Source organism: Prevotella disiens (assembly GCF_900454955.1).
In the GTDB taxonomy this organism is placed as follows: domain Bacteria; phylum Bacteroidota; class Bacteroidia; order Bacteroidales; family Bacteroidaceae; genus Prevotella; species Prevotella disiens.
The window spans coordinates 865,072-1,095,757 of the sequence record NZ_UGTL01000001.1 but is presented as its reverse complement, the minus strand read 5'-3'; the positions used below and the strand labels follow the sequence as shown (position 1 = coordinate 1,095,757).

Annotated in this window: 193 protein-coding genes, 3 tRNA genes, 3 other RNA genes and 11 pseudogenes (2 of these 210 running past the window's edge); 112 read left to right on the top strand and 98 right to left on the bottom strand. The window is 39.0% G+C overall.

From position 1 onward, the window contains the following. From DYI03_RS04860 to DYI03_RS04815, 10 genes are all read right to left on the bottom strand, one after another. Nucleotides 1–274: the 5' portion of a F0F1 ATP synthase subunit delta gene (locus DYI03_RS04860; protein ID WP_004357450.1), read on the bottom strand. It extends 263 nt beyond the left edge of the window; only the first 274 of its 537 coding nucleotides appear in the window; the start codon lies at nt 272–274; its stop codon lies off the left edge, out of view. A 7-nt stretch (nt 275–281) separates the two neighbouring features. Next, entirely contained in the window at nt 282–794 is a 513-nt protein-coding gene (atpF, locus tag DYI03_RS04855) for a F0F1 ATP synthase subunit B (RefSeq protein ID WP_004357303.1), read from the bottom strand. Between the two features lie 61 nt (nt 795–855). After that, the gene (atpE, locus tag DYI03_RS04850; protein WP_004357202.1) at nt 856–1,098 is read right to left on the bottom strand and encodes an ATP synthase F0 subunit C; all 243 of its coding nucleotides are present in this window, start codon (nt 1,096–1,098) and stop codon (nt 856–858) included. 51 nt (nt 1,099–1,149) lie between these two features. Then, entirely contained in the window at nt 1,150–2,262 is a 1,113-nt protein-coding gene (gene atpB / locus DYI03_RS04845; RefSeq protein WP_021668490.1) for a F0F1 ATP synthase subunit A, read from the bottom strand. A 9-nt stretch (nt 2,263–2,271) separates the two neighbouring features. Then, complete coding sequence (locus tag DYI03_RS04840) at nt 2,272–2,697, bottom strand: hypothetical protein (protein WP_021668489.1); 426 nt, start codon at nt 2,695–2,697, stop codon at nt 2,272–2,274. A 7-nt stretch (nt 2,698–2,704) separates the two neighbouring features. Further along, a complete protein-coding gene (gene atpC / locus DYI03_RS04835; RefSeq protein ID WP_021668488.1) occupies nt 2,705–2,944 on the bottom strand; it encodes an ATP synthase F1 subunit epsilon in 240 nt (79 codons plus the stop codon). Nucleotides 2,945–2,970: 26 nt separating this feature from the next. Then, complete coding sequence (gene atpD, locus DYI03_RS04830) at nt 2,971–4,497, bottom strand: F0F1 ATP synthase subunit beta (protein WP_004357504.1); 1,527 nt, start codon at nt 4,495–4,497, stop codon at nt 2,971–2,973. A 64-nt stretch (nt 4,498–4,561) separates the two neighbouring features. Next, nucleotides 4,562–5,539 carry a 6-phosphofructokinase gene (pfkA, locus tag DYI03_RS04825; RefSeq protein ID WP_004357393.1) on the bottom strand — a complete coding sequence of 326 codons (978 nt, stop codon included), beginning with the start codon at nt 5,537–5,539 and terminating at the stop codon, nt 4,562–4,564. A gap of 161 nt (nt 5,540–5,700) precedes the next feature. Further along, nucleotides 5,701–6,696 (bottom strand): glycosyltransferase family 2 protein, encoded by a 996-nt coding sequence (locus tag DYI03_RS04820; RefSeq protein ID WP_021668487.1) that lies wholly within the window; start codon nt 6,694–6,696, stop codon nt 5,701–5,703. Continuing rightward, nucleotides 6,683–8,179: an oligosaccharide flippase family protein gene (locus DYI03_RS04815; protein ID WP_004357484.1), complete on the bottom strand. Its 1,497-nt coding sequence runs from the start codon at nt 8,177–8,179 to the stop codon at nt 6,683–6,685. The genes DYI03_RS04820 and DYI03_RS04815 overlap by 14 nt, the downstream gene beginning before the upstream one ends. Before the next feature lie 53 nt (nt 8,180–8,232). On the opposite strand from DYI03_RS04815, the gene DYI03_RS04810 reads away from it, so the two are divergent. From DYI03_RS04810 to DYI03_RS04800, 3 genes are read left to right on the top strand one after another with little or no spacing between them, the layout of a single operon-like run. Beyond that, the gene (locus tag DYI03_RS04810; protein ID WP_021668486.1) at nt 8,233–9,126 is read left to right on the top strand and encodes a glycosyltransferase family 2 protein; all 894 of its coding nucleotides are present in this window, start codon (nt 8,233–8,235) and stop codon (nt 9,124–9,126) included. Next, nucleotides 9,078–10,070 (top strand): glycosyltransferase family 2 protein, encoded by a 993-nt coding sequence (locus DYI03_RS04805; RefSeq protein ID WP_004357516.1) that lies wholly within the window; start codon nt 9,078–9,080, stop codon nt 10,068–10,070. Before DYI03_RS04810 ends, DYI03_RS04805 begins: the two co-directional genes overlap by 49 nt. Before the next feature lie 24 nt (nt 10,071–10,094). Beyond that, nucleotides 10,095–11,198 (top strand): glycosyltransferase family protein, encoded by a 1,104-nt coding sequence (locus DYI03_RS04800; protein ID WP_021668485.1) that lies wholly within the window; start codon nt 10,095–10,097, stop codon nt 11,196–11,198. A 78-nt stretch (nt 11,199–11,276) separates the two neighbouring features. Here the strand turns inward: DYI03_RS04800 and DYI03_RS04795 are convergent, their stop codons facing one another. Together DYI03_RS04795 and DYI03_RS13410 are read right to left on the bottom strand one after the other, a co-directional pair. Next, complete coding sequence (locus tag DYI03_RS04795) at nt 11,277–11,459, bottom strand: hypothetical protein (RefSeq protein WP_021668484.1); 183 nt, start codon at nt 11,457–11,459, stop codon at nt 11,277–11,279. A gap of 427 nt (nt 11,460–11,886) precedes the next feature. Continuing rightward, nucleotides 11,887–12,060, bottom strand: a complete 174-nt coding sequence (locus DYI03_RS13410) for a hypothetical protein (protein WP_021668482.1) — start codon at nt 12,058–12,060, stop codon at nt 11,887–11,889. A gap of 120 nt (nt 12,061–12,180) precedes the next feature. Here DYI03_RS13410 and DYI03_RS04790 point away from each other — a divergent pair, with 120 nt between their 5' ends. The 4 genes from DYI03_RS04790 to DYI03_RS04775 all read left to right on the top strand — a co-directional run bounded on the left by DYI03_RS04790 (nt 12,181) and on the right by DYI03_RS04775 (nt 16,324). Continuing rightward, nucleotides 12,181–12,816: an HAD family hydrolase gene (locus DYI03_RS04790; protein WP_021668481.1), complete on the top strand. Its 636-nt coding sequence runs from the start codon at nt 12,181–12,183 to the stop codon at nt 12,814–12,816. Nucleotides 12,817–13,053: 237 nt separating this feature from the next. After that, nucleotides 13,054–14,412: a tRNA (N(6)-L-threonylcarbamoyladenosine(37)-C(2))-methylthiotransferase MtaB gene (mtaB, locus tag DYI03_RS04785; RefSeq protein WP_021668480.1), complete on the top strand. Its 1,359-nt coding sequence runs from the start codon at nt 13,054–13,056 to the stop codon at nt 14,410–14,412. Further along, on the top strand, nt 14,409–15,404 hold the full coding sequence (locus DYI03_RS04780) for a glycosyltransferase family 2 protein (RefSeq protein ID WP_021668479.1): 996 nt from the start codon (nt 14,409–14,411) through the stop codon (nt 15,402–15,404). Before mtaB ends, DYI03_RS04780 begins: the two co-directional genes overlap by 4 nt. Before the next feature lie 116 nt (nt 15,405–15,520). Beyond that, nucleotides 15,521–16,324 carry a gliding motility protein GldB-related protein gene (locus tag DYI03_RS04775; RefSeq protein ID WP_021668478.1) on the top strand — a complete coding sequence of 268 codons (804 nt, stop codon included), beginning with the start codon at nt 15,521–15,523 and terminating at the stop codon, nt 16,322–16,324. A 233-nt stretch (nt 16,325–16,557) separates the two neighbouring features. Here DYI03_RS04775 and DYI03_RS04770 read toward each other — a convergent pair. Together DYI03_RS04770 and ffs are read right to left on the bottom strand one after the other, a co-directional pair. Then, a tRNA-Thr gene (locus DYI03_RS04770) sits at nt 16,558–16,631 on the bottom strand. 1 nt (nt 16,632) lies between these two features. Beyond that, an RNA gene (gene ffs / locus DYI03_RS04765) (signal recognition particle sRNA small type) lies at nt 16,633–16,731 on the bottom strand. 156 nt (nt 16,732–16,887) lie between these two features. Here ffs and DYI03_RS04760 point away from each other — a divergent pair. The 8 genes from DYI03_RS04760 (at nt 16,888) to DYI03_RS04725 (ending at nt 25,150) form a co-directional block, all read left to right on the top strand. Continuing rightward, complete coding sequence (locus DYI03_RS04760) at nt 16,888–17,418, top strand: DUF4199 domain-containing protein (RefSeq protein ID WP_004357151.1); 531 nt, start codon at nt 16,888–16,890, stop codon at nt 17,416–17,418. Nucleotides 17,419–17,441: 23 nt separating this feature from the next. Further along, a complete protein-coding gene (locus tag DYI03_RS04755; protein WP_004357367.1) occupies nt 17,442–18,398 on the top strand; it encodes a glycosyltransferase family 2 protein in 957 nt (318 codons plus the stop codon). 114 nt (nt 18,399–18,512) lie between these two features. After that, the gene (locus DYI03_RS04750) at nt 18,513–19,538 is read left to right on the top strand and encodes an FAD:protein FMN transferase (protein ID WP_021668475.1); all 1,026 of its coding nucleotides are present in this window, start codon (nt 18,513–18,515) and stop codon (nt 19,536–19,538) included. Nucleotides 19,539–19,564: 26 nt separating this feature from the next. Beyond that, complete coding sequence (locus DYI03_RS04745; protein WP_021668474.1) at nt 19,565–20,227, top strand: Crp/Fnr family transcriptional regulator; 663 nt, start codon at nt 19,565–19,567, stop codon at nt 20,225–20,227. Nucleotides 20,228–20,298: 71 nt separating this feature from the next. Then, nucleotides 20,299–22,386, top strand: coding sequence for a M3 family metallopeptidase (locus tag DYI03_RS04740; protein ID WP_021668473.1), 2,088 nt, complete (start codon nt 20,299–20,301; stop codon nt 22,384–22,386). A gap of 27 nt (nt 22,387–22,413) precedes the next feature. Continuing rightward, nucleotides 22,414–22,860, top strand: a complete 447-nt coding sequence (locus DYI03_RS04735; protein ID WP_021668472.1) for a deoxycytidylate deaminase — start codon at nt 22,414–22,416, stop codon at nt 22,858–22,860. Then, nucleotides 22,841–24,508: a S41 family peptidase gene (locus DYI03_RS04730; RefSeq protein WP_021668471.1), complete on the top strand. Its 1,668-nt coding sequence runs from the start codon at nt 22,841–22,843 to the stop codon at nt 24,506–24,508. The genes DYI03_RS04735 and DYI03_RS04730 overlap by 20 nt, the downstream gene beginning before the upstream one ends. Nucleotides 24,509–24,619: 111 nt before the next feature. Continuing rightward, entirely contained in the window at nt 24,620–25,150 is a 531-nt protein-coding gene (locus tag DYI03_RS04725) for a 5-formyltetrahydrofolate cyclo-ligase (protein ID WP_021668470.1), read from the top strand. 26 nt (nt 25,151–25,176) lie between these two features. On the opposite strand, the gene DYI03_RS04720 is transcribed toward DYI03_RS04725, so the two are convergent. Next, nucleotides 25,177–25,932, bottom strand: coding sequence for a response regulator transcription factor (locus DYI03_RS04720; RefSeq protein WP_021668469.1), 756 nt, complete (start codon nt 25,930–25,932; stop codon nt 25,177–25,179). A gap of 344 nt (nt 25,933–26,276) precedes the next feature. On the opposite strand from DYI03_RS04720, the gene DYI03_RS04715 reads away from it, so the two are divergent. Beyond that, nucleotides 26,277–28,532, top strand: coding sequence for an outer membrane beta-barrel family protein (locus DYI03_RS04715; protein ID WP_025064426.1), 2,256 nt, complete (start codon nt 26,277–26,279; stop codon nt 28,530–28,532). Between the two features lie 133 nt (nt 28,533–28,665). Further along, nucleotides 28,666–30,945 (top strand): outer membrane beta-barrel protein, encoded by a 2,280-nt coding sequence (locus DYI03_RS04710; protein ID WP_021668467.1) that lies wholly within the window; start codon nt 28,666–28,668, stop codon nt 30,943–30,945. Nucleotides 30,946–31,114: 169 nt separating this feature from the next. Here DYI03_RS04710 and DYI03_RS04705 read toward each other — a convergent pair whose 3' ends face one another. The 4 genes from DYI03_RS04705 to DYI03_RS04690 all read right to left on the bottom strand — a co-directional run bounded on the left by DYI03_RS04705 (nt 31,115) and on the right by DYI03_RS04690 (nt 33,229). After that, nucleotides 31,115–31,405 carry a DciA family protein gene (locus DYI03_RS04705; protein ID WP_021668466.1) on the bottom strand — a complete coding sequence of 97 codons (291 nt, stop codon included), beginning with the start codon at nt 31,403–31,405 and terminating at the stop codon, nt 31,115–31,117. Further along, nucleotides 31,398–32,513, bottom strand: a complete 1,116-nt coding sequence (recF, locus tag DYI03_RS04700; protein ID WP_004357321.1) for a DNA replication/repair protein RecF — start codon at nt 32,511–32,513, stop codon at nt 31,398–31,400. Before recF ends, DYI03_RS04705 begins: the two co-directional genes overlap by 8 nt. Nucleotides 32,514–32,684: 171 nt before the next feature. Then, on the bottom strand, nt 32,685–32,981 hold the full coding sequence (locus DYI03_RS04695; protein ID WP_021668464.1) for a hypothetical protein: 297 nt from the start codon (nt 32,979–32,981) through the stop codon (nt 32,685–32,687). A 14-nt stretch (nt 32,982–32,995) separates the two neighbouring features. Further along, nucleotides 32,996–33,229, bottom strand: a complete 234-nt coding sequence (locus DYI03_RS04690) for a YecH family metal-binding protein (RefSeq protein WP_004357296.1) — start codon at nt 33,227–33,229, stop codon at nt 32,996–32,998. A gap of 469 nt (nt 33,230–33,698) precedes the next feature. Between DYI03_RS04690 and DYI03_RS04685 the strand changes: the two genes are divergently transcribed. From DYI03_RS04685 to DYI03_RS04670, 4 genes are read left to right on the top strand one after another with little or no spacing between them, the layout of a single operon-like run. Then, nucleotides 33,699–34,484 carry a Cof-type HAD-IIB family hydrolase gene (locus DYI03_RS04685; RefSeq protein WP_021668462.1) on the top strand — a complete coding sequence of 262 codons (786 nt, stop codon included), beginning with the start codon at nt 33,699–33,701 and terminating at the stop codon, nt 34,482–34,484. A gap of 35 nt (nt 34,485–34,519) precedes the next feature. Next, nucleotides 34,520–35,158, top strand: coding sequence for a cation diffusion facilitator family transporter (locus DYI03_RS04680; RefSeq protein WP_004357313.1), 639 nt, complete (start codon nt 34,520–34,522; stop codon nt 35,156–35,158). Between the two features lie 33 nt (nt 35,159–35,191). After that, a complete protein-coding gene (locus tag DYI03_RS04675; protein ID WP_004357124.1) occupies nt 35,192–35,938 on the top strand; it encodes a peptidylprolyl isomerase in 747 nt (248 codons plus the stop codon). 23 nt (nt 35,939–35,961) lie between these two features. Then, a complete protein-coding gene (locus DYI03_RS04670; RefSeq protein ID WP_021668461.1) occupies nt 35,962–36,741 on the top strand; it encodes a ZIP family metal transporter in 780 nt (259 codons plus the stop codon). A gap of 458 nt (nt 36,742–37,199) precedes the next feature. Here the strand turns inward: DYI03_RS04670 and DYI03_RS04665 are convergent, their stop codons facing one another. Further along, a complete protein-coding gene (locus DYI03_RS04665) occupies nt 37,200–37,547 on the bottom strand; it encodes a DUF2023 family protein (RefSeq protein WP_025064427.1) in 348 nt (115 codons plus the stop codon). Nucleotides 37,548–37,587: 40 nt separating this feature from the next. Then, on the bottom strand, nt 37,588–38,076 hold the full coding sequence (gene fldA, locus DYI03_RS04660; protein WP_021668459.1) for a flavodoxin FldA: 489 nt from the start codon (nt 38,074–38,076) through the stop codon (nt 37,588–37,590). A 678-nt stretch (nt 38,077–38,754) separates the two neighbouring features. On the opposite strand from fldA, the gene nadB reads away from it, so the two are divergent. From nadB to nadC, 3 genes are read left to right on the top strand one after another with little or no spacing between them, the layout of a single operon-like run. Continuing rightward, nucleotides 38,755–40,338, top strand: coding sequence for an L-aspartate oxidase (nadB, locus tag DYI03_RS04655; RefSeq protein WP_021668458.1), 1,584 nt, complete (start codon nt 38,755–38,757; stop codon nt 40,336–40,338). 43 nt (nt 40,339–40,381) lie between these two features. After that, the gene (nadA, locus tag DYI03_RS04650) at nt 40,382–41,374 is read left to right on the top strand and encodes a quinolinate synthase NadA (RefSeq protein ID WP_004357441.1); all 993 of its coding nucleotides are present in this window, start codon (nt 40,382–40,384) and stop codon (nt 41,372–41,374) included. Nucleotides 41,375–41,413: 39 nt separating this feature from the next. Beyond that, the gene (gene nadC / locus DYI03_RS04645; RefSeq protein ID WP_021668457.1) at nt 41,414–42,289 is read left to right on the top strand and encodes a carboxylating nicotinate-nucleotide diphosphorylase; all 876 of its coding nucleotides are present in this window, start codon (nt 41,414–41,416) and stop codon (nt 42,287–42,289) included. Between the two features lie 175 nt (nt 42,290–42,464). Here the strand turns inward: nadC and DYI03_RS04640 are convergent, their stop codons facing one another. Continuing rightward, nucleotides 42,465–44,561, bottom strand: a complete 2,097-nt coding sequence (locus DYI03_RS04640) for a S8 family serine peptidase (protein WP_036869828.1) — start codon at nt 44,559–44,561, stop codon at nt 42,465–42,467. Between the two features lie 173 nt (nt 44,562–44,734). Between DYI03_RS04640 and DYI03_RS04630 the strand changes: the two genes are divergently transcribed. The 8 genes from DYI03_RS04630 (at nt 44,735) to DYI03_RS04600 (ending at nt 52,107) form a co-directional block, all read left to right on the top strand. Beyond that, the gene (locus DYI03_RS04630; protein WP_021668454.1) at nt 44,735–46,210 is read left to right on the top strand and encodes a PepSY-associated TM helix domain-containing protein; all 1,476 of its coding nucleotides are present in this window, start codon (nt 44,735–44,737) and stop codon (nt 46,208–46,210) included. A gap of 290 nt (nt 46,211–46,500) precedes the next feature. Beyond that, complete coding sequence (gene fabD, locus DYI03_RS04625) at nt 46,501–47,388, top strand: ACP S-malonyltransferase (RefSeq protein ID WP_004357343.1); 888 nt, start codon at nt 46,501–46,503, stop codon at nt 47,386–47,388. Between the two features lie 247 nt (nt 47,389–47,635). Beyond that, a complete protein-coding gene (locus tag DYI03_RS04620; protein WP_021668453.1) occupies nt 47,636–49,312 on the top strand; it encodes an alpha-amylase family glycosyl hydrolase in 1,677 nt (558 codons plus the stop codon). Further along, on the top strand, nt 49,312–49,782 hold the full coding sequence (locus DYI03_RS04615; protein ID WP_021668452.1) for an alanyl-tRNA editing protein: 471 nt from the start codon (nt 49,312–49,314) through the stop codon (nt 49,780–49,782). The genes DYI03_RS04620 and DYI03_RS04615 overlap by 1 nt, the downstream gene beginning before the upstream one ends. A 14-nt stretch (nt 49,783–49,796) precedes the next feature. Beyond that, nucleotides 49,797–50,372: an NUDIX hydrolase gene (locus tag DYI03_RS04610; RefSeq protein WP_004357236.1), complete on the top strand. Its 576-nt coding sequence runs from the start codon at nt 49,797–49,799 to the stop codon at nt 50,370–50,372. Beyond that, a complete protein-coding gene (locus DYI03_RS04605; RefSeq protein ID WP_021668451.1) occupies nt 50,369–50,614 on the top strand; it encodes a hypothetical protein in 246 nt (81 codons plus the stop codon). The genes DYI03_RS04610 and DYI03_RS04605 overlap by 4 nt, the downstream gene beginning before the upstream one ends. Before the next feature lie 4 nt (nt 50,615–50,618). After that, on the top strand, nt 50,619–50,756 hold the full coding sequence (locus DYI03_RS13405) for a hypothetical protein (RefSeq protein WP_004357295.1): 138 nt from the start codon (nt 50,619–50,621) through the stop codon (nt 50,754–50,756). A 16-nt stretch (nt 50,757–50,772) separates the two neighbouring features. Beyond that, on the top strand, nt 50,773–52,107 hold the full coding sequence (locus DYI03_RS04600) for an MATE family efflux transporter (protein ID WP_021668450.1): 1,335 nt from the start codon (nt 50,773–50,775) through the stop codon (nt 52,105–52,107). Nucleotides 52,108–52,522: 415 nt separating this feature from the next. On the opposite strand, the gene DYI03_RS04595 is transcribed toward DYI03_RS04600, so the two are convergent. Continuing rightward, a complete protein-coding gene (locus tag DYI03_RS04595; RefSeq protein WP_021668447.1) occupies nt 52,523–53,380 on the bottom strand; it encodes a M48 family metallopeptidase in 858 nt (285 codons plus the stop codon). A gap of 248 nt (nt 53,381–53,628) precedes the next feature. On the opposite strand from DYI03_RS04595, the gene DYI03_RS04590 reads away from it, so the two are divergent. The 5 genes from DYI03_RS04590 (at nt 53,629) to DYI03_RS04570 (ending at nt 58,525) form a co-directional block, all read left to right on the top strand. Beyond that, nucleotides 53,629–54,621 (top strand): hypothetical protein, encoded by a 993-nt coding sequence (locus DYI03_RS04590; protein ID WP_021668445.1) that lies wholly within the window; start codon nt 53,629–53,631, stop codon nt 54,619–54,621. A 12-nt stretch (nt 54,622–54,633) separates the two neighbouring features. Then, nucleotides 54,634–55,824, top strand: coding sequence for a hypothetical protein (locus tag DYI03_RS04585; RefSeq protein ID WP_021668444.1), 1,191 nt, complete (start codon nt 54,634–54,636; stop codon nt 55,822–55,824). A 112-nt stretch (nt 55,825–55,936) separates the two neighbouring features. Beyond that, nucleotides 55,937–56,389, top strand: a complete 453-nt coding sequence (locus DYI03_RS04580) for an NfeD family protein (RefSeq protein WP_021668443.1) — start codon at nt 55,937–55,939, stop codon at nt 56,387–56,389. A 35-nt stretch (nt 56,390–56,424) separates the two neighbouring features. Beyond that, nucleotides 56,425–57,378, top strand: a complete 954-nt coding sequence (locus DYI03_RS04575) for an SPFH domain-containing protein (RefSeq protein ID WP_004357605.1) — start codon at nt 56,425–56,427, stop codon at nt 57,376–57,378. A gap of 7 nt (nt 57,379–57,385) precedes the next feature. Further along, entirely contained in the window at nt 57,386–58,525 is a 1,140-nt protein-coding gene (locus DYI03_RS04570) for a UDP-N-acetyl glucosamine 2-epimerase (protein ID WP_021668442.1), read from the top strand. A 55-nt stretch (nt 58,526–58,580) separates the two neighbouring features. Here DYI03_RS04570 and DYI03_RS04565 read toward each other — a convergent pair whose 3' ends face one another. Continuing rightward, on the bottom strand, nt 58,581–59,699 hold the full coding sequence (locus tag DYI03_RS04565) for a hypothetical protein (protein ID WP_021668441.1): 1,119 nt from the start codon (nt 59,697–59,699) through the stop codon (nt 58,581–58,583). Nucleotides 59,700–59,978: 279 nt separating this feature from the next. Here DYI03_RS04565 and DYI03_RS04560 point away from each other — a divergent pair, with 279 nt between their 5' ends. The 8 genes from DYI03_RS04560 to DYI03_RS04525 all read left to right on the top strand — a co-directional run bounded on the left by DYI03_RS04560 (nt 59,979) and on the right by DYI03_RS04525 (nt 72,712). Further along, nucleotides 59,979–61,508: an IS5 family transposase gene (locus DYI03_RS04560; protein WP_115367858.1), complete on the top strand. Its 1,530-nt coding sequence runs from the start codon at nt 59,979–59,981 to the stop codon at nt 61,506–61,508. Between the two features lie 70 nt (nt 61,509–61,578). Next, entirely contained in the window at nt 61,579–62,916 is a 1,338-nt protein-coding gene (locus DYI03_RS04555) for an MATE family efflux transporter (RefSeq protein WP_021668743.1), read from the top strand. A gap of 223 nt (nt 62,917–63,139) precedes the next feature. Next, nucleotides 63,140–64,564, top strand: a complete 1,425-nt coding sequence (locus DYI03_RS04550) for a CCA tRNA nucleotidyltransferase (RefSeq protein ID WP_021668744.1) — start codon at nt 63,140–63,142, stop codon at nt 64,562–64,564. 189 nt (nt 64,565–64,753) lie between these two features. After that, entirely contained in the window at nt 64,754–66,091 is a 1,338-nt protein-coding gene (locus DYI03_RS04545; protein ID WP_021668745.1) for an efflux RND transporter periplasmic adaptor subunit, read from the top strand. A gap of 21 nt (nt 66,092–66,112) precedes the next feature. Continuing rightward, on the top strand, nt 66,113–69,373 hold the full coding sequence (locus DYI03_RS04540) for an efflux RND transporter permease subunit (protein ID WP_021668746.1): 3,261 nt from the start codon (nt 66,113–66,115) through the stop codon (nt 69,371–69,373). A gap of 23 nt (nt 69,374–69,396) precedes the next feature. Then, on the top strand, nt 69,397–70,776 hold the full coding sequence (locus tag DYI03_RS04535; RefSeq protein ID WP_021668747.1) for a TolC family protein: 1,380 nt from the start codon (nt 69,397–69,399) through the stop codon (nt 70,774–70,776). A 24-nt stretch (nt 70,777–70,800) separates the two neighbouring features. Beyond that, a complete protein-coding gene (gene lpxA, locus DYI03_RS04530) occupies nt 70,801–71,583 on the top strand; it encodes an acyl-ACP--UDP-N-acetylglucosamine O-acyltransferase (protein ID WP_021668748.1) in 783 nt (260 codons plus the stop codon). Nucleotides 71,584–71,794: 211 nt separating this feature from the next. Beyond that, nucleotides 71,795–72,712: a tetratricopeptide repeat protein gene (locus DYI03_RS04525; protein WP_021668749.1), complete on the top strand. Its 918-nt coding sequence runs from the start codon at nt 71,795–71,797 to the stop codon at nt 72,710–72,712. Between the two features lie 212 nt (nt 72,713–72,924). On the opposite strand, the gene DYI03_RS04520 is transcribed toward DYI03_RS04525, so the two are convergent. The 14 genes from DYI03_RS04520 to dnaE all read right to left on the bottom strand — a co-directional run bounded on the left by DYI03_RS04520 (nt 72,925) and on the right by dnaE (nt 91,691). Next, nucleotides 72,925–73,653 carry a YebC/PmpR family DNA-binding transcriptional regulator gene (locus tag DYI03_RS04520; RefSeq protein WP_004357446.1) on the bottom strand — a complete coding sequence of 243 codons (729 nt, stop codon included), beginning with the start codon at nt 73,651–73,653 and terminating at the stop codon, nt 72,925–72,927. 13 nt (nt 73,654–73,666) lie between these two features. Beyond that, on the bottom strand, nt 73,667–76,135 hold the full coding sequence (gene pheT / locus DYI03_RS04515; RefSeq protein WP_021668750.1) for a phenylalanine--tRNA ligase subunit beta: 2,469 nt from the start codon (nt 76,133–76,135) through the stop codon (nt 73,667–73,669). 385 nt (nt 76,136–76,520) lie between these two features. Then, nucleotides 76,521–76,919, bottom strand: a transfer-messenger RNA (tmRNA) gene (gene ssrA / locus DYI03_RS04510). Nucleotides 76,920–77,105: 186 nt separating this feature from the next. Next, entirely contained in the window at nt 77,106–78,467 is a 1,362-nt protein-coding gene (locus DYI03_RS04505; RefSeq protein WP_021668751.1) for a dipeptidase, read from the bottom strand. Between the two features lie 418 nt (nt 78,468–78,885). Continuing rightward, nucleotides 78,886–79,341: a DUF6078 family protein gene (locus DYI03_RS04500; RefSeq protein WP_021668752.1), complete on the bottom strand. Its 456-nt coding sequence runs from the start codon at nt 79,339–79,341 to the stop codon at nt 78,886–78,888. Between the two features lie 567 nt (nt 79,342–79,908). Beyond that, nucleotides 79,909–81,387 (bottom strand): MBOAT family O-acyltransferase, encoded by a 1,479-nt coding sequence (locus tag DYI03_RS04495; protein WP_021668753.1) that lies wholly within the window; start codon nt 81,385–81,387, stop codon nt 79,909–79,911. Nucleotides 81,388–81,438: 51 nt separating this feature from the next. Continuing rightward, on the bottom strand, nt 81,439–82,197 hold the full coding sequence (locus tag DYI03_RS04490; RefSeq protein ID WP_021668754.1) for an SGNH/GDSL hydrolase family protein: 759 nt from the start codon (nt 82,195–82,197) through the stop codon (nt 81,439–81,441). 2 nt (nt 82,198–82,199) lie between these two features. Beyond that, nucleotides 82,200–82,952 (bottom strand): exodeoxyribonuclease III, encoded by a 753-nt coding sequence (locus tag DYI03_RS04485; RefSeq protein ID WP_004357601.1) that lies wholly within the window; start codon nt 82,950–82,952, stop codon nt 82,200–82,202. A 121-nt stretch (nt 82,953–83,073) separates the two neighbouring features. Next, entirely contained in the window at nt 83,074–83,667 is a 594-nt protein-coding gene (gene folE / locus DYI03_RS04480; protein WP_004357240.1) for a GTP cyclohydrolase I FolE, read from the bottom strand. Nucleotides 83,668–83,786: 119 nt separating this feature from the next. Next, complete coding sequence (locus DYI03_RS04475) at nt 83,787–84,455, bottom strand: SPOR domain-containing protein (RefSeq protein WP_021668755.1); 669 nt, start codon at nt 84,453–84,455, stop codon at nt 83,787–83,789. 75 nt (nt 84,456–84,530) lie between these two features. Then, a complete protein-coding gene (locus tag DYI03_RS04470; RefSeq protein WP_021668756.1) occupies nt 84,531–86,651 on the bottom strand; it encodes a BT_3928 family protein in 2,121 nt (706 codons plus the stop codon). Next, on the bottom strand, nt 86,644–87,192 hold the full coding sequence (locus DYI03_RS04465) for a DUF1599 domain-containing protein (RefSeq protein WP_021668757.1): 549 nt from the start codon (nt 87,190–87,192) through the stop codon (nt 86,644–86,646). Before DYI03_RS04465 ends, DYI03_RS04470 begins: the two co-directional genes overlap by 8 nt. Nucleotides 87,193–87,581: 389 nt before the next feature. Then, the gene (trxA, locus tag DYI03_RS04460; protein ID WP_004357496.1) at nt 87,582–87,896 is read right to left on the bottom strand and encodes a thioredoxin; all 315 of its coding nucleotides are present in this window, start codon (nt 87,894–87,896) and stop codon (nt 87,582–87,584) included. 78 nt (nt 87,897–87,974) lie between these two features. Beyond that, a complete protein-coding gene (gene dnaE, locus DYI03_RS04455; protein ID WP_036869912.1) occupies nt 87,975–91,691 on the bottom strand; it encodes a DNA polymerase III subunit alpha in 3,717 nt (1,238 codons plus the stop codon). A 126-nt stretch (nt 91,692–91,817) separates the two neighbouring features. Here dnaE and DYI03_RS04450 point away from each other — a divergent pair, with 126 nt between their 5' ends. The 3 genes from DYI03_RS04450 to DYI03_RS04440 all read left to right on the top strand — a co-directional run bounded on the left by DYI03_RS04450 (nt 91,818) and on the right by DYI03_RS04440 (nt 93,473). Then, entirely contained in the window at nt 91,818–92,510 is a 693-nt protein-coding gene (locus DYI03_RS04450) for a phosphatidylserine decarboxylase family protein (protein WP_021668760.1), read from the top strand. A 17-nt stretch (nt 92,511–92,527) separates the two neighbouring features. Beyond that, entirely contained in the window at nt 92,528–93,223 is a 696-nt protein-coding gene (gene pssA / locus DYI03_RS04445) for a CDP-diacylglycerol--serine O-phosphatidyltransferase (protein WP_004357256.1), read from the top strand. A 61-nt stretch (nt 93,224–93,284) separates the two neighbouring features. Continuing rightward, a complete protein-coding gene (locus DYI03_RS04440) occupies nt 93,285–93,473 on the top strand; it encodes a DUF4834 domain-containing protein (RefSeq protein ID WP_306302174.1) in 189 nt (62 codons plus the stop codon). Between the two features lie 607 nt (nt 93,474–94,080). Here DYI03_RS04440 and DYI03_RS04430 read toward each other — a convergent pair. The 6 genes from DYI03_RS04430 to DYI03_RS04410 all read right to left on the bottom strand — a co-directional run bounded on the left by DYI03_RS04430 (nt 94,081) and on the right by DYI03_RS04410 (nt 98,926). Beyond that, a complete protein-coding gene (locus DYI03_RS04430) occupies nt 94,081–95,145 on the bottom strand; it encodes a relaxase/mobilization nuclease domain-containing protein (RefSeq protein WP_115367907.1) in 1,065 nt (354 codons plus the stop codon). After that, the gene (locus tag DYI03_RS04425; protein ID WP_115367906.1) at nt 95,129–95,560 is read right to left on the bottom strand and encodes a plasmid mobilization protein; all 432 of its coding nucleotides are present in this window, start codon (nt 95,558–95,560) and stop codon (nt 95,129–95,131) included. Before DYI03_RS04425 ends, DYI03_RS04430 begins: the two co-directional genes overlap by 17 nt. Continuing rightward, nucleotides 95,514–95,813, bottom strand: a complete 300-nt coding sequence (locus DYI03_RS13295) for a hypothetical protein (RefSeq protein WP_147287665.1) — start codon at nt 95,811–95,813, stop codon at nt 95,514–95,516. Before DYI03_RS13295 ends, DYI03_RS04425 begins: the two co-directional genes overlap by 47 nt. A gap of 110 nt (nt 95,814–95,923) precedes the next feature. Continuing rightward, on the bottom strand, nt 95,924–96,394 hold the full coding sequence (locus tag DYI03_RS04420; RefSeq protein WP_025064902.1) for a DUF3408 domain-containing protein: 471 nt from the start codon (nt 96,392–96,394) through the stop codon (nt 95,924–95,926). A 4-nt stretch (nt 96,395–96,398) separates the two neighbouring features. Further along, nucleotides 96,399–97,391 carry a toprim domain-containing protein gene (locus DYI03_RS04415; protein WP_115367905.1) on the bottom strand — a complete coding sequence of 331 codons (993 nt, stop codon included), beginning with the start codon at nt 97,389–97,391 and terminating at the stop codon, nt 96,399–96,401. 182 nt (nt 97,392–97,573) lie between these two features. Further along, a complete protein-coding gene (locus tag DYI03_RS04410; RefSeq protein WP_115367904.1) occupies nt 97,574–98,926 on the bottom strand; it encodes a virulence-associated E family protein in 1,353 nt (450 codons plus the stop codon). 593 nt (nt 98,927–99,519) lie between these two features. Here DYI03_RS04410 and DYI03_RS04405 point away from each other — a divergent pair. The 3 genes from DYI03_RS04405 to DYI03_RS04395 all read left to right on the top strand — a co-directional run bounded on the left by DYI03_RS04405 (nt 99,520) and on the right by DYI03_RS04395 (nt 100,999). Next, a complete protein-coding gene (locus tag DYI03_RS04405; protein ID WP_025064785.1) occupies nt 99,520–99,822 on the top strand; it encodes a helix-turn-helix domain-containing protein in 303 nt (100 codons plus the stop codon). A 12-nt stretch (nt 99,823–99,834) separates the two neighbouring features. After that, on the top strand, nt 99,835–100,125 hold the full coding sequence (locus tag DYI03_RS04400; RefSeq protein WP_021668312.1) for a helix-turn-helix domain-containing protein: 291 nt from the start codon (nt 99,835–99,837) through the stop codon (nt 100,123–100,125). Between the two features lie 124 nt (nt 100,126–100,249). Then, nucleotides 100,250–100,999 carry a ThiF family adenylyltransferase gene (locus tag DYI03_RS04395; protein ID WP_025064786.1) on the top strand — a complete coding sequence of 250 codons (750 nt, stop codon included), beginning with the start codon at nt 100,250–100,252 and terminating at the stop codon, nt 100,997–100,999. 14 nt (nt 101,000–101,013) lie between these two features. Here the strand turns inward: DYI03_RS04395 and DYI03_RS04390 are convergent. Beyond that, nucleotides 101,014–101,768, bottom strand: a pseudogene (locus tag DYI03_RS04390) (helix-turn-helix domain-containing protein). A 190-nt stretch (nt 101,769–101,958) separates the two neighbouring features. On the opposite strand from DYI03_RS04390, the gene DYI03_RS04385 reads away from it, so the two are divergent. From DYI03_RS04385 to DYI03_RS04355, 7 genes are all read left to right on the top strand, one after another. Then, on the top strand, nt 101,959–102,588 hold the full coding sequence (locus tag DYI03_RS04385) for a hypothetical protein (RefSeq protein WP_021668315.1): 630 nt from the start codon (nt 101,959–101,961) through the stop codon (nt 102,586–102,588). A 196-nt stretch (nt 102,589–102,784) separates the two neighbouring features. After that, nucleotides 102,785–102,982, top strand: coding sequence for a hypothetical protein (locus DYI03_RS04380; protein WP_021668316.1), 198 nt, complete (start codon nt 102,785–102,787; stop codon nt 102,980–102,982). A gap of 76 nt (nt 102,983–103,058) precedes the next feature. Beyond that, entirely contained in the window at nt 103,059–103,601 is a 543-nt protein-coding gene (locus tag DYI03_RS13400; protein WP_115367903.1) for a hypothetical protein, read from the top strand. Further along, on the top strand, nt 103,526–104,428 hold the full coding sequence (locus DYI03_RS04370) for an SPASM domain-containing protein (protein WP_115367902.1): 903 nt from the start codon (nt 103,526–103,528) through the stop codon (nt 104,426–104,428). The genes DYI03_RS13400 and DYI03_RS04370 overlap by 76 nt, the downstream gene beginning before the upstream one ends. Next, nucleotides 104,418–106,721, top strand: coding sequence for a TonB-dependent receptor domain-containing protein (locus tag DYI03_RS04365; RefSeq protein WP_025064789.1), 2,304 nt, complete (start codon nt 104,418–104,420; stop codon nt 106,719–106,721). The genes DYI03_RS04370 and DYI03_RS04365 overlap by 11 nt, the downstream gene beginning before the upstream one ends. After that, nucleotides 106,721–108,913, top strand: a complete 2,193-nt coding sequence (locus DYI03_RS04360; protein ID WP_036859360.1) for a peptidase domain-containing ABC transporter — start codon at nt 106,721–106,723, stop codon at nt 108,911–108,913. The genes DYI03_RS04365 and DYI03_RS04360 overlap by 1 nt, the downstream gene beginning before the upstream one ends. Before the next feature lie 17 nt (nt 108,914–108,930). Beyond that, complete coding sequence (locus tag DYI03_RS04355; protein WP_021670368.1) at nt 108,931–109,410, top strand: HlyD family efflux transporter periplasmic adaptor subunit; 480 nt, start codon at nt 108,931–108,933, stop codon at nt 109,408–109,410. A gap of 173 nt (nt 109,411–109,583) precedes the next feature. Here the strand turns inward: DYI03_RS04355 and DYI03_RS04350 are convergent, their stop codons facing one another. The 3 genes from DYI03_RS04350 to DYI03_RS04340 form a co-directional block, all read right to left on the bottom strand. Then, complete coding sequence (locus tag DYI03_RS04350) at nt 109,584–109,997, bottom strand: hypothetical protein (protein WP_021670367.1); 414 nt, start codon at nt 109,995–109,997, stop codon at nt 109,584–109,586. Continuing rightward, the gene (locus DYI03_RS04345; RefSeq protein WP_115367955.1) at nt 109,994–111,289 is read right to left on the bottom strand and encodes a site-specific integrase; all 1,296 of its coding nucleotides are present in this window, start codon (nt 111,287–111,289) and stop codon (nt 109,994–109,996) included. Before DYI03_RS04345 ends, DYI03_RS04350 begins: the two co-directional genes overlap by 4 nt. Before the next feature lie 65 nt (nt 111,290–111,354). Next, nucleotides 111,355–112,584: a site-specific integrase gene (locus DYI03_RS04340; protein ID WP_025064876.1), complete on the bottom strand. Its 1,230-nt coding sequence runs from the start codon at nt 112,582–112,584 to the stop codon at nt 111,355–111,357. A 15-nt stretch (nt 112,585–112,599) separates the two neighbouring features. On the opposite strand from DYI03_RS04340, the gene DYI03_RS13850 reads away from it, so the two are divergent. The 7 genes from DYI03_RS13850 to DYI03_RS13580 all read left to right on the top strand — a co-directional run bounded on the left by DYI03_RS13850 (nt 112,600) and on the right by DYI03_RS13580 (nt 122,479). Further along, nucleotides 112,600–112,731, top strand: coding sequence for a hypothetical protein (locus DYI03_RS13850; RefSeq protein WP_262510456.1), 132 nt, complete (start codon nt 112,600–112,602; stop codon nt 112,729–112,731). Between the two features lie 524 nt (nt 112,732–113,255). Beyond that, nucleotides 113,256–116,048, top strand: coding sequence for a SusC/RagA family TonB-linked outer membrane protein (locus DYI03_RS04335; protein ID WP_036870170.1), 2,793 nt, complete (start codon nt 113,256–113,258; stop codon nt 116,046–116,048). Nucleotides 116,049–116,051: 3 nt separating this feature from the next. Further along, the gene (locus DYI03_RS04330) at nt 116,052–117,455 is read left to right on the top strand and encodes a RagB/SusD family nutrient uptake outer membrane protein (protein WP_021669105.1); all 1,404 of its coding nucleotides are present in this window, start codon (nt 116,052–116,054) and stop codon (nt 117,453–117,455) included. Between the two features lie 17 nt (nt 117,456–117,472). Continuing rightward, the gene (locus DYI03_RS04325; RefSeq protein WP_025064760.1) at nt 117,473–118,147 is read left to right on the top strand and encodes a DUF4843 domain-containing protein; all 675 of its coding nucleotides are present in this window, start codon (nt 117,473–117,475) and stop codon (nt 118,145–118,147) included. Nucleotides 118,148–118,212: 65 nt separating this feature from the next. Beyond that, nucleotides 118,213–119,739, top strand: coding sequence for a PKD-like domain-containing protein (locus tag DYI03_RS04320; RefSeq protein WP_036870172.1), 1,527 nt, complete (start codon nt 118,213–118,215; stop codon nt 119,737–119,739). Nucleotides 119,740–119,794: 55 nt separating this feature from the next. After that, a complete protein-coding gene (locus DYI03_RS04315; protein WP_021669108.1) occupies nt 119,795–121,303 on the top strand; it encodes a leucine-rich repeat domain-containing protein in 1,509 nt (502 codons plus the stop codon). A 123-nt stretch (nt 121,304–121,426) separates the two neighbouring features. Continuing rightward, nucleotides 121,427–122,479 carry a hypothetical protein gene (locus tag DYI03_RS13580; protein WP_174905012.1) on the top strand — a complete coding sequence of 351 codons (1,053 nt, stop codon included), beginning with the start codon at nt 121,427–121,429 and terminating at the stop codon, nt 122,477–122,479. An 84-nt stretch (nt 122,480–122,563) separates the two neighbouring features. On the opposite strand, the gene pyrH is transcribed toward DYI03_RS13580, so the two are convergent. From pyrH to DYI03_RS04295, 3 genes are read right to left on the bottom strand one after another with little or no spacing between them, the layout of a single operon-like run. Next, complete coding sequence (gene pyrH / locus DYI03_RS04305) at nt 122,564–123,274, bottom strand: UMP kinase (protein ID WP_021669110.1); 711 nt, start codon at nt 123,272–123,274, stop codon at nt 122,564–122,566. Further along, nucleotides 123,261–124,046: a biotin--[acetyl-CoA-carboxylase] ligase gene (locus DYI03_RS04300; protein WP_021669111.1), complete on the bottom strand. Its 786-nt coding sequence runs from the start codon at nt 124,044–124,046 to the stop codon at nt 123,261–123,263. The genes pyrH and DYI03_RS04300 overlap by 14 nt, the downstream gene beginning before the upstream one ends. Before the next feature lie 34 nt (nt 124,047–124,080). Further along, nucleotides 124,081–124,443: a YraN family protein gene (locus DYI03_RS04295; protein WP_021669112.1), complete on the bottom strand. Its 363-nt coding sequence runs from the start codon at nt 124,441–124,443 to the stop codon at nt 124,081–124,083. Nucleotides 124,444–124,556: 113 nt separating this feature from the next. Here DYI03_RS04295 and DYI03_RS04290 point away from each other — a divergent pair, with 113 nt between their 5' ends. Continuing rightward, entirely contained in the window at nt 124,557–125,009 is a 453-nt protein-coding gene (locus DYI03_RS04290; protein WP_021669113.1) for a nucleoside deaminase, read from the top strand. Nucleotides 125,010–125,243: 234 nt separating this feature from the next. On the opposite strand, the gene DYI03_RS04285 is transcribed toward DYI03_RS04290, so the two are convergent. From DYI03_RS04285 to DYI03_RS04270, 3 genes are all read right to left on the bottom strand, one after another. Further along, entirely contained in the window at nt 125,244–126,314 is a 1,071-nt protein-coding gene (locus DYI03_RS04285) for a VESA1 domain-containing protein (RefSeq protein ID WP_147287664.1), read from the bottom strand. Between the two features lie 303 nt (nt 126,315–126,617). Further along, on the bottom strand, nt 126,618–127,553 hold the full coding sequence (locus DYI03_RS13575; RefSeq protein WP_021668730.1) for a DUF4465 domain-containing protein: 936 nt from the start codon (nt 127,551–127,553) through the stop codon (nt 126,618–126,620). A 253-nt stretch (nt 127,554–127,806) separates the two neighbouring features. Further along, the gene (locus tag DYI03_RS04270) at nt 127,807–129,708 is read right to left on the bottom strand and encodes a DEAD/DEAH box helicase (RefSeq protein ID WP_021668731.1); all 1,902 of its coding nucleotides are present in this window, start codon (nt 129,706–129,708) and stop codon (nt 127,807–127,809) included. A 449-nt stretch (nt 129,709–130,157) separates the two neighbouring features. On the opposite strand from DYI03_RS04270, the gene DYI03_RS04265 reads away from it, so the two are divergent. The 4 genes from DYI03_RS04265 (at nt 130,158) to mfd (ending at nt 136,696) form a co-directional block, all read left to right on the top strand. After that, nucleotides 130,158–131,120 carry a type I phosphomannose isomerase catalytic subunit gene (locus DYI03_RS04265; RefSeq protein WP_021668734.1) on the top strand — a complete coding sequence of 321 codons (963 nt, stop codon included), beginning with the start codon at nt 130,158–130,160 and terminating at the stop codon, nt 131,118–131,120. Between the two features lie 59 nt (nt 131,121–131,179). Next, nucleotides 131,180–131,791, top strand: a complete 612-nt coding sequence (locus DYI03_RS04260) for a thymidine kinase (protein ID WP_021668735.1) — start codon at nt 131,180–131,182, stop codon at nt 131,789–131,791. 36 nt (nt 131,792–131,827) lie between these two features. After that, complete coding sequence (locus DYI03_RS04255) at nt 131,828–132,958, top strand: AI-2E family transporter (RefSeq protein WP_004357100.1); 1,131 nt, start codon at nt 131,828–131,830, stop codon at nt 132,956–132,958. A 267-nt stretch (nt 132,959–133,225) separates the two neighbouring features. Beyond that, nucleotides 133,226–136,696, top strand: coding sequence for a transcription-repair coupling factor (gene mfd, locus DYI03_RS04250; RefSeq protein WP_036869906.1), 3,471 nt, complete (start codon nt 133,226–133,228; stop codon nt 136,694–136,696). A 766-nt stretch (nt 136,697–137,462) separates the two neighbouring features. Here the strand turns inward: mfd and DYI03_RS04245 are convergent. Then, nucleotides 137,463–139,541, bottom strand: a complete 2,079-nt coding sequence (locus DYI03_RS04245; protein WP_021669477.1) for a TonB-dependent receptor plug domain-containing protein — start codon at nt 139,539–139,541, stop codon at nt 137,463–137,465. 266 nt (nt 139,542–139,807) lie between these two features. Between DYI03_RS04245 and xpt the strand changes: the two genes are divergently transcribed. The 8 genes from xpt (at nt 139,808) to DYI03_RS04200 (ending at nt 148,852) form a co-directional block, all read left to right on the top strand. Next, nucleotides 139,808–140,377 (top strand): xanthine phosphoribosyltransferase, encoded by a 570-nt coding sequence (xpt, locus tag DYI03_RS04240; protein WP_004357097.1) that lies wholly within the window; start codon nt 139,808–139,810, stop codon nt 140,375–140,377. Nucleotides 140,378–140,384: 7 nt separating this feature from the next. Next, on the top strand, nt 140,385–141,728 hold the full coding sequence (locus tag DYI03_RS04235) for a nucleobase:cation symporter-2 family protein (RefSeq protein WP_021669478.1): 1,344 nt from the start codon (nt 140,385–140,387) through the stop codon (nt 141,726–141,728). A gap of 113 nt (nt 141,729–141,841) precedes the next feature. Continuing rightward, the gene (locus tag DYI03_RS04230; protein ID WP_021669479.1) at nt 141,842–142,315 is read left to right on the top strand and encodes a hypothetical protein; all 474 of its coding nucleotides are present in this window, start codon (nt 141,842–141,844) and stop codon (nt 142,313–142,315) included. Nucleotides 142,316–142,342: 27 nt separating this feature from the next. Next, the gene (locus DYI03_RS04225) at nt 142,343–142,867 is read left to right on the top strand and encodes a DUF4251 domain-containing protein (RefSeq protein WP_004357088.1); all 525 of its coding nucleotides are present in this window, start codon (nt 142,343–142,345) and stop codon (nt 142,865–142,867) included. A gap of 186 nt (nt 142,868–143,053) precedes the next feature. Continuing rightward, a complete protein-coding gene (locus DYI03_RS04220; protein WP_115367856.1) occupies nt 143,054–144,340 on the top strand; it encodes an IS1380 family transposase in 1,287 nt (428 codons plus the stop codon). Between the two features lie 511 nt (nt 144,341–144,851). Continuing rightward, complete coding sequence (locus DYI03_RS04210) at nt 144,852–145,736, top strand: tetratricopeptide repeat protein (RefSeq protein WP_021668084.1); 885 nt, start codon at nt 144,852–144,854, stop codon at nt 145,734–145,736. 354 nt (nt 145,737–146,090) lie between these two features. Beyond that, nucleotides 146,091–146,642 carry a transposase gene (locus DYI03_RS04205; protein WP_115367900.1) on the top strand — a complete coding sequence of 184 codons (552 nt, stop codon included), beginning with the start codon at nt 146,091–146,093 and terminating at the stop codon, nt 146,640–146,642. Nucleotides 146,643–147,322: 680 nt separating this feature from the next. Further along, a complete protein-coding gene (locus DYI03_RS04200) occupies nt 147,323–148,852 on the top strand; it encodes an IS5 family transposase (RefSeq protein ID WP_115367858.1) in 1,530 nt (509 codons plus the stop codon). Nucleotides 148,853–148,966: 114 nt separating this feature from the next. Here the strand turns inward: DYI03_RS04200 and DYI03_RS04195 are convergent. Next, nucleotides 148,967–150,254: pseudogene (locus DYI03_RS04195) on the bottom strand (IS1380 family transposase). 164 nt (nt 150,255–150,418) lie between these two features. On the opposite strand from DYI03_RS04195, the gene DYI03_RS04190 reads away from it, so the two are divergent. Further along, entirely contained in the window at nt 150,419–151,459 is a 1,041-nt protein-coding gene (locus tag DYI03_RS04190; RefSeq protein WP_021669464.1) for a PQQ-binding-like beta-propeller repeat protein, read from the top strand. A 2-nt stretch (nt 151,460–151,461) separates the two neighbouring features. Here the strand turns inward: DYI03_RS04190 and DYI03_RS13660 are convergent. The 3 pseudogenes from DYI03_RS13660 to DYI03_RS04175 all read right to left on the bottom strand — a co-directional run. Beyond that, a pseudogene (locus tag DYI03_RS13660) lies at nt 151,462–151,641 on the bottom strand (hypothetical protein). A 12-nt stretch (nt 151,642–151,653) separates the two neighbouring features. Beyond that, a pseudogene (locus DYI03_RS04180) lies at nt 151,654–152,022 on the bottom strand (hypothetical protein); the annotation flags it as partial. Nucleotides 152,023–152,216: 194 nt separating this feature from the next. Further along, nucleotides 152,217–152,592, bottom strand: a pseudogene (locus tag DYI03_RS04175) (IS1380 family transposase); the annotation flags it as partial. A gap of 150 nt (nt 152,593–152,742) precedes the next feature. On the opposite strand from DYI03_RS04175, the gene DYI03_RS04170 reads away from it, so the two are divergent. The 5 genes from DYI03_RS04170 to DYI03_RS04145 all read left to right on the top strand — a co-directional run bounded on the left by DYI03_RS04170 (nt 152,743) and on the right by DYI03_RS04145 (nt 155,290). Next, a complete protein-coding gene (locus DYI03_RS04170; protein WP_021669080.1) occupies nt 152,743–153,189 on the top strand; it encodes a hypothetical protein in 447 nt (148 codons plus the stop codon). Between the two features lie 12 nt (nt 153,190–153,201). Continuing rightward, nucleotides 153,202–153,720, top strand: a complete 519-nt coding sequence (locus tag DYI03_RS04165) for a hypothetical protein (protein ID WP_147287663.1) — start codon at nt 153,202–153,204, stop codon at nt 153,718–153,720. Nucleotides 153,721–153,754: 34 nt separating this feature from the next. Next, nucleotides 153,755–154,186: a hypothetical protein gene (locus tag DYI03_RS04160; RefSeq protein WP_231556702.1), complete on the top strand. Its 432-nt coding sequence runs from the start codon at nt 153,755–153,757 to the stop codon at nt 154,184–154,186. A gap of 237 nt (nt 154,187–154,423) precedes the next feature. Further along, nucleotides 154,424–154,837 (top strand): hypothetical protein, encoded by a 414-nt coding sequence (locus DYI03_RS04155; RefSeq protein WP_021669078.1) that lies wholly within the window; start codon nt 154,424–154,426, stop codon nt 154,835–154,837. Between the two features lie 174 nt (nt 154,838–155,011). Beyond that, complete coding sequence (locus DYI03_RS04145; RefSeq protein WP_021669076.1) at nt 155,012–155,290, top strand: hypothetical protein; 279 nt, start codon at nt 155,012–155,014, stop codon at nt 155,288–155,290. A gap of 339 nt (nt 155,291–155,629) precedes the next feature. Here the strand turns inward: DYI03_RS04145 and DYI03_RS04140 are convergent. Both DYI03_RS04140 and DYI03_RS04135 read right to left on the bottom strand, forming a co-directional pair. Further along, nucleotides 155,630–155,998: pseudogene (locus DYI03_RS04140) on the bottom strand (hypothetical protein); the annotation flags it as partial. A gap of 253 nt (nt 155,999–156,251) precedes the next feature. Next, a pseudogene (locus DYI03_RS04135) lies at nt 156,252–156,631 on the bottom strand (IS1380 family transposase); the annotation flags it as partial. A gap of 523 nt (nt 156,632–157,154) precedes the next feature. On the opposite strand from DYI03_RS04135, the gene DYI03_RS04130 reads away from it, so the two are divergent. The 3 genes from DYI03_RS04130 to DYI03_RS04120 all read left to right on the top strand — a co-directional run bounded on the left by DYI03_RS04130 (nt 157,155) and on the right by DYI03_RS04120 (nt 160,152). Next, on the top strand, nt 157,155–158,225 hold the full coding sequence (locus DYI03_RS04130; protein ID WP_025064741.1) for a bifunctional 3-deoxy-7-phosphoheptulonate synthase/chorismate mutase type II: 1,071 nt from the start codon (nt 157,155–157,157) through the stop codon (nt 158,223–158,225). A gap of 8 nt (nt 158,226–158,233) precedes the next feature. After that, nucleotides 158,234–159,208, top strand: a complete 975-nt coding sequence (locus tag DYI03_RS04125; protein WP_021669016.1) for an endonuclease/exonuclease/phosphatase family protein — start codon at nt 158,234–158,236, stop codon at nt 159,206–159,208. A gap of 98 nt (nt 159,209–159,306) precedes the next feature. Continuing rightward, nucleotides 159,307–160,152 (top strand): DUF5320 domain-containing protein, encoded by an 846-nt coding sequence (locus tag DYI03_RS04120; RefSeq protein WP_021669015.1) that lies wholly within the window; start codon nt 159,307–159,309, stop codon nt 160,150–160,152. 94 nt (nt 160,153–160,246) lie between these two features. On the opposite strand, the gene DYI03_RS04115 is transcribed toward DYI03_RS04120, so the two are convergent. The 3 genes from DYI03_RS04115 to DYI03_RS04105 form a co-directional block, all read right to left on the bottom strand. After that, nucleotides 160,247–160,459 carry a heavy-metal-associated domain-containing protein gene (locus tag DYI03_RS04115; RefSeq protein WP_021669014.1) on the bottom strand — a complete coding sequence of 71 codons (213 nt, stop codon included), beginning with the start codon at nt 160,457–160,459 and terminating at the stop codon, nt 160,247–160,249. 58 nt (nt 160,460–160,517) lie between these two features. Next, on the bottom strand, nt 160,518–161,468 hold the full coding sequence (locus DYI03_RS04110) for a 4-hydroxy-3-methylbut-2-enyl diphosphate reductase (RefSeq protein WP_021669013.1): 951 nt from the start codon (nt 161,466–161,468) through the stop codon (nt 160,518–160,520). 174 nt (nt 161,469–161,642) lie between these two features. Further along, entirely contained in the window at nt 161,643–167,252 is a 5,610-nt protein-coding gene (locus DYI03_RS04105) for an alpha-2-macroglobulin family protein (RefSeq protein WP_021669011.1), read from the bottom strand. Nucleotides 167,253–167,419: 167 nt separating this feature from the next. On the opposite strand from DYI03_RS04105, the gene DYI03_RS13290 reads away from it, so the two are divergent. After that, complete coding sequence (locus DYI03_RS13290) at nt 167,420–167,869, top strand: hypothetical protein (protein WP_021669010.1); 450 nt, start codon at nt 167,420–167,422, stop codon at nt 167,867–167,869. Here DYI03_RS13290 and DYI03_RS04100 read toward each other — a convergent pair. From DYI03_RS04100 to DYI03_RS04090, 3 genes are all read right to left on the bottom strand, one after another. Then, nucleotides 167,755–168,672: a phage integrase SAM-like domain-containing protein gene (locus tag DYI03_RS04100; protein WP_021669009.1), complete on the bottom strand. Its 918-nt coding sequence runs from the start codon at nt 168,670–168,672 to the stop codon at nt 167,755–167,757. The genes DYI03_RS13290 and DYI03_RS04100 overlap by 115 nt on opposite strands. A 267-nt stretch (nt 168,673–168,939) precedes the next feature. Next, nucleotides 168,940–170,025 (bottom strand): PBECR3 domain-containing polyvalent protein, encoded by a 1,086-nt coding sequence (locus DYI03_RS04095; RefSeq protein WP_115367899.1) that lies wholly within the window; start codon nt 170,023–170,025, stop codon nt 168,940–168,942. Between the two features lie 203 nt (nt 170,026–170,228). Then, the gene (locus DYI03_RS04090; RefSeq protein WP_021669332.1) at nt 170,229–170,630 is read right to left on the bottom strand and encodes a hypothetical protein; all 402 of its coding nucleotides are present in this window, start codon (nt 170,628–170,630) and stop codon (nt 170,229–170,231) included. Between the two features lie 390 nt (nt 170,631–171,020). Between DYI03_RS04090 and DYI03_RS04085 the strand changes: the two genes are divergently transcribed. Next, complete coding sequence (locus DYI03_RS04085; RefSeq protein WP_115367856.1) at nt 171,021–172,307, top strand: IS1380 family transposase; 1,287 nt, start codon at nt 171,021–171,023, stop codon at nt 172,305–172,307. 298 nt (nt 172,308–172,605) lie between these two features. Here the strand turns inward: DYI03_RS04085 and DYI03_RS13995 are convergent. Then, nucleotides 172,606–172,763: pseudogene (locus DYI03_RS13995) on the bottom strand (IS1380 family transposase); the annotation flags it as partial. Continuing rightward, nucleotides 172,749–173,273 (bottom strand): annotated as a pseudogene (locus DYI03_RS14025) (transposase family protein); the annotation flags it as partial. The pseudogenes DYI03_RS13995 and DYI03_RS14025, both read right to left, overlap by 15 nt. Nucleotides 173,274–173,412: 139 nt before the next feature. On the opposite strand from DYI03_RS14025, the gene DYI03_RS04070 reads away from it, so the two are divergent. From DYI03_RS04070 to DYI03_RS04055, 4 genes are all read left to right on the top strand, one after another. Further along, nucleotides 173,413–174,030: a hypothetical protein gene (locus tag DYI03_RS04070; protein ID WP_021669116.1), complete on the top strand. Its 618-nt coding sequence runs from the start codon at nt 173,413–173,415 to the stop codon at nt 174,028–174,030. Between the two features lie 121 nt (nt 174,031–174,151). Beyond that, nucleotides 174,152–174,466, top strand: a complete 315-nt coding sequence (locus DYI03_RS04065) for an insertion element protein (protein WP_021669117.1) — start codon at nt 174,152–174,154, stop codon at nt 174,464–174,466. Between the two features lie 5 nt (nt 174,467–174,471). Then, nucleotides 174,472–174,633 carry an IS1 family transposase gene (locus DYI03_RS04060; protein WP_021669118.1) on the top strand — a complete coding sequence of 54 codons (162 nt, stop codon included), beginning with the start codon at nt 174,472–174,474 and terminating at the stop codon, nt 174,631–174,633. A 107-nt stretch (nt 174,634–174,740) separates the two neighbouring features. Beyond that, a complete protein-coding gene (locus DYI03_RS04055; RefSeq protein ID WP_115367898.1) occupies nt 174,741–176,270 on the top strand; it encodes an IS5 family transposase in 1,530 nt (509 codons plus the stop codon). A 301-nt stretch (nt 176,271–176,571) separates the two neighbouring features. On the opposite strand, the pseudogene DYI03_RS04045 reads toward DYI03_RS04055, so the two are convergent. The 3 genes and pseudogenes from DYI03_RS04045 to DYI03_RS04030 all read right to left on the bottom strand — a co-directional run bounded on the left by DYI03_RS04045 (nt 176,572) and on the right by DYI03_RS04030 (nt 178,146). Next, nucleotides 176,572–177,556: pseudogene (locus tag DYI03_RS04045) on the bottom strand (ISAon1 family transposase). A 1-nt stretch (nt 177,557) separates the two neighbouring features. Further along, nucleotides 177,558–177,677 (bottom strand): annotated as a pseudogene (locus tag DYI03_RS14020) (ISAon1 family transposase N-terminal region protein); the annotation flags it as partial. Between the two features lie 396 nt (nt 177,678–178,073). After that, nucleotides 178,074–178,146 (bottom strand) — tRNA-Lys (locus DYI03_RS04030). Between the two features lie 855 nt (nt 178,147–179,001). Here DYI03_RS04030 and DYI03_RS04020 point away from each other — a divergent pair. Beyond that, nucleotides 179,002–180,288 carry an IS1380 family transposase gene (locus tag DYI03_RS04020; RefSeq protein WP_115367856.1) on the top strand — a complete coding sequence of 429 codons (1,287 nt, stop codon included), beginning with the start codon at nt 179,002–179,004 and terminating at the stop codon, nt 180,286–180,288. Between the two features lie 366 nt (nt 180,289–180,654). On the opposite strand, the gene DYI03_RS04010 is transcribed toward DYI03_RS04020, so the two are convergent. Beyond that, nucleotides 180,655–181,653, bottom strand: coding sequence for an IS3 family transposase (locus tag DYI03_RS04010; RefSeq protein WP_115367897.1), 999 nt, complete (start codon nt 181,651–181,653; stop codon nt 180,655–180,657). Further along, complete coding sequence (locus DYI03_RS04005) at nt 181,638–182,015, bottom strand: transposase (protein ID WP_004357394.1); 378 nt, start codon at nt 182,013–182,015, stop codon at nt 181,638–181,640. Before DYI03_RS04005 ends, DYI03_RS04010 begins: the two co-directional genes overlap by 16 nt. A gap of 316 nt (nt 182,016–182,331) precedes the next feature. Between DYI03_RS04005 and DYI03_RS04000 the strand changes: the two genes are divergently transcribed. Both DYI03_RS04000 and DYI03_RS03995 read left to right on the top strand, forming a co-directional pair. Then, a complete protein-coding gene (locus tag DYI03_RS04000) occupies nt 182,332–183,669 on the top strand; it encodes a putative barnase/colicin E5 family endoribonuclease (protein WP_025064596.1) in 1,338 nt (445 codons plus the stop codon). Continuing rightward, complete coding sequence (locus DYI03_RS03995; RefSeq protein ID WP_148299731.1) at nt 183,614–185,329, top strand: MuF-C-terminal domain-containing protein; 1,716 nt, start codon at nt 183,614–183,616, stop codon at nt 185,327–185,329. Before DYI03_RS04000 ends, DYI03_RS03995 begins: the two co-directional genes overlap by 56 nt. On the opposite strand, the gene DYI03_RS03990 is transcribed toward DYI03_RS03995, so the two are convergent. Next, on the bottom strand, nt 185,307–186,968 hold the full coding sequence (locus tag DYI03_RS03990; protein WP_025064594.1) for an AMP-binding protein: 1,662 nt from the start codon (nt 186,966–186,968) through the stop codon (nt 185,307–185,309). The two genes, DYI03_RS03995 and DYI03_RS03990, sit on opposite strands and share 23 nt — an antisense overlap. Before the next feature lie 125 nt (nt 186,969–187,093). After that, nucleotides 187,094–188,341 carry an ABC transporter permease gene (locus tag DYI03_RS03985; protein WP_021670362.1) on the bottom strand — a complete coding sequence of 416 codons (1,248 nt, stop codon included), beginning with the start codon at nt 188,339–188,341 and terminating at the stop codon, nt 187,094–187,096. Between the two features lie 390 nt (nt 188,342–188,731). Here DYI03_RS03985 and DYI03_RS03975 point away from each other — a divergent pair, with 390 nt between their 5' ends. From DYI03_RS03975 to DYI03_RS03920, 11 genes are all read left to right on the top strand, one after another. Beyond that, complete coding sequence (locus DYI03_RS03975; RefSeq protein ID WP_021670360.1) at nt 188,732–189,211, top strand: DUF4494 domain-containing protein; 480 nt, start codon at nt 188,732–188,734, stop codon at nt 189,209–189,211. Nucleotides 189,212–189,244: 33 nt separating this feature from the next. Beyond that, the gene (locus DYI03_RS03970) at nt 189,245–189,916 is read left to right on the top strand and encodes a YggS family pyridoxal phosphate-dependent enzyme (RefSeq protein ID WP_021670359.1); all 672 of its coding nucleotides are present in this window, start codon (nt 189,245–189,247) and stop codon (nt 189,914–189,916) included. 49 nt (nt 189,917–189,965) lie between these two features. Next, nucleotides 189,966–191,543, top strand: coding sequence for an NAD(P)/FAD-dependent oxidoreductase (locus DYI03_RS03965; protein WP_021670358.1), 1,578 nt, complete (start codon nt 189,966–189,968; stop codon nt 191,541–191,543). A gap of 450 nt (nt 191,544–191,993) precedes the next feature. Continuing rightward, the gene (locus DYI03_RS03955; protein ID WP_147287662.1) at nt 191,994–193,397 is read left to right on the top strand and encodes a hypothetical protein; all 1,404 of its coding nucleotides are present in this window, start codon (nt 191,994–191,996) and stop codon (nt 193,395–193,397) included. A 297-nt stretch (nt 193,398–193,694) separates the two neighbouring features. Beyond that, nucleotides 193,695–195,179 (top strand): phosphohexomutase domain-containing protein, encoded by a 1,485-nt coding sequence (locus DYI03_RS03950; protein WP_021670356.1) that lies wholly within the window; start codon nt 193,695–193,697, stop codon nt 195,177–195,179. Between the two features lie 27 nt (nt 195,180–195,206). Then, nucleotides 195,207–195,782: a GNAT family N-acetyltransferase gene (locus tag DYI03_RS03945; RefSeq protein ID WP_021670355.1), complete on the top strand. Its 576-nt coding sequence runs from the start codon at nt 195,207–195,209 to the stop codon at nt 195,780–195,782. Nucleotides 195,783–195,913: 131 nt separating this feature from the next. Continuing rightward, complete coding sequence (locus DYI03_RS03940) at nt 195,914–197,947, top strand: TonB-dependent receptor plug domain-containing protein (protein ID WP_021670354.1); 2,034 nt, start codon at nt 195,914–195,916, stop codon at nt 197,945–197,947. A gap of 13 nt (nt 197,948–197,960) precedes the next feature. Continuing rightward, entirely contained in the window at nt 197,961–199,082 is a 1,122-nt protein-coding gene (locus DYI03_RS03935; RefSeq protein ID WP_021670353.1) for a YncE family protein, read from the top strand. A 34-nt stretch (nt 199,083–199,116) separates the two neighbouring features. Further along, nucleotides 199,117–200,124: a hypothetical protein gene (locus DYI03_RS03930; RefSeq protein ID WP_021670352.1), complete on the top strand. Its 1,008-nt coding sequence runs from the start codon at nt 199,117–199,119 to the stop codon at nt 200,122–200,124. A gap of 496 nt (nt 200,125–200,620) precedes the next feature. Beyond that, the gene (locus DYI03_RS03925; RefSeq protein WP_021670351.1) at nt 200,621–202,312 is read left to right on the top strand and encodes a hypothetical protein; all 1,692 of its coding nucleotides are present in this window, start codon (nt 200,621–200,623) and stop codon (nt 202,310–202,312) included. 166 nt (nt 202,313–202,478) lie between these two features. After that, nucleotides 202,479–202,877, top strand: coding sequence for a hypothetical protein (locus DYI03_RS03920; RefSeq protein WP_025064592.1), 399 nt, complete (start codon nt 202,479–202,481; stop codon nt 202,875–202,877). Nucleotides 202,878–203,075: 198 nt separating this feature from the next. Here the strand turns inward: DYI03_RS03920 and DYI03_RS03915 are convergent, their stop codons facing one another. From DYI03_RS03915 to holA, 16 genes are all read right to left on the bottom strand, one after another. After that, nucleotides 203,076–204,179 carry a GmrSD restriction endonuclease domain-containing protein gene (locus tag DYI03_RS03915; protein ID WP_021670349.1) on the bottom strand — a complete coding sequence of 368 codons (1,104 nt, stop codon included), beginning with the start codon at nt 204,177–204,179 and terminating at the stop codon, nt 203,076–203,078. A gap of 210 nt (nt 204,180–204,389) precedes the next feature. After that, nucleotides 204,390–205,382, bottom strand: a complete 993-nt coding sequence (locus tag DYI03_RS03910; protein WP_021670348.1) for an adenine-specific methyltransferase EcoRI family protein — start codon at nt 205,380–205,382, stop codon at nt 204,390–204,392. Nucleotides 205,383–205,894: 512 nt separating this feature from the next. Beyond that, a tRNA-Cys gene (locus DYI03_RS13395) sits at nt 205,895–205,965 on the bottom strand. An 82-nt stretch (nt 205,966–206,047) separates the two neighbouring features. Beyond that, the gene (locus DYI03_RS03905; protein WP_081686647.1) at nt 206,048–206,239 is read right to left on the bottom strand and encodes a FeoB-associated Cys-rich membrane protein; all 192 of its coding nucleotides are present in this window, start codon (nt 206,237–206,239) and stop codon (nt 206,048–206,050) included. A gap of 39 nt (nt 206,240–206,278) precedes the next feature. Continuing rightward, the gene (locus DYI03_RS03900; protein WP_004356373.1) at nt 206,279–206,686 is read right to left on the bottom strand and encodes a YkvA family protein; all 408 of its coding nucleotides are present in this window, start codon (nt 206,684–206,686) and stop codon (nt 206,279–206,281) included. 24 nt (nt 206,687–206,710) lie between these two features. Beyond that, nucleotides 206,711–207,139, bottom strand: coding sequence for a hypothetical protein (locus tag DYI03_RS03895; RefSeq protein ID WP_025064591.1), 429 nt, complete (start codon nt 207,137–207,139; stop codon nt 206,711–206,713). A 57-nt stretch (nt 207,140–207,196) separates the two neighbouring features. Next, an RNA gene (gene rnpB / locus DYI03_RS03890) (RNase P RNA component class A) lies at nt 207,197–207,574 on the bottom strand. A gap of 317 nt (nt 207,575–207,891) precedes the next feature. Beyond that, nucleotides 207,892–208,113, bottom strand: a complete 222-nt coding sequence (locus tag DYI03_RS13940) for a hypothetical protein (RefSeq protein WP_244916333.1) — start codon at nt 208,111–208,113, stop codon at nt 207,892–207,894. 431 nt (nt 208,114–208,544) lie between these two features. Next, nucleotides 208,545–208,841 carry a hypothetical protein gene (locus DYI03_RS03880; protein ID WP_021670344.1) on the bottom strand — a complete coding sequence of 99 codons (297 nt, stop codon included), beginning with the start codon at nt 208,839–208,841 and terminating at the stop codon, nt 208,545–208,547. 171 nt (nt 208,842–209,012) lie between these two features. Further along, nucleotides 209,013–209,363 (bottom strand): immunity 51 family protein, encoded by a 351-nt coding sequence (locus DYI03_RS03875; protein WP_021670343.1) that lies wholly within the window; start codon nt 209,361–209,363, stop codon nt 209,013–209,015. After that, on the bottom strand, nt 209,353–209,700 hold the full coding sequence (locus DYI03_RS03870) for a hypothetical protein (RefSeq protein ID WP_011608529.1): 348 nt from the start codon (nt 209,698–209,700) through the stop codon (nt 209,353–209,355). Before DYI03_RS03870 ends, DYI03_RS03875 begins: the two co-directional genes overlap by 11 nt. Before the next feature lie 295 nt (nt 209,701–209,995). Next, on the bottom strand, nt 209,996–210,670 hold the full coding sequence (locus tag DYI03_RS03865; RefSeq protein ID WP_021670341.1) for a hypothetical protein: 675 nt from the start codon (nt 210,668–210,670) through the stop codon (nt 209,996–209,998). Between the two features lie 259 nt (nt 210,671–210,929). Next, nucleotides 210,930–211,838, bottom strand: coding sequence for a dihydroorotate dehydrogenase (locus DYI03_RS03860; RefSeq protein ID WP_004356327.1), 909 nt, complete (start codon nt 211,836–211,838; stop codon nt 210,930–210,932). A gap of 69 nt (nt 211,839–211,907) precedes the next feature. Continuing rightward, nucleotides 211,908–212,681, bottom strand: coding sequence for a dihydroorotate dehydrogenase electron transfer subunit (locus tag DYI03_RS03855; RefSeq protein ID WP_021670339.1), 774 nt, complete (start codon nt 212,679–212,681; stop codon nt 211,908–211,910). A gap of 455 nt (nt 212,682–213,136) precedes the next feature. Further along, nucleotides 213,137–213,598 carry a helix-turn-helix domain-containing protein gene (locus DYI03_RS03850; RefSeq protein WP_021670337.1) on the bottom strand — a complete coding sequence of 154 codons (462 nt, stop codon included), beginning with the start codon at nt 213,596–213,598 and terminating at the stop codon, nt 213,137–213,139. An 866-nt stretch (nt 213,599–214,464) separates the two neighbouring features. Beyond that, entirely contained in the window at nt 214,465–215,490 is a 1,026-nt protein-coding gene (gene holA, locus DYI03_RS03845) for a DNA polymerase III subunit delta (RefSeq protein ID WP_021670336.1), read from the bottom strand. A 333-nt stretch (nt 215,491–215,823) separates the two neighbouring features. On the opposite strand from holA, the gene DYI03_RS03840 reads away from it, so the two are divergent. Then, the gene (locus DYI03_RS03840) at nt 215,824–216,279 is read left to right on the top strand and encodes a type I restriction enzyme HsdR N-terminal domain-containing protein (RefSeq protein WP_021670334.1); all 456 of its coding nucleotides are present in this window, start codon (nt 215,824–215,826) and stop codon (nt 216,277–216,279) included. Between the two features lie 280 nt (nt 216,280–216,559). Here DYI03_RS03840 and DYI03_RS03835 read toward each other — a convergent pair whose 3' ends face one another. Next, nucleotides 216,560–217,597 (bottom strand): porin, encoded by a 1,038-nt coding sequence (locus DYI03_RS03835; protein ID WP_021670333.1) that lies wholly within the window; start codon nt 217,595–217,597, stop codon nt 216,560–216,562. Between the two features lie 314 nt (nt 217,598–217,911). On the opposite strand from DYI03_RS03835, the gene DYI03_RS03830 reads away from it, so the two are divergent. Further along, complete coding sequence (locus tag DYI03_RS03830; RefSeq protein WP_021670332.1) at nt 217,912–219,891, top strand: hypothetical protein; 1,980 nt, start codon at nt 217,912–217,914, stop codon at nt 219,889–219,891. Nucleotides 219,892–219,995: 104 nt separating this feature from the next. On the opposite strand, the gene DYI03_RS03825 is transcribed toward DYI03_RS03830, so the two are convergent. Continuing rightward, the gene (locus DYI03_RS03825; protein ID WP_004356312.1) at nt 219,996–220,814 is read right to left on the bottom strand and encodes a zinc ribbon domain-containing protein; all 819 of its coding nucleotides are present in this window, start codon (nt 220,812–220,814) and stop codon (nt 219,996–219,998) included. Nucleotides 220,815–220,865: 51 nt separating this feature from the next. Next, entirely contained in the window at nt 220,866–221,675 is an 810-nt protein-coding gene (locus DYI03_RS03820; RefSeq protein ID WP_021670331.1) for a Nif3-like dinuclear metal center hexameric protein, read from the bottom strand. Nucleotides 221,676–221,935: 260 nt separating this feature from the next. On the opposite strand from DYI03_RS03820, the gene DYI03_RS03815 reads away from it, so the two are divergent. Further along, entirely contained in the window at nt 221,936–224,785 is a 2,850-nt protein-coding gene (locus DYI03_RS03815; protein WP_021670330.1) for a T9SS type A sorting domain-containing protein, read from the top strand. 313 nt (nt 224,786–225,098) lie between these two features. On the opposite strand, the gene DYI03_RS03810 is transcribed toward DYI03_RS03815, so the two are convergent. The 3 genes from DYI03_RS03810 to DYI03_RS03800 all read right to left on the bottom strand — a co-directional run bounded on the left by DYI03_RS03810 (nt 225,099) and on the right by DYI03_RS03800 (nt 228,205). Further along, on the bottom strand, nt 225,099–226,628 hold the full coding sequence (locus DYI03_RS03810) for an IS5 family transposase (protein WP_115367858.1): 1,530 nt from the start codon (nt 226,626–226,628) through the stop codon (nt 225,099–225,101). 112 nt (nt 226,629–226,740) lie between these two features. Beyond that, complete coding sequence (locus DYI03_RS03805) at nt 226,741–227,559, bottom strand: DnaJ domain-containing protein (protein ID WP_021668251.1); 819 nt, start codon at nt 227,557–227,559, stop codon at nt 226,741–226,743. Nucleotides 227,560–227,659: 100 nt separating this feature from the next. After that, nucleotides 227,660–228,205, bottom strand: coding sequence for an Rpo12/RPC10 RNA polymerase subunit family protein (locus DYI03_RS03800; protein WP_021668250.1), 546 nt, complete (start codon nt 228,203–228,205; stop codon nt 227,660–227,662). 380 nt (nt 228,206–228,585) lie between these two features. Between DYI03_RS03800 and DYI03_RS03795 the strand changes: the two genes are divergently transcribed. Continuing rightward, nucleotides 228,586–230,277: a putative transporter gene (locus tag DYI03_RS03795; protein WP_021668249.1), complete on the top strand. Its 1,692-nt coding sequence runs from the start codon at nt 228,586–228,588 to the stop codon at nt 230,275–230,277. 192 nt (nt 230,278–230,469) lie between these two features. Then, on the top strand, nt 230,470–230,686 hold the beginning of the coding sequence (locus DYI03_RS03790) for a calcium/sodium antiporter (RefSeq protein WP_021668248.1). It continues 743 nt past the right edge of the window; 217 of the gene's 960 nt are visible here — the first part of the coding sequence; it begins with the start codon at nt 230,470–230,472; its stop codon lies off the right edge, out of view.

The following is a 230,686-nucleotide window of genomic DNA, read 5'->3' as shown; positions in this document are numbered from 1 at the left end:
AAAGGAGGATTCCTTCACGCCCTTCTCTCAAAACAAGAGCAAAGAATGTTTTTAAAAGCTCGCTAACGTTACCGCCAGTTGCTACCTCCAACAACTCTTGTTTTTTATCTTTAGGGAGCATAGGATTATCTATTGTGAAACGCAATTCAGCTACTTCCGAATAACTTCCGAGCAGTGTTTGTATTTCGTGATAGATTTCATCTTCTTGCTGATGCACCATTGCACCTTTGAGGAGCGCCCGTGCATAGCGAACAGATATTACACCTATATCCATAATCTATTTATTTACTTACGTTGCTTACAGGTGAAGAAACATTATCCAGCAATTTTCCTATTAATTCCATCTGCTTATCATTGTCAGCAAGCTGCCCACGTAGAATTTGCTCTGCTACCTTTACACTGATTTCAGCTACCTGACCACGAATATCATTGAATGCATTTTGCTTCTCTGCTTCGATTTCGGTTTTTGCTTCAGCTATGATACGAGCACTTTCTTCATGTGCCTTATCTTGCGCTTTTCCAACAATTGCATCACGTGTAGCAGTTGCCTCTTTCAAAAGAAGAGCTTGCTGCTCACGTGCTTGCTGCATGACGGATTCACCTTCTTTCTGAATATTGGACAACTTTTGATTGGCTTCCTTTGCCTTTCTAAGACTATCGTCTATATATTCCTTTCTTTCGTTGACCATGTTAATAATCACTGGGAAACCAAATTTTATAACAATGACTGCAACGATAAGGAAGACGAGTGTCATCCAAAATAGAAGTCCACTATTGGGAATTAATAAATCCATACGCTGGTTTTGTTCTTTCTAAATTTATTGGGTACAGCACTAAGTGCTTGTAGCCCCACTATTACATTACGATTGCGAGAATTGATACAATCACAGCCAAGAAGGCAACACCTTCAATCAACGCAGCTGCGATAATCATTGATGAACGGAGATCACCAATTTTCTCTGGTTGGCGAGCCATAGCGTCCATAGCTTGACCACCAATACGACCAATACCCAAACCGGCACCAATAGCAACTAAACCTGCACCAATGGCAGCACCTAATTTTGCAATAGCAACGTCTGCTAATAATAATGATAACATAATCTTTAAGCTTTTAATTTATTATTAATTTTAATTTTCTATCTCTTTATTTTATGCTTCGTGTCCTTTTACATGTGCTTGCGAAATAAATACGGCGCTCAACATTGTGAACACTAATGCTTGGATATAACTTACCAACAATTCAAGCAACATCATGAAAACACTCAAACCTACTCCTAAGATTGACATACCCGTACCTGCTCCCCAATTGGCAATTGCATTGTCGGCAATACCAAACATGATGAAGATGATAGCACAGAAACACAATGCGATGGCGTGTCCAGCAAACATATTTGCAAAAAGACGGATAATCAACGCCAATGGTTTTGTGAAAATACCAAAGAGTTCGATAATAGGCATCAATGGCACTGGAAACTTCATCCATACAGGCACTTCTGGCCAAAATATTTCTTTCCAATATTCTTTTGTTCCTGTAAAATTGGTAATGAGGAACGTACAAGTACCTAAGAAGAAGGTACAAGTGATGTTACCTGTCAAGTTACCACCTCCTGGGGGGAAAGGAACCAACCCCATAAGGTTAGCAAAAAAGATGAAGAAGAAACAGGTGAGTAACCATGGAGCATACTTTGGAGTTTCTTCGCCCATACATGGTTTGATGACATCGTCATGAACACTCATGATAAACATGTGCATCAAGCCTGTAAAGCCCTTTGGGGCTGGGTCGGTAGCTTTATGCTTGCGACACCAACGAGCTGGAATAAGAATGACTAACAGCAGCAAAATACCATCGATAAATACGGTACATGCAGCTTTTGTTAATGATATATCAAGTGGTCTTACCTCTTGTCCATCTATTTTTTCAACGATTAAGTTTGGATTTGTTTTATCGTCGCCATTCTTAATAAGAAGATTATAAGGACCTGGTCGGTCGCCATTTGCATCACGTTCTTCTGAAAATTCTTCGCTACTAAATACATGCCAGCCTGTTGAAGACTTTACTATAATAGGAAGATGGATAATAACAGGGTGGGAATTTCCTTCCGAACCCAATTCTGTTATGTGCCATTCATAAGAATCTTTGATATGTCCCCATAAAATCTCTTTCACGTCTACTTCGCCTTTCTTCGACATATCGCGAGCGAAAGTCGGAGCAAAAGCTGTAAACAAGAACAACAAGAGTAATACTTGTTTGATACGTTTCATATCGTCTTATTATTTATTTTTATTATTTTTTTCTATGCGGAAGAAATAAACACTATCGAAAATCATGGTTGCAATATAGTATATTACGAACACAGATACGAAAGTTAAAATCTTTTCGCTTTCCCCACGATTGACAAGCGCACCAATAAGGATTGCTATTATCGCAAGAAACATTCTCAACATAGACCCTGCTAAATAGAATTTACCTAATACATTAGGCGAATTAGTAGCAAAATATTTCCATGCCTTGCCATAGAATTTACCTGTAACAAGGAAGAAAATAGCACTAACCATAAGTGGAATTTCAAAATTAAACTGCAAAAACACCTGCGTTAGGAGCAATCCCAACAGGGTAAGTCCTACGACAAGCCACAGATTAATCTTTTGATACCTTTTTTCTACTTTAGCTATATCCACGTTTTCAAAGATTTGCATTAAGTTTTTACAACTCAACGCAGAGGTTTACCTCATTTCGTTTCACTTCCACAAAGCCACCTTTGACCATGATTGGTTTTTTCTCATCGTTGATAGTATAAACTACTCGTCCTTCTACCAATGTAGAAATGATAGGTGCGTGATTGTTGAGAATTTCAAATTCTCCCATTTCACCTGGAACGAGTACGTTTTCTACTTCGCCTTGAAAAAGTATCTTCTCTGGTGATATAATTTTTAGAACTAACATTAGTAAACTTTTTTATTTGTTTCTAATTAGCCCTGAGCTGCTGCAAGAAGTTTCTTAGCTTTTTCCTTAGCATCTTCAATAGTACCTACATTAAGGAATGCTTGTTCAGGGAGGTCATCAACTTCACCGTCCAAAATAGCATTGAAGCCCTTAATTGTATCTTCGATAGGCACCATTACACCAGGAATACCTGTAAATTGTTCAGCAACAGTAAATGGCTGCGACAAGAATCTCTGTACACGGCGTGCGCGGTTTACGACCAACTTGTCCTCATCAGACAATTCGTCCATACCCAAAATTGCGATAATATCTTGCAATTCGTTGTAGTGTTGCAACAATTGTTTTACACGTTGAGCGCAATCATAGTGTTCTTTACCTACAACCAATGGGTCAAGGATACGCGATGTACTACCTAATGGGTCTACGGCTGGATAAATACCGAGTTCTGTAATTTTACGACTCAATTCGGTTGTTGCGTCCAAGTGGGTAAATGTTGTTGCAGGAGCAGGGTCAGTCAAGTCATCGGCAGGCACATAAACCGCTTGTACAGAGGTAATAGACCCTTTCTTTGTAGAGGTAATACGCTCTTGCATCGCACCCATTTCACTTGCCAATGTTGGTTGGTAACCTACGGCAGAAGGCATACGACCAAGAAGTGCAGACACCTCAGAACCAGCTTGTGTGAAACGGAAGATATTATCAATAAAGAACATAATATCAGCAGCTTCTCCGTCCTTTCCACCATGGTCGCGGAATTCTTCAGCAACGGTCAAACCAGAGAGTGCGACAGAAGCACGCGCCCCTGGAGGTTCATTCATCTGACCATAAACAAGTGTTGCTTGTGATTTCTTAATTTCTTCTTTATCAATGAGCGAAAGATCCCATTTACCTTCGTCCATTGCCTTACGGAACTTTTCGCCATAACGAATAACGCCTGACTCCAACATATCTCGAATCAAGTCGTTACCTTCACGAGTACGTTCACCAACACCTGCAAAGACAGAATAACCATTGTGTCCTTTTGCGATGTTGTTAATCAATTCCATGATAAGGACGGTTTTACCAACACCAGCACCACCGAACAATCCGATTTTACCACCTTTCATATAAGGTTCGAGCAAATCGATTACTTTGATACCTGTTGCCAACATTTCTTTTTGAGTTGACAACTCATCGAATTTAGGAGCTTCACGGTGGATAGGATATGCGCCTTCCATGTGGAGTTCTTCCATACCATCGATAGGTTTGCCTATCACATTCATCATGCGACCTTTGATTTGTTCACCAGCAGGCATAACAATTGGGCTACCTGTTGGTATAACTTCCAAATTACGTTGCAAGCCTTCGGTATTGTCCATAGCAACACATCTTACAGTGTCTTCACCGATGTGCTGTTGCACTTCGATAATCAGGTCTTCTCCGTTAGGGCGCTTTACGCTAAGAGCCTCGTAAATCTTTGGGAGGACTTTCTCTGGGTCTTCTCCTTTAACATCAAAGTAGACGTCAATTACTGGTCCAATAATTTGGGAAATACGTCCATTTATCTGTGACATACGCTTTAATTTATTATTTTTTTATGCTTTAATTTTCTTGGTTAACAATTTATCCTTTCAAGGATTATATGCTTAGCACTTCCAATATTTTAATTAGTTTTTTATCAAAAGGCTTATCTGAACGAATAGCCTCAGATAGTGGTACATAAACTACTTCATTATTTCGGACTCCTACCATAATGTTTCGTTGTCCTTGCATAATTGCCTCTATTGCGCCATATCCCGTTCTACTTGCAAGAATTCTATCGCGCGCCGATGGGCGTCCTCCTCGTTGCAAATGTCCAAGTATTGAGACTCGAACATCGTAGTTTGGGAATTCTTTTTTAACACGGTCAGCATAATACATCGCTCCGCATTTGGGGCTTTCTGAAACGATTACAATACAACTTCTTTTCGACTTTCTAATCCCTCGTTCCATGAACATTGCCAATTGGTCTACGTCGGTAGAATCTTCTGGAATGATAGCCGCTTCTGCTCCAGAAGCTATTGCTGAGTTCTGTGCAAGGAATCCTGCGTCACGTCCCATTACCTCAACGAAAAATATTCGCTCGTGACTTTGTGCTGTATCGCGGATTCTATCCACACATTCCATGATTGTATTGAGGGTTGTGTCGTAGCCTATCGTGCTATCGGTTCCATACAAGTCGTTATCAATTGTACCTGGCAGCCCTACACAACATAAGTCGTACTCTTGAGCAAAGTTCATTGCTCCTGTCAAAGAGCCATTACCTCCGATTACAACAAGTGCCGAAATACCTTCTTTTTTAATATTTTCGTAAGCTTTTTTGCGTCCTTCTTTTGTTTTAAATTCTTCCGAACGTGCAGACTTTAGGATTGTCCCTCCTTCATCAATGATACCACTTACGTTTTCTGTTGTGAATGTTTTTATTTCTCCAGAAATTAATCCGTCAAAGCCCCGATAGATTCCTTTTACAGAAAAACCATTATAAATACCAGCACGTGTTACGGCTCTAACAGCAGCATTCATACCTGGAGCATCGCCGCCCGAGGTTAAAATGCCTATTGTTTTAACTTTAGCCATATTTTTGTTTTTGTCTAAATCGTAGTATTTTAATTTGGCACAAAGTTAGTGAAAAATTATTTAATACAAAAATTGTTATGGAATTATTTTTTTTAGTGCCTATTTTAGCATTTAAAACAGGCTGTTTTGAACATTAAAACAGGCTCTTTTCACAAATCGATTTATAGTTGCTCTTTATTTTTTCTCAACAATGCACGCAAAGAAAAGAACAATTCTTCTTGCAATCTGAAAGTTATCCACGAATTTTTCAGGGGTATATAACCAAACCTTCTTGACAAATGCTTAGGCAATCGATTGACTTCAATTGTCTTCCATGTTTCTTTCAATAGGTGTAAACCTTCTTTTCGTTCGTTTGGTTTCAATTCGTTACGATGCAAGAAATAAAACATGTAAAGCCCGATAAGATTTCTCCATCGCACTTCTTCGTATAAATCAAGGATTTGTTCAGATTCTTTTAGCAATTCTAATTGTCGCTTCATACTCTTATTGGCTAACAAATAATCGAATCGACGAAGGTTTATTCTATGGGTTACTGACGATTCGTGTTGGCGATAATAGTAGATAGCATCGCATACTCTCACTTCTCTTGAATTTAAATAATGTAAGCGTGTTGTGTTGTCGTCGCTATATGACAAGGCACTTTCATCGTATGGAAATTGCAAATGTATGGTTTTTCGAACGACATAAACGCCATGTATTTTCCAAGTTAAGCTATCGATAAAAGCGGTATACCCATCTTTCTTTTCAAATTCGTCCATGGAATAATCTTCTTCTCGTCCATCGGGGAATACGTTTTTAACATGAAAAAGAACTGCATCGGTAATGGGGAAAGCTACGAAAGTATGGTAAATATGCTCAAAAGCATCAGCTGAAACCCAATCATCGCTATCTACAAAAGCTACAAAATCGCCAGTAGCAACTTTCAAACCTGCGTTTCTCGCTTTTGCGCTACCGCTATTTTGGGGCATTTCTACTATCTTTATGCGTTTATCCTGTTGGGCATAAGTGTGCAAAATGGCAAGCGAATCATCGGTTGAAGCATCATCAATACAGATAATTTCAATATCTTCAAGTGTCTGTTTCATCAACGAATTTAAACATTGCGCCAAATATTTTTCAGCATTATAAACTGCTACCAATATGCTAACTTTCGCCATGCTTCCCAAAAAACTTTAAAAATTTATTTACTAAACTGTTCCAAAGATTGGTTTTCTTCCTTAATATAGAGAGCGAAATAGCGGCACTAATAAGAGCCAATAAGAACCCTCCACCCCAATAAATCAAAGGATTAGCACTTTGAGTAACTGCAAACGTCAAGAAGCCTATCGGTATTTGAAGTGAGGAATAGCGCAAAACTTCTTTTGATAGCTTATAATTGTAACGCCAACGAGTATAAACAACAGTAAAAAAGGTATCAATAACTCCCGCAAAAGTTACTCCCAAACCTGCTCCAAAGAGTCCATAACGATTGAAACTATAGAGTACTGCCACAACCAAAATAATGTCGTAAATGGCTTCAAGCAACAAATATGAAACGGAATCGCCTTTGGCTAACGGAATATATTGCACAGGAAGGCACATTGCACGAAAGTACATTGCTAACATTATAACTTGCATCATGCCCAAAGCTGGCAAGAATTTGCCCGTATATAATAATGGTAGAAGAATAGGAAGAAGCAAAGCAAACAAAACTAACAAGGGGGATACCAACAATAACATTACTTCTATTTGCCTATTTACAATCTGATTGAAGCTGAAACGCAACTGATTGACACCTGAAAGGCGTGGAAAATAATCGGTTTCCATGGCTGCAAAAACCATTCCAACATAGGTCATCGTCAGCATATAACCTGCATTGAACAATCCCACAGTGTCTATTCCGTCTACATTATTCATGTAACTTCGTATCACAAAGTCGGCTCCCGAACCTAAAACGCCAGCTAAAACAAAGGCAATACCCAAACGTATCATATCCAAACCATCGCGTAAAGACCGAAATTTATTCATTAATTTCAACGAATAAGTACGATATGAATAAACAATGGTCAATATCATTTGGATAAAAGCCATAATGATAAGCGAGGGAACAATGGCTTTTTCTCTAAAAAAATAGTAAAGCGGAACGGACGTTATCAATGCTCCTAATACATTATAAATAGAGATGAAAGCCAAGTTTTTTAGTTTTCTGATGCCTTTTAATATAGCAAGTTCACCACTTGATATGGCCATCATGAACACAATAGGCGATAAAAGTATAAAATGAAGTGTGTGTCCATTCCATGAAAAAGTAAACTTACTGAGCAGTGGACTTAACAAAATGCAAAGCAACATACCCAACAATCCTGCCAATAAACTCCACGAACGCACTAATTTAACAGTATCTGCTAATTTTATTTCATCGCTTTTATCGAAATATTCTGAAATGTTTTTTACGGCACTAATAGAGATTCCAAAGTTTGTAGAGTCGCTCATTAGCTTCAAAGTGGAATTGAACAATGATATTAAACCCATTCCGTCAGGTCCTAATATCATTGCCACCAACTTATTCCTAACCATTCCCACCAATATATTAAGCGTCTGAACTCCGCCAAAAAGTCCAGTATATTGAAGAATATGCTTGTAGCCGTTTGTTTTTTTCATTATTATTTAAACGTAAGTTAAAAGTTTTTATTATTTTTGCAACAAGGAAAAATATGGAACTAAGTATCATCATACCCGTTTATAATGTTGAAAACACACTCCGTCGATGTGTGGAAAGTGTTCTCAATCAATCGTTTCAAGACTTTGAAATGATTCTTGTGAATGATGGTTCTAAGGATAAATCGGCTAAAATTGCTGACGACTATGCTGCAAAAAATAATAAAATTCGTGTTATTCATCAGCAAAATCAAGGACTTTCAGCTGCTCGTAACGCAGGAATAAGACTTGCAAAAGGTAATTATATCACCTTTATTGACTCCGATGATTTTGTGGATTTGCACACTTACCAACAGCTTATGGAGCGTTTAGCCCAGCATTCTGAATATGATATACTTGAATTTTCGGTCATTGAGAAATATGGTTCAAAGCAAGAAAGGCAACTCATTTTGCCCGAAAAGCTCTACACCGACCCATCTAAATATTGGTTAGAAGGTCAAACTTACTTGCATACATACGCTTGTAACAAAATATATCGACGAGAACTTTTCGACAAAATAGAGTTTCCACGAGGCAAAAACTTTGAAGATGCGCACACACTTCCAAAGCTAATAAATGCAGCAAAAGTCATAGCAACAACGAGTATCGGAACATATTATTATTGTTGGAACGATGCAGGTATCACTGCTAATGCTAACGGACAAGACTTAACCAGCTTATTAGAAGCTCACTTGAACTACATCAACAATGGTGGAAGAATTGATAGCAGATATTACGCTCATATATTAAACATTCAATTAGATGTTTACGAGGCTACAAAGGCAAAACCATTGCTCCCTACTCTCCCCTATTATGGAACTCTGAAACTTCTATTACTTCACTTTTTAGGATTAAAAGGCTTATGCAAACTCAACCAAATCATACACAAATTAGTAAAAAAACACCATTAATAAGTTTCATTATTACCTACTATAATGAGCCAGTCAATATGCTAAAAGCGTGTATTGAGAGTGTTCTTGCGCTCTCTCTGACTGATGAAGAACGAGAAATCATAGTCATTGATGATGGTTCTAACCTTTCTCCGCTTGATTTGCTGACCGATATTACTAACGAAATTTTCTATATTCGACAGCCCAATCAAGGATTAAGTCAAGCCCGCAATACTGGTATTACGATGTCATCAGGTCAATATCTCCAATTCATTGATGCTGATGATTATCTTATTCCGCACAACTATGAGAAATGCTTGGACTTTATACGATTTAAAAATCCTGATATGGTCTTGTTCGATGAAACAAGTAAGGAGACAACAAGCCTACAATTACCAAAAGATGAGGTGATTTCAGGAACAGAATATATACGCAATAACAATTTAAAAGCAAGTGCTTCTGGCTATATTTTTAAGAAGAATTTATTACTAAACCTTCGCTTTACGAAAGGAATTTTGCACGAAGACGAAGAGTTTACACCACAACTTATTATTCGTGCCGATAAAGTTTACGATACGCAAATAGCTGCTTATTTTTATAGACAGCGAAACGATTCTATTACACACAAGAAGGATAAACGTTGGAAAATAAAGCGTTTGCAAGACACAGAGCAAATTATTAAAACGTTACAAGATAAGGCTGACCTCATGCCACCTAAGGAACGTAGCGCAATGAACCGTCGTGTAGCTCAACTTACAATGGATTACATTTACAATACAATTATTCTCACACACGATGAGCAATATCTTAATCATGTAATTCAGCGACTTGAGAAACGTGGATTGTACCCTTTGCCAGCAAAAAACTATACGAAAAAGTATAAAACATTTAGCATCTTAATCAAAACAAAGATTGGTCGCAAAATTTTAATCAACACGCTCCCATTGATTAAAAGTGGACATTAAACCCACTTGAATAAATAAAAACAAATGCGTATACTATTATTTGGCGAATACAGCAACGTTCATCATACGCTAAAACAGGGGTTAGAACAACTTGGACACACGGTTGTTATAGCCTCTAATGGGGATTATTGGAAAAATTATCCACGCGATATTGACTTAGCTCGCCCCAAAGGAAGGTTCTCAGGCATACGTCTGTTGCTTCAACTCTTCGCCAATTTAAGAAAAATGCGTGGATTTGACATTGTACAAATTATCAATCCTATCTTCATAGACTTAAAAGCACCTCATAATCTTCGCCTTTACAAGTACTTACGCAAGCACAATAAAAAAATAATTATGGCCGCTTTCGGCATGGATTACTATTGGGTGCACGTCAATAGCACCACTATGCCACTGCGTTATAGCGACTTTAATATCGGAAAAGAACTGCGTACCAACAAAGATGCTATCATTGAAAGAAAAGATTGGGTGGGTACTGCAAAAGAAACATTGAACAAACTCATTGCCAACGACTGCGATGGCATTGTAACAGGACTCTACGAATACGATGTTTGCTATCGTCCTATCTTTCCAAACAAAACAAAATTTATTCCATTCCCTATCGTTACAGAGGGGAAAAGTCAGACTATTAAGCGACAAGAAAGACCACTCCGATTGTTTATTGGCATCAGTAAGAATCGTTCAGAATACAAAGGAACTGATATTATGCTGCGAGCTGCACAAGCTGTAAAGGCTGATTACCCTGACAAAATAGAATTACGCATTGCTGAAGGCATTCCTTTTGATGAATATGTAAAATTAATGGAAGGGTCAGATGCTATTCTCGACCAACTTTATAGCTACACTCCGTCTATGAATCCATTAGAAGCAATGAGCCGTGGTCTTATTTGTATTGGTGGCGGAGAACCTGAAAACTACGAAATTATTAACGAAACCGAATTGCACCCTATCATCAATGTTGAACCAAACTACGATAGTTGTTACCAACAAATAAAAGATTTGGCACTTCACCCTGAGCGCATTCCACAACTCCAACAACAAAGCATTGATTATATTCGTAAACATCACGACCACATGAAGGTGGCAAAAAGCTACGAAGAATTTTACAAATCTTTCCTTGAAAAATAGAAAGAAACAAGAACCCTATAAAAACAAGAACGCCAAACTCTGAGAGTCTGGCGTTGTTTTTACTTGTGTAAGCAGTAATTACTTAACAGAGTCTGTAGCAACTGCTGAATCTGCAACTGCTGAATCTGCTGTCATAGAGTCAGCATTAACTGTTGTATCAACCTTAGCTGAGTCAGCGTTAGCTGCTGGTTTGCTGTTACCACCGCAAGATGCGAAAGAGATAGCTACGAAAGCTACTGCTACAAAAAATAACTTCTTCATTTTCTTTTGCTTTTTAAATCTGTAAAACGATCATTTGTTTCTTAAAACGTTGCAAAGGTAGGTATTTTTTTTAATTACAGCATACTTTTTAGACTTTTTTTTTACCTCTTTTTGTAACAAAAACGTAAAGCTCTGATTTACAATACAATACAAAATTATTTTCATTGTTAAATATTGCTAACGATAAAAGGATACGTATCATTTTACGCTTTTTATGAGTTTTTGCGACAATATTGAGATGAAAAAAGTAAGAAATAGGCGACTAATAAGAATAGTATTATATATAATAAGGTAAAAGAGCAAGAAAAATATTGCAGACATAAGTATTTAGAGTTTCATTTACTCAAAAATAGGCTGAAAGAAGATAGGGTTCTAACGTTTTTACAATCTGGATAAATATTTATTCTAATCTTATTTATACTGCTATTTATGCAAATAAAGCTACAAAAGAGGCACTTCCGTAAACCACTGAATATAAAGCAATTACAAAACTCATATTTCCTGTAATAAAAAACCTATTGTTTTGCGCTTCAAAACAATAGGTTTTGGGCTTCAAAAGAGCCTGTTTTGAAAATTGAAACAATGGGTATGATGTTTTCATTGTGTATTTATATTCATTAATATAATAAAAAATAGAGAGAGTAAAAGATACTTTTTAAGCAATGTTTTATTGGAAAAATTATCGTACTTTTGTAGCAATAAAACTACAATAAAACAAGAAATGAGTTATAAACACATCGTTTTTGATGTTGATGGAACATTGGTTGATAACAAAAAAGCTGTGATTTCAACGTGGCAAGAAACCATTTTACAACTAACTGGACGTACCTATGAAGCCAAAAAGTTAGCGTTTGTAATGGGTGTGAATAGCGAAACGGCATTGAAAGAATTAGGATTGAGCCGTGCTGACGAAGTGTTTAAAACATGGGAAAATATCTATCTGAAACATCAAGATGAGGTACAGTTGTTCGAAGATATTGAGTTCACCTTACGAAAACTACAAGATGAAGGTTATCAATTAGGTATCGTTACGTCAAGAACACGCTATGAACTATGCAATGACATCACTCTTACCAACTTACTTCCATGCTTCCAACAAATAATTTGTGCCTCAGACATCACAGAACCCAAACCCTCACCTGCTCCACTTTTGGCTTATTTGAAAAAAAGCAATGCCACAACCAACGAAACACTTTACATTGGCGACATTCTCAACGATGCTTTATGTGCAAATGCTGCAAATGTAGCTTTCGCATGGGCGGCTTGGAGCGACAACGACCCAACAATAGCCAACAAAGCCAAATACATTTTGCACACTCCCAAAGACTTATTCTTGCAAAATATTCTGAACAAATAATACGAAATTTGGTGTTATAGCAGAATAGCATTACCTTTGCAAAGAAAAGAAGCTCAATGCCAACGCTTTTCACAAGAAGAAAGAAAGGAAAAGTTTCTTTATTGCGGATAGCACTGCATGCTTGTTCAGCGTAAAAGTCGAATCAAACGGAGGAAATATTCGGACTTGTGAACAACATGAGAGGCATCATGAACGCCCCACCCCACATATATTAATAGAAAATCCTCCACAAAAAATATGATAGATACATCTTCCTTTCAAGGTAAAACAGCAAAATATTACACATTAGGTTGCAAGCTAAACTTCTCAGAAACAAGTACCTTTGCACGCAGCTTGCGCGAAATGGGTGTCAGAGAAGCCAAAAAAGACGAAATTGCTGATATTTGCCTTATCAATACTTGCTCGGTAACCGAAGTTGCCGACCACAAATGCCGCCAAATCATCAACCGTATGGCAAGACAAAACCCTGGTGCATTTATCGTGGTTACAGGGTGTTACGCCCAGTTGGGAAGCGAACGAGTGGCAGAAATACCAGGTGTAAACTTGGTTTTGGGTAGCAATGAAAAAGCAAACTTAATACAATTTTTGAGCGATGCATGGAACAACCCTACAATAGGCACAAATAGTGATGAAGAAAAGAAGAAAGCAATCTTCCATTCCGTTAAAACAAAGGATATTGTAACCTTCCAGCCCAGTTGTTCACGAGGCAACAGAACTCGCTATTTCTTGAAAGTACAAGACGGATGTAACTACTTTTGCACCTATTGCACCATACCTTATGCACGAGGTTTTTCACGCAATCCAACAATACAATCCTTAGTTGAGCAAGCCGAACAAGCAGCAAAAGAAGGCGGAAAAGAAATAGTTTTGACAGGTGTAAACATTGGCGATTTTGGCAGAACAACAAGCGAAAGTTTCTTAGATTTAGTCAAAGCATTAGACCAAGTAGAAGGCATTGAACGTTTCCGTATAAGTTCTTTAGAACCAGACCTTATCGACGATGAACTGATAAGATATTGCGCTACATCGAGAGCCTTTATGCCTCACTTCCACATTCCACTACAAAGTGGCTCAGACGAAGTTTTAAAACTTATGCATAGACGCTACGACACAGCACTTTTTGCCCACAAAATAAACTTAATAAAAGAAATTACGCCCGATGCTTTCATTGGTGTCGACGTTATGGTGGGCTGCCGTGGCGAAGAGCCGCAATACTTCGATGATTGCTATAACTTTCTTTCTTCTCTGCCAATCACCCAACTTCACGTTTTCCCCTACTCGGAACGCCCAGGCACATCGGCGCTCTCAATTCCTTACGTTGTAGACGAAAAAGAGAAAAAATGCCGTGCTCGTCAATTGTTGCAACTCTCTGACGAGATGACCCACAAGTTTTACGCAGAACATATCGGAAAAGAAGCCGAAGTTTTGCTCGAAAAAGCAGTACGTGGAAAATCAATGCACGGATTTACAAAGAATTACATTCGAGTGGAATTAAATCCAACACAAGTGCGTGAAGAATATGATAATCAAATCATAAAAGTGCGCTTGGGCGATTTCAATTTCGATAAAACAGCCTTAAAAGTAGAAATCCTATGAGAGTAGCCATCGTTATTTTAAACTGGAATGGGCGCACCATGTTGGAAAAATATCTACCCTCTGTGGTAAGATTTTCCCAAGAAGAAGCAGAAGTTATCATAGCCGACAACGCCAGTACGGACGATTCTTTGGAGTGGCTGGAGCAAAATTTTCCACACATCAGAACGATAGTTCTTGACAAAAACTACGGCTTTGCAGGTGGCTATAATATGGCTTTAAAACAAGTGGAAAGCGAATATTACATCTTATTGAATAGCGATGTAGAAGTAACCCACCATTGGTTGTCGCCCTTAATCGAACAGATGGACGCCCACAAAGAAATAGCAGCTTGCCAACCGAAATTACTTGCCATGCACGACAAAGGAACTTTCGAATATGCAGGGGCAGCTGGAGGCTTCCTCGACAAATATGGCTACCCTTATTGTAGAGGGCGCATTTTTGACACTATTGAGCAAGATTTAGGACAATACGACTCCAATCTTGAAATATTTTGGGCTACTGGCGCCTGCCTCATGATACGTTCAAAAGACTATTGGGCAGTAGGCGGACTTGACGAACGCTTCTTTGCACACAACGAAGAAATAGACCTTTGCTGGCGATTGCAACTTGCTGGACGCAAAATTTATTGTATTCCAAGTAGCGAAGTCTATCACGTTGGTGGCGGAACGCTCCCAAAATCGAACCCAAGAAAGACCTTTTTGAATTTCAGAAACAACCTCACTATGTTGTGGAAAAACCTACCTGACAATGAGTTAAGACTTATTATGCGCCGTCGTTGGTTCTTAGATTATTTAGCAGCCCTACAAATGTTGGTACTAAAATTCAATTGGGGAGACTTCATGGCGGTAATAAAAGCACGAAGAGCATTCAAAAAATGGCGCAACAGCTTTGAACGCACACCACAAAAAGGATTTGCAGACAAACGAGATAAATTCTCTATACTATGGTTGTATTATGCAAAAAAGTGTAATATATTCAGTAAATTACCATAAGAGAAAAGGAAGAAACATGAATTTTATTTTAACCTTTTTTGCCAAAAACTTGTATGATTAAATGTTTTTTAGTATTTTTGCAAACAGAAATAGTTTCTAAAACGAGTATCTTTTAGGTGAAAAAGGTTTATTACATATTATTTATATTGTGCATTGCTTTAACAAGCTGCCAATTAAAGGTAACATCGGGAGACGATGTTGCCGATGATAATGTATCCATAGAACGATACGACCGATTAGAATATCGCTATCTCACCACTGGCGACTTCTCTGCATTGCAACAGATGAATACCGATTACCCCATGGAAACTCGCACATTGATAGAAGATATCATTCAATTGGGCGATGCACGCGACCCAGATATCAATACAAAATTCTTGAAATTTTATCAAGACACTACTTTACAAGCAATGATAGCTTCAGTTGAATCGGAATATGCGAATATTGACGACCTCAATTCGCAACTTAATTCTGCATTCAAATTCTTGAAACAAAAGCTACCAAACCTTGAAACCCCACGCTTTTATGCACAAATTTCAGCCTTAGACCAAAGCATTATCGTGGGAAATGGCAGCGTAGGTATTTCGTTGGACAAATACATGGGCGAAAACTTCCCACTCTATCAGAAATACTATTCGCCACTTCAACGGCAACAAATGACCCGTGAACATATTGTTTCCGACTGCCTATCATTCTATTTAATGAGTGTCTATCAAATAAAAGACTACGATAAACGCCCACAAATAGAGCGAGATTTGCACATGGGAAAAATACAATGGGTAGTAAATCAAGCGCTATCACGCAGATTTTATAGAACAAGATACGTCGCAATGGTAGAAAATTATGTACAGGAACACCAAAAAATATCATACGACGAATTACTAAAAATGACCGATTACACCAAGTTTATTAAGAAATAAATGGTTAAAATAAGCGTTATTAGAAACGTTCCTGCAACTTTCTGCAAAGCTATAACGCACTGATAATCAATTTTTCACGACAAGAAATACGATTACCATATCTATCAAAAGTCATTCTTTTCTCTTTTTGGAGAACAAAACAAAATATTTTTCCAAACTTTTGTGGCTGAATACCACACTTTCAAAAAACAAAAAAAGGAGCATCAATAATTGATACTCCTTCGTTTTCTTTGAGCCTCTTGTCGGATTCGAACCAACGACCCCGAGATTACAAATCACGTGCTCTGGCCAACTGAGCTAAAGAGGCGGGTGGGCAAGCTATTCTTATCGCGTCGCTACAACCTTTTTCCCTTGCTACGTTCCCGTCCTGGGGTATTCAAAGGGAGCTGACCGTAAGAGACTTGCCCATAATAGGCTCGCCATTTCTGAAAAGCGAGTGCAAAGATAGTAAAATAATTTTAAATACACCAAGGAATAGCCTCGCTTTTTTCGATTTTAACAAAAAAATATAATTTTGCACCTACCTTACCTTATTTATAATATAATTTCTGTAATTTTGTAGCATGAATTACGAAGAAATTAAACAATTGCGTGCATACGCACGTTACGACGGAATATATTTGGCAATTGTGTGGACAGCAAGCTTTGTTTGCTTCTTAGCAACTCCATTGCATGCTATTTTTTCAACCTTTAGTTCTTTGCTTACACTCTGTACGCCTTTCTTTGTGGCTTACAGATTTAAAGTTTTCAGAAACGAAGGATTGAATGGTGTTATTTCTTTCAAACGAGGCTATGTTTATAGCATACGAGTTTTCATGAATGCAGCCTTGCTTTTCAGTTTCTTACAGTGGGCATACATGCAGTTTCTCGACAATGGAAAAGTCGTGGGAATCATTAGTTCTATCGTTTCATTACCTGATTATGATGCTTTCTTTGCCTCATTTGCAATGAGCAGAGAAGAATTTATAAAAGCCCTACCAGAAGCATTTTCACCCATAACATTGGTCTCAACAAGTCTTTTTTATGAGTTGTTCATAGGTGCTTTCCTTAGTCTTTTCATTGCAGCAGCAATGATGCGCAATTATAAAAAATAAAATAATACTTGAAAATAAAGAATATGGACATTTCTGTAATAGTACCTCTCTACAACGAAGACGAGAGTTTACCAGAATTACACTCGTGGATTTGCAGAGTAATGAATGAAAACCACTTCACATACGAAATAATTTTTGTAAATGATGGTTCGACCGACAACAGTTGGAACGTTATCGAAGAACTCACAAAAAAGGACGAAAACGTACGCGGAATAAAGTTTCGCCGCAACTACGGAAAGAGTCCTGCGCTCTATTGTGGCTTTAAGGCTGCAAAAGGCGATGTAGTCATTACCATGGACGCCGATTTACAAGATTCACCAGACGAGATTCCTGAACTCTACCGCATGATTACCAAAGATGGTTTTGATTTGGTAAGTGGTTACAAACAGAAGCGTTACGACCCACTTTCAAAGACGATTCCAACAAAATTGTTCAATGCTACGGCACGCAAAATTAGTGGTGTGAAGAATTTGCACGACTTTAATTGCGGACTAAAAGCCTACAAAAATGAGGTTGTTAAGAACATTGAGGTTTACGGAGAAATGCACCGCTACATTCCATACTTAGCAAAAGAGGCTGGATTTAAGAAGATTGGCGAAAAAATTGTGCAACACCAAGCACGCAAATATGGTTCAACAAAGTTTGGTATCAATCGTTTTTTCAACGGCTATCTCGACCTTATAACACTTTGGTTCTTAACCAATTTTGGCAAGAAACCAATGCATGTATTTGGTCTTTTAGGCAGTTTCGTATTTTTCATAGGCTTCATGTCGTTTCTTTGGTTCATCATCGAGAAAATTATCGACCTTTCTAATGGAGTTTATGGCGATTTACTCTCCAACCATGCATCGTTCTTTATAGCCCTTACAGCCATGATTATTGGCACTCAACTTTTCCTTGCGGGCTTCTTAGGCGACCTTATTAGCCGCAATAGCGACAGACGAAACGACTACCTCATTGAGGAACAAATCAACTTATAAGAAAGAAAAAGGGAGACCACAAATACCAAAATAATGTAGTCTCCCTTTATTTATCATATTTCAACCTACAAAAACAGGATACAAAAGTAGGAATAACAATAAAAAAGTAACATTATGAATCACAAAAAAAATAAAAAATTATTTTGGCAATTACCATTTTTAGCGTTATTGATTATTGGAACTATTCTCATTATCAAGCATCAAAACGAGATTCCCTATCAGCATAACAAAGGATTTGTATTTGGAACAGTTTACAACATAACGTATCAAAGCGATAAAGATTTACAGAAAGAAATTGAAGCCGAACTGAAGAAAGTAGACAATTCTTTATCTACTTTCAACAAGCAGTCGATTATTTCAAAAATAAACAATAACGAACCTACCCAATTAGACGAAATGTTTGTGGAAGTATTCGACAAAGCAAAATTCATTTCAAAAGAAACCGATGGAGCTTTTGATATTACCGTTGCACCGCTTGTAAACCTTTGGGGCTTTGGTTTCAAAGAAGGCAAGAATCCGTCAAAACATAAAATTGACAATATCATGCAATTCATTGGCTACGAAAAGGTTTCATTAATCGGAAAAGGAATCAAGAAAACTAATCCAAAAATCATGTTAGACTGCTCGGCAATTGCAAAGGGATATGGAACAGACGTAGTGGCTCGCTTCTTGAAAAAGAACGATATTCAAAACTTTATGGTAGAAATTGGAGGTGAAATTGTAGTAAGCGGAATCAGCGAAAGTCGCTCGCCTTGGAAAATTGGAGTAAACAAACCAGTTGAAGACAAAGGTAACGAAAATTCTGAAATACAAGCCATCTTGCACATTACCAACAAGGCAATGGCGACAAGTGGCAATTACAGAAACTTCTATTATAAAGGTGGAAAAAAATATGCCCACACTATTGACCCCAAAACAGGCTATCCTGTGCAACATTCCCTACTCTCTTCAACTGTTTTAGCGAACGATTGCGCTACGGCAGACGCTTATGCAACTGCATTCATGGTGATGGGAATGGAAAAAGCAAAGAAAATTTTAGAAAACCACAAAGAACTCTTAGCTTATTTCATTTACTCCGACCATCAAGGAAAACTGAAGGTATGGTGCAGTCCAAAGTTGGAAAAGAAACTTTCACATTAAAACATTGGAGAAATCAGTAAAAAAGCATGTTACAAATCTATAAAAAACTTCTTGAACTACCCCTATTTCTTGGCATTGGCTCTGCCGATTTAAAGGAAATAGTGGGTGCTACAAAGTTTGGATTTCACACTTTGAAACCCAAAGAAACACTGGCTAAAGAAAATGACAAAAGCAACATACTCTTTTTCCTTATGAATGGTACGATGCTGGTAAAAAGTTTTGCCGACAACCATAGCTACAGCATCATTGAAGAAATAGCTGCACCAGCCGCAGTACAGCCAGAAAGACTATTTGGATTGGTACAAAATTATTCCAAAAATTTTATTGCCAAAACCGAATGTAGCTTCATTTCACTCAACAAAAACGAAGTATTAAGGTTAGCCGACCAATACTTAATCTTTCGCCTTAACTTCTTTAATCTCCTTTCCAATAAGGCGCAACGCTATAGCCGATATGTGTGGCAGCAAGAACCCAATAATATAAAGGAGAAATTTATCCACTTTTTACGTTTACATTGCGAATATCCAGCAGGCAAAAAGATTTTAAAAACAACCATGCAAACACTGGCTGACGAGTTGCATGAAAGCAGATTAAATGTATCAAAAATGCTCAATCAGAGCAAGGAAAATGGCGAAATACAACTAACAAGAAGCGAAATAAACATTCCAGCATTAGAAAAAATGCGTTAAAACTATCATTCTATTTTGCTGGTACATAGTTTTTTCTGTAACTTTGTAACTTATATAGAGAAAATAAAAAAATGACAAAAAATATAGACGAAAAGGGAAAGCACATAAATCCTTTCTTTCAACCTTACAACACTCCACACGAAACTGTTCCATTCGACAAAATTACGCTTGCCGACTACGAGGAAGCTATGCTCGAAGGAATACGCCGTGAGGACGAACAAATAGAAAAAACAATTAACGACCCAGCAGAACCAACGTTCGAAAATACACTCATTCGGGAAGACGAAGTAGAGGGAAGAAAACATTATTACGACCTGCTCTCACGAGTAGAAAGCGTATTTTTCAATATTTTAAGTGCCGAAACAAACGACGAAATGGACGCTTTGGCACAAAAAATGAGTCCTATTCTGACGAAACACTCTAACGACGTAAGTTTAAATCCGCAACTTTTCGAACGCATCAAAGCTGTTCACGATAAACACGAAGAACTTACGCCTGAAGAAAGCAAACTATTAGAAGAAAGCTACGATGGCTTTGTTCGCAGTGGTGCGTTGCTAAACGAAGACGATAAAAATAAACTTCGCCAACTCACAGAAGAGGCAAGTATCCTCGCTTTGAACTTTTCGCAAAATGTACTCAAAGAAAAGAAAGCATTCAAGCTCCACATTACGGACGAAAAACAATTAGAAGGATTGCCTGCAACCGTGCGCGAAGCAGCGGCAACAACAGCCAAAGAATACGAATTGGAAGGTTGGGTAATCACCTTAGACGCACCAAGTTATGGTCCTTTTATGATGTACAGCACGCAAAGAGAATTGCGTAAACAGTTGTACATGGAAGCCAATACGCTTTGCATCAAGGACAACGCTGAAAACAATTTGGAGGTTTGCAAGCGATTAATCAACTTGCGCCGTGAGATGGTGCAACTTTTGGGCTACGAAACCTACGCTGATTTCGTCATGAAATATCGCATGGCAAGCAACGTTAAGAATGTTTACGAATTGCTCGACAACCTCATTGAGGCTTACAAACCAACGGCAATAAAGGAAAGAGACGAAATCATAGCATTGGCAAAACGATTGGAAGGCGACGCATTTGAAATGAAGCCTTGGGACACAAGCTATTATGCCCACAAGCTAAAGTTAGAAAAATACGACCTCGACCCTGAAATGTTGCGCCCTTATTTCGAACTTAACAACGTTATTAAAGGGGTATTTGGCTTGGCAACACGCCTATACGGCATCACATTTAAAGAGAATAAAGACATTCCAGTCTACCACACTGATGTTAAACCTTTTGAGGTTTACGACAAAGACGGTTCTTATTTAGCCGTACTTTACGTTGATTTCTTCCCACGAAAGGGCAAGCGTTCAGGCGCATGGATGACTGAATATCAAGGACAACGCATCACAAAAGAAGGCGAAAACATACGTCCACACGCATCGTTGGTCATGAATTTCTCGAAGCCAACCGACGACAAACCAGCTCTTTTGCGCTTAGGCGAAGTTGAAACATTCCTACACGAGTTTGGTCATTCTTTGCATAGCATCTTTGCCAATAGCCGCTTTGAAAGTCAATCAGGCACAAATGTATGGTGGGATTTCGTGGAATTGCCTTCACAATTCATGGAGAATTTTGCAGTAGAAAAAGACTTCCTCCGCACTTTTGCCTTCCATTACGAAACGGGCGAACCTATACCTGACGAACTCATTGACCGCATTGTGGCAAGTCAAAACTTCAACACAGCCATGGCATGTTTGCGCCAAGTGAGCTTTGGATTGCTCGATTTGGCTTACTACACTCAAAAAGAAGAGTTTACAGACAACATCATAGCCTTTGAAAAGAAGGCATGGGAGAAAGCCATTATCGACAAGCAAATGGATGAAACCTGTATGACAACCCAATTCTCGCATATCATGGCGGGTGGTTATGCCGCAGGTTATTACAGTTATAAATGGGCAGAAGTGCTTGATGCCGATGCTTTTAGCTTGTTCAAAAAGAATGGTATCTTCGACCAAAAGACTGCTCAAAGTTTCCGCGACAACATACTTTCAAAAGGTAGCACCGAACACCCGATGACTCTTTACAAGCGTTTCCGTGGACAAGAGCCTACCATTGACGCCCTATTAGAGCGCAACGGCATCAAGAAAAAGCAATAAAAAAGAATAAATCACTATCCAAGAAACATGGAAATAAGTAAGCAAACACTTCTCGATTATCGCTACCTACGAATGGCACGTGTTTGGTCGGAAAATTCCTATTGTAAACGCCGCCAAGTGGGTGCATTGGTCGTCAAAGACAAGATGATTATAAGCGATGGATATAATGGAACGCCAAGCGGATTTGAGAACATTTGCGAAGACAACGATGGTTTGACAAAGCCGTATGTGCTACACGCTGAAGCCAATGCTATCACAAAACTTGCACGCAGCGGCAATAACAGCGAAGGTTCAACCCTTTACGTTACCGCATCGCCCTGCATTGAATGCGCCAAACTTATTATCCAATCAGGCATTAAACGGGTCGTTTATGCCGAAAAATATAGACTTACCGAAGGCATCGAATTGTTGAAACGTGCCAATATAAAGGTTGAATATTTAAATCTTGAAGACAATGAGTCAGAACAAGAATAACCGTTTTCTCCCACTTTGGCTTGCCCTATGTGTGGTTATCGGAGTTATCATCGGAACATTTTACGCCAATCACTTTTCAGGCAATCGGCTGAATATCATCAATAGTGGTAGTAGCCGATTGAGCAACTTGCTGCATATCATTGACGACCAGTATGTTGATTCAGTCAATATCGATGAGTTGGTAGAAAAAGCATTACCTGAAATTCTTGCCGAACTCGACCCTCATTCGGTTTATATCAGTGCCAAAGATGTGCAAATGGCTACCGAAGACCTTAAAGGTTCGTTCTCTGGAGTGGGCATAGAATTTACCATTCGCAAAGATACCATACACGTTCAAAACATCATTAAGGACGGGCCAGCCGACAAAGCAGGAATCCTTGCAGGTGATAAGATTGTAAGTATTGACAATAAACCATTTGTTGGCGACATTGTTACCGATGAAGAGGCCAAACATAGGCTAAAAGGACCGAAAGGTTCAAAGGTGAAAATAGGCGTAAAACGATTTGGCGAAAAGAACATTAAATACTTTGTGCTCACCCGAAACGACATCGCCATGAAGAGCATTTCGGCAACCTATATGCTCAATGACTCAACGGGTTACATCAAAATTAAAAACTTTGGTGAACGCACATACGCTGAAATGCTTTCTTCATTGCAGCAACTTACACTTCAAGGGGCTGACAATTTGGTGATTGACCTTCGGGATAATACGGGGGGATATTTAGAAAGTGCAGTGCAAATGGCTGAGGAATTTCTAAAGAAAGACCAACTCATTGTTTACACCCAAGGCAGAAAAAGTCCACGAAAAGAATACCGTAGCCGTGGAAAAGGCAGCTATCAGCAAATACCATTAGTAGTTCTCATCAACGAAAGTTCGGCTTCGGCTTCCGAAATTTTTGCAGGTGCGATGCAAGACAACGACCGTGGCACCATCATCGGACGCCGTTCTTTCGGTAAAGGCTTGGTACAACAGCAAATACAATTCCCTGACGGTAGCATGATTCGCCTTACCATAGCACGCTATTACTCGCCTTCGGGACGTTGCATACAAAAGCCTTTCAAGCCTGGAAGCATTGCCGATTACGAACAAGACATACTAACACGCTATCAGCATGGTGAGTTCTTCTCGCAAGACAGCATTAAGCACACAGGGCCAGCCTACCATACCAACAACGGTCGCTTGGTTTATGGTGGCGGTGGCATTACGCCAGACATCTTTGTACCCGAGGATACATCAGCCGTAACTTCTTATTATAAAGAAGCTGCCATTAGCGGACTCATCTTGCAATACGCTTTCAAGTACACCGACGACAACCGCCAAACGTTGAACAAATACACTGAAATGCAAACATTATCAGAGTATCTTAGAGGCAGAAATCTTGTAAACGATTTCGTCAACTATGCTGAAAAGAATGGTTTGCGCCGCCGTAATAACCTCATCGACAAGTCGCACATGCTGTTGGAAAATTATATCAATAGCCGCATTATTTACAATATGCTCGATGAACAAGCGTGGACACAATATTTAAACCGAAACGACAAGATGATAAAATCGGCTGAAGAAGTGTTCTCTAAAAGGGAAGCGTTTCCCAAAGCACCCGTAAAAAGAGCGACTACCAATAATAGAAAGCCAAGTAATAAAGCGTAGAAAATATGCCTTTTTTTACTAAACCCCTCATCAGACAAATCGGACGAGTCTGACTTGTCTGACCAATCTGACCAGTCCGACTCGTCCGACTTGTCCCAACCCACCAAAACTATGAACAAAAACGAATTAAGAAAAGAAATAAGAAGCCGCAAACACCAATACACCAAAGAGCAGTTATGCGAGCTTTCTGCCCCTATCATCGACCGATTGCGCAACCATCCTAAACTCGTTGCTGCTGAAACCGTTATGCTTTACCATTCCCTACCCGATGAAGTCTTCACTCACAACTTTGTAGACGAAATGGTCAAAGCAGGCAAAAAAGTTGTTTTACCAGTTGTTATCAGCGAAACCGAAATGGAAATACGCTGTTACACGGGAGAAAAAGACATGGCAGAAAGTTCTTTCCACATCTTAGAACCCATTGGCGAACTCTTTACCGACTATGCCTCTATCGATTTCATTGCCGTACCAGGCATGAGTTTCGATGCACAATGCAACCGTTTAGGACGTGGAAAAGGCTACTATGACCGCTTTCTTAACCAAGTCCCAAACGCTTATAAATTAGGCATTTGCTTCGATTTCCAAAAGTTAAAAACCATTCCCGCTGACGAATACGACAAGAAAGTAGACGAAGTATTGTAAAACAGACTTTCTAAACAAAAAAGGACTTAGAACAATCTGTGTGTCATTGATTTAGCTATGGCTTCAGTAATATTGTCCACACCCAATTTCTTAAATGCCGAACGTTTGTAAAACTTAATCGTATCAACTGATTTACACATTCGTTCGGCTATTTCGCCCATTGTAAATCCAGTAACAGAAAGTTGCAAAACTTCTATTTCCTCTGCTTTCAACTCAATCCCTTTTTTCTCGTTCCATTTGTGCCCTTTCATGGAATATTCCCAATAATTGGCTCGTTCAGTTAAATTAAATTGAATCTGACCAGCAGCTTTTTGCGATGATAGCGACACCACGCACATTGCTATCCAAATGCGTCCTTCGTTGGTCAGCAATACAGGTGTAAGTTTATGATTGACAAGCGTTTGCCTCTTTTCATACTGTAAATGAAAATCGTAAGATATGGAAGCTTTATATTTCTCATCATCTGCCAAAGAATTAAAGAATTTAAAACCACTATGATTCACCTCAACCAGCATTTTTTGTTCCTCTTCAGGAACATGCCGAAGGTAAAAACTATATCCCATTTCTTTCACTTCTTCAGCAGTATGCCCACAAAGAAACAAGGGATTTTCAGCAACATACAAGAAATCTTGCTTGTAATAATCTATCAAATAAACGCTCTGATAAGTTACTCGTGCAAAGGCTTCAACGCTACGAATCAACATAGTCAATATGCCCGAACTATAATCGGGAGCATTTTCCACAGCATTAAGGTTTATAAAAAAGTCTTCTACTTTTGCCATAATCCATTAAGATTTGCTACAAAATTACATTTTTCTATCGAAAAAAGAGAATGGAATACGGACTTTTTGGACTTTCGCCCTTTATATTAAGGTGGAATCTAAGTTGATAGTGCCATAGAAAGAGGCTTTATCAAGAGTTTTATTTCATCGATAGTTCGAATGGCTTTCATTGTGTAGGTACACATTAAGACAGAAACAGACAAAAACAAAGCCTAAATCACTACACAAAAGTGTAAAAATCGGGCTGCAAACCGAAGAATTACCCTTTTGTGTAGTGTTTTTATTTGGTGGTTTTAATATTTTTGCCACAGAAACAAAAATAAAACATTAATATCATAATGAGTATGAAATACATTTTAAGTATTCTTCTTGCCTCTGCAACATTAGGAGCAAAGGCGCAAAAACTTAAAGGAGTCGTGGCTGATGCAACTGACAAGCAGCCTATTGAGTGTGCAAACGTAATGTTGCTAAATGAAAAAGACAGTATTGTCGGAGGGAGTTTAACCGACAATATGGGACGATTTACCATTAAAAACACAGGGCAAAAACTCCGCATTAGTTTTGTTGGCTACGAAACACTTGATATTTTATTGAGAGATTTTACGATTTCTGATACATTGTTTCTAACCAAAGAAGCCATAACCATGCAGGGCGTTACGGTGAAAGCCAATCGTCCGACGGTTAAAGTGGGACTGAATAAGGTTTCAGTAAATATTTCTAATTCCTACTTAAAGCATTTGGGAAAAATTACCGATATATTAAAGAAAGTCCCTGGACTAAGCTCTGACCTTCAATTATTGGGTGGTGGTAGTCCTACTTTCGTACTGAATGGTAAACCTATAAGTCTAAAAGAACTTTCTGCCATACCTTCTTCCGAAGTTAAAAAAATCGTTGTTGATGCCAATCCAACGGCAGAATACAGTGCCAGCTCTAAAGGGGTGGTCTACATTACCACTGTTACCGAATTAGGCAATACGCTTTCCACCGAATTATCAAATACCTCTTTATTTGCTCGCAACTACATGAATATTGCCAATATTACGATAAACGAAAAATATAAAAAGGTAAGCAATTTATTTACGGCGGGTTTTTCTTATATTAACACCACCCAGATAGACAATACCACAGAAAGCGTTTTCCTACCGAACCGCATCATTGAAAGCACAAAAGAACGACACACAAGAGGGAAAGCACGTGCTTTCGATTGGTTTTATGCCATGAATTGGAATATTAACAACCGCCAAACATTGGGTATTCAATACTCGGGAAATGTTGGAAACACGCACACAAAAGAGCCTACTTGGCAAGTCATGAATGGCGAAAATATGCAATATGTGCAACGAAAGCGAGGTACTGAATATATGCACAACATCGGATTAAACTATCATTATACACTTGACAAAAACAGCACCCTACGTTTTGTAGCAGATTATGCTCACAGAAAATCGGACGATGAAGGCTTAGCAAATACTAATCCTATTGTAAAAACCAACAGCATGGGGCGTTACAACATTGGTGGAGCAAAACTTTCCTACAATAGAAATGCAAAATGGGGCAACCTTTCTACGGGTATTTTTGCTTCTGCTATGAGTAATAATGGTGGCTATGTGTACAATGCGAGTGGTGAAAACTATAAAACCCACGAAACGCTTTATGGTGCATACGCTTCTTACTCAAAACAAATAAAGAAATACAGCGTTCAGTTGGGCTTGAGAATGGAAGCCGACAAGCGCAAACTGGAGTCTGAAACATCGGGTGTTTTCATGGATTCTACTGAATGGAAAATATTTCCAAACATAGTTGTAACAAGAACTTTGAGCAACAATTCTTCACTTGGTTTGTCTATCGGACAAACTATTAAACGACCTTCGTTTAGCGATTTAAGCCCAACGCTCAACTATTATGATGCTATTTCTTATCGAGTGGGCAATCCGCAACTAAACGCTTGTATTACCACCAATTTTAAACTCAGCTACAACCTCGGCAATTTTATGGCTTCGGTGGCTTACAACCATAATAAAAACAAGATAATAGAATTGCCTTTTTGGAAGGAAACTGCCGTAGACAATAAAAACATAGAGTGGCGACCTATTAATTTTAATAAATCGTCCGAGTTCGTGGCAACAGCCATTTACGCTTATTCCTTAGGTCCGATACAGGGCGATATAAGTTGTTCATATTCAAAACCATTCCTTAAAGCTAATTTTTTAGGCAAAGAACGTTCATGGAACAAAGCCTACTATAACTTTAATTTATCGGCTCAATGCCCAGTAAGTCAGCATTCTCTCATAGCTCTTGATGGTTCTTTCGACAGTGCCTATTCAGGAATGCTTACCGAACATCGCAGCTCGTGGACGTTAAATCTTACCTATATGCACCAATTATGGCAAGATAGGCTAACACTCCTTGTTGTGGCAAATGATATTTTCCATACCGACCGTAGCAATACATGGAAAATGGAATACAACAACATTCGTACAACCATGAACACCAATGGAGACACGCAATATATAATGGTAAAACTGAACTATAATCTTGGGAAATTGAAATTGGATAAAAACAAGAAAACAGCTTCGCAAGATTTCCTTAATCGTTTGTAATAAAAGCCTAAATCACTACACAAAAGGGTAAAAATCGGGCTGCAAACCGAAGAATTACCCTTTTGTGTAGTGTTTTTATTTGGTGGTTTCAATATCTTTGCCACAGAAACAAAAATAAAACGCATCATTGAATATGAAAAAACTACTATTCACAGCCTTGCTATTGTTAGGCTTTCAAGCAGCGATAGCACAACACATTACAGGAAAAGTAACCGACCCAAAAGGCGAAACATTGGCTTTTGCCACAGTGGCATTGCTTTCTTCAGCCGATTCTTCCTTTGTTGCAGCAACAACGACTCAAGACAATGGTACGTTCTTGTTGGAAACCAATAAAAAAGAGGGCATTCTTATGGTTTCTTACATAGGTTATAAGAATTTTTATACTCCCTATAAAGGACAACAATTAGGTGTGATTACGCTTGAAGAAGATAGCAAAATGCTCGAAGGAGTAGTGATAAAAGCCAATCGATTGGTAAATACAGCAAATGGTTACAGCTTTCGTCCTATCGGGTCGGGATTGGAAAAGACAAACAAAATACAAGATATGCTCGCCTTTCTGCCAGGCTTAACAATAACGGATAATAAAATTTCATTGTTCGATAAATATCCTGTGATTTATGTAAATGGACTAAAAATAACTTCGCAAGAGGAGCTTTCTGCTCTGTCGCCAAAGTTAATTGACAAAGTGGAGGTAGACTATATGTCGATTGGCGAAGGTGCAAACGAAAAAGCAGGCACACTGCGCATTACCACAAAGAAAGAACAGAATGGAGGTTACTCGGGTTCGTTGAGTGCCACCATAGACGAAATGCCAAAATACGGACACCTTATGGACTCGCCTACCTTTGTGTTTAATGCCAGCATAGGACGATGGACATTTAACTATTATGCCAATTATACTCACCAAAAACTATTGGCCGACGAAACCAATAAGTATGTTTTCAATTCGGGAAAAGTAACTTTCAACGACAGTAAAACACGTTCGTGGCTCAATGCCATTAACACACGTCTCAACATTAGTTACGAATTGAGCAAGCGTGCTACACTCGCCTTATCGGAATATGTTGGCAATAAGGATATTAAAAACAAACTCAACACGCGTGTAACCATGATGGAAGGTTACGGCATTGAGCCTAAAACTTTCAATAATTTCTTGTATAGTCCTGAAAGCAAGTTTGTTCAACAAACCGTAGGAAAATACATTTTGCAAACCGATGAACGTGGTTCTAACCTTGAAATAACAGCCGATTATTATCATAGAAACTATCATTTGAAGCAAAACCAATATGTAAACGATGGGCTAAAGGCAGAAACCAAAACGCACGAACGCATCAATATGTACAGCATTGCACCAAAACTAACACAACGCTTCCAAAACGGAAAAGAACTGAAAACGGGTGCAAGCTATCAATACATTCATTACAACGATGCCACAGAAAGCCTTCAAAACAAGGTGGGCGCACAAAAAACATACGCTTACGCCAATCTTTCGGGACGCATAAAGAAGATGATGTATGGCGTAGGACTTACCTTACAATACAACCGAATGGACGTTCGCACAAACGGAACACAGACCATTGTAGACAACACTTACCTTTGTCCGCAAGCCAATCTTGCATGGGCTATCAATCCGAAGCGAGGAACAATGCTGAATTTCATGTATCAACACAACGTAGCCGAAATGCCTTACAGCATTGTAAACAGCTATAAAAACTTTGAGAACCCACAACATTACACCACAGGAAATCCCTCTTTGCGCACACCTACCGACCACCAATTCATGGCACGCTTTGCCTTTAATCGCCATTTATCGTTTATGTTTATGTATGACAGAGTAGCCGATGTCATTTATTATCAACATGGCATAGATGCCAACGACCCTTCCATAACATGGGCAAAGCCAGCCAATGCAAAATATGAACGCATGATGGGCGCACAAGTGGAATACACTTGCAAACCTACAAAGTGGTGGCAAACAAAAGTGCAAGCCGCTGCGCTACAAGATAAGTTTGCCACAGCAGAGAAAACCATTACGGGAAAATGGGGAGGAAAGTTTTGGTGGAACAACAATTTCAATTTCTCTGAAACCTTTGGAGGCTCGCTCAACGGCTATTGGGAAACAGCGATGACCTTCGAAAACCATGCATTCCGCCCAGTAGGCAACCTCAATGCTTCGCTTTGGAAAACGCTTTTCAACGACAAGTTGCGCCTTTCTATGGAATCGACGCTTTGCGGACGTGGACGCAAAAATACCATTTACGGCGATGGTTTCACTTCATACTACCACAATGCAACCCACCCTACCTCATTTACCTTTACTGCAAAATGGTATTTCTCAGGAGGAAAGAAAGTAAAACAACGCCACGAAGCTGAAAGTATACAGGAGTATAAGAAAATCGAAGAAAGAAAATAAAGTGAAGTATTGAAAAGTTTTTCGCTCCAACACCTTCACTTAAATGCCAAGCATTTACACTTCATTGCTTTAAAAGCTATTGCTGCTTATTTTAAAAGATCCTATTTGGGAGTTCCAAATAGGCTCTTTTGTCTCGCAAAACAGCATGTTTTACAACACACGGTTGTTTTTAATAAATGCGTACTTCGGATATAACGAACGACCCAACATGGTCGTTTAAACGCTTGATCAATTGGGTGCGCATCATGGATAGTTCTTGGCGGAGGGCAGGACTACTTATTTTCACAAACAATGTTTGGTTACGAATTGCTTTTTCTTGCGTATACCGTGTAATGGTTGGTCCCATTATTTCGTCCCACCCGTCTATGATGCGTTTCTGAAGTAAAGGCGATTCAAAGCCCCCTTCACGCAAAACTTTTCCTAAAACTTCGGTTAATGGTTTTACTTTTCGTCTAAACATAGTTCATGCCCCTTTCTATTATTTCTCCATTCTCTACTGCAAAGAGTTTGTAGTCAAAATTGCTGCTGCTCAATATTTTATCTAAATGGTCGCGGTTGGTGTCGGTAATGAATATTTGTCCGAAGCTATCGCCAGCCACTAATTTAACAATCTGTTCCACACGGTCGGCATCTAATTTGTCGAAAATATCATCGAGCAGCAAGAGCGGTGTCCTATTGCCAGCTGTTTGTTTTAGGAAATTAAACTGCGCCAACTTCAAAGCCAAAACGAAAGTCTTGTTTTGTCCTTGGCTGCCTTCACGTTTCATCGGGAAACCGCCCAGCGTCATGAGCAAATCGTCTTTATGAATGCCATGCAAAGAATAGCCCATGATGCGGTCTTTTGCCCTATCACGCTGTATGACATCTAACAAATCGCCTCGTTGTCCGTGCGAAATGTACTCCAAAGAAACTTGCTCTCGGTTTTGCGAAATGGCTTGATAAATCTCTTGAAAGACAGGTACGAGCTGCTCAACGAAGGCTGCACGCTTCTTGTAAATCTCTGTACCATATTCTGCCATCTGCATTTCTAAGAGTTCCAACAAGGTTGTGTCGGGTTCTTCCTCCTGCTTCAACAAACTATTACGTTGTTGCAAGGCTTTATTGTAGCGCAATAATGTTTCAATATAAGGGCGGTCGTATTGTGAAATCACTACGTCCATTAGCTTTCTTCGCTCCTCGCTTCCGCCTTCAATGAGCGAAATATCGGACGGAGAAACAAAGATAAGTGGTAGCAAACCGATGTGTTCCGATAGTTTTTTATATGCTTTTCGATTGCGTTTAAAATGCTTTTTCGTGCCACGCTTCATGCCACATGTCACTTGTTCAATCTCTTCGGAATCCATTGTATAGTCGCCTTCCAATACAAAAAAGTCGCTCTCGTGGCACATCACTTCCGAATCTTTTGGATTAAAGGCACTCTTACAAAAAGAAAGGTAATAAACGGCATCGAGCAGATTGGTCTTCCCTACTCCATTATGACCTATAAAACAATTCAATTTAGCCGACAAATTGAGTGTTGCCGCCTGAATATTTTTATAATTGATGATTGAAAGTTTGTCTAATCGCATATCAGCATTTCAAAATTTCCCTACAAATGGGCATACAAAGATAGAGAATAAAATCCATATCCACAAGGTTACAGCTGGTTGTTCGCTTAAAAACAAGGAACTAAACGCAATGAAAGGAGTTATCTAAGCCTTTGATAACTCCTTTCATTCTTTAATGTAATGGGGAAAATCTTAACATCCTGTGCCGTCAATGTTGCACGAAGGAGTATCGTCACCTGGTGCTTGCAAGCCTGCTTCAACAGGATTGAGCGTTACAGTGCCGTCCTCCAATACAAAACAAGGTATGCCTGCATAGCCTTTTTCGCGTGCATCAGCAAAAACATCGTTGTTATCGCGCAAGCGTAGAAACTCTTTCAAATAGCGTACATGGTCGCCAATATCGATTACTTCGTAGCGATTGTTTCCCTTCACTTGCTCGTCTACTGCCACACAATCGGGGCAAGTCTTCATTCCATAAATCTTAATCATAGCGAAACGAATATTTAATGATTACATATTTTTGTGCTATCTACCGTGAAAGCGTCTTCATTTGAAGGCTTAAACTTGTTGCGTGCGGCTAAGAAATCTACTAATTCTTCGGCTGTCATGCCTTCTGCCGAACAAGTATGGAAGCGTTCTTCTGCTCCAAACTTTTCGATAATTGCTTTCACTAAACTTTCTTTTGTTGTATAGCTGTTGCCCTCCATCATGTGGAGAACCTCGTGTCCGTGTGCCATTCTTCTTTATCCTTTCTGTTTTTTAATTGTTATTAATCGTGGGCAAAGGTAAGTTTTCTTCCCCACAATCATGGTAACAAATGTTACACTTCCTCTTCTTTTAACTTACTTTTCAATTCTTCAACGCTCCATAATACCCCAACGAAGTCTTTTAAGTGCAACAGTTTGCGCTTAAAAGGTACTTCTAAATCACCTATTTTATGTAACTTTGTAAAAGAAACAAGTACAATCAAAACGAAAGGATTATCATTATGCTAAAAAACTTACGTAGCTATAAAAAAATATTCTTACCTTTGCATAAGATATAACGGCACTCGGCAATATGTAAGGGCATTCAGCAAGTCGGTTTAGGGGCGGAATTTTATTCCGTTCCACATACAAAGAATCACTTTTATGCTTGTTAGGAACGTGAAACGAATTGTTGAGCTTGTAAAACACTCCCTATAACATTAGAAAACAATAGAAAAGAATGGCAATAAAAGCAATATTTTTCGATATTGACGGAACATTAGTATCGTTTGAGACACACGAAATTCCGCAATCAACTATCGAAGCAATTCAGGAAGCAAAACACAAAGGCGTTAAAATATTCATAGCAACGGGGCGACCTGTAGCACTCATCAATAATATTAAGGCAGTTGAACATTTGGTGGACGGATACATCACGTTCAATGGAGCGTATTGTTTCGTGGGCGAAAGAGATTTAATGCTCAACACAATCCCACAAACTGATGTTGAAATCATGCTCAAAGACGCTAAAAAACGCGACTACTGCGTGCTGGTTTGTGGAAAAAGAGAAGTGATTATCTACAACTATAAAAAGATTTTCACCGACATTTTTGTGAAGGCATTGGGAGTAAACAACATCAACGAAACACGAACCATAGATGATTTGCAAGGACAACCCATTCTACAGCTTACCCCTTTCTTTAGCGAAGCCAACGAAAACAAAATTATGCCCGATATGCCAAACACCATTTCTGCACGTTGGCACCCTGAATTTACTGATATTACAGTGAAAGGTGCCAACAAAGGAAACGCTTTAAAGACGGTTGCCAAGCAGTTAGGACTCTGTCTTGAGGAATGTATGGCCATTGGCGACGGCGGCAACGACCTTACTATCTTAAAAGCAGCAGGCATTGGCGTAGCAATGGGCAACGCTACTGACGAAGTGAAAGCCGCAGCCGACTATGTTACAACATCGGTCGATGAAGACGGAATAAAGCTCGCTATGAAACACTTCGGCATTATTTAAATCATAGAAAACAACATATTAAAAGAAAACAAACATTGGAAACAACAAACATAGAAAGCAAACAAGAAAAGAAAGTACGCTTTGTTGTGCTTTTTACACTATGTATTATAATGGTGGAAGTATGCGCTGGACTCCTTTCTAAATCTATGGCATTGCTCGCAGACGCCATTCACTTGGGTTCACACATTCTCATTTTAGGCGTAAACTGGTCGGCTTACATCTTGGTACGCCACTTGAAAAATAAACATTCCGACAAATATGACTCCAATAAAATATTGAGTCTATCGGCTTTTACAAGTGGTATCTTCCTTTTAGCAACCGCCGTATTCATTGCCGTTGAAGCCTTTGAACGCATCAATGAGAACAGTGGGCATATCACCAACCATAAATTTGCTATCATAACCGCTATTGCTGGACTTTTAGCCAACTTCATTTGTGTCTACGTTATGCGCAATCATGAGGGCGAAGGCGACTTAAATAGCCGTGCTGTCTACTTGCATTTGCTATCTGATATATTAGCAAAATCAGGCATTATCGTTGGTATTGTCTGTGCCTTGTTATGGAATATTTTATGGATAGACGCTGCCGTTGCTATCGTTTCGGCAATCATCGCAGCCCATTGGGCGAAGAATTTGTTGTTAGACACGGGACGTTCATTAACCCAAAAGAATTAAATTAAAAATCAATAAAGAATCAATTAAACACTTATGGCTACAAAAATAAACATTAAAACAACCGAAGGCGACATCATCGTTGCCCTATACGATGAAACCCCAAAGCACCGCGATAACTTCATTAAGTTGGCTAAGGAGGGATATTTCGATGGAACACTCTTCCACAGAGTAATTAAAGACTTCATGATACAAGGCGGCGACCCAGATAGTAAGGACGCTCCAAAGGGGAAAATGCTCGGAACAGGTGGTCCCGACTATACCATTCCAGCCGAATTTGTTTATCCCAAACGCTATCATAAGCGAGGAGCATTGAGCGCAGCACGCACAGGCGACGAGGTTAATCCTGAGCGTGAAAGCAGCGGAAGTCAATTCTATATTGTTTGGGGAAAAACTTTCAACAAGGGAGAACTCAAACAAATGGAAAAACAAATGACCATGCAACAAGAGCAAACCACCTTTGACGCATTAGTAAAGCAGCATCATGACGAAATAATGACCCTTCGCCGCAACCGAGATCGTGCTGGATTACAAGCCTTGCAAGACCAAATCATTGAAAAAACAAAACGTATCTGCAAAGAAAAGGGTAAACCACAATTCACAGAAGAGCAAGTGGAAACCTACACTACCATTGGTGGCACCCCATTTTTAGACAACCAATACACCGTATTTGGGGAAGTTTTAGAAGGACTTGACGTAGTAGAAAAGATTCAAAACACAGCAACCGAACGTGGAGACCGCCCGAAAAACGACATCAGTATGACCATTGAAGTAATGGAATAAAAACAAACAGAAAGGGAAAAGATATGACAGGAACAGCATTTGGACTCTTAATCCCGCTCTTAGGAACGGTCTTAGGGTCGGCATTTGTATTCTTTATGAAGAATGAAATGCCTGCTCGCCTACAAAAAGCCTTATTAGGTTTTGCATCAGGTGTCATGGTAGCAGCCTCCATTTGGTCGCTCATCATTCCCTCAATGGAAATGTGGGCAGACCAAGGCAGGCTGCGCATCATACCAGCCTTAGTAGGATTCTTAGCAGGAATTGCTTTTTTGCTTCTAATCGACTATATTACGCCTCACTTACACATGGGCAGTAGCAAGCCAGAAGGACCACGAACAAAGCTCAGTCGTACCGCTATGCTCACCTTTGCCGTAACCATTCACAACCTCCCCGAGGGCATGGCAGTCGGCGTAGTCTTGGCTGGTGCAATGCAAGCAAGCACTTCCATTTCGACAGCAGGTGCTATGGCAATGGCGTTGGGTATTGCTATTCAGAACATTCCAGAGGGTGCTATCATCTCAATGCCAATGAAAGAAGCAGGCAATTCACGTTTAAAATCGTTCATCATAGGCGCATTAAGTGGTGTGGTAGAACCCATTGGGGCTATCTTGGTTATACTTTTAGCAAGCACCATTACCCCAACTCTCCCCTATTTGCTCAGTTTTGCTGCTGGTGCAATGTTTTATGTAGTAGTAGAAGAACTTATTCCAGAAGCTTCAGAGGGCGAGCATTCCAATCTTTCTACCATTGGATTTGCCATTGGATTTGCCGTTATGATGACCTTGGATGTTGTCTTAGGATAAAAAATAAAAACATTTTAGAGCGAAGAAATATCTACTAACATTCTCATTATTAGCGCATAACATAACAAAAGACATCTTTTTTTATGTTATGCGCTAATCTTTTTTAAGAAAATTTTTAGTAGAAATATTTGGAGAATATTAGAAAACTTATTAACTTTGCATCAGTTTTTTTAGTGGTTAATTTAGTTTTAGTATTGGAACCTTGGTTGATGTGATATCAGTCAAGGCTTTTTTTTGTCCAAAAATTAGGTATCCGAAGCCACAAAATAAGCAAAATCCAAATTTTCAGACACAGATTGAAATAAGAGAGAAGTTGATTGGGTACAGAAAAAGAAAAGGCTGACTTCACAGCCAGCCTTAATCCTATACAAAAACATTATGAAATAATTTTATTTCGCGAACAAGATTTATATCTTTAATATATATGTGGTTTTATCAATTCCTTACTTTTACACTTTTTATTGTAGCTGCTTGCACGAGCGACACTTACGTTCGCAATAACGTTCACACTGAACACGAATGTCGTAACCGAGCATAGCACCCAATATAAAATCTTCCTCTGGTGTTAATTTGTTGAGAGGTTTTGTAACAAAAAGTTGGATAGCGTCCAAACATTCCTTGCGTCCGAAAAACAAATTCAAACTGCTATTGCCTACGGGCTGTATAATATAAGGTATGTTTTGATTTTGAAGGCGTGTTCTTACAAAGTCTTCATACTTCTTATTGAAGGTATAAAGCACCATTTGGCGAACCCCTTTTTTGAACTCATAGATATGGTTCATCAAAACTTTCATATCATTTGCCATATCAAGCATATCGTGTTCTGTACGCTATCTTTCTATTTTATTACAAAGAAGGTTTTATACCTTCCAACCAAGCATCAATTCGTCCCTCAGTAAGGTCGTCTTCATTAACATTATCCAAGGCAAGACCTACAAAGTTACCGTCTACAACAGCTTCGCTATCATCGTAAGTGTAACCCTCGGTTGATACACCTGGTAAGATATTTGCACCTTCGCAAGCATCATAAATTTCTTTCATTGCGCTGCAAAAAGTATCAGAATACGATTCGCTATCACCACAACCAAACAAAGCTACTGTCTTTCCTGATAAATCAGCACTCTTCAAAACGTTTACTGCATCGTACCAATCGTCTTGCAATTCGCCTGCTCCCCATGTTGAAGTTCCAAGGATAAGATTATCGAAATTAGCGATAGTATCTTCATTAAAATCAGATGCGTTCATTGAATCTACACCTAATTTGTTAGCAATTGTTGCTGCGATGTCTTCGCAGATACCAGTTGATGAACCATAAACTACAATTGTACTCTTCATATTTGTATTGATGTTTTGTTACTGTTTAATTATTTTCAGTTGCAAAGATAGATAGTTTCTAACTTTTGTGCAATACCTAAAAATGGTGGTTTTAGCAAAATACCTATTTGTAGGTAGATACTTTTTAATCGGAAGCAACTCTGTTTTTCATTTTGTAGCCTTTATATAATAAGGTGAAAATGTTATTTAAAAATATGATAAATATGAAAATAGTAGTTTAATATTTCTATTTATCTCCTATAAGTAGATAATTTTTCTTCCCTATACAATGAAAACATAACTTTATAATACCCATAAATAAGCAAATTTGCACTCCCCTCCTAACAGAGGGGTTGGGAGAGGCTTTCGATTTTACCCGATTTTTGACCAATTTGTATCTGTCTGAAAATCAATACATTACAAAACCATTTTCAATACCTATTATTTCTCATTTCAAAACAATAGGTTTTGAAGCTCAAAAGAGCCTATTTTGAACACTAAAACAAGCTCTTTTAAAAATGAGAAAAATAGCCATTGTTCCATTTTTCCTCTAATTTTGAGCGTAAAAGAAAGACCACGAAATCAAAAAGCATTTGAATAGAAGATTTACAAATGATGTTTTGCAAATAAATCCAATATTTTTCCGCTATTAAAGAAAATATTCGTACTTTTGCAAAGATTCAGAAAAACTGAAAAATCATGATACACAAGTCAGATTTTCTTGTCATAGGAGGCGGTGTTGCTGGTATGAGTTATGCGCTTCGTGTGGCAAATAGTGGAAAAGGCAATGTTGTTTTGGTTTGCAAAACAACGCTTGACGAGGCTAACACAACGAAAGCACAAGGTGGAATTGCTTCGGTTACGAACTTAAAAGTCGATAATTTTGACAAGCACATAGCCGATACAATGATAGCAGGCGACTATATTTCTGACCCTAAAGCCGTAGAAAATGTAGTTCGCAATGCGCCAGAAGCCATTCAAGACCTTGTTAATTGGGGGGTAAACTTCGATAAAAAAACCGATGGCAGCTATGACTTACACCGTGAGGGAGGTCATAGCGAATTTAGAATTTTACACCATGCCGACGATACAGGCAACGAAATTCAACGTGGATTAATGGAGGCAGTGCGCCAAAACGAGCATATCACCATACTTGAAAACCACTATGCCGTTGAAATCATTACGCAACACCATTTAGGTGTAGAGGTTACACGCCGCACACCCAATATAGAATGTTACGGAGCTTACATTTTAAATCCCGCAACACAAAAGATTGACACTTATTTAAGTAAGGTTACACTCATGGCAACAGGCGGTTGTGGGGCAGTTTATGCCACCACTTCCAACCCTAGCATTGCCACAGGCGACGGCATTGCAATGGTTTATAGAGCCAAAGGCGAAGTGGAACACATGGAGTTTGTGCAGTTCCACCCTACTGTTTTATATAATCCGAAAGAAACACGCCCCGCATTTTTAATCACCGAAGCCATGCGTGGCTATGGTGGAATATTGCGTTTGCCCAACGGAGAAGAGTTCATGCAAAGATACGATGAACGCCTTTCGCTTGCACCACGCGACATCGTTGCAAGGGCAATTGACCATGAAATGAAGATACATGGACTGGCTCACGTTTGCTTAGATGTAACCTATAAAGATGCAGAAGAAACCAAAAAACATTTCCCTCACATCTATGAGAAATGTTTAAGTTTGGGCATTGACATCACAAAAGAATATATCCCCGTTTGCCCAAGTGCGCATTATATGTGTGGAGGCATTAAAGTTGGACTCAATGGAGAGAGTTCTATCAAGCGACTTTATGCCGTTGGCGAATGTGCTTGCACAGGTCTTCATGGTGGCAATCGATTGGCAAGTAACTCCCTTGTAGAGGCTGTCGTCTATGCAAAGGCTGCTGCTGAGCATTCCATTGAAGTGTGCCAAGACTACGAGTTAAACCTTAATGTTCCCGAATGGGACGACGCTGGCACATTATCGAACGAGGAACGTGTGTTGATTACGCAAAGTATGAAAGAAGTTGGCGAAATAATGAGTAACTATGTGGGCATTGTTCGCAGCAATTTGCGCTTGAAACGTGCATGGAATCGATTGGATTTATTGTACGAAGAAACCGAAAAACTCTTTAAACAAGTAAAGGCTACGAAGGATATTTGTGAACTAAGAAACATGATAAACGTTGCTTATCTCATTACAAGACAGGCAATAGAACGAAAGGAAAGCCGTGGTTTGCATTACACAATTTCTTATCCATTACACGCAAACGACTAAGAAAGAAGTAATTATCTAAGATATTTAAAAACATTATAACAACATGAATGACAAGAAATGGAGCGAACAGGGATTTATAGACGAGCCTACCCCTGCCAATACCGACATTAAAGCTGAAATAAAGCGTATGTGTAAAGAGAAGAATGCAGTCATTATGGCGCATTATTACGCCGATGCAGAAGTGCAAGATTTAGCCGATTTTGTTGGCGATAGTTTGGCTTTGGCACAAAAAGCAGCCACAACCGATGCTGATATTATTATTATGTGCGGCGTTCATTTCATGGGTGAAACCAACAAAATACTTTGTCCTGAAAAGAAAATCATTGTGCCTGACCTCAATGCTTCATGCTCTTTGGCAGAAAGTTGTCCTACCGATGCGTTCGAAAAATTTGTCAAAGCTCACCCCAATCATACTGTTATCAGTTATGTGAATACGACAGCAGCTATAAAATCGCTTACCGATGTGGTGGTAACGAGTAGCAATGCTTGTCAAATCGTAGAATCATTCCCTAAAGATACAAAGATTATTTTCGGTCCAGACAAGAACCTTGGTGGTTACATCAACCGCATAACAGGGCGCAATATGTTGCTTTGGGACGGCGGTTGCCATGTTCATGAACGTTTTTCTGTGGAAGGTATCAAGCAATTAAAGCAACAACACCCTAATGCAAAGGTATTGGTTCACCCTGAATGTAGAGAGGAAGTGGCTGAAATAGCCGACAAAGTGGGTAGCACAGCGGCCTTGTTGAAGTTCAGTATCAATGACGATGCTAACGAATTTATTGTGGTTACGGAAGTGGGAATCTTACACGAAATGCAAAAATCTGCCCCACAAAAGACTTTTATTCCTGCACCTGCAGAGGATATTGAAAGTGGCTGTAACGAATGTAACTACATGAAACTCATTACAATGCGCAAACTTTACAACTGCATTAAACACGAATGGCCTACTATTGAGGTAGACTCTGAGATTGCAGAGAAGGCTGTGCGACCAATTAACAGAATGCTTGAAATTTCAAAACAATTAGGTTTATAAATTAAAGCGTACATTTCCCACCACTTATTCATAAAGAAAATGTTACAAGTAGACGAATTAAACGCAAAATTAATCGACCTTGCCTTTAGCGAAGATATTGGCGACGGCGACCATACCACACTTTGTTGCATTCCAAAAGATGCAATGGGCGAAAGCAAACTATTGATAAAGCAAGACGGAATCTTTGCTGGTGTAGAAATAGCCAAACAAGTTTTCAAGAAGTTCGACCCTGAATTGCAGGTTGAAGTATATATAAAAGATGGCGAAAAGGTAAAGGTTGGCGACATCGTGATGAGTGTAAAAGGACGTGAACAAAGCCTTTTGCAAACTGAACGCCTTATGCTGAACATTTTGCAACGCATGAGTGGAATTGCAACAATGACCCATAAATACCAACAAGCACTGATAGATGCTGGCACGAAAACACGAGTTTTAGACACACGAAAGACCACTCCTGGTATGCGAATGTTGGAAAAAGAAGCGGTAAAGATTGGTGGTGGCATGAATCATCGTATTGGTTTGTTCGATATGATACTCCTTAAAGACAATCATATTGACTTCTGTGGCGGTGTGCATAACGCTATTTCACGAGCAAAAGCCTATTGCAAAGAACACGGAAAGGACTTAAAAATAGAATGTGAAGTGCGTGATTTTAAGGAATTAGATGAGGCTTTAGCAGAAGGTTGCGACCGTATTATGTTCGATAACTTTACGCCTGAAGACACACGCAAGGCGGTTGAAATCGTTAATGGACGCTGCGAAACTGAATCAAGTGGCGGAATTACCTTCGAAACAATGATTCCTTATGCCAAAGCAGGAGTCGATTTTATTTCTTTTGGCGCACTTACTCACAGCGTTAAAGGCTTGGACATGAGCTTTAAAGCAGCTGGAAGCGATAAACTTATCATTAAATAAAGCCCCATAACGGCGAAATCTTTTAACGACACACGGCGAACTGTTCTAACGATTCGCCACGAATTTCCACAAAGGTTCGCCATAAAGTTCCATAAAGGTTCACCATGAGGCATAATAAGCCCCATTAAGGATAGAGAAAATTGCTACCTTAATGGGGCTTTTTCGTTGCTCTGCCCTATCGTTTTATGAACTTTTTATGGTTGCGAATGTAGATACCACAAGGCAAAAGATTTTCGTTTGTACCTGCAAAACGACCATCTAAATAATAAATCTTATTATCGTTGTGCAACGTTAGCGTGTCTTCCACCTGTTCAATTCCTGCTGCTGCTTTCTTCAAAACTTCCTTTAAACCCTCGTAAACATCAATTTGTCCGTAGCCATAAAGATTGTTCGGATAAGAAAGCGAAGCGTCATAATGCGTGCAAGTCTTACTAAACACATCGAAACAATCCTCTGGTGTTAGCCGTGGATAGGCTTGAAGCCAAAGAGCAATGGCTCCTGCAATGATAGGCGACGACATTGAAGTGCCCCCATTGCTGTTCCAAGCATAGGTTTTACCATTGAAAGGGAAGTGTTTTACATCAGAACCCAGCTCGCCAACGTTGTCGGGATTGTTGATAAAGAAACTACTATAAGCCGAAATTATGTTTTGTCCAGGAGCCATAACATCAGGTTTCGTACGCCCATCAAGGGTTGGTCCTACACTCGAAAACGATGTTCTACGTCCGTCAGTACCTTTATTATAGTCTTTCCATACACCTAAATAATTGTAAAAGCCACGCCTATAAGCCGTTGCACCCACCGAAATAACACGTCTTGCACTCGAAGGCGAGTGAACACTGTGGCTATTATCGCCTGCTTTAAGTTGCGGATTCAACTCATTAGGCAACAAATATCCACTCAATCGGTAAAGGTTTACGGCTGCATCTACACCCACTATCTCCAATGAAAGCGGCACATTGTGCCCTAAATCGGGCTTGCTTATAAGCATAATATCGTATGCCATTTCATTCGAATTGTAGCTTGAACGATAAGCCAACATACGATAAATGTATTTCTGTTTGCCTATTACGATAGAATCTTCCAACAAAAAATCCTTGCTTTCTACTATCTTTTGCGTTGGAATTTCAAAGAAAAATGGATTTGTTCTGTCAGCATAAACCGCAAAACGGAACGTAAAAGGTTGGTCGCTTTTCAGTGTAAACGAAGCTCTTTCTTTACCTCCTAAAACGAAAGCCCCACTACTTTCCACACCTTTGGGTTTGTTAATGTAGTTCACCCAATCGGCACTATTACCTGCCGAAGCCACAATGATATGTCCAGGTCCCACCAATTTGTCAAGCATCTCATAATAAAGCTGGTCATAACCTTGGAAATCCTCGTGTCCGCCTTCACTAAAATTAATGACACAGGGCTTGTTTTGACGGTCGGCATAGTCGAAAATATACTTAAAACCGAGCGCATCAGTAGCGTAAGTGTATTTGTAATAATTCTTTTTATCAATCAATTGTATGTTACTACCTACGGCATTTGCCACCATAACAATGTCCGATTCATAAGCCATACCACGATAAGGACTCACTTTCGCATCGCCTTCTGCCCCACTTCCTGCTGCTATTCCTGCCGTATGTGTACCGTGTGTTTCTATCAAACCATCGAAAGAACGTCCTATTTTCATCAACTCTTGTTGGCTATGATAGTCGCGACCAACAGGCAAACTCGTATTCAACGTGTCGGTAGAGAGTTGGTCCCACAAGGCTTTTATGCGGTATTCACTCATATCAACACTGTAAAACGTAGGGTGAGTAAGGTCGAAACCAACGTCTTGAACCCCCACTACAACGCCTTTACCCGTATATTTTTGCGGTAATTGACGTCCCTCATAAACCTGTAAAGCATTGATAAACAGCTTGGTAGTATCCATTTGCACCTCATTAGACCTGCCCGCTTCTATGCGCAAAACATTCTGTTGATTGGAAAGAGCAGCAATTTTATCCAACGGAATAGAGAGAATGTAAACATTTCCCACCTTTGCCAACACTTCACACCCAAAGTTTTGAATGGTTTTTTCAGCGTCATTGCTAAATTTAGCAAAGGCTGTCAACGTTCTATTTTCGGGATTTCGGGTGATAGAAGGTGCTTTCCTTGTTTCTACAATTACCTCCGTAACCGCTTCACGCACCAACGGAGAGAGCTTTAAATAGTTAGGTCGCTGGGCATAAACACCCACTACAAGCAACAAAAGCAACTGTAATAATATGATTTTTTTCATCATTTCTTCTTCAATAATATTTGATTTATGACTACAAAGAAAAGGTTTTTTTTTGAATTAAGCAAATATTGACAATAATTCAAGTCTTCTTGCGTTTCCTTTGTGTATGAAACTATTCTCAAAAGCAAAGAAAGATAGTTGTAAAAGTAACCCTTCACAATTAAATTAAGTATATGAAAAAAGCCAGTTGGCATAAACATCATAAATGGTTCGGAATAGTATTGAGCTTTTTCCTCATCATGTTCTGCCTTTCGGGCATCGTGTTAAACCACCCAATATTGTTCGATTCAGTGAACATTAGTAGAACTCATTTGCCCCAGACCTACCGCTATGAAGCTTGGAACAATGGACTTTTAAGAGGTACAATTGCCTGGAACAATAAAATTCTAATCTATGGCAACAATGGTATTTGGCTAACTGACTCTACAAAGAAGAGTATTAAGAATTTCAATCAAGGTCTCCCGCAAGGTGTAGACCATCGGAATATTCGGGCAATGTGCCTCACTCCTTCGGGAAAGCTGTTTGCTGTAGGGCAATACGGACTTTATTTGTTAGGCGCAAACAACGTTTGGCACGAAATAAACTTAGATAAAAGTGAGGGCGAACGTTTAGTAGATATTACTCAAAAGGATGGAAAACTCGTGGTAGCAAGTAGGTCGAACCTATTTTTAGCCACAAAACCCTATCATAAATTTGAAAAAATAACCTTGCAACCAGCCAACAACGATGACCATAAAGTCTCACTTTTCAGAACAATATGGTCGCTTCATAGTGGCGAACTCTTTGGATTTGTTGGAAAAATCGTTGTTGATTGCATAGCCTTAGTGCTTCTTTTACTAACTTTTACAGGTTTTTTCTATTGGTTTGCACCACATTTAGGCAAGAAATACATGCGGTTAGCACAACACATCTTCATACCTTTGCACAACAAAATAGGAATATGGAGTATCGGTTTCACCTTGTTTCTTTGTCTGACAGGTTGGTTTCTACGTCCACCAGGCTTAATAGCAATTGCATCGGGGCGCATTACTGCATTGCCTTTCACGACAATGGACAATCCCAATCCATGGAACGACAACTTGCGAGGCATTAGATACGACAATGAAAAGGGCGATTGGCTCCTTTCAACAGCAAATGGTTTCTACGCCATGAAGTCGCTTTCCGACCAGCCCATAGCCGAAATTCATCAACCCAACGTGAGTGTTATGGGCATAAACGTTATGGAGCAAAGGACAAATGGAGAGTGGTTAATAGGTTCGTTCAGTGGACTTTACGTTTGGAAAAGAGCAAATGGAAACATCAAAGACTATTTTACAAATAGAAAACCTGCACCTATCAAAGGAATACCGATAAGCGAACACGCTATAAGCGGATATGCTAAAGATTTTGAAACAAACAATGGAGCAGTTGATTACTATAAAGGAACAAAGGCTATCGCTATGCCTAACGGAATGAAAGCCTTACCTATGTCGCTTAGAAACGTTTGCGTGGAAGTGCATACAGGTCGCATTTACACATTCTTAGGCATGGGAACAATCTTCTATATCAGCATCATGGGATTGGCTTTGGCTTGGTGTTTGTGGTCGGGGTGGAAGGTTAGAAGAAGAAAACGCAAATCAAGAAAGGATAAATTACACAGCTTTTGCTGACAAAGGGAGTATGTATAGAAAAATATTTTATACGAATCAAAAGCGTATCATGAAATCTGAGTAAATCATTTGAAGTCAAATAAAATATAAAAGAGCCTATTTTGGAGTCCAAAATAGGCTCTTTTGAGGCTCAAAATAGGCACTTTTGATGTTCAAAACAATAGGTTTTATATTTTCAGAAAAAACTTTAGTAGCTTATACTATAATGTGAACAGGTTGAAATTTGCGAGTTTCATATTATTATTGTACTTTTGTAGCCTAAAGATAATTAAAAAGAAGAATTTAAAGTAATGAAAGCATTTGTATTCCCAGGTCAGGGTTCACAGTTTGTTGGTATGGGCAAAGACCTATACGACACCAACCCTTTAGCAAAAGAATTGTTTGATAAAGCCGATGCCATTCTTGGTTTCAAAATAACAGATATTATGTTTGCTGGAACAGACGAACAGTTGAAGCAAACGAATGTTACTCAACCTGCAGTTTTCCTTCATAGTGTAATTTCAGCACTCTGCTTAGGCGATGAATTTAAACCTGAAATGGTTGCAGGACACTCTCTTGGTGAGTTCTCTGCATTAGTAGCAGCTGGCGCATTGTCGTTTGAAGATGGTTTGAAACTCGTTGCTTTGCGTGCGAATTGCATGCAAAAGGCTTGCGAATTAAACCCTGGCACAATGGCTGCAATCATTGGTGTAGCCGATGAAAAAGTAGTTGAAATTTGCGAACAAGTAACAAACGAAGGCAAAATGGTTGTTGCTGCCAACTTTAATTGCCCTGGTCAGTTGGTTATTTCAGGTTCAAAAGAAGGTATCGATGCTGCTTGCGAACTGTTGAAAGCTGCTGGTGCAAAGCGTGCATTGCCTTTGAAAGTGGGCGGAGCATTCCACTCTCCATTCATGCAATCGGCAAAAGATGAGTTGCAAGCAGGTATCGAAGCTACCAATATTGCTGCTCCTAAATGTGCAGTTTACCAGAATGTTGATGCTAAACCACATACTGACCCAGCAGAAATTAAGGCAAACCTCATTGCACAGCTTACTTCAAGTGTTCGTTGGACAGCAAGTGTACAGAATATGATAGCCGATGGTGCAACAGAATTTGTAGAATGTGGTCCAGGAAAGGCTTTGCAAGGCATGATAGGAAGAATAGATAAGGGCGTAAACGCTCATGGTGTAGAATAATTTTCTGATATTTACAGACGTAATAAGGTAAATTTTCTACCTCAATAATTTTCATGTAGGGACACAAACCCCTGTATTTCTACTGGTTATACTCGGCAGCGAGATAATCAAAATGCCCGCAAGGTTAGAAGGAAGTACTGGGTATTGTGTCCTTTTTTATTTGATAAAATGGGGGTTAACCCATAATTTAAGCTCATAATATTGCGGTGGTAATTGTTAGAACCACCTTAAAGATAAATCCAACCTAATGAAATTAGTAATATATCAAGTATTTACACGCATTTTTGGCAACAAGAATACCCATAGAAAAAGGCATGGTACGCTTGCTGAAAATGGAGTTGGAAAGATGAACGATTTTGATTTGGCAACATTAAATCAAATCAAATCCCTCGGTGCAAATACAATTTGGTACACGGGAATCCTACGCCATGCTACTTGCACTGACTACAGTTCGTTCGGTATTCCACGCCAAACGCCTCGTGTGGTAAAAGGTTTGGCAGGTTCGCCCTATGCTATTACCGATTATTACGATATTGACCCCGATATTGCGGAGAACGTTTCGGAACGTATGAACGAGTTTACAGACTTGGTAAAACGCACGCATAAGGTTGGATTAAAGGTGATTATCGATTTTGTTCCAAACCATGTAGCACGCGAATATAAAAGTATTTGCAAGCCAAAAGGTGTAAAAGATTTGGGTGAAACCGATGATACGAAAAAGCATTTTGATGCGAATAATAACTTTTATTATTGTCCGAATGAAGCGTTAGATACCTCTGCTATCCCGCAACCTTATGGTTTTACCGATTCGGAATACATAGAAACAGTGGCAAGATGCACTGGGAATGATAAATTTGACGCACACCCTCAAGCCAACGATTGGTACGAAACAGTCAAACTGAACTATGGTATTGACTATTGTGATTGGGGCGGAAGAAGTACGCACTATATGCCAATTCCCGATACTTGGCACAAAATGACTGATATATTGTTATTCTGGGCAGAGAAAGGAGTGGACGGTTTTCGATGCGATATGGCTGAAATGGTGCCACCAGAGTTTTGGAAATATGCCACCAAAAAGGTGAAAGCACAATTCCCAAACATTGTTTTCATAGGTGAAGTGTACGACCCTCAACAATATAGAACTTACATTTCATCGGGCTTCAACTACCTTTACGACAAAGTTGGTATGTACGATTGTTTACGAGATGTAATGTGTGGCAATCGCCCAGCATATACTATTTCACAACAATGGCAGGCAACTGACGATATAAAAGACAATATGTTGTACTTTCTTGAGAACCATGACGAGCAACGTATAGCGTCCGATTTCTTTGCAAAAGATATGAAACGAGGCATTCCTGCAATGCTTGTTTCTGCACTATTGCAAACCAATCCTGTTATGATTTATGCTGGGCAAGAGTTTGGCGAAGAAGGTATGGACGAGGAAGGTTTCTCGGGTAAAGACGGAAGGACTACGATTTTCGATTATTGGTGTGTCGATTCAATTTATAAGGGTTATTATAATCGGACGAAATTGACTCAAGAACAGAAGCAATTGGAGCAGACTTACCAAGCTATTTTGCAGTGTTCAAACCAAGAAGAAGCTATTTCTAAAGGCAAAAGTTTCGACTTAATGTATGCCAATATGGGCAGTGATAAGATAGATAGTAACAAGATTTTTGCTTTCATTCGTAAGTATAAAGATTCTGTTTTGCTGGTTGTCGCAAACTTTTCTGATAGTGAAAAAGCAATAGAACTGAATGTTCCGCAACATGCTTTCGATTATCTTGAAATGAAAGAGCAAGAAGTTTTAGCAGAAGATTTGCTTAGTAAAGAAGAATTTTCAATTACTTTTAAAGCCGAAAAGCCTATCCCAATAAGTGTAAAAGGTAATTATGGACGAATTTTAAAGTTAAAGTAATGGAGACAGATTATATCTTTAATGAGCATAATAAGGAGGAATTTCCACCTGCTCACACCGCAGAACATCTTTTAAACCAACTTATGGGGCGCATATTTGGGGCGGAAAGAAGCAAGAATGCACACATTGAGCGAAAGAAAAGTAAGATGACTTTCCTCTTAGACCATAAGCCTTTGCGCAAAGAAGAAAAGGCTATTGAAGACGAAATGAACCGACTAATCGAGTTGGATATGCCGATAACTTACGAACTTGCCGACCGTAACGAATTGCCAGAGGGAGTATCTTTAGACCGATTACCCGAAGATGCAAGCGAAAAAATACGCCTTGTTCGTATCGGAGATTATGATGTTTGTCCTTGCATTGGCAAACATGTACGTTCAACAGCACAGATTGGACGTTTTGAAATGTTAGGAACGAATTGGGACGAGCATGCCCGTTCGTTTAGAATACGTTTTAAAGTAATTCCATAACCGTTTAAAAGAAGATGAAAAAGCAAAGAACTGACGAGGAAATGATGTGGAAAAAGCTATCCTCAGAATATATTATTCAACGTCCATGGCTTACGGCTCGGTGCGACAAAGTGGAACTTCCGAACGGAACAGTACACGATGAATACTATGTTTTGGAATACCCTACATGGATAAACGTGGTAGCTGAAACCGAAGAAGGTATGCTTGTATTAGAACGACAATATCGTCATGGGCTGCAAATCGTATCGACTGAAACGTGTGCAGGGTGTGTCGAAGAGGGTGAAACACCCTTAGAAGCAGCAAAAAGAGAATTGGAAGAAGAAACAGGATATACTGGTGGAACATGGGAAGAACTCATGGTGGTGTCGCCAAACCCAAGCATCATGAACAATTTATGCTATTGTTTCTTAGCCCGTGGAGTGCGTCTTACATCGCCAACTCATTTCGATAAGACAGAAGATATTGAGAGTTTCTTGCGAACCAAACAGCAAACGTACGAAATGTTGCTACAAGGAGAGTTTAAACAAGCTATGATGGCAGCTCCATTGTGGAAGTATTTCACACTTTATTGTAAGGATATTGTACGATGATAAGCAGGGATAGTATCGAGGCAGCCTATTGTTTTTTGCATCAAAAGTATCGTGTTTACGAGTTCTCAACGAGCGAAACGCAACGCGATGACATTGAGTTTGCCATTGCATCGTATGTAGACGGCATGAACAAAGCACTGTATTTGGAACTTGCCAAGAGCAGAAAAGAGTTCCTTTTAAACCATGTTTCGTTTGCCAAAGACATGGAAGAAGCCATAAAAGCATTAGAAGCAAAATTATAAAACTATGGATTTTAATAAAGTACAAGACGAAAATCGTCGTGCAGAGCTTATCAGAGTGATTGAGCATTCGGTAGAAAAATTGACTTTACCAGAGTTGGAAGCACTCTATTACGACTTAATTTCAAAGGATTATATACGCTAAAAAGTTTCAGAACAACGTGGCAAATATCAACAAAGAAATACTAAATCTTGCTTTACCTTCGATTGTTAGCAACATCACCGTGCCGCTTTTAGGGTTGGTTGATTTAACAATTGTCGGGCATATTGGCAACGAAAACTACATTGGAGCAATTGCAATTGGGTCGATGATATTCAATATTATGTATTGGATATTGGGCTTTCTTCGTATGGGAACAAGCGGAATGACCTCACAAGCCTACGGAAAAACGGCTTGGGACGAATCGTTGCGAGTTCTTTTTCGAGCTTTAACCATTGGTATAAGCATGGGCTTTACCTTTGTTTTGGGACAACGTTTCTTAGAATTATTGATGCTAAAAGCCATGAATACGCCCGAAAGTTCTATTGATTTTGTGCGAGCTTATTTCCGAATAGCCATCTATGGCGCACCTGCCATGTTGGGTCTTTATGGTTTAACGGGGTGGTTTATTGGTATGCAAAACACCAAAATACCAATGATGATAGCCATTTTGCAAAATATTATCAACATTCTTGCATCGCTTTGTTTTGTCCTTTTCATGGGCTGGAAGATAGAAGGAGTAGCTACGGGAACACTCATTGCCCAATGGAGTGGCTTTATTTTGGCACTTTATTTTGTGAAAAGTGGTATTAAAAACGGGCAACTTATTCCTTTAGAAGCTCATGTTTCAGCCACTTGGACACTATTCTCTTCTACGCTGAAGCACATAGAATCGTGGAAAAAATTCTTTGTTGTGAATCGTGATATATTCTTTCGCACACTTTGTTTGGTAGCCGTCAATATGTTTTTTACCAGTGCTGGTGGCAAACAAGGTGCGATGATGTTGTCGGTAAACACTTTGTTAATGACCATGTTCACGCTCTTTTCATACTTTATGGACGGCTTTGCCTACGCTGGAGAAGCCCTTAGCGGTAAATATTATGGGGCAAATGACAAAGTAGGATTCAGTAAAATGAAGTGCCAATTATTCAAGTTTGGAGTCTTAATGGTGGTTCTTTTTACTTTTATATATGTCGTTGGTGGCGTAGATTTCTTGCGTTTACTCACCGATGAGCAACGAGTTATTGCGGCAGCATCGCCTTATCTGATTTGGGTTTATCTTATTCCACTGGCTGGAGTAGCTGCTTTCGTTTACGATGGAATATTCATTGGAATTACCGAAACCAAAGGAATGTTGGTAACTTCGGTTGTTGCAATGTTGTTTTTCTTTGTTTTTTATTTCATTGCCGAACCTTATTGGGGCAACAATGCCCTTTGGATAGCTTTTCTTATGTTCCTTGCTTTACGTGGATTATTCCAATATTTTTGGGCAAAACAATATATTATTCATTCATAAACCGACCTTATTTCAGTCGTTTAAGGTCTTCAATGCTCACCCAGACCACTTGACCGAACTGAGCCTTAGAGCTTGCTCCTTTCATTTTCAGTCGGCAAAAATACTTAAAACTTTCTTTATATCAAAACCAAGATTAGTTTTTTTACTTTTTACACCATATTATAAAGGTAAATACTCTATCCTATTCTCAAATAAAAAGAGTGAAATAGCGATTTTAAAAATAGAAAAAACAAACAAGAATGCTTGAACATCAATTCGTCGAATCCATATAATATTATCAAAAGAGCCTATTTTGCATACCAAAAGTGCCTGTTTTGCGATTCAAAACAGGCACTTTTAAAAATAAATCAAATAAGTGTATTTCGTGTTTCCCTAACAAACGTGAGTTGTAGAGAGGAAAAACGCTGACAATATCTTATCTCTTTCTTTTCTTTTTTGTAGTTGTGGCAGGCTTGGTTGTAGCTTTGTTTGCTTGATAAACCTTCATGGCTTCAGGCATCCATTCTTGTATTTTCTGGATACGAGAGGCATCAGAAGGGTGGCTACTCATGAATGGTAAAGTAGAACTTTGTGAGTTTGCAGCCATGCGTTGCCAGAAAGGAACAGCAGCTTGTGGGTCGTAACCTGCCATTGCAGCAAACATTAACCCCATATAGTCGGCTTCTGTTTCGTTGCTACGACTATATTTCAAGTTCAAAAGTGATAAGCCTGTTGAGGCGACAGAGTTGAAAATATCGCCTGTGCCAGAACCTACTGCCGTGTTAAGAACTGTGCCTATAATAGCGGTTCCTATACCTTGATTTTGTTGTTTGGTAATTTGCTCTGCACTATGTTTGGCTACTGCGTGTGCAATTTCGTGTCCTAAAACAATGGCGAGACTTGATTCGTTTTGTGTGTAAGGCAACAATCCTTCGTAAACAACTATCTTTCCGCCTGGCATACAGAAAGCATTGGCTTGTTTATCTTGCACAAGATTGAACTCCCATTGGAAGTTTTGAATCTCATTAGCATAACCATTGTTGCGTAAATAATTTTCTACGGCGTTGGCAAGTTTACGACCTACACGTGCAACCATTTGTGTATTCTTTACATCTGACGACTTTTTTACACTTGCCATGAACTTTGAATACTGTGTTTGGCTTAGGGTTAAAAGTTCGCCATCAGTCATACTTATTCTGTGTTTACGTCCTGTAAGTGGCACAGTAGAAGTTGTTCCGCATGAAGCAAATGTGGCGAAAACAACACTCATCAATAAAAACTTCATCTTGTTCATCTTCTTTTTATTTTAAATATCTTGGCTATCGTGTAGCCCTTTCTTTAATTAATCCACTGCGAAAGTACAAACTTTTTTCTGCAAAATAACTTTTCTTCTTCTCTTTTTTCTGAAATCCTTGCATAATTGTTTGCAGATTTGGAAGGATATTCTTATATTTGTGAACGAAAATGGAATTGATTTTGCTGAATTGCAACACATGAAAGGAAGATTATTTCCACATTTATAACATAATAAACCGAAAGTATATGAAGAAAATTGCCACACTTTTTTCATTGTTGTTCGTAGCCATTTTGGCTTCAGCACAACCCAAACAAACTTATTTATCCGACTTTAAAAAAGGACAAACTGCAACTTACGAATGCTTTTTCACAAAATCTTTCCAACGAAATTCTGATGGAACAATGGTAGAAGGGGTTGAACTTCATTCTTGGTATAATGTTAATTACATGACAGCGTTGACGCAATACATAAGCTCTGGCGATACCATTTCCAATAAGTTTTCATTGACAATGATTGAAGCTACCCCATACGCTTACATCATGGATATGAAAATTATCGATATAGGTTTACCTAAATCGATAATAGGTCACAATGATTCAAAAGATTTTTTAGAGGTTATAGATATTTTAAAAGGGTTGAATTTCCGTCTTATGTTCTCTAAACAAATGAGCAACTGGAAGGCTATCAATACTACGGAAATATATAAAAAATTTATAACAGAAGCACGCAAGAGTGGTAAATCGTTTATGCAAGATGAACTTACTAAAAGCGATGAAGAGCTAATAGCCGATATGCAAGAAGGGAAAACGTTTAATATCTTTACACAAATATTCTTGCCTGGGCTTAATACCTTTACCAGTGCTTACCGCATAAGATACAATGAGGGACACCACGAAGAGGGAGAACTCAAAGAAAACGAAGTCTCTTTTCATTATGTTTCTGATGCTAAAAAAGGCAAAGGCAAGGAGTTTACGTTTAATGGCAATGTAACTTCCATGTCCTCCAAATATGATACTTATCAAAGTTATGATAAGGCTGAAAGCGACACCATAGCAGACGATAGCATAGATACGGTTGCTGTGATTGATTATAAGCCAAAATTGTGTAAAGAACAAAACCTAATTGAAGTGAAAATGAATAAAGATAGTTGGTTAGAAGTGTATGAAAACAAAACAATCACCAACTACCCAAGTGGAATTGGCACTATTTATGAAGTAATAAGACGTCGCAATAACTAAAAAAGCAACACAATGAAAACAAAAAAGAAAGAAAATATAGCCATGCGAATAAGTGCAGTCATCATAATGTTATTTATCGGCAATGGGATATGGGCGCAAAATGCAATATTGAAAAACCCAAAGTTTAAAGTAGGACAAACTGCAACCTACGAGTTTACACTCGAACAAAAACAATCGGGCGAGCCTGATTCTATAAATACAATGCTCGATTTTACCCAAATAGCGCGTAATAAAGACTATTTTTTTGGTTATAAAGAAATGCAAGAACCTTACCTTTCGTGCAAAATTCGTTTAAAAGTTTTGAATGTAACTCCACACACTACCACCATGCAGGTGGACTTATTAGAAAGTGTAAATTACTCGAACAAGAAAGTGGAATCGTTTGGCGACAGCTTAATGTATTATAAACTGAACGATATTTTCAAGAATTGCCCTCTCATTCTTACTTTCTCCTCTGATATGAAAGAGTACGTTATAAGTAATGGAGAGGAAGCTATCAATAAAATTTATGATATATTATGGAACAACATTCAGAGTTCTTTGAGACAAAAAAGGGAAGTTCCTAGCCAATTCTATAATAACTTCCTCCAAGAAACATTAAGTCTGATGAATGGTAGAAATATAGATTATACTATGTTTTTATATTTCTTTTACGCCCCAAGTTTGCTCGACTTAATCCAAACTTTTGCCACGGAGATGAAAGAAGGCACTACAACAGAAGGGAAGCCATTAGACGGCACAAACCGATATATGTCGTATTTAACAACAAAAACGACCAAAAACAAGAAAGGAGAATGGACTTATTTGTCTGATTTTTCTGAATATGTTATGCCAACTTATCATAGCGATTTAGAAGAAAAGTGGGAATCGGATTACGAAGTAGACAGTGCGGTAATAGATACTATGGAAGCCGATTACAATAATGATATAGCCGAAGTAGACACAGCGGTAATTGATTCGTCTTATTATGACACTACTGAATGGGATTCTGTGGAAATCGACTCGGTTGAATGGGTTGATTCTCTCGATGAATACAAGCCAGATAGCACGTTAAACGAAGAGGATAGAGAAGCAAATACGCATCGTGAAATTCGTATAGGAAAGGACTATTGGCCAATAGAAATAAGTAAAACCATTACTTTGGAGGATAAAAACATCGTTTGGACTTACCGAAGGAAAATAAAACGTGTAGAAAATAAATAAAAAAAGGAAAAGATTGAGGGAGAAAAACTCCCTCTTTCCATTTTCTTTACTAAAAAGTTGGCAATTTCGTTTTAAAGTACTAACTTTACAATCGAATTAAATAATCGTGGCTATGGTACAATACTTTTCAGAAAATCTTTGGTTAGCATGGCTTTTGGTAAGCCTTTTATGCTTGGTTTTAGAATTAACCAATGGCGATTTCTTTATCATTTGTTTTGCAATCGGTGGTACTGCCGCAACTATTTTAGCGGCTTTTTGCGATAGTTTTACGGCACAAGTCATTCTCTTTGCAGTAGTTAGTGCATTGAGTATTTTCTTTATTCGACCGTTTGCACTAAAATATTTGCACAAAAACAAAGAGCAGCGAGTCAGCAATGCTGATGCTATTATTGGACGAATCGGTAGAATTACAGAGCGCATAGAGCCAAATGAATATGGCAGAGTGAAGATTGATGGCGATTATTGGAAGGCTCAAGCAAACAATAATACCGCTATTGAGGAAGGAACACAAGTGCGCATCGTAAAACTCGACTCAATTATTGTAACAGTAGAAATAGCCGAATAATATATTTTTTATAAACAATTAAAAACTAAGTCATTATGTCAATAGTAAGTTATATTCTGATTGCCATCGTAGTATTGGTAATCATATTTGCCAAAAAAACAATTGTGATAATCCCACAGAGCGAAACACGCATCATAGAACGTTTGGGAAAATACTATGCAACATTGCAACCAGGTTTCAATATCATCATTCCATTCATCGATAGGGCTAAAGATATTGTAGCAGTGCGCAATGGCCGCTACGTTTATACCAATGTTATAGACCTTCGCGAGCAGGTTTACGATTTCGACCGTCAGAATGTTATCACGAAAGATAATATCCAAATGCAAATCAATGCACTGCTTTATTTCCAAATTATGGATCCTTTCAAAGCGGTATATGAAATCAATAATCTTCCAAATGCCATTGAAAAATTGACGCAAACAACCTTGCGTAACATCATTGGTGAAATGGAACTTGACCAAACGCTCACCTCTCGCGATACAATTAACACCAAGTTACGCTCTGTTTTGGACGATGCTACCAACAAATGGGGTATCAAAGTAAATCGTGTTGAGCTTCAAGACATCACGCCACCAGAGAGTGTATTGCAAGCAATGGAAAAGCAAATGCAGGCAGAACGCAATAAGCGTGCGACAATTCTGACCAGTGAAGGAGAAAAACAAGCTGCTATTTTGCAATCAGAAGGTGAAAAAACATCACGAATCAATCGTGCTGAAGCTGACAGACAACAAGCTATTCTTATTGCAGATGGTCAAGCAGAAGCCAAAATGCGTGTAGCTGAAGCCGAAGCTGTGGCTATTCAGAAAATTACAGATGCCGTTGGACAGAGTACAAACCCTGCAAATTATCTCATAGCACAGAAGTATATCCAAATGATGGAAGAACTTGCGAAGAATGGCAACCAGAAAACGGTTTATCTTCCTTACGAAGCTACGGGCATAATGGGTTCGATTGGCGGTATAAAAGAAATGTTTAAAGGAGAATAAAGTTTAAATGACGGAAACTAAAAGCGAACTTAGAATTTGTATTTTTTGTGGTGCGCGTCCTAATTTTATGAAGGTTGCACCCATCATTAGATTACTGAAAAAGAACGAAAACGAGGGTTGGGACGGTAGAAAAGTTGCATACTCATTGGTTTATGCAGGTGTAGAAACCGACCCAACGTTAGAGGATAGTTTATTTAAGGACTTGCAAATTTCACGTCCGAATGTATATCTTGGCGTGGAATGTGAGAACTTAAACGAATTAACGGGGCAAGTAATGTCGAAATTTGAGCAATACTTGCAACAAAATAAGACCCATGTTGTCGTGGTAGTTGATGACCTTGCTTCAACGATGGCAGCTGCAATTGTTGCAAAAAAGCAAGGCATTCAGTTGGCACATATTGCTGCTGGCACTCGTTCGTTCGATATAAATATGCCAAAAGAAATCAACCGTTTGGTCATAGACGGCTTGTCTGATGTGCTTTTCACGGCAGGTTTGAGCAACAATAGTATTGCTAACAAAGAAGGAGCAGAGCTATCTCGTGTTTACATGGTGGGCAATATTCTCATTGACAACATTCGTTTCAATCGTGAACGAATGAGTAATTTGGCATTAGAAACGATTCCTTCGGTTTGTGATTTAGGATTAAAAACGAAACAATACCTTGTTTTTACGCTTAATCGGAAGGCACTAATGAACGACAAAGAGAACCTGAAACGTATGCTAAACGCCATGTTTGAAGCTGCAAAAGATATGCCTATTGTTGCGCCATTGCGTGGAAATGCAGCACAAATTATGAAGGAAATTGATGTTACCAAGCACAAAAACCTTCATATTGTAAACCCTTTAGGCTATTTAGAATTTAGCTATTTGCTCTCAAATGCTGCTGGAATCATTACCGATTCGGGTAATGTTGCCGAAGAATCAACCTTTACAAACGTTCCATGTGCTACTCTGAACAGTTATACCGAACACATTGAAACCGTAAAACAAGGTACCAACGTGTTGGTAGGCGAAGATGCTGAAAAACTAAAAACTGCCGTTAGTGATATGGCACAAGGCAAATGGAAGCCAACTGCCCTACCCGACCGCTGGGACGGACGTTCGGCTGAACGCGTTATTCAAACACTTTTAGATATTGCGAAATAAAGAAAATAAAAGCGGATATGTTGATTTTTCATATCCGCTTTTGCTTTATAATTTATTATTTTATCACTATTTTCTTTCCATTCTTTATATATATTCCTCGCATTGGGTGCTGAATAGCACGACCTTGAAGGTCGTAATACTGATTATTTTCTTGTATTTGGGGCTGAACAATAGTCGTAATGCCATTTGTAACTTGAGTTTCTGGAAGCGTAATACTGATGTTTCCATACTTTGTAACCCATTCATTCTTCACTCCACTATTAGTAATTGTATAGCTAAGCGAACCCAAAAAATCATTTTTTGCAGTTGTACACTTGTAAGTATGGGTGCTTGCATCAAGCGTCATAGGCAATGTTAATCCTTCTAACTCTGTAATTTTGCCACTATCGTCTATTTTTGCAGCTTTAAATACAAAATATATGTTTTCCAAATAACTCAGAAATTGATTGTTTGGAATGAATAACGACATTTTATTATTGTCATTTATAACTTTTGCAACTTGCCATTTTTCAGGAATAATGGTTTCTAACGATTTAAAATAAATATTTTCGCCATATTTCACAGATTCTAATACTCCATTTCCTTCTTCTTCTTCATCAAGATTAACATATTTGTAGCTTGTTTTTTGTATTTTATTGTCTATCTGTTCTTCATTTATCATTTTTAGCCCCTTGGTATGAAGAAAAACAATAGGTTTTTCTTGTTCCATATAGTAAAGAGCGAAACAAAGCGAACCGCCGTCGATGCAAATTTTTCCATCACCTTTATCAATATATTTCAACGTAAATTCACCTGTTTCAGGCTGTTGAGTGGTTGGATTCATCGTAGCAAAATACATTTGATGCGCCGTTCCTCCTTCGGTAAGTTGCTTCGTTCCCATTGCTTGACCGTTTTTAATGGTAATGATACCAGCTTCTTTGTTTATCGTTCCTTTCACTAAACCAACAAAATCGATAAATTCTTGAAAGTAAATCTCGTTGTTTTCCATGATGTAAACTTTTTCTTCAAGTAAGTTTCGTTTGGTATATCCAATCGAATTTACATGAATTTCATCGTCATAATAGAAGTACGTTGCTTTACTTTCATCAAGTTCAGGTTCTGTTTCATTAACATTTGTTTGTGCATTCATCGAAGTAGCAATGAGCAAGCTCGAGAGTAAAAGTTTAATTTTCATAATTCTTGATTATTTATATATACTTAAAAGTTTGTCAGAAAAGTTTTATTTCAAACACAAAGTTAGCAATATATTTCCAAATAAATATATTTTTCACACAAAAAGTTATTTATTTCTTTCTTTTAGTTCGTTTTATAATATTGTAAATTTCGTTATTTTAGTTCTAATTAGTGTTTACTGAATAATTTATAACTCTCTGATATTTAAGTTTATATAACTTTATTTCTTTGTTTGTTTAACTAGAAAATCGTACCTTTATATAGTTAAATCCATAGCAAGATGAAGTTTTACGCTCCAAAATACAAGCAACTTGACCTCGGTTTGCTCCGCTCATCCCTTGATGAGTTGGACAAGACAAACCGATGGGTGGCTCTCGGTGACCTTCTTCCATGGACAGAACTTGAGAAGGAATACAACTCAAGGTTGGACAATCAGAAGAAAGGTGCAGGGAACAAGCCGGCACGCATGATTCTCGGCGCAATGATTATCAAGCACAAACTAAACCTGAGTGATGCCGAGACCATCGAGATTATCAGAGAGAGTCCCTACATGCAGTACTTTTGTGGATTGCATGAGTTCACCGACAAGCCTATATTCGACCCGAGCCTATTCGTCACGATACGCAAGCGAATCTCAGAGGAAGAACTCAACAAGATGACAGTCAAGCTTCTCGACAAGCAGAGGCGTCTTCTTGAAGAGAAACGCAAGCGTGAAGAAGAAGAGGCGAAGAGGAATGATGAGGACCCGCCGGCTCCGAAACCAGAGGATCCGAATGCCGCTTCCTTCACCGACTCAAAAGGTCGCGAGCACAAGGGAGTGCTGAAGATTGATGCTACCTGTGCCGATGCAGAGATGCGTTATCCTGTTGACGTTGATATAATACATGATGGTTGCCGCAAGGTTACCGACTATATTATAAAGGTGTGCGAGATGTTTGAGCTGCACAAGCCACGCACGAACTACAAGCATGCACGTCAGGCATACCTTCAGCTTGTCAAGAAAGCCAAGAAGAAAGGCAAGATGGTGCGTGATACTATCGGGGTGATGCTCAACTACTTGCGCAAGGACATCCGCATCTTAATGGACTTGCTTGCAAAGAACAAGACGTACTACGAGAGCCTATTCCTATATGAGAAACGCACCTTGACTGCAATCCTCACGATGTACCATCAGCAGGAGGAGATGTACAGGTCAAAGACTCATACTTGTGCAGACCGCATACTGAGCATCTTTCAGCCACACGTCCGTGCCATTGTCCGTGGAAAGGCTAAGGCAAGGACTGAGTTCGGGGCCAAGATAGGTGCAAGCATAGTCGAGGGCTATACGTTCATCGACCACCACAGCTGGGATGCCTACAACGAGAGCCAGGATCTCTTGCTACAGATTCAACTTTTCAAAGAACGCTTCGGCTATCTTCCGGCCACCATCCTTGCGGATAAGATTTACCTAAACAGGTCAAACCGAGATATACTTGAGGATTTTGAAATCCATTCATACTGCAAACCGTTAGGGCGACCACCGAAGGATCCTCCTTCAGATGAGATGAAATCCAGAATGGCCAAAGCCATCGGGGAGCGCAATGAAATCGAATGCTCATTCGGTACTGGCAAGAGAATCTATCGAGCCAATGACATAAGAGCCAAGCTTCCAGATACAGCACGATGCTGGACAGGAATGTGCTACTTCGTTAAAAACGTGATGAAGTTCCTCAGGGAACTTTGTCTTGCCCTGACCGAAATCTGGTGGTTTTTCATCATTATCGTCACTATGAGGGGCTACGTCTGCTACCCTCTGTCTGTGAAGAGATAATAATTCAGCAGACCCTAATTAAACATTTGTTCACTTTCTTTCTTTTGTTTTTTGTACCTTTGTCATTGATATGAGAAAGGAAAAGAATAATTTCACATTCCTAACCGAGGGACCTATCCACAAGGTTGTCATTAAAATGGCAATACCAACCATAATTTCGATGTTGGTAACAAGTTTATATAATATTGCAGACACTTATTTTGTTGGGCAAATAAACACGCAATCGACTGCTGCTGTGGGCATAGTCTTCTCCTTAATGTTCTTTATTCAGGCTTTTGGCTTCTTTTTCGGACATGGCTCTGGCAATTATATCTCTCGTGAATTAGGTGCTCAATGCCATGACAATGCCACTCGTATGGCTTCGACAGGATTTTTCTATTCTTTTCTTTTTGGTTTGCTCATCATGGTAGGTGGTTTGCTCTTCATTCGTCCCCTTTCACTCCTCTTAGGCAGCACTCCAACCATTCTTCCTTATACAGAAAAGTACTTAAAAATCATACTATTAGGTGCACCATTCCTTACGTCTTCACTTGTTTTGAACAATCAAATGCGTCTGCAAGGCAATGCCAAATATTCAATGTATGGGATTGTTGTGGGTGCTATTCTCAATGTTGCGCTTGACCCTTTGTTCATTTTTGTCTTCAAATTAGGAATTTCAGGTGCTGCAATCGCTACCATAATCGGTCAAATAACCTCTTTCTTGATACTCTTTTTCATGGCACGTCATGGTGAAAATATAGGAATTTATTTCCGAAATTTTGCTCCTTCGTGGTCAACCTTTAAGGAAATATTCTATGGAGGCAGCCCTTCTTTATTGCGACAAGGCTTAGCCTGTGTTGCAACCATGTCGCTCAATATTGCAGCTGGAGTATATGGCGATGCTGCCATTGCCGCAATGAGCATCGTTTCTCGAATATCGTTGCTCATTTTGGCCACCGTGATTGGTTTAGGACAGGGTTTTCAACCACTTTGTGGTTTCTGTTATGGTGCAGGACTTTATGAACGATTGCAAAAAGCCTATAAATTTACCGTAAAATTAGGTACCATTTTTCTCTTCATCTGTACCATTTTGGGTTGGATTTTCAGCAGTTCGCTTATCCAAATTTTCCGAAACGACCCACAAGTTATTGCGATTGGTGTGGTGGCTTTGCGCTGGCAATTATGCACTTATCCCTTAAATGCTTTTATCATAGCAAGCAACATGTTATTGCAAACTTGTCGCAAACCATTGCGTGCCAACTTCTTAGCAGCAACCCGACAAGGGTTATTTTTCATTCCTTTAATCTTCATTTTGCCCCATTTCCTTGGTCTGTATGGTGTGGAAATGTGCCAAGCCGTGAGCGACCTGCTTTCATTCATTTCAACTGTACCTATTATTATTTACACTTTCAAAGAATTTAATCAATAGCAATATCCCCATTTCTTTGCATGGAAATTCTTTCAGAAATCAAAATAGGCTGTTTTGCAGTTCAAAATAGGCTGTTTCGTAGCTCAAAATAGGCTGTTTTGTACGCTAATATCTATTGTTTTTTATTCAAAAGAAAAAGTTTATTGTCATTAGATTTTCTTTACTTTTCTTGCTTTTGGCATTTCATTTTTGTATCTTTGCACTCTCATATTTAATTTTTAGTATGCGCGACCTCACCGATGCCGAATTGGCAAAGTTTATAGATAAGGATATATTTCATAAAATTTCTGATGCAGCCGATAAACTCGGCTTAGAATGTTACGTTGTGGGCGGTTACGTTCGCGACTTATTCCTTGAACGACCTTCCAATGATATTGATGTTGTTGTCGTTGGGAGTGGTATCAGTGTTGCCAATGAACTTAAAAAAACACTCGGAAAGCGTGCGCACATATCTGTTTTCCATAACTTTGGCACTGCACAAGTGAAGCTCGGAGGTATGGAAGTTGAATTTGTTGGCGCACGAAAGGAGAGTTATAGCCACAATAGCAGGAAACCAATTGTGGAAGACGGAACGTTGGAAGACGACCAAAATCGCCGTGATTTCACTATCAATGCCATGGCGGTGTGTTTGAATAAAGAACATTTTGGCGAATTGGTAGACCCTTTTGGTGGTGTAGACGACTTGTGGGACGGTATTATTCGTACACCATTAGACCCAGATATAACTTTCTCGGACGACCCTTTGCGCATGATGCGCTGTGTAAGATTTGCTACTCAACTCAACTTTTTTATTGAAGACGAAACGTTTGAAGCGTTGGAACGCAACGCTGAACGTATCAAAATTGTCAGTGGAGAACGTATTGCCGATGAGTTAAATAAAATCATGGCTACCAAAACGCCAAGCAAAGGGTTTATAGATTTGTATCGTTGTGGATTGTTACAAATCATTTTGCCAGAATTAGTGGCAATGGACGTGGTTGAAACTCGCAATGGACGAGCGCATAAAAATAATTTTTACCATACCTTAGAAGTATTGGATAATGCTGCACGCACCACTGATAAGCTTTGGTTGCGATGGGCCGCACTGTTCCATGATATTGGTAAACCAAAGAGTAAACGTTGGGACGCTTCCATAGGTTGGACTTTCCATAGCCATAATATCATTGGTGCAAAGATGATTCCGACTATCTTTAAACGTCTGAAATTCCCAATGGACGCCAAAATGAAGTATGTTCGCAAGTTGGTAGACTTACACATGCGTCCTATCATTATAGCTGATGAGGAAGTTACCGATTCAGCTGTTCGTCGATTAATGAACGATGCTGGCGACGATATTGACGACCTTATGACACTTTGCGAAGCCGATATTACCAGTAAAAATGCTGCACGCAAACAACGTTTTTTAGATAACTTCAAGACTGTTCGTGAAAAGTTGGAGGATTTAAAAGAACGTGATTATAAACGATTGTTGCAACCTTGTATCGATGGCGATGAGATTATGGAAATCTTTAATTTAAAGCCAAGTCGTGAAGTTGGGGAACTAAAAAAAACTTTAAAGGAAGCTGTTTTAGACAATCGTGTACCCAATGAGCGCGAACCTCTTATGGAATTGCTAAAACAAAAAGCAGCAGAAATGGGCTTAGTCTGATGTAATTTTTGTTAAATCTTTGTCTTATTACTTCTTTAAATTCAATTAAAAATTGTATCTTTGCAGTATGAAAACTTATTCTTTGTGTTGAGTTTTCGCAAAAAGTATAAAATGCTTGTCTTTAATAGCAAAGAGATTAGAATTTAAGGAACGGCAGATAAGAAAAGATTATAAATTACAAACAGACGTATGATAAAAAGCAAATTTTTACTATTCGCAGCTTTGGCTGTGGCAGTGCTTACAAGTTGTGGTGGAGGAGGCAAACATCAGTTGCCAACCAACAACGAGTATCCAGTGATAACGATTGGTGCAGCAAATGCACAGATGAAAACGACCTATCCTGCTACAATAAAAGGTATTCAGGACGTGGAAGTACGTCCGAAAGTAAGTGGCTTTATTACCAAACTTTATGTACACGAAGGCGAAGCTGTAAAGGCAGGGCAAGTGCTTTTTGTGGTGGATAACGCAATCTACCAATCGGCAGTACGCCAAGCAGAAGCAGCAGTGGCTTCGGCACAAAGCGGAGTAAATCGTGCGCAAGCAAGTGTAGTTCAAGCAGCAGCAGCTTTAAACTCAGCATTAGCTCAAGCGGCAACAGCACAATTAACTTATAACAACAGCAAGCAACTCTATGCAAACAAAGTAATTGGCGATTACGAGATGCAAGCTGCAAAAAATGGTTATGAAACTGCACAAGCAGCCGTAAATCAAGCACGAAGTGGCATTCAAGCCGCAAATTCAGGTGTGAAACAAGCGCAAGCAGGCGTTAAACAAGCACAAGCAGGATTAGCTTCGGCAAAAGAAAACCTTAGTTTCTGCTATGTAAAAAGTCCAGCAAGCGGTTATGTAGGTAGCCTTCCATATAAAGAAGGAGCATTGGTAAGTCCTTCTTCTCCGATGCCAATTACAACCATCAGTAATATTTCGACCATGGAAGTCTATTTTTCTATGACAGAATCCGATATTCTTACCCTTTCACGCAATAACCGTACATTGGGTAATGCACTCAATACGTTCCCAAGTGTAAGCCTCTTATTGGCTGATGGGTCGGTTTATAACCATGTAGGAAAGATTGTTAAAACAAGTGGAATGATTGATGCTGCAACAGGAACAGTAAGCGTCATAGCACGTTTTCCTAACCCTGAAAGTTTATTGAAGAGTGGTGGTAGCGGTCAAGTTGTGATTGCAAAGAATAATAACAATGCTTTGGTTATTCCGCAAGATGCTACTGTACAAGTGCAAGACAAGATTTTCGTTTACAAAGTAGATTCTAATAATAAGGTACATTATACTGAAATCAAGGTAAATGCACAGAACGATGGCATAAATTACATCGTTACTTCGGGTTTGAAACTTGGCGAAAAGATAGTTTCTAAGGGACTTGCAAGTCTTCAAGACGGCATGGAAATCAAGGCATTGACTCCTGCACAATACAAAGAAGCATTGAAAAAAGCTGCATCATTGGGCGCAAATCAAAGTTCGGCAGAAGGTTTCTTGAAAGCAATGAAGGGCGAAGATAAGAAATAAAGTACTTAAACGAAAAGAATTATGACATTTACAAACTTTATAAAACGTCCTGTACTCTCTACCGTGGTGTCTATCTTTTTCGTGCTTTTAGGTACGATAGGATTGATTTCACTCCCTATTGAGCAGTATCCAGATATTGCTCCGCCTACCATTTCGGTAATGGCAAACTATCAAGGAGCAGACGCACAGACCGTTTTAAATTCCGTTATTACCCCTTTGGAAGAAAGTATTAACGGTGTAGAGAATATGACCTACATACAATCAACGGCTACCAATTCGGGTAGTGCGATGATTACGGTTTATTTTAAACAAGGTTCTGACCCTAATATGGCGTCGGTAAACGTGCAAAATCGTGTTTCACAAGCGCAAGCATTGCTGCCTGCGGAGGTTACTCGTGCAGGTGTCACAGTGTCTAAACGCCAAACGTCTAACGTGGTAATGTACTCTCTGACAACCGACGATGGTCGTTACGATGATGAGTTCTTGACCAACTATAACAACATTAACGTTGTTCCTTTGCTGAAACGTATCAATGGTGTGGGCGATGTGCAAACTCCTGGTATGAAGACCTATTCTATGCGAATATGGCTGAAACCTGAAAAAATGAAGCAATACGGACTTGTTCCAAGCGATATTGCAGGAGCTTTGGCAGAACAAAATATCGAAGCTGCCCCTGGTTCGTTCGGAGAACAGAGCAATATGAAGTATGAATACACCATGCGTTATAAAGGTCGCCTCAAAACGCAAAAGGAATACGAAGACATTATCATATCAAATAATGTGAACGGACAAACGCTTCATTTGCGTGATGTGGCTGATGTGAAACTTGGCGGATTGATGTATTCTGTTTCAATGCTCAACAACAAGCAACCATCAGTAGTGGGTATGGTACAACAAATTGCTGGCTCTAACGCTACACAAATAGCCAAAGATGTGAAAGCAGCCCTTGAAGATGTGCAAAAGAATATGCCTCCTGGCATGAAAGTAACCATTCAACAAGATGTTACAGAATTCTTATTTGCCTCTATGGAGGAAGTAATTTTCACGCTGTTCATTACTTTGTTGTTGGTATTCTTTGTGGTTTACATCTTCTTGCAAGATTTACGCTCAACGTTAATTCCAATGATTGCCGTTCCTGTGGCATTGATTGGCTCGTTCTTCTTCCTATGGATGTTTGGTTTCTCAATCAACTTGCTGACACTTTCCGCCCTCTTATTGGCAATTGCTATTGTGGTGGACGATGCCATTGTGGTGGTTGAAGCTGTCCATGCAAAGTTGGATTTGGGCTATAAGAGTGCTTTAACGGCTGCCATTGATGCGATGAACGAAATTTCAGGAGCCATTATTTCCATTACGTTGGTTATGTCTGCCGTGTTCATTCCTGTTTCATTTATGAGCGGAACATCGGGAACTTTCTATCGAGAATTTGGCGTTACCATGGCAGTATCTATTGTCATTTCTGCTTTAAATGCCTTAACCCTTTCTCCAGCCTTATGTGCTATTCTCTTAAAGCCACACAGTGAGGAGGAAAAGAAGAAGATTAGTAGGGTAGATAGATTCCATTTAGCATTCAATACACAATACGAAAAAATCAACGAGAAGTATAAAAAGACAGTTGAAAAAATCATTGGTAATCGCATTATCACAGGTATTTCGGTTGTCGTTGGTATCTTAGCTTTGGTTATTACGATGGCTACTACGAAGACAGGACTTGTGCCTGACGAAGATACGGGTGTACTTTTTGCTATGGTATCTTTGGAACCTGGTATGTCTCAAACCGAAACGAAAAAGGTAACAGAACAGATTGACAAAATGTTGGAAACCAATCCATACGTTGAACGCCGTGTGCAATTGATTGGATACAACTTCATTGCGGGTCAAGGTTCAGACCAAGCCACTTTCATCATAAAGTTAAAACCATTCGAAGAACGTAAATATAGTATGTTCGACCGCATTAAATCTGTCTTTAATGGGGCGGGGATTGCAGGTTTATTTATCGACCCAACATCATCAAATATGATTCTTGGAATGATTTATAAACAAACTGCCAGCATCAAAGGAGCAAGAGTTTTGGCATTCGGACCACCTATGGTTCCAGGATTTTCAGTTTCCAATGGTCTTACAATGTCTATGCAAGACCGCACAGGAGGCGACTTAAACAAGTTCTTTACAATCACTCAAGAGTATCTTGCAGCCTTGAAAGAACGTCCTGAAATCGGGAATGCAATGACAACATACAACCCTAATTATCCGCAATACATGGTGGATATAAACGTGGCAAGGGCAAAACAATCGGGCACTTCGCCTGCTGCAATCCTTTCTGTGTTACAGGGTTATTATGGCGGTATGTATGCTTCCAACTTTAATGCTTACGGAAAACTCTATCGTGTGATGATTCAAGGTTCGGTAGAAAGCCGCATTAACCCAGATGGATTGAATAATATTTATGTTCGAACCCCTGGTGGAATGGCACCAGTGAGCGAGTTTTGTACATTAAAACGTGTTTATGGACCTTCTAATATAGCACGTTTCAACCTCTTTACGGCTATTACAGTGAATGCGCAAGCTGCTGATGGCTATTCGTCAGGTGATGCTATCAAAGCCGTAGAAGAAGTAGCAGCACAAAAATTACCTCCTGGTTACACCTACGAATTTTCTGGTTTGACACGTTCAGAACAAGAGTCTTCTAACTCAACAGCCATGATTTTCGTTCTCTGCTTGGTATTTGTCTACTTGATTTTGAGTGCGCAATACGAAAGTTATTTGCTTCCATTGGCGGTAATTTTGTCTATTCCTTTTGGTTTGGCAGGTGCTTTTATCTTCACAATGTTGTTTGGACACAACAACGACATCTACATGCAAATTTCGCTGATTATGCTCATTGGTTTATTAGCAAAGAACGCAATTTTGATTGTAGAATTTGCTTTGGAACGTCGCAGAACAGGTATGGCGATTAAATATGCTGCCATTCTTGGTGCAGGAGCCCGTCTTCGCCCAATTCTTATGACCTCTTTGGCAATGGTCGTTGGTTTGTTGCCATTGATGTTTGCCAGTGGAGTAGGTCGCAATGGTAACCAAACTTTGGGTGCAGCAGCCGTAGGTGGTATGCTTATCGGTACGCTTTGCCAAGTATTTATTGTACCCTCGTTATTTGTAATCTTCCAATATTTGCAAGAACGCATTAAGCCTATTGCCTTTGAAGACGAGGAAAACAAGCAGGTTGCTAAAGAATTGAAGCAATTTGTAAGTAGGCCTATAAGCGATTACAAGGTAAAAGAATAAAGTTTACGAATTAAAAGAGTAAAATGAAAAAAATAAATATAATCATAATAGCACTTGCAACTCTCAGTTTGACGGGTTGTAAGAGCCTATATGGCACTTACGAACGTCCTGAAGTAAAGACTTCTGGCATCGTTCGCAACCCTATTAATGCTGATGCCACATTAGAAGGAGCAAACGATTTCGGCATTCTTCCATGGCGAAGTGTCTTTACTGATAGTCATTTACAAGCTATTATAGAAAAAGCATTGACCAATAATCCCGACCTTCTCAATGCTGCTTTGAATATTGATATTGCTGAACAACAGCTTAGTACTGCAAAATTAGCCTTCTTACCTTCGGTCGTTTTCGCTCCACAAGGCACTATTTCTCATTTTGGAGACCAGAAAGAAGCTACAAAATCGTATGTGCTTCCAATTTCAGCAAGTTGGGAAATCGACCTTTTTGGAAAACTTCGCAACGAGAAAATGGCTGCCCAAATGGCGATGATACAGATGCAAGATTATAAAGTTGCCGTACAAACACGCTTAATTTGCAATGTTGCTAACCTTTATTACACCTTGCTCATGCTTGACCGTCAGAACCAAATTGTTACAGATATGGCTGACCTTACAAAGAACACATGGGAGATGATGAAACTGCAAATGGACTATGGACGCGCACGTTCTACAAGTATCCAAAGTGCAGAAGCGGCTTATTACAGTGTGCAAACTCGTGCTGCTGATATTAAAAGACAAATTCGTGAAGTCGAAAATTCATTGAGTTTACTCATGGGAGAACCTGCTCATAGCATCGCACACGGAGCATTAGACAATCAACAATTGCCTTCAAATTTATCTAATGGAGTGGGTATTGAACTATTAAGCAATCGTGCTGATGTTCATGCAAACGAAATGGCGTTGGCTCAATGTTTCTATAATATACAAGAAGCGCGTGGGCGTTTCTATCCTTCTTTGAGCATTGCACCTACGGGAGGTTGGAGTAATGGCAACGGAATGGTAAACCCTGCCAAAATTCTTTGGAATGTAGTGGGCAATCTTACCCAACCTCTCTTCATGAAAGGTAAGCTAAAAGCTGGGTTAAAAGTAGCGGAAAATCAATACAAAATAGCTTATAATAAGTGGCAAAATAGCATTCTTACAGCAGGTGCAGAGGTGAGTAACGCTTTAGTAGCCTACAATTCCGCACAAGAAAAAGGCAAACTTTACGAACAACAGATTGATATTTTGAAGAAGAATGTAGAGCATACTCAAATGCTTTATCGCCAGAGTTCAAGCTCTTATCTTGAAGTGATTACAGCACAACAAAGCCTTTTGAATGCTGAAATAGCACAAGTTCAAGACCAATTTTCTAAGCTCCAAGCCATTGTAAACCTTTACTATGCGCTTGGTGGTGGTTCAAAATAAGATTTCTTAAAACTATTTTATAATATGAGTAGTGAAATAAGTCCACGAGCCGAAGTTTCTCCAAAGGCGAAAATAGGCGACGGCTGTAAAATATTCCCATTCGTTTACATTGAAGACGATGTAGAAATTGGCGATAACTGCATTATTTTTCCATTTGTAAGTATTCTTAATGGTTCACGAATAGGCAATGGAAACAAAATTCATCAATGTGCAGTTATTGGTGCTTTGCCACAAGATTTCAGTTTTGTAGGCGAAAAAAGCGAGTGCATTTTGGGCGATAACAATATAATTCGAGAAAATGTTGTCATCAATCGTGCCACACATCGTGGTTGTAAAACCCAATTAGGCTCTGACAATTTCCTTATGGAAGGTGTACATATCAGCCACGACACAAAAGTGGGCAACCATTGTGTGTTTAGCTATGGAACGAAAATTGCAGGCGATTGCGAAATAGCCGACCATGTAATCTTCTCTTCTGGTGTCATTCAGAAAGCAAACACACGAGTAGGAGAAGCTGCAGTAGTTCAAGCAAGTACCACTTTCGGTCGTGATATTCCCCCTTACGTTATTGCAGGAGGCAGTCCGATAGCCTACGGTGGCGTAAATACAACGATTTGCCGTGATTTGAATATTGACGAAAAGGTTATTAAACACATTGCCAATGCCTATCGTCTTGTATTTCATGGTCAAACATCAATCTTTGATGCATGTATGCAAGTAGACCAACAAGTTCCCGATTCGCCAGAAATACGCAATATCGTTAATTTCATTCGTGAAACCAAAGAAGGTATCATCTGTAAGATGTAATACCTATGATATAATAAAACGTAAAGTCCCAATAAGTAGGTTTGCAATCTACTTGTTGGAACTTGCATAGGTTTTATTTTTATACTCAAAGCTGCTGAAGGGTTTGGAAACACATCGTTATTTTCAATTTGATTAATTTCTTTCATTTATTCGTTGAAATATTAAAAAAAACGTACCTTTGCTTTCATAATCACATTTTAAAGCATTTGTTATGAAGAGAAATTACTTGCACACGAGGTTAACACTAAGCATTGTTTTGCTTCTGTTTTGCGGACTAAAAGCAGCTGCACAAAGGAACTATTTCAATGAATTTACCCAATTATTGGAACAAGAAGATACGATTGCAGCTAAAAAATTATTAACCGATTGGAAAAAAAATGGAACAAAAAATGGGGACTATTATGCGGCATTGGCAAATTATTATTGGAAAAAAGGTAATTCATCTGTGCTTTCTTTAACTACTGATAAGCCTGAAGAAGGGGATTTTTTAGCATTTGAAGATTCTACAGGAGCAACGGCAGGATATATAGGACAAGCCCAAACTTACGATGATAAAATTCTGAATAAGATGTTCGCAACATTGGACGAGGGCTGTAAACTCTTTCCAAATCGTTTGGATTTAGCTTTCGGAAAAGTGCATATTTATCTTGAATTGGGTAAGGGAGAAGAAGCTATAAAGACTATTCAGCAAGTGCTTGAGCAAGATAAAACAAATCATAGACAATGGATTTGGTTAGAAGACAAGCCCACACCTGCGCCAGCACCTGACTTTATAAAGGATTGTTGCCAATCTTATTTCTACCAACTTAATGAATTTGCTGATGAGAAAGTGATAACAGAATTAGGCGAAGAACTCTATAATTATGCGCCAACCTACATTCCTTTCCGCACCAACATGGCTGCACTTTCCTTTAATAAAGGTGACTTAAAACGAGCAACCGAATTGTTTGAAGCCATTCATAAAGATGCTCCCGATGATTTAGTGGTTACTTACAATCTTGCTTATAGCTACGAAAAGCAAGGTAAAACAAAAGAAGCAATCTTGCTTTATGAGCAATTGGCTAAATCGAACAATGAACAATATAAAGAAATTGGCAAAAAAGCTGTGAAGGAATTGAAAGACAAGTAGAAAAAAGAATAAGTCGGCATATTGTAATACCAAAACCAATACTGTGGTAAGCTTTAGTTCCTAATTTTTTTTGCAATATGAAAATGGATATATCTATTTTTCCCTCCTATAGAAACTTGTCCAAAAGTTCCTATAGAAGAGAAAAATAAATATGAAAAAAATTTCATATTAAGTAGTTATTTAACGTATATTTCTATGACCAACAGCAGTTTTTACTCTGCTGGCTTCATATTTGTATAAACGTTTTGTACATCGTCGAAGTCTTCGAGTTTCTCAATCATTTTGTCGATAATCTCGCGTTGTTCTTCGGTTACGTCCTTGAGGTCGTTAGGAATACGAGTAAATTCTGCAGAAGTAATTTCAAAGCCGTTATCTTCTAAGTGCTTTTGTATTTCGCCAAAGCTGGTAGGTTCTCCATAAATGGTAATTTCGCCTTCTTCATCGTCTTGGTCAAACTCATCGTCTACTCCGTAATCAATGAGGTCGAGGATAAGTTCTTCCATGTCTAATCCGTCTTTCATTTTGAAAGTGAAGACTGCTTTGTGGTCGAAAATAAATGCTAACGAACCTTGTGTGCCGAGTGTTCCGTTGAATTTATTGAATACTGAACGTACATCTCCTACGGTGCGGGTGGTGTTATCGGTCAATGTATCAACGAAAATAGCTATTCCGTGAGGACCATATCCTTCGTATGGAACTTCTTTATAATCGCTAGTATCCTTGCCCATAGCGTTCTTTATGGCACGTTGGATATTGTCTTTTGGCATGTTTTCACGCTTGCAAGTTGCGATGATAGCACGCAAACGTGGATTTGTTTCAGGTTCAGGACCGCCTGCCTTTACTGCAATTGCGATTTCTTTACCCAATTTTGTAAATGTACGAGCCATGTGGCCCCATCTTTTTAGCTTTGTAGCCTTACGATATTCAAATGCTCTTCCCATTGGAATTGTGTATTTATCGGAGTTCTGCTCCGAGTTTTGTTGTTATGTTTTTAATTAATTTCTGCATAATAGCGTCTATCGCCTTGTCGTTTAAGGTTTTTGTTTCGTCTTGGAGGATAAAGTTTACAGCGTAACTCTTCTTTCCTTCAGGAAGATTTTTACCTTCGTAAACGTCGAATAGTTCTACTTTCTTCAAAAGTTTCTTTTCGGTTTGGCGTGCGATTTCCTCAATTTGTGCAAATTCGATGTTTGAATCTAACAAGAGGGCTAAGTCGCGGCTAACGCTTGGATATTTAGATATTTCTTGGAATTGTAACTTATTCTTGCGAATGGCTTTCATTAAGTTGGTCCAATGTATATCTGCATAGTAGACAGGTTGTGCAATATCCATTTTCTTCAATAGCTTATGGCTCAAAATACCCATTTCTACGATGGTTTTACCACCACGAGTTTTGAGTTCTAAGGCTTTGTCGAAGATGTTGTTGTGTGATGTTTCAGCTAATAATGCGCTTTGTGCCATGCCTACACGACGGAGAATATTCTCAACATTGGCTTTGAGTTCGTAGAAAGTAGCTTCCTCATCGGCGTGCGCCCACGAACCTTGTATGCGTTTTCCTGTTACCCAAAGTGCCAAATGGTACTCTTGGTTGTAGGCTTTGATAGGACTTTCTTCGCTCCACTTGTCTTGTTCGTACTTGTAAGTATTGCCTACCTCAAAGAATTTAAGGTTTTGGGCTTTACGATTTACGTTGCGGCGAATGCTTTCCAACCCACCAAAGAGCAATGTTTGACGCATTACGCCAAGGTCGCTTGATAGTGGATTCATCACCTTTACGGTTTGTTCCCAAGGATAAGCATTGAGTTCTGCTCCGTCATAGTAAGATTGGGCAGTGAGCGAGTTATTTAGAATTTCGTTGAAACCAGCTCCAACCAATTGCTCGCTAACAATGTTTTCCTTATGATAGTTCTTGTCAGCCTCTTCGGCAATGGTGAGCGATGACTTCAATTCAGTTGGAATTTCAACGTTATTGTAGCCATAAATGCGGAGAATATCTTCCACAACATCGCAAGCACGCTTCACGTCTACACGATAAGGAGGTACGATAAGGTCGAGTCCTTCGGCATCTTCCTTCACAATTTCCATTTCAAGACTGGTAGCAATGCTCTTAATTGTGTCCGCACCGAGTTGCTTTCCTATCAAACGGTCGGCATATTCATAGTTCAAACGAACAGGAAAACCTTCCATTTTAGTAGGATATTCATCACGGATTTCCATGCTTACCTTTCCACCAGCCAACTCTTTGCAAAGAATAGCAGCTTGTTTCAAAGCATAAATCGTTCCATTTGGGTCAATACCACGTTCGAAACGGAAACTTGCATCAGTAGAAAGACCATGACGGCGTGCACTTTTGCGAATCCAAGTTGGGTGGAAGTAAGCACTTTCCAATACAACATTGCGAGTATTTTCGTATGTTCCGCTACCTTTTCCACCGAATACGCCAGCAATACACATAGGTTCTTCGGCATTGCAAATAGCAAGGTCGTGTTCGCCAAGCGTATGTTCTTCGCCGTCGAGTGTTACGAATTTCTTGCCTTCGTTCTTATCTTTTACAATGATTTGCTTACCTGTTACCATGTCAGCATCGAAGCAATGCATGGGTTGTCCGTAAGCCATCATCACATAATTGGTAATATCTACAATATTATTAATTGGGCGAACACCAATGATATTAAGCTTATCTTTCAGCCACTTAGGACTTTCCTTCACTTCACAATCGGTAATGCTCAAACAAGCATAGCGGCGACAAGCGTCTGTATTCTCTATTTTTACGTCAATTGTAAGGTCGTTATTATCAACCGCAAACTTGTCGCAGTTAGGACGATGCAATGAAGTTTCGTAACCATTTTGCTTTAACCAAGCGTAAAGGTCGCGTGCAACGCCATAATGGCTTAGTGCATCTGCACGATTGGCAGTAATGTCAATCTCGATGAGCCAATCGCTATCCAACTGATAGTATTCAGCTGCTGGCATACCCACCTGTGCTTCTTCAGGTAAAACAATAATTCCGTCATGACTTGCTCCTACGCCAATTTCGTCTTCAGCACAAATCATTCCGAAGCTATCAACGCCTCTAAGTTTACTTTTCTTAATTGTAAAACTGTCATCACCATCGTAAAGAATGCAACCTAAATCGGCAACTATTACCTTTTGACCAGCAGCAACATTTGGCGCACCACATACGATTTGTTGTGGTTCTTCCTTACCAAGGTCTACAGTAGTAACGTGTAAGTGGTCGGAATTAGGGTGCATTTCACAAGTAAGCACCTTACCAACGAAGAGTCCTTTCAATCCTCCGCGGATAGTTTCTACCTCTTCAACGCTTCCAACTTCCAATCCCGTAGACGTTAGCGCAGCCGCTAATTCCTGTGGAGTAAGGTTGAAATCAACGTATTCCTTCAGCCATTTGTACGATATATTCATTTATTTTGTTGTTTTATTTTATTCTTGTTTTCAAAAAGTTGCAATTAGCAACGTGCAAAAGTACTAATTTTCATCAATATACACAAATAGTAGGCTGATGATTTTAGCTTCAAGACTTGTTTTCCAATAGTTTTCTTCAATGGTGATATGGCTTAGATAGGAAAAGATAGGAGGAATATTTTTCTACAAGTTTGACCTATACGCCACAAATTTCTTAGACGGAAATGATTTTATTCCCACTGTTGTAGTTGAAAATGAAAAAAACACCGCTCCCCTAATTCCAATTTGCCCCTCTTTTGTCTTACTGAACCAACGTTTTATATCAAAAGATACAACATAAAAAGAAAGCTAATGGTTGCTTTAAACAACTATTAGCCTTCTTTATTTGTGGACCTGGTGGGAGTCGAACCCACGTCCGCACAAGGAAACCATATGCTTTCTACATGCTTATTTCAGCCTTTGATTTTCGAGCATTGGCAAGACCTGAACCACCAACCAATGCCTTATCCTCTAAATTTCATTTGCGCAGCGAGGCATACACAAACTATTTCCGATTTACCTGCACCGCTTTACCCTCTGATTCGGAACAACATCATTGGAGCAGTGTCTCGTTCAGCTATCTAATAGCCGAATAAAGCCAGTAATCTACTGTACTTCGATTAGGCAGCGAGAGCGTAATTGTTTTCGCCAATTAATTGTTTGATAACTGATATTTAGGAGCCAGCCACCAAAGCTCCGCATGCTTACATACCATCTCGTCTTGCCGTCAAATCCAAACAAGCCCGATTTACATATCGCTATATGTGGATTGCAAAGATATTGTAAGTTTTTGACATTGCCAAACTTTTGCGTTTATTTTTTATTTTCTATGCCTTTTCTGTCAATTTCTCGTTTGTTTTAGCCCTGAATAAATAAAAAAAGGAAGACTCGAGTGCGAATCTTCCTTTTTATTTTTACTGAAAAACAGTATTTATGCTTCTTTATCGTATTCCAAATGGAAGTTGATAACGGCTTCAATGCCCTTCTTCCAAAGGTCAACTGGCATGTTTTCGTTTGGAGAGTGGATAGCGTTTGATTCCAAACCGAAGCCCATGAGAACGCTCTTTGTGCCGAGAAGTTTCTCGAAAGTAGAGATGATTGGAATACTACCACCGATGCGAACTGGCAATGGACGCTTGCCAAACACAGCTTCGAAACCACGTTCTGCTGCTTTATAAGCTGGGAAATCGATAGGACAAACGTAGCCATAACCGCCGTGAAGCAGTTCTACTTTCACTTCTACTGTATCTGGAGCTACTTTGTTGAAGTAGTCTACTACCAATTGACCAATCTTTTTGTAGTCTTGGTGTGGCACGAGGCGTGAAGAAATCTTAGCGTATGCTTTTGAAGGGATAACGGTTTTTGCGCCTTCGCCTTGATAACCGCTCCAAAGTCCGCATACATCGAATGATGGACGATAGCCCGTGCGCTCAATTGTGCTATAACCTTCTTCGCCAAAGATATTCTTTATACCGAGCGATTTCTTGTATTCATCTTCATCGAAAGGTATAGAAGCAACGAGTTCGCGCTCTTCTTTTGATGCTTCTTCAACATCATCGTAGAATCCAGGGAAGCGGATTTTGCCGTCAGGACCTGTTACATCGCCGATAAGTTTACAGAGAACATTGGCTGGGTTAGCTACTGCGCCACCGAATGTACCTGAGTGTAAGTCGTGGTCAGGACCTGTAACTTCGATTTGCCAATAAGCTAAACCACGCAAACCTGTTGTGATAGAAGGAACATCAGGACCAATAAGACCAGTGTCAGAAACGAGGATTACGTCGCACTTCAACAACTCTTTGTGTTCTTCGATGAATGGAGCAAGGCTACCAGAACCGATTTCTTCCTCACCCTCAAAGATGAATTTCATGTTGTGCTTCAACAAATCGTGCTTGTTGATATATTCGAAAGCCTTTGCTTGAATGAACGATTGACCTTTATCGTCGTCAGCACCACGCGCCCAAATGTGTCCGTCTTTGATAACTGGTTCGAATGGTTCAGTCTTCCAAAGCTCAAAAGGTTCAGCTGGCATTACATCATAGTGCCCATAAACCAATACGGTTTTAGCTTTTGGGTCTACAATTCTTTCAGCATAAACCATAGGGTTGCCCTTTGAAGGCATCACTTCTGCTTTGTCTACACCTGCTTCTAAGAGCAATTCTTTCCAACGGTTGGCACATTTTACCATGTCTTCTTTGTGAGCTGGTTGCGCACTTACACTTGGAATACGAATAAGGCTGAACAACTCTTCGAGCATTCTTGCCTCGTTTTCTTCTACATATTTCTTAATCATAGTCTTTGATATTTTGAGATTTTCTTTTCATAGTTGCCCGCCCAATGGACGAATACACCGCAAATATACTACTTTTTTTCTGAATGTGAGTGGGAAAATAGCAATATCTTAAACATTTTTCCAAGATATTCATTCCTTTCAACAAAGATGATAATGCGCAAAAAGGTTTCCACTATAATATATATTAAGGTGGAAGACAATAGCTTTCAAAGTTTACTAACGCTATGTTTCGCACAGACTGTTATTAGTTTCTCGCAGTTTCTCAGTTGGAAACTATTAGTTTCTCCTATGGAAACTCGCAGTTTCTCCTATGAAAACTATTAGTTTCCATTGGAGAAACTATTTTAAAAGTATATACCTTCCCCACGGAAATATAATATGAAAGGCTGACAAAGTGGCATAAAGAAGCATGAAACCCTTATGGATTCCACTCTAACGCATCAATGTATTCATCGTATTTTGGCTGTATCTCTGGGCAAAAATCTTTGAAAACCTCAGCAATATAAGCCTGTTGTTCTTCCGAAATCAACTTATCGCCTCGTCGTGCCTTAAAATAAAAAGTTCGAGAAGGAAAGCAATGTTGAACCTTCTCACGCATTGTTTTTAGTACTTTTGCAGGTATTTCGTCGTAAAGATGTGTCATTCCCTTGGCAAAACGCTGTATTTTTGCATCGGCATACCACTGACAAGGTTCTTTTTCTGTGCGACTTTTCACATAACGAGGGTCTACCATTTGCATCAACGACCAATCGTTTTCATCACGTTCGAACCTCATTGCCAATGCTCGCAAGCATGTTTTTGCTCGTTTACATTGCCCATTTGTTGCCATACAATAGATATAACCACTTGGTATTTCTTCTTTTTTTATTTCCATTGCTTTTGCTTTTTATGAGTTTTAGAGCAAAGTTTGTGCCAATGAAGTAGTTCTATTTAAATAGAATAAACACTAAAAAATATTTTATTGTTTATTATTTTGGTATTTAAATAGATTTTAATTATGGTTCTTCCGAAATTTGGAGTGATGAGCCATAAGTTCTTATATTCATATAGTTACGAAGTAATAGCCTCCACTAAAAGCCTATAAAAAGCCATTTTATAAAAACAAAAAATCATAATTCAAGCTTTTCTAAAGTCGACGTTGCCGAATTGCTGTGCGACATCGTTAAATCCTTTTATATAAAGCTGTTATAATGGAGGTTTATTATCTTCTACGACAACCTTGATTATATCTATCACTCCAAATTCCTGATGAACCAATAAAATTTTCTTTGCACTCGTTTGCAATCTCTTTGTGGAAGATATAGCTGCACTCGGCAATATGTAGGGGCGGAATTTATTCCGTTCCTAATAAGCAAAACATACGCAGGTTGTTAGGAACGTGATAAATCACGCCCCTACAAAGTTACCTTGCTATCCGTTACGTTCTTAAAGTCGAGATTGTTTAGAATTGAGTGTAAATGAAAGGCTGAATATTGTTCTGACTAAAGTTGATGACCAACTGAATGACTATGATGAAAATGATAAACTTAGCCAACCAAGGGAGCGAAATAAACTTTTTTTGCAGCCATTTGTAGTCATTCAATCGAATAGAATGCAGTTCCAAACCAATGGCAAGAAGGAGAATCCATGGCAAACGAGCCGTGATAAAACTTTGAATATCGGCTAAATGAAAGTCGGTTGCTATTTGTTGTAACATGGAAAGTGCGGTTTCAATGTTGGTAGCACGGAAGAATATCCACGCAAAGGCTATGTAAACAAACGTGATTGCCCACGAAATAGTCTTCGTGCCAATGGTATTGGGAAAGCGATTTAGTCCTCGATTGACACAAAACTTATGCACCATTAGTCCTAATCCATGTAGGCAACCCCACAAAACGAACATTGCTGATGCGCCATGCCATAGCCCTGCCACTATCATGGTAAGGAACGTATTGGTGTAAGTTCTTAATTCGCCTTTTCGATTTCCCCCTAAAGGAATGTAAATGTAATCGCGAAACCATTGAGAAAGTGTGATGTGCCAACGGTGCCAGAACTCTGTAAGGTTCAAACTTTGGTAAGGTGAGCTAAAGTTGTTGGGCAATTGAAAGCCCATTAAAGCCGCAATTCCAATTGCCATATCGCTATAACCCGAAAAATCGCAATAGATTTGTAGTGTAAAGCCCAAAACTGCCATGAGGTTTTCAAATCCATTGTAAGCCAAAGGGTCGGCAAACACCCAGTTATTGTATTGGGCTAAGTAGTCGGCTACCAATGCTTTTTTTAGCAAACCACAGATGATGAGCCACAAACCCGTATTGATGAGTTGCTTATCGTTGAGTTTGGGATTGTGAACTTGTGGAATTAAAGTTTCGGCTCGTGTGATAGGTCCCGCAATAAGGAGTGGGAAAAAGGTGAGAAAGAAACTGTATTCCAGCAATCCTGTGGTCTTTGGGAATCGTTCTTTGTAGATATCAATCGTATAACTAATGGCTTGGAAGGTGTAGAAAGAGATGCCAATAGGGAGCAAAAGTTGTAGGAAAGCAAAATTACTTTGCAATAAATTGTTCAGAATTTCTAAAGTGAAATTGCTGTATTTGTAGTAAAGGAGTGGGAAAAGTTCGATGAAAATAACCAATATCAATCCAACTTTGCGTGGCTTTCCACGTCGCAAGCGCATCATTTTCTTGGTCAAAAACCATGAAAGCAAGGTGGTTGTGGGCAGCAAACACATCAGCGTGCCATTTGCTTTATAGGCAAAAAGGAGTCCAAACAAGATGACATAAATCTGCATATAGGCTTTTCGCTGACGATTGATGAAGAGGTAGAAAGCGAAAAACAAAATGAATACCAACATAAATGATAGGGTGCAGAACGACCATTCCTTGTTGGGTGTAACCAAAAAGGAGAGCAAAGTGTCGATGGTTGCATGAAAATCTATCATAGAGCTATGGTGAGAAAGTTTAAAAACGCAGACTTTATGTTCTGTTACTATTTAATAGCCTTCAAAATCGGGCTGTAGTACTTCTGTTTTTTTCGCTTTATGGTGAGCTTTTGGAACTTTCAAAACGACGGGATAAGCAGCCTTTTTGCTCGTCATGAACCCTCTAACGTGGTCTAACCATTGAGCTGCTGCATCCCAAGTAGGGTGATAATGGTCGGCACCACGTTCAAGTTTCAGTCCCCGACTATCGTAAAAACAGCCCTTGTCGGTATGCTTTTCCATTAAATTGATAATCCCCGTGTCGCCATTCCAAGTAGCCGGACTAATCCAAACGTAGGGCAGCGGGTTCAATTTCTTTATTATCGTCTTAATATAGTCCTCTCTTACATCTAAATCGTTGATGAACAATTCGTTGCTACCCAAGCAAAGAAGAACGTAAGTGGGCTTATATTCTTTGATAAAATGTTCTATGGTTTGCGTTGTTGCCCATTTCTCGGTGGTCGAACTATACCAAATAACGGTGTAAAGCTGATGCCCATTTTCTTTAGCATAATCGCCTAAACGGCGTGAAAGTCCTTCCACCATGGAGTCGCCAATAAATAAAAACGTATGATAGCGGCGAGTTTTTTTCGTTTTGTGAGTAGGAATAGGCTTTTTATTCCTCTCTTTATCCGTTTGACGCAATTGGGTCAAGCTAATTTTGCGTAGCGAAAAATCGCCAAAGATAACCTTTCCTGGCAAAAGTGCATAGCCAACGATGATTGCCAAAGTGGCAATCATCATGAAAAGTATCTTTGCTTGCTCTCGCACGGTTAGAAGTTTAGTTCAACTTCTACCGGGCAATGGTCGCTGCCATATACTTCGGTGTGAATTTTCGCATCGACAAGTTGCGCACGCAAACGGTCTGATAGTAAGAAATAATCTATACGCCAACCTGCATTCTTCTCTCTTGCCTTGAAACGATACGACCACCATGAGTAAGTTACTTGCTCTGGGTAAAGCGTTCGGAAACTATCTATGAAGCCTTTTCCAAGGAATTGTGTCATCTTCGCACGCTCTTCATCAGAGAAACCTGCATTCTTTCGGTTAGTTTTTGGGTTCTTTAAGTCAATTTCTTCGTGAGCAACGTTCAAGTCGCCACATACTATTACAGGCTTTTTCTCGTCTAAACGCTTGATGTAAGTTTGGAAATCGTCTTCCCAACGCATACGATATTCCAAGCGTTTGAGTCCGTCTTGCGAGTTAGGAGTGTAGCAAGTAACCAAATAGAAGTTTTCCATTTCGAGCGTAATGACACGTCCTTCGTGGTCGTGTTCTTCTATTCCCAAACCGTAAGTTACGTTTAAAGGTTGATGTTTTGTGAAGATTGCCGTACCAGAATAGCCTTTCTTTTCGGCATAATTCCAATAAGATTCATAACCATCGAAAGCAATATCTAATTGTCCTGCCTGCATTTTTGTTTCTTGCAAGCAAAAGAAATCGGCATCAATTGCTTCAAAACTTTCTTTAAATCCCTTTGTTACGCAAGCTCGTAATCCATTAACGTTCCATGAAATAAACTTCATCGTCCTTTGTCTCCTTTCCTTCTATGTTTATCTTAGTAATTCTTATTCATTGAAATCTTGGGGTTCGCAATGCCAAACAATTGGTTTTAACAGCGAAACCTATTCAACGCAATGCAAAGCCTTAGCCTCGCATTGTGTTGGAATGTACAAGATTCATAAATTCTTCGCGTGTTTTAGCTTGATTGAATGCTCCGCTAAACGCACTTGTTGTAGTAATAGAGTTTTGTTTCTCTATGCCACGCATTTGCATACACATGTGTTTTGCTTCGACAACGACCATTGTACCGAGGGGGTGCAAGGTGTCTTGAATGCAATCTTTGATTTGTTGGGTCAAACGTTCTTGCACTTGGAGGCGATGACTGAATATATCTACCACACGAGCAACTTTGCTTAAACCTGTAATATGTCCGTTTGGAATGTATGCAACATGGGCTTTTCCATAGAAAGGCAACATGTGGTGTTCGCACATTGAGAAGAAATCAATGTCTTTTACAATAACCATTTGGTTGTATTCTTCTGCAAAAAGCGCATCGGTCAATACTTTATGAGGGTCTTGTGTGTATCCACGAGTTAGCACTTGCATTGCTTTTGCCACACGCATCGGTGTTTTTTCAAGTCCTTCTCTATCTGGATTTTCGCCCAAAAGCTGTAAAACGTATCTGTAATGTCCCGCAAGTTCGTCTAAACCCTCACGAAATTCTATGTTTGAATTCATAATTCGGTTTGCTTATTCTTTATTTTTAAATCGTTTTTTATCTCTTTTTATTGTCTTTTCTTTAGCACTTTCAAGTCGGAATGTTAATCGTTGCGTGCTAAATTATCAATCATTCATGCTCAATATTCATTATCAAAATTTGGATTATCGTCAAGAACTTTGGTCGTTTGTATGGTTACCATCGTTCTAATGATATTTGCATGAGTGAAACCTTCCTTTCTTAATTTGCGCATCACTTTCTTTGCTTGTGCGTAATTGGTAAAATTACCCACTTGGCACATCCATCTTGGAGAATAAAAGTGAACGTAAATAGGTTCGGTTACTAATATTTCTTTGGCCTTTTGACCTAATTTTTCTGCTTCTTGGCGTGCCTTTCGAGTGTTACCACCTGAGTAAGCCAACACTCTAAAGCCTCTTACTTTCTTCACTCCCTTAGCTACACGCTTCATAACCATGTGCTTTGTTTCTGTTCCATCAACTGGGTCGATAATAGGTTTGCGCACTTTTTTTCTTACAAGTTTAGTGCGTTGATACGTTTCTCCCGATGAATTTGATGTAGGAGGCGCAATATAAGGCACAACTCGTTGTGTTCCAGGAGTTGTTACGTTTGGTTTTTTGATTGTTTGTTGTGGCTGTTGCGGTTTATTTTTATTTGTTTTAGCAGTTTTTTTGTTTCCATTCACCAATGCGTCTATATCCGAACTATGCGTAACAGTCACAGTTCCTTGTGCGCTAACAGCTAATGTGCTGAGCAGAACAACGACTATTGTGGTAAGGAATTTCTTCATTTGCTTTCAATTTATAAAATCCTACAAATCCAAAACTATTGTTTGGACTTGCAGGATTTATGTGATTTTATATTTTTATTTCTTCCAAGCATCAATGATACCCTTGAAATCAGCAGCCTTCAATGATGCGCCGCCAATCAAACCGCCATCAATATTTGGTTTAGAGAATAACTCTGGCGCATTGCTTGCCTTGCAGCTACCACCGTAAAGGATACTTGTTTCGGCTGCAATCTCTTTGCCATACTTGTCAGCAACGATAGAACGAATGTATGCCAACATCTCTTCAGCTTGATCAGCACTTGCAGTTTTGCCTGTACCGATAGCCCAAATTGGTTCGTAAGCAAGAATAATGTTCTTCCATTCAGCTTCTGAAAGATTGAAAATAGAATTTTCCAATTCTGCTTTTACTACTTCATTTTGCTTGTTAGCTTCACGTTCTTCAAGTGTTTCGCCACAGCAGAAAATAATTTTCAAACCATTTGCCAATGCCAATTGTACTTTTTCTTTCAATATTTCAGCTGTTTCGCCATAATATTGGCGGCGTTCAGAGTGTCCAAGAATGACATATTCTGCACCTGTACTCTTTACCATTGCTGCTGAAACTTCGCCTGTATAAGCACCTTTTTCCTTATCGGCACAGTTTTGAGCACCAAGTCCAACCAACTTCATATCCAACTCTTTAGCAATACTTGCTAAGTGGATAAACGGTGTGCAAATTACTACATCGCAATTTGGCTTGTCAGCTTTCAATGCGTCATTGATTTCTTTTGCCAATGCAATACCTTCTTGCAGGGTCTCGTTCATCTTCCAGTTACCTGCTACAATTTTCTTTCTCATGTGTCTTTTACGTTTTAAAAGTTGATATAGTTTATTCTTTTGTTCTTTATGAATGAGCCATTTTTCCTTTTCTTTTATCCATTCTTCACGTTTCTGTACCCATTTTGTCCAAGCCCAAAAGCGGTCAGCTATAATGAGCAAGATTAATGGCAACAGATAGCAAAGTACTATGGTCAGAATTTTCTTCCATGTATTACTTTCAGGCTCTCTACCTATACTCAATAATGAAAGCGGAGCATTCAGCTGTTCAATCTTTGGTATATCGTTGTGGTTCCATTTATTTATGATGGTTCCTTTGTACAATAATACCAATCCAGGATTGCTCCTTATGATGGTTTTCAATGTTGTTCCATCGGTTGTATAGAAAGGATATTCCGCTCCTGTGATATCTCTCCAATGCTTACGAGCCTTGTCTGTACTTGATGTAAGCCCATAAAAGTCGTAACCATATTCCTTTGCATACTCGTAAACGCCTTCAATATCACCAAAATTTTTATCTTCTGCAACTTCTAAGAATGGCGCAATCAAGAGGAAAGTATAGCCGTCTTTAGTCAAGATTTGTTCGGTTATGTCTTCGCCCGTTGCTTCATTGGTGATTGAGAAATCGTGAATAGGCGGTTCATATCCTTGTTCTAATATTTCTTGTTTGGTATCTACAAACACCCAAGCACTGTCATTGTATGGGTAATTGTTCTCGTCGAATTCCTTTTGAACCCCATTTTTCGTGCAAATAAATGTTGTTTTATATTTTGTTTGCTTTGCTCCTTTGGGTATTTCCATGCCTTTTTTAATGTTCTGTCCGATGTAATAAGGACGAAAATCGAACAAAGGTAGGTGGTAAAGGCTCAATAATGATACAACAACGATGAATGCCATTGTGAAATAAGTGGCTATCCATTGGTTGATTTTCGATATAAATCGCACTTGATAAAGTGGTGAACGCATTACAATAATGGCTGCTCCGAGCAAAATCAAGTTCTTAATGAAGGTCTGACTATTGCTTAAATGTATGGCATCGCCAAAGCAACCGCAATCTTGAATAGGATTTCCTATGGTGAGCCAAAGCGTTATCGCAGTCATGCCAAGCATTAAAACAAACGACAATTTGCTCACTAATCGGCGGCGAATTGCTAATAAAAGCAGCACTCCGAGTGTAAATTCCGCTCCAGAAAGTGCAATTGAGAGTATGAGTTGTATCCATTCTGGCACTCGTCCTGCTAACCCAGCAGCCTGCAAATAGTCGCCTATTTTATACTGCGTGCCGAGTGGGTCGATACTCTTGACGAATCCAGAGAAGATAAACGTAACAGCCAACAGTAAACGACAGATGTTTACTAAAACAGATTTCAGTTTATTCATGTAATTTTATTGCTCCAAAAACTGCGTAATTAATAATATCCATGTAGTTAGCATCGATACCTTCGCTTACCAAAGTATTGCCGTTTAAGTCTTCAATTTCCTTGATACGTTCAATCTTTGTAAGTATTAAGTCGGTGTAACTACTGACACGCATATCGCGCCAAGCCTCTCCGTAGTCGTGATTTTTCTTTAACATCAACTCGAATGTTTCCTTTGCATACTTTTCATAAAGCGCAATTGCCTCATCGGGCGTAATATCCACACTGTCTACAAAAGGCTTTTCTAACTGAATTAACCCAATGATACCATAGTTGATAAGGGCTATAAACTCTTGTCTAATCCCTTCTCCAACACGGTTTTCACCTGTTATTTCAACAGAACGAATGCGTTTTGCTTTGATAAATAGCTGGTCGGTGAGCGATGACGGACGCAAAATGCGCCACGAAGCTCCATAATCGTGCAACTTTTTAGCAAAAAGCGTTTCACACTCGTTTAATATTCCTTTAAATTCCTGCTCGGTATTTATAATTTGCTCTGACATTGTGGAATCTTTCTTTTACATTGCAAAAATACTGAAAATATACGAATTAGCAAAACATTCCTTAATAATATATGTGAACTTCCTGTATTACACTGATTTCGTAGAACATTGTAGATTTTATCAAGCAAAGAAACAGCTATAAGAACTTCAAAAATAGGGAGGCAATTATCTTTTTTTTTATGAATTGCACCTTTTCTATCAATACAAATAGCACAAACTTCTATCCTCCCCCACCCTCTAACTTTTAAAAGCCCTTGTTTTGAACTAAAAAAGAGCCTATATTGCTCATCAAAATAGGCACTTTTAAATTCTTAATCGTTTTTGCACAAAAAAGCGGTGCCGCCCCACATAGAAGTAACACCGCTTTTATATCTATAAAATGCTTTTAATTAAAGCAACGCCTTGAACTTTTCGTCTAATTTATCCTTTGATGCAGCACCAACGAACTTGTCAACTAACTCACCATTCTTAAAGAAAAGAATAGTTGGAATATTGCGTACACCGAAGTCGATAGCAATATCGTCGTTTTCTTCTACATCGCATTTACCAACAACGATTTTACCATCGTAATCGTTGGCAAGTTCTGAAATGATAGGACCTACCATTTTGCAAGGGCCACACCATGTTGCCCATAAATCAACTACCAATGGCAATTCGCCATTCTTATAACTCTCAAAGTTCGCGGTTGTAATTTCTACTTCCATTTCTTTTATTTTTTAATTAAACAATTATTTCTTTTTTGATAATTCTATCTTCAAATTTTGTGCCAAACTCTATTTTTGTCAATTGATAAAATAGTCCATCTCCTCTTCTGCGGCTATATAATCGAGCAGTTTTCGGTCGATATTTATGCCTTTTCCCTTGCTACGCAAAGTTACAAAGTCGTTTTCAGAAGTGTGCAATTGTATGTATAACTGCGTGTTACCTTCATTGCCGTCTAACAAAGTGGAGAGATTAGAAATGGTTTCATCGGTAACCTTACTTGCAGGTATGCTAATGGTAAACTTTTCTAATCGTTTTTCTTTCACATCATAAAGTTGTTGAACGTTTTGAACCTTTAACTCGTAACTTTCACTATTACGAAAACGAGGCTGACATTTTGCCGTTACAAAAATGGTATAATTTTCTTTCATTAACCCATTCCATCTTGCCCAATCATCGCCAAATAAGGCTAATTCGCCCGAACCTTCAAAGTCTTCAATGGTAACAAAGCCAAATGGTTTACCTGTTTTCTGAGAAAAACGCTCATTCACCGCCGTAATAATACCACCAAACGATATTTCTTCTCGTTTAGATAGTTCTGCCAAATCGGCACCCCGTCCTATTTCTTCGGTGTGCGTGTTGCAAAGGTGGTTCAAAATAACACTATATTCATCTAAAGGGTGGGCAGACAGATAGATACCAACCAATTCTCGTTCCTTATTCAGCTTTTCTATACTGGGCCAACGCTCGTTTTTTGCAGCCACAGGGCGTGCTATTTCTACCTCATCATCACCTCCAAAAAGTGAGTTTTGCATAGAGGCTTTCTCTTGTTGGTACAATTGCGCATAGCGAACCAAAGCATCTAAGAACATAACACCTTTTGAAGTTACGCTAAAATAGTCCTCTCGTTGCAATTCAAAGCTATCGAAACCACCACTATAAGCCAGACTTTCGAAGGCTTTACGATTGACATTGCTAAGGTCGATGCGTTCTGCAAAATCGTAAATGCTCTTATAAGGACCATTTTTTTCACGCTCTTTTACAATAGCAATGGCTGCTCCCGTACCCATTCCCTTAATGGCTGAAAGTCCAAAGCGTATTTCTCCTTTCTTATTCACACCAAAACCCATCATACTTTCATTGACATCAGGGCCTAAAGTTGATATTTTAAGGGATTTACATTCCTCCATTAACTTCGTAATTTCAGTAATCTGACTGAAACGACGTGTCATTAAGGCTGCCATAAACTCTGCAGGGTAGTGGGCTTTCAGGTAGGCTGTTTGATAAGCTACCCACGAATAACAAGTGGCATGCGACTTGTTAAAGGCATAACTGGCAAATTTTTCCCAGTCAGTCCATATCTTTTCCAATATCTTAGGGTCATGACCATTCTCCTGTCCTTGCTTTAAGAACTTCGGTTTCATTTGGTCTACAATAGCCTTTTTCTTCTTTCCCATCGCCTTACGCAACGCATCACTCTCGCCACGAGTAAAGTTTGCAAGCTGACGACTTAACAACATCACTTGCTCTTGATACACCGTTATACCATAAGTATCCTTCAAATACTTTTCCATACACGGTATATCGTAAGTTACCAAACTTGGGTCGTGTTTACGTTTGATAAAGTCTGGGATATAATCCATTGGTCCTGGACGATACAAAGCATTCATCGCAATGAGGTCTTCGAACACTGTTGGGTGCAATTCGCGCAAATATTTCTGCATACCAGGCGACTCAAATTGGAACGTTCCAATGGTTTGACCTTTCTGATAGAGTTTGTATGTCAATTCATCGTCAATAGGAATATTGTCAATATCGACAATATCGCCTGTTGTTTGCTTGATCACTTTGCAGGCTTCCTTAATCTCTGAGAGCGTTTTAAGCCCAAGGAAGTCCATTTTTATAAGCCCTGTTGTTTCAATAACGTGTCCATCGTATTGCGTAACAGGTACTTTTTGGTCAGGGAAATCAGGGTCTGTAGCTGTTGAAACAGGTACCCATTCGCTGATAGGATTACGACAAATAATAAATCCACAAGCATGAATACCTGTTCCACGCACCGTTCCTTCCAACATTTTAGCATACTTAATGGTGTTGCGTTCACGGTCGTCTTCGCTCACTTCAGCCTCTTGTAAGCGTGGGGTACAAGCTATTGCATTCTTCAAATTCATCTTCATTCCGTCTGGCAAACGCTCTGGAATGGCTTTACACAAATTGTTTGAAACATCTAAAGGCAATCCTTCTACGCGTGCAACGTCCTTAATAGAGTTTTTCGTTGCCATAGTAGAGTATGTAATAATGTGGGCGCAATTCTCTGGACCATACTTTTCCATTACCCATTGCAAAACTTTTCCACGTCCGTCATCATCGAAATCGGTATCAATATCAGGAAGATTTACACGGTCAGGGTTAAGAAAACGTTCGAACAGAAGGTCGTATTTCAGAGGGTCAATACGGGTAATTCCTAAACAATAAGCCACTACTGAACCAGCAGCAGAGCCACGTCCAGGTCCTACCATTACGTTTAATTCTGTTCGAGCAGCATTGATAAAATCTTGCACTATGAGGAAGTAGCCAGGAAAACCCATGGTTTTCATAACGTGTAACTCAAAGATTATGGCTTTTTCTACATCGTCTGGAATAGGGTTGCCATAGAGTTTTTTCGCACCATCGTGAGCTAATTTTGCCAAATAGTCGGCTTCAAACTTGATGCGATACATCTTTTCGTAACCTCCTAAACGCTTGATTACGGCTTCGCCTTCCTCTGGTGAGAGTTGATTTTCACCATGTTCGTCGGTTGTAAACTCGTCATACAACTGCTGTTCTGTAAACTTTTTACGCCATTCTTCCTCTGTTCCAAAGTCTTTAGGGATAGGGAAGAAAGGCATAATAGGACCATTATCAATACTATAAAACTCAACTTTTTCAAGAATTTCTATCGTGTTACTCAACACTTCGGGGAGGTCTTGGAACACTTCATTCATTTCTTCACGCGTTTTAAACCACTCTTGTTTAGAGTAGCGCATACGTGTTGGAGAATTCAAATCCTCTTGTGTTGAAAGACATAACAAGTGGTCATGAGCCTCAGCAGTTTCCTTATCTTCAAAGTGGCAGTCGTTTGTACAAATACATTTCACGCCAAATTCTTTTCCCAATTGCAACAAAACATGATTTACTTTTTGTTGTAATGGGAAGGCTTCTCTGTTGGCTTTTAGTGTAGGGTCTTTTACTTCATGACGTTGAAGTTCCAAATAAAAGTCATCGCCAAACACCTTTTTATACCATTGTACGGCTTCTTTTGCTCCTTCAATATCACCTCTCATAATATTACGAGGGACTTCTCCAGCTAAGCAAGCCGTTGAAATAATCAGTCCTTCATGATATTTTTCTAAATCTTCACGGTCGGTTCGTGGACGATAATAATAACCATCAACCCATGAACGCGACACCAATTTTATAAGATTCTTATAGCCCGTATAGTTTTTAGCCAATACAATAAGGTGGTAGCCCGAATTATCGTGCATTTCCTTTACCTTATCTTCTTTTCTACGTCGTGCTACATACATCTCGCAACCAAAGATAGGCTTAAAAGGTTCTTCGCCATTTTTCTTTCGTTGCTTATTGATTGACGCACAATAATCAGAAAATTCTTTGATGCCAAACATAACGCCATGGTCGGTAATAGCCATACCTTTCATGCCATTTTTGATAGCCTTATCAACAAGATAAGGCACTTTTGACTGACCATCTAATATTGAATAATGTGTGTGAACGTGTAAATGTATGTAATCTTCCATTATTATTGCGTTTTGAGATTCAAAGATACAATCAAAAACTGACATATCCAAAAGAATAAGATTAAAAATTTGTGAGAATAATAAAAAATATTTATCTTTGCATTCGTATAATTATCTACTCCTAAAATGGGTAAAATAAAAAAGAAATTCAAGAAAATAAGATTGCATCACGAAGGCACAGACCAACTTCTTTATGGAGGTATAGGAGTTGGCTTAATATCTTTAATCCTGTGGTTTGGCATTGATTCCAAAATTCCTTTTTGGATTTTTATAGCAATCTTTGGTACTATATATGGCATTGTATTAAATTTTTATCGCTGTCCAATTCGCTATTTTAGCCAAGAAGATACCGAAAAAATAGTTGTAGCACCTGCCGACGGACATATCGTAGTAATAGAAGAGGTGGACGAAAATAAGTATTTTCACGACCGTCGTATTATGGTTTCCATTTTTATGAGCCTTTGGAATGTTCATGCCAATTGGTTTCCAGTTGATGGAACAGTGAAATTCACAAAGCATTTTAATGGTAATTTCCATAAAGCATGGTTGCCAAAGGCAAGTGAAGAAAACGAACACGCTGACACCATTATTACAACTCCTGACGGAAAAGACATTCTTTGCCGCCAAATAGCTGGTGCTGTGGCACGCCGCATTGTTACCTACGCAAAAGAGGGCGAAGAATGTTTCATTGATGAACACATGGGATTCATCAAATTAGGTAGCCGTGTTGATGTTTTCTTGCCAATTGATTCTGAAATTTGCGTAAAGATGGGGCAAACTACAACAGGCGACCAAACTGTTATTGCAAAACTTAAATAAGACTATATAAAGAGGTAATGACGTTTAAAAAGCATATTCCAAATACGATAACTTGCTGCAATCTTATTTCAGGTTGCATCGCTATTGCTTTTGCTTTTAGTGGCAATGCTGAAATGGCACTTGTTTGGATTGTTACAGGAGCTGTCTTCGATTTCTTTGATGGTATGTCAGCTCGACTTTTAAACGTAAGTTCGCCCATTGGCAAAGAACTTGATTCATTGGCTGATGTTATTACTTTTGGCGTAGCACCTTCAACTATTTTGTTCAGCGAATTGAGCATCATGGACTATCCTACCCTACTTGAACCTTTGCGCCCAGCACTTCCTTTTGCAGCTTATATCATGGCTGCTTTTTCAGCTTTACGCTTGGCAAAATTCAATTTAGACGAACGTCAAGCCTTAGGTTTTATAGGTTTGCCTACACCAGCTAACGCTTTATTTTGGAGTTCGCTTATTGTTGGTGGAGGTCAATGGATAGAAAACTATCCTTTAATGCTTTTCGTTCTCCTTGCTGGAATATTGGTTAGTTCGTGGCTATTAGTAGCCGAAATTCCAATGTTTGCACTCAAATTTAAGGAATGGAGTTGGAAAGGCAATCAAGTAAAGTATATATTTTTGGCAACTTGCGTTCCTTTGCTCTTGATTTTTGGCATTACTGCATTGTCAATCATCATTGCTTGGTACGTTCTTTTGTCTTACATTATAAAGAAGTAATATGTTTTTCCTAAAATTTATTTTCTTCATTTTTATAGTTTTCTTAGCCCTAATTCTTTGGGTGGCTTATACATTTTATAAGCAAATAACCCGTGTACGCCGCAGATTCAATCCTGAAGATTTAAAAGACGAAGTAAAAGTGGACGGAAATACCATCATCGACCATCGCCAAAAGCAAGAGCGCAAACCAGTTATTGCCGACGATGAAGGCGAATATGTCGATTTTACAGAGTCGGATACAACAAAATAACGCATACGAAAAGCCCAACAAGATAGTTTCATGCAAACGCTTGTTGGGCTTTTTTGTTTTTCTTCCTTCTCTTTCTGAGTGTAAAATAGCTAACTTTTAGCAAGTAATGATACTTTGTAGGGGCGTGATTTATCACGTTCCTCTTAGTAAATGTTAGGGTGTTAGGAACGTGATAAATCACGCCCCTACAAAGTATCATTGTTTGCTTGAAATTAATTTATTCTTATTTGTAATTTCTTTGCCTCTCTCCGACTTAATAAAATCATGTTCTTTTATTGTTCTTTTTCGTTAAAATTTCAGGAAATTTAGAACAATCTTGTAACTATTTAAAAATCAGTATATTACATATTAGTTTTTAAAACCATTTGTTTTGCGTTTCAAGATAATTATAAAAATATATCTATCTGAAAATAAAGAAGTTACCTTATTGATACAACTAAACAGGTAACGATTTGGAAACGAGCGAGCTACTTGGCTTCGCTGTTTTCTGCCTAACAAAGAACGCTTGTTATTCTGTTTGCAAAGATAAGACTTTGTTACCGAATAACAAGCGTTTTTGATGAAATATTCTTCTTTCTGCATTTTTGATTGATTGTCTGGTTGTGGGTTATATTCCTCTTCCTCGTCTTTTCTTTCTATTGGCTTGGTATCTGAGTTTACGCTGCCATGCTGCTTCGGCATAGTCATCACCATGTGCGGATGGTGTAATCAAATCGACCAATCCTTCCACTGCTTCATCGGCTGCGCTAATGGCTGCATCTGCCATTGTACCGATAACCTGTGCAATCTGCGGAGTTTCTTTTGATGCTTTTGGTATGTATGAACGGCTTTTAGGTACAAGTTGGTAGCCTTTATCAGGTTGTTCTTCCTTTTCTATTGGCTCTTGTATCGTTTGGCGTGGTTTCTTCTGTTCTTCCTTGTTGGTTGCTTCAAAGTTCTTCTGCAAGGAATGGTAGCCGAACTCCCTGCCGATTTCGGAAGCCTTGAAGGATTGCCCTGCGTATGAGAACTTCAAGCCATATACCTTGCCCTGCTTGTTCTTCATACGCTCTATGGTAATGCCGTTTTTGTTCAATTCATAAAGGAACATGGAATGCCCCGTGATACCTGTTCCTTTGTACTTGTCAAGCAGGGAATAACAGATTTGCTGTACCTCTTTCTTTGTTTGCTCTCTCGTTGGGTTAGATTTTTCCTTTTGGTATTTTTTGTTTGTTTTGACCTCCTTTGCGATAGTCAAGCCTTTCTCTCTGCTTATTTCCTCTGCCACTCTCGCTGCCCTGTTGCTCGCAAAAGTGGTATCATAGACCTCTCCGTACAGACTGATACGGTTGGCGATGATGTGAATGTGTGTGTTGTCGGTGTCCTTGTGCGTTACTGCCACCCATTGGTGGTTGTCAAGTCTCATTCGCTTGGCAAACAAATGGGCTATCCACATATATTCGGACACAGACAGCTTTTTCTCGTCCTGCGGTGCGATGCCGATTTCGATACGGAGAAACTTGTTCCTGCAACGGCTGTTGTAGTCACTGACCACTTTCATTTCCTCATAGATAGTCTTTGGATCTCTGCTGCAAAGATTGTGGAATGCAAGCCGACTACCGAGTTTGCCTTCCCTGAAAATATAGTCCAAAGCTGTGCTGCCGTGCGCTATCGCCTTACATTTTCCTATCATTTCTTGTTAGATTTAAGACCTTATATACCTCATCGTCCACACGAAAATGCGGGTCGTAAAATCGCTTAAATGCTTCTTTGGCACATAGCGAGAGGTTCTTTGTGATATGTAGCCAATCTTCGTCCTTGACCTTGATGAGGTTGGAAACCTGCCCATAGAATCTTCCTGTATGTTGGAGGATGGCAATGGCTTCCCTCTCATTGTCGGTCATCTTGGGAACGGCTGTTACTTCTCCGTTAAGGAGTATTTCCCGACAATAATCGGAGAATTTCCGTCCCGCACTTTCTGCCTTTGACTTAATACGCTGCTTTTCTTCTAAGGTGCATCTTACCTTGATGAACTCTGTCTTGTTCATCCTCTGTTCTTCCTTATCCCATTGCTGCCATCGGGCAGCTTTTCCTTTGTATCTGTTCATATAAGTTTCCTTGAAAGTTAATCATTGAATATGATTTGTTGTTGTTTAATTCCTGAATGCTGACCGATGAGAACGGAGTGATTACGGTCTTATCTCCCCGATAGTCTGACGAGGGGAGCTGGGCGCAGTTTGTGGGTACAAACTGACGTCTTGCAATATCAGCTAACGAAACGTTTACGCACAAGGCGTTTTGCTGCTTGAAAGTGAATGCTGTGCATTCCGTGTTTAACTGTGTTCGTGGTGTTCTCATCATTCAGTATGTTTGACAAATGTCTGTTGATATGTTCTCTAAAAAAGGGTTGAGGGTTTTAAGTGGAATAATAGCCCCTTTTCCCAAAAGTCCTCGCTCCCTTTTCCTGTGCCTCACAGCTTTCTCCACTTCTCTATGTCCTCACCATACTCCTCCAAATGAATGCGCACGATGTTCTCCACGAAACTTGAAAGGTTGCTGCCCTTGTCGCCCAATCTGCGCACGATGAAGTCGGCACGCTCATGCGTTTCTAGGCTTAGATAGACCGCCTTTCGGTTGCTCAGTTTTGTTGGGACAAGGTAGGCTTGCTTGTAGGCTTCAAGCGTTTCCTTTCTCATTTTGGCACTGATACGTCTTTGAACAGCCATATTCTCAGTATGCCGTGTATGCTCGGATTTCCCAGAAGTGATATCCGCTTCTCCTTGACTAACACTGTCCTCATTCATTTCTACGTCCGTTGTTGTTTCCTCTACAGGAACGGGGTGTGCTTCCGTCTGTGGGATTACCTCATTGTCCATTTCATCATCTTGGTTGTCCAAGAACCACGAAAGGTCTTTGTCATTCATCATTGTTTTCTTTTTCATTTCTCTATCTGATTTTATGTTTGACTTGTTTTGATTCCTTGTTTTGATTTTGGTCTGTAATCGACATGTGTGCCTGTATCTGCCCTTTATGCTTCTGTCGCTCACGGACATGACTGACATGAAACTCGTTGAGGTCTTTGAAATCCTTGTAGTGTATGCTCATGTCCTCAACATGAAAGCCTGCCCCTGCAAACTCCTGCACAGCTCTCCGCCCAGCATCGTCATTGTCAAGGAAGGCACGAATGAAAGATATTCCCTGCGCATTCATATACCGAATTGCTTTGGCGGTATTGCTCACGGAGTTTAGCACAAGGCAGGCACTTGTTACTTCTTCTTTCATTGAAAGAAAAGAAAGAAAATCCATAAAACCCTCGAATACACAAGTTGGCTGTATTTGGTTTATTATCTTGTCGGTGAATATAGGAGTAATGTCTTTCGGAGCTATCGTTCCCTTGAACGTTTTATTGTCCCGAAGCTCATAGCCGCCAGAGAGATTGGCAAAGCCGATGGCTTCGTAACATCTGCCCCTTACCTCATAAGTGATACATTTAAGAAATGGCATTGCCTTTTCCAAGTCAATGCAGCGTTCCCTCGCAAGATACTCCTGCAAATGTGGTGGCAGGGTGTCTGATATTTCTATCAGTCTCCTTGCTCCATTTATAGCCATCACAGGCTGGGAATTATTTGGCACGAAGTCTTTACGAGAACTATATGTTATATTATCGGAAGCGTTTTGTTCCAAACAGCAAATGGCTTCCGATAGCGTGCAGCCTTCCAAGCGCATACAGAGGTCAATGATACTTCCGCCCCTACCTTCGGCATAATCTATCCAGAGGTTCTTCTCTGTGTCCACCTTAAAACTCGGATGCGTTTCCTCCCTGAGCGGTGAACAATACAGGGCATAGGCAGCAGTCCTACGTACAGGCTTGATGCCTTTCCTTTCAAGATACTCCACGATGGGGTATCGCTTGATACGTGATAAATCTTCTTTTTTCATTGTTTTGATACATTAATGGGTTGAATAATAATTATTTATGTTTGTCTGTTTTTGTGGTTTTACCTTTTCCAAAGTTTTTCCCCTCCAAACTTTTTCATCTTTCTTCTTACTACATACTATTTTGTAATAAGTGATTGATAATCAGTATTACTTTGTAGTATAAGACAATACTACACATTCTACTACATTTGGCTACTACAAGTTTGAAGGAGCGGGCATGGCAAGATTTTCCTAATCTTGTAGACATAAATAGGGCTACTACCGTTTCTTCGTTTGCTCACCTTTATGTATCCTGCTTTCTTCAAGGCTTCGCCCATACGCTTGGCAACAAGTGGTTGGTGAGTATAAATACCCAAATAAGTGAGTATCTCCGTAGTGGTCATTAACGAATAACTTTCATCCTCCGTTGGCTTTTCAAAACAACGCAACAAAAGCTCCATCTCTGCAGTTTGTACTTGAAAGTCTTCACTCTCTCTATATAGTTCGGCAATCTCGTCATCGTCAAACCAATAGCGAAAACCTGACTTTAACAGGGCTTTGGCTTCCGCATAAACATTGTCCATCGAGATAGCTTTTGCTCTCTCAATATCTATGGAAAGCACTTCAAAGGGCAGAAACCGTCTGCTGCCTGTGGGGTCGGTAAGGAAATCGTTACCATTTACCGATGCAACGAAACTCGCCAAATGTGGATGTTCCTCCACATACTTGTCGTAAGGCATACGGTACTTGACCATCGGACAGGTGATGAGGTTTTTCAGTTCGTTCTCGTCACGCTTGTTGAGGGCTTTGAGCTGGTCGTCAATGTTTACGATGAGGTTTTGCCCTATATAGGTAAGCGTGTCCTTCTCTTGCGGATATATCTTTCCCGTGTAGCTGTAACCATGCAGGGCAGGTGGGCAGAGCAAGTCAAGGAAAGTTGTCTTGAACTTGCCCTGCTCGCCTGTCAGTACAAGACAGGTATGGTTACGGCATTCACGGTCGTCCATGGCGTTGGCGACCACTGCCACGAGCCATTTGGTAAGGTATGGCAGCCACTTGTCAGAGTTGCGCACAACTACGCAACTTGCCAATTCGGGAATGGCTTTCAATGAAAGGGAAGAAATATCACAACAGCTATTGTTTTCATTATTACCATTACTCTTACTGCCATAAGCATAACTATCGCTATTGCCACTGTTATTACCACTGCTATTATCAATATCCACCAAGGGCAATCCCTTGAAATACTCCTGTATGGGATTGATACGTGGAGAGAAGCTGCTTTCTATGATGGAATAGAGATTGTCGGAAGAAGTAACGATGCCCACATAGTTATCAAGTTCCCTGCGGAGCGTGTTGATTTCATAGCGACCCACTTTTGAGAAGTGAGTATCATCCTTGCCCCTGTATTCAGTTCTTCCCAACACCGTGTTGTATCTGAACTCATAATAAGAGGAGAGATAAGTTTCTATCTCACCGTTTTTGGAGGAAGTCTTCCTTTGCTTAGGCATATTGTTTCCTCCCTTCGATTTACTTTTATCTGCATTCTTCTTCATTATATGCTTGGTTTGGTTTCAGAGAGTGAAGTTATTACGAGAAGATGAAAGTTCCAAGCATTCGGAGAGTGCTTGCATAATGTTGCGTTCATTCGCAATAAAGTTCGCACGGATTTTTGAGGAGACAGGAAAAGAAATGACTGATTGAAGCCCAAATTAAGTCAAAACAGAAGATAAAATAGCAAGGAAAGACAGAGGTAGAAGTGTACCCTCTGCACACGTTTGCAGTATTCAGCACCAATATTGCAAACAATAGAATCAGCACAGAAATAGGGTAGCGTTTGTCCACACCAAGAGTGTCACAAGCTGCCACTTGGGCGAAAAACGATTGAATAGGAGATACAGCACCATATCTTTGTACCCAACGGACGGTGAAAGAAAAAAAATAGGGTAAGAAGGTGCAAACGGCTGCTGATAAAATGCATTGTCTTTTTCCTTGAAGTTCCCGATATTTCCCTGCTGTTCCCTGCTGCTTTGAAGTATAATAAACTCATCATACTTTTGCAGACATAAACGTGCAATGATACGCAAAACAGGCAAAGGTATTGTCAATACCAATAAGACAGAATTACAAACAAAACAACAATAGAATTATGGGATATTTTATCATTACGGATTCAAATTGGACAAGGCTCAGAAATGAGATACTTAGCCTTGCTGAAACCTGCCATAAGGCATTTGGAGAACAAAGCAAGCATACCGATTGGCTGCACAACGGTGATGTGTGCAAGTTGCTTAACATCAGCAAGCGCACATTGCAGCACTATCGAGATACAGGCGTGCTGCCTTTCTCGCAAATCGGGCATAAGTGCTATTACAGGCGTGAGGATGTGGAGCTATTGCTCCAAAGCAAATCGGAGAAATCGAAAACAGACAGAATAAAGAATAACAAATAAGAGAAGGATATTATGGAATCAGTAAAGGACTTGAACATGGAAGCGGATGATATGCAGGGGGTGCTGTCCGCACTTGAAGGAGTCAACAGACGGATAAAGGAAGTGGCACAGACACATAAACCGCTGTTTGGCGGTGAGCATTTCCTAACGAGCAAGGAAGTATGTGAGCGGCTGTATATCAGCCCTCGTACCTTGCAGGACTATAGGGACAGGAAAGTTATCCCCTATACGCAATTCGCAGGGAAGATACTCTATAAGATGTCGGACTTGGAGAGATTATTAGACGAACATTATCAGGAATAGCATATCACGCTCTGAATATGTTATAAAATCTAAAATAATCAGTGGAATGAGAGTTTTTTACACTTTTGTGTAGTGCATGTGTGTGTTTAAGCATTTACTTTTGTCACAAATTAAATATGTAGTTATGGAAGACAGATACAGTAGAAACAGGCTCTATGTGAGCGAGAAGGAACAAAGTTTGATTAAGGATTATAACATATTCCTTGGTGGTGCAGGCATTGGTAGTATCGTGGCTGAATGTGCTTTGCGGTTTGGTTTCGAGCATATTACAATTGCCGATGGTGATAAGGTTGAGAGAAGCAACCTTAACAGGCAGAACTATACGGAGGATGACATTGGTAGATACAAGGCAGAGTGCTTGGCTGAGCGTTTGCTAAGCATCAATCCTGATGCACAGATAGATTTCCATATAGAGTTCTTGACTCCTGATAACATCGAAGAGATGCTGAATGGACATGATGTGGCTATCAATGCCTTGGACTTTAAGGATAAGACCCCATTCGTCTTTGATGAAATATGCAAAGAAAGAAAAATTCCCGTACTGCACCCATACAACTTTGGTTGGGCAGGTTTTGTTACAATCGCAGACCCATTGGGACACTCCATATCAGAATTGTCAGACGGATTTAAGGGATTTGAATTAAAGGTAGCTGAGTATGTTACCGGACACGGAGCTTTTTGGAATCAGCCAAAGGAGTGGCTGGATAAAATCGTTACTCAATATAGAGAAGAAAGCGAAATGCTACCACCTCCACAACTGTCCATAGCATCCTGGATTGCAGCGGGATTGTGTACAACAGCAATGTACAATCTTGCCACAGGAAAACCTGTGAACTATTTTCCAAAATTCTATTTCTCCTCACTTTTGCAATAAGCGAAGTATAGTTTTCAGAACAATTTGTTTAAGGTTGCCCTTGAAATAGCTTCTGTAATATTCGCCACACCTAATTTTCAAAGGCGTGGCGTTTGTAGAATTTAATGGAGTCTAACGACCGACACATTCTGTCTGCAATTTCTGCCATCGTAAGACCAGCCACAGATAGTCTGAGAACTTCAAGCTCTTCTTCTTTAAGCGATACACTAATATATTCCTGCCACCGATGTCCCTCGAAAGAGTATTTCCAATATTTCTGTTGTCCATTCTTGTGAAACTCAACGTGTCCAGCTGTTTTATGCGAAGACAGAGACACGACACACATTCCAATCCATATCTTGCCCTCATCGGTTAATAGTATAGGAGTAAGCTGATGATTGATTAGTTTGCTCCTCGTTCCACTCTTCAGATGAAAATGATAGGACATAGAGCATTGGTATTTATCAACGTTGTCGAAAGTATCGAAGAACTTAAAACCACTGCTGTTCAGCTCCACGAGCATTTTTTGTTCCTCCTCCGGCACATGTTTCAAGTAAAAACTGTACCCTAATTCCTTCACCTCCCTTGCCGTATGCCCACAAAGAAACAAAGGGTTGTCCGACACATAAAGAAACTCCTGCCTGTAATAGTCTATCAAGTAAACGCTCTGATAAGTCACACGTGCAAATGCCTCTAACGTTTGTACTAATGTAGATAATACATGTGAGTCATAATCTGGTGCATTGCGTACGGTATTTGATGCGATAAAAAAATCTTTTATGTCTGTCATATATGCTAAACGTGTTAAGGTTCTCTGATATATTTCACTACAAAAGTACATTTTTAATGCGGAATACTGCAAAAAGATTACACAAAAGTGTAAAAAACAAAGAGAGAGATGCCAAATTACACAAAAGTGTAATAGATGATATTTGCATAGGAAGTATTTTTGCCGTATAAATCAAGAATTAAAAAGCATTATGGAAAAACAGATTGCAACATTTAAGGACTACGCTATCTTCATGGCAGACAAAACGAGTCTGTTGGAAATAGCACAGTTTGTAGTCAGGGAAAATTACTCCCATCACTTATCTTCATTTACAGAGAAAGAAATAAATGAAGATATCAAATCAGTGCTTGAAGAAGAGGAATATCTGTATGATAACGAATCTCATATCTATATTGCAAGGGATGCCTTTGGGAATATAATTGGCTGCATCAGGAGTTTTCATTGGGATAAGCACAAGACTCTTCCTATCGAAAAAATATATGGGATAAACCCGCTGAATGCTATTCATCAGGAAAGTAAATATAGTTTTTGGCATATCGGACGCTTTGCCGTTGTAAAGGATTCGAGAATATCCACATTGACTTTATTCAAGCGGTTAATGGCATTGGCAGTAAAGCCGATAGTTGAGGATAAGTACAGCTATATGATTGCAGAGATTGACAGCAAACTATTGAAAGTAATGAAGGGCTTGGGATTTGGCACACACCAAATAGGGAAACCCATAGACTACCTTACATCAGAGACCGTTCCTGTATGTTCCAGTAAAAGAGGTATCAAGGGTTTCTTTTCCAAATATGGTGAGCTTTGCAAGGCAGCATGATTACACTTTTGTGTAATATTTCAGACAACAAATTCAGAATTACACAAAAGTGTAACGATATAATTTGGAGATATAAATATATTTGCAACAGAAATAATCAAGTCGACAAGATTATAAAAACAGACCTCACTGTAATTTAAAAGGAGAAAAAGTCGAAAATCTATAAGAGTAGACAAAATATAATAATAATTACAAAATGAATAATACACTTTCATTTAGCGAAGTTCTTAATGTAGAGGAACTCGCACCTACAGAATTGGATGCCATTGTTGGTGGTAAGTTTGGAATTAAAATTGTTGGTGCTAATGGCCATCAATGCAGTTGTGGTAATGGAAAACCAAGTACCCCTTCTACCCCTACGGATTCTACAAGTACAGGCACAACTAATCCTTAAGTACTTTATATCAATATCAAGGTAGCTTGTGATTTTATGACAAGCTATCTTGATTTACCTCTTAAAAATAAAACAAATGGTGAACCTTAAAGAAACTCATATTATAACAAAAGATAATGAAACTATACTTTTTCATTATCCTTCTTATACTTTAATAAGTATCAATGACCATATCAAAGAGATACTTGAGATGATCAAATCTGGGATTTCTTTGTCAGAGATTTCGCTTAAAAAAAATATACTAGAAGCAGATATAAAAAAGCTACTAGTAAGCCTCAATAAGGTTATTACCAAAAACCTTCTTTGCAAAGAAAAAGGAAAAGAAATAAAAGAAGGGGCTATTCATAGAATAACACTACATATTTCAAATGATTGCAATCTTCGATGTAAATATTGCTATGCGAATGGCGGTAATTACAATTTACATCGTCATTTGATGACAAAAGAAACGGCAAAGAATTTTATGACTTTTGTATTAATAATTTTCATCACATTGAGAAAATTGTTTTTTTTGGAGGAGAACCATGTATTAATGTTGATGTCATGGAGTATCTATGCTCGTTATTTTATAACTATAAATTTGATAAATCACTTGAAGAATTACCTAAATTTGGCATAATAACGAATGGAACAATTTGGAATGAACGATTAATTAGTGTTATAAAAAAATATATAACGTTTATCACTGTTAGTATCGATGGAGAAAAAAAAATAAATGACAGTAATCGTGTTGATAAACAAGGAAAAGGTACATATAACAGGATTGCAAAGTTCATTGATTATATAAAGCATATTCCTAGTGTAAAGGTTCAATACGAAGCTACCTATACAAAGCAGCATATTAAAGAGAATATTACAAAAGATGATATATCTTTGTTTTTTCGAAAAAGATTTAACATTGAAGGTTTTTTAGTAGATGAAATTAGTATTGAAGAAGATAATCATAAAATAGATTTCTCTGTTCAAAACGTTGATAATTTACCAGAATGCTTTACAGACATTTTATGGGCTATTTCTTTTAAGCACCATCTTGAGTCTTGCCAAATATCTAGGTTACAGTTTGCGGTATCAACATCTGGACTAATATATCCTTGTCATATGGATGTTGGAATCGAAAGCTTAAATCTTGGAGATGTTAAAGGGGATAATATCTTTAACTCAAAACATATACAAGACCATTACCCATTATTTAATCTGATAAATAACAAGGAAAAACTATGTCCTAACTGTTGGTGTCAGAATTTATGTGAATGTTGTCCAAAAAGTTTTTTTTATGATAATGAAGCTAAAAAATATTCTCTTACCCCTAATACTGATAAATGTAAATATCAGCGAGAATATATAGAAAAGATTCTAATAGCTATTGTTAAATTGAGAAAAAATAAGGGTAAGTGGCAGGAATATGTTAATGAAATCAATAAAAAACAGAATCTATATGAATACTAATAATAAGATGCGAAGCATATTGATTATAAAATTATTTATGCTTTCGCTTTGTACTTTTGGACAAATAAAAGGAATAGTAAGAGAAAAAGATAGCAATTTACCTATGGAGTTTGTAAATGTTACCATCCTTTCAGCATCTGATAGTGCTTTTATAACAGGAACCACTACGGACTCTTTGGGCATGTTTATAATTCCAAACAACATACCCAACGGTATTATAAAAGTAAGTTACATTGGCTGCAATACCCAATTTAGGCAAATAGTGCCTGAAGATAGCGTATATAATTTCTTCTTACAGCCCAATGAAAATACTTTAAAAGAAGTTATAGTAAAAGGTAAGACCTACTTACATACATCAAAAGGTATCATCGCTAATATTGCTTCTGGACCATTGGCTAAACTTGGTAATGGCTTAGATGTGTTATCTCATCTTCCCTTTATTATAAATAAGAATGGAAATATTAGTGTTTTGGGTAAGGGAAAGCCTTTAATCTTTATCAATAATAGATTGGTGCGGAATCAAAGCGAATTGAATCAAATAAATTCTTCGGATATTAAACAAGTAAAAATTATAACCAATCCCGGAGCGGAGTATGACGCTACAATAAGTGCTGTGATAAAAATAATCACAAAAAAACCAATAGGAGAAGGAATTGGCTGTTTTGCTAATGCAGGTTTAAGCATGGAGCGCAAGTTGTCTCATTATAGTGGACTAAACATAAAATATCGAAAGAAAGAATTTGACGTTTTTGCGGATTTGCGATATAATCAAACATCAGCTGAAGCTAAGCAGCTCTCAGATCGAAGTTTATTAACTCGGCAGGTAAATGAGAATATGGATATGCAAACTAACGCATTCTCTTGGAACGGATCAGTAGGGCTTAATTACGAACACAGAGATAAGGTGGCTATGGGTGCTATATACAAGTATACTTCTGTACCTGATGAAACTTTCACGACTGATGATTATGTGGAAGTTAAATATTTGGGACACGTAAGAGGTTTTATGTCAAACGATAAAAGAAAATCGGTCTTATACAGTCATTATATAAATAGTTATTTCTCTTATTATTTCACAAAAGACGCATATCTCAAGATTGATTTTGATTATATGAACTCATCTAATGAGAATAACCAAGATTATTTTCTTACAAGCCAAGAAATCCATTCAAAGAATCATAGTAATAATATGCTATATGCTTATCGGGCAAAGGTAATAAGCCCTTTGGTTGGTGGAACTTTGACATCTGGAACTGATGGAGCTTTTACTACAAACAAAAATCGTTATTCAATACTAGATGGTACAACCTTGCGAAATAGCCTATCACCTACTTCCAATGTAGCTAAACAACAGCTGTATTCAATTTTCTCAGAATATGAAAAATCTTTTGGTGCGCACTGGGATATAAGTATGGGGATCAGGTTTGAATATATGAATTTTAATTATTATAACAATAGCAATTATTCAACGAAAGATTCTCAGAGAGATAAGGGCTTTTATCCTTCTGCTGTCATTAATTACAAAAACAATAATGTACAGATGACCCTTGCATACCGTTATATGACATTACGTCCAAGTTATTTTATGCTAAGAAATTCTGTTGAGTATAATAATCCCTATGAATATGAAGGTGGAACCCCTAACCTTTTACCACAAAAAACTAATATGCTTTCATTTTCATTAGGGTGGAAAGATTTACAAGTAATGGCAAATTATTCGATGATGAAGAATAGTACGATGTACGTTTACGACAGATACAATGGAAGTGATAGCATTGCTATTTTTCATACTCAGAATATAAGAAGCAATCAAACCTTTGATATTGCTTTATATTATTCACCGATATGGTTTAAAATATGGAGACCATCATTTACAATAGATTTTACAAAACCTTTTTTGGTATACAATAACAGTAAATATAATAAGCCCATTTATTCTTTTCTATTGGATAATATAATAACTCTGCCTAAACATTTCCAAATAGGAGTAAATATGAGCTTTAATACATGTGGAAATTTAGATACAGACTTAGCTTATTATTCTCAAAATTTCGATTGTAATATTTATTGCGTAAAAGAATTTTTTAACGAAAAGTTACGATTAAAATTAGCAGTTAATAATTTATTTAATACAAGTCGTGAAAAATGGAGTAAAAACACCAATAATATCATTTTGAATAAATGGAACGATGCCAATAGATGTACGCTTACCTTCACTGCAAGTTATCAGATAAATCCATCTAAAAATAAATACAAAGGGGAAAAATCAAGTAATGAATTAAATAGACTATAATGAATATTGTATTTATAAAGCAACATGATTCCATGCAATGCGGTGTAGCATGCTTACAGATGATCTGTGAATACTATCATAAAAAGTATTCCACAAATTATCTCTCCAGCCTGTGCAATACAACGGCAGAGGGCGTTTCTATGCTTAGCATCAGGGATACAGCTTTTGCTTTAGGAATAAAAAGTAATTGTGGGAAAGTTAATATAAAAGGAATAAAGAAAATATCTTCTCCCTGTATCCTCCACTGGAATCAAAACCACTTTGTGGTGCTATATAAGGTAAAGAAAGGCAAGATTTTCTACATTGCAGACCCTGGAAAAGGACTTATAAAGTACAATCTTGAGGAGTTTAAGAAGCATTGGATTAGTACTCAATCGGGCGGTGAGGAAAAGGGTATCGCGATGTTCTTAGAACCTACTCCTGCCTTTTATGAAAAACAGACAAATGAACAGCCAACAGAGGAACGCTCGTTTAAGTTCCTCTTTGGTTACATCAAGCAATATCGCAAGTATTTCGGACAGATAATTTTAGGCTTACTCGTGGGCAGCTTGCTGCAGCTTATCCTGCCTTTCCTCACACAATCCATCGTGGACGTGGGCATTAAAAACCAAAACATCGGCTTTATCTGGTTGATTCTCTTGGGACAGTTGATGCTTACGGTGAGCCGTACCGCTATTGATTTTATCCGTCGTTGGCTGCTGCTGCATATCTCGCTGCGCATAAACATTTCATTGGTAAGCGACTTCTTTATCAAGCTCCTGAAGCTACCCATGTCGTTCTTCGATACTAAACTAATGGGCGACCTTATGCAGCGTATGGGCGACCACAACCGTGTAAACTCGTTCCTGACACAACAAACACTCAGTATTGTGTTCTCGCTCTTTACCTTTGTGGTATTCAGCATTGTATTGTTATCCTATAATTGGCTTATCTTCGCCATTTTCATGCTCGGCAGTCTGCTTTATGGCGGTTGGCTTGCGCTCTTCCTAAGGCGCAGAAAGGTTCTCGACTACGAACTTTTCGAGCAGCAAGCCATCAACAACAACAAGACCTACGAGTTTATCACCTCCATGCAGGAGATAAAACTCCAAGACTGCGAACATCGCCGTCGCTGGGAATGGGAGGATGTGCAGGCAGACCTCTTCGGTGTACAGATGAAATCGCTAAAGCTCCAACAAACGCAGGAAGCTGGCAGCATATTCATCAACGAACTGAAGAATATTGTCATCACCGTGGTGGCAGCAACAGCTGTCATTCACGGACAGCTCACACTGGGTATGATGCTTGCCGTGCAGTACATCATCGGACAACTCAACTCACCTGTTGAGCAGTTAATGAGTTTCTTCTACTCCGTACAAGATGTAAAGATAAGCCTAGAGCGTATCAACGAAATCCACCGTATGGACGATGAGAACGGAAAGCAAGGATTGGAAACCTCAGTGAAAGAAGAAAACAAAGGCATAGAACTTGAAAGTGTAAACTTCAAGTACGACCCTCACGCACTGAAAACTATCATAGATGATGTAAGCCTCGCAATCCCTAAAGGCAAAGTAACAGCCATTGTCGGAGCGTCGGGTAGCGGAAAGACCACGCTAATCAAGCTCATGTTAGGCTATTATCCCGTATTGGGCGGTCGAATAACTATTGGCGGAACCGATGTAAACACGCTCAACAAGAAGTGGTGGCGCAGGCAATGTGGTGTGGTGATGCAAGATGGAGTAATCTTTTCGGAGTCGATAGCACGTAACATTGCCGTAGATGACGGCGAGATAGATAAGGAGCGTTTGCAGAAGTCTGCCGAGATAGCCTGCATTCACGATTATGTGATGGGGCTGCCCCTAAAATACAACACCAAGATTGGGCGCGATGGTGTGGGCTTAAGTCAGGGACAAAAACAGCGCATCTTGATAGCGAGAGCCGTATACAAGAACCCTAATTATATTTTCCTTGATGAAGCTACCAACTCGCTCGATGCCAACAACGAACGTATGATTGTGGAACATCTGGACGAGTTCTATAAAGGTAAGACGGTAGTTATCGTGGCACACCGACTAAGTACGGTGAAGAATGCCGACCAGATTGTGGTATTAGATAAAGGTAAAGTAGTGGAAACAGGCAACCACGAAACACTCACAGCAAAGAGAGGCGCATATTATAACCTCGTGAAGAATCAATTGGAATTGGGCAACTAACAGCAGGAAGGAATATTATGGTAGACAATAAGATAGAACTCCGCAGCGAGAAGGTAAGGCATATTATTGGCGAGATACCATCAAGGATAGTCCGTTATGGTATCACGATTATCACCATTGTGATATTGGGACTGCTGACAGGTGCATACTTTATCCCTTATCCTGAGACCATCAGTGCAAGGATTGAGATGGCAGACGAACATCAAGGAACAATAGACATTCCCTATAAATATGTGAATTGGGTAACAAAAGGAATGACGGCAAACATAGAATTTGAGGGCTACGATGTCGAAACATACGGAACAGCCAATGGTACGATAACCGCCACATCGCATACACCCCGACAAACAGCAAAAGGTAGTGTGTTCACGGCACAGGTAAAGATAACGGATTGCAGGTATAAAACTATCAAGGGAATGACAGGCACAACATCCATACTCGTAAACAATGAAAGCGTGCTTCAAAGAATTGTCAAGCAAATAACAAACAGCATATAATCTCCTTTTTATCCGTAATAAAGCGATGAAAGAGAAAGGCAAATGTAGTTACTGCGTAGTACCATTATTTTCGAGTACTTTACTACAAGTTAATCCTTTTTCTTTCACCGCTTTATCCTTTATTGTAGTTATGTAGTAAGATATAATCAGTGAAAGAAAAAGAAATATATTTATCAGTTCTTGGTATTGTCCAACAGGAAGATTGGCGTTACAATGACAGCCTCTGTCTGCAATCTTCTACTGATGTACATTCTGAACAAATGCGCTTCCATGCTGTTCAATAGAAAGGACAGTGCGATGATAATAAGAAGGGGATAGAATGGTGAATAACTTACGGTCTTTCCCTTCTTGATAACTTCCTCACCTGCAACCCTCTCATCGGGATGCAGGTTGGAAGATTTCATAATTGTCTGAAGCCTATGGTTGAGTTTCCTCCATGTTACCCCGAAGAACTTCACAAGTTCACTCTCCGTCATGGCAATTTCGCCATTCCCCCTGCGAACAACCTGCATTCCATCAGTCCAGTCGAAATAACTGCGCTGATTGGTTACGCTTACTTTTCTTTTGGGATTATTGATTGTCTTCATGCCGTTTCCTCCATTTTACAGGTTACAATATCCGAAGGTTCACAAGCCTCTCTCTCCGAAGTTTCCTTTTCTTTTGCCGATTGCTTGGCAATAAGCCTGTCCATATCCTCCGAAATCTTGTTGTCCGTCACCTGCGCATAAACTTGAGTGCTTGATATGGAAGCATGCCCCATCATCTTGGCTATGCTCTCAATAGGAATACCTGCGCTCAGACTCATCGTGCCAAATGTATGTCTTGCCATGTGGAAGGAAAGTCTTTGGCGGATACCGCAAGCCTTTCCCACGATGCTCAGTTTGGCATCCATGACACTACGGCTACAATTACGGTGAAAGACAAAGTGGTCATCTTTTTCTTTCACCGTCTGCTGTTCCTCGCTTCTTTCCCGCTCTTTCCGACAATGGCTGATGATGGCTTCCGCAATGGGATGTAATGGTACGATGAACTCAACCTTGGTCTTCTGACGTTCCTTTCTTATATACCTCTGTCCGTCCGCTGTCGTTTGGATATGCTTGTTTTCTAAATTCTCCATGTCTGAGATAGTCAAGCCTGTGAAGCAGGAAAAGACAAACATCAGTCTTGCCAGCTCCGCTTCTCTGTCGTTCATCTTCATTGCCATAAGTTTCATTACATCGCTCTTTTGCAGAAAGCGTATCTTCTTTTCCTCTTTCTCATACTTGGCATTCTCAAACGGATTGCAGCGGATAATCCTCTTGCTGACAGCACGGAACATTAGTCGGCTCAGCCAGCAGAGGTTGCTGTTGACGGTAGATGCTTTCAGTCCACGCTTTTTGAGAAAGAAGCGGTATTCCTCGAACAAGTCCTCTGTAATTGTTCCGATGGGTATGTCCTGTACTCCTTTGTTTTCTACAAATTCACGGAGATTTCTGTCAGAATAGAACAGGTTCAGATAAGTTCCCTCTGCCCTTGATCTGCCAACATTTTCCTTGACTGCTTGGAGTTCCGCCCTGCTCATGGCAAGGAGCGTGGTCGGATTGGTGGCAATACCCTGTAAACAGTTCTTTACAAGCTCCACACTTACCACTCCATCCTTTACAAGAATATCCCGATAAGTCTTTTCCACCAAATCCCTGAACTCATTAATTCTTTGATTGGTCTTCTTGTTGGTTGTCAAACCCTGCTTGGTGTTCCACTCGGAGAATTTACACTCTTCTCCTGTGGTAATGGCGGTATTCTTTCCGTCGATGGTGATACGGCAGAGAATGGCAGTATTGCCGTCTGCCTTTATCTTCTGTCTGTTGATATAAAACAGTATCTTGAATGTACTTCTCATAATGGTCTTGATTGAATTGTTCATGTGTTATTTAGCTATAAAACAATGTTGAATGAAAGAAATGGTCAAATAGTCAACTGCATATCTTCAGTGAAAGAAAGGAAACGGTCAAATTCCTCAAAGAGTTTCTGCGGTGTTACCTTTGCATAACGCTCGGTCATGCTCACGTTGGAATGCCCCAGCATCTTACTCACGGTCTCAATGGGTACACCCTGTTCAAGCGTGATGAGCGTGGCAAATGTGTGCCTTGCCGTATGTGTGGTAAAAGGAAACGAGATGCCTGCACGAAGCCGCAGGGCTTTCAAATAAGATTGGTAAGTGGTATATCCCATGAAAGGGAGCAATGTTTCCCTTTCATCGCTGTGGAGCTTCTCCATCAGCCGTATGGCTTCGGGTAACAGTTTGACACGGCAAGGCACACTTGTCTTCTGACGGTTGAACTTCAGCCAAAGGCTACCCTCGTCATCACGCACAAGATGGGACTTGTCCAGTTCCATCAAATCACAATACGCAGCACCCGTATAACAGGCAAAGAGGAAAATATCCCTTGCCGTTTCCATTTCCTCCTCCAATTCCTCAAAGTGGAGAGTCTTTAACTTCTCAAATGCTCCTCTGTCAAGTGCTTTGGGGAGTTTCTTGTTACCCTTGCTGATTTTGACTTTGTCAAAAAGCAGGATGTCTGCCAACCCCTCACGGTAAGCCTGCCTGCAAACTGTTTTCAAATGGGTGGCGACATTGTAGAATGAGCTCTCCTGAAATCCACACTCCCCCAAGAAGTACTGCTGAAACTCATGGATGAAGTTCTCTGTCAGTTGTGAGAAAGCTAAGTCTGAAACCTTATACTTCTTTTGGATGAACTCCTGCAAGTGGATTCTCGTGGAGTGATAGCTTGCCATTGACTCTTTTCTGAGGTCTACACCGACATGACTTTCTTTCTCCTTTATGAGCATATCAAGCCTTTCGATGAGCATGCACCGTGTCTGCACACTGCCTTGAAACTGTTCCTTCACATCGGTTGCGTCAAATGGGCAACATCTTGCAAGCAAAGACTGATAGGCTGACTGAATGGACAGCAGCAAGTTCTCCAACCTGCCATTCACCTCCACCGCCTCACGACTTTTTCCGTCCATTCTGCTCTCACGGGGATTCCACAAGTCAGGATTGCAGGAGAGCTTGCAACTGAACTGGGCGATGGAACGTCCAATGGTAATGCGTCCCATAATCGGAGCCTTGCCCGACTTGTCCAGACCGCTCTTTTTGAGGTAGAGCAACACCTTCATTTTTTCTGTTTTCATACGCTTTGATGTTTTGTGGCAAAAATACCAATTTCAAAGCGTTCATCACTTATGCAGAAAACTGCCGACCGTAGCAACAGCCACACGAGCGAAAATAATTCAGTTACCGAACATTACTCCATCGTTACCTATGACGAAATCGGGTAACGGTTTAGTAACTGAACTTCTGCCTAAATCTGCATATTCCTGCCCTTTTTGAAAAGAGCACTTCTATGCAAATTATTCCGTTTCCTACTCATTATCAGTCTGTTTGCACCAACTTCGATATTTCTTCATTTTCGCTGATTAGTTGCAGCCTAAAACAATAGGTTTTGAACCTCGAAACAATAGGTTTTGAAGGTCAAAACAATGGGTTTTAAAATGAGCTAAAATAGCGTTTGTTCTAAATTCCATAAATTTCGGATACCTAATAATGTAGACTTGTAAGGGAAAACTACATATTCAAAACAGAAAAATACAGCATGACAAAATTAAATAATCGTGTTTTAAAACCTTAATAGTATTGTTTTAAAAACAAAATAGGCAATAATATCATTAAAGCGTAGTTGTTTTAGCGTTACTTTTTACAAATCATTATCTATTCTAAAATCATAAATTTTGAGTATTGCCATAATGTTCCCATTATAGTAATTTTGCAATTCTAAATGAGTGAATTAGCTACAGAGGTTATAATGACATTAAGAAATCGAACGAACAAGTATGGTTTTCTCGCCATATCTTCTCTCTTTTTGAGTCTTTCCTGTTTTGCACAAACAGGCAAAGACACACTTTCTGTACGCGAAGAAACACTCGATGAGGTTGTCGTTACAGGCTATGTTAATAAACCAAAGGAAATATATACAGGTTCGGTTTTTACCATTGATAGCAAAACACTCAAGAGTCAGGTCAATACAAACCTATTGGAACTGATAAAAAACAATGTTCCTGGTTTTGAATTAACACCTAATAATAACTTTGGAGCTGACCCTAACAAGTTGCCCGATATGGTAATTCGTGGGCGAAGCAGCTTTATTGAGGGCGACCGCACTAATCTTCCACTGTTCATTCTTGATGGTGTAGAAGTTGATGTGCGTGTAGTTTTCAATTTGAAACCCTCTACCATTTCTCAAATATCGGTTTTAAAAGATGCGGCAGCCACAACCTATTATGGTTCAAAAGCAGCCAATGGTGTCATTGTCATAACCTCTTTGCCTACTCGCATCGGCAAATTAGATGTCGATTATACCAATCGTTTTCAAATAAGTGTAGCCGATTTATCGGATTATAACCTCCTCAATGCAGCCGAAAAGTTAGAGTTTGAGCGCAAAGCTGGCTTGTACGGAAATTTCACAGGTAGCAGCGATATAGACGTAAAACGCCAAAAAGATTATTACGAAAAGTTGGATAGAGTAAAGGCAGGCATCAATACAAATTGGCTGAAAATACCTTTGCGCACAGGATTGACACAAACCCACAACGTGAACGTTATGGGGGGTACGCCACTTTTCCGCTATACGCTCATGGCAGGTATTAACGATGTGCGAGGCGTTATGGACAAAAGCGACCGCCGAGATGCTTCCGTTAGAGTGAATTTAACCTACGGCGATTTCTCAAAATTATTCTTGCAATACACAGCACGCATAGAAAGTGGACAAAGCCATGATGTTCCTTACGGAAGTTTTGCCGATTATGCCCAATTAAATCCTTATGATGCGCCTTACAATAACCACGGTGAACTCAATACGGAGTTGGCTTTTGGCATGGCTAATCCCATTTACGAAAAGACCCTTTCCAGCTATATTGAACAGAAAAGCAGAGTAATTTCCAACAGTGCTAAACTGCGTTGGAACGTTGTAAAACATTTGCGTTTGGAAGGAACAATAGCTTTGACCCAAACACAAAACGATAACGAAACATTCTTTTCGCCACGCTCCGTAAAATTTAATTATACCGACAAGGCAAAACGTGGAAGTTTTGACATTCTGCACAGCAATGCTACTGATTTTTCTGCCAATGCTTTTGCAGTTTGGTCAAAGGCTTTTAAGGCTCATCAAGTAATTGCTACATTGGGATTGAACCTTCAAGCAACTGAAAATGAAAGCAATGGCTTTACGGCAATAGGCATACTTTCCGACAAAATAGACCATGCTTCGCAAGCAGCAGCCTTTGCCGAAGGCAGCACACCAAAGGGTGGAAAAGACAAAGCGAGAATGTTTGGCGGCTATTTGAATGTGCAATATATCTTTGAAAACAAATATTTTATTGACGCATCGTTCCGCCGTGAAGGTTCGTCAAAGTTTGGAACATCAGAGCGTTACGCCCCTTTTAGCATGATAGCCTTAGGTTGGAATTTACACAAAGAGCGTTTTTTGGAGAATACACCCATTAACTTACTGAAAATCAGAACCAGTATTGGCACTGTGGGCAATGTTAGTTTCAGTCCGTATCAAGCCCAATTAGCCTACCGCTACCACGCCAATTACATTTATAACAATGAAATTGGAGCTATGCCTGTGGCTTTGGTCAATCCAAATTTGAAATGGGAACGCACCACAAAAGCCAATTTCGGATTAGACTTTAGTTTGTTTGCCGACCGCCTTAGTGGGTCTTTCGATATTTATAAGAATACAACCAACAATTTGGTAATGACCGTTTCTAAACCGCTGCATACAGGTTTTGCCAATGCAAAAGAAAACTTAGGGCAAATACGCAATAGTGGTTACGAGTTGTCTTTGCGTGGTAGAATCATAGATGGTAAGTTTTGGGGACTGAACGCATACGTTACAGCAAGCCACAACCGCAACCGCATTGTGAAAATAAGCGATTATTTAAGAAATCAGAATGCAGAAAACGCAAAGCAATCTAACAAATTGCCTGTTGCTATATATGCTGAAGGCGAGTCGCTTACAGCCTTAAAGGTAATGCGTTCGGCTGGTATCAATCCTGCAAATGGAAAAGAAATATTTGTTGTGAAAGACGGAAAGCAAACCTATACTTACAGTTATAACGACCGAATTGTAGTTGGCGACCTAACTCCAACCCTGCAAGGCGCATTCGGTTTGGCTGCCAATGCTGGCAATTTCAGTCTGTCGGTATCGTTTACCTATCGTTTAGGAGCTACCATTTACAACGCAACATTGGCAAACAAGGTGGAAGGCATCAATCCAATGCACAATGTAGACCGAAGAGCGTTCTACAATCGTTGGCAAACTCCTGGCGACAACGCACTTTATAAGCATATTGCAGCGCAAGAGATAACCCCTCCTACATCACGATTTGTTAAAAAAGAGTACGCCTTAGACGGCACATCGCTCATGTTGGGCTATGATGTTCCAAATGGTTTGTGCCAGTTGCTTCATATACAATATGCTCGTTTAACTTTTTCGATGGGACAATTCTTGCACCTATCCACCATAAAGCGCGAACGAGGGTTGGCTTATCCGTTTGCAAATATCTATGAATTAGGACTTAATATTAAAATTTAAGGCATGAAATCGATTAAATTTTTCTTCATAATAAGTCTGCTTACATTTACTATTTCGGCGTGCAATTTCGTTGAAATAGATACCCCTGGACTCATCAATGATAAGCAAATGTTTGACGATGAGCAAGGTGCAAAAGATGCGCTTACAGGTATTTACGCCACACTTACCAAACCCGAACTCTATGGAAATAGTCTTTCGTTTGGTTTTGTAGACGAGATAGCACAGTTGTATTACAACGACCACGAGGCGACTACGACTACCATACTTGCAAAAACCTACAATTTACAATATGAGGACAAAGATGTAAGAAGACAAATTGACCAGATTTGGGCAACGGCTTATTATAATATTTATGCAATTAATAGTCTTTTGGAACACATAAAGGGAAAGACAACCCCCAAAATGAGTAGTTACAGAGCGCAAGCCCTAACGCTTAGGGCTATGTTGCATTTCGATTTGCTCCGCCTTTTTGCACCCAATATCACTGAACCCAACGCATTGGGTATTCCGTATGTAACGAAAGCAAGCAATCAGGCAAGTGAAAGAAAAACAGTGAAAGCGTGTTATGAAAACATTATGGGCGACCTTGATGAGGCGAAAAAAGAGTTTTTAGCCAATGAACAGCCCGATAGTAAAAACGTTTACATAACCCTCGATGCGGTAAAAGCATTGCAAGCGCGTGTGGCTCTATGGGGAAACGACATGGAAAAGGCAGAAACATTGGCAAAAGAGGTAATAAATGGAAAGTATAAGTTGGTGAAAGAAAATAATGTATTGCAACTTTTCATGGGCTACGATGCTCAAACAGAGTGTATTTGGGTGTTAAATGCGCCTAAAATGTACATCAATGTGCGCCAATTATTCTTTCCTGACCATAGCACACCCACCTGCAATATGGTAAGACAGAACTACAAGCGTTTATTTAAAACTGAGACTTTCTCAACCGTAAATAACGATTACCGCTATCAAGCCTATTTCGCGGCAACCAATTGGGGAAGACCTGTTACGGCATTTACCAAACTTTACGATAAAGATTACGAGGAAAACCACCAATGGAAGTCGAACAGAATCCCTGGAATCAATATGTTTCGATTGCCTGAAATGTATTATATTTTGGCTGAAGCGGTGTACAATAAAGATAAGCAAGGGTCGCTCAACGCTATCAATACAGTTATTACGGCTCGTGGCTTGCAACCTATTGGTATGGAAGAAATTAGTACAAAAGAGCGTTTTCAACGTTGGATTGCTGACGAAATTACAAGAGAATATTGGGGAGAAGGACAAATTTTCTTTACCAACAAACGCTTATGGCGCAACATGGAAGGACTAAATGGCAAGCGCATAGAAGCCAATAACGAAACCTACGTCCTACCATTGCCTGAAAGTGAGAAAGGTTTGGAAAAATGAAAAATAAGGAAAAAGTTATGAAACAAATATCTTCAATCATTCTTTTGTTGTTCTCGCTATGGGCAATAGTGGGTTGTTCGTCCGATTTTATCGAGCCTACTAAAAGCGGAATATGCTTTGAAAAGTCTACATACAAAGTAGCTTTGGGCAGTTTGCCGTATGCTATAACCGATTCAACAGTGAGTGTTCTTGTTGAAACAATAGGCGAATTGCAGTCGGAAGAACGTTTCTATAAGTTGCAAATCATTGATACTGCAACCACGGTAATAGCCAATTTGCATTACAATCAATTGGATTTAAACCGAAAAATAAAGTCTAATGCAACCCACGATACACTGAAAATTAAGATAAATCGTCGTGCTTTAGACGACCATTCCGACTATGTTTTAACGCTCGGTATTGACGAATCATCGCCATTGCAGCCACAAATTTTAGAACGAAGCCTTACTAAAATTGTTTTCAACAATCGTTTAGATATGCCAATTTGGTGGACATCGGTGGCTTATTGGTTGGGAGAATACGATGTAAGGAAATACCAAAAGTTCATAGAATACAACGGTAATCCTGTTACAAAGGAACAGTTTGAGAGTCGAAAATACGAATACTTGCGCATTTTTAAACGAGTAAAAGAGTATTTTGATGCCCACCCTGAAGAAGGAATAACCTTTCCTGATGTAGTATGGGAGGTGTGAAAATATGATTAAATCGATTGAACCATAAAGGAAAAAATAGAAAAAAAATAATAGAAACAAATAAAATGAAAAAACTAAAGAACATCTACTTGTTGCTCATAGCGGTGTTATTGATGACTGCTTGTTCTGAAAACAAGTTGGACGACATTGTTCCACAACCTGAAAAGAAGGAAGGAAAATTAACCAACGTTGAAGGTATTGAAAAGGCATACAGCCTAAAACAAGGGGCAATATTGCAGATTAAACCCAATGTAAAGTTTGATAGCGAACAAAAACAACAACTTACTTACGAGTGGAACATTAATCACGAGAAAGTAAGCAATGACGAAACCCTCCATTATACTTGCTCAAAATTGGGCGAATTTCCATGCTTTTTAAAAGTAACTGCTGCCGACGGAACTGCAAAAATCATAGAGTTTAAACTCTTTGTTTATTCAGATTACAACCGTGGATTGCTCTTATTTACCGAAGGAGAGCAAGGAGCAGAACTTGCTTATAAGGCTTTAGATATTCAAAACATACCAATGGCAACCAACGTTTTTAAGCAAAGCAACCCTAATCTTATGTTGGGAACAACGCCGTTGGCACTCTGTTGGACTGGAGAAGGTATCACAAATCCAAATAATATCAACGATTTTGAAGGATTAAACGTTGTGGTTAGTACCGATAATCCACGAAAAGTTTACTTGCTCGACCCTAATACGCTTGAGGTTAAAACCGAAATTGTGTATGACGGAAAAGGCGAATTTTATCCAAACTTTGCTTTTGCACCATTTGGAGGACAAAATTTCCGTTGGAATCCAGACTTTAATGTTATCTATTTTATTGGGAATGGAAGAGACTACATGATGACTTTAGACCACCATTTCCTCGAAGGAAGAGCAAACCACCAACTCCCTAAAGGCGTGAGAATAGCCGATTTAGCTTGTTCTATAATTCCTTTGCCAACCGATATGGTACGCATTCATTTTGATTTAAACTCAAAACGCTTACTTTATGTTGCTGGTTTGGGTGGTACAGCCTTAGGAAATTTAGTTTGCGATGTTACACCAATGGCTTTACTTCCTTGCGATGGAGTTTATGCAAACGAATTAGCCGACCATCGTTATGAGCCTCGCCACTTCTTGTTTGTAGGATATACAAGCGCAGGAGAGGTTAATATTTACCGCTTATCGCCAAAGGCTTTGAAGGGAGAAGAGACGGTTTTAACCAATATTTCAGCTAATGGAAATATCAAGGCAAATGATGCCATTGGTGTAAATCCTACAAAACCAATCATGTATTATGGCAATGAAAATGGTAAAATCTTCGCTTTCAACTACGAAGCTCAGAACTTTAGCAATAAACCTTATATAGAGTTAGGGGAAAATTTTGTGATTAAGCAAATCATTTTCAATCCGTATAATTCCAACGAAATGTATGTTGCAGCCGAAAATAAGAAAGCTCCTGCCCATGCGTGTGCCTCAGTTTTCATTATCAATGCTACAAATAAAGAGGGTGGAAAAGTAGTAGAAGCCGACCATCATGTGGGTGGGAAAATTCGCAGAATGGTGTTTAAAGGTAACGGACAAGAAAATTTAGACCGAAAGTAATAACGAAAATAGCTGAAAGTAATAATCAAAAAAGTAATAGAACAAATAAAAAGAAATGATGAAACTAATTTACAGATGTTCATTTGTTGCTTTATTTGCATTTGCAGCCTTATTGGCAAGTTGCAGTAAAGACAATGATGATATTAAATCAACACCCAAAGAAGAACAAAAAGAACCTGAGAAGTTTGCGAAATTGAAACTCTCTACAACCCAATTAACAATACAATTGGGCAACAAAGCAACCATAAATATACTTGAAGGCAGTGGCGATTATAATTGCCAAATGGCTGATACAAAGGTGGCAACGGCAGTTTTAGAAAATAATATAATTACGATTAATTCGATTGCCATTGGAAAATCCAACTTGATAGTTACCGATAAGAAGAGCAACGAGCAAGTGAAAGTTGAAATATCAGTAACAGAAGCTGCTACACCAATGCCTGATGGCGTTATTGTTAAAGACCATATTTTGTACAAATGGCCACAAGAATTAGTGCCTGCTGACGGCAAAATTATTCTTGAAGAAGGTATTGTGGGGATTGAATGTGAAGCCTTTAGAGAATCTCCAGTGCGTGAAGTAGTATTCCCTTCTACACTGAAATTCATTGCAAAACACGCTTTTATTTACTGCAATGACTTAAAAAAAGTCATTCTACCTACTCATTTAGAACGCCTTGGCGAAGGTGCTTTCCTCCAATGCCATGCCCTTGAGGAGGTAAGTGTGCCTCAATCAGTGAAAGAAATCAAGCAAAATATATTTGCTTATTGCGACCAACTTCACAAAGTAACTTTAGAAGAAGGACTTGAAACCATAGGCGAAAGTATGTTTTATGGTTGTAAAGCATTGACAGAAATAAAATTGCCTGTATCTTTAAGGCAAATTCAGAACAACGCATTCTGCTCTTGTACCAGTTTAAAATCAATTGTTATTCCAAATAATATTACAAAAATAGAAGAAACAACATTTAAATATTGCAGTTCGTTGTCATTTGTTCAACTTTCTGAAAATCTTTCATTAATAGGTAGTTATGCTTTCTTTGGTTGTAAATCATTGAAGGGTATAAAATTGCCAGAAACGTTAGAAAAGTTAGAAACATTTGCTTTTGGAGATTGTTCTGAATTAGATGGTATTCAAATTCCACAGAATGTTTATAGCATGGGAGCCTATCTCTTTGCTGATTGCAAGAAATTGAGTGCAATAAATATCCCTAATAAGGTGAAAGTTATTAATGTTAGAACATTCCAGAATTGTGTTGGTTTGACAAATATTGTTCTCCCTAAAGCAGTAAACAATATTAAGCACTCGGCATTCCTGAACTGTACAAATTTGAATAAAATAGATTTGCCTTCTACACTGAAATCAATTGGCGTAAACGCATTTACAGGTTGTATAGAACTTGCTGAAGTATTCTGTCGTGCAACAACGCCTCCTACAGCAAATGCTGCCATTTTTAGCAAGACACCGACAAGCAAAAAACTTTATGTTCCCAAAGGAAGTAAAAAGCAATATAGTAACAATGCTACATGGGGAGAAACTAATTTTGCAGAAATAGAAGAATTTTAACTCAACAAATAGAGTAATTTATACATTTAATCAATAACAATTAACAAACAAATTAAACAAACAACAAGTATGAAAAAAAGTTTTCTTACACTTATGTTCCTCGTTGCCATGACCATACAAGCTATGGCACAACGAGAAGTAGTATTCGATTTTTCAAAAAATCCGTGGAATGCGCCAACAACAACTAAAGAAGTAGCAGACAAAGATGCAAACGTTGCAAAATTAGAAGACGATAGCAAAATTCTTACAACCGATGGCGTAACAATTACCCAAAAGAAAAAAAATGCAAAAAATTGGAATAGAATTGTAGATAAAAAATACATTTGTTATAGGGGTAATATCTTTACTTTCTCGGTAGAAGAGGGGAAAGGAAATATTACTCGTATTGATTTTTACTGCGAAAACCCTAATTCTGATTTTGTAGAAGACCCATATAAACTAAGTATACGGACAGAAGATACAAAAGGGCATTCTTCTTGGACAGGAAATAGAACAGAGGTTTCATTCAAAGGAGAAGATGTTTCTGATTTTAAAAAGATTGTAATTATAGTAGAGGGCGGAAAAAATGAAGGTAATGGTAACGATGATTCTAAGCCAGAAGAAAATCTTTCTATCTTTGATTTCTCAAAGAATACATGGGGTGTTCCTACTACAACTGCTGAAGATGCTAGAGATGATAAAAAAGCAGGTAAATTAGATGATGATGTAAAGATGACTACAGGTTCGGTAACAATGACACAAAAGAAAAATAGTGATGTGTATTGGAACAGAATTATAGATAATGTGTATATGGCATATAAAGAAAATGACTTTACATTTACTGCCAAAGAGGGTAAGATTATTACTCGCATTGAGTTTGTAAACAAACCTTATTTCTGCGATATTACATATAAAGGTAAAAAAGTGGAATGCGATAATGAGGACGACACTCCTTATATTTGGACAGGTAAAGAAAAGTCTGTAACATTTAATGCGACTCTAACTTCAAAGTTTAAAGCAATCAAAGTAACATTAGAGAATAATGTTGCAGATGAAATTGAGGCTATTAACGCAATAAATCAAAAGGCAAATAATAGAATTTATAATATTCAAGGTCAATATGTAGGCACACGTTCAGAATTGAGCACTCTTCCAAAGGGTATTTATATCATTAATGGTAAAAAGATTGTGAGATAAGAAACACACTATTCATAGCAAAAAGAAAACACCTTTGCCCAACGAGCAAAGGTGGTTTCTAATTATGAACACCTACTTAAAGAATTAATTGTGAACTAATGTTCCAATTTCTTCGCCATTCATTACCTTTTTCAAGTTGCCTACAATATCCATATTGAACACATAAATAGGCAAATTATTTTCTTTACACATAGTGGTTGCCGTTAAATCCATAACTTTTAACCCCTTGTTGTAAATTTCATCGTAAGTAATTTCGGTAAACTTTGTTGCCGTTGGGTCTTTCTCTGGGTCAGCAGTATAAATACCATCAACACGAGTTCCCTTCAACATAACATCGGCTTCGATTTCTATACCACGCAAACTTGAACCTGTATCGGTTGTGAAATAAGGATTACCTGTGCCTGCTGAGAAAATGCAAACATAGCCATTTTCGAGTGCTTCTATGGCTTTCCACTTGCTATAAAACTCTCCAATGGGTTCCATTCTGATAGCAGTCATCACTTTAGACTTTACGCCAAATGCGCCCAAAGCAGAACTAAGTGCTAAAGAATTAATCACAGTTGCGCACATACCCATTTGGTCGCCCTTCACACGGTCGAAGCCTTTTTGGCTGCCACTCAACCCACGAAAGATGTTACCACCACCAATTACAATTCCAATTTGAACGCCCATTTCTTGCACTTCTTTGATTTGCCGTGCATAATCTTCAAGACGTTCAGGGTCAATCCCATGTCCTTGTTTTCCCATAAGGCTTTCGCCAGAAAGTTTAAGGAGTATTCTTTTAAATCTTGCCATACTTTATTTCTTTAAATTCGTAAGTTCTAATTCTGCCTTCACGGTCGCGTAAAATTAAATGTCCATTGTCTTCTACCTCGACAATCGCTCCTTCAAATGCACCGTCTTTATCTTCATACCAATAAAAACCTTTGCCACGATAGAGTGCATCGTGGTACATACTCGAAATTGCACCATAATTAGCACTTCGTATCCATTCGTAATTGCGTTCAAAGGCTTGCACTATTTTTTGCAGAAGTGCCTCTCTATCAATTTCTTTTCCTAATATTTGGCAAAGAGAAACTGGATTTGGAGCATCACTTTTAAACACTGTTTGATTCACATTCAGCCCTACCCCAAAAATGCAATCTTTAATTCTGCCACCACTCAATTTGGTTTCGATTAATGTTCCGCTCAATTTCTTGTTTTTCCAATAAATATCGTTCGGCCATTTCAGCGTAATATCCTCGCCAACGTACTTGGTTAGCACATCGCGTAGGCACAATGCGCCATACATTGACAATAAAAATTGGGTAGCAACAGGAATTTCGTAAGGGTGTAAAAGCACTGAAAATAATAAATTTTTGCCTGCTTCGCTTTCCCATTTATTCGTTCCCTGTCCACGTCCAGCCGTCTGATAGTCAGCCATAACCACCGTCATGGGCTCGTTTTCTTCGGGCTTATAGGTGCGAAGATAGCCGTTTGTACTTTCCACCGAGTCTAAACGAACTATTTTAGTCGTGGAAACAGGTTGTTTCTCGAAGGCTTTTTTTAATTTATCTATTATTTTCATTGATATAAACAATCTTATTTTTAAGGCTTTTCACCTAAATAAAAGGTAAAAAAGCATCTTCTGTGTGTCGTATTTCATGCTTTTCTGGCGTACCAACAATGGTGATAATGTCGAAACGAATCTCCCTATTCATGCCGAACATCTTTACATACGAGTTGGCAGCTATCGAAATTGAGCGTATTTTCTGTGGTGTAACCGCTTCATCGGCATTGGCATATCGCTCATTGCTACGGGTTTTCACCTCAACGATAACCAAAACATCATCGTCAATGGCAACAATATCTAAATCACGCTTGCCAATTTTCCAATCACGTTCCAATATTCTGTAGCCCTCACGCATGAGAAATTCACATGCAAGGTCTTCCCCCCAACGCCCTATTTCATTGTGCAACGCCATATTATTCCAAATTTTAGGTGAAATAAATCGCCCTCATAGGCGACAGGTTATATGAACTACAAAGGTAGAGTTTTTTTCTGAAATATGAAATATATATTGTATTTTTGCAAAATATGAGCAGTGAAGAACAAATAAAGAAAGACGAATACTACATGGGGCGTGCTTTGGCTATGGCTGAAGAAGCTTTCGAAAAAGGCGAAGTACCTGTTGGAGCCGTCATCGTGTGTCGCGACCGCATTATTTCTCGGGCGCATAATCTTACAGAAGCCTTAACCGATGTTACAGCCCATGCTGAAATGCAAGCCATCACCATGTCGGCAAACGAATTAGGTGGCAAATATTTGCAAGATTGCACATTGTATGTAACTGTTGAACCTTGCATAATGTGTGCTGGCGCATTGGGTTGGTCGCAAATCAAGCGCATAGTCTATGGTTGTAGCGACGATAAACGTGGTTTCTCTCTCCATGCTCCGAAAGCCTTACACCCTAAAACCGTAGTAACAAAAGGGGTTCGAGAAGAAGAATGCAAAGCACTCATGCAACGTTTTTTTAAAGAAAGACGATAAAAATAATTATCTACAAGTATAAACCTCCTTCAAAATGATTATCAATATTTTTCAAAATAATTTCTATTTCTACAAAAAGCTATTGTTTTGCAATGAAAAAGAGCCTATTTTGAGTGGCAAAATAGGCACTTTGTATTAATCAATTCGCAGCATTTTCACAAAAAAATCCCAACTATCAGCGTAACGATTCATTAAAGAGGCTGATAATTGGGATTTTATATTATTTTCACTTGCTTATAATTTCAAATATTTTGCAAATTGTTCTTTGGTAAGAATCGTTTGTAAACGAGAAATATAGCTATTACGCTTTGCTCTCATGTCCATTATATGCTTGTCTTTAGCGTCTACTGCCTTTGAATTTGAGTAGTAGACTAACTTATTTGGAATCATTTTCTCACGATAAGTGCGTGGACAGTCTTCACAACTATTTTTCTTGCAACCTTCTTTTTGCTCATTGCAGTTTTTTTCACAACTCTTATCGCAGCCATTTTGCTTGTTTTTGCAGCTATTTCCGCATTCTTTTTTGCAACCTTCGTGATTCATTTTGCATTTGTCGCCGCATTCTTTCTTACAGCCGCCTTCTTTCTTGCAGTCATTACCACATTGCTTCTTGCATTCACCTTGTTGCTTATCGCAGCTACATTTGCAGCTATTTCCGCATTTACCTTTGCACCCCTCTTGGTTCTTTGTGCAATTGCTGCCGTCTTCTTTCTTGCAATCATTGCCACATTGCTTCTTGCATTCACCTTGTTGCTTATCGCAGCTACATTTGCAGCTATTTCCGCATTTACCTTTGCACCCCTCTTGGTTCTTTGTGCAATTGCTGCCGCCTTCTTTCTTGCAATCATTGCCACATTGCTTCTTGCATTCACCTTGTTGCTTATCGCAGCTACATTTGCAGCTATTTCCGCATTTACCTTTGCAACCCTCTTGGTTCTTTGTGCAATTGCTGCCGCCTTCTTTCTTGCAATCATTGCCACATTGCTTCTTGCATTCACCTTGTTGCTTATCGCAGCAACATTTGCAACCTTCCATTTCATGCTTACACATTGGCTTGATGATACCATTACCGTGTGGGCAAGCTATGACTTCAGCATATTCTGTATTGAGTTTTAGGATTTTAGCCTTTTGCTGTTTGTTCAGTTTCAACTCTTTAGCAAGTTTCTGTGTGAGTGCTTTTGGTGTAATTTTAGCTTCCTTTTTAGGAGTACTTACAACCATACCATTGCTATTATTAGAGGTGGCAGTCAGTGGTGAAGCTACAAAAAGCCCCATTGCCAATAGGCTTAAAATAATTTTTTTCATATTTTGCATGTTTATTTTTGATGAATTTTATTAAACAATCTGTTACTCTTAATATTTATGCGAAAAAAAAGTTCCGCTTTATAATTTTCGCAAAGATACATTTTTTACATTGGAATAGACCGATTAGTAACAAATATTTATTTTTTCTTCACAATTTTACTGCACTTCTGCTCTATTTTGAGTCTTTTTTGGAGGGAGAATAAATTTATTACACTAAAAAAATCCCATAATTTTCCTTGTGGAAAACTATGGGATTTATATTTATTTTACCGTTTTTCTTACGAAAGCAGGAGTAAGACAACCTTACTTAACCATAACTTTGCGAGTTGTACCATCGCTCATCTTCACAATGTTCAAGCCATGTTGTGGAGCGCTAAGTTGTGTTCCATCAATAGAATAACGAGCTACTTCAACTGCTTTTTCATTGTTTACAGTTGTAATACCACCTGGAACAGCCTTTGTTGTTGATAATACGATATTGTCAATAGCTACATAAGCAGGAGTTGAAAGCAAACCATAAGATGTTTTCTTTGTACCAGTGAAATTAAACTTTACGCATTTAATATTCTGTCCTAAGAATTCAGAAAGGTCAACAGTTTGCCAATCTTTGATATATTCTACTTCTGTTGCACCTTTCTTGAATTCTACGAGTACAATCTCTTTTTCTTTTGCAGGAACTTTATCTTTTAGGGTCTTGTAACCTGCAATATGAAGAACAAAGTTGTCGCCTTCTACAAATTTTTCATCAGGCTCTGTACTTTTCAAAATATATTTAAGAGGGTAAATAGCATTTACGATATCAATACTCTTAACTTCAGCATTATCAGCCAATTCGAAACAAGCTCCTTGTTTAGAAACAATACCATAAGTTTTTGATTTACTACCACCGCCCTTTACATTTTTGAAATAAAGGTTTTTATAGGTATAGTCAGTTTCGGTAATTGCAGCAAAGCTAATACCGTTTGATGTTCCAAGTTTATACTTAACACTGTAATCATAGTCAAGGTAAAAGGTTACTAATCCTTCCTTGTAAGTACAATCGTAACGCTCGATATCCTTGTTTCCAAATTTTTCATATGGTTTTGTAGGTGTACCTTTCTTTTCACCACCATAGACCCCTTGATTGAGGGCAGCACCTTCTGGATTTTCGAAACCTACGACTACATCAACTTTTTCTTGTGCCATTGCGGGCATTGCTAATGTTGCCAATGCAACCAATGAGTAAATTACTTTTTTCATAGACTAAAATTTTGAATTGTTAATTATTAGATTGTTCTACATTCCTTTGCCCAAAGAAACATAGTTATGCTTTTTTCGATTTTCCTTTTTAAGGATTTTAATGTACATTTCTTGCAAAGATAATACAAAATGATTAAATTGACAAATTATAATGATATTTTTTTATTCTTTTCATGTCAAAATATGTTTTGCAAAAAAAACAAAAAAAACACTCCTTTAAAAGAGTGCTTTTTTCCATTATTTCCACATAAAATTATTTCTTTTTAGGTTTTCTCCTTGCCCAACCTTCTTCCGAAAAATCTGGCATTTCACCTTTTAATTTAGTGTTTTGTTGGAAGAATTGACGCCAATCACCATTTTCGTTGTCGTCTTTTGGTGAACGTGTATTGCGTTTTGGTTTGCTGTTACGTTCTTGACGATAGCCTCCAGAACGACGATTTCCATTTTCGTTATCGCTACGTCTACCACGACGCTCGCCATTGCTGCGACCACCACGACCATGACCACCTTCTTCTGCATCGTTGCAACGTACCTCACGTCCTTTGTAAGTTGCTCCGCTAAGGGCATTCATTACTTTGGTAGCGTCCTTTTCTGGTACCTCAATATAAGAGAACTTGCTCAATAAATCAATATGACCAACTGCTTGGCGACCATGAACGTTTTTATTAATGAATTGCATCACTTCTCCAGGGTAGAAACCATCGTCTTTACCGAGATTGATAAATAATCGTTTGTAGCCAGCTTCAGGAGTGCGTGGAGTTTTGCGCGTTCGTTCGCCACGACTGTTACGACTTCCACGATCTCTCTCTCTGTCGCTACGTTTGCCCGAAGGCTTTTCGATTTCAGGAGCATTAGCATAGTATTCCAAAAAACGATTGAAAGTCATGCTAATGATTTTCTTAATAATATCTTCCTTGTCTATAAATTCAAAATGGCGATTAATATCCTTAATAAATGGTTCTATTTCTTCTTCGTTTACATCAACTTTAAGAATTTCGTCCATTACCTTAAAAAGTTGCTTACTGCAAATTTCTTTGGCAGCAGGCAATGTTCCGTCTACAAATTCTTTTTGGATAATTTTCTCAATTTCCCTTACTTTGTAACGCTCACGAGTGTGAATAATCGAAATTGATGTACCTTTCTTGCCTGCACGACCAGTACGACCGCTTCGGTGGGTATAGCTTTCAATATCGTCGGGCAAACCATAATTGATAACGTGGGTTAAGTCATCAACGTCCAATCCACGGGCTGCCACATCGGTAGCCACAAGGAATTGTACGTTATGCTGACGGAATTTTTGCATGGTTAGGTCGCGTTGCTGCTGACTAAGGTCGCCATGTAGAGCTTCTGCATTGTATCCATCGCGTATTAGTTTATCGGCTATTTCTTGCGTTTCCACTTTTGTGCGACAAAAGATAATAGCAAAGATACTTGGATAGTAGTCTACAATTCGTTTCAATGCCAAATATTTGTCTTTTGCATGTACCATATAATAAATATGGTTTACCTTTTCGGCACCTTCGTTACGGCTTCCCACTACAATTTCTTTGTAATCGTTCAGATAACTTTTGGCTATTTTCTCAATTTCTTTGCTCATCGTGGCAGAGAAAAGCAATGTGTTACGTTCAGAAGGAATACCCTCGAAAATAGCATTTATACTTTCTGTGAAGCCCATGTTCAACATTTCGTCAGCCTCATCAAGTACAACGTTGTTCACGTTTTCCAATTTTGCTACACCTCGTTTCATTAAGTCGATAAGACGACCAGGCGTAGCTACAATGATTTGAGCACCCTTACGGAGTTGGCGACTTTGCATTTCAATCGATGCACCACCATAAACGGCAGCGACATGAAGCCCTCCGATGTATTTAGAGAAATCGGAAAGGTCGTCAGCAATCTGCAAACAAAGTTCACGAGTTGGACTAAGAATAAGTGCTTGAGTCTCTTTTTTTGTTGGGTCTACTTTCTGTAAAACAGGAATACCGTAAGCTGCGGTTTTACCAGTACCTGTTTGTGCAAGTGCTATTACATCATTTCCATTACCCAATAAATAAGGGATTACTGCTTCCTGAACAGGCATCGGTTGTTCAAAACCGAGTTCTTCTATTGCGTGGCGAATCTCTTCGCTAACGCCTAATTCTTCAAATGTTTTCAAACTTCTTTTTTATTTATAAAAGTCAGAGCGTGTAAGTCAATTGAAAGCCATAATATTTAAGCATACCAAGATAGCATGCTTCACCTAATATTAAAAACTTTAAATGTTGTAACCCACTCAAACTTTTGTCTATTATTACTTGTTCACTCAATCGTTGCCACCCAGCCATAATAGACAACATTCTGTTTGAACGCATGCAAAGGTAGTAAAATGATTTGAAACGCATTGATTAACAGCGTTTATTTAAGCTATTTTGGCTAAAACACCTACTTCACATCATGGTATAAGAAAGTTTTTTACAGAAAAGGCTAAACTTCCCACAAATCAAAATCTATTGTTTTGCGTTTTAAAAGCATATTTTCTGTCATTTAAAGTACGAAAAATAACTAAAAAGTTTGGTTCAACATGCAGTGTGTTGTATCTTTGCAGTATCTAACCTTAAAATATAAATGGAGATAATAAAATTTCGCCCTATTTTAAAACAAGTACTTTGGGGGGGCAATAAAATAATACCTTTCAAGCAACTTGATACCAAAATGGAACAAGTGGGCGAGAGTTGGGAAATTTCTGGTGTGAAAGACCACGAAAGCATCGTTTCCAATGGGCAATATAAAGGCATGAAAATCAATGAGTTGGTAGAATTATTAAAAGCCAATTTAGTGGGAAAGGATAACTACGAACGCTTTGGAAATGAGTTTCCTTTGCTGATAAAATTCATTGATGCGCGCCAACAACTTTCCATTCAGGTACACCCTACTGACGAACAAGCACAGGAAAAGGGCTTGAGCAGAGGTAAAACCGAGATGTGGTATATCATGAAGAGCGATGAAAATGCATCGTTACTTTGTGGATTGAAGCAAGAAATTACACCTGAAGAGTACAAAAAAAAGGTTGAAAATGACACGATTATAGACGCATTATGCCAATATAATGTGAAAGAAGGCGATGTCTTTTTCTTACCAGGTGGACGAATTCATTCCATTGGGGCAGGTACTTTTTTGGCTGAAATACAAGAAACCAGCGATGTTACTTATCGCATTTACGACTTTAAACGAAAGGATAAAGACGGAAAATATCGCCAACTGCATACGGAAAAAGCAGCAGAATGTATTGACTATCATGTGGAGAAGGATTACAAAACCCACTATATTCCCAAGAAAAACGAAGGTGTTGAAATAGCCAATTGCGCTTATTTTACCACTTCCGTTTATGAACTTGACGAACCAATGGTACTCGATTATTCGGAATTAGACTCCTTTGTGGTCTTAATGGCATTGGAAGGAGCGGCAATAATGAATAGCGGGGAAGGCAACCAAACAACGTTAAATGCTGGGGAAACAGTACTTTTGCCTGCCACAACCCAGACGGTAAAAATAGAGGGCAATATAAAATTTTTGGAAACATTCGTTTAATAGGAAAATTGAAAAACCACTTTGTTGTATCAAAATAATTACTTATATTTGCAAATATTATGGCAACAATGGACAATATAAACGGTGAAAGACGTCGACAAGGACGCATCGAAGTGATTTGCGGTAGTATGTTCTCTGGCAAAACAGAAGAACTTATACGCCGAATGAAGCGTGCAAAATTTGCAAAACAAAAAGTTGAAATATTCAAACCCGCAATTGATACACGCTATTCCGAAGAAGACGTCGTTAGCCATGATAAAAATGCCATTCATAGTACGCCCATTAACTCATCGGGAAACATTTTATTATTGGCTTCTGATATTGACGTTGTAGGTATTGACGAAGCGCAATTCCTTGACGAAGGGCTTATTGATATTTGTAATCAATTGGCAAACAATGGTGTAAGAGTAATTGTTGCGGGACTCGATATGGATTTTAAAGGCGTTCCTTTTGGACCTATTCCCGCCCTTTGTGCCATTGCCGACCAAGTTACAAAAGTGCATGCTATTTGCGTAAAATGCGGAGCATTGGCCTATGTAAGCCACAGATTGGTGGACAATAACCACAGAGTAATGTTGGGCGAGCAATTAGAATACGAACCCTTGTGTCGTGAATGCTACAAAAAAGCAATGGAAACAGAAGATAATAAAAAAGAAAAAGAAAAACTTTGATAATGTCTTCCTAAAATAAACTAAAAACTCAAGACTATGTTAGATGAAAAAATAACGTTCGACAAATTCATTCGTTGGGTACTTATAGCTGCTTTGGTTTTTTCAATTTTATACATTGTGAACTATCTTAGCCATGTACTCTTACCTTTTTTCATCGCTTGGCTTTTAGCTTATTTACTCAATCCTGTGGTGAATTTTGTACAACACAAAATGAAAGTCAAAGTGAGAGCTTTGGCAGTCATCATCACAATGCTGCTCGTTGTAGCGATTATTACAGGGGTGATGTACACCATTATTCCGCCAATGGTTGACCAATTTGAAAAATTGGGAGCGGTCGCAAATAGATATGTACAACAAAACACGCCAAGTAATAATCTTACGGCATGGATAAAAGATTGGATTCAAGAATATTTACCACAAATAAATGAATATTTCAAAAGTAAAGATTTCACTGAAACTATCAAAAATGCCATACCAAAATTGTTTACCGTTGTAGGGCAAACAGCTAGCATTGTGCTTAGCATTGTAGCCTCATTAATTACCCTATTATATCTGTTTTTCATTTTATTAGACTACGATTACTTAGTTAAAAACTTCGTACGAATCTTCCCAAAGAAACATCGTTCGTTTTGGAAAGATTTAATGCAAGATGTTGAAACAGAAATGAATAAATACATTCGTGGGCAAGGATTAGTGGCATTAACAATGGGAATTTTATTTTGCATAGGCTTCACTATCATTGGTTTTCCTATGGCTATAGGCATGGGAATCCTCATTGGTATCTTGACACTTATACCCTATCTCCACTCCTTAGCACTTATCCCAATGGCATTTTTATCTTTACTTGAAGCCGCAGACAAAGGACAAAACTTTTGGGTAGTATTTGGTACAGCAATTTTAGTCTTCGCTATCATTCAATTATTGTGCGATTTGGTCGTAACGCCACGCATCATGGGAAAAACAATGAACCTAAACCCAGCCATACTTTTACTATCGCTATCCGTTTGGGGAGCACTTTTAGGCTTTATTGGACTTATCATAGCATTACCATTGACCACTCTCATCATTGCCTATTGGAAACGTTATGTAACAAAAGAAGATGAAAATAAGCAAAAAGAAATGCTTATAGAAAATGATAACCCAACGTCAAATCATGCGGAAAATTAAGACGAAGAGAAAGAAAAAGCTAACTTGTAGATAGATAAATAGCCGATAGCCTTTTTCTCGAAATAGAAAAATTGAATGAAAGATTAAGGGAAAAATATTTTTTTCGACCTCTAAATGTGAGTTCTTTAAAAACATATCTTAATTTTGCACTTGTTGGTTGGCTCAACGTTTATTATTTTGCGGTTTAAAGCAGTAGGTTTTATTTTCGGCTGTTCTCATTTTTCAATTAAAAAACGTACCTTTGCCCTCCAAGAACGCAAACGTGCGATGAATATACAAGATATAAACGAACTATATGCCGTCTTGCCACAGGGCGGTGCTTTGATGAAAACAATAGAAGAAAAGTCGGTACGAACGGTTTTTCTTCAGGGTTTATTGGCTTCTGCCACACCGATGTTCTTTGCTTCGATAGCAAAGCGGTGGCAAAAAACAATGCTTTTCGTGTTGAACGACAACGACGAGGCTAGTTATTTCTACAATGATTTGAAAACCATAGCTATGCCCGAAGGGGGCGAAGGTAAGGTTGCGGAAGTGCTTTTCTTTCCTTCTTCCTATCGTAGGGCTGTGAAATATGGGCAGCGTGATGCTGGAAACGAAATTCTAAGAACAGAGGTTCTGTCGCGTTTATCGGTCATTGGCGAGGAAAAAGTAAAAGCAAAACTACCACTTTACATCGTTACCGAGCCTTCGGCGTTGGCTGAATTGGTGGTGGCAAAACATAAATTAGACGAGCGAACATTGTCGGTTAGTCTTGGACAGACCATGGATTTAACCGAAACAGAGAAGACTTTGCGCTCGTATGGTTTCCAACAAACCGACTATGTTTATGAACCTGGGCAGTTTGCCATACGTGGTAGCATTCTCGATGTTTATTCTTTTTCGAGCGAATTGCCCTATCGTATCGACTTTTTCGGTAACGATGTGGACACCATTCGCACCTTTGAAGTGGAAACGCAGCTATCAAAGGATAAGAAAGACAAGGTAGAAATTGTGCCAGAACTGGCTACATTGTCGGAAGAAAAAATACCTTTCTTACAATTTCTTCCGCAAGATACCGTCCTTGTCATGAAGGATTTATTGTATATTCACGATACCATAGAGCGCATTTACAACGAGGGATTTACGGCACAAGCCTTGACCGAACAACTTGAAGGAAAGACCGAAGCCGAGCAAAACGAATTGAGAAAACAATTGCAAGCCAATCTTCAGTTGATAACGGCGCATCAATTTACCGACGATGCTCTCAATTTTAAGCGCATAGAGTTTGGAATAAATCGCACAAAAGACGAGGAAACAAAGGCAATAATCCGCTTTAATGTTTCGCCTCAACCTTTGTTTCACAAGAATTTTGAATTGCTAACGCAGTCCTTAAAGGATTATCTTTTACAGGGTTATAAGCTCTATATCCTTGCCGATAGCGAGAAACAAACGGCTCGTTTGCGTGATATTTTCGACTCAATGGGGGCAGATAGCGAAGCCGAAACCACCTCCGTAGCCGACAATCTTCCGTTTATTCCAGTGAACAGAACCATTCACGAGGGTTTTATTGACAATGATTTAAAGGTTTGTTTCTTTACCGACCACCAAATATTCGACCGTTTCCACAAATATAGTTTAAAGTCTGACAAAGCTCGACAAGGCAAAATGGCACTTACAATGAAGGAGTTGCAAGAAATGGAACCAGGCGATTTCCTTGTCCATGTAGACTTTGGAATCGGTAAGTTTGCAGGTTTGGTGCGTGTTCCAGCAGGCGAATCCTACCAAGAAATGATACGTTTGGTTTATCAGCACAACGATATTGTGGACGTTTCCATTCATTCGCTCTATAAAATCAGCAAATATCGCCGTGCCGATAGTGGCGATGCTGCTCCACGCTTGTCTGTTCTCGGTTCGGGAGCATGGGACAGATTGAAAGAAAAAGCCAAGAAACGCATCAAGGACATTGCTCGCGACTTGATAAAACTCTATGCCAAACGCCGCCACGAAAAGGGGTTTGCTTTCTCGCCCGACTCCTATTTGCAGCACGAGTTAGAGGCTTCGTTCCTTTACGAGGATACACCCGACCAATTGAAAGCCACGCAAGAATTGAAACAAGATATGGAAAGTGCGCGCCCAATGGATAGATTGGTGTGCGGAGATGTGGGCTTTGGCAAAACCGAAGTGGCTGTACGAGCGGCGTTTAAGGCTGCCACGGACGGAAAACAAGTGGCGGTGCTTGTGCCAACTACGGTGCTTGCGTTCCAACATTACCAAACTTTCAAGAAGCGATTGAAGAATATGCCCGTTACGGTGGACTACCTTTCACGAGCAAGAACGGCTAAACAAACCAAGCAGGTCATAACAGATTTATCGGAAGGTAAGATTGATATTCTCGTAGGAACGCACAAATTGATTAGCAAGAGTGTGAAATGGAAAGATATTGGCTTACTCATTATCGACGAAGAGCAAAAGTTTGGCGTATCAACCAAGGAGAAACTCCGCCAATTGAAAAGCAATGTAGACACGCTCACCATGTCGGCAACGCCAATTCCACGCACGCTTCAGTTTTCTTTAATGGGTGCAAGGGATATGAGTATTATGCGCACACCACCACCCAACCGTTATCCTATCCAAACAGAAATATCAACTTTCTCGGCAGAAACAATCGCTGACGCCATCAACTTTGAGATGAGCCGCAACGGACAAGCATTTTTTGTGAACGACCGCATAGCCAATTTGCCCGAACTGGCGAGCCTTATCAAGAAATATGTACCCGATTGTCGTGTGGCAATAGGACACGGACAGATGAAACCTGAAGAATTGGAGGAAATCATCATTGGTTTCATGAACCATGACTACGATGTTTTGCTTTCGACAACGATTGTCGAAAACGGCATTGATATTTCAAATGCGAATACTATCATAATCAACGATGCCCACAAGTTCGGACTTTCCGACCTCCACCAAATGCGTGGACGTGTGGGACGTTCCAATAAAAAAGCATTTTGCTACCTTCTCGCCCCACCTTTGGCAGCACTCAATCCCGATGCACGCCGCCGTTTGGAGGCTTTAGAAACTTTCTCCGACCTCGGAAGCGGCTTTAATTTGGCAATGCAAGACCTCGATATTCGTGGAGCAGGCAATCTGTTAGGGTCGGAACAAAGCGGATTTATGGAAGATTTAGGCTACGAAACTTATCAGAAAATCCTTAATCAGGCAGTTACAGAACTAAAAAATGATGAGTTCCAAGAACTATACAACGAGGAAATGGCAGAAGGAAAAGAGTTTACAGGCGACGATTTCATTGACGATTGTGCGGTGGAAAGCGACCTTGAGATGTATTTCCCCGACAGTTATGTACCAGGAAGTTCGGAACGTATGTTGCTCTATCGTGAACTCGACAACATAGAAAACGATGCCGACCTCGATGCTTATCGCCAAAGATTAGAAGACCGTTTCGGTCCCGTACCCCGTCAAGGCGTTGAACTGATGCAAGTAGTTGCCCTCCGAAGAATAGGCAAACGACTCGGCTGCGAGAAACTAATCTTAAAACAAGGCACGCTCCAAATGCAATTTATATCGAATGCCGACAGTGCATATTATAAGAGTCAAGCCTTCGGAAAGGTCATTGCCTACCTCACCAAGCAAACTCGCCGCTGCAATCTAAAGGAGAAAAACGGAAAACGCTCCATGGTTATCAGTCAAATCAAATCGGTTGGCGATGCCGTCTTTGTGTTGAGGGAGATAGAAAAGGGGTAGATATTGAAAAAATGAATAGTTTCTGAATATCAATAAGTTGCTATTATAGCAAGTTTCAAAGGTTTTTGCAACCTATTTAAAGGTAGAATACGATGAATTTGTAGACCTATTAGAGTGGAATCCATAAGGGTTTCACTCGTTTTGTATGCGCTTTCACAGATACATTATTTATGAATTGAGAGGAAAGGTATATACTTTTAAAATAGTTTCCCCATAGAAAACTGAGAGTTTCAATAGGAGAAACTATGAGTTTTCATATGAGAAACTGATAGTTTCCAATATTGAAACTAAAAGAAACTATTAGAGATGTGTTCAAAAGATAGCGTTATTAAGACTGGAAAGCTATTGATTTCAGTTTGCCAATAGGGCTGGTTCTATAAATTAGCTTTGTTAGATTTTGAACTTATTTTTGAGGTCAAAATGCAAGAGAGTGAAGGAGTGTAGCGAGCTACACGACTGAACGAACTTACATTTTGAAGCCAAAAGAAGACAAAAGATAACAAAACGTATTTCATAAAATTTAATGATAATATGCGGTGGTAATTTATAGAACCAGCCAATAGATGATTTTAGAAACGAAACATGACGATATAGCATCGTCTACATGCACAAAGTAAAGATGATAATAGAGGTAATACAAAAACGAAAGAGCCTATTTTGATGCACAAAATAGGCTCTTTTTAAGTTCAAAACAATGGGTTTTAAATTATTTGGAGTATTTCTCTATTTTTAATCTTAATCATTTTGCGACTATTAGGATTAAACTTTATAGTTGAATACTAACCCCAGCAATAACCCAAATGCCTGGCTGTGGAACGTTTCCGTAGTCTACATAGTTGCGGTTGAGGAGGTTGTTGGCTGAAACATAAGCAGACCATTTGGCTTCATTCCATGATAATCGGCTGTCAAGTATGCCGTAAGTGGCATATTTATGCTTAACATTAGCCACATCAAGATAGTTTCCCATGCGGTGGAGCAATCGATAATTCAACCCTAAATCAAGTTTTTTATAAAGGTTGAGCTGTAAATCGGCTACAAATTTATGCTTCAAATACTCTAAAACATACTTACTTACAATGCCTTCGTGTTCGTTTTCATGCTGATTCAGATAACAATAAGCCATGCTAAGGGTCTTCAAAGTGCGCATCGAAGGGAACATTTGGCGGAAATTGAATGCCAACGATGCTTCTAAACCGAGGGTATTGATATGCCCAAAGTTTACACTTTTCCAAAGTGTTGCCTTATTTTCATCTAACGTACCATCTGAAATCCAATCGATTAAGTTCTTTTGGTGATTATAGAAGATACTTGCCTTTCCACTAATACCGTGTTGATGATACTTTATACCACCCTCCAAAGCCGATAATTCTTCAGGTTTTAAGTGTTTGTCGGCTTTGTGTCCACCTACGGAATAGAACAGTTCAGTGAACGAAGGCATACGCAACGATGAATGGTAAGACGCATAAACCTTCCACGCATCGCCTATTCTGTAGCTTGCATCAATGCTTGGGTAAACGCGCATTGCCATATCGGCTTGGCTATTTTTCACTGCTATAATTCCCGCAGAGAGTGTAAAACGATTGAAAATAAGATTATGTTCCAATACAAATTGCAAGTTTGTGCGATTTATACCATGCGTATAATTTTTGTCTGTACCATGAATAGGGTGCGAACGTTCGAGTTTTTCGCCCAAGTTGGTACTGACTAAATCTTCATTACGCAACTCTGCACCAAAAGCAGTACGCCCTAATGTCCAATCAAAGTAAGCATTCAAATTTACACCATACACATCTGTGCGATGATAATTGAACGCATATTTTTCAGGAGCATTACGGAAAAGTTCAAACCTATCCATGCTTCTGTTCCAATAAATAGAGGGACGAATATGGAATTTACCTTGCTTGTTCTCGGCTTGTATGGCGGTAAAAGTTTTAAAAGTATGCTCAAATTGGTCGTCAAACTTAGAAGAATAGAAAGTATTGGAACCAAAGTTCTTAGAACTCAAACCTGCATGCCAGCGTACAAGCATATTATTGTCGTTGTAATTTCCTTGATAAAAACCTTTCACTGTGTTGTAATCGGCATTCAATCCACCATTCTTCGCACGAGAAAAACCGTCGCTGCGTGTAAAAGAAGAAGAAAGTTGATTGTTCCAATGCCCATCTTTTGAGGTTACATTTCCCCTTGCTCCGATAGAAAAATAGCCATACGAACCGCCTTCAGTATGGGCTGAGAGAGAAGAATGAGGGGGAGTTTTAGTTACAATGTTTATCGCACCTAACAAAGAAGAAGTACCATAAACTCGTCCAGCAGGACCTTCGAGAATTTCAATGCGATCGATTTCACTTTTATCAACAGGGAAATCGAAAGTGTTATGACCTGTTTGCGCATCACCAATGTTGATACCATTGAGCAGAACAGTGATTTGCTCAGAGTTTCCTCCTCGAATGCTCACATCGGTCAGTGCTCCTAATGCTCCTTTCTGTCGCACATCAACACCAGCGGCATACTTTAAAAGGTCGTTTACACTTTGTACCGGAGCCGCTTGAATCTCTTCTCGGCTCAGTACAGTTACCATTCTCGCTTGCTGACTTTGTGTCAGCGGCGCTCGCGTACCCATTACGCTCACCTCATCGAGCATCACTTGCTTGTTGGTAGTTACCGAATCGCTCTTTGCTTGCAAGGCTTCGTTGCTTTGATTGCTTGCCGTTGCATGTTGCAAAGTTGCGACACTCAGTACACCAATAATCACTTCTTTGCCTAAAACAGCAAAGAGCGAATAGCCGTGATTAGTGAAGTGCGTAAACTTCAGCACACTGCGCATGTTAAAAATTGGTTTGTACATAATATATAATATGTGGTGGCAGGGTTAAAATGATGCCAACCAAGGTGCAAAATTACATAATTTTATGCTAAATCTACGTTTTTGTACATTTTTTCTTACAATAAACAGAAAGAATAAAGGTCAGAAGAAAAATAAATGGAAAGAATAGCGCATAGTTTTTTATAATGTATTACTTTTGCATTTTATACTGAAAATTTGGCAATCTAACCGATTTGACGGTATTAACTGAATATCAAAATAGAGTTAAACGTTTAAAAGACCATACAATGAAAACATTAATAGACCGTATTTTAAAGGACGGAAAATGCTATGAAGGAGGCATCTTGAAAGTAGACAAGTTTATTAATCATCAGCTTGACCCTAATTTGATGAAACAAATTGCCGTGGAATTAATTCGTCGCTATGCTTCTACCGAAATTAATAAGATTATTACAGTTGAGGCAAGCGGTATTGCACCAGCCATAATGATGGGCTTTTTACTCGATTTGCCTGTGGTTTTTGCAAAGAAAAAGAAACCTTCTACCATGGCAGATATGCTTTCATCAACTGTATTTTCATTTACAAAGCAACGTGAATACCATGTTTGCATTTCCAAAGAATATCTGACTCCAGAGGACAAAGTATTGTTTGTAGACGACTTTTTGGCTTACGGCAATGCTGCAAAGGGTATCATGGATTTGTGTAAACAAGCTGGAGCAGAACTTGTTGGTATGGGTTTTATCATTGAAAAAGCATTCCAAAATGGTCGTGAAGCCATTGAAGCAGCGGGAATACGTTGCGAAAGTTTGGCCATTATAGATTCATTAGACAATTGTGAAATAAAGATTAGACAATAAAATACTTATGGAAACACCAAAAGAACTCATCTATGGGCTTAACGACCGCCCTCCTTTGCGTGAAACTATCTTTGCTGCATTGCAACATTTATTAGCCATTTTTGTTGCAATTATTACGCCTCCACTCATCATCAGCTCTGCTTTGCAGTTCGATTTAGAAACTACGGGTTTCCTTGTTTCTATGTCTTTGTTCGTATCGGGTATTGCTACGTTCATTCAATGCAAACGTTTCGGCATCGTAGGAGCAGGTCTGCTTTGTATTCAAGGTACATCTTTCTCGTTTATTAGCCCTATTATAGGAGCAGGAATGCTTGGTATGGTGGGTGGAAAGATGAATGTTGAAATGGGGTTAAGCTATATTTTTGGTGCATGTATGGTTGCTTCTGTGGTCGAAATGTTTGTCAGTCGCGTCTTACCTTATATGCGTAAAATCGTAACTCCATTGATTTCAGGCATCGTTGTAACGCTTATTGGTTTGTGTTTGATTAAAGCTGGTATCAATTCGTGCGGCGGTGGTCAAGTAGCTATGGACGCTGGCACGTTTGGTTCTATGCAAAATCTTGGTTTAGCCTTATTGGTATTGGTGAGTATTGTCTTTTTTAATCGTTCAAGCAACCATTTTTTACGCATGGCATCTATTGTTTTAGGACTTATTTTGGGTTGTGTGGTTGCTTATTTCTTAGGTATGATAGACCTTTCTCGCCTCAATCCTACGGATTCTATTAATATTCCCGTTCCATTCAAGTATGGTTTGCGCTTCGATGTGGGGTCAATCATTGGATTAGGGTTGATATATTTGGTTACGGCAGTTGAGGCTTATGGAGATATTACTGCCAATTCGTTGATTTCAGGCGAGCCTGTTGAGGGACCAGTGTTCATGAAACGTGCGCAAGGAGGTATTCTTGCCGATGGTTTTAACTCCTTCTTAGCTGCGGTTTTCAATAGTTTTCCAAACTCAATATTTGCCCAAAACAATGGTATGATACAACTTACAGGAGTGGCAAGCCGCTATGTGGGCTATTTTATTGCTGCTGCTTTGATGGTATTGGGCTTATTCCCTGTGGTAGGACAATTGTTCTCACTCATTCCTGACTGTGTTTTAGGTGGCGCAACTTTGTTGATGTTCGGAACAGTAGCAGCTGCGGGTATTCGCATTATTGCCGCAACCAAGATAGATAGAAAGGCTACTTTGGTTATGGCCATTAGTTTCGCAATGGGTTTAAGCGTAGAATTGGTGCCTGATATATTAAGTAAAATGCCCGATGTGATACACAATATTTTTTCAAGTGGCATCACAATGGGTGGTTTAACAGCCATCATTGCTAATGCAGTTATTCGCATTAAAGATTAGGAACTTAGGGTAAAGTTTTAGGACTTTACCCTTTTTTGTTTCCGCTTTTATCCCTATCTTTGTGGCATAATAAGAAAAAATAACGAGAGTTTCACCAATATATACAAAAGATAATGGCAAAAAACAATAAAAAGCATAAATTTACAAATTCTTTAACCTTTAAAATACTCTGCGGAGTAGTGGTTTTGTTTGTATTGGGATTGCTTTACAATCTCGTCATTGCGGGTAACGATGAAGTAACCGAAGAACAGGTGCAAGAAGAACAGCAGCGCAATGCTACATTAGATACGTTAGATGTTATCGGTGATTATCTTTGGCCTAACCAAAAGCCACGAGGGGAGGATTTATTGACCGATAAGGAAAAGGCAAAGCAAGCCGAAGAAGCTAAAAAGGCTGCCGAAGAAGCTAAGAAGAAATCGACCAATGTTGCTGAAAAGCAAAGCAACGACATAAATATAGAGAAAGATGCCGCCATTCCGCTGCCTGCTCCCGCTGCCGACCCTGTGTCAAAGACTGAGTCAAAAGCGACATCTAACCCTACTATCGAAAAGGTTTCAGCACCAAAGATTGAGCAAATAGAACAATAAAGGGAATATTAAAAGAAGGAGGAAAATATGAAAAAGTTATTATTTCTACTTATATCAGTGCTATTTTTAGGCAGTTGTGCCACCATTTATCGCGATTCTGAAGGCAATATCGTATCAAAAGAAAAAATGGAACAACTGAAAAAAGCTGCCGTATATGGGCATTTAGACGACCAACGCTATCGCATTTTTGTTGATAAAATACACCCAATGGGTTACCCTACACGCACACTGACAAGCGATTATGTGGTTGAAGTAAGTGGCGACTCTATTGGTTTATCGCTCCCATATATGGGTAAGGTTTATCGTGCGCCTATTGACGGTATTATAGATTGGCAATTTATCGCTCCAATCAATTTCTATAGTTGGTCAAAAATAAAGAATGGCGCCCAAATAACTATTACCACGCAACATGAAAATGAGAACTTTGAAATCCAATTGGATATTTATGATAATGCTAAGGCTTACATTAATATAAAATCAAACTTTAAGAGTGCCATTGGATATTCGGGCGAAATGCAACTCAACGACAAGTTTATTCCGCATAGGAAGTAAGAAAAATTCTGCAACAAAGTGGGTTGATTAATCCGCAAAACTATTATTTATCCTTAATTCCGCAACACTATTATAACTTAAACTTTTTAAGTACCTGAGCAACAAAAAGTTGCCCAGGATTTTGCCATGTCAAAGAATTCACTTATCTTAGTGTTGCAAAACAAGCAAGCAAAACTCTGATATGGCATGGCAAAAATACATATTAAATCCGATAAACTCACTCCTTTTGGAGGAATATTTTCAATCATGGAGCAATTTGACTCCACATTGTCATCTGTAATCGACTCGACCCTCGGTCTAAGGTGTAGATCATTCGGTTATCAGTACAGCGAAATCATCCGTTCACTCATGAGTATCTACTTCTGTGGTGGCTCATGTGTTGAGGATGTCACTACTCATTTGATGAGCCATCTCTCGCTTCATCCGACACTTCGAACTTGTAGCTCTGATACTATCCTCAGAGCGATAAAGGAGCTGACGCAAGAAAACATCTCATACACGTCAGATACGGGTAAGAACTACGATTTCAACACGGCTGACACTCTCAATACTTTACTGCTCAATTGTATGTTTGCATCTGGCCAACTGAAAGAGGACGAGATGTATGATGTTGATTTCGACCATCAGTTCATAGAGACAGAGAAGTATGATGCAAAGCCTACATACAAGAAGTTCCCTGGTTATCGCCCTGGCGTGGCGGTTATTGGCGACTTAATCGTTGGCATTGAGAATAGCGATGGCAACACAAATGTTCGTTTTCATCAGAAGGACACGCTGAAGAGGTTCTTTGAGAGATTTGAACAGAACGGCCTTACTATCAATCGTTTCAGAGCTGACTGTGGATCATGTTCCGAGGAAATCGTAGAAGAAGTAGAGGAACACTGCAAATCCTTCTATATCCGCGCAAACCGCTGCAGTTCGCTCTACAATGAAATCTTTGCTCTCAGAGGTTGGAAAACTGAGGAAATCAATGGCATTGAGTTCGAATTGAACTCTATCCTTATTGAAAAGTGGAAGGGTAAAGCATACCGACTTGTGATTCAAAGACAGAAACGGTTGGATGGTGTATTGGATCTCTGGGAAGGAGAATACACATACCGTTGTATCCTGACTAACGACTATGTATCTTCCGTAAGAGAGATTGTCGAGTTCTATAACCTTCGAGGGGGAAAGGAACGTATCTTCGATGATATGAACAATGGTTTCGGATGGGACCGATTGCCCAAATCCTTCATGGCAGAGAACACCGTGTTCCTTCTTCTTACAGCACTTATCCGTAACTTCTACAAGGCCATTATCCAAAGACTTGATGTAAAGAGGTTCGGACTCAATACAACAAGCCGCATAAAAGCGCTTGTCTTCAGGTTTGTCTCTGTACCAGCAAAGTGGATCAGGACATCAAGGCAGTATGTGCTGAATATCTATACTTGTAACAATGCTTACGCGGATGTGTTCCAGACAGATTTTGGATAACGCCTACAATTTATGGGTATGATACTGCGTATTGCCTCAAGTCGCATTGTGGGGTAAGGGGATGTTGTAGGCTGAAGTGGGGGATTTCAGTTCTAATTATCTGCAAATTCAGTAATGAGAGGATGTGTACACGCAAGAAGGACGTTGAAAAGTTAAGTTGCGGATTTGAGGTTTATCACGTTCCTAAAATCAATTTTCATTTTAGAAACGTGATAATTTTTATTTGGCACACAACTCATATCAACACAAAGTCAGAACGTCTTTTTATTTATAACCCATGGTACGAAAAATCAATACCCATTGTTTTGAACACCAAAACAGCCTATTTTGAGTTACAAAACCTATTGTTTTAGATTTCAAAATAGTTTCATTCAAAATTTGCTCCATTGGTTCGAATCCATTTTGTAATACTATTTTAGTGGTTTGCGAGCTTATCTGAAAAAAAATGCGTAAGTTTGCAGATAGAAAATAAGAATGTAGAACCTTTCAAAAAAATAAAATACGATTGCGTATGAACTTCTTTCAAAAGTTGTTTGGTGGAAAAGACGAAGCCAAAGAAGAAACAAAAGTACAAAATGAAGCAAAAGACTTCGATGTTTTAAAGTATGACGGCGTAAGAGCCATGAAGACAGGCGAGGTAGATTATGCCATAAGATGTTTCAAACATGCTTTAGAAATTCAAGAAGACTTAGAAATACACGATTACCTTTCTGTTTCGTATATCGCAAAGAGCATGCTTTCAGAGGCTTACGACGAACTACAAATACTCAGCGAAGCCCAACCCGATAATATCCAAATCTATATTCGCATGGCTAACATTGCCTTCATGATGGAGAATTATGGAGTTATGGCAACCGCTTGTGAGAAAGCAATTCTTCTTGATAAGGAAAACGCAGAGGCACATTATCTATATGCACAAGCTTGCAAAGGTCAAGGCGATGATGTAAATACGATTGCAATGGCGACAAAGGCAATTTCGTTGAACGAGAAATATGGCGATGCTTACTTACTTCGTGGCGAAACTCACTTGCGCATGGAACAACTTGAAGAGGCAACAACAGACGCAGATTGGTTGGTGGAACACACTGATAATAACGAAGATGTATTGTTATTAAAGGCAAGAATTGAACGTGCAGCCACCCGAAACAATGAATCCATAGCATGGTTTACCAAAGCCATTGATGCCAATCCGTTCTCCTACGCAGCTTTCAAGGAGCGTAGTGAGGTTTATTCTGCAATAGGCGAAGACAAAAAAGCCAAAGAAGATGCCGAAAGAGCCGAAGAATTGATGCCAGAAACAACCGAAAATGGCGAAGAAAAAGCAGAAGAAACCCCAGAAAACATAGAGCAAAAGCTCAATAATAAGTATAAGGAAATGAACCCCTACGGTTTTTAGTAACTTGTAGGGGCGTGATTTATCACGTTCCTAAAAACGTTTGAATAAGCAAAAACAAATATAAATGTTAGGAACGTGATAAATCACGCCCCTACAAAGTAAAAACAATGGAATTTTTCCACAGAAAATACATAAGGTGGCATGGATATAATTATGATACAGCTGAGTATTATTTTATCACATAATGGGGACATTGAAGAAAATTCAATTAGACTCAACTTACGACCCCATAGATTACTTTAAGCGCTAACTTGTAGGGGCGTGATTTATCACGTTCCTCAAAACGTTTGAATAAGAAAAAACAAATATAAATGTTAGGAACGTGATAAATCACGCCCCTACAAAGTAAAAACGATGGAATTTTTCCACAGAAAATACATAAGGTGGCATGGGTATAATTATGATACAGCTGGGTATTATTTTATCACAATTGTTACTCACGAAAGAAAAAACATATTAAGTAGAATTGAAGATGACCAAGTTCATTTAAGTTTAATAGGAAAAATTGTACAAAAATGCATGGAACAAATTGAAGAAAGGTTTACCGATGTTCAAATAGAAGATTTTGTTTTGATGCCAAATCATGTTCATTTTATCATCAAAAATTATGGTGAAGAAAACATTACAGAAATAGTAAGAACAGTGAAAGCACTAAGTTCTTTTCACTACCATAAGCAAAATGATAATAAAAAAATAAAACTTTGGCAAAGGAACTACTTTGATAGGGTTATAAGGGACGAAAGAGAATTTAATTTCATTCGTAACTATATATTCAAAAATCCTGAACGATGGAACAAGGATAAATTGAATAATGAATGTATCACAAATAATGATAACATAATGGAGACATTGAAGAAAATTCAATTAGACTCAACTTACGACCCTATAGATTACTTTAAGCGCTAACTTGTAGGGGCGTGATTTATCACGTTCCTCAAAACGTTTGAATAAGCAAAAACAAATATAAATGTTAGGAACGTGATAAATCACGCCCCTACAAAGTAAAAACGATGGAATTTTTCCACAGAAAATACATAAGGTGGCATGGATATAATTATGATACAGCTGGGTATTATTTTATAACATAATGGGGACATTGAAGAAAATTCAATTAGACTCAACTTACGACCCTATAGATTACTTTAAGTGCTAACTTGTAGGGGCGTGATTTATCACGTTCCTCAAAATATTTGAATAAGCAAAAACAAATATAAATATTAGGAACGTGATAAATCACGCCCCTACAAAGTAAAAACAATGGAATTTTTCCACAGAAAATACATAAGGTGGCATGGGTATAATTATGATACAGCTGGGTATTATTTTATCACAATTGTTACTCACGAAAGAAAAAATATATTAAGTAGAATTGAAGATAACCAAGTTCATTTAAGTTTAACCTCAAATCCGCAACTTAACTTTTCAACGTCCTTCTTGCGTGTACACATCCTCTCATTACTGAATTTGCAGATAATTAGTGTTTACTGAATAATTTATAACTCTCTGATATTTAAGTTTATATAACTTTATTTCTTTGTTTGTTTAACTAGAAAATCGTACCTTTATATAGTTAAATCCATAGCAAGATGAAGTTTTACGCTCCAAAATACAAGCAACTTGACCTCGGTTTGCTCCGCTCATCCCTTGATGAGTTGGACAAGACAAACCGATGGGTGGCTCTCGGTGACCTTCTTCCATGGACAGAACTTGAGAAGGAATACAACTCAAGGTTGGACAATCAGAAGAAAGGTGCAGGGAACAAGCCGGCACGCATGATTCTCGGCGCAATGATTATCAAGCACAAACTAAACCTGAGTGATGCCGAGACCATCGAGATTATCAGAGAGAGTCCCTACATGCAGTACTTTTGTGGATTGCATGAGTTCACCGACAAGCCTATATTCGACCCGAGCCTATTCGTCACGATACGCAAGCGAATCTCAGAGGAAGAACTCAACAAGATGACAGTCAAGCTTCTCGACAAGCAGAGGCGTCTTCTTGAAGAGAAACGCAAGCGTGAAGAAGAAGAGGCGAAGAGGAATGATGAGGACCCGCCGGCTCCGAAACCAGAGGATCCGAATGCCGCTTCCTTCACCGACTCAAAAGGTCGCGAGCACAAGGGAGTGCTGAAGATTGATGCTACCTGTGCCGATGCAGAGATGCGTTATCCTGTTGACGTTGATATAATACATGATGGTTGCCGCAAGGTTACCGACTATATTATAAAGGTGTGCGAGATGTTTGAGCTGCACAAGCCACGCACGAACTACAAGCATGCACGTCAGGCATACCTTCAGCTTGTCAAGAAAGCCAAGAAGAAAGGCAAGATGGTGCGTGATACTATCGGGGTGATGCTCAACTACTTGCGCAAGGACATCCGCATCTTAATGGACTTGCTTGCAAAGAACAAGACGTACTACGAGAGCCTATTCCTATATGAGAAACGCACCTTGACTGCAATCCTCACGATGTACCATCAGCAGGAGGAGATGTACAGGTCAAAGACTCATACTTGTGCAGACCGCATACTGAGCATCTTTCAGCCACACGTCCGTGCCATTGTCCGTGGAAAGGCTAAGGCAAGGACTGAGTTCGGGGCCAAGATAGGTGCAAGCATAGTCGAGGGCTATACGTTCATCGACCACCACAGCTGGGATGCCTACAACGAGAGCCAGGATCTCTTGCTACAGATTCAACTTTTCAAAGAACGCTTCGGCTATCTTCCGGCCACCATCCTTGCGGATAAGATTTACCTAAACAGGTCAAACCGAGATATACTTGAGGATTTTGAAATCCATTCATACTGCAAACCGTTAGGGCGACCACCGAAGGATCCTCCTTCAGATGAGATGAAATCCAGAATGGCCAAAGCCATCGGGGAGCGCAATGAAATCGAATGCTCATTCGGTACTGGCAAGAGAATCTATCGAGCCAATGACATAAGAGCCAAGCTTCCAGATACAGCACGATGCTGGACAGGAATGTGCTACTTCGTTAAAAACGTGATGAAGTTCCTCAGGGAACTTTGTCTTGCCCTGACCGAAATCTGGTGGTTTTTCATCATTATCGTCACTATGAGGGGCTACGTCTGCTACCCTCTGTCTGTGAAGAGATAATAATTCAGCAGACCCTAATTAGAACTGAAATCCTCCACTTCAGCCCACAACATCCCCTTACCCCACAATGCGACTTGAGGCAATACGCAGTATCATACCCATAAGTTGTAGGCGTTATCCAAAATCTGTCTGGAACACATCCGCGTAAGCATTGTTACAAGTATAGATATTCAGCACATACTGCCTTGATGTCCTGATCCACTTTGCTGGTACAGAGACAAACCTGAAGACAAGCGCTTTTATGCGGCTTGTTGTATTGAGTCCGAACCTCTTTACATCAAGTCTTTGGATAATGGCCTTGTAGAAGTTACGGATAAGTGCTGTAAGAAGAAGGAACACGGTGTTCTCTGCCATGAAGGATTTGGGCAATCGGTCCCATCCGAAACCATTGTTCATATCATCGAAGATACGTTCCTTTCCCCCTCGAAGGTTATAGAACTCGACAATCTCTCTTACGGAAGATACATAGTCGTTAGTCAGGATACAACGGTATGTGTATTCTCCTTCCCAGAGATCCAATACACCATCCAACCGTTTCTGTCTTTGAATCACAAGTCGGTATGCTTTACCCTTCCACTTTTCAATAAGGATAGAGTTCAATTCGAACTCAATGCCATTGATTTCCTCAGTTTTCCAACCTCTGAGAGCAAAGATTTCATTGTAGAGCGAACTGCAGCGGTTTGCGCGGATATAGAAGGATTTGCAGTGTTCCTCTACTTCTTCTACGATTTCCTCGGAACATGATCCACAGTCAGCTCTGAAACGATTGATAGTAAGGCCGTTCTGTTCAAATCTCTCAAAGAACCTCTTCAGCGTGTCCTTCTGATGAAAACGAACATTTGTGTTGCCATCGCTATTCTCAATGCCAACGATTAAGTCGCCAATAACCGCCACGCCAGGGCGATAACCAGGGAACTTCTTGTATGTAGGCTTTGCATCATACTTCTCTGTCTCTATGAACTGATGGTCGAAATCAACATCATACATCTCGTCCTCTTTCAGTTGGCCAGATGCAAACATACAATTGAGCAGTAAAGTATTGAGAGTGTCAGCCGTGTTGAAATCGTAGTTCTTACCCGTATCTGACGTGTATGAGATGTTTTCTTGCGTCAGCTCCTTTATCGCTCTGAGGATAGTATCAGAGCTACAAGTGCGAAGTGTCGGATGAAGCGAGAGGTGGTTCATCAAATGAGTAGTGACATCCTGGGGTACATGAACCGCCACAGAAGTAGATACTCATGAGAGAACGGATGATTTCGCTGTACTGATAACCAAACGATCCACACCTTAGACCGAGGGTTGAGTCGATTACAGATGATAATGTGGAGTCAAATTGCTCCATGATTGAAAATAATCCCCCAAAAGGAGTGAGTTTCTCAGATTTAATTTGTATCTTCGCCATGTCTATCGTCGGATTTTCTTGTTTTTTTGCAACACTAAGATAAGTGAAAATTCTGACGTGGCAAAATCCTGAGCAACTTTTTGTTGCTCAGGTACTTAAAAAGTTTAATTTATAATAGTGTTGCGGAATTAGGGTTAATAAAATATTTATTGTAAAATAAAAAGATGATGAAGATAAAAGAAGTCAAGAATATAATAAAAGGGGGCTTTTTAATACAAACGTCCAAAGATAACAGTTTGATGTATCAAATCAGTAATAATACTTTTATAAATAATAAAAGCTATAATTATGTAGCTCGTTTCGAGCAACATACTTTGAACGATACTTTGTATGTGAATAATTTAAAACATACCGTATATAAATTTGACTCTCAAACAAAGGAATTACTTCCCTATATCACTCATGGAAAAGGATGGGTGGAAGGTGTTACACCTAATGGATATATATTAGCTAATTACAACAAGGAAAAGAAATTGAGAGAGTATACATGTATTCGTAATGATAATAATATATGGGAATTGGAATCTCCTTTTGAATCTTTTTCCTTATTCAAGCAATATGCACTTGCATGGAAAGGGAAAAGAGAATATGCAAATACATGCCAGCTAATCGACTTGGAGACAGGAAAAGTAATGTGGGAGAAAGAATATACAGAAGCTCATATAGACTTAGTTATTCCTTTTGAAGATAAGATAGTCATAGAATGGTGCACAGAATTATCATCTGACAAAAAAGATAAGATTATTTGTGTAGAGATTCCGTCAGGTAAAGTCTTATGGGAAAATTCTACAAGTGGAAATTATAAAAAATATGGAAAAAATAGACTTGTGAGTTTTTGGTCACATTATTCAACGGTTGGACCATCCAAAAACAATAATCAATACGCAGAGATTGATACTGAGACGGGTGAGGTATATATTCATAAATTTGAAAACTATAATAAAGAAGTCTTCACAACTATGGTTTATAAAGACTATCTCTTTTATGCTTATCATTCCGACAACTCAGAATATTCAGACAGAATGGGAGTCGGCATTATTGATTTACGGACACATGAAATGATCCAAGAATACGACATCGACTTCACTCGTGGAGATTGCAACTATATAAAAAGCATGGGCGTTTACAAAGGCGACCTTTACGTGGAAGTGGAAACAGAAGTGAATCATAGCGACATTCATGTATTCGAATTGAAAGAGGAATAAACTCATGCAGAAAAAGTATTTATCCTCAAATCCGCAACTAAGCCCTTGAACGTCCTTATTGCGTTTACACGTCCTCTCATTACTGAATTTGCAGATAATTTGAACTTGAAGCACCCACTTCTGCCTACAATATCCCCTTACCCCACAATGTGACTTGAGGCAATACACAATATCAGTCCCATAAGTTGTAGGCATTATCCAAAATCAGTATGGGAAACATCTGCGTAAGCATTATTACAGGTATAGATATTCAGCACATACCGCCTTGATGTCCTGATCCACTTGGCTGGTACAGAGATAAACCTGAAGACAAACGCTTTTATGCGACTTGTTGCATTGAGTCCGAACTTCTTTACGTCAAGTCTTTGAATAATGGCCTTGTAAAAGTTACGGATTATACCGACTATCAAATCGCCAATAACCGCCATGCCAGGGCGATAACCAAGGAACTTCTTGTATGTAGGCTTTGCATCATACTTCTCTGTCTCTATGAACTGATGGTCGAAATCAACATCATACATCTCACCCTCTTTCAGTTGGCCAGATGCAAATATACAATTGAGGCTGGTTCTATAAATTACCACCGCACATAGTCATTAAATGTTTATGAAATACGTTTTGTTATCTTTTGGCTTCTTTTTGGTTCAAAATGCAAGTTCGTTCAGTCGTGTAGCTCGCTACACTCCTTTATTCTCTTGCATTTTGACCTCAAAAATAAGCTCAAAATCTAACAAAGCTAATTTATAGAACCAGCCTTGAGCAATAAAGTATTGAGAGTGTCAGCCGTATTGAAATCGTAGGTCTTGCCCATATCTGATGTGTATGAAATATTTTCTTGTGTCAACTTCTTTATCGCTCTGAGGATAGTATCAGAGCTACAAGTGCGAAGTGTCGGATGAAACGAGAGGTGGTTCATCAAATGAGTAGTGACATCCTGGGGTACATGAACCGCCACAGAAGTAGATACTCATGAGAGAACGGATGATTTCGCTGTACTGATAACCAAACGATCCACACCTTAGACCGAGGGTTGAGTCGATTACAGATGATAATGTGGAGTCAAATTGCTCCATGATTGAAAATAATCCCCCAAAAGGAGTGAGTTTCTCCGATTTAATTTGTATCTTCGCCATGTCTATCGTCGGATTTTCTTGTTTTTTTACAACACTAAGATAAGTGAAAATTCTGACGTGGCAAAATCCTGAGCAACTTTTTGTTGCCCAGGTACTTAAAAAGTTTAATTTATAATAGTGTTGCGGAATTAAGGTAAAATAGGTTTGGATATGAAAAAGATAAAAATAGGCAGATCGGACATTCTTTATATCGCCCAATCAAAATTCAAAAGTACATTAGAAGAACCAACAGGAAATTTTGATTATAACAAGTGGGTGGATTTTATTGAGAGTCATAAAGACTATTTTATTTGGTATGAAGATACTGAAGATGGAACCTATAGAAAAAACAATATGGATAACGTTCCAGATTGGGCAAGAGAGGGGATAAGCTACCAGTTAAATAAAGCGCATGCCTATAGTACCAATAAAATGACTAAAAATCCAAAAGATATACGTGTTGTCTTTAGTAAAAAAAATGGCACTATATCAATAGATTTAGAAAGAAAACCAAGTAAAACTGCTGTACAAATTTTGCTGGAAATGGCAAAGTTTTTAAATGGAAAACTATTTCGCAATGGAAACAAAGAAATAGAAAGCATTGAGCAGGTGGAATAAATAAGAAGAACCATGAGTAAAAGAACATTGCTTACATCCATATTGTTGTGTTTATCGCTGTTCGCCAGCAGCATTACTACATCCCTGCCCAATATGTTAGAGGGGCGGCATATCTTCGAGGATATCATGGGCGAATATCGCAACCACAAGGCCGACGAATGGACGCATACTGCAGATATTGCTAATAACTTTAAAGGAGTGGATTTCTACAAAGGGACAGAAATAGGCAACCAGATATTTGCAAAAAAAGCAGTGTCTATGAAAACAACGATCTTAACAGATGTGAATGCTTGGCTAAACTCTAAACCAATACAAGATAATATCAGATTTTTAAAAGATGGATTAGAAAATGTTGAAGGTATGACAAGTAATGGGCATGTAATGAAAATTACAGAAAAGGCAGAAGTACACATCTATATGCCTAAAGAGAATGCAACTGCTGATTTGCAAAAGGAATGGCATAACAAACTTGATGCCATTCATCCCAAAATAAAGTTTAAAATTCACATATTGGAGGATTATATAAAATAATGGTAGTATGTTTACTATAGGGAAATTGACATATTTGAATATAGATAAAAAGAGTTTTAGTTTTGTGACAGATACTAAAGGCTCTATAGATTATCAAAAATGGGTAAAATACATTGATAAAAATCAGGGACTATTTGTATGGTATGAAGATACAGAAGATGGAAAAAATATCTTAAAAAACATTAAAGATATTCCAGAGGAATTTCAAAAGCATGCTCTTGCTTTGTTGAATAAGGTACGGTGTTTTGCTAAATTTAATAGCAAAAAGAATTATTATGATATAAGTGTAGGATGTTCCGAAGAAAGCCAAAGAGTAACTATCACCTTTGAGCGAAGACCTCAAATAGAGGAGATTAGACTATTTTTTAACATGGCAAAATATTTAGATGCTATGCTCCTATACAGAGGGGGGAAAAAGATAGATGAAAAGATTATCGAGGAGTTGGAATACAACAGCAAAAAATGACAGCAATGAGAAATTTGTATATTACAATAAATAAGTTTAGTACTCTTAATCGTTCAAGATTACATGCATTAGACTACAATAAATGGGTGAAGTATATAGAAAGTAACTCATCATATTTCATATGGTATTCAGATACAGAATCTGGCAGAAGACTCGCTGAGTCTATCACGAATTATCCCAAAACCCTGAATACCGATTATTCAGAAACATCATATTAACAACAAAATAGTTTCAAATATGAGATATATTGAGTCAAAACAAATAGAAAATGTCGAAAGCTTCTGTCCCGACAACGGGGACTACGCCTATACCAAAGGGCAGAAAGGTTATTTGTATATCGATGGGGTACTTTTAGAAAAAGATGATGCACCTTTAGAGCTTTCTCTTAGAGGTAAGTATATGTATGCATGGTATGGTTCAGGCATGTTTGAACTATACGAGGGGCATACACTTTTGAACAGTATAGAAAGTAATGTTATTTTGCTAAATGAGCAAACTCAATATATAGGTAAAACCTATATGGAATTTAATCCTTATCGAAAGGGTTATAACTTCGCATCTCCGATAGATGAACAACTGATATTGCTTGAGTTTGGTCTCTTCCTGCCTCAAAGAAACTGCAGTTCCTATCGAATCGGCATTCACCATTGAGGCATCAGAAGATAAGACCTCACCTGTAACTATCCAATTGAAAAACGAAAGTTATGGGGCTGATGAATTGCTATGGATTCCTGGAGGCATGACTTTAGGAGGTTTCTCAGAGGCAATTATAGAACCCATAAAAGTAAAAAATGCGAATATATACACAACTCAAATAATTATCCAATGAAAAGAGAAGATGAAATAATCAAATCATTGAACTACACGAGGTGTTCAAAAGAATATAATATTGTCAAAAATTCTGTTTTTGACGGAAATCTGATAAATATTATAGTAGTAAAGCATTATGATAGTAATGCCGAGGTGATTGATTGTTCAAATATTGTATGGGCTCTGCATGCAATGTTAGTGGATAATGAAGTAAGCCTTGACAGAATAAATAAAATAATTACTGATGTTGAAGTAAACAGAAAAAATGTTTGTAGGATACTATACTTCATGTAACTATTCAGCAATAGTCACAACTCAATGCCATCAGCACCATCCTATCATTGTAGGATGGGAGGTGGCGTATGGCTATTGCTGAATAGTTACGCCCTTATCCCTGAAAACAAAAAAAAAGCAAAAAAAACTAAAACAAAAGAGTAAAATACCCATAACAAAACAAAATAACCTCAAATCCGCAACTAAGCCCTTGAACGTCCTTATTGCGTTTACACGTCCTCTCATTACCGAATTTGCAGATAATTTGAACTTGAAGCACCCACTTCTGCCTACAATATCCCCTTACCCCACAATGTGACTTGAGGCAATACACAACATCATTCCCATAAGTTGTAGGCATTATCCAAAATCAGTCTGGAAAACATCTGCGTAAGCATCATTAAAGGTATAGATATTCAGCACATACTGCCTTGATGTCCTGATCCACTTGGCTGGTACAGGGATAAACCTGAAAACAAACGCTTTTATGCGACTTGTTGCATTGAGTCCGAACTTCTTTACGTCAAGTCTTTGAATAATGGCCTTGTAAAAGTTACGGATTATACCGACTATCAAATCGCCAATAACCGCCACGCCAGGGCGATAACCAAGGAGCTTCTTGTATGTAGGCTTTGCATCATACTTCTCTGTCTCTATGAACTGATGGTCGAAATCAACATCATACATCTCACCCTCTTTCAGTTGGCCAGATGCAAATATACAATTGAGGCTGGTTCTATAAATTACCACCGCACATAGTCATTAAATGTTTATGAAATACGTTTTGTTATCTTTTGGCTTCTTTTTATATAAAACAGGCTGCGCCTCAACAATTCAAACAAGTTTGATTGCATTCGGCTTGCTCCGTTTTTGGTTCAAAATGTAAGTTCGTTCAGTCGTGTAGCTCGCTACACTCCTTTACTCTCTTGCATTTTGACCTCAAAAATAAGCTCAAAATCTAACAAAGCTAATTTATAGAACCAGCCTTGAGCAATAAAGTATTGAGAGTGTCAGCCGTATTGAAATCGTAGGTCTTGCCCATATCTGATGTGTATGAAATATTTTCTTGCGTCAACTCCTTTATCGCTCTGAGGATAGTATCAGAGCTACAAGTGCGAAGTGTCGGATGAAGCGAGAGGTGTTCATCAAATGAGTAGTGACATCCTCAACACATGAACCGCCACAGAAGTAGATACTCATGAGAGAACGGATGATTTCGCTGTACTGATAACCGAACGATCCACACCTTAGACCGAGGGTTGAGTCGATTACAGATGATAATGTGGAGTCGAATTGCTCCATGATTGAAAATAATCCCCCAAAAGGAGTGAGTTTCTCAGATTTAATATGTATTTTTGCCATGCCATATCAGAGTTTTGCTTGCTTGTTTTGCAACACTAAGATAAGTGAATTCTTTGACATGGCAAAATCCTGGGCAACTTTTTGTTGCTCAGGTACTTAAATAGTTTAAGTTATAATAGTGTTGCGGAATTAAGGTTGAATAAGAAAAAACAAATATAAATGTTAGGAACGTGATAAATCACGCCCCTACAAAGTAAAAACGATGGAATTTTTCCACAGAAAATACATAAGGTGCATGGATATAATTATGATACAGCTGGTATTATTTTATAACATAATGGGGACATTGAAGAAAATTCAATTAGACTCAACTTACGACCCTATAGATTACTTTAAGCGCTAACTTGTAGGGGCGTGATTTATCACGTTCCTCAAAATATTTGAATAAGCAAAAACAAATATAAATGTTAGGAACGTGATAAATCACGCCCCTACAAAGTAAAATATCATCATAAAAAAGGAAATGAAAAAAGATGATATGCTTACAAAAAATCAAGACTTACAAAAAACAAGAAGAGATAGAATGGAATTAGAATTGCAACCTTTAGGATTACCTCATCATGACAATTACCCTGTAATCATTGCGGGTCCTTGCTCGGCAGAGAGCGAAGAACAAGTAATGACTACGGCTATAGCATTGGCAAAGAAAGGTTGTAAAATTTTTCGTGCAGGTGTTTGGAAACCACGCACCAAACCTGGAGGCTTTGAAGGGCAGGGCGAAAAGGCTTTGCCGTGGCTCAAACGAGTGAAAGAAGAAACGGGTATGCTCATTTCCACAGAGGTTGCAACTCCAGAGCATGTAGAACTTGCTTTACAATATGGCATAGATTTGTTTTGGATAGGGGCTCGTACTACTGCCAATCCGTTCGCAATGCAAGCCTTAGCCGATGCACTTTCAACAGTGAAAGACATGCCTGTGTTAGTGAAAAACCCAGTCAATCCTGACCTTGAACTATGGATTGGAGCTTTACAAAGGCTAAATCAAGTAGGAATGAAACGTCTTGGAGCCATTCATCGTGGGTTTTCTTCTTACGAAAAAAAGGTGTATCGCAACCTTCCCATGTGGCAAATTCCAATAGAATTGCACCGCCGCATACCCAATCTTCCGATTGTTTGCGACCCAAGTCATATCGGTGGACGCCGTGAACTCATTGAGCCACTTTGCCAACAAGGGCTCGATTTGGGTGCCGATGGTCTTATTATTGAAAGCCATTGCAATCCTACAGAAGCATGGAGCGATGCTGAACAGCAAGTAACACCCGAAAGATTAGCGCAAATTATTCCTCGTCTTATTGTCCGTGATAAGCACACTACAAGTGAAGAACTGTGTCAATTGCGTTCGCAGATAGACGAAATGGACAATTCGTTGATAGATTTGCTTTCCGAACGCTTTAAGCTTTGTCGTGAAATAGGTCTGTTTAAAAAAGAACATAACATGACTGTGCTGCAATCAGACCGCTACAACGAAATTTTGGAAAAGTATGCCAAGCAAGCCTGTGCCTACGGTATTGATGCAGAATTTGCCGCTCATATTCTCGAAATCATACACGAAGAAAGTGTACGCCAGCAACTTAACATCATCAATCAAAAGTAAACCAAGCGATGAAACGTTGGTTATTATTGCTCGTTTGCTTGCTTCCTACCCTTATTTTTGCACAAGAACGACTAAGAATTGTGGAATGGAATGTAGAAAACTTATTCGATACGGTACACGATTCTTTAAAGAATGATAGCGAGTTTCTACCCTATTCGCCTCGCCATTGGACTCGTACCAAGTATTGGGAGAAACTCAATAAAATAGGGCAAGGCATTCTTTCGTGTGGCGAAGATTCTGCTTCGTGGACTTTACCTGACTTGATTGGACTTTGCGAGGTGGAGAATGACAGCACCATGATATATCTTACACAACGTTCAAACCTCAGAAAGGCTCGTTATGAATACGTTATGACGGCATCAAATGATGAGCGTGGTATCGATGTAGCCTTGCTTTATTCACCTTTTTCTTTCCGTTTTATTCATGCAGATACCCTCGCTATCAAGCCAATCAAAGGCATGAAACCCACAAGAGATATACTCCATGTGGTAGGTGAAGTGGCTTCTGGTGATACACTCCACCTTGTTCTTGTCCATGCACCGAGCCGTTCGGGTGGTGAAAAGGTTTCCGAACCTTTTAGATTGCATGTAGCAGAAAACATTTGCAACCTTATTGACTCCATAAAAGCCCAAGAAAAGCAGGCAAATATCTTGATAATGGGCGACTTTAACGACTACTATGACAATGCTTCTTTGCGTAAAATATACGAACATGGAATGGTGAACATATCCAAAAATGCAATAGGAAAGCATGGTGCAAAGGCCACTTATAGATACAAAGGCGAATGGAATAGCTTAGACCAAATGCTCATTAGTCAGCATTTATTGCCCAAAGTAAAGCAATGTAGTATTAACGATGCGCCCTTTTTAATAGAAGAAGATAATAAATATGGCGGTGTTAAACCTCGTCGTTTCTACAATGGTATGAGCTATAACGGAGGATTTAGCGACCATTTGCCTTTGGTTTTAGACTTATCACTTTAACTTACCAAAACTTAAACTTCCACTCTATAATCATAGAAAAGATTAATTTCCTTTAATTTCTTTGGTAGTTCATATCCAATCTGCTAAATTTGCAACGTATGAAGAAGATATTTATCATTGCAGCAACCACACTTTTGAGCATGCCACTATATGCTCAAGATGTTCAAAATGTTAGTCAAAAGACCGACACAACCATTGTTGCCCCCATAGAATCTTCACGTTTGCAAGGAACAAGAGAGGCTACTGAAGCTGAAAAAGAATACGCACGCCGCTTGTCGGAGGCTCGTGAAGAGCAAAAACAAATCGATAATAATTTGCCAATGGTAGACGAATATGGTCAAACCATTACGCCCAACAACTTTGATTATCCCTATTGGAATTATGGTTGGACGGCAGGACCATGGCGATTGCACAAGGGATTGAATGTTAATCTCGGTGCGTCTGTGTTCTCAAACTTTGGCAGAGGCGCCCACCATGGGGCTGGTTTCACGCAAGATGTGTCCTTAATGTATGTTACTAACCTTTCTAAAAAGGCTACATTAGCCGTGGGTGGCTACTTAACCAATACCATTTATGGTGGCAGTAATTACACCGTAGCAGGTGTAAACGCCTTATTTGGCTATCAATTTGACGAACATTGGAGTGCATATGCCTTTGTACAAAAAGCATTTACATCAAACAATTGCACACCATGGTCTATGGGTTACGGCACATTCAACAATCGTTTTGGTGGTTGGGGCATGGGCTTTGCCCCGATGTATGCAGGTTGGGGCATGGGAATGGCAGCCTCACGCTACATGGATCGCATTGGTGCAGGCGTAACTTACCAATGGGGAGAGCGGAAACAGAATGCTGTTTCTGTTAGCTTTGAGTACGACCACCTACCAAATCAACAAGGAAACTTCTACGATTTCAATCGATATAGCTATCCAGTAGGATACTAAAATAACCCAAAAGGCTGATACATTGCACACAAAGTATCAGCTTTTTCTTGCCCAATAGAAGAGTTTACACAACTATAACGCCTTGTGCAATCTTCTATAATATCATTTCAAACATGCCCAATCCCTCTATGGCATTTTTAAATTGGATAGGTGAAATTAAATCCTCGTTATAAGTAATGCGAACCAACTTATTTGGAAGGTCTACTGCTACCCTTTCGACACCAACGAGCTGTTTGATAGCACTTTCTACTTGGGCTTTACAAAGTTCTGACTGCATGCCATTGACGGCAAAGACTTCTGTTTTCATTCTTAATATAGTAAAAAAAAGGAAGCAAAGTGCCTCCTTTTTGTGAGCGAAAAGGCACTTATTCTTTTTCGTTTGTGTGGGTTTCGGCTTGGCGCAAGATAGCATCTCGGCATTCTTCCATTAACCATTTTGGCGTACTGGTAGCCCCACAAATGCCAACTGTCTGCACATTATCAAACCATTCCATATTGATTTCGTCGGCACTCTCCACTTGGTGAGAGTTAGGATTGATGCTTAAACATTCGTGGAATAACACTTTTCCGTTGCTACTCTTGCGCCCCGCAACGAAAAGTATTAGGTCGTGCTTGGCAGCAAACGACGAAATGTTGGGCATACGATTAGCCACTTGGCGGCAAATGGTATCGAAACTGCGGAATTGAGCCGCCTCCGAAATGTGGGCTTGTATGTATTCTATGATGCGATGAAACTCGTTCAAACTCTTTGTAGTTTGAGAATAAAGGTAAATATCACGATTGAAATCCAATTTTTCTACGTCTTCAAAATTCTCAATTACAATGGCTTGGCTATGTGTTTGTCCCACCAATCCTAATACTTCGGCATGTCCATTCTTACCAAAGATAACAATTTGCGCCGTAGAAGCTCTTTGCTTATTTTTCAATTCGGCTTCTAAATCCACTTTTTCCACGCTCTCTGTGATGTTATTACCATTCTTTTCATATTGGTTTTTAATGCGCCTTTGCAAGGCTAACACCACGGGGCAGGTAGCATCAATTATCTCTATGTTATTCTTTCGTGCCAATTCGTAGGTTTCTGGCGGCTCACCATGCGCTCGGAGTAATACCGTTACATCGTGAAGTTCACGCAACTGGTCGTGATTTATGGTAATTAATCCCTGTTGGGTGAGCCTTTCCACCTCCATACTATTGTGAACAATATCGCCAAGGCAATACAGTTTTGTTCCTTTTGCTAATTCTTCTTCGGCTTTTTTTATGGCTGTCGTAACGCCAAAGCAAAAGCCACTGCCTTCATCTATCTCAATTTGAAGCATTGTTGTTATTTACTTTTAGGTAGATTCTATGAATTAGCTTTGCCAGATTTTATTTTTCTTTTCGTGAGCAAAATATAAGAGAGCAAGGAAGTGTAGCGGGCTACACGACCGAACGAACTTACATTTTGATTCGAAAAGAAAGCAAAAGCTGAGAAACCATAACATATAAATAAGTTATTTGTCATTATTCTGGTAATTCATAGAACCCACCTTAACTTTAACAGCCCCTTGACGACCTGAATATTCAGGCGCGTAGGCGCATTGAGCAGTACATGTTCCCGACTGATAAGTGCCTTCTCGGTCGATGAAATACTCTGTTTCCACAACGTGAGTACCCTTTTGCATCATGTCGAAATAATAATTTGTGCAGTAATCCTTAGGCGAAATGTAATAACCGCCTTCATATCCGCTTGTTTGCGATACAGGTTCAAGGCACGCAGGACGCTTATCGGAAACTTGAACAAAGTCGTAATCACGGTCGGCAACTATGGTAATGCGCACCACAACCTTATCGCCTACCTTTCCTTGTACCATGTTTTGCGCTTTGCCTTCGTTGGTTTTTACAAACAATTCGCGCTTAATGGTCAGTCCTGAGTTGCTCGATTTTATTTCTGTGATAGGCTGGAAGAATTGTGCATAGACTGCTCCCCAACTTGTTCCTTTACTTGTTTTTTCAACCGATAGTGTGTTTACAACTTTCTTTCCGTTACCGTCCTTTGGCGAATTGACTGCAACCGCTTGCGAACTCTTCACATAGCCTATCCCAGCCGTAGCCTTTGACATTTCCATAACCTCGCCGTCAAGTTTCAAAACACTTGCTTCGCCATTATCCATTGCCCACTGTCCATTGTTCATAAATGCCCAAATAGCATTGACAGAGTTCACTGGTGTGTCCCAAGCCTGTGTGCGTTTCGATTGCAAGAGCCAACGTTGAAGGTCTTGTATCGTCTGTTTATCGGTTGGAGCAATGGTCTTAAACGATTCGATAGCTGCCACTTGCGTTGGAATCTTGTAGTCAAACCAACTGTAATAAGCCTTTTTCGTGTCGAAATATCGACCCATTTCTTCTTTATAAACGGTGTATTCCTTGATACTTTGCAGATATTCTTTTGCCTTTTGTGTTTGATTATATTGCTGAAGAATTACGGCTGTGTTTGCCTTTCCGTAGATGGTTAAATCGACAGGCTTCTTCATTAAAAGATTAATCAGATATGTAATATCAGCGGTTGTCTTGCGTTTTGCCAAAGCATTGCTGTACAGATAGTCGCAAAGGGCATCAGAAGGATAGATATTTTTATATCCCTTGCGTTCCCATTCTTTCATTTCTTTAACACGTTTTGCTACCTCTCTATCCAAATATTTAAAAGCAAAGCTGAGCAAATCTTCTGTCTTTTCATTGTTTTCGCCCATTAAAACATTCAAGCGTGCGAGGGTTTTAACCACATCAACCGTCATGTAGAAACTGCCACGCATACCGTCCCACCATGAGAAAGAGCCGTCAGGATTTTGCAAACGCTCTAATCCTTCTAATGTAGACGACAGGTTATAGGCTATTTGATTGTCGTCAAAGAAACGCACAAGCATTTGTTTCTGCTCGCTTTCGTTCTTTGCTTCCATTACCCAAGGGGTTTCCTTGAGTGCAAATTCCTTTAAGTCTTGATTCTTTTCCAACGCTGACATCATTGAAGTTTCGCTGCCTTCTTCCTTGCGCCATTCCTCTATGGTCTGGCGAATCTTAGGCGATGTTTTCAAAATCTTATTGGCTAAACTATTGGCATAATAGGCTGCTGCCAAACTAATGGCGTTGCGCTCGTTTGAATCAGCAACGTATGGCAGTGCTTGTATCATCAACCAATTTGGATTATTGGTGTATTCTACGGTCAAACGCTGCTCAGTAGTATTGGTTGGGAACAATTTGGTAAGGTCAATTTGCTTCGTTCCTGCTTCGTTTTGCGTGAAAGGATAGGTATTTATCACATATTCACGATTTGGAAGTACTGCCAAATATTGTTGTTCGCCGTCCGAATAATCATCGCCAGCTGCTATAATGCGCACAATAAGCATAGTTTGGTCGGCAATAGAAAGTTTGTTTTCGCTATTTTCTGACAATAAATTTGCCAATGAGAAGGTAGCCGATGTCGTTCCATTTGCTTCCAAGGCATAATCTTTGCTTTCGGTATAAAGCACTTTTTCTGTAGCTGCATCAAGTATTTCGAGTGTTGTCGTACCTTCAACTAGCTTGTCTGACGAATTAAAAATGCGTGTTGAAAGGGTTGCTTCATCGCCCATACGAACAAAACGAGGCATATTGGGTTGCACCATAACTACCTTTTTAGCCACTACTTCGTCTGTTATCATGCCGTAATTTATATCCGCATCGTGTGCAAAACCCATGAAACGCCATGTTGTAAGGCTCTCTGGTAAAGTGAATTTTAGGCTCACATTACCATTATTATCGGTGTTTAAACGAGGATAGAAGAATGCGGTTTCTTTCAAATTCTCACGCATTTGCACGTTATTGCCATGTTTTTCAACAACCGAAACGCTATCAGCAACGGCATAATCTTCTGAACTTTGATATGCTATATCGGCATCTTCTTTCACAACAGGAGCAGCAAATTTTACCGCAGCACGTTTCATATTAGCATCAGGGGCAGCACTTGTAAGCATTACAGAGGCTTCTGCCACCTCCATTTTGGCATAATTTCTATCAGAACGACCTGCAAATCCATGAACAATAATATCTTCTGCACCAAAACAATTTGTATAATCTGGATTAAACCTTGCAAAACTTACCCTATATTGGGTTAAATATTGGAAAGGCATTGTATGACGTAGCTGCAATAATCCATTTCTAAGGGTATGCCATTCTATTCCATTTGGCAAAATGTTATCATAATTGTCTGAGAAATTCCATAAATGTTCCTCAATTTGGTCTAAACTCTTGTCGTAAAGGGTTGCCATGAGTTGTGCTTTGGCTGGCTTTCCGTCCGCATTGGTTATATTTAGTGTCCATTCTTCCTGCTGTCCTGGTAATAAAAGGTTGCGGAAAGTTGTCCATTTTACATTCAAATGCTTGTCAGGTTGTGGGCGTACTATGGTTTCATTGTGGCTATAAATTTCTCCATTTTTAACCCATGCGAGGTTTAAAACAATGCCGTCGCCGTATTCTCCTTTATAAGTTAGCTTCCATGTTGTGTTGCTATTGCTTTGGTCGATAGCCCCGCTCTCCAATACTTTGTTGCCCGAATAAATAGAATAGACAATGTGTTGCGCCTCATCGGTAGAGCCAAACTGAACGTAAACGGGCTTTCCGTTGCGTGAGAACTTATGGTCACTAATGTAGAACCAATCGTGTGTTTCTATAACAGGGCGTTTATCGTCCATTGAGAATACCACAAATTCATGTTCTAAGGTGTCTGTACCACAAATGGCTTGCAACTTATAATGACCTGAAGACAATGGTTTTAAGTCAATATCCTTATTGGTTTCAACGGTAAGATATTTGCCAAATGTTACCTTTCCGTTCTTGAATGGAGCAATAGCATAGCAGACTTTGCCCTCAATAGGTTGTCCAGCTGCATTCAAATAATTGAATTTCACTTGTCGCAAACTGTCTTTCAAAACCTTTTCAGGCATATTGCTTGTCAGCAAAGTTGCCTTTGTTCCCAAAGGAAGTGAACGATTTGCCGAACGACTTTCGCCTGCCACATCGGTAACATCGGCTTCTATTTCAAAGTTAAAGAACAGAGTTTCATCTTTTGTACCCTTTTCATTGTCAGGAAAAATGAAAGGAACAACCACCTCAAAGTCGCCTTTTTCATCGGTTACAACGTTGTCTTCATGTACAATTTCATCATCATTGTAACTTCTCCACCACCATACATAACGGCGATTTACATTGTATGCGACCTTAGCCCCTTGCACTGGCATACCTGAATAGGTCTTTGCGTGTCCTTTTATCTTAATGGTGTCGCCAATAGCATACTTGTCTTTGTATTCATCGAGTTCCACAGTGAAGGTGGGACGCTTGTATTCTTCCACCGCAAAGTATTCTCTCGCATCATTGTCGCCAATAACAATAGAATATTGCCCTGTTAATCGTCCTTTTGGCAAGTCAAAATCGGCAGCAGCCGTACCAAATTCATCGGTTAAAACTTCCTTTGTTGCTACATCTTCATAATTTGCATCACGCAATTTCAACGTAATGCGCTCGTTAGCCTTTGCCTTTGAAGTTTGCTTTTTATGGTCTTTTGTATAAGATATAACCGATGCGTGAACGGTTTGCCCTGGTCGGTAAATCTTTCTATCGGTAAAAATCTCATATTCGTTACGGATAGGAGTTTCATCATCTATATAATAATTTGACCAAATTGATGAACTTGGGCATGCCTTATCCTTTTCGGTAGAAACAAAAACATCATTAGGAGCATCAGTTTGATAAGTAAAAAAGGCTTCTCCGTCTTTATTTGTCTTTAAAATTTCAGTTTTGTATTTATCAGAATATCTTATTTCAAATTTCAAACGAATGGTTGCATTTGCCACTGGTTGTCCTTTTTCTGCATCAACCACCACATAACGCAGCTTTTTAGCAGGTTGTTCCTCACTTAAAAGCATTAAGTTGGAAACATAATACAAGTCAAATTGTGGTTTTATCCCCTTGTTTGAAGACGACATTTCCAATAGATAAACACCTGTTTCTAAAGCTGGCAACTGCAAAGAGTCTTCTACAATTTCATAATCCTCATGCCCTTTGTATTCACGATGAATAGTTTGGGTGGTTGAGCGTATCAACCTTTGCTTTATTTTATCTAAATCACGCTTGTTATTTGGATTTAAATTATCGCCACCCGTTAAGGTTGTACGAGTAATTTTGAGGGTTAAGTCCTTGATAGCACGTATTTTTACGTCCTTAATAACGCATGGTTTATGAGGTTGTCCAACTGCTTTTTCTGCATAGAACTGGAACATTGGGGCTGTAAAGCGTTTGCGTTCATTGCGCAAAAAGTTCATTTCTTTCCACGTTCCCCAACGTTTTAGTGCATTGTCAATATAGGCTATGCGCTCTTTCTCATTCTTAAATTCGTCAGAAAGGAATCTATATTTCCGTATAGCTACTTTTCCGCAAACAGGGAGGTCGCCAAAACGAGCAATAAGCGAATCTAACGCCGCTATTTCATTCGTTGTTTCAAGTCTTTTTAAAGCAAAAATACAAGTTCCTTCACGGTTTCCTACCGCTGCATAATGCTTTTCTGCCTCAGCGTATCGTTCCGTTTCTAAAGCTATAACATGGAGCAAATCGTTGTTGAAGATAGCATCGTTGCTGCCTATCTCTATTAACGGAGCATATTCACTGCATTGATGTTTTGCCAATAAAGTAGGATTTGCCATGGCTTTATCGAAATATGCTTTCACTTCATCATCATTTTGGTCGTCGCCACTAAAGAGTTTGCCCAATGCACAATTATAAACCGCATACAAAACCTTATCGGTCTTTTCGGCTTGATTGCACAATTTCTGCAAGCGTTCCTTCTCTGTTTCTATCGAATCGGGCGATATTTGCGTGTAAAGGCTTGATGTTAGCAATTCGGCTGCCAACAAATTACCATACGATTTTTCACCCTTTGCTTTCTTTACAATCTTTTTTAGCACATCAATTTGTGTCCGAGGCAAGTCTTTTCGCTCTGCTTCTTTTACTTGTTTCCACAAATCGCCGTATCCTTGTGCGAATAATTTAAATGACACCATAAACAATAGTGTTATTAGAGTTAATAGTTTCTTCATTACTTCTTGTTTTAGAGTTATCGGCAAAGATAGTAATTTTAGTTTTAACTCTATTATTTTGTTGAATATATATGATAAAAAATGATATTTTTTAATAGTTTTTCATTATCTTTGTCCTTTAACAAAGCCCTGCAACAACGGCAAATGAACTTAAAAATAAAGAAAAAATGAAGCTGACAATATTCAATATCGCACTGATTATCATGGCAATTTTGGTCATATTATGGCTGATAAAGCGCACAAGAGTGAACAAACAAAAAGAGAAACAATACGTTGAACCTTTACCATTCCAACCAATTCATATTGAAGAGGTTAAAGATTTATACGACGGAACAGAATTAATATGCAAAACAGGCTTTCTCCATTATCAACTAACCATGACAAACGCAGTTAAAGAAGAGACCGAAGGATTGTTTGTGGGAATTGCTAAAGCCGACCCAAATCACGCTGCACGCATCTTAATTGAGGACGAAACCAACCAACTACGCGGTTATATTGACAATCAAAACGACTTGTATAAAAAGCTCATATCCCGTAAAAAAGCTGCTGTATATGGTTTTTCACGCAAACAAAACGATGATTCTTTCATTGGCGAAGTCTGTGTACGCATAAGATAAAAACACTGCAAGTTACAAAACGAAGTGCAATAACAGGTGAATAAGAAGAGATTTCGGACAAGTATCAACTCAACTTTGTAATCCTCAAGTCTCAGCTGTTTGATTTTCTCCAAGGCTCTCCTATCCAAAGCCCTTGGCAGTTTACTCTCTCCTCGGTCTTTCTTGACAAGGTCAAAAAGAGGAAGGTCTATAAATCCCTCACGAAAAGCCAAGCGACACGCTTTCTTGACCATTAAAGCCATCTTACGGTAATAGCTTTGCGAATGCCCTAACTCCCCCACGCTGTATTGCTGGAAGCAGTCCAAGAAGTCCTCCGTTAGCTGACCAAAGGTAAGGTCGCTTGTGTGGTACCGCTCTTGGATAAAAGCTTGTAGATGCTTTCGAGCAATGTAGTACGCTGAATGCGAGTGAGCCGTAATCTCCACACCAACAAGTTTCTTCTCGTTCTCAACCATTTGGTCGTATCGTTGTAAGAATGTAGTTCGGCTTTGCATCGTGCCTTGAAACTGCTCCTTGATTTCTTTAGCAGAGAACTCAACTCCCCTATCACATAGAGTTTGATACGCTCTCTGTACGGACAGGAGCAACTGCTCCAACTTTGCATTGTTAGCCACTACTTCACGACTCTTGCCATTTAGTCGGCTCTCTCGAGTATTCCACAACTTGGGATTACAAGACTGCTTACTGCTAAACTGAACCATCGTGCGATTGTGGGTTATTCTTCCCATTATCGGAGCTTGCCCCGACTTATCCAAACCACTCTTTTTGAGGTGGAGCAACACCTGCATTTTGTCTTTCTGCATACGCTTCTATTTTGTGGGCAAAGTTACCCAGTTTTGAAGCGTTTTTAGTCATGCAAAACATTGTTATTCAGTGCATAAACACCGTAATAGCAGAAGCTTTACCATTGTGCTTATTGCTTTCTGTTGCCTATCATCGTCTGCTTATATTTGGATAACGATTTGGTAACGCATCTTCTGCACAAATCCACGTTTCTGCACATTTCTTGCCAAAGCTGTTCACAGCAACAATCCGTGTTTCTCTCATATTCTCAACCACTTACCATCAATCTACATAAATCCACCTTTTTCTTGCATTTGCCCATTGATAAAATTAAATTTTTCAACACCAAAAGCAGACTTCTTCAGTAATATATTATAATTTTTCACTTGCTTGCTGACTCTGTCTTCCTCCGTTTTTTTAGCAGTTGGAGTAGATTTATCCTCATTTACTTGCTTTGTAGCAGAAGATTGCTTATCTTTGTCGGCAGAAAGGTTATTCAAATCCGAAATAGGCGTAGCTTTGCTATTAGCGTCGGTGCGAGTAGCCTTTTTTCTTATACTCGCCATTGCTAATTCTTTACGTCCAGTACGGACTTCTTCTATATAAAGGGTTGTTCCGTTTGGATAGCTCTTTTTATACACGATATTTTTTTGCCCACATTTATTTTCTTCGATGTTAATTTCATTGTAGTTGTTTATAACATCGCTAACGTTCTCAATATCTTCTTCTGTTATAGGCAATTGACCTTGTAAGCGTTCTTTTTCGCTACCATGTCTGTTTAATGCGTGTTTGATAGCATTGTTATCAAGGATGTGTTTGAAGTCGTCTGTAATATCAATTCCATGAGCGCGTAAATCAGCCTTTAGTTTATCGCTAATATTTGCAACGATAGCCTTAACAAGTCCACTGCCTTGTTTTTTAGATTCTTCAATTAAAGATTTTATGCCACCTTTGAAGTATTCGAATAATGGCTGCTTTGTATTTTCTACTCCTCCTTGTGCGCCCTGATGTACAAGTCCATTCTCAACTTCGCCTTTACTGCCAGCTTGAACTGCTGTTCCTTGCTCTTGGCTTTCGTTATCTCCTCGGCTGTTATCAACTTCTTCGCCTTGCAAAACTGAATTGCTTTGAGTAAATCCTACCTCTTCATCAGTAGGAATTGCATCGCTTTCTGCATTTTTAACGCTGCTTCCTTGTTCGTTATTAGAACTTTGCGTATCTTTGCCAACAGAAGAAATGCTTTGAGGAGTTATTCCCGAGCCCTTTGTTTCGCTCTCGGCATTATTTGAGTAAACATAGTCCAAACCTTGCTTCTCTGCCGAAGAAGTAGTCGCATCTTTCGGAGTGCGCCAAACGACATTTCCCTCAATCAAGAGTCGTAATATTCTGTTGCGGCTCTTTTCTTGATTAGATACTACAACTTCTTTACCGTCAATGCTTACGGTTACTGATGTAAAATAATAATAGCGTGAGCCGTCTGCCTATTTGAAAGATTTTATAAAAATATAACCCCAGTTCGGGATATCAATAGTGTATTGTATTTTATCTTCTGAAAGGTGTTTATTTGCCATAATATTTATAGATTAAATGAACGTTGTAATTGATCGTGAATATTTCTTCTCACTTCATCGGTAAAACCAAAACGAAGTTGTGGGAATGTTTCGTGATAAAGAACTCCCCAAACAACACGGTTATAAAGTGCAAGGTTGCGCCGTTTGTGCTTGGCTATACGGTCATTTCTAAGACGATATGCCATATCTAAGAAGCGAAGATAAGGCAGAATGCGTACGAAAATGGTAAGAGATTCGCCCGAAATACTTGTATTAGAAGAATGTTTGGAAAGGGACGTTAGAAGACGCCCCGAGCGAATCTGATAATTGCTACGTACAACGCTTTCTTGCGTAGCATATATTTTAGAGATACCCCGATGGAGGGTGTCGTGAACAAATTTCTTATGAACAAGACTGTCTGTTACCATATTTACCTTTTTAAGTGCAAATATAATAACAGACAGTTTTAGTGCAAAGGACAGTCTTTCCTAATGATAGATATTATTTCATTAGATGTTTGTAAAGGGGAATTCCTATTATAGGAGTAAAAAAACTGCAAAGCCCCAAGTAGAGAGCTTTTAACATCCAAGAATCGCCACGGGTAACAAAGGGCATTGCAAGGAGGGTTATAAGGTATGAAATAATTTCGATTATCAACATATCTATCATTGTTCTTTAAAGTCCCTTAATTCCGCAACACTATTATAACTTAAACTTTTTAAGTACCTGAGCAACAAAAAGTTGCCCAGGATTTTGCCATGTCAAAGAATTCACTTATCTTAGTGTTGCAAAACAAGCAAGCAAAACTCTGATATGGCATGGCAAAAATACATATTAAATCCGATAAACTCACTCCTTTTGGAGGAATATTTTCAATCATGGAGCAATTTGACTCCACATTGTCATCTGTAATCGACTCGACCCTCGGTCTAAGGTGTAGATCATTCGGTTATCAGTACAGCGAAATCATCCGTTCACTCATGAGTATCTACTTCTGTGGTGGCTCATGTGTTGAGGATGTCACTACTCATTTGATGAGCCATCTCTCGCTTCATCCGACACTTCGAACTTGTAGCTCTGATACTATCCTCAGAGCGATAAAGGAGCTGACGCAAGAAAACATCTCATACACGTCAGATACGGGTAAGAACTACGATTTCAACACGGCTGACACTCTCAATACTTTACTGCTCAATTGTATGTTTGCATCTGGCCAACTGAAAGAGGACGAGATGTATGATGTTGATTTCGACCATCAGTTCATAGAGACAGAGAAGTATGATGCAAAGCCTACATACAAGAAGTTCCCTGGTTATCGCCCTGGCGTGGCGGTTATTGGCGACTTAATCGTTGGCATTGAGAATAGCGATGGCAACACAAATGTTCGTTTTCATCAGAAGGACACGCTGAAGAGGTTCTTTGAGAGATTTGAACAGAACGGCCTTACTATCAATCGTTTCAGAGCTGACTGTGGATCATGTTCCGAGGAAATCGTAGAAGAAGTAGAGGAACACTGCAAATCCTTCTATATCCGCGCAAACCGCTGCAGTTCGCTCTACAATGAAATCTTTGCTCTCAGAGGTTGGAAAACTGAGGAAATCAATGGCATTGAGTTCGAATTGAACTCTATCCTTATTGAAAAGTGGAAGGGTAAAGCATACCGACTTGTGATTCAAAGACAGAAACGGTTGGATGGTGTATTGGATCTCTGGGAAGGAGAATACACATACCGTTGTATCCTGACTAACGACTATGTATCTTCCGTAAGAGAGATTGTCGAGTTCTATAACCTTCGAGGGGGAAAGGAACGTATCTTCGATGATATGAACAATGGTTTCGGATGGGACCGATTGCCCAAATCCTTCATGGCAGAGAACACCGTGTTCCTTCTTCTTACAGCACTTATCCGTAACTTCTACAAGGCCATTATCCAAAGACTTGATGTAAAGAGGTTCGGACTCAATACAACAAGCCGCATAAAAGCGCTTGTCTTCAGGTTTGTCTCTGTACCAGCAAAGTGGATCAGGACATCAAGGCAGTATGTGCTGAATATCTATACTTGTAACAATGCTTACGCGGATGTGTTCCAGACAGATTTTGGATAACGCCTACAATTTATGGGTATGATACTGCGTATTGCCTCAAGTCGCATTGTGGGGTAAGGGGATGTTGTAGGCTGAAGTGGGGGATTTCAGTTCTAATTATCTGCAAATTCAGTAATGAGAGGATGTGTACACGCAAGAAGGACGTTGAAAAGTTAAGTTGCGGATTTGAGGAAGTCTTATTTTTATTATGAAAGCAAAGATAATAAATAAGTTTTGAACGTGCAAGTTTTTAACCCAAATCGGTCGTTAGAATGAGAATGTATTTTTTGAGCCGCAGAATCAACTAGCAAGTGCAAAATTATAGTGTGTATAGGTTTAAGACGTATCTCCTTCTTGTCTTAATCCACTTGGCAGGTACGTTGATGAAGTGTGTAATATGAACTTCTTCAACATTACTGTAACGAGCATAAAGACGGTGTTCTGCTCAAGAAAGGAGAAAGGCAGGTGTGCCCAACCTGAAAAGTAATCGTAATCGCCTTTATAGGAATATGTTGCATCGTATTTGTGTGCAGGAAGAAACTGGTGGTCAAAGTCTAAATCAACGCTGCTTCCTTCGTGTATTAAGCCAAGATGCTTAACCATCGTCAGAAGAAGTTGGTTTAATTTCTCAGCCTTATTGAACTTATAGGCGTGCTTGGATTTATCACAAGTGTAAACCACATTTGCTTCCTTAAGTTCTTTTAAACCACGACCAACAGTGTCTGCCCCAGGAAGTGTACATTTGGGAGATAATGAAAACTGAGCAATGAGCGTGTTAATATCTTCCAAGCAATCAGCACCACATAAATAGCTATAAAACAGCGATGAAATAATATCACTATATTGGAATGCCGTACCTGTACTGCCACGCTGACCAAGTGAGGAAACAATAATTTGATTGAGTCCAAGTTTGGAAAAAACATCCATTACGTGAAAAATTCCACCAAAAGAGGTTATTTTGTCAGATTTTATTGCTACCTTTGTCATGTCAGTTGATTTATTGTTTTACATGTTTAGTAGCACTAAGATAAGTGAATTTTCTGACATACGCAAGCGTTTGAATACTTTTATGTATCAAGCACTTGCATTTCTTGCAAGCAAAAACGCTGCGGAAATAAGGTATTAGATGATAAAGACAATTATATTATTGGTAATAGTTTTCTATACATTTCCATGCCAGAAGATAAATGCTCAAAGCAGAGATACCTCAAATATCTTTGCAGGATATTACATAGCTGTTTACAATAAGAGCGATTTATCACATAAAAAGATAAGAAGACATCATAAACATTCTTATAACACAGCTGTTGATAGCAGATACAGAACTTATTTTATTCCGATAAAAATTGGGAAAAATAATATTAATCAAAAAAATATATGGAAAGAGGTAACGGACAATAAAAAAGAAAGCGATACAATCTTTATTTTTCCGGACTCTACGGATATAAAGCTATTCAAACAAATTGGGCTGATCGATAGCAATATCTCTGATAAAAAACATCTCTTGCTTCAAGAGATAAAATCCTTACCCTATTATAATACCGCATCAAACAAAGCATATCTATTCAAATGTCTTTATGTTAAAGGAACCTTTTTGCAACTAAGGATAGACACTATAGACAAGAATTGGCAAGATTATTTGTTAGATATATATTCTATTTCAACAAAGAAAAAGAAAAAACTATTTCTTGTTACAAGCATAGATAGTTTGCATTCTGGTAATGATCCAGGTTGGGAGTTGTGAAAATAGGGTCTTGATTATCAGGATTATCTGATAAGTTAAAAATGCGACGGCAGGAATTAGCGCTTTGCCTTCGCATTATTTTCGCAATTATAGCATAAGCAAATGAAGCAACAAGATAGTTTTGTCCAGATTGGGAGTTAAGTTTTTATGTCCCTATTGTCAATCTGAGTCAATCGTCAAAAGTGGGAAGAATTGCAATGGCAAACAACGCTACCAATGCAAATATTGCCACAAGCGCTTTATTACCGACTACACCTACAAAGCCTATCTTCCTGACACCGATTCTAAAATCATCCAACTGACCAAAGAGGGATTAGGCATTCGTAGTACGGTAAGAGTATTGGGGATTTCAGTTACCACCTTGTTCAAAAGGATTTTACAGATAGTAAGCAAAATCAAACAACCACCTATCGCTGTAGGCAGAACCACGAAGTAGATGAAATGCGGATATTTATCGGTAAGAAAAGTTGCTTACGATGGTTGGCTTATGCCTTAGATAGAGAAATAAATCAGGTGGTTGCCTTCAATGTTGGCAGACGTACCAACCGTACTTTGTCGGTAGTACTTCACAACCTTTTCCTATCCAAAGCCAAATTTATTTAGTGTTTACTGAATAATTTATAACTCTCTGATATTTAAGTTTATATAACTTTATTTCTTTGTTTGTTTAACAAAAAACAGTATCTTTATATAGTTAAATCCATAGCAAGATGAAGTTTTACGCTCCAAAATACAAGCAACTTGACCTCGGTTTGCTCCGCTCATCCCTTGATGAGTTGGACAAGACAAACCGATGGGTGGCTCTCGGAAACCTTCTTCCATGGACAGAACTTGAGAAGGAATACAACTCAAGGTTGGACAATCAGAAGAAAGGTGCAGGGAACAAGCCGGCACGCATGATTCTCGGCGCAATGATTATCAAGCACAAACTAAACCTGAGTGATGCCGAGACCATCGAGATTATCAGAGAGAGTCCCTACATGCAGTACTTTTGTGGATTGCATGAGTTCACCGACAAGCCTATATTCGACCCGAGCCTATTCGTCACGATACGCAAGCGAATCTCAGAGGAAGAACTCAACAAGATGACAGTCAAGCTTCTCGACAAGCAGAGGCGTCTTCTTGAAGAGAAACGCAAGCGTGAAGAAGAAGAGGCGAAGAGGAATGATGAGGACCCGCCGGCTCCGAAACCAGAGAATCCGAATGCCGCTTCCTTCACCGACTCAAAAGGTCGCGAGCACAAGGGAGTGCTGAAGATTGATGCTACCTGTGCCGATGCAGAGATGCGTTATCCTGTTGACGTTGATATAATACATGATGGTTGCCGCAAGGTTACCGACTATATTATAAAGGTGTGCGAGATGTTTGAGCTGCACAAGCCACGCACGAACTACAAGCATGCACGTCAGGCATACCTTCAGCTTGTCAAGAAAGCCAAGAAGAAAGGCAAGATGGTGCGTGATACTATCGGGGTGATGCTCAACTACTTGCGCAAGGACATCCGCATCTTAATGGACTTGCTTGCAAAGAACAAGACGTACTACGAGAGCCTATTCCTATATGAGAAACGCACCTTGACTGCAATCCTCACGATGTACCATCAGCAGGAGGAGATGTACAGGTCAAAGACTCATACTTGTGCAGACCGCATACTGAGCATCTTTCAGCCACACGTCCGTGCCATTGTCCGTGGAAAGGCTAAGGCAAGGACTGAGTTCGGGGCCAAGATAGGTGCAAGCATAGTCGAGGGCTATACGTTCATCGACCACCACAGCTGGGATGCCTACAACGAGAGCCAGGATCTCTTGCTACAGATTCAACTTTTCAAAGAACGCTTCGGCTATCTTCCGGCCACCATCCTTGCGGATAAGATTTACCTAAACAGGTCAAACCGAGATATACTTGAGGATTTTGAAATCCATTCATACTGCAAACCGTTAGGGCGACCACCGAAGGATCCTCCTTCAGATGAGATGAAATCCAGAATGGCCAAAGCCATCGGGGAGCGCAATGAAATCGAATGCTCATTCGGTACTGGCAAGAGAATCTATCGAGCCAATGACATAAGAGCCAAGCTTCCAGATACAGCACGATGCTGGACAGGAATGTGCTACTTCGTTAAAAACGTGATGAAGTTCCTCAGGGAACTTTGTCTTGCCCTGACCGAAATCTGGTGGTTTTTCATCATTATCGTCACTATGAGGATCTACGTCTGCTACCCTCTGTCTGTGAAAAGATAATAATTCAGCAGACCCTAAATAGTTTCCTTACACTGTAGGCAGTGGTTCCACCTACTTGTAATTTCGTAAGTTCAGCAAAGATATTTATTTTTATTAATATCAGCAAGCTTTAGTATCAAAAAGTTCATATTTTGTCGGATTTTGTTCCTCTTGTGAATATTAAACGTATATTTATTTAACGAATTGGCAGATAGATGTGCAATCCGTTGTTGAGTGTAGGGATTGGGAAGGATATCCCAGTTGTGTTTTCTCCTTCGATAATCAGGGTCAGTCGTAAAACCCAGTTGCACCCCCTCTCCCCTCATGCACATAATTTCATAAGCCTGTAAAGGAAGAAAGGAATATCCGTTACTCCCCTGAACTGTGCCCTGAAGGATTTGACTTTTGCGTTGAAGGATTCAGCATTGGCATTTGTGGCTCTGTTGACAAAGAAATTGAGTATGGTATCATAATGGTTCTTAAAGGTGTCAATCACCGTATATAAGTTGTCCCCCCCCCAACTTCTCTACCTTATTAAACCATCTTGCCAGTTTCAGCCTTGCAGCGTCCTTGATGTTTCTGGCATTATAAATATCGGTAAGTTCCATGGCCAGGTCATAGGCTTTTTTGAGTTCGGGGTAGTTTTCAAAGATTATTTCAGCCCTTAGCCTTTGCGATTCTGTCCACTTGGACTTGTGTTTAGTCAGTATAAACTTCGCCCTGGCAAGCAGTTGCTTGCGTGTCTCACCGTTGCTATATCTGAATGGCTTGTAGGTTTCGTTCTTGTTTTTGGCTTCCTTCATCTCCTCATTTTCTCTGTCCCTTGCCCTCCATCGGTAGGCTATACGCATGTCGTCCAAAGCATCATAGTAAAGTTTCTGCACATGAAACCTGTCACTGGTGATGAGTGCTTTGGGGAACACAGTGTGCGCAATTATCATCATAGAGGAAGACAAGTCGAGCGTTATTTCCTTGACTGTCTTTCTTTTGGAAAGGTTAATCTTTTCCAAAACACGGATCACATCTTCGGCTTTTGTTCCCCTAACCACAGCTACCAGCGTACCCCTGCCACCTTTACCAGGCTTGTTGGTCAGAAATGTATAGACCTTACCGCTGCTCAGACAAGACTCATCGATACTCAGGCTCTCTCCCAGGTTCTCATCAAACAGCAGCCAGTCTCCCGCATGCGACAACTGCTCCCACTGGCGATAATCGCTGAAATGCTCCTTATATTGGGTGGAAAGCTGCTTACCGTCTACGCCATAATGAGAGCCGATACCTGTAATGCTCTCCGCAGTAGACTCAATTCTATTCTTTTAAAAAAGAAACGAACTCAGGGGATAGTTTGCTGCCCTCAGCTGTCAGGTCATCGTAAGAATAACTGAATATCTCACCCGTGGAACTGTCACACCATTTTCGACGGCGGACATGAAGGTAAACGAGCTTGCCACGAAGGGGAAAGTCTTGGACAACCCGTTCGCGGTAAAGCCGTAACTGCTTACTGTGCCGGACTTGCGGTCTGCTTCTTCCATAAAGTTACGCTCATCCAACCAGAAGTCTATCTGGGAAATACTCTCTTGGATATCTATCACATCAAAATAATCTGCGAGTATCTCTGGAAAGATACCACGCAACAATTGCTCGGTCTTCATGATGCAAAGATAACAAATACTTATGAAATTATGTGCATGAGGGGAGAGAGGGGTGCAACTGGGTTTTACGACTGACCCACATTAGCCCCACTTTTTATTGTAACCTATTGATTTTCAGTTATAAACAATTGGTAATCAACAAAAAAGGGATACAAAAGTACCCCTTTAAAAGTGATCCGCATGGGGCTCGAACCCATGACCCCAACATTAAAAGTGTTGTGCTCTACCAGCTGAGCTAGCGGATCTTTTCAAACTTCCTTTTCGAAAGCGAGTGCAAAGGTATTGCTTTTTTTTGAAAGCACCAAATAATTTTGAAAGTTTTTGACTTACTTTTTTATTTTTCCTTATTTCCGCAAACAATTTCCTTGTTTGTCTCAAAACTTGTTTGCGTTTCATTTAACCCTACGAGAAAGGTCGATTTGTCATTTTTTGCTCAACTTATCACAAATAGGTTCTTTTTTAGAGTGCAAAATAGCTGCTTTCTGGCAAGTTATGATACTTTGTAGGGGCGTGATTTATCACGTTCCTAATACACTTAAATTTGCGGAGAGGAACGTGATAAATCACGCCCCTACAAAGTTTCATTGCTCGAAAGGTTCTATTTCTCGCCACGAGCATGTACAAATTTCGCTTTGCTCATTGGATAAGATATAGCTGCACTCGACAAATTGAAAGTAAACTTTCTTTGTTCTCGCTTGCAATATCTTTTGCATGCTTCGTCTGGTTTAACGAAATCGTTGGTTTAATTTCTCAGCCTTATTGAACTTATAGGCGTGCTTGGATTTATCACAAGTGTAAACCACATTTGCTTCTTTAAGTTCTTTTAAACCAATAGAAAAATTCCTCTGAAATAATGGTTGATATGCTTTTATTTTCAAAACCTATTGTTTTGAGCTCCAAAATAGCCTATTTTGAATGCCAAAACAATAGGTTTTAAAATTCACTTGTATTTGATATGACTTTACCCTTAATTCCGCAACACTATTATAACTTAAACTTTTTAAGTACCTGAGCAACAAAAAGTTGCCCAGGATTTTGCCATGTCAAAGAATTCACTTATCTTAGTGTTGCAAAACAAGCAAGCAAAACTCTGATATGGCATGGCAAAAATACATATTAAATCCGATAAACTCACTCCTTTTGGAGGAATATTTTCAATCATGGAGCAATTTGACTCCACATTGTCATCTGTAATCGACTCGACCCTCGGTCTAAGGTGTAGATCATTCGGTTATCAGTACAGCGAAATCATCCGTTCACTCATGAGTATCTACTTCTGTGGTGGCTCATGTGTTGAGGATGTCACTACTCATTTGATGAGCCATCTCTCGCTTCATCCGACACTTCGAACTTGTAGCTCTGATACTATCCTCAGAGCGATAAAGGAGCTGACGCAAGAAAACATCTCATACACGTCAGATACGGGTAAGAACTACGATTTCAACACGGCTGACACTCTCAATACTTTACTGCTCAATTGTATGTTTGCATCTGGCCAACTGAAAGAGGACGAGATGTATGATGTTGATTTCGACCATCAGTTCATAGAGACAGAGAAGTATGATGCAAAGCCTACATACAAGAAGTTCCCTGGTTATCGCCCTGGCGTGGCGGTTATTGGCGACTTAATCGTTGGCATTGAGAATAGCGATGGCAACACAAATGTTCGTTTTCATCAGAAGGACACGCTGAAGAGGTTCTTTGAGAGATTTGAACAGAACGGCCTTACTATCAATCGTTTCAGAGCTGACTGTGGATCATGTTCCGAGGAAATCGTAGAAGAAGTAGAGGAACACTGCAAATCCTTCTATATCCGCGCAAACCGCTGCAGTTCGCTCTACAATGAAATCTTTGCTCTCAGAGGTTGGAAAACTGAGGAAATCAATGGCATTGAGTTCGAATTGAACTCTATCCTTATTGAAAAGTGGAAGGGTAAAGCATACCGACTTGTGATTCAAAGACAGAAACGGTTGGATGGTGTATTGGATCTCTGGGAAGGAGAATACACATACCGTTGTATCCTGACTAACGACTATGTATCTTCCGTAAGAGAGATTGTCGAGTTCTATAACCTTCGAGGGGGAAAGGAACGTATCTTCGATGATATGAACAATGGTTTCGGATGGGACCGATTGCCCAAATCCTTCATGGCAGAGAACACCGTGTTCCTTCTTCTTACAGCACTTATCCGTAACTTCTACAAGGCCATTATCCAAAGACTTGATGTAAAGAGGTTCGGACTCAATACAACAAGCCGCATAAAAGCGCTTGTCTTCAGGTTTGTCTCTGTACCAGCAAAGTGGATCAGGACATCAAGGCAGTATGTGCTGAATATCTATACTTGTAACAATGCTTACGCGGATGTGTTCCAGACAGATTTTGGATAACGCCTACAATTTATGGGTATGATACTGCGTATTGCCTCAAGTCGCATTGTGGGGTAAGGGGATGTTGTAGGCTGAAGTGGGGGATTTCAGTTCTAATTATCTGCAAATTCAGTAATGAGAGGATGTGTACACGCAAGAAGGACGTTGAAAAGTTAAGTTGCGGATTTGAGGTTTACCTAAATTTTCTATACACTTTTAGGCTATATAAACTAACTTTCTATACACTTTCTTTTTTGCTATACTAAATTAGTAGACAGAGTCCTAAAGTTGCACTTAAAGTATGAGAGCTGGACTTGCTGACCCCCTACTTGTTGTTTGTCAAAATTGTATGCCCCTCAATGGGGCATGCAATTTTTTTCTTTCTTATCAGGGTTGCTGGCATGTGCTTTGCCCCTGACTTGTTGTTTGTCGCTGTAAAGTTACAATTTTGTTTTCTTTCGTCTCTTGTTTTTTATCATATTTTTTCTTTTTCCACTTTTTTTGTTGTGGTCCTTTCTCTTGATGCGCCATGGCAGGGGTTTTGTAGCCGATGCTCATGTGGGGGCGTTTGTTATTATAGAATTGTATGTATCGTCCGATAACTTCTTTTGCTTGTGCTTGGTTTGCAAATTGGTGGGTACGATAAACGTATTCTTCTTTGATAATACCATTTACTCGTTCGGCTATGGCGTTATCGGTGGGCTTGTAATCTTCTGTCATAGAGATGGATATGCCATACGATTTTAAGACTTCAACATAGGCATCGCAGCAGTATTGTACGCCACGGTCGGAGTGGTGGATAAGTCCCTTTAGGCAGCTATTACCTGTGCTTTGAACTGCTTGGTCGATGGCTTGTTGGAGGGCTTCTATTGACATGGCTGCTTTTAAGGTATCGGTTAATACCCAACCTATTATCTTATGGGAGTAGGCATCAGTTATAAGATGTAGATAACAAACGCCTTGAGCCGTCCAAATATAAGTTATATCGGCTACCCATAGTTCGTTGGCAGAGTTTAGGGAAATGCCTTTTATAAGGTTCTTCCATTTATGATAACGATGATTGGAGTTGGTCGTATGCCGTACCTTAGGGGGAGGAAGCATCAACTTGTGTCTGCGAAGCAGGACATAGAAACGATCACGACCCATAACTGCCTCATAACCATAGATGTTTCTCATCATGAGCCAAAACTTATAAGCACCGATACCAGGGTCTTCCGCCCTAATTTCGCAGACACTTTCAAGTACACGACGCTCGTTGGCAATATCCTTTTCAATATCAGACTTTAACTGGTAAAAAGACTGACGATGATGGTCAAATAGCTTACAAGCAAGCGTAACACTGAGGTGGTCTTGCTTGACCAGTGAAGTGGCTACTTGACCCCACATTTTTTTCTGATTGAAATGTTAAAGTATTCTTCTGCCTTATCAATGAGCATATCACGAGCTTTGGTCTCTAAACGAGAAATTTCCAAGGCTTTTTCTAACTCTGCATACTGCTTTTTCAATTCCGACAACTCTTTACGATAACCCTCTTTACTTATATTTGCCATGTCTATATCGAATGATTCAGAGGGCAAAGGTAAGCCTTTTTTCTCACAAGCGTAACGCTTTATCCAACTACTTAAGAGAGTTACATTGCAAATGTTGTGCAATTTAACAAACTTAGACTTACTCAAACCTGATTCGTAATACAAACGAACCAAACCTAAACGAGCTTCATCACTGTAATGTTTCCGATTTTTTACCATATTTCTTACTCATTTTATGCACCGAAAATGTGTATAGAAATTTCAGGATAAGACACTCAAATTTTAACGAACTATTGTTATCCCGAACTGGGGTTATATTTTTATAAAATCTTTCAAAAAGGCAGACGGCTCACGCTATTATTATTTTACATCAGTAACCGTAAGCATTGACGGTAAAGAAGTTGTAGTATCTAATCAAGAAAAGAGCCGCAACAGAATATTACGACTCTTGATTGAGGGAAATGTCGTTTGGCGCACTGTTGCAAAAGAGGGATTGGAAATATCTGTTAGTAGTCATTTTGTTAATCCTAACAAAATGAAAAACAAATTAATGGAGTTTGAACGTGCATACACAAAAGAAACGTTACTCCCCAACAGTTCTGAAATGCGCTTAACTGAACATCAAAGCGATGTGCCGGACCTCCTTCCTACGCAAGGGAATAACGTTTCTTCTGCTGGCAAAGATACGCAAAGTTCTAATAACGAACAAGGAAGCAGCGTTAAAAATCAAGAAACCGATGCAATTCCTACTGATGAAGAGGTAGGAATTACTCAAAGCAATTCAGTTTTGCAAGGCGAAGAAGTTGATAACAGCCGAGGAGATAACGAAAGCCAAGAGCAAGGAAGAACAATTGAAGTTGGCACTCAAGGCGAAGTTGAGAATGGATTTGTACATCAGGGCGCACAAGGAGGAGTAGATAAGCAAGGTAATCCTATTAATGCAGATGGTACTTTGAAAGTTGAAAAGGTAAAACAAGAACCACAACCAATAGGATACGGAGATTTTGGAGCTATATACGACCAATTCAAAGGAAAAGCAAACGAAGCTATTAAGTTCTTATTATCAAAACAAGACGGAGAAGCTATCGCTGCTTTACACCACAAAGATATTGGAAATATTGATTTGGTTTGGGGAAAAGAGGGAACAGCAAAAAGCGATGGTTTTGGACTTGCCAAACTCGCTAAATACCACCCAGAAGTACTTGATAACTTGCAAGAAATATTAGAAGATATGATTGTTACCAAACGCACAGACAATCGTGTGCAGTTGGAAAGCGAAAAGTATCAATCTGCCGTACGCCTTACATGGGATAGCAAAAAGAAAAATTGGTTGCTTACAATGTTTGAAAAGAAAAACAGCGTTCTTAACAATACTACAGACACTGATAAGACCCAAATAGGCAACGAGAATGACACAGCTACTCTCGAAAACGCTGCTTTGTCTGATGGCAAAGATACAGAAAAAACTCCAAACAGCAAGGGGAATAAGAAAAAAGTTGTATCTTCGCACATGGAGGGCAATTTGTTTGATGAAGCCCCAAGTTTAACTAATAAAGACAAAGACGATGAAGATAACCAAAGAACTCGAAGAGAGAATAGAAGAAGCGATGATGGAGTTTCGCCACGAGAATCTTCTGGGCGCAGGACAGCTGAACCGGGACAACTGGACGCAAATCCTACAGAACGCAGGACTGAGCGACAAGGAAATAGCGGAGTACAGAGCAGAAATGCAGAAGTACGCAGCAGCACTGGACGACCCTCTGGACGCTTATCGAGATTAAACACAACCAATAACCATGCAGAGCGTGGTGTAGACTATGCGCCTACATCCGTTGATGCTCGTATTGAAGCCAACATCAAAGCGTACAGGTAAGATAACCGTTGTTGTGCCTAACCATGCTAATATTGCAGATATTGAAAAGACTATTTTACACGAAGCAGTAGCGCATCATGGGTTAAGGGAGTTGTTTGGTGAAGAGTTTGACAATATGATAGAATCTATCTTTATGCAGGTAGATGAAGCTACAAGGCTTGAAATCATGCGTAAATCTTCTAAGCGTGGTTGGGATTATGCAACGGCAACGGAGGAGTATCTTGCGAGCATGGCAGAAGATACCAACTTTGAACATGTCAAACCGAGCGTTTGGCAGCGTATCAAACAATTCTTTGGTGAAATGCTAAGCGCAGTAGGCTTACATCGTGCAGAACTTACTGATAATGATTTGCGTTATATTCTGTGGCGCAGTTATGAGAACTTGAAGAAAGGCGGTAAGCGTGGTGTCTTTGATGTGGCGGAAGATGTTGCTATGCAGTACCGATTAAAGGTTGGTAATTATGCAGAGCAGACAGAGGTAACGTCGGGCGAGGTTGCAGAGGCTTCTGTTGGACTTGATGAAGTGAATGAGCGGTTTAATGATGCTTTGCAACAACAGATTGATGGAACATTGCCAAAAGGTTATGTTTATGATTTGGGTATGCCGAGCAGTATTCTTTTAAGTACTGGTATTCCTAATCTTCCTATCCAGCTTAACGCTACGCGATTAAAGGAAAAGGCTACGTCTTTTGGTCATGATTTTGATTTATCAGAGGTAAAAAATCTTGTGAAATCCTTACAACATCCAATGGCTATCTTCAAATATGGTGATGAACGCAAAGCTCAAAATATTGTTATTGAACTTCAGCAGGGCGATAAGAACTTTATTGTTGGGCTGTCTCTCCATCCTACAATAAATGGCAGAGAATTACATATTAATAGTATCAGGAATGTATTTCCAAAGGATAATGCAGAATGGCTGAATTGGATAAGTCAAGGTAAGCTTCTTCGTGTAAATAAAGAAAAAGTCCAAAACCTCATAAACCAACAGCGAACGATTCTCGCTGACGTGGATTATTTGGATTTGGACTCCATTGCAAAGATAGTGAAAGATTTTGAAAATCGCAAATTAAATGATGATGTTATTTATCCTATTGTAGAAAATGGCAGCCTACAATGGGTAGACAAAGAAAAAGCCTTGAACTATCTGCACCACTCCGCACTCCGCGCGGAAGCCCTCAGCAGTTCAAGACTTAATTCTGCTGCAAAGATAATTAAAGATTTTGAAAATCGCAAATTAAATGATGATGTCATTTATCCTATTGTAGAAAATGGCAGCCTACAATGGGTAGACAAAGAAAAATGGCTTAATTGGCTCTCCTCAGTATCACATTATGCTCAACAGGAAATAGACAATCAAGCCCTTAATTCTGCTACAAAGATAGTTGAAAACTTTGAAAATCGCAAATTAAATGACGATGTTTTGTATCGTAAAGTAGACCCTACGGAAACAGATGCAAGTAGTATTTATGAGCAGCGTGTAAGACGTTCAATGTTTCAAACGCAAGAAGCACTGCAAGATAGCATGCTCGGGTTAAAAGAAGCAATGGAAGCTATTACGAAGTCAGAGGGAAAGAAAATAGAAAGAGTCCTTTCGCTTGAAACGAAAGGACTCTTTTTATTTTATCACTTCTATTTTACTTGTATAAGTAACGTTTGATTGAACGCTTTGGGGTTTTAACAAACTCTTCTTCCATAATTTCTATATCAGCCAATTTGTAGTAAGCAGGCATAATTTCGTTCAATTGCTTCTTACTTTCGTCCATCAAATTTCTTAAATCAGCATCATTTAGTCCAAGTTCTTTTGCTTCTTCTAAATCAGGGAAGACCAAACCAATGAGTTTTTCTTCTCTTTGAACAACCAAACATTCGCTAACAAGCGGCATAGAATTGAGTTTATCTTCTATTTCTTCTGGGTAAATGTTCTGTCCGTTACTACCTAAGAGCATATTTTTAGAACGTCCTTTGATAAAAATATTCTGCTCTGCGTCCATTGTTCCAAGGTCGCCTGTGTGGAACCAACCATCAGCATCAATCACTTCACGGGTTGCTTCCTCGTTTTTATAATAACCTAATAAAACATTAGGACCTCTTGTAATGATTTCGCCTGGAACATTTTCAGGGTCTATACTATCAATTCTCACTTCTTGGTGTAAAGCTGGCTTACCGCATGATGTGGGAACAAACTCTTTCCAATCGCTATAACCAATAATTGGAGCGCATTCGGTTGCACCATAGCCTACTGTAAATGGGAAGTTTATTTCTTTTAAGAACGTTTCTATTTCACGATTCAAAGCTGCACCACCGATGACAACTTGATAAATATTACCGCCAAAAGCAGCAACCACCTGTTCACAAATCTTCTCTTTTACCTTTTTATTGATAACAGGTGTATTAAGCAGCAACTTCATGCGACTTGTTTGAATCTTTGGGAACACACGTTTACGGATAATTTTCTCTATAATAAGTGGAACCGCAATCATCAGCGTAGGCTTAACATCAGCAAGTGCTTGTGCAATAATAGCTGGTGAAGGCATACGTGTAAGATAGAAAATATGTGCGCCAGTGATGAATTCAAAAATGAGTTCAAAAGCCATTCCGTACATGTGAGCCATTGGCAGAATGCTAATAATGTTATCTCCAGATTTAAGATTTTTCCCTAAAGCATTGCTAGCAAAGTCGGCATTGCTCCACATGGCACGATAAGGAATCATGACACCTTTTGAACGCCCTGTTGTACCACTTGTGTAATTAATCAGTGCTAACTCATCAGGACTTTGTTCACGGTAATATTTAACATGTTCTTGACGGAAAAATTTAGGGTATTTACGTCCAAACATTTCGTTAAGATGCTCACGAGCGTAGGTAAGTTTTTCGGTTCTGCTCAATGAAAGCGATAAATCAGGTAGATAGATTATGCCTTCAAGGTCTGGCATTTTGGTTGCATCAATTTCCGTTGCAATAATATCACCCACAAAAAGTAGTTTTGCTTCTGAATGGTTTACGATATTATGGATTTGCTCAGGTGTAAATTCATGCAAAATAGGTACGGCAACTGCCCCATAAGTTAAGGTTGCGAAAAAAGAAACAGCCCACATAGAAGAATTGCGTCCACAGATAGCAATCTTATCTCCTTTTTTTATACCACTTGCCTCATACATAATATGTATTTTCTCGATTTTACGAGCTACATCATGATATTGAAGCGTTTTTCCTTTATAATCTGTTAAAGCATCAAGATCCCAATGTTCAATGATACTTTTCTCTATTAATTCGTTAAAACTAGGGATATGTTCCATTATATGTTGCTTAAAAAACACTGCAAAGGTAAGAAATATATTGCACATTTCAAAAATATTTGTGCATTATTGCACTTTTTCTCTCATTTTGTGCGATAAAACTAAGAAAGGAACATTAGTTTTTCTTACTCGTAATGCATTGATTTTGCTGGGTGTATGTGGCTTATTAGGTAGCTCGGAGCAATTAAAACAAAGACACATATTAATAAGGTAGCAATATTCAAGATAAGAATAAGTGGTAGATTTATCTCTACGGGGACGGTGCTAACGTAATAAGTTTTTGGGTCAAGGGATACCAAACCTGTATATTTTTGCAATAAAACGATGCCTAATCCGACAAGATTGCCCAACAACAATCCTTTTCCAATGATGAAAGTTGCAAACCAAAGGAAGATATGGCGCACTTGTTTATTGGTTGAACCCATGGCTTTCATGATGCCAATCATTTGGGTTCGTTCTAATATAATAATGAGTAAACCTGAAATCATGGTTACTCCTGCAACTGAAATCATGAGGGCAAGTATAATCCAAACATTCAAATCCATAAGGTCTAACCATGAAAATATTTGTGGATTTTGTTCTATGACGGTTGCAGCCGAATAAGTTGCACCATATCTATCGGTCGTTCCTTTCACACTATTAAGCACTTTTAAAGCCGAAATGTCAAGTTGATTAAAGTCGTTTATCAAGACTTCTGCCCCACTACATTGGTCTGTTTTCCAACCATTTAGCTTATTAGTTGTATAAAGGTCGGTGAAACAAATTTGCGAATCAAATTGTTTCATATTGGTTTCGTAGATTCCCGAAATGGTGAAACGACGTGTACGCACTCCTTGTTGATTGACAAAATAGGCAAAAATTTTATCGTTTACTTTTAGATTTAACTTTTCAGCAATCGTTTTTGAGATTAATATTTTCTGTTGATTTGCCTTGTCTGAGAAAGTTGGAATGCTTCCTTCCACCATACTTTTATGAATGAAAGTAGTATCAAACTCTGCTCCTACTCCTTTTAAAACTACTCCGAGAAAATCGTCATCGGTTTTCAATATACCTTGCGTATAGGCAAATCGCTGCACATGACGTACATTGTTCACCTTTTTCAGTTTGTTTATTGTTGTATCGTTTACTACAATTGGGTAATCGTCAGAACTCTGCAAGGAGTTGTAATTGGCTACTGTTATATGGCTACCAAACCCAATGACCTTATCACGAATGGTATGTTTAAAACCAAGCACGACACAAACCGATATAATCATCACGGCAAGACCTATGGCTACACCAAAGGTTGCAATGCGAATCGCAGGCTTTGAAACCTTGCGCTTTTTATCTTCGTTACCATTTATCTTTCTTGCTATGAATAAAGGAAAGTTCATTTGCTTGTTATTTTTTAATAATGTGGGACGAGTCGGACGAGTCAGACACAATTCACTTTTTGCTTTTTTCAGACAATTCAGACTGGTCGAACACGTCCGCCTTGCCCTATTGTCGTATAAACTGCCATGCAAAGATAACGCTTTAAAATTAAAAACCTATTGTTTTGAAGCTCAAAATAGGCTCTTTTGGTGTTCAAAACCCATTGTTTTAAAAATTACGGTATCGTTTAGTGGCGGTGCTTTTGTATTTTCCGAAATGAATTATGATTTTTTTGAGCGAACAAAGTTAGATTAAGCCAGACTTTTTTAGTACTTTTGCAGTTAGTATAAATCATCATGTCCAACACAGCACAAATGCTTTGGTGGGCATCACTAATAAATTAGAAAAGAATGAGAAGCAAATCAAGTGCTTGGTTTGAAACTAAGGTGCGCTACGATAAGACCATGGAAGATGGTCAAACAAAGAAAGTTACAGAGGCTTACACGGTGGAAGCTTTGAGTTTTTCGGAAGCAGAAAGTGCCATAACCGAAGAAATGTTACATTATATTACTGGCGAATTTGACGTAAAAGCAATTACTCCAGCAGCTTATAAAGAAATTTTCTTCAGCGATGGCGATAAAGATGACAAATGGTTTAAGGCACGTTTGGCTTTTATTACGATTGACGAAAAGACCGAAAAGGAAAAGCGTTCTATCGTAACTTTCCTTGTTCAAGCTCACTCTGTAAATGGTGCGGTAAAGCATGTAGACGAAGCAATGGGAAAAACGATGATTGATTACGACATTGTTTCTATTGCCGATACAAAATTAATGGACGTTTTTGAACACAAATCAGCAGCCAAACCAACCGAAAAGCCTGAATACGAATAAACAAAAAGTCGAATACCATAAAACAATTGAACGATGTATGATGTAGCAACAAATTTACATGAGGTGAAAGACGGACTACCTGAAGGTGTCCGTTTGATTGCCATCAGCAAGTTTCACCCCAACGAATATCTTGAAGCAGCCTACAACGAGGGGCAACGCATCTTTGGAGAAAGCCACGAACAGGAACTTTCGGCAAAAGCAAGTACGCTCCCAAAGGATATAGAATGGCACTTCATTGGGCATTTGCAGACCAATAAAGTGAAATACATTGCACCTTATATCTCTATGATTGAGGCAGTTGATTCGTTCAAACTATTGAAAGAAATCAACAAACAGGCTGCCAAGCACAACCGAATTATCAACGTACTTTTAGAATTGCACATTGCCGAAGAAGTTTCAAAGTATGGTTTCAAGATTGAAGAGTGTCGCCAATTGTTAGAAGAAGGCGCATGGCGCGAACTAAAAAACGTTCATATCTCTGGGTTAATGATGATGGCATCAAATACAGACGATGAAGAACAAATAAGAAAAGAAATGACCGAAGCTGCCAATTTCTTCGATGAAGTAAAGGAAAAGTATTTTGCTAACGACCCAGCGTTTAAAGAACGTTCGTGGGGAATGAGCAACGACTACCCTATTGCCATTGAATGTCGCAGCACAATGATTAGAGTGGGAACAAAAATATTTGGTCCTCGCATTTACTAATTGGCTTCATCTTTCATATAACACCCCAACCCAACACCCAAAATCCATTATGATACAAGAATATCAAATTCGTGTGATGCCGCAAGTGGCAGTCAGCGAGCAGAATATAAAAGAGTTTATTGCCAAAGACAAAGGGCTTGACGCACGAACCATTAATCATGTGCGCACGCTAAAACGCTCGATTGACGCTCGCCACCGTGATATTTTTGTCAATCTAAAGGTGAGAGTTTACATCAACGAAGTGCCGCACGACGATGCTTTCATTAAGACCAATTATCCCGATGTAAGCCATTCACCTCGTGTAATAGTCGTGGGGGCAGGACCTGGCGGCTTATTTGCAGCCTTGAAATTAATAGAATTAGGCTTTCGCCCCGTAGTTCTTGAACGTGGAAAAGACGTGCGAGAACGCAAAAAAGACCTTGCCCAAATCTCTCGTACGCACACCATAAGCCCTGAATCGAACTATTGTTTTGGCGAAGGAGGGGCAGGTGCTTACTCTGACGGAAAGCTTTATACACGCAGTAAGAAACGTGGTTCGGTGGATAAAATTCTTAATGTGTTCTGCCAACATGGTGCATCAACCACAATTCTTGCCGATGCCCACCCCCATATTGGTACCGATAAACTTCCGAAAGTCATTGAAAATATGCGCAATACCATTCTGTCTTGTGGCGGAGAGGTACATTTTCAAACGAAAATGGTGGCGTTGGAAACTGACGGTAACACGGTTGTTGGCGTGAAAGCCGTATCAACTTACGAGGGTGAACCACAAGAAAAAACTTTCAAAGGTCCTGTTATTCTTGCCACAGGCCATTCCGCTCGTGATATTTATCAGCATTGTTACGATGCAAAAATAGAAATGGAAGCAAAGGGAATTGCCGTTGGCGTGCGCTTGGAACACCCTGCAACATTAATCGACCAAATACAATATCACAATAAAAACGGACGTGGCAACTACCTCCCAGCGGCTGAATACGCCTTTGTTACACAGGTAAAAGAACGTGGTGTTTACTCGTTTTGCATGTGTCCAGGGGGCTTTGTCATTCCCGCAGCAACCGCTCCGAAACAGATTGTAACCAACGGAATGAGTCCAGCCAACCGTGGAACAAAATGGTCGAACTCTGGTATGGTGGTTCAAATCAATCCCGAAGATATCGAAGGCGATGACCTTTTGCGCATGATGCACTTTCAAGAAAAGATTGAACTTGATACATGGCAACAAGGAAACATGCGCCAAACAGCTCCAGCACAGCGTATGGCTGACTTTGTAAACAAGCGTTTGTCTTACGATTTACCTTCTTCAAGTTATGCACCAGGACTCATTTCCAGCCCATTACACTTTTGGTTACCAGAAATGATTACCACTCGTTTGCAAGAAGCCTTTAAAACTTTCGGCAAACAAGCCCATGGTTTCTTGACCAATGAAGCCACAATGATAGCATCGGAAACACGCACCAGTTCGCCAGTTCGCATTCTTCGCGACCGTGAAACCCTTATGCACGTTCGCCTTCAAGGTCTGTTTCCTTGTGGTGAGGGAGCTGGCTATGCAGGCGGAATCGTCAGTGCAGGCATCGACGGAGAACGTTGCGCAGAAATGGCAAGTGCGTATATGAAGAGTATTCAGTAATACAAAATGAGTGAAACGAAATTTATACATGCTCGTGGCAAAAGAAATCGCACTTTGAAAAAGAACGCAAAATAGAAGCAATGAAGACTTGAAAAAACGTGGATTCAAATACGTTGGGTCAGTCATTATTTATAGTTAATTTGCAAGGAATAGGCATCATCAACGACCACCAAGTCGATTGCGATTGTTACAATCGGTAGGCTTGTATTTGTTTTGAGGAATTTATTTCACTCATTACTACTAATAAAATCCGCCAACAAGCCTCTTATTATCAACACAAAAATAACGTAATAAAATTCATTAGCAAGAAAAACGCAAAAAAAACACTTTAATTATTTGCAAATTATAAAATATTTCCTACATTTGTAACCTATTTAGAAAGTTACATTTGGAGATAAATAATATTTCATTCAACTAACGACACAATTACAAATTAAAAAAATAGAACTTATGAACAAATTAAAAACCTTAACATTGCTGTGCATACTCGCTTGCACAATGTTTACTTTCACGGCATGTAACGATGATGATAATGCTACAAACCCTAAGATTGAAGAAGCAGTAAAAGCTCTTCCAAGTTCTTCATTTGGTGCTACCATTGACAATTTAACACAAGAATTGTCTAAAAATAGCGGAGCTACCGTTACAAAAATAGATGAAACTCACCTGAAAGAAGTAAGAACCCTTGACAACAAGAAAGTTGAATTCATCTATACCTTCGATAGTGAAGCCTTTAAGTATCAATTTGCTGAGGGAAAACTTGAAAACGCTGATGCACAAAAGCAATTTGTAGCTTACCTTACAGCCAACAAATACAGTGAAGAAAAGAGCGGTAACAAAGAAGAACGCATCTTTAGAAGCGATGTTACACCAGCTTCTGTGATTGTACTGAACACAACCAAAAATACATTTATGTTCGGTGCAAATGATGAAAGTGCCTATTCGTGGACACGCCTCAACCCAATCACCGACAAAACAGGCTTATTCATGCCTTTATTTGCCAAATATGCGCCTTATTCACTTATCGAAAGTTTTGAAGCACGTTGTGGTCATAAACTTAATGCAGAGAAATCAAAGAAAGAAAAAGGATATTACACCTTTGATACAGGCATTGAAAATTTCCCAATGGTAAAATATTGGCTTGATGAAAAAACTAATAGCAAACTTGAAGAAGCTGTTTTATACATTAAGAACAAGGAAGTAGTAACTCCAGACAACGTAACTGCATTCTTGAAAAATTTAGGTTTCTATTACACTACCCTTAAAGACCAAAGTGGTGCAATGCTTTATTACAACGCAAAACAAAAAGCTGCTGCTTTTGTTTTAATGGTTCCTAAGGCTGGAGACCCTAACTTCGTACCAAATATTCATTTCGTATTTAAAAATTTCGATGGTCAAGTACCTCCTGAAACAGTTAACATGCCATGGCCTTACACTGTTTTTGGTAAGCTCACAATGGACGAAGCTGTTGCAGAATACAAGAAATTGGATTACTTTAAGGAAACAACTGACGATGGATATGGAGGTGCATTAGGTATTATGGTCGTAACAAAATCTCCTGATTTTCCAAAGATTTTATTAATGAAAGATGATAATAATAAATATGGTGCAGCACTTCTTATTGCTAACAACACGATGACTTTACGTTCACCAAGTATTCAACAGATGCTAAGTGACAAAGGATATGTATATACTAACAAGTCAGCCTTACCAACATTTGTAAACGAAAAAGAAAATGTTATGGCACAATTCGACCTTGAAGGTCAATTTGGGGTACCATGTATAGCATTCCAACCATCAGAATTTTCAAGTGGTGCAGCGAAGAAACTCCAAAGTTTAAAACTTCTAAAGTAATAAATTTTAAACTTCTAAAGTAATAAATTTTAAACTTCTAAAGTAATAAAATCCCTCATAAGTGTTCATTTTGCTTATGAGGGATTTTTGTTTCATTTCGTGTAGGCTCACATAAGCAACCCTTTTGGTATCATGCTCAACTAGTTAGTAGATACTTTCCTTTCATCAAAATGCCATGAATCGAAAAAAAAATTATAAGAATACCACTCCCACTCTATCAATTCTTTTTTGTAACTTTGCACTATTATAAATTTACTTTATAAAAAAAGAACGAAGAACATAACTAAAAAGATAGAAATGGACTGGAAGAAACTGCAAAACGGCTCAGATATTCGAGGCGTAGCATTGGAAGGTATCGAAGGCGAAAATGTTAATTTGACAGAAGAAGTTACGAGTATTTTAGCACAAGCATTTGTAAGATGGTTGGGCGAAAAGAATGGCAAAACGCAACAAACTATTGCTATTGGTAGCGATTCACGCCTATCAAGTCCAACACTTCGCGATGCTTTTTCGGCTGGTGCTTCGGCTATGGGAGCAAAAGTTCTCAACTTTGGCATGGCTTCTACCCCTGCTATGTTTATGGCAACCGTTGATGAAAGTCTGAAAGCCGATGGTACCGTCATGGTAACCGCAAGCCATTTACCTTGGAATCGTAATGGTTTGAAATTTTTTACAGCCAAAGGTGGATTGGAAAAAGCAGATATTGCTCGCATTCTTGAACTTGCTGCTGCACAAAATGCGCAACAAACAGAGGGAAAAGGCGAAGTCAAAGACGTTGATTTCATGCAAACTTATTGCCAAATCCTCAAAGATTATATTCGTAAAAGCGTAAATTCAGGCGACCAACCACTGAAAGGTATGCACATCATTGTAGATGCAGGCAACGGAGCAGGCGGCTTTTTCGCAAACAAAGTCTTAGAACCATTAGGGGCAAACACTGCGGGTAGCCAATTCCTTGAACCTAACGGCAACTTCCCTAACCACGTTCCTAACCCTGAAAATAAAGAGGCAATGGCTTCCATTTGTAAGGCTGTTGTTGATAATAAAGCCGATTTGGGTATTATTTTCGATACCGATGTAGACCGTTCAGCGATTGTAGACCGAACGGGAGCACCGATAAATCGCAACGCTCTTATTGCTTTAATCTCAGCCGTTATCCTTCGTGAACACCCACAAAGCACTATCGTAACCGACTCAGTTACCTCTGACGGATTGGCAAAGTTCATTGCCGACCGCAAAGGAGTGCACCATCGTTTCCGCCGTGGTTACAAGAATGTTATCAATGAGTCGCTCCGTTTGAATGCAGAAGGTGAAGAATCGTGGTTGGCAATAGAGACTTCTGGACATGCTGCTTTGCGTGAAAACTATTTCTTAGACGACGGTGCCTACTTGGTAGCCAAACTTATTGTCGAAGCAGCTAACTTGCGCAAAGAAGGAAAAGAGTTGCAAGACTTGATAAGCGATTTACAACAACCCGAAGAAAGCAAAGAAATACGTTTCAAAATCACTACTGACGACTTCAAAAAATACGGCGAAAAAGTGTTGGAACATATCCGTTTAAATGCTGAAAAGCATAAGGGTTGGCAGATAGTAACCCCTAACCACGAAGGCGTACGTATCGCTTGTACAGCTGAAAACGAGCAAGGTTGGTTCCTTTTGCGCCAATCATTGCACGACCCAGTATTACCTTTAAACATTGAGTCGAACGTAAAAGGTGGCGTAGAAGCCATTACCGCTCAAGTTATTGAAATGCTTGCTGAATTTACAGCGTTAAAGCAATAGACAAAAACAACTTTCCCCCACACTATTATGGAAATCAAAATCGCACAAGCACAACCCAAACATTCGACTATCATAGCACGCCTCATCATGGAAGCGATGAACCACGAGTGCTGTCAATGGTTTGCAGGAGAAGAACATACGTTAGACGACTTTTTCAACCTTATGAAATCGCTCGTCGAACGTACTGATTCTCAATATTCCTACTGCAACACATTGGTGGCAATAACCCCTGATGGAACGATTGCAGGGATATGTGTGAGCTATGACGGCAGCCTCCTTCGCTCTCTGAGACAAGCATTTATAGATGGGGCAATAGCTGCATTCGGTCGAGATTTCTCTGACATGGACGATGAAACTACCGCTGGCGAACTCTACATTGACTCGCTTTGCGTTGATGTAAATTACAGAAACGCAGGTATTGCCAAACAACTTTTACAAGCAACTATCGAAAAGGGGAAATCCATAAATCTGCCTACTGGACTATTAGTCGATACCAACAACCCACAGGCAGAGCGACTTTATACAAGGGTTGGATTTATTTATAAGGATAACAACCAATGGGGCGGACACCAGATGCGCCATTTGGTTTGTCCGATAAAATAAGAATAAAATTAAAACCTATTGTTTTGCACTTCAAAACAGCCTGTTTTTAGAGTCAAAACAGTGGGTTTTAGCGTGCAAAGAAGATATACGAAATAGCAAGTCATTCAATTCACAACAATATATTATACATTATGAAGTTATTGCCCACAGTTATTCTTTTAGCATGCACTATTGGGGTGAAAGCTCAAACACCACAATTAGATTCAATTCAAACAATTGATGAAGTGGTTATCACTTCACGATTGACCCAACGCGAAATTGTACCTGCTCAAAGCTTACAAGGCAAAGATTTAGAACGTTTGAATAGTCAATCGGTGGCTGATGCTTTGCGCTATTTCTCTGGTATGCAACTTAAAGACTATGGTGGTGTAGGTGGCATTAAGACAGTCGATATTCGCAGTATGGGTACGCATCATGTGGGAATTTTCTACGACGGAGTAGAATTGGGCAATGCTCAAAACGGGCAAATCGACCTTGGACAATATTCATTAGACAATATTGACGAAATTTCATTGTATAACGGACAGAAAAGTGCTATCTTCCAACCTGCTTCCGATTTTGGAAATGCAGGCAGTGTCTACATTTGCACACGCCGTCCACGCTTTTTTAACAACAAGCATTACAACCTAAAATTTAAAACGAAATATGGTTCGAGCGACCTTTTCCGCATCTCTGGCTTATGGGAACAACGCATTTCTGAAACGGTTTCAAGTTCGTTCAATGTGGAACACCTCACTTCAAGTGGAAAATATAAATTCAATTATCGCCGTGTAACCCCTTCGGGAGAAGTGGCTTACGACACAACGGCAACACGACAGAATGGCGACATACGTGCCGACCGTGTGGACTTGAATATCAATGGTATTCTCACTCGTGGTTTTTGGAACACAAAAGCGTATTTTTATAATAGCCAACGAGGCATTCCAGGGGCTATCGTGAACAATGTTTGGCGACGTGGCGAGCGACAAGGCGATGTAAACACCTTTGTACAAGCACGTTTCCAAAAAGATATTACCGACTGTTTTTCAACACAATGGTTGGCTAAATATGCGTTTTACCGCACGCATTATGTGAACAACGATACCACCCAACTGCCTGCCAACAATAAATATTGGCAACAAGAAGTTTATGTTTCAACTGCCAATGCCTACGAAATCTTGCCCAATTGGAGCGTTTCTATGGCTTACGACTTCCATTGGAACAAACTCAATGCCAACACTTATCGCTTTGTCTTCCCAACAAGATTTTCTAATCTCATTAGCTTAGCAACAGCGTTTGAAAGCAGATATTTTCGCATTCAAGCCTCTATTCTCGGCACTTTCGTTCACGATAAACTCCACCCAACGGAGCGTTTGATGGACGGAATGAGTGAAACCAATAATATTTCAAAGTTTACACCTGCCGTATTCATAGATTTTCCACTCATCGACAAGCAAGAAAATGGCTCGCAAACAAAGTTTAGTTTGCGCACTTTCGTAAAGCGTAGTTTCCGCATGCCTACCTTCAACGACTTGTATTACACCGATTTAGGCAGTTCAAATCTAAAACCTGAAAGTGCCGTACAATATGATTTCGGCACCGTGTTCGACAAAACAAATAGCAAAAGCTTCTTGCACAATCTTCATTTTCAAGCCGATGTTTATTACAACTCCATTCACGACAAAATCATAGCCTACCCTAAGGGGCAGCAATTCCGTTGGACAATGCTCAATTTAGGTAAGGTTCACATCACAGGCATGGACATGCAAGGTGCTATAACGATGCAGCCGATACGCGATTTCTTAGTTACAGGTCGCTTGCAATACACTTACCAAAAAGCAATAGATGTAACCAATAAATCAAACTCGTTTTACAAGCACCAAATTCCGTATATTCCACACCACAGTGGGTCGGCAATCGTGAATTTAGCTTACCACAATTGGACACTCAACTATAGTTTTATTTATTCGGGCGAGCGTTACAATCAGCAAGAAAACACGCCAATCAACTACATGCAGCCTTGGTACACAAGTGATTTAAGTTTGCAATACGACTTTAATTTATGGGCTAAAAAATGCAGATTGATATTGGAAGCTAACAACATTTTCGACCAAAAATATGATGTAATCCTCAATTACCCAATGCCGGGCATTAATGGTACGATTGGATTACAAATAGAACTCTAAAAAATACAAGACAATGATAAAAGTAAAACACGTTTTTTTCATCTTGTTATTACTCCTTACAGCAGCTTCGTGTCGTGAGGACGATACGATAATTTACCCTGATATTCACGATATTAGCGAAGTTACCCATACCAATATTGCGGGTATGTATGTGCTGAATGAAGGCAATATGGGGTCTAACAAAGCCACTTTGGACTATTTAGACCTTGACTCAGGAAAATATTTCCGCAATATTTTCCCTTCACGCAACCCTAATTTGGTGAAAGAATTGGGCGACGTGGGCAACGATATAAAGGTATATGGCGACCAACTTTGGATAGTTATCAACCAATCAAACAAGGTGGAAGTAGCTGATGCACAGACTGCTGTGAGTCGTGGACACATTGATATTCCGAATTGTCGCTACCTTTCTTTCAATGGAAAGTATGCTTACGTTTCATCTTATGTGGGCAAAATTGGTGAAGCAGACGTCATTGGGGCTGTTTATAAAGTAGATACGGCAACGCTAAAGATAGAAGGAAAATGCCTTGTAGGCTATCAACCAGAAGAAATGGTGGTGCAAGACGGCAAAATTTATGTGGCAAATAGTGGCGGTTATCGGGGCATGAACAAAGCATTGGGCTACGACCGTACCGTCAGCGTGATTGATATTAATTCCTTTAAAGTGGTGAATACTATTGATGTAGCCCCAAATTTATTCCGCATTCGCAACGATAAATATGGCAAACTTTATGTGGCATCACAAGGAAATCGCAACGATATTGACCCCAATATCTATGTAATAGACAACGAAAAAGTGGTTGATGCGCTTAATATTCCGTCCATGACTTTCGATATACATGGCGATTCGTTGGTCTGCTTCTCAAAGGTGAAAGGCGAAACCAACTTTAAAGTTGTAGATATTAGAACCAATAAAGTCATCAATAACAACTTTATCACGTTCCCAACCGACTACCCTATTGAAACACCATACGCCCTTACCATTCACCCTATTACAGGAGATATCTACGTGATGGACGCAACCAATTACGTTTCGAGCGGAAAGTTATATTGTTTCGACAGAAATGGCAAATACAAATGGCACACAGAAACAGGCGATATACCTGGTCATACTTGCTTTTTAAAGAAGAATTAAAAGAAGAAACAAAAGGGTTAAATTTAAATATATTATGAAAAAAGTTTACTTATCAGTCGCATTGGTGTCTTTATCAATTGTGTCTTTTGCGCAAACAAAAAACCCTTATATTCAGGCAGTAGATGAATTTGTACCTGCACCAGGACAATTTACAAACAGTTTGCCTGAAATGACGGCAACCGACACACCAGAATCAGCTGCTAAAAAATGTACCGACCTTATTGCTAACAACAAGAAAGGTATGATTTCTTTAGGACCATTCGGAGGATACATCACCTTCCATTTCGACCACCCTATCATTAATGTCGAAAATGCCAACGACTTTAAAGTCATCGGCAATGCTTCAAAAACTAATAACGAGCCAGGAATAGTAATGGTTTCACAAGATACAAATGGCAATGGGAAACCCGACGACAAGTGGTATGAACTGAGCGGAAGTGCCGATGTTGATTGTCCTGACCAAGTTATTTACAATTACGAAATCACTTACAAGCCAAATGCAACAGCAGTACAAGAAATCCATTGGACAGACAATCAAGGTAAAGAAGGAGTTATTCCACGCAATGATTGGCACAAGCAAGAATATTATCCACTTTGGATAAAAGAAAACTTAACCTTCAAAGGTACGCTCTTACCACACAATAGCATTAAAGACCCAGTTTCAGGTTGGTATGTGCAGAAAGGATATCGTTGGGGATATGCCGATAACACATCAGACGAAAACAATGGAGAAATGGATATTGCAAATGCTGTGGACGAAAATAGAAAAAAAGTAGTCCTCCCTTTTATCGATTTCGTACGTGTTTACACTGCAATCAACCACGTTGTACCAGCAGGAGTGGGCGATATGTCCACAGAAATATTAGGTGCTGAAGACCTACACCCACTTGCAGCAGGCATTGATGCGCCACTAAATTCGAATGAAGAAACAACAGTAAAGAGCATTTACTCTATCGAAGGTAAACAATTGAAGGAACTACAACACGGCATTAACATTGTGAAATTCACCAATGGCAAGGTCAAAAAAGTTGTCGTGAAATAATAGAAACACTCTATTTACACTTAAACTCTCGAAAGTTTCCCTACTTTCGAGGGCTTGTTTTTTCTGAGTCTACAACGTAAAAATTAGGCAACAACCCTAAAATAGAGTAACCAAAAGCTTTTACGTTCCCCCCTTTCCTACCCATAAAAGCAAGTTTGTACAAGCCATTATACACGTTTGTATAAGTGAAAAATCAAAATTTTGCAGTTCGTTTTTGAATCTTTATCATTACTAAGAAGTTGATAAAAATACAGAATAGTTACAAAAGGCTTATTTAAAGTTAAATATTTATTAAAAATAACGAACATATTAAGATTAAAATACAATATATTTTTTCTGTTATCATAATTTTTTATACTTTTGTGAATAACTAAACCCCATCACCTCTTAGCCTTTTATATCGATTTAGAGGCGTATGTTACGAACATTTTCCCAACCTATTCGGTAAAGATTGTGTTCAAACTCGGACGATTATACTAACCAAAGTTACATATTTATGAAAAAAGTAACATTTACTATCATTGCTGCGCTCACCTCTATTATGTCTATGGCGCAGAACAGTAACAACCAACATTTGTTTTCTGTACTAAAAACTCAGTCACAACAGAAAAGTCTTCGCATGTTTGCTAAGGCAGCACAGAGAAAATTACCTATTATCTCTGATGTAATCATTAGGGATAAACCAGAAGGCGAGGCGATAGAAAACCTCCAACGGAAGGCTTTCTGTACAGTACCTGGTGGGACTACAGGAATAGATTATGTTCCACAAACTTGTGCAGTAGGTAATTTCCTGAAAGGAAAGGACGGTAATTTATACATTTATGACGCATTGGGCAAGTGTTATACCTTCTCTTACCTTAAATTAGAGCCACTTGGAGGCAGCTCTTACGTCCTTCATACACCACAGGCTATTGATACTGATTATGATTCAGAAGGAAAAACAATCAATCTTTATGCTACACGTCTTAAATTAGAAAAGACTCCTGACGGACTTAACTATATTCCTGAAATGACAGCAGACGGAAAATTTGTAGGCGATGTAAAGTTTGAACTACAAGATAATACGCTCACACAAGTAAGCGATGGGAAAGATGCAGAAACGGAATTGCCCAATACGATTATTGCACTGACCACTGCCGAAGGAGAATGGAGAGGATTTTGCACTACCGATATTGTTATCAAACCTTTCAAAGAAACAGCAACGGAACTTCCTGAAGGACTGGAACCATCAACTTATGTACTCAATTTCCTCAATCTTAAAAGTGAAAAAGAGAATATTATAGCCCAAGTTGCTATAGACGGAAACGATTTCTATTTAAAAAATCCGTTTGTTTTTGATGATGAAAATGCTCCTGACATGTGGATTAAAGGCACAAAAGAAAATTCGAAAGTTGTATTTAAACCTCAATATATTGGTTTGAACAAAGATGAACATAATTACGTTTTCATGAAACCAACTATTTATGACTATCAAACAACAGACGACGGACAGAAGAAAATGACAGTGTCAAATGCTGATAATTTGACTTTCGATTTAGATGCTACCACAGGAAAACTTACTTGTAATGAAAAGGGATTAATGCTTATTAATGAAGGTTTGGAGGAACTTAATGTTTGGGCTGCCTATGCCGACCCTAATCTTACAATTTTCGTTGATAAACCTTTTACACCTGCCAATCCAGCAGATATAAAATTAGAAGAATATAGCGAAGAAGACGGACAACCAGTGGTATTTAGCATCAAAGCACAAGATGTGAATGGCGAATTTATTTTGCCAGAGCATCTTTATTATAATGTTTATTTCGATTCAGACAAGGCACCTTATACTTTTGACACAGAAACTTATTCCCAATTAGATGATAATTTGACAGATATTCCTGTTAGTTATAATGATGGCGATTACTTCTTCTTGAAAGGAAACTTGCGCATGTTCTATGCATACGTCAAAGATTTTAAGCGTGTCGGCATTCAAATGATATATAAAGGGGGTGGCGAAACAAAACGTTCTGAAATAGTATGGTGTGATAATGCTGCTGGTATTACTGATTGCACTGCCGATTCAAAAGTAAAGATTGAATATTATGACCTTTGTGGTAGACGTTTATTGCAACCTACAAAGGGAATTTGTATCAGCCGCATTACCTATTCAAACGGAGAACAGAAGACCATTAAGCGCATCATGCGTTAAGTTTGTTATAAGATTTAAAGATTAAACAATGTTGAAAGAGTTCGGCGCAATACCGAACTCTTTCTTTTTCATTTTGCTTTTATAGTTTATCGTCCCCATTATATGACCATTTCAGTAATTATTTTTGTACCTTTGCGCTGTTGAAACATTAATATACCGCATGTTTATGAAGATAAATAAAGTTTTTCTGTTGCTCTTTGCAAGTATTTCCCTTGTTAGTTGTCACGAAAGTTTAGAAGACCGTGCCGCAAAAGATTGTAAGGAATTTACTGAAAAGAATTGTCCTACACCCTTAGAAAATAATACTCGTATGGACAGTATGGTTTACGAACCAGCCACACACACCATACATTATTATCATTCTTTCTTCAACGAAGCTGATAACAAAGCCGTTATTGACGCACATACCGCTACTTTACGCAAAACTTTGCTCGATGCAGTAAAGGCAGATATGGGAACAAAAATCTATAAAGAAGCAGGTTTCAATTTCCGTTATACCTATCATTCAAGCAAAACGCCTCAACAAATTCTCCTCGATTTCACATTTACAAAAGGCGAATACTAATAAAAATCCCCCAACCTTCAGCAGATTGGGGGATAGATTCTGTTTTAAGAAGATTCATTAGCACCTATTTCGGCTTCTTTTTCCTGACTACAAAAGTAATAAGAATAAGTATTTTCGCTCCATCTCAACACTACAATTTCATCTGATACATTACGAATAAAAAGACCACATTTCAAGCAAATAGGAGCTATTTGGCAATTATTTGCCAGATTTTGTGCGATTACACTTCATACACAACATTTGACAGTTATCTTTTTCTGTCTTTCCGCCCTTGTGCCAAGGTATAATATGGTCGGCTTCCATTTCTTCTATCTCGAAATGTTTCCCACAAATCGGACAAATACCTTTTTGTTCTTCGTATACAGCACGACTAATTTTCTTCTCAAAGGCACGGATATTTAAGTACTTTTCATTGCGTGTAAGCACATATTCATAAATTCCTTTCTTATTTTGCACTTCATCGTCCGCCATAAGTTGGGCAACTTCTGCCTCCAATCTCTTTGTATCTAATGATTGTTTACCAAATTCATTGTAAAGCAATCCCCATGGTAATCCCTTCATTTCACGACGATAAGTCGGAAAAATAGTTTCAACCCAATAAATAACCTGTGTAAAATAAAGCCACAACTCGTTGGCATTACTATCATGTTGGTGGTCTGCCATATATTGACGAATCTTTTCATCGGTCGTTCCTTTCGCCTCATCGTTTATCCACGATAAAACAAGTTGCAATATTTCTTGACGTATAGCCGTACCTTTCACATACTTATCGCCCAATCCCATTGCTGGGCAACCTGTCTTAGAGAAATGTCGCTTTGCATCTGTGAGCCACTCACCTGTATAAACAGCGTTACGTAATTCTTGGTCATAGAGTTTTTCTCCTGCTATGTTAATGGTTTTAAACCATTCCAACTTTTCACTATCGGTACCTTCACAGAAATAAACCATGAGTTCGTAATCCAATATTTGCTCCTTTTGGTCTTCAGTTAGCGTATGAAAATATTGCTCTTTTATGGAAAAATCGCCCTTCAGATATTGGCAAATACTAATGGTTCGCTGCTGTCCGTCTAACACTTCAAAATTTCCATCGTCTTTCTTCACCCAATACATCACGTTCAAAGGAAAACCTTTACGCACCGTATCTATGACCGCATCACGCTGTTCGTCCTTGTAAACAAACTCACGTTGATACTTAGGACGCACATCAAGTCGTCCGCCGTATGCCACAACGCCCTCTTCTTCATTATCTTCATAACCTTCAAAAAGGTCTTTCAGTTTGATTGGTTTAAGTTCTATTTTCATTGTTCTTATTTTTTTATTGTAAGGTATTCAAAATTTGATTTTGCATCTTTAAAATGGTACCTAAATATTCATTTGCGAGCAAGGGCGTTAGCCGTAGGGGCGTGATTTTTTCGCTTTGCTCAACAACTCGATTCACGTTCCTCTCAGCAAATATTAGGGTGTTAGGAACGTGATAAATCACGCCCCTACAAGGTAGCATTTACACTAATTTTATTGCTTGCGTTTGATAAAAATACGCTTAAATTTATTCTTCCCATTAATAACACAATGTGGATTGATTCCGTCCCATTTGGATTCTACTCCGCTATAACCTCTTCCATTATCTTCTGCCATGCCAATTATCTCAAATTGTTTTGGATTATATTTATCCATAAATGTGATTGGAACACCCATAACTCCGTCATAATCAGAAGGAATTTCCTTAACCTTATTTACGTTGATAGCACCGTAATTATCGTATTTTGGATATTCTTCTGGCGAATAACGCTTATACAAAATGAGTTCTTCATGGCGTTTTTGAATATCAAGATTAGTAAACCAACAAATGTTACCAAGACTTCTCCACTTCTGCCCTGTATCATCAATCCAAAATCTTGTTGCCTTCGGTTCAAAGTAATCGGGTACTTTAAATCCCATATCACCAAATCCGTAGCCTATCCAAATTTTATTTTTCATAAGATACGGGAACACCTCTTTATAAGTAATTGCGTTTTGATTGCCTATGATAACAAACTTCTTTTCGTATTCCACTAACTGCGCCACATACTCTCTGAACAAAGAAAAGGGCGGATTTGTAACGACTATGTCGGCTTGTTTTAATAGTTCTATGCACTCTTTGCTACGAAAATCACCATCGCCTTTCAAGGGTTTCACGTCTATTTCGGCATCGTTTATAATGCGGTTGCCGTTTTTGTCGCCCTCATAGACAATATACACGGCTCGCTCCGATTGGTTTTGCGAAAACAAATTAGGCTCTTTGTTTTTATAGCAAGTGGCAATAACTCGCTTCAATCCTAATGGTTCAAAGTTCAGAGCAAAGTATTTAAAGAAATTGCTCACTCGTGGGTCGTCACAATTGCACAGAACTGTCTTGCCTTTAAAATGCTCTTTGTAATGTTTAAGCTCTCGTTCTATATCGCCAAGTTGCGTGTAGAACTCATCGTTCTTAGCCTTTTTGGCCAAGGTTAAAGTTTTATTCGCCATAGTAAAATTTACTTTGAACGAATGTTGTGTACTCAATAAAAACGAGGAACAGCCAAATACAAAAGAACGTGGACGCAAACTTATCCACGTTCTGAGGTACTTGGCCGAACCCACAATGCAGAAGATAAGTTAAACGCCCACGCATATTGCGCAGACGTTCACAACTTATTCTAACTACATTGGTTCTTTCTACGGCCAAGTTTCCAGAACGTTTATAGAATAAACAGCAAACGCTTGTTATTTTATTTACCAACAAAAAATGAATATTAGCAACCCCGATGTTATTCGTGATAGCTCTACTCACCTGCAAACTTACACAAATTATTTTACATTATAAAATATTTCATTGCAAAACATGCAATTGTTTTATTTCTATTCTAGGTCGTATAGTCCACTATACTCCCTCATTCACTGCCTATTTTTGCTCAATAAAAACCTCAAAATACAGCAAAGCTAATTTTTAAAACCCACCATAAAAAAAACTTGAAAGAAGATTCTTCCAAGTTTTAAAGAGGTGCCTAGCAGAATCGAACTGCTCTACACGGTTTTGCAGACCGTTACCTAACCGACCGGCCCAGGCACCAAAAAGTTTGTTTACAATAGAAGTCGTAACTCAATTGCGAGTGCAAAAGTAATCATTTTTATTGATACGACCAAACTTTTCGCTAACAATTGCGTTGATAATGTAATTTCTTTTTTTCTTTTTTCTGTTGGTTTCGCATCATTTGTGAACGCATTGCGCACCCTTTACACCCTCCGCAAGCGTTGCGAGAAACTTTGAAAGTTCTGATTATCATGCGGATAACGTAGGCTAATGAGGCAACTAACACGAAGCCAACTATCATATATTGAATCATTTTTTTATGTCCTTTCTTGTCTAAGACACTCGCTTTGGGTTATACAGGAATGTCTTCTGCGTTGTCTTTAAATAGATTGTCGGTGGCTTTCATTTCTTCTTCATCGAACCATTGCGACAATTTATCGTGAGCTTTCTTTTTGATTTCTTCATCAACATCGCCCCAAACTTTGTTGAGAACGAAGATTAAAATGGACAAATCATCGCCTAAACCAGCAATAGGAATGGCATCTGGCACTAAATCTAATGGGGAAATAAGATAGCCGAGCGCCCCTATTATCATTGCTTTATCCTTCAATGAAACTTTGTCGCTTTCTATTAAATAGTATAAAACCAATGCGGCATAAACGAGTTTTGCACCAGCACGCTTCGCAATACGGTGTATTTTCTCAATAAAACCATTCTTAGTGAACTTTTCTTTGTATTGACTCAAATCGGGCATTTCCATAACTTTCAATGTTTAAAGGGGTTATTACTTGTTGTATCGCATCACCTTTTCAACATATAGGCATGCTTCGGGGTGGTCTGCTTTGGCTTGTTTCACTTTGCTACGAACAATGATTTTCATCACAATTTTATAGAAAAGGAAAAGCAAAAGACCGATGGCTAAACCTAAAAGCACCACTTGGTAACCTTTTACTGGTAGTGTTTTTTCGGGGAAAGCCGATAAAACAAGAATAGGAAGCGACAATAAAAAGCCTGCGATGGTATATTGTGTACGCTCAGAACCTTCTGTATCAAGGGCTGCTTGATAGTCAAAAAGATAGTTATCCAATTCCTCTTGGTCTAAATTTCCTTCCATTTTGGGGAAATTAGCCTCGTCTTTATGATGCTTTATCTTATTCTCAACTTGATGTTGAAAATCGTCAATGGTGTATCTATAATAGGTATGTCGTTCCATAAGTCTTGCATTTACAAACTGCATTCCCCCCATTTTATGGGGAGAAGCAGGTATAAGAAAAGCAGTATCTCTATAAGCCGGGTTTTGTTTCCTTATTTTCTTTCGAGCATAAGGACGCCTGTCATTTATCTAACCATAGAGTCGCCTCTATGTTTTAGCGTTCTACCCTCCGCTGTGCATATTGCTTGGGCGAGCAACCCTCAAACAACGGTTTACATGAACTTGCAGCTCTTGAACGGTACAGCTACGTTGTCGCCAACGCACTGGTAGTCTTTTACACTACCTTCTCACCCTTACCTTGCAAGCAAGGCGGTTATTTTCTTCTACCTTCATCTACTGTTGCCAATAGCTTTCACTTTCGGAAGCAAGATGCTCTGTGCTGCCCGGACTTTCCTCTCGTGCTAAAAAGCACCAGCGACAGTGCCGAAATACTGCCTTAGAATTGCAAAGATACGGTAAATATGCCAAATAGCAAAGTCTATCTCTCTATTTTTGATTTATTAGAACTTACTTTATCGCTTTCTGATATACATTTTATGCTGACATAAAATAGAAACTTTCAACACTGAAATAAGTGCGATTTTAGTTTTTAGTCTATGGGTTAATTTTCAAAAGAGCCTATTTTGCAACTCAAAACAATAGGTTTTGCATTGCAAAATAGGCACTTTTGAAGTATAAGGTGGGTTCTAAAAATTACCACCATAATATATAACTTTTAAATAATGGGTTACGTTTTACTTTCTTTTGGTCTTTTATTGGCACAAATCGTCAGTAGAATGTGTAATGCATCTATTTTCTTGCAGAGAAGTGTCTTGTACAAAGCATTTTGAAATGGATAATACATCATCAAAATCATAGAACATATTATAAGTTACAGCTATTAAACAATCTGCTTCCATAAAAACAAGACACATAATAGGAGATTCTGATATAACATCAACAATCGAATAGGCATGTTTCTTGAGTTCTTCCATTTTTAAAGTTATGGGAGCGTAGTTCTTTATATTAGAAAAAATATTGATTTCTATGGAGTAATGTTGTATATTATTCTTTGTTCTCTTTTGGGCGTTAATGTGAGAATGTTTACAACAATATTTGATTTTATCCAACTCTGCCTGTTTGTTTTCGTTGTTACAAAATGCATTAAAGATAGGAGAGATTATGTACTTGTGCGACGAAATAAATAAAGCTGTATCTGTGGAATTAGTATCTGCAAAGACGATATTCTTATCCCAGCAATAATCAAATGTCTCAATTACTTTATATGAAAATTTATTAGTGATACTATCGCTACATGTTGCAACTGCATGACAATATGTACACATACAAAATGTAACACATATTATATATTTGACATTACACATAATTCTTACCTCCTTTTTAGACATTTTTCTAATGTATGAAATTACCCTATCTGATGAAGTATGCTAGCAGCTACAGCTTTCTCATAATCCACAACATCATTTTTCTCATACGGCGTATTAATGACATTTAATAAATATTGTTGTGCTTTTTCTGTTTTCCCTTTTTGAAAAAAAAGTTCTCCTAAAACACAACTTGCACGAATAAAAAAAAGAGCATCTTTTTCTTTTTGAGCCTTTATGATTATTTCATTTAAAATATCCAAAGCTCTTTCTTCTCTTTCTAAATCCAACAGGCGCAAAGCCTTATTGAATTTATTTTCTATATTAGTGACATCCATATTTTTTTTGCAAAATTTCTCGAAGATTTTGGAATATTGTAATCTTTCATCATTTGTTTTATTTGCTTTTGTACATCTTTCAAAGTCTCTGTTTTTTTACTCCTTTTTTCTTTTGTAACAAAAAAAACACTCCATTTGAAGCGGTTTTTTGTTTGTATAAAGATGTGTTTTTTAATCTAATTCTGCTCTTAAAAATAAATCTTGTATTAAAGTTTCGTTTTCGCAGGTTTCTTTAAATGCAATTATAAAAGATTTTAGAGCATCTGGATTAGATGAATAAACACAAAACATATCTGCTTCGGGGTCAAACTTTATGACTTCTATTAGTTCAGTTTTTTGTTCTTCCAAAAATACTTTTGCTAAAGTCCCCCAATCATAACCGTTGCCCTCAAAGCCCTCATCTTCTCTTGCTTGGAAAATTTCTGCTTTGTATTCTCCAACATTCAAACATACCGAAACACTATTTTCGTGTTCGATCCAAAAGAATGGTTTTATTAACTCATTAAAATTATTAGTGTCCATATTGTTCCAATTGTTTAAAGAGTTCATCGCCATTGGCTTTTATACCGTCCCTGTACTTTGCAGGTATTTTATTACCAACACGTTCAAACCAATCGTTAAACGTATTTTTCCATTCTTTTACTTTGTCTTTTTTGATGCTCAAATTTGCATCGATTGGAAATCTTTTTGCAAGCATAATTAGTATTTCAATATGTGCTAAAAGAGCTTGCGTTGGTTTATTTGCTGTTTTTAACCATTCTGCATTTTCTTCAATTTGTTTTATAGCCAAATTAAAGTAGCGTGCATTTGCCATATCAGCCATTTCATTGCCATCGGGTGCTGTGCTAAATATTTTCATTTTTTATTTGTTTTCCTTATTTCCGCAGCGTTTTTGCTTGCAAGAAATGCAAGTGCCTGATACATAAAAGTATTCAAACACTTGTGTATGTCAGAAAATTCACTTATCTTAGTGCTACTAAACATATAAAAGAATCAACCAACTGACATGACAAAGGTAGCAATAAAATCTGACAAAATAACCTCTTTTGGTGGGATTTTTCACGTAATGGATGTTTTTTTCAAACTCGCAGAGTCAACCAGCAAGTGCAAAATTATAAAACGTATTTGAAGAATTCACACTTTGGAGTAGAAAATTATGTTTCTAATATTCCCTCGATTATTCTATATCCTGTAATATTATATTTCTCAAATTCTTTTATTATTTCGGATGAAAAAAATACACCTGTTGTAGTTTTAATAATATCATACTGGATTCGTGCTTTAAGAAATAATCTTTGTGGCTTTGCAGTAATCCTATCATAATTTGCAGTTTCATAGTCCTCAATACCTTGGAATTTAACTTGAATCCCATTCTTGTAATCGAAAAAAGTGCTTTTGTTGAAATCGTAAGCATTTTTAGGAAGCATGGGGAAACCCACTAAATAATAGTTCTGAGTGAAGGTGTCAATTTTTGCTGGTATTTTATTGTGTGTTGGCAATCTATACTTTGAAATTATATCATAAACTTTTTGAGTCACCAAAAACTGCAATCCATGTTCGTATGGGCCAAAAGCCATAAAATCTAACTGTTTGATAGATTTTGTTTTAGGGAAGTAAGTAATTGTAAAGCGATTTTTTGTGTCAAATAGCCGAAAATCGGATAATAAAACTCTGTTTTTTTCTTTGTAGTTGGCTATAAAAAAATCATCAAACGCTTTTTCCTGTTCTTTGTTAGAGAATGAACCTTTATTCTTCACCACGGCTACATCACCATCTCTTTTTCCTGTAATTTTAGGAGTATAATCTGTATCTATATTACAATACTTCATTTCTTTCTTTTATTTACAAATGGCACTTATCAAATGAAGACCTTCCTTAAAGTAGTCATTTAAGGTCAATCCTGATTTTTTCGCATTTGATATATGCTGTAACATTTTTGCTTGCAATCTTCGAATTTCATTCAAGTTTAGATTATGCAAGGTCTTTCGGTCGCATAATCCTCTATGCTCCCTCATTCACTGCCTATTTTTTCTCAATAAAAACCTCAAAATACAGCAAAGATAATTTTTAGAACCCACATTAAAGCAATCAATCTACACAACCGATAATTTCAGTTACGGAGTTGCAACCATGGGCATCTAACCAATCGGAAATGCCATCGCGCACTTTCATGGTTACTTGTGGGTCTACAAAATTGGCGGTTCCTATCTGAATAGCAGTAGCACCTGCCATTAAAAACTCAATAGCATCGGCTGCGGTAGAGATACCACCAAGACCGATAACAGGGATTTTCACTGCGTGGGCTACGTCGTAAACCATGCGAACCGCTACGGGCTTAACGGCAGGACCACTCAATCCGCCTGTACGAATGCTAAGACGATGGGCGCGTTTCTCTATATCTATCGACATGCCCATAAGGGTATTGATGAGCGAAACAGCGTCTGCGCCTTCGGCTTCACAGGTGCGTGCAATGCTGGCAATATCGGTTACATTGGGCGAAAGTTTCACTATCAGCGTTTTGTTGTAACGCTTTCTAACTTCACGAACGACTGAGGCTGCGCCAGAACAGGTTACACCAAACGACATGCCACCTTCTTTCACGTTCGGACACGATATGTTTAACTCTATCGCTGGCACATGTTCAAGACCATTTAAACGTTCGGCTGCTTCGGCGTAAGTATCTGGCGAATTGCCACTTACATTGACGATAATATTGGTATCTATCTTGCTGACTTCGGGGTAGATGTGTTCTACGAAATAATCAACACCCTTGTTTTGCAAACCAACACAGTTTAACATTCCCTTTGGCGTTTCTACCATACGAGGATAATCGTTGCCTTGACGTGGATTTAAGGTGGTTCCCTTCACAATAATACCACCAATTTGGTTTAAAGGCACAAAATCTTGAAATTCTAAACCATAACCAAAAGTTCCACTGGCGGTCATTACGGGGTTTTTAAGTTTAAGGTTGCTTATCTTAACATTTAAGTCTGCCATTGCCGTTTCTTCTTTTTCTTTCCTTATTATATATAATAATGTGGTGGGAATAGACACTCGGAGCGAGCTTTACCACAACAATTTCTTTATATCAAACACTGGACCTTCGGTACAAGCGCATAGATTGCCCTCTGTGGTCTTCTCTACGCAGCACAAACATGCACCGAGTCCGCAAGCCATAAGATTTTCTAAAGAGGCTTCGCAAGGCACATCAGCAGCACGAGCATACTTAGCCACAGCAATCATCATGGGCTTTGGACCGCAGGTTGAAATTTGATTAAACTCGCATTTCTGAAGTATGGAATGGTTGGTAACGTAACCTTTTTCGCCTAATGAGCCGTCTTCGGTGGTTACAAACACTTCACCATATTGCTTAAACGTGTCCAACTCTAACAAATCTGTGGCAGTACGACCACCCAAAAGGAAGGTTACTTCGTTGCCGCGTGCTTTGCACTGTTCGCCAAAATAGAGCAAAGGAGCCACACCAACACCGCCTCCGATAAGCAAAACCTTATCAGTTGAGGATTGAGGATAGCTGAAACCATTGCCCAAAGGTAACACACAATTGAGCGTATCGCCCACCTTAACGGCACCAATATGGCGAGTTCCATCGCCAATCGTAGCAACAAGCAACCATAATTCGTTGCGCAATTTATCAACAAAATTAATGGAAATAGGGCGTCGAAGATAAGTTTCAGACGTATTATCAACCCTAACTTCGACAAATTGACCTGGGTTCATATCGGGCAATGGAGCCTCTTGTGTGAGTTTTAAAAGCACATTTTTAGCATTTAAACGCTCAACAGCAACAACCTTTAGGTCGAGAACAAATTTCTTTTTCATGATGATATAATAGAAAATCTAGGTGCAAAGGTACACAAAATTTTCGCTTCTACATAATAGCATATCACTTTTTAAAAATTAAAAAAATAGTAATCTCAATCGGTTTGGGTGAGGGTTGTAGAGGAAAGTTATCAGCGCAAAAATAGAGAGAAACGTTCTCATGAACACATACTATATAATAGGGAAAACAAAAAGATAAAGTTGCTTTCGCAAAATCTATTACTGCATATTTAAAACATTTACTTTTGCATATATATAATATTCTAAATTAAAATTAGGAATGCGTTATCAGAGGGTAGAAAGCAATTTTAAAGCCAATTCAAACTATTCCAAAATTAGAAGGAAAGAAAAAAGTCGCCAACCAGAAACAATACCTGTTGGCGACTTTTGGAGTTTATCTGAAAAATTATCAGAACGATTTGAGAAAATGAAATGTTAAAATTAAATTTCTAAAACTACTTTTTTGGAACAAATGTTTCCCAAGTTTGGTCATCAAAAAAGATACGAATTTCGGTAATATTGCGTTGTGGTTTGTCAATATATTTCACACTTGTTTGAACAATATTCCTTTCCTTATTTACAGGTTGCACCATCTTTTGAGGTTCGTCATCTACAAAGGGGAGGGTGGCAGCAGGAATATCGTTGAAAAGATTTACAGACTCTGGAATTACATTTCCTTGGCTTTCTTTTTGTGATGTAGAAGCAGTGTCAGGGAACATTGGTTCCTTTCCATACATCAACCAATCAAGACTGATAGTCGGATATTTTCCTTTTATAGCCTCAACCGTATTTAATGTAGGTTTGGTTCGTCCTGTAAAGATGCTGCTAAGAGATGCTGATGAAATTCCAATATAATCTGCAAAGTCTTGTTGGGTCATATGCTGACTCTCCATTAAGCGTTTTATTCTATCTTTCATACCAATGTTTACCGTTTAAAAGGATTTTTCTTATTTCTCAATGACTTTACAAAGGTAAAACAAAAGATTTATATACACAAATAAATCGAACCTATTTTTGTTTTCAAAAATAAACATTTACAAATCAATAAATATGAATCTAAAATCATAAAAGGTGTGCAATTCGGATTTACATCAACAAATGTAGAAACCTAAAGAAAAATAACTTAAAGCCTTAAATAGGCTATTTTAGGCAATAATCTGGCTATTAATAAAGTATTATACAATTTAAAATCAAATTTTAAAGGATATGCGTTTATTTTGGAGAAATATGTCCTCTTTTTGTCGCAGTTAGGTTATCGAGTTGTTATATAATACTGATTTTTAGTAATTTACACTATATTTGAGTAGGTTGTATATTTAAACATATTAAGTTCTAAATTGTTTGATTTTGATTTACAAATACAAATATAAATACAAACGTGCATTATTTAAGTCTTTAAATATGCTCTACAAAAGGTAAATTACTTTATTTTAATTTACAAAACAAAAGGTGTATTTTAATAAACTAAATACTAATAAACGCAAAAAGTAAATCTTTAGTTTGAAAAAACGGCAAAAATAAGCGTATTTTTCATATTTCGAAGCGATGTAAAGATGTGAAATAAATAATCGCTGTATAAGCGTTTTAAAACTGTGTAAAGAACATATTATTAACTACTTACGTTAAAAAAGCACATAAAATAAGTTTTTCCTTTTAGATGAAAAAATGTAGAAAAAGGGGCATTTTAAGGCATTTTTGGCGGTAAAAATAGGCTTTTCAAGTATAGAAATAGGGCTTTTTAATCGAAAATTACGATTAAAAAGCCCTATTTTAGTTCTCCTTGTTAGTGCAAAATGAAGAAGATTAATTCTTTCATCAAATCGCCTGCTTCTGTACTTGGGTTATTTAAGCCTTTACTTTTGGCATCAATCTCACGAATTTTTGAAATGATGTTCATTGTTTTTTGGGCAGTGTAATTTCTCATTCCTATATAGTAATCTTTTGCTCCCCATGTGTTCTTCAAATCTAAAACTTGCGCTATTCCATTTTCTGTTTTATTGTTGGGAGAATAAAAGACGACCATTAAATTTTGGAAGTAAGAGAAGAGCAAAGGCAAGAAAGAATAGAGTGAGCCCGCCTTTGGATTCTTATCAAAATAATTAACAATCTGATTGGCTTTAAAAATGTTTCTATGAACAATAGAATCTCTTAATTCGAAAGTGTTAAAATATTTGCTAACTCCAATTTCTTTTTCTACAATTTCTGGAGTAATCTTTTTGTTATTTTCTGGCAACGATAATGCCACCTTATCAAGTTCAGATGTGAGTCGGTTCAAATCTGCTCCAACATGGTCGGCTATCATTTGTGCTGCTTTGGGGTCGATTGCTATTTTTTTTGTAACCAAATATTTTTGCATAAAACCTGCAAGTTGGTATTCTTTAATTTTTCTACTTTCGAACACTACCCCATTAGCTTGTGCCAAGCCAACCACTTTCTTGCGTGCGTCAATTTTTCCATTTTTGTGGCACCAAACCAAAACTGTTGTTTTGGCTGGATTTTTCAAATATTTTTCTAACGCATCTAAAGAATGAATATTTTGCGCTTCCTTAACAATGACCACCTGTCGTTCTGCCATCATTGGAAAACGTTTCGCCATGTCTGTTACCTGAACGGCTGAAACATCTGCCCCAAAACAAACATTCAAATTGAAATCTTGTTCTTCGGGTGTCAGTACATTCTCTGCAATGTAATCTGAAATTTTGTCTATATAATACGATTCCTCGCCCATTAATAAATAAATGGGTGAAAAATTTCGTGCTTTTAAGTCGGACATTATCGTCTCAAAGGTAGTTCCTTGTTTTGTTGACATAGCTTTTATTATCGTTCCACAGCCTTTTACAATCCCATTTTTCAGAAAATAGACGTCAGCTCTCGGAAAAATTATCTATATTTGTAGTGAATTTGTGCGCAAAAAGTTTTTTTCAACGATTTCGTTAAGCCACACGCAGCATACAAATGAGTGAAACGAAATTTGTATATGCTCGTGGCGAGAAATCGCACTTTGAAAAAGAACATCTTTCCGCCCTATTCTATCGTATGCAAAGTTACGAGATAAATAAGAGAAAACAAAATTCTATCTGCTTTTTAAACGAGCCGAAGGAAAGTTAGAAGCGAGCTGAAGAAATAGGAAACAAACAAAATTATGGTGCAACTCAATCTTCCACCTTATAATATAAAGGTAAAAAACGAAGACGGTCGTCGCAAAATCTTCGATATTTTGCGACGCAAATATTTTGTCATTACACCCGAAGAATGGGTTCGTCAGCACTTCATTCATTTTTTAATCGACCACAAAGGCTATCCCGTTAGTCTTCTTGCCAACGAAGTTGCGCTTTCCGTAGGCGACAAAGTGATACGTGCCGACAGCGTTTTGTACGACAAAAACCTTTCGCCACGCATGATAATCGAATATAAAGCACCACATATTAAGCTCACACAAAAGGTTTTTGACCAAATTTCAGCTTACAATCTCCTACTCCATGTTGATTATCTCATCGTTTCGAATGGCATAGAAACGTACATTTGCAAAATGGATTATGCTCAACAAACTTATGTTTTCTTGGAAACGGTACCTGATTATAAGAGTTTAGACCTCTAACAATGGTAAAATAACTTAATTTTTAAAGCAAAAATCTTATAACTTTGCTACTGCGAATGACATTATTTTGCACAGTAGTTTTCTCATTGGGACACTACATTTTCCCCACAAGAAAACTCCAGTATCCCTTTGAGGAAACAGTCTGGAATAGCGCTATTGAGCAACAAAAAGATAAAAGGCATGACCAACTATAGCCTATATAACTATCCTACCAAAACAAAAGGGCTAACACACTTTGCGAGAAGTGTCAGCCCTAATTTATCTAAAAACAGCTTTTCAACTAAAAACGTGTCATTATTTCGATTACAAACTTATCGTGTTCTGACGTTTTGGGTATTCCGCTATTCGCATAAAAGTACTTTTCATAATTCAAACGAATATCCGATACAAAAGGTTTATCAATGCTTAGCGTAACTCCGCCTGTCAAACGAGAACGTTGATAATCAGTTATTTTTAACTTTCCCGCTTCATTTTGTTCATTTCCAACATAGCGAATACCGTCACTATGGTCGCTCATATAGTCATAACGCAACAATGGCGAAACTTTCGTAAAGAATTTATTACGCAACGGAATATCATAATTAACAAAAGCATCTAAAGCATGTACTCCATCAAAAGCATTGTCAGCATAATGCTTGTAAAGATACTCCACCTCTGCATGCCAACCATGCGCATGATAATAGACACCTGCATCATACATCATCACCGAAATTTGGTCGGGCTTTATCTTCTGCGCACTCAATGTAAGGTTAAATCCGCGTGGGAAAAAGAACTGTGCTTTGGTCGAATAATTGATATTATTTGTCCAGAAATCCTTCTGGTTGGTTAGTCCTGAACCGTTAAAAATGCCTGCTTCCAACCTTATCGGAAATCCGCAATTCAACGTATAGCCCAAAGTTGCACCCACATCTCTCACATTTCCCACCTGCTTTGCAATAAACGAACGATTGGCAAAATATTGTAGATGTGGTGAACGGTGGGCATCAATTGTAAATGGTACACGCATCTGTCCAAGTGTAAAATTCAAATTGGTAATGGGTGTGAACTGCGTATAAGCATCAAGCATTTTAATTTTTCCTTCATCAGATAAGTCTATTTCTGCCTTATAATTCACCCAACTTGCAACTTTCCCACTTAAACTTATTCGGGCGGTTCTCACTTCAAATCTACCTTCTTTATCTTCTGATTGGTATTCATATTTTCCACGAATCGTACCGTGAACTTTCGGAGTTAAGTCTACCGCCTCCTTCTCTTGCCCATTTGCCACCATACTGCCCAATAGCAATAAGGTTGCAAAAATGTACTTTTGTTTATGCATTTCTTATTTCTTAAATTTTGTGCAAAATTACATTACAGACATTACAAACCCGTAACAAATATATTAAAAATAAATTTCATGTAAGATATTTTTAGAAGAAAATTTACAATAAACAGAACACCATAAGTAGCGCATAGAAAGATAGATTATAGAAAAAAACTATTTATTATTTGCATTTACAAAAGCAATTCGCTACTTTTGCAGAAAATAGTAACATTAAACTCTATTATTCTAAACCAAAACAACAAATAAATAATTGACTAATACTTAGAGAAATAAAAAGAAATCTATTAAACTCATAAACTTATAAAGCAATGAAAAAATTATTTACAACTATCTTTGCTACTATGGCAATGTTTGGAACGTTGCCCATTGTAGCTCAATCTACAGACGTAGAATTTAACATGTATGGTCATGCTGTGAACAAATACGAAATGAACGGCATATTCAGTTTCACAACTAACACAAGCACAGAGGTAAAATCTGTAAAAGAACTCGTGGCAACTCCCAATTATGGAGCCGTAAAAGTAAAAGACCGATACTACGTTTTTAACATGGATAATTCCAGCGGCTATGGTTCCGACTACAAAATGTATATTTACAATGCAACAGACTATCAGCTTGTTACACGCAACACTTTAACTGCTGATGTGGTTACTGAAGCCTCTCCAATTGCTTACGATGCTAAAACAGATAAGGTTTATAGCATTTTTAAAGACAACGAATATCTTGCCAAACTTTGTCTGTTAGACCTTAGCAAACGTTCAAAAACAGAAATTTGTACATTTTCAATGAAGAATTTCTTGGTAATGGCTTTCAACGAAGAAGGAAATTTGTTTGGTATTACTGATAAAGGAGAACTCTACAAATTGAGCACAACTGGTGAATACCCACAGTTAATTGGAAATACAAAACTTTCTTCAACAGTCCTACAAGGAGCAACATTTGTTCCTAGCGACAATGTTAATATGTATTGGGCCGCTACTTTGTCTAACGGTGAAAACGGTTTGTACAAGGTTGATGTTACAAAAGGTACTGCCACAAAGGTGAAAGCGTTTGCTGAAAATTACGAATTTGCTTATATTTGGGCAGGCGATAAGATTATTAAGGCTGGCGCTCCAGGCAAATCAACCGACCTTAGCCTCAACTTTGCAAATGGTTCACTCACAGGTAAAGTCAATTTTAAAGCTCCTTCTGTAACCCATGCAGGCAGCGCTTTATCTGGCGCACTCACTTATACCATTTATGTTGATGGTGTAAAAAGCACGAACGGCAGCACAACAGCAGGTGCAAATGTAGAAGCGCAAGTTACCACAACACAAGGAATACACGACTTTACAGTGGTTGTCAGTAACATAGAGGGTGATGGCGATAAGGCAGAACTCCTCAAACAATACATTGGTAAGGACACTCCAAAGGCTGTAAGCAATGTTAAATTAGTACGTGCAGACAATAATACCGACTTTGTTCTTACTTGGGATAACTCTACTGAAGGTGTTCATGGAGGCTACGTAAACCCTGCTGAAGTGAAGTATAAGGTTGTTCAAATGCCTGCTGCCACAGAGATTACAAAGACTGCAACATCGCCTTATACTTTCACAGTGAACCAAGATAAACCTGAAAAATGCTTCTTCGACGTTACTCCTTATGTAGACGATAACACGGTTGGTATGCCAATGTCATCAAACAAAATCATGGTTGGCAAGCCTTTTACTGTTCCTTATACTGAAGAATTTAATTCAAACGACAATTTCTTACTCTATACTACCGAGCATATCGGTGATGGTAATGCTTATTGGGATTGGGATTACGAGTACAAATGGATTAAAATTTACAGCAGTACAGCAGCTAAAAACGACTGGATTTTCACTCCTTTCATCGCTACGGAAAAGGATATGGAATACAAACTTACGTTCGATGTGAAGACCATTGGTAAGGAAAAATTTGAAGTTAAGTATGGCTATGCGCCAGCTTCTGCCTCTATGACTGAGCAATTGATAGCTGACACAGAGGTCAATAATGATAACTTTGTGAATAAGGAATGCAAGTTTGTTACAAAGAAAAATGGTATCATTTACATTGGCTTCCATGCGAATACTACAAATTACGAAGATGCGATGAATTTGTACATTGACAACATCAGATTAGAGGCCATTGGTTCAACCAATATTGACGGTATAAAGACCACTATCACAACAAACGATGCCCCACTCTATAACCTTGCTGGACAGAAAGTTGGCAAAAACTATAAAGGCATTGTTATTCAGAATGGCAAAAAGTTCATGAATCGATAAATTTTCCGATTGATTAATTGATATGATAAACCCCATTGGTTGCTGCGAAAGCTTTACCAATGGGGTTTTTTACTTTATCTTTTCGAATATAAAAAGGTGCTTTTTTATTCAGCGTCTTCCTTCTTTTTACGAGTTGCGCGCTTCTTCTTTGGCTTTTCTTCGGCTGTTTGAAGTTTTACACCAGCTACTTCTGGATCGATAAGGATACGTCCGCAATATTCACAGACAATGATTTTCTTGTGCATCTTAATATCCAATTGACGCTGAGGTGGAATTTTGTTGAAACAACCACCGCACGCATCACGCTGAACGTACACAATTCCTAAGCCGTTACGAGCACCTTTGCGAATACGCTTAAAGCTGCGGAGCAAACCAGTTTCTATCTTTGTTTCAATTTCAACTGCTCTTTCCTTCAAATCATCTTCCTCATCGCGTGTTTCTTGCATGATTTCTTCAAGTTCTGCACGCTTTTCTTCCAAGGCTTTATGACGGTCGTCAAGAATAGCTTCGTTATTTGCAAGGTCGTCTTGGCACGCTTTAATCTTTGCTTGTGCCTCGTCCATCTTCTTCTTACAAAGCTCTACTTCTAATGTTTGGAACTCTATTTCCTTGGTCAACATGTCATATTCACGATTGTTAGCCACTTGTTCCAACTGTTGATTGTAACGTTCCAAACTTGCTTTTGCCTGTTCTATGTCGCCCTTGCGCTGAACAATAGCGTGTTGGAAATCGTCTATTTCGTAGCGAATTTTATCGATACGAGTGTTCAAGCCTTCGATTTCGTCCTCTAAGTCGCGAACTTCGAGTGGCAATTCACCACGCAACGCACGCTTTTCGTCAATTGCAGAAAGTGTTGCTTGCAACTGATAGAGATGCTTCAACTTCTCTTCTACTGATAAATCTTTAGGGTCTTTCTTTGCCATTGTTGTCTATTTTTTATTCTGTTATTTTTCGTTCTTTCCCAAAAATCCACCTTATATATATATAATAGGATTCGTATTAATGTCCGTCGTGTAGCATTTCACGCTCGGGCATGCCCGTTCTATGATTTCACGGAACACCTCTGTGGTGAACTGCTCACTTTGATAATGCCCTATCGAGCAGATTTGAATTTCTTGTTCGTGTCCAAAAAAGTCGTGATAGTGCATCTCGCCCGTTACAAAAGCGTCAGCCTTCTCGCCTATCGCCTTATTCAAAAGGAAGGCACCAGCACCACCGCAGAGCGCAACCGTCTGGATTGGACGACGCAAAAGCTCGTTCGTTTGCACACATTCTACTTCAAATTCACGCTTCATCATAATGATAAAATCGTCAGCAGCCATAGGTTCTGCAAACGTTCCGATAACACCTTCACCTCCTAAAACTTCGCCTCCAGCAATCGAAATAGTCTGTTTATTGCCAAAGAAACGTACATTTTTCAAGCCAAACTTCTCGGCTATTTTGTAATTTACGCCCCCCATGGCAGCATCTAAATTGGTATGCATCGCCACAATGGCTATATCGTTCTTAATCGCCTTAACCACTGTGCGTTCCACATAGGTAGCATCTGAAATATGAGATAATTTGCGAAATATCAAAGGGTGGTGTGCCACGATAAGATTACAGCCGAGTTTTATCGCCTCGTCTACAATCTTTTCGGTTACGTCAAGACACAACAAAGCCCCTGATACTTCCGCCCCTGTCAATCCAACTTGCAAGCCAGCATTATCGTAGCTTTCCTGCAAGGGCAGAGGCGCAAACTTCTCAAGGGCATCAATTACTTCCTTAATTTTCACGCTACGCATAAATTTTGTTTGCAAAGATACGAAATAAAACTTAAACTACAATCTATCAAACCCTAATTCTTTAAAAAAGGACTTATTTTTCATAGAATTGAACTTGTTTCTGTACCGTTACCCAATGATAAAAACATTTTTCAAAAAGTTTACTTTTCTTTCTCATTATTAGCTAAATACCAATTTTTAGGTATTGTGCGTTTTTAGGTAAAGTTCTACTTTTGTAGCGTTAATTTAACGCTGTAGTATTCACTAAAAAACAGACAAAAATGAAAATTTTTAAAGTAATGATTGCAATCTGTGTGTTGCTTTTAGGTTGTGTGTTACAGACACATGCAGCCGACAAAATGTTATTTAAGATTACTTCTGCTAAGGGCAAAGGCAAAATGATTTATCCAAGTATGACCATAGCCAGTGGGAAGAAGTGCAGAATCAAAGTTGATGAGGGCGATGGAAAAATCGTTGATTTCAAGCTAAGTAGCTATTCTTCAGTTGAATTGAAAGGCGAAACCGTAACTTTTTATTGCGACCACCCAGAATATATAACATTTATCAATGCAAGCTTCTCTAAAGCTACTGCATTAGATTTTAGTGGTGCTGTTGGTTGTAAGGAAATAAATATGTTTGTAAACGAGCTTCCAGCCAAGTCTATGGCAGCTTGTATGGCATCGCTTCCAAAGACCACTGACGGAAAAATAACAGTAAAAAATTTCAGTAACACAAACGATAAAAGCGTTATTTATAAGTCGCATGTGGCTACTGCTAAGGAAAAAGGCTGGACTGTTTATGCTTTTTCGGATGTTGTAGAGAAAAAAACACCATACGAAGGCGAGGCTGACCCTGTAGCACCTCCTGTTGTTCAGAAAGAAAAGATGTTATTCAAGATTACTTCTGCTAAGGGTAAAGATAAAATGATTTATCCAAGTATGACCATAGCTGATGGAAAAAATTGTAAAATTAAGGTTGATGAGGGCGATGGAAAAATCGTTGATTTCAAGCCAAGTAAATATTCATCAGTTGAATTGAAAGGCGAAACCGTAACTTTTTATTGCGACCACCCAGAGTATATAACGTTTATCAATACAAGTTTCTCTAAAGCTACGGCATTAGACCTTAGTGGTGCTGTTGGTTGCAAGGAGATAAATATATTTGTAAACGAGCTTTCAGCTAAGGCTATGGCAGCTTGTATGGCATCGCTTCCTAATACTACGAGTGGTGTAATAACTGCAAAATGTTTTACCAACACCAATGATAAAAACGTTATTTACAAGTCGCATGTGGCTACTGCTAAGGAAAAAGGCTGGACTGTTTATGCTTTTTCGGGTTCAGTTGGAAATAAACAACCATACGAAGGCGAAAATGAGGGCGGAACTGTAACCGAAGAACCAAATGTAACGATGAAATCATCTGGCGATGCTATAGTGTTGAAGGTAAAAGGTACAGGTAAAATGGAATGGACTACGCAAGGTGGCGAGAAACAGGAACTCATTGCGGGGATTAATTTCCTGAATGGTGTGAAGAACAAACAAGTATTGCTCACAGGAGATTTTACTGAAATGGTATGTTTTCAGAGCGACCTTACCGAATTGGAAATTAAGAAAGCACCTAATCTTGTTTACCTAAACTGCTGTGCCAATCGTCTTAATGAAAATGCAATGAAGAAGCTTGTAGCAAGTCTTCCTGACAATAACAATATAGAAAAGCGATTGGTAGCAATTGACACGAAGAACGAATACGAAGGAAACTATCTTTCCGACAATTTGGTTGCCGATGCGATTAAGAAAAATTGGAAAGTATTGGATTGGAATGGAGGTGAACCTACTCCTTATAAAGCACCTGTCCCAGCTATTATGATTAGCACCTTAAAGCAGAAAGGCGACATGGTGCAAATGGCATTCAAGGGCAAAGGAAAGCTGATGCTTGATATGGGCGATGGAAACCTTGTAAAGGTGGACAACAAAGATAATATCTACGAACTCAAGGGAACCTATATTCATGTTTATGGAGAAGTGGAAATTGCTGACCTTAGCAATGTTGCTGCAACGGCAATAGATGCAACAAATGCAGCGGTATTAAAGGAATTGGATTGCTCGTTGAACCGACTTGATGATGCGGCTTTCACACGTTTTGTAGCAAGTCTTGTAACTTGTCCGAAATCTGCAAAAGGAAAAATTATTGCAATTGATAGTGATAATGCAGCTGAACGCAATGTTGTAAGCAAAACCAATGTGGCATTGCTTTTGAAAAAGAATTGGCAAGTATTTGCTAATACCACTAATGGTTTGAAGGAATATGCAGGTATAGCCTTAACACCTAAAGAGCCATTGGCAGTAAAGATGCAAACCACACTCGAAAAAGGTAAAGAAATAAAAATATTTGCTGAAGGAACAACTGATTTATGGGCAGATATGGGCGATGAGGTACTTGTACACCTTAGCAAAACTGGGCACAATACACTTACTGTAAAGGATAAAGAAATAAAAATATACGGCAATCTTACATGGTTCGCTGTTCAAGAAGCAAGCTTAACCAATTTTGAACTTGTTAAAGCACCAAATCTTTTAAGTCTTTTTGTGAACAAAAACAATCTTGAAATGCTTGATGTTTCAGCAGCAACAAAGTTGGAGTTTTTAAATTGTGCTGATAATAATATTAAGGGGAAGGCTATGGACGCACTCGTAGAGTCGCTTACCGATGCTACAGGCTATAAGCGTAAAGCACAACTCTATATTATAGATAGTACCACCAAGGGCGAAAAAGATAATATTGCCACCCAAGAGCAATGCAAGAAAGCTACCGATAAGGGTTGGGAAGTAAGAGACTTCAATGGTGGACAAGACAATAAACCTATCTATGAAGGTGAAGATCCAAACGGAATAAGCAGTTTAAGTGCTACCAAGGCTCGAATTTATACCAACCCAAATAGTAAGCAAATATTTGTAGAATATCCTGTCGCTAAACTCCGTACCATTGATGTTTATTCTATTGACGGACGAAAGATGGAAACACGCATACATACTGATAATATCAATAATACAACCATTGATTGCACCCAATTACAAAAAGGATTGTATATTGTTGGTGTAGGTGAATATTCACAAAAGGTAATGATAAAATAAAAAATATTGGCATGCAATAGCCCCCACTTACCTACAAAAAATAAAAATGGAAAAGGAGTTTCGTTTCTGATAGCGAAACTCCTTTTTGTAACTATTCAGCAATGATAACTTTTGCTGTGAAAGGTTAGCAGGTAGGGGTTATCTATGATTTTCCCTACAAAAAAAATAAAACAGCCGCTTTTGGAGTTCAAAAGAGGCTGTTTTGAAGTGCAAAACAATAGGTTTTGTTTTTGGTATTCATTCTGTGCTTAATTATAAGAAAGATTTTAGCATAGAATTCGGATTTCCACCTTAATTAGGGTCTGCTGAATTATTATCTCTTCACAGACAGAGGGTAGCAGACGTAGCCCCTCATAGTGACGATAATGATGAAAAACCACCAGATTTCGGTCAGGGCAAGACAAAGTTCCCTGAGGAACTTCATCACGTTTTTAACGAAGTAGCACATTCCTGTCCAGCATCGTGCTGTATCTGGAAGCTTGGCTCTTATGTCATTGGCTCGATAGATTCTCTTGCCAGTACCGAATGAGCATTCGATTTCATTGCGCTCCCCGATGGCTTTGGCCATTCTGGATTTCATCTCATCTGAAGGAGGATCCTTCGGTGGTCGCCCTAACGGTTTGCAGTATGAATGGATTTCAAAATCCTCAAGTATATCTCGGTTTGACCTGTTTAGGTAAATCTTATCCGCAAGGATGGTGGCCGGAAGATAGCCGAAGCGTTCTTTGAAAAGTTGAATCTGTAGCAAGAGATCCTGGCTCTCGTTGTAGGCATCCCAGCTGTGGTGGTCGATGAACGTATAGCCCTCGACTATGCTTGCACCTATCTTGGCCCCGAACTCAGTCCTTGCCTTAGCCTTTCCACGGACAATGGCACGGACGTGTGGCTGAAAGATGCTCAGTATGCGGTCTGCACAAGTATGAGTCTTTGACCTGTACATCTCCTCCTGCTGATGGTACATCGTGAGGATTGCAGTCAAGGTGCGTTTCTCATATAGGAATAGGCTCTCGTAGTACGTCTTGTTCTTTGCAAGCAAGTCCATTAAGATGCGGATGTCCTTGCGCAAGTAGTTGAGCATCACCCCGATAGTATCACGCACCATCTTGCCTTTCTTCTTGGCTTTCTTGACAAGCTGAAGGTATGCCTGACGTGCATGCTTGTAGTTCGTGCGTGGCTTGTGCAGCTCAAACATCTCGCACACCTTTATAATATAGTCGGTAACCTTGCGGCAACCATCATGTATTATATCAACGTCAACAGGATAACGCATCTCTGCATCGGCACAGGTAGCATCAATCTTCAGCACTCCCTTGTGCTCGCGACCTTTTGAGTCGGTGAAGGAAGCGGCATTCGGATCCTCTGGTTTCGGAGCCGGCGGGTCCTCATCATTCCTCTTCGCCTCTTCTTCTTCACGCTTGCGTTTCTCTTCAAGAAGACGCCTCTGCTTGTCGAGAAGCTTGACTGTCATCTTGTTGAGTTCTTCCTCTGAGATTCGCTTGCGTATCGTGACGAATAGGCTCGGGTCGAATATAGGCTTGTCGGTGAACTCATGCAATCCACAAAAGTACTGCATGTAGGGACTCTCTCTGATAATCTCGATGGTCTCGGCATCACTCAGGTTTAGTTTGTGCTTGATAATCATTGCGCCGAGAATCATGCGTGCCGGCTTGTTCCCTGCACCTTTCTTCTGATTGTCCAACCTTGAGTTGTATTCCTTCTCAAGTTCTGTCCATGGAAGAAGGTCACCGAGAGCCACCCATCGGTTTGTCTTGTCCAACTCATCAAGGGATGAGCGGAGCAAACCGAGGTCAAGTTGCTTGTATTTTGGAGCGTAAAACTTCATCTTGCTATGGATTTAACTATATAAAGGTACGATTTTCTAGTTAAACAAACAAAGAAATAAAGTTATATAAACTTAAATATCAGAGAGTTATAAATTATTCAGTAAACACTAATTATATACCCCTTGCCTTGAAGATGCGTTCCTTCGCATTATTGATTTCTTGGAATTTCTTTTCAGCCTGTCGTTTGATATCCTCACCCAACTTAGCTACACGGTCGGGGTGATGTTTCAATGCCATACTTCTGTAAGCCGCCTTCACTTCCTCGTTACTTGCATTAGGCGAAATACCCAATATGCGGTAAGCATCGTCAAGACTGCCTTGATTGTTTTGTGCAGCCTCCATATTCAGCATAGAATCAACATCTTGCGCCGATAAACCAAGGTATTGTGCAATTTCTTTGAGGGCTACAACTTCTTCAGGACTAACTACTCCATCGACTTTGGCAATGATGACAAGGTAGTTGAGCAGTTGTAAGCGTTGCGCATCTTCCATGTGGAACGAAATTTCGACACAACTTTTGCGTATCATTTCTTTGAAACTTGCTGCCCCTTCACGCTTTTGCATTTCAAAAAGACGGAGCAATATGTTTTCACCCTGTACTACTGCGTTCTTGCCAAAGTTGTTACGTAGGAAATTGCGGACAAATTCCATTTCCGAGTGCATGATTTTTCCATCTGCCTTAATGATATAAGAGGAAAGCACCAACATGGAAAAGAGGAACGAGTTGCGGTCTTCCTCGAAGGGGCGTTGGTTGAAATTTGTATGATTGTAGTCGTTCGTGAAGGTTTGCCCCGTTGTTCCATTGTCGTCCGAACCTTCCTTCGCATCGTCAATAAAACACCCTACGCAATAACCAGCTATTGCTCCGAGTACATTGCCGCCAGAAAGAATCCAACCTAATGCGCCACCAATCCATTTACCAAATGCCATAATTTTTCAGTTTATCAATGTTTTTGTTTTTTAATCTTCAGAATGATAGGCAAGAAGTGTGCCTTAAATTCCAAAAGCCGTAACCGACGACGTGAAAATTTTAAAATCCTATCGAATTTTTCAATTCAATATAGTTTTTGAAAAGCCATTGATGCCCATCGTAAATAAAGTTTGTGAGTTGTGCCATGAGAAATAACACAATGAAAACCAACAAGATATAGCTAATACTTCCGATGAAGAAAACCCATAAATCGCCGTCTTTATACTTTTCTTGAAAGGCTTTGATTTTTGATGAAGAATGTGAAACAAATTCCGAAGTAGCAGCTGTCGTGGTGGCAGCCAATTCGGTTGCTTGATGGGCGTGGGCAGTAATAGACTCTTTTGCCGATAGCAACATTTCCGCCGTTGCCATTTTTAAGAATTTAGTCTTGGCAACAGGCTGGTGGGCTATGGTGTTTGCATCTATTTCTGTACCATCAACGATAGGTATAATAGAGCGTGCTCGTGTGCGAAAAGGCTTAGGCTCACCCAACTGACAATTTAAAACATTATGGCAATAAGGACATTCCACTTTTACAATGCCCTCTTCTTCCGTATCCACTTGGAAGTCTTTTCCACATTTATTGCACTTTATTTTGTATCTCATGATGGTGCAAAATTACTTAAAAAGTTCGAAATGAGAGAAAAGCAAGTATAATATTTCAAGTGAAACCATAAAATAGTTCTTGCGAAGAATGAATAGTTTTTGTTGATTTTTCACTATTTTATAAAAAAAGAACTTGACGTGTCGTACTTTTTCTATATTGCCTAATTGTTATTATAGCATCTTTTATTTAAACATTTTGTTAGTAAAGTTTGGGAATGTAGTTTATCATTTGCTATAAACAACTGCTTAATAGGTTATTTTTGTTACTAAAAGGTAGCGAGTTAGCACTGTTTTTTTAGGGCGATAAATTGTAAAATACACTCAATAAAATTTTTTATTTGTAAGTAAATGGCTACCTTTGCACTCTCAAAATCATACTTATGGACTGGTTAATTAAATTATTCACTACAGAAGATAGCGTGGCTCACATTGTGCTGCTCTATTCTTTAGTAATTTCGTTGGGAGTCTACCTTGGTAAAATCAAGATTGGTGGTATCTCCCTTGGTGTAACATTCATTCTTTTTGTCGGTATTTTAGCTGGACACATCGGCTTTACAGGACCAAAAGAAACCCTTACTTTCTTGCAAGACTTTGGTCTTATCCTATTCGTCTTTATGATAGGTTTGCAAGTGGGACCAGGTTTCTTTGAAAGTTTCGGAAAAGGTGGTCTTAAACTGAACATGCTTGCTACAGTTGCAATATTATTGGACGTAGCCGTAATGTTTGGTTGCTATTATCTTTTCTTCGATACTTCAGACCCTAAGAACTTGCCAATGATGGTGGGTACGATGTATGGTGCCGTAACCAATACTCCTGGTCTTGGAGCAGCAAAAGAAGCATTGACAAGCGTGTTTGGCGCAAACATGAATTTTGATATTGCGTCTGGTTATGCTTGTGCTTATCCATTGGGTGTTATTGGTATCATTGGTGCTACTTTGGCTATTCGCTTTATTTGTAAAGTAGACTTAGATGCTGAAAATGCAATGCTTACAGACGGTGAAAAGGAAAATCCAAATGCGAAACCACACATTATGTACTTGCGCATAGAAAATTCTTACATCGGCGGTCGTACAATGGAGGAAATTACAAAATTCTTGAATCGTGATATCGTTATTACACGATTAATGCATGAAGGTGTTGTATCATTGCCTTCAAAGGAAACAAACCTCCATGTGGGCGATGAAGTTCTCGTGGTATGTGCTGAAGCTGATGCACCTGCCGTTATAGCTTTCATTGGTCCAGAAATTGAAGTAGATTGGCACGAAGAAGACCAACCAAAGCAAATGGTAAGCCGTCGCATTGTGGTTACCAATAGTGCTATGAATGGTAAAACTTTGAGCAAACTTCAGTTCCGTTCTGTTTATGGTGTGAATATTACTCGCATTAGTCGTCAAGGCATGGATCTTTATGCTGCTAACAATCACCACTTGCATGTAGGTGATAGAATCATGGTAGTAGGTTTTGAAGAAAACGTTGAGCGTGTTGCTAAGATGATGGGTAACTCAGAGAAGCATTTGAATGCTCCAAACATTGCTACTATCTTTATTGGTATCGTTGTGGGTATTATTTTTGGTAGCCTTCCATTGGCTATTCCAGGAATGCCAGTACCTTTGAAACTCGGTTTGGCTGGTGGTCCATTGATTATTGCTATCCTTTTAGGTCGTTTCGGTTACCGTATGCACCTTGTTACTTACACAACAACGTCGGCTAACATGATGTTACGCGAAATAGGTTTGGCACTCTTCCTTGCTTCGGTAGGTGTGAAAGCGGGTGCTGGCTTCTGGGAAACAGTAGTTCAAGGCGACGGATTGAAATATGTAGCAACAGGTTTCTTGATTACAATTATCCCAATTTTGCTTGTTGGAACTTATGCTCGCATGAAATATAAGTTTAACTATTTCACTATCATGGGTGCGATAGCAGGTTCTTATACCGACCCTCCTGCATTGGCTTACGCAAACTCTGTTTGTAATGCTGAGGCTCCTGCCTTGGGCTACTCTACGGTTTATCCTTTGAGTATGTTCCTCAGAATTTTGGTGGCACAGTTGATTGTGCTTTTCTGCTGCGGATAATAAAAATTCGACATATATCGTTTATAATTGGTGTAAGGCTGAACTCTGTCAAGGAGTTCAGCCTTTTTTATTGTGATGTAAATGGAAATAAGAGATTTTTGATTATCTTTGTGCTGAATTTGTAGGACTTTCTCATTTGCTTTATGGTATGGGAGTTTTGCAAACAATTTTATTTAATAACGAATATACGAGATGTTACTGAATTTAGTTTTTATTGTTATTGGTATAGCCTTAGTGCTGTGGGGTGCTGACCGCCTTACTGAGGGTGCTGTGGCTGTTGCTACAAAGATGAATATTTCGCAAATGGTGATAGGGCTAACCATTGTAGCTATGGGAACGAGCATGCCAGAGTTTTGTGTAAGTTTTGTTTCTGCTTTAAAAGGCACGCCCGATTTGGCGGTAGGCAATG

Coding starts and splice junctions, on each gene's coding strand:
- DYI03_RS13940 (WP_244916333.1), bottom strand. CDS start 208,113: ATGGAAGAACTCAAGAAACATGCCTATTCGATTGTTGATGTTATATCA.
- DYI03_RS03840 (WP_021670334.1), top strand. CDS start 215,824: ATGGTGCAACTCAATCTTCCACCTTATAATATAAAGGTAAAAAACGAA.
- xpt (WP_004357097.1), top strand. CDS start 139,808: ATGAAAACATTAATAGACCGTATTTTAAAGGACGGAAAATGCTATGAA.
- atpB (WP_021668490.1), bottom strand. CDS start 2,262: ATGAAACGTATCAAACAAGTATTACTCTTGTTGTTCTTGTTTACAGCT.
- DYI03_RS03810 (WP_115367858.1), bottom strand. CDS start 226,628: ATGAAGTTTTACGCTCCAAAATACAAGCAACTTGACCTCGGTTTGCTC.
- pheT (WP_021668750.1), bottom strand. CDS start 76,135: ATGAATATATCGTACAAATGGCTGAAGGAATACGTTGATTTCAACCTT.
- atpE (WP_004357202.1), bottom strand. CDS start 1,098: ATGTTATCATTATTATTAGCAGACGTTGCTATTGCAAAATTAGGTGCT.
- DYI03_RS04595 (WP_021668447.1), bottom strand. CDS start 53,380: ATGAACAAGATGAAGTTTTTATTGATGAGTGTTGTTTTCGCCACATTT.
- DYI03_RS04450 (WP_021668760.1), top strand. CDS start 91,818: ATGGGTAAAATAAAAAAGAAATTCAAGAAAATAAGATTGCATCACGAA.
- DYI03_RS04295 (WP_021669112.1), bottom strand. CDS start 124,443: ATGGCGTTGCACAATGAAATAGGGCGTTGGGGGGAAGACCTTGCATGT.
- DYI03_RS04720 (WP_021668469.1), bottom strand. CDS start 25,932: ATGGCAAAAGTAGAAGACTTTTTTATAAACCTTAATGCTGTGGAAAAT.
- DYI03_RS04155 (WP_021669078.1), top strand. CDS start 154,424: ATGAGATATATTGAGTCAAAACAAATAGAAAATGTCGAAAGCTTCTGT.
- DYI03_RS04100 (WP_021669009.1), bottom strand. CDS start 168,672: ATGCAGAAAGACAAAATGCAGGTGTTGCTCCACCTCAAAAAGAGTGGT.
- DYI03_RS04255 (WP_004357100.1), top strand. CDS start 131,828: ATGTTAGATGAAAAAATAACGTTCGACAAATTCATTCGTTGGGTACTT.
- DYI03_RS04620 (WP_021668453.1), top strand. CDS start 47,636: ATGAAATTAGTAATATATCAAGTATTTACACGCATTTTTGGCAACAAG.
- DYI03_RS04665 (WP_025064427.1), bottom strand. CDS start 37,547: ATGGCAAATGATATGAAAGTTTTGATGAACCATATCTATGAGTTCAAA.
- DYI03_RS03830 (WP_021670332.1), top strand. CDS start 217,912: ATGAAAAAATTATTTACAACTATCTTTGCTACTATGGCAATGTTTGGA.
- DYI03_RS04090 (WP_021669332.1), bottom strand. CDS start 170,630: ATGGTAACAGACAGTCTTGTTCATAAGAAATTTGTTCACGACACCCTC.
- DYI03_RS04670 (WP_021668461.1), top strand. CDS start 35,962: ATGACAGGAACAGCATTTGGACTCTTAATCCCGCTCTTAGGAACGGTC.
- DYI03_RS03985 (WP_021670362.1), bottom strand. CDS start 188,341: ATGAACTTTCCTTTATTCATAGCAAGAAAGATAAATGGTAACGAAGAT.
- DYI03_RS13405 (WP_004357295.1), top strand. CDS start 50,619: ATGGATTTTAATAAAGTACAAGACGAAAATCGTCGTGCAGAGCTTATC.
- DYI03_RS04815 (WP_004357484.1), bottom strand. CDS start 8,179: ATGAAAAAAACAAACGGCTACAAGCATATTCTTCAATATACTGGACTT.
- DYI03_RS04610 (WP_004357236.1), top strand. CDS start 49,797: ATGAAAAAGCAAAGAACTGACGAGGAAATGATGTGGAAAAAGCTATCC.
- nadB (WP_021668458.1), top strand. CDS start 38,755: ATGATACACAAGTCAGATTTTCTTGTCATAGGAGGCGGTGTTGCTGGT.
- DYI03_RS04265 (WP_021668734.1), top strand. CDS start 130,158: ATGGAGATAATAAAATTTCGCCCTATTTTAAAACAAGTACTTTGGGGG.
- DYI03_RS04555 (WP_021668743.1), top strand. CDS start 61,579: ATGAGAAAGGAAAAGAATAATTTCACATTCCTAACCGAGGGACCTATC.
- DYI03_RS04300 (WP_021669111.1), bottom strand. CDS start 124,046: ATGAAAATAATAGATAAATTAAAAAAAGCCTTCGAGAAACAACCTGTT.
- DYI03_RS03895 (WP_025064591.1), bottom strand. CDS start 207,139: ATGGAACGACATACCTATTATAGATACACCATTGACGATTTTCAACAT.
- holA (WP_021670336.1), bottom strand. CDS start 215,490: ATGTCAACAAAACAAGGAACTACCTTTGAGACGATAATGTCCGACTTA.
- DYI03_RS04800 (WP_021668485.1), top strand. CDS start 10,095: ATGCGTATACTATTATTTGGCGAATACAGCAACGTTCATCATACGCTA.
- DYI03_RS03940 (WP_021670354.1), top strand. CDS start 195,914: ATGAAGTTATTGCCCACAGTTATTCTTTTAGCATGCACTATTGGGGTG.
- DYI03_RS04085 (WP_115367856.1), top strand. CDS start 171,021: ATGGCAAAAATACATATTAAATCCGATAAACTCACTCCTTTTGGAGGA.
- DYI03_RS03935 (WP_021670353.1), top strand. CDS start 197,961: ATGATAAAAGTAAAACACGTTTTTTTCATCTTGTTATTACTCCTTACA.
- DYI03_RS04370 (WP_115367902.1), top strand. CDS start 103,526: ATGGAGTATCTATGCTCGTTATTTTATAACTATAAATTTGATAAATCA.
- DYI03_RS03975 (WP_021670360.1), top strand. CDS start 188,732: ATGAGAAGCAAATCAAGTGCTTGGTTTGAAACTAAGGTGCGCTACGAT.
- DYI03_RS04795 (WP_021668484.1), bottom strand. CDS start 11,459: ATGAAGAAGTTATTTTTTGTAGCAGTAGCTTTCGTAGCTATCTCTTTC.
- DYI03_RS04010 (WP_115367897.1), bottom strand. CDS start 181,653: ATGTGGGGTCAAGTAGCCACTTCACTGGTCAAGCAAGACCACCTCAGT.
- DYI03_RS04120 (WP_021669015.1), top strand. CDS start 159,307: ATGAAGAAGATATTTATCATTGCAGCAACCACACTTTTGAGCATGCCA.
- DYI03_RS04070 (WP_021669116.1), top strand. CDS start 173,413: ATGATAAAGACAATTATATTATTGGTAATAGTTTTCTATACATTTCCA.
- DYI03_RS03915 (WP_021670349.1), bottom strand. CDS start 204,179: ATGAAAATAGAACTTAAACCAATCAAACTGAAAGACCTTTTTGAAGGT.
- DYI03_RS13295 (WP_147287665.1), bottom strand. CDS start 95,813: ATGATGAGAACACCACGAACACAGTTAAACACGGAATGCACAGCATTC.
- DYI03_RS03990 (WP_025064594.1), bottom strand. CDS start 186,968: ATGGAACATATCCCTAGTTTTAACGAATTAATAGAGAAAAGTATCATT.
- DYI03_RS04840 (WP_021668489.1), bottom strand. CDS start 2,697: ATGCAAATCTTTGAAAACGTGGATATAGCTAAAGTAGAAAAAAGGTAT.
- DYI03_RS04470 (WP_021668756.1), bottom strand. CDS start 86,651: ATGAATAAACTGAAATCTGTTTTAGTAAACATCTGTCGTTTACTGTTG.
- DYI03_RS04465 (WP_021668757.1), bottom strand. CDS start 87,192: ATGTCAGAGCAAATTATAAATACCGAGCAGGAATTTAAAGGAATATTA.
- DYI03_RS04585 (WP_021668444.1), top strand. CDS start 54,634: ATGAAAACAAAAAAGAAAGAAAATATAGCCATGCGAATAAGTGCAGTC.
- DYI03_RS04200 (WP_115367858.1), top strand. CDS start 147,323: ATGAAGTTTTACGCTCCAAAATACAAGCAACTTGACCTCGGTTTGCTC.
- DYI03_RS03800 (WP_021668250.1), bottom strand. CDS start 228,205: ATGAGATACAAAATAAAGTGCAATAAATGTGGAAAAGACTTCCAAGTG.
- DYI03_RS04810 (WP_021668486.1), top strand. CDS start 8,233: ATGGAACTAAGTATCATCATACCCGTTTATAATGTTGAAAACACACTC.
- DYI03_RS04710 (WP_021668467.1), top strand. CDS start 28,666: ATGAAAAAACTACTATTCACAGCCTTGCTATTGTTAGGCTTTCAAGCA.
- DYI03_RS03970 (WP_021670359.1), top strand. CDS start 189,245: ATGTATGATGTAGCAACAAATTTACATGAGGTGAAAGACGGACTACCT.
- DYI03_RS13400 (WP_115367903.1), top strand. CDS start 103,059: ATGGTGAACCTTAAAGAAACTCATATTATAACAAAAGATAATGAAACT.
- DYI03_RS04125 (WP_021669016.1), top strand. CDS start 158,234: ATGAAACGTTGGTTATTATTGCTCGTTTGCTTGCTTCCTACCCTTATT.
- mtaB (WP_021668480.1), top strand. CDS start 13,054: ATGATAGATACATCTTCCTTTCAAGGTAAAACAGCAAAATATTACACA.
- DYI03_RS04350 (WP_021670367.1), bottom strand. CDS start 109,997: ATGAAGACAATCAATAATCCCAAAAGAAAAGTAAGCGTAACCAATCAG.
- DYI03_RS04385 (WP_021668315.1), top strand. CDS start 101,959: ATGGAAAAACAGATTGCAACATTTAAGGACTACGCTATCTTCATGGCA.
- DYI03_RS04430 (WP_115367907.1), bottom strand. CDS start 95,145: ATGATAGGAAAATGTAAGGCGATAGCGCACGGCAGCACAGCTTTGGAC.
- DYI03_RS04820 (WP_021668487.1), bottom strand. CDS start 6,696: ATGGCGAAAGTTAGCATATTGGTAGCAGTTTATAATGCTGAAAAATAT.
- DYI03_RS03855 (WP_021670339.1), bottom strand. CDS start 212,681: ATGAAAAAGAAATTTGTTCTCGACCTAAAGGTTGTTGCTGTTGAGCGT.
- DYI03_RS03880 (WP_021670344.1), bottom strand. CDS start 208,841: ATGGATGTCACTAATATAGAAAATAAATTCAATAAGGCTTTGCGCCTG.
- DYI03_RS03870 (WP_011608529.1), bottom strand. CDS start 209,700: ATGAAAATATTTAGCACAGCACCCGATGGCAATGAAATGGCTGATATG.
- nadA (WP_004357441.1), top strand. CDS start 40,382: ATGAATGACAAGAAATGGAGCGAACAGGGATTTATAGACGAGCCTACC.
- DYI03_RS04395 (WP_025064786.1), top strand. CDS start 100,250: ATGGAAGACAGATACAGTAGAAACAGGCTCTATGTGAGCGAGAAGGAA.
- DYI03_RS04745 (WP_021668474.1), top strand. CDS start 19,565: ATGTTACAAATCTATAAAAAACTTCTTGAACTACCCCTATTTCTTGGC.
- DYI03_RS03875 (WP_021670343.1), bottom strand. CDS start 209,363: ATGGACACTAATAATTTTAATGAGTTAATAAAACCATTCTTTTGGATC.
- DYI03_RS04690 (WP_004357296.1), bottom strand. CDS start 33,229: ATGGCACACGGACACGAGGTTCTCCACATGATGGAGGGCAACAGCTAT.
- DYI03_RS04565 (WP_021668441.1), bottom strand. CDS start 59,699: ATGAAAATTAAACTTTTACTCTCGAGCTTGCTCATTGCTACTTCGATG.
- DYI03_RS04420 (WP_025064902.1), bottom strand. CDS start 96,394: ATGAAAAAGAAAACAATGATGAATGACAAAGACCTTTCGTGGTTCTTG.
- DYI03_RS03900 (WP_004356373.1), bottom strand. CDS start 206,686: ATGGAAATGCCCGATTTGAGTCAATACAAAGAAAAGTTCACTAAGAAT.
- DYI03_RS13410 (WP_021668482.1), bottom strand. CDS start 12,060: ATGAAAACATCATACCCATTGTTTCAATTTTCAAAACAGGCTCTTTTG.
- DYI03_RS04525 (WP_021668749.1), top strand. CDS start 71,795: ATGAAGAGAAATTACTTGCACACGAGGTTAACACTAAGCATTGTTTTG.
- DYI03_RS04760 (WP_004357151.1), top strand. CDS start 16,888: ATGAATTACGAAGAAATTAAACAATTGCGTGCATACGCACGTTACGAC.
- DYI03_RS03805 (WP_021668251.1), bottom strand. CDS start 227,559: ATGGCATTTGGTAAATGGATTGGTGGCGCATTAGGTTGGATTCTTTCT.
- DYI03_RS04020 (WP_115367856.1), top strand. CDS start 179,002: ATGGCAAAAATACATATTAAATCCGATAAACTCACTCCTTTTGGAGGA.
- DYI03_RS04535 (WP_021668747.1), top strand. CDS start 69,397: ATGAAAAAAATAAATATAATCATAATAGCACTTGCAACTCTCAGTTTG.
- DYI03_RS03955 (WP_147287662.1), top strand. CDS start 191,994: ATGAACAAATTAAAAACCTTAACATTGCTGTGCATACTCGCTTGCACA.
- pssA (WP_004357256.1), top strand. CDS start 92,528: ATGACGTTTAAAAAGCATATTCCAAATACGATAACTTGCTGCAATCTT.
- DYI03_RS04115 (WP_021669014.1), bottom strand. CDS start 160,459: ATGAAAACAGAAGTCTTTGCCGTCAATGGCATGCAGTCAGAACTTTGT.
- DYI03_RS04675 (WP_004357124.1), top strand. CDS start 35,192: ATGGCTACAAAAATAAACATTAAAACAACCGAAGGCGACATCATCGTT.
- DYI03_RS04540 (WP_021668746.1), top strand. CDS start 66,113: ATGACATTTACAAACTTTATAAAACGTCCTGTACTCTCTACCGTGGTG.
- DYI03_RS03945 (WP_021670355.1), top strand. CDS start 195,207: ATGGAAATCAAAATCGCACAAGCACAACCCAAACATTCGACTATCATA.
- DYI03_RS04570 (WP_021668442.1), top strand. CDS start 57,386: ATGACGGAAACTAAAAGCGAACTTAGAATTTGTATTTTTTGTGGTGCG.
- fldA (WP_021668459.1), bottom strand. CDS start 38,076: ATGAAGAGTACAATTGTAGTTTATGGTTCATCAACTGGTATCTGCGAA.
- DYI03_RS13575 (WP_021668730.1), bottom strand. CDS start 127,553: ATGAAAAAAGTAATTTACTCATTGGTTGCATTGGCAACATTAGCAATG.
- dnaE (WP_036869912.1), bottom strand. CDS start 91,691: ATGGAAGATTACATACATTTACACGTTCACACACATTATTCAATATTA.
- DYI03_RS03860 (WP_004356327.1), bottom strand. CDS start 211,838: ATGGCAGACTTAAATGTTAAGATAAGCAACCTTAAACTTAAAAACCCC.
- DYI03_RS03795 (WP_021668249.1), top strand. CDS start 228,586: ATGGACTGGTTAATTAAATTATTCACTACAGAAGATAGCGTGGCTCAC.
- pyrH (WP_021669110.1), bottom strand. CDS start 123,274: ATGGCAAGATTTAAAAGAATACTCCTTAAACTTTCTGGCGAAAGCCTT.
- DYI03_RS13580 (WP_174905012.1), top strand. CDS start 121,427: ATGGCACAACGAGAAGTAGTATTCGATTTTTCAAAAAATCCGTGGAAT.
- DYI03_RS04790 (WP_021668481.1), top strand. CDS start 12,181: ATGAGTTATAAACACATCGTTTTTGATGTTGATGGAACATTGGTTGAT.
- DYI03_RS04485 (WP_004357601.1), bottom strand. CDS start 82,952: ATGAAGTTTATTTCATGGAACGTTAATGGATTACGAGCTTGCGTAACA.
- DYI03_RS04260 (WP_021668735.1), top strand. CDS start 131,180: ATGGCAACAATGGACAATATAAACGGTGAAAGACGTCGACAAGGACGC.
- DYI03_RS04605 (WP_021668451.1), top strand. CDS start 50,369: ATGATAAGCAGGGATAGTATCGAGGCAGCCTATTGTTTTTTGCATCAA.
- DYI03_RS04640 (WP_036869828.1), bottom strand. CDS start 44,561: ATGAAAAAAATCATATTATTACAGTTGCTTTTGTTGCTTGTAGTGGGT.
- DYI03_RS04220 (WP_115367856.1), top strand. CDS start 143,054: ATGGCAAAAATACATATTAAATCCGATAAACTCACTCCTTTTGGAGGA.
- DYI03_RS04320 (WP_036870172.1), top strand. CDS start 118,213: ATGAAAAAACTAAAGAACATCTACTTGTTGCTCATAGCGGTGTTATTG.
- DYI03_RS04380 (WP_021668316.1), top strand. CDS start 102,785: ATGAATAATACACTTTCATTTAGCGAAGTTCTTAATGTAGAGGAACTC.
- DYI03_RS04560 (WP_115367858.1), top strand. CDS start 59,979: ATGAAGTTTTACGCTCCAAAATACAAGCAACTTGACCTCGGTTTGCTC.
- DYI03_RS04145 (WP_021669076.1), top strand. CDS start 155,012: ATGAAAAGAGAAGATGAAATAATCAAATCATTGAACTACACGAGGTGT.
- DYI03_RS04495 (WP_021668753.1), bottom strand. CDS start 81,387: ATGATAGATTTTCATGCAACCATCGACACTTTGCTCTCCTTTTTGGTT.
- DYI03_RS04550 (WP_021668744.1), top strand. CDS start 63,140: ATGCGCGACCTCACCGATGCCGAATTGGCAAAGTTTATAGATAAGGAT.
- DYI03_RS04545 (WP_021668745.1), top strand. CDS start 64,754: ATGATAAAAAGCAAATTTTTACTATTCGCAGCTTTGGCTGTGGCAGTG.
- DYI03_RS04205 (WP_115367900.1), top strand. CDS start 146,091: ATGGAATTTTTCCACAGAAAATACATAAGGTGGCATGGGTATAATTAT.
- DYI03_RS04315 (WP_021669108.1), top strand. CDS start 119,795: ATGATGAAACTAATTTACAGATGTTCATTTGTTGCTTTATTTGCATTT.
- DYI03_RS04000 (WP_025064596.1), top strand. CDS start 182,332: ATGAAAAACAAATTAATGGAGTTTGAACGTGCATACACAAAAGAAACG.
- DYI03_RS04520 (WP_004357446.1), bottom strand. CDS start 73,653: ATGGGAAGAGCATTTGAATATCGTAAGGCTACAAAGCTAAAAAGATGG.
- DYI03_RS04630 (WP_021668454.1), top strand. CDS start 44,735: ATGAAAAAAGCCAGTTGGCATAAACATCATAAATGGTTCGGAATAGTA.
- DYI03_RS04360 (WP_036859360.1), top strand. CDS start 106,721: ATGAATATTGTATTTATAAAGCAACATGATTCCATGCAATGCGGTGTA.
- DYI03_RS03815 (WP_021670330.1), top strand. CDS start 221,936: ATGAAAATTTTTAAAGTAATGATTGCAATCTGTGTGTTGCTTTTAGGT.
- DYI03_RS04415 (WP_115367905.1), bottom strand. CDS start 97,391: ATGAAAAAAGAAGATTTATCACGTATCAAGCGATACCCCATCGTGGAG.
- DYI03_RS04165 (WP_147287663.1), top strand. CDS start 153,202: ATGAGTAAAAGAACATTGCTTACATCCATATTGTTGTGTTTATCGCTG.
- fabD (WP_004357343.1), top strand. CDS start 46,501: ATGAAAGCATTTGTATTCCCAGGTCAGGGTTCACAGTTTGTTGGTATG.
- DYI03_RS04575 (WP_004357605.1), top strand. CDS start 56,425: ATGTCAATAGTAAGTTATATTCTGATTGCCATCGTAGTATTGGTAATC.
- lpxA (WP_021668748.1), top strand. CDS start 70,801: ATGAGTAGTGAAATAAGTCCACGAGCCGAAGTTTCTCCAAAGGCGAAA.
- DYI03_RS04345 (WP_115367955.1), bottom strand. CDS start 111,289: ATGAGAAGTACATTCAAGATACTGTTTTATATCAACAGACAGAAGATA.
- DYI03_RS04725 (WP_021668470.1), top strand. CDS start 24,620: ATGAACAAAAACGAATTAAGAAAAGAAATAAGAAGCCGCAAACACCAA.
- DYI03_RS04780 (WP_021668479.1), top strand. CDS start 14,409: ATGAGAGTAGCCATCGTTATTTTAAACTGGAATGGGCGCACCATGTTG.
- DYI03_RS04400 (WP_021668312.1), top strand. CDS start 99,835: ATGGAATCAGTAAAGGACTTGAACATGGAAGCGGATGATATGCAGGGG.
- recF (WP_004357321.1), bottom strand. CDS start 32,513: ATGCGATTAGACAAACTTTCAATCATCAATTATAAAAATATTCAGGCG.
- DYI03_RS04110 (WP_021669013.1), bottom strand. CDS start 161,468: ATGCTTCAAATTGAGATAGATGAAGGCAGTGGCTTTTGCTTTGGCGTT.
- DYI03_RS04500 (WP_021668752.1), bottom strand. CDS start 79,341: ATGGAAATAAAAAAAGAAGAAATACCAAGTGGTTATATCTATTGTATG.
- DYI03_RS04740 (WP_021668473.1), top strand. CDS start 20,299: ATGACAAAAAATATAGACGAAAAGGGAAAGCACATAAATCCTTTCTTT.
- DYI03_RS03865 (WP_021670341.1), bottom strand. CDS start 210,670: ATGAAGTATTGTAATATAGATACAGATTATACTCCTAAAATTACAGGA.
- DYI03_RS04365 (WP_025064789.1), top strand. CDS start 104,418: ATGAATACTAATAATAAGATGCGAAGCATATTGATTATAAAATTATTT.
- DYI03_RS04755 (WP_004357367.1), top strand. CDS start 17,442: ATGGACATTTCTGTAATAGTACCTCTCTACAACGAAGACGAGAGTTTA.
- DYI03_RS04325 (WP_025064760.1), top strand. CDS start 117,473: ATGAAACAAATATCTTCAATCATTCTTTTGTTGTTCTCGCTATGGGCA.
- DYI03_RS03950 (WP_021670356.1), top strand. CDS start 193,695: ATGGACTGGAAGAAACTGCAAAACGGCTCAGATATTCGAGGCGTAGCA.
- DYI03_RS04340 (WP_025064876.1), bottom strand. CDS start 112,584: ATGAAAACAGAAAAAATGAAGGTGTTGCTCTACCTCAAAAAGAGCGGT.
- atpF (WP_004357303.1), bottom strand. CDS start 794: ATGGATTTATTAATTCCCAATAGTGGACTTCTATTTTGGATGACACTC.
- DYI03_RS04060 (WP_021669118.1), top strand. CDS start 174,472: ATGCGGATATTTATCGGTAAGAAAAGTTGCTTACGATGGTTGGCTTAT.
- DYI03_RS04475 (WP_021668755.1), bottom strand. CDS start 84,455: ATGAAGAAATTCCTTACCACAATAGTCGTTGTTCTGCTCAGCACATTA.
- DYI03_RS04105 (WP_021669011.1), bottom strand. CDS start 167,252: ATGAAGAAACTATTAACTCTAATAACACTATTGTTTATGGTGTCATTT.
- DYI03_RS04580 (WP_021668443.1), top strand. CDS start 55,937: ATGGTACAATACTTTTCAGAAAATCTTTGGTTAGCATGGCTTTTGGTA.
- DYI03_RS04170 (WP_021669080.1), top strand. CDS start 152,743: ATGAAAAAGATAAAAATAGGCAGATCGGACATTCTTTATATCGCCCAA.
- DYI03_RS04705 (WP_021668466.1), bottom strand. CDS start 31,405: ATGTTTAGACGAAAAGTAAAACCATTAACCGAAGTTTTAGGAAAAGTT.
- DYI03_RS03910 (WP_021670348.1), bottom strand. CDS start 205,382: ATGGCGAATAAAACTTTAACCTTGGCCAAAAAGGCTAAGAACGATGAG.
- pfkA (WP_004357393.1), bottom strand. CDS start 5,539: ATGGCTAAAGTTAAAACAATAGGCATTTTAACCTCGGGCGGCGATGCT.
- DYI03_RS03905 (WP_081686647.1), bottom strand. CDS start 206,239: ATGATTCAATATATGATAGTTGGCTTCGTGTTAGTTGCCTCATTAGCC.
- DYI03_RS04425 (WP_115367906.1), bottom strand. CDS start 95,560: ATGAACAGATACAAAGGAAAAGCTGCCCGATGGCAGCAATGGGATAAG.
- atpD (WP_004357504.1), bottom strand. CDS start 4,497: ATGTCACAGATAAATGGACGTATTTCCCAAATTATTGGACCAGTAATT.
- trxA (WP_004357496.1), bottom strand. CDS start 87,896: ATGGAAGTAGAAATTACAACCGCGAACTTTGAGAGTTATAAGAATGGC.
- DYI03_RS04285 (WP_147287664.1), bottom strand. CDS start 126,314: ATGAAAAAAATTATTTTAAGCCTATTGGCAATGGGGCTTTTTGTAGCT.
- DYI03_RS04410 (WP_115367904.1), bottom strand. CDS start 98,926: ATGAAGAAGAATGCAGATAAAAGTAAATCGAAGGGAGGAAACAATATG.
- DYI03_RS03820 (WP_021670331.1), bottom strand. CDS start 221,675: ATGCGTAGCGTGAAAATTAAGGAAGTAATTGATGCCCTTGAGAAGTTT.
- DYI03_RS04505 (WP_021668751.1), bottom strand. CDS start 78,467: ATGATTAAGAAATATGTAGAAGAAAACGAGGCAAGAATGCTCGAAGAG.
- DYI03_RS04290 (WP_021669113.1), top strand. CDS start 124,557: ATGAGCAGTGAAGAACAAATAAAGAAAGACGAATACTACATGGGGCGT.
- DYI03_RS04590 (WP_021668445.1), top strand. CDS start 53,629: ATGAAGAAAATTGCCACACTTTTTTCATTGTTGTTCGTAGCCATTTTG.
- DYI03_RS04330 (WP_021669105.1), top strand. CDS start 116,052: ATGAAATCGATTAAATTTTTCTTCATAATAAGTCTGCTTACATTTACT.
- DYI03_RS04210 (WP_021668084.1), top strand. CDS start 144,852: ATGAACTTCTTTCAAAAGTTGTTTGGTGGAAAAGACGAAGCCAAAGAA.
- nadC (WP_021668457.1), top strand. CDS start 41,414: ATGTTACAAGTAGACGAATTAAACGCAAAATTAATCGACCTTGCCTTT.
- DYI03_RS03825 (WP_004356312.1), bottom strand. CDS start 220,814: ATGGCAAAGAAAGACCCTAAAGATTTATCAGTAGAAGAGAAGTTGAAG.
- DYI03_RS04230 (WP_021669479.1), top strand. CDS start 141,842: ATGGCAAAAAACAATAAAAAGCATAAATTTACAAATTCTTTAACCTTT.
- DYI03_RS04405 (WP_025064785.1), top strand. CDS start 99,520: ATGGGATATTTTATCATTACGGATTCAAATTGGACAAGGCTCAGAAAT.
- DYI03_RS04685 (WP_021668462.1), top strand. CDS start 33,699: ATGGCAATAAAAGCAATATTTTTCGATATTGACGGAACATTAGTATCG.
- DYI03_RS04005 (WP_004357394.1), bottom strand. CDS start 182,015: ATGGTAAAAAATCGGAAACATTACAGTGATGAAGCTCGTTTAGGTTTG.
- DYI03_RS04235 (WP_021669478.1), top strand. CDS start 140,385: ATGGAAACACCAAAAGAACTCATCTATGGGCTTAACGACCGCCCTCCT.
- DYI03_RS04615 (WP_021668452.1), top strand. CDS start 49,312: ATGGAGACAGATTATATCTTTAATGAGCATAATAAGGAGGAATTTCCA.
- DYI03_RS03850 (WP_021670337.1), bottom strand. CDS start 213,598: ATGAAAGATAGAATAAAACGCTTAATGGAGAGTCAGCATATGACCCAA.
- mfd (WP_036869906.1), top strand. CDS start 133,226: ATGAATATACAAGATATAAACGAACTATATGCCGTCTTGCCACAGGGC.
- atpC (WP_021668488.1), bottom strand. CDS start 2,944: ATGTTAGTTCTAAAAATTATATCACCAGAGAAGATACTTTTTCAAGGC.
- DYI03_RS04245 (WP_021669477.1), bottom strand. CDS start 139,541: ATGTACAAACCAATTTTTAACATGCGCAGTGTGCTGAAGTTTACGCAC.
- DYI03_RS03930 (WP_021670352.1), top strand. CDS start 199,117: ATGAAAAAAGTTTACTTATCAGTCGCATTGGTGTCTTTATCAATTGTG.
- DYI03_RS03835 (WP_021670333.1), bottom strand. CDS start 217,597: ATGCATAAACAAAAGTACATTTTTGCAACCTTATTGCTATTGGGCAGT.
- DYI03_RS13290 (WP_021669010.1), top strand. CDS start 167,420: ATGAAGCTGACAATATTCAATATCGCACTGATTATCATGGCAATTTTG.
- DYI03_RS04225 (WP_004357088.1), top strand. CDS start 142,343: ATGAAAAAGTTATTATTTCTACTTATATCAGTGCTATTTTTAGGCAGT.
- DYI03_RS04695 (WP_021668464.1), bottom strand. CDS start 32,981: ATGATTAAGATTTATGGAATGAAGACTTGCCCCGATTGTGTGGCAGTA.
- DYI03_RS04335 (WP_036870170.1), top strand. CDS start 113,256: ATGACATTAAGAAATCGAACGAACAAGTATGGTTTTCTCGCCATATCT.
- DYI03_RS04190 (WP_021669464.1), top strand. CDS start 150,419: ATGATGAAGATAAAAGAAGTCAAGAATATAATAAAAGGGGGCTTTTTA.
- DYI03_RS03995 (WP_148299731.1), top strand. CDS start 183,614: ATGCGCCTACATCCGTTGATGCTCGTATTGAAGCCAACATCAAAGCGT.
- DYI03_RS04730 (WP_021668471.1), top strand. CDS start 22,841: ATGAGTCAGAACAAGAATAACCGTTTTCTCCCACTTTGGCTTGCCCTA.
- DYI03_RS04055 (WP_115367898.1), top strand. CDS start 174,741: ATGAAGTTTTACGCTCCAAAATACAAGCAACTTGACCTCGGTTTGCTC.
- DYI03_RS04750 (WP_021668475.1), top strand. CDS start 18,513: ATGAATCACAAAAAAAATAAAAAATTATTTTGGCAATTACCATTTTTA.
- DYI03_RS04355 (WP_021670368.1), top strand. CDS start 108,931: ATGGTAGACAATAAGATAGAACTCCGCAGCGAGAAGGTAAGGCATATT.
- DYI03_RS03925 (WP_021670351.1), top strand. CDS start 200,621: ATGAAAAAAGTAACATTTACTATCATTGCTGCGCTCACCTCTATTATG.
- folE (WP_004357240.1), bottom strand. CDS start 83,667: ATGAATTCAAACATAGAATTTCGTGAGGGTTTAGACGAACTTGCGGGA.
- DYI03_RS04735 (WP_021668472.1), top strand. CDS start 22,414: ATGGAAATAAGTAAGCAAACACTTCTCGATTATCGCTACCTACGAATG.
- DYI03_RS04805 (WP_004357516.1), top strand. CDS start 9,078: ATGCAAACTCAACCAAATCATACACAAATTAGTAAAAAAACACCATTA.
- DYI03_RS03965 (WP_021670358.1), top strand. CDS start 189,966: ATGATACAAGAATATCAAATTCGTGTGATGCCGCAAGTGGCAGTCAGC.
- DYI03_RS04130 (WP_025064741.1), top strand. CDS start 157,155: ATGGAATTAGAATTGCAACCTTTAGGATTACCTCATCATGACAATTAC.
- DYI03_RS04715 (WP_025064426.1), top strand. CDS start 26,277: ATGAAATACATTTTAAGTATTCTTCTTGCCTCTGCAACATTAGGAGCA.
- DYI03_RS03920 (WP_025064592.1), top strand. CDS start 202,479: ATGAAGATAAATAAAGTTTTTCTGTTGCTCTTTGCAAGTATTTCCCTT.